The 167,441-nt window shown below is 73.8% G+C and carries 151 protein-coding genes, 7 pseudogenes and 1 riboswitch (1 of these 159 running past the window's edge); of the genes and pseudogenes, 62 read left to right on the top strand and 96 right to left on the bottom strand.

What is annotated here, in order from left to right; genetic code table 11:
- Window positions 1-15 precede the first annotated feature (15 nt).
- Window positions 16-132: pseudogene (locus tag PV342_RS07130) on the top strand (DNA-3-methyladenine glycosylase); the annotation flags it as partial.
- A 45-nt stretch (window positions 133-177) separates the two neighbouring features.
- Here PV342_RS07130 and PV342_RS07125 read toward each other — a convergent pair.
- The 8 genes and pseudogenes from PV342_RS07125 to PV342_RS07090 all read right to left on the bottom strand — a co-directional run.
- A pseudogene (locus tag PV342_RS07125) lies at window positions 178-1,857 on the bottom strand (hypothetical protein); the annotation flags it as partial.
- Window positions 1,858-1,954: 97 nt separating this feature from the next.
- Entirely contained in the window at window positions 1,955-2,836 is an 882-nt protein-coding gene (locus PV342_RS07120; protein WP_391577689.1) for a hypothetical protein, read from the bottom strand.
- A gap of 40 nt (window positions 2,837-2,876) precedes the next feature.
- The gene (locus tag PV342_RS07115) at window positions 2,877-4,427 is read right to left on the bottom strand and encodes a hypothetical protein (protein ID WP_037732357.1); all 1,551 of its coding nucleotides are present in this window, start codon (window positions 4,425-4,427) and stop codon (window positions 2,877-2,879) included.
- Window positions 4,428-4,471: 44 nt separating this feature from the next.
- Window positions 4,472-8,074, bottom strand: coding sequence for a hydantoinase B/oxoprolinase family protein (locus PV342_RS07110; protein ID WP_500316187.1), 3,603 nt, complete (start codon window positions 8,072-8,074; stop codon window positions 4,472-4,474).
- Between the two features lie 4 nt (window positions 8,075-8,078).
- On the bottom strand, window positions 8,079-9,047 hold the full coding sequence (locus PV342_RS07105) for an SGNH/GDSL hydrolase family protein (RefSeq protein ID WP_400800149.1): 969 nt from the start codon (window positions 9,045-9,047) through the stop codon (window positions 8,079-8,081).
- Window positions 9,044-10,198: a glycosyltransferase gene (locus PV342_RS07100; protein WP_386990656.1), complete on the bottom strand. Its 1,155-nt coding sequence runs from the start codon at window positions 10,196-10,198 to the stop codon at window positions 9,044-9,046. The genes PV342_RS07105 and PV342_RS07100 overlap by 4 nt, the downstream gene beginning before the upstream one ends.
- Complete coding sequence (locus PV342_RS07095; protein ID WP_026251368.1) at window positions 10,195-11,316, bottom strand: glycosyltransferase family 4 protein; 1,122 nt, start codon at window positions 11,314-11,316, stop codon at window positions 10,195-10,197. The genes PV342_RS07100 and PV342_RS07095 overlap by 4 nt, the downstream gene beginning before the upstream one ends.
- A 545-nt stretch (window positions 11,317-11,861) precedes the next feature.
- Window positions 11,862-13,286: a hypothetical protein gene (locus tag PV342_RS07090; RefSeq protein ID WP_018561133.1), complete on the bottom strand. Its 1,425-nt coding sequence runs from the start codon at window positions 13,284-13,286 to the stop codon at window positions 11,862-11,864.
- Window positions 13,287-13,634: 348 nt separating this feature from the next.
- Between PV342_RS07090 and PV342_RS07085 the strand changes: the two genes are divergently transcribed.
- The gene (locus PV342_RS07085) at window positions 13,635-15,122 is read left to right on the top strand and encodes a PP2C family protein-serine/threonine phosphatase (RefSeq protein WP_386990654.1); all 1,488 of its coding nucleotides are present in this window, start codon (window positions 13,635-13,637) and stop codon (window positions 15,120-15,122) included.
- A 268-nt stretch (window positions 15,123-15,390) separates the two neighbouring features.
- Here PV342_RS07085 and PV342_RS07080 read toward each other — a convergent pair whose 3' ends face one another.
- A complete protein-coding gene (locus PV342_RS07080; RefSeq protein ID WP_018561135.1) occupies window positions 15,391-16,866 on the bottom strand; it encodes a DNA-binding protein NsdB in 1,476 nt (491 codons plus the stop codon).
- 394 nt (window positions 16,867-17,260) lie between these two features.
- Between PV342_RS07080 and PV342_RS07075 the strand changes: the two genes are divergently transcribed.
- Window positions 17,261-18,355, top strand: a complete 1,095-nt coding sequence (locus PV342_RS07075; protein WP_500316183.1) for an aminoglycoside phosphotransferase family protein — start codon at window positions 17,261-17,263, stop codon at window positions 18,353-18,355.
- Between the two features lie 318 nt (window positions 18,356-18,673).
- Window positions 18,674-20,683, top strand: a complete 2,010-nt coding sequence (locus PV342_RS07070) for an N-acetylmuramoyl-L-alanine amidase (RefSeq protein ID WP_400800160.1) — start codon at window positions 18,674-18,676, stop codon at window positions 20,681-20,683.
- Here PV342_RS07070 and PV342_RS07065 read toward each other — a convergent pair.
- The 5 genes and pseudogenes from PV342_RS07065 to PV342_RS07045 all read right to left on the bottom strand — a co-directional run.
- Complete coding sequence (locus PV342_RS07065) at window positions 20,646-21,146, bottom strand: hypothetical protein (RefSeq protein WP_026251371.1); 501 nt, start codon at window positions 21,144-21,146, stop codon at window positions 20,646-20,648. The genes PV342_RS07070 and PV342_RS07065 overlap by 38 nt on opposite strands.
- A 49-nt stretch (window positions 21,147-21,195) precedes the next feature.
- A complete protein-coding gene (locus PV342_RS07060) occupies window positions 21,196-24,078 on the bottom strand; it encodes an ATP-binding protein (RefSeq protein WP_500316181.1) in 2,883 nt (960 codons plus the stop codon).
- 385 nt (window positions 24,079-24,463) lie between these two features.
- The gene (locus PV342_RS07055; RefSeq protein ID WP_018561140.1) at window positions 24,464-24,703 is read right to left on the bottom strand and encodes a DUF397 domain-containing protein; all 240 of its coding nucleotides are present in this window, start codon (window positions 24,701-24,703) and stop codon (window positions 24,464-24,466) included.
- A 108-nt stretch (window positions 24,704-24,811) separates the two neighbouring features.
- Window positions 24,812-25,551, bottom strand: a pseudogene (locus PV342_RS07050) (thiolase C-terminal domain-containing protein); the annotation flags it as partial.
- A 3-nt stretch (window positions 25,552-25,554) separates the two neighbouring features.
- Window positions 25,555-25,902 (bottom strand): annotated as a pseudogene (locus PV342_RS07045) (lipid-transfer protein); the annotation flags it as partial.
- Window positions 25,903-25,936: 34 nt separating this feature from the next.
- On the opposite strand from PV342_RS07045, the gene PV342_RS07040 reads away from it, so the two are divergent.
- The 6 genes from PV342_RS07040 (at window position 25,937) to PV342_RS07015 (ending at window position 29,610) form a co-directional block, all read left to right on the top strand.
- The gene (locus tag PV342_RS07040; RefSeq protein ID WP_500316179.1) at window positions 25,937-26,557 is read left to right on the top strand and encodes a hypothetical protein; all 621 of its coding nucleotides are present in this window, start codon (window positions 25,937-25,939) and stop codon (window positions 26,555-26,557) included.
- A 68-nt stretch (window positions 26,558-26,625) separates the two neighbouring features.
- Window positions 26,626-27,147 carry an isochorismatase family protein gene (locus PV342_RS07035; RefSeq protein WP_386990645.1) on the top strand — a complete coding sequence of 174 codons (522 nt, stop codon included), beginning with the start codon at window positions 26,626-26,628 and terminating at the stop codon, window positions 27,145-27,147.
- On the top strand, window positions 27,138-27,803 hold the full coding sequence (locus PV342_RS07030) for a phosphotransferase (protein WP_400800170.1): 666 nt from the start codon (window positions 27,138-27,140) through the stop codon (window positions 27,801-27,803). Before PV342_RS07035 ends, PV342_RS07030 begins: the two co-directional genes overlap by 10 nt.
- A gap of 37 nt (window positions 27,804-27,840) precedes the next feature.
- Window positions 27,841-28,389 carry a chloramphenicol phosphotransferase CPT gene (gene cpt, locus PV342_RS07025; RefSeq protein ID WP_400800173.1) on the top strand — a complete coding sequence of 183 codons (549 nt, stop codon included), beginning with the start codon at window positions 27,841-27,843 and terminating at the stop codon, window positions 28,387-28,389.
- A 214-nt stretch (window positions 28,390-28,603) separates the two neighbouring features.
- Window positions 28,604-29,191, top strand: a complete 588-nt coding sequence (locus tag PV342_RS07020; RefSeq protein WP_400800176.1) for a cysteine dioxygenase — start codon at window positions 28,604-28,606, stop codon at window positions 29,189-29,191.
- Complete coding sequence (locus tag PV342_RS07015) at window positions 29,188-29,610, top strand: rhodanese-like domain-containing protein (protein ID WP_386990637.1); 423 nt, start codon at window positions 29,188-29,190, stop codon at window positions 29,608-29,610. Before PV342_RS07020 ends, PV342_RS07015 begins: the two co-directional genes overlap by 4 nt.
- Here PV342_RS07015 and PV342_RS07010 read toward each other — a convergent pair.
- The 4 genes from PV342_RS07010 to PV342_RS06995 all read right to left on the bottom strand — a co-directional run bounded on the left by PV342_RS07010 (window position 29,579) and on the right by PV342_RS06995 (window position 32,495).
- On the bottom strand, window positions 29,579-30,277 hold the full coding sequence (locus PV342_RS07010) for an alpha/beta fold hydrolase (protein WP_500316175.1): 699 nt from the start codon (window positions 30,275-30,277) through the stop codon (window positions 29,579-29,581). The genes PV342_RS07015 and PV342_RS07010 overlap by 32 nt on opposite strands.
- 84 nt (window positions 30,278-30,361) lie before the next feature.
- The gene (locus PV342_RS07005; RefSeq protein WP_018561149.1) at window positions 30,362-31,183 is read right to left on the bottom strand and encodes a universal stress protein; all 822 of its coding nucleotides are present in this window, start codon (window positions 31,181-31,183) and stop codon (window positions 30,362-30,364) included.
- A gap of 77 nt (window positions 31,184-31,260) precedes the next feature.
- Complete coding sequence (locus PV342_RS07000) at window positions 31,261-31,482, bottom strand: hypothetical protein (protein ID WP_500316173.1); 222 nt, start codon at window positions 31,480-31,482, stop codon at window positions 31,261-31,263.
- Between the two features lie 95 nt (window positions 31,483-31,577).
- Window positions 31,578-32,495, bottom strand: a complete 918-nt coding sequence (locus tag PV342_RS06995) for an SDR family oxidoreductase (protein ID WP_500316171.1) — start codon at window positions 32,493-32,495, stop codon at window positions 31,578-31,580.
- Between the two features lie 191 nt (window positions 32,496-32,686).
- Here PV342_RS06995 and PV342_RS06990 point away from each other — a divergent pair, with 191 nt between their 5' ends.
- A complete protein-coding gene (locus tag PV342_RS06990) occupies window positions 32,687-33,583 on the top strand; it encodes a LysR family transcriptional regulator (RefSeq protein WP_500316170.1) in 897 nt (298 codons plus the stop codon).
- A gap of 6 nt (window positions 33,584-33,589) precedes the next feature.
- Here the strand turns inward: PV342_RS06990 and PV342_RS06985 are convergent, their stop codons facing one another.
- The 6 genes from PV342_RS06985 to PV342_RS06960 form a co-directional block, all read right to left on the bottom strand.
- Entirely contained in the window at window positions 33,590-35,638 is a 2,049-nt protein-coding gene (locus tag PV342_RS06985) for a serine/threonine-protein kinase (protein WP_500316168.1), read from the bottom strand.
- Between the two features lie 76 nt (window positions 35,639-35,714).
- The gene (locus PV342_RS06980; RefSeq protein WP_329189080.1) at window positions 35,715-36,581 is read right to left on the bottom strand and encodes an oxygenase MpaB family protein; all 867 of its coding nucleotides are present in this window, start codon (window positions 36,579-36,581) and stop codon (window positions 35,715-35,717) included.
- A gap of 141 nt (window positions 36,582-36,722) precedes the next feature.
- Window positions 36,723-37,178, bottom strand: coding sequence for an SPW repeat domain-containing protein (locus PV342_RS06975; RefSeq protein ID WP_361001162.1), 456 nt, complete (start codon window positions 37,176-37,178; stop codon window positions 36,723-36,725).
- A gap of 174 nt (window positions 37,179-37,352) precedes the next feature.
- Window positions 37,353-37,727 (bottom strand): fluoride efflux transporter CrcB, encoded by a 375-nt coding sequence (gene crcB / locus PV342_RS06970; RefSeq protein ID WP_400800196.1) that lies wholly within the window; start codon window positions 37,725-37,727, stop codon window positions 37,353-37,355.
- Complete coding sequence (locus PV342_RS06965; RefSeq protein ID WP_386990622.1) at window positions 37,724-38,071, bottom strand: DUF190 domain-containing protein; 348 nt, start codon at window positions 38,069-38,071, stop codon at window positions 37,724-37,726. Before PV342_RS06965 ends, crcB begins: the two co-directional genes overlap by 4 nt.
- A complete protein-coding gene (locus tag PV342_RS06960) occupies window positions 38,068-38,529 on the bottom strand; it encodes a fluoride efflux transporter FluC (protein WP_386990620.1) in 462 nt (153 codons plus the stop codon). The genes PV342_RS06965 and PV342_RS06960 overlap by 4 nt, the downstream gene beginning before the upstream one ends.
- A 263-nt stretch (window positions 38,530-38,792) precedes the next feature.
- On the opposite strand from PV342_RS06960, the pseudogene PV342_RS06955 reads away from it, so the two are divergent.
- Window positions 38,793-38,948 (top strand): annotated as a pseudogene (locus tag PV342_RS06955) (nucleotidyltransferase domain-containing protein); the annotation flags it as partial.
- An 18-nt stretch (window positions 38,949-38,966) separates the two neighbouring features.
- On the opposite strand, the gene PV342_RS06950 reads toward PV342_RS06955, so the two are convergent.
- From PV342_RS06950 to PV342_RS06940, 3 genes are read right to left on the bottom strand one after another with little or no spacing between them, the layout of a single operon-like run.
- Window positions 38,967-39,830 (bottom strand): 5-oxoprolinase subunit C family protein, encoded by an 864-nt coding sequence (locus PV342_RS06950; protein WP_500316166.1) that lies wholly within the window; start codon window positions 39,828-39,830, stop codon window positions 38,967-38,969.
- Complete coding sequence (locus PV342_RS06945; RefSeq protein ID WP_500316164.1) at window positions 39,827-40,456, bottom strand: 5-oxoprolinase subunit B family protein; 630 nt, start codon at window positions 40,454-40,456, stop codon at window positions 39,827-39,829. The genes PV342_RS06950 and PV342_RS06945 overlap by 4 nt, the downstream gene beginning before the upstream one ends.
- Window positions 40,453-41,217: a LamB/YcsF family protein gene (locus PV342_RS06940; RefSeq protein WP_400800209.1), complete on the bottom strand. Its 765-nt coding sequence runs from the start codon at window positions 41,215-41,217 to the stop codon at window positions 40,453-40,455. The genes PV342_RS06945 and PV342_RS06940 overlap by 4 nt, the downstream gene beginning before the upstream one ends.
- 218 nt (window positions 41,218-41,435) lie before the next feature.
- Here PV342_RS06940 and PV342_RS06935 point away from each other — a divergent pair, with 218 nt between their 5' ends.
- The 4 genes from PV342_RS06935 (at window position 41,436) to dhaM (ending at window position 44,350) form a co-directional block, all read left to right on the top strand.
- Window positions 41,436-42,146, top strand: coding sequence for a GntR family transcriptional regulator (locus PV342_RS06935; RefSeq protein WP_500316163.1), 711 nt, complete (start codon window positions 41,436-41,438; stop codon window positions 42,144-42,146).
- A gap of 120 nt (window positions 42,147-42,266) precedes the next feature.
- Complete coding sequence (gene dhaK / locus PV342_RS06930; protein ID WP_361001186.1) at window positions 42,267-43,259, top strand: dihydroxyacetone kinase subunit DhaK; 993 nt, start codon at window positions 42,267-42,269, stop codon at window positions 43,257-43,259.
- A gap of 24 nt (window positions 43,260-43,283) precedes the next feature.
- Window positions 43,284-43,955: a dihydroxyacetone kinase subunit DhaL gene (dhaL, locus tag PV342_RS06925; protein ID WP_500316162.1), complete on the top strand. Its 672-nt coding sequence runs from the start codon at window positions 43,284-43,286 to the stop codon at window positions 43,953-43,955.
- Window positions 43,952-44,350, top strand: a complete 399-nt coding sequence (gene dhaM, locus PV342_RS06920) for a dihydroxyacetone kinase phosphoryl donor subunit DhaM (protein ID WP_500316160.1) — start codon at window positions 43,952-43,954, stop codon at window positions 44,348-44,350. Before dhaL ends, dhaM begins: the two co-directional genes overlap by 4 nt.
- A 22-nt stretch (window positions 44,351-44,372) precedes the next feature.
- Here dhaM and PV342_RS06915 read toward each other — a convergent pair whose 3' ends face one another.
- Both PV342_RS06915 and rpmG read right to left on the bottom strand, forming a co-directional pair.
- Window positions 44,373-44,630, bottom strand: coding sequence for a type B 50S ribosomal protein L31 (locus PV342_RS06915; RefSeq protein ID WP_386990604.1), 258 nt, complete (start codon window positions 44,628-44,630; stop codon window positions 44,373-44,375).
- A 50-nt stretch (window positions 44,631-44,680) separates the two neighbouring features.
- On the bottom strand, window positions 44,681-44,845 hold the full coding sequence (rpmG, locus tag PV342_RS06910; protein WP_018561168.1) for a 50S ribosomal protein L33: 165 nt from the start codon (window positions 44,843-44,845) through the stop codon (window positions 44,681-44,683).
- A 152-nt stretch (window positions 44,846-44,997) separates the two neighbouring features.
- On the opposite strand from rpmG, the gene PV342_RS06905 reads away from it, so the two are divergent.
- Entirely contained in the window at window positions 44,998-46,092 is a 1,095-nt protein-coding gene (locus PV342_RS06905) for a PP2C family protein-serine/threonine phosphatase (protein ID WP_400800225.1), read from the top strand.
- Window positions 46,093-46,421: 329 nt separating this feature from the next.
- On the opposite strand, the gene PV342_RS06900 is transcribed toward PV342_RS06905, so the two are convergent.
- The 3 genes from PV342_RS06900 to PV342_RS06890 form a co-directional block, all read right to left on the bottom strand.
- On the bottom strand, window positions 46,422-46,964 hold the full coding sequence (locus PV342_RS06900; protein ID WP_400800228.1) for a PadR family transcriptional regulator: 543 nt from the start codon (window positions 46,962-46,964) through the stop codon (window positions 46,422-46,424).
- Window positions 46,965-46,990: 26 nt separating this feature from the next.
- The gene (locus PV342_RS06895; RefSeq protein WP_400800232.1) at window positions 46,991-49,012 is read right to left on the bottom strand and encodes an FAD-dependent oxidoreductase; all 2,022 of its coding nucleotides are present in this window, start codon (window positions 49,010-49,012) and stop codon (window positions 46,991-46,993) included.
- Between the two features lie 94 nt (window positions 49,013-49,106).
- Window positions 49,107-49,691: a TIGR03086 family metal-binding protein gene (locus PV342_RS06890; RefSeq protein WP_400800237.1), complete on the bottom strand. Its 585-nt coding sequence runs from the start codon at window positions 49,689-49,691 to the stop codon at window positions 49,107-49,109.
- A gap of 75 nt (window positions 49,692-49,766) precedes the next feature.
- Here PV342_RS06890 and PV342_RS06885 point away from each other — a divergent pair, with 75 nt between their 5' ends.
- Both PV342_RS06885 and PV342_RS06880 read left to right on the top strand, forming a co-directional pair.
- Window positions 49,767-50,576 carry a DUF6597 domain-containing transcriptional factor gene (locus PV342_RS06885; protein WP_400800240.1) on the top strand — a complete coding sequence of 270 codons (810 nt, stop codon included), beginning with the start codon at window positions 49,767-49,769 and terminating at the stop codon, window positions 50,574-50,576.
- Window positions 50,577-50,874: 298 nt separating this feature from the next.
- On the top strand, window positions 50,875-51,162 hold the full coding sequence (locus PV342_RS06880) for a hypothetical protein (RefSeq protein ID WP_400800243.1): 288 nt from the start codon (window positions 50,875-50,877) through the stop codon (window positions 51,160-51,162).
- Between the two features lie 16 nt (window positions 51,163-51,178).
- Here the strand turns inward: PV342_RS06880 and meaB are convergent, their stop codons facing one another.
- From meaB to PV342_RS06860, 4 genes are all read right to left on the bottom strand, one after another.
- Window positions 51,179-52,162, bottom strand: a complete 984-nt coding sequence (gene meaB / locus PV342_RS06875) for a methylmalonyl Co-A mutase-associated GTPase MeaB (protein ID WP_400800246.1) — start codon at window positions 52,160-52,162, stop codon at window positions 51,179-51,181.
- A 4-nt stretch (window positions 52,163-52,166) separates the two neighbouring features.
- Entirely contained in the window at window positions 52,167-54,368 is a 2,202-nt protein-coding gene (scpA, locus tag PV342_RS06870; protein ID WP_400800248.1) for a methylmalonyl-CoA mutase, read from the bottom strand.
- Window positions 54,368-56,263: a methylmalonyl-CoA mutase small subunit gene (gene mutA / locus PV342_RS06865; RefSeq protein WP_400800251.1), complete on the bottom strand. Its 1,896-nt coding sequence runs from the start codon at window positions 56,261-56,263 to the stop codon at window positions 54,368-54,370. The genes scpA and mutA overlap by 1 nt, the downstream gene beginning before the upstream one ends.
- A gap of 143 nt (window positions 56,264-56,406) precedes the next feature.
- The gene (locus tag PV342_RS06860; RefSeq protein ID WP_500316158.1) at window positions 56,407-57,165 is read right to left on the bottom strand and encodes a potassium channel family protein; all 759 of its coding nucleotides are present in this window, start codon (window positions 57,163-57,165) and stop codon (window positions 56,407-56,409) included.
- Between the two features lie 199 nt (window positions 57,166-57,364).
- Here PV342_RS06860 and PV342_RS06855 point away from each other — a divergent pair, with 199 nt between their 5' ends.
- Complete coding sequence (locus PV342_RS06855) at window positions 57,365-59,422, top strand: phosphocholine-specific phospholipase C (RefSeq protein ID WP_400800257.1); 2,058 nt, start codon at window positions 57,365-57,367, stop codon at window positions 59,420-59,422.
- Window positions 59,423-59,446: 24 nt separating this feature from the next.
- Here the strand turns inward: PV342_RS06855 and PV342_RS06850 are convergent, their stop codons facing one another.
- Both PV342_RS06850 and PV342_RS06845 read right to left on the bottom strand, forming a co-directional pair.
- Window positions 59,447-59,824 carry a nuclear transport factor 2 family protein gene (locus PV342_RS06850; RefSeq protein WP_400800260.1) on the bottom strand — a complete coding sequence of 126 codons (378 nt, stop codon included), beginning with the start codon at window positions 59,822-59,824 and terminating at the stop codon, window positions 59,447-59,449.
- Between the two features lie 2 nt (window positions 59,825-59,826).
- A pseudogene (locus tag PV342_RS06845) lies at window positions 59,827-60,281 on the bottom strand (Lrp/AsnC family transcriptional regulator).
- Window positions 60,282-60,374: 93 nt separating this feature from the next.
- On the opposite strand from PV342_RS06845, the gene PV342_RS06840 reads away from it, so the two are divergent.
- Both PV342_RS06840 and PV342_RS06835 read left to right on the top strand, forming a co-directional pair.
- The gene (locus tag PV342_RS06840) at window positions 60,375-61,220 is read left to right on the top strand and encodes an LLM class flavin-dependent oxidoreductase (protein ID WP_500316156.1); all 846 of its coding nucleotides are present in this window, start codon (window positions 60,375-60,377) and stop codon (window positions 61,218-61,220) included.
- Between the two features lie 2 nt (window positions 61,221-61,222).
- The gene (locus PV342_RS06835; protein WP_326577880.1) at window positions 61,223-61,657 is read left to right on the top strand and encodes a nucleoside deaminase; all 435 of its coding nucleotides are present in this window, start codon (window positions 61,223-61,225) and stop codon (window positions 61,655-61,657) included.
- Between the two features lie 28 nt (window positions 61,658-61,685).
- Here PV342_RS06835 and PV342_RS06830 read toward each other — a convergent pair whose 3' ends face one another.
- The 3 genes from PV342_RS06830 to PV342_RS06820 are packed head-to-tail and all read right to left on the bottom strand — an operon-like array spanning window position 61,686 to window position 65,392.
- The gene (locus PV342_RS06830) at window positions 61,686-62,732 is read right to left on the bottom strand and encodes an ABC transporter permease (RefSeq protein WP_400800269.1); all 1,047 of its coding nucleotides are present in this window, start codon (window positions 62,730-62,732) and stop codon (window positions 61,686-61,688) included.
- Between the two features lie 2 nt (window positions 62,733-62,734).
- Window positions 62,735-64,306 (bottom strand): sugar ABC transporter ATP-binding protein, encoded by a 1,572-nt coding sequence (locus tag PV342_RS06825; protein ID WP_500316154.1) that lies wholly within the window; start codon window positions 64,304-64,306, stop codon window positions 62,735-62,737.
- Between the two features lie 33 nt (window positions 64,307-64,339).
- Complete coding sequence (locus PV342_RS06820) at window positions 64,340-65,392, bottom strand: sugar ABC transporter substrate-binding protein (RefSeq protein ID WP_400800275.1); 1,053 nt, start codon at window positions 65,390-65,392, stop codon at window positions 64,340-64,342.
- 231 nt (window positions 65,393-65,623) lie between these two features.
- On the opposite strand from PV342_RS06820, the gene PV342_RS06815 reads away from it, so the two are divergent.
- The 6 genes from PV342_RS06815 (at window position 65,624) to PV342_RS06790 (ending at window position 71,618) form a co-directional block, all read left to right on the top strand.
- On the top strand, window positions 65,624-66,964 hold the full coding sequence (locus tag PV342_RS06815) for an enolase C-terminal domain-like protein (protein WP_500316153.1): 1,341 nt from the start codon (window positions 65,624-65,626) through the stop codon (window positions 66,962-66,964).
- Window positions 66,961-67,728, top strand: a complete 768-nt coding sequence (locus tag PV342_RS06810; RefSeq protein ID WP_386990568.1) for an SDR family NAD(P)-dependent oxidoreductase — start codon at window positions 66,961-66,963, stop codon at window positions 67,726-67,728. The genes PV342_RS06815 and PV342_RS06810 overlap by 4 nt, the downstream gene beginning before the upstream one ends.
- Window positions 67,729-67,742: 14 nt before the next feature.
- Entirely contained in the window at window positions 67,743-68,735 is a 993-nt protein-coding gene (locus tag PV342_RS06805) for an aldo/keto reductase (RefSeq protein ID WP_392616179.1), read from the top strand.
- Entirely contained in the window at window positions 68,732-69,043 is a 312-nt protein-coding gene (locus PV342_RS06800; protein WP_400800283.1) for an L-rhamnose mutarotase, read from the top strand. The genes PV342_RS06805 and PV342_RS06800 overlap by 4 nt, the downstream gene beginning before the upstream one ends.
- On the top strand, window positions 69,040-69,894 hold the full coding sequence (locus PV342_RS06795; protein WP_400800286.1) for an amidohydrolase family protein: 855 nt from the start codon (window positions 69,040-69,042) through the stop codon (window positions 69,892-69,894). The genes PV342_RS06800 and PV342_RS06795 overlap by 4 nt, the downstream gene beginning before the upstream one ends.
- 80 nt (window positions 69,895-69,974) lie before the next feature.
- Entirely contained in the window at window positions 69,975-71,618 is a 1,644-nt protein-coding gene (locus tag PV342_RS06790) for a PucR family transcriptional regulator (protein ID WP_386990560.1), read from the top strand.
- Between the two features lie 35 nt (window positions 71,619-71,653).
- Here PV342_RS06790 and PV342_RS06785 read toward each other — a convergent pair whose 3' ends face one another.
- The 4 genes from PV342_RS06785 to PV342_RS06770 all read right to left on the bottom strand — a co-directional run bounded on the left by PV342_RS06785 (window position 71,654) and on the right by PV342_RS06770 (window position 76,557).
- Window positions 71,654-73,186: an NCS1 family nucleobase:cation symporter-1 gene (locus PV342_RS06785; RefSeq protein WP_386990558.1), complete on the bottom strand. Its 1,533-nt coding sequence runs from the start codon at window positions 73,184-73,186 to the stop codon at window positions 71,654-71,656.
- 67 nt (window positions 73,187-73,253) lie between these two features.
- On the bottom strand, window positions 73,254-74,276 hold the full coding sequence (locus tag PV342_RS06780) for a TIGR03842 family LLM class F420-dependent oxidoreductase (protein ID WP_400800291.1): 1,023 nt from the start codon (window positions 74,274-74,276) through the stop codon (window positions 73,254-73,256).
- Window positions 74,277-74,296: 20 nt separating this feature from the next.
- Window positions 74,297-75,697 carry a dihydropyrimidinase gene (gene hydA, locus PV342_RS06775; RefSeq protein WP_500316149.1) on the bottom strand — a complete coding sequence of 467 codons (1,401 nt, stop codon included), beginning with the start codon at window positions 75,695-75,697 and terminating at the stop codon, window positions 74,297-74,299.
- A gap of 17 nt (window positions 75,698-75,714) precedes the next feature.
- Window positions 75,715-76,557 (bottom strand): nitrilase-related carbon-nitrogen hydrolase, encoded by an 843-nt coding sequence (locus PV342_RS06770; protein ID WP_500316148.1) that lies wholly within the window; start codon window positions 76,555-76,557, stop codon window positions 75,715-75,717.
- A gap of 300 nt (window positions 76,558-76,857) precedes the next feature.
- Here PV342_RS06770 and PV342_RS06765 point away from each other — a divergent pair, with 300 nt between their 5' ends.
- Both PV342_RS06765 and PV342_RS06760 read left to right on the top strand, forming a co-directional pair.
- On the top strand, window positions 76,858-77,523 hold the full coding sequence (locus PV342_RS06765) for an ArsR/SmtB family transcription factor (protein WP_500316146.1): 666 nt from the start codon (window positions 76,858-76,860) through the stop codon (window positions 77,521-77,523).
- A gap of 133 nt (window positions 77,524-77,656) precedes the next feature.
- A complete protein-coding gene (locus tag PV342_RS06760; protein WP_500316145.1) occupies window positions 77,657-78,382 on the top strand; it encodes an SRPBCC family protein in 726 nt (241 codons plus the stop codon).
- Window positions 78,383-78,484: 102 nt separating this feature from the next.
- Here PV342_RS06760 and PV342_RS06755 read toward each other — a convergent pair whose 3' ends face one another.
- Complete coding sequence (locus PV342_RS06755) at window positions 78,485-80,704, bottom strand: NADP-dependent isocitrate dehydrogenase (RefSeq protein WP_400800301.1); 2,220 nt, start codon at window positions 80,702-80,704, stop codon at window positions 78,485-78,487.
- A 278-nt stretch (window positions 80,705-80,982) separates the two neighbouring features.
- Between PV342_RS06755 and PV342_RS06750 the strand changes: the two genes are divergently transcribed.
- Window positions 80,983-82,359 carry an MFS transporter gene (locus PV342_RS06750; protein WP_361007089.1) on the top strand — a complete coding sequence of 459 codons (1,377 nt, stop codon included), beginning with the start codon at window positions 80,983-80,985 and terminating at the stop codon, window positions 82,357-82,359.
- Window positions 82,360-82,434: 75 nt separating this feature from the next.
- The gene (locus PV342_RS06745; RefSeq protein ID WP_400800304.1) at window positions 82,435-82,854 is read left to right on the top strand and encodes a VOC family protein; all 420 of its coding nucleotides are present in this window, start codon (window positions 82,435-82,437) and stop codon (window positions 82,852-82,854) included.
- Here PV342_RS06745 and PV342_RS06740 read toward each other — a convergent pair.
- The 3 genes from PV342_RS06740 to PV342_RS06730 form a co-directional block, all read right to left on the bottom strand.
- Window positions 82,845-84,773: a helix-turn-helix domain-containing protein gene (locus PV342_RS06740; protein WP_386990723.1), complete on the bottom strand. Its 1,929-nt coding sequence runs from the start codon at window positions 84,771-84,773 to the stop codon at window positions 82,845-82,847. The two genes, PV342_RS06745 and PV342_RS06740, sit on opposite strands and share 10 nt — an antisense overlap.
- Before the next feature lie 66 nt (window positions 84,774-84,839).
- The gene (locus PV342_RS06735) at window positions 84,840-85,664 is read right to left on the bottom strand and encodes a 3-hydroxybutyrate dehydrogenase (protein WP_386990540.1); all 825 of its coding nucleotides are present in this window, start codon (window positions 85,662-85,664) and stop codon (window positions 84,840-84,842) included.
- A gap of 85 nt (window positions 85,665-85,749) precedes the next feature.
- The gene (locus tag PV342_RS06730; RefSeq protein ID WP_400800308.1) at window positions 85,750-86,235 is read right to left on the bottom strand and encodes an NUDIX hydrolase; all 486 of its coding nucleotides are present in this window, start codon (window positions 86,233-86,235) and stop codon (window positions 85,750-85,752) included.
- A 158-nt stretch (window positions 86,236-86,393) separates the two neighbouring features.
- Here PV342_RS06730 and PV342_RS06725 point away from each other — a divergent pair, with 158 nt between their 5' ends.
- The 4 genes from PV342_RS06725 (at window position 86,394) to yicI (ending at window position 92,487) form a co-directional block, all read left to right on the top strand.
- On the top strand, window positions 86,394-87,461 hold the full coding sequence (locus tag PV342_RS06725) for an O-antigen ligase family protein (protein WP_500316142.1): 1,068 nt from the start codon (window positions 86,394-86,396) through the stop codon (window positions 87,459-87,461).
- Window positions 87,462-87,609: 148 nt separating this feature from the next.
- Window positions 87,610-88,647 (top strand): LacI family DNA-binding transcriptional regulator, encoded by a 1,038-nt coding sequence (locus tag PV342_RS06720; protein ID WP_400800314.1) that lies wholly within the window; start codon window positions 87,610-87,612, stop codon window positions 88,645-88,647.
- A 106-nt stretch (window positions 88,648-88,753) separates the two neighbouring features.
- A complete protein-coding gene (locus PV342_RS06715) occupies window positions 88,754-90,151 on the top strand; it encodes a GH1 family beta-glucosidase (RefSeq protein WP_400800317.1) in 1,398 nt (465 codons plus the stop codon).
- The gene (gene yicI, locus PV342_RS06710) at window positions 90,148-92,487 is read left to right on the top strand and encodes an alpha-xylosidase (RefSeq protein ID WP_500316140.1); all 2,340 of its coding nucleotides are present in this window, start codon (window positions 90,148-90,150) and stop codon (window positions 92,485-92,487) included. The genes PV342_RS06715 and yicI overlap by 4 nt, the downstream gene beginning before the upstream one ends.
- Before the next feature lie 324 nt (window positions 92,488-92,811).
- On the opposite strand, the gene PV342_RS06705 is transcribed toward yicI, so the two are convergent.
- Both PV342_RS06705 and PV342_RS06700 read right to left on the bottom strand, forming a co-directional pair.
- Window positions 92,812-93,339, bottom strand: coding sequence for a hypothetical protein (locus PV342_RS06705; RefSeq protein WP_400800325.1), 528 nt, complete (start codon window positions 93,337-93,339; stop codon window positions 92,812-92,814).
- 114 nt (window positions 93,340-93,453) lie between these two features.
- Window positions 93,454-94,245 carry a glutamate racemase gene (locus tag PV342_RS06700; RefSeq protein ID WP_361007069.1) on the bottom strand — a complete coding sequence of 264 codons (792 nt, stop codon included), beginning with the start codon at window positions 94,243-94,245 and terminating at the stop codon, window positions 93,454-93,456.
- A gap of 56 nt (window positions 94,246-94,301) precedes the next feature.
- Here PV342_RS06700 and PV342_RS06695 point away from each other — a divergent pair, with 56 nt between their 5' ends.
- Window positions 94,302-95,522 carry a glycosyltransferase gene (locus PV342_RS06695; protein WP_500316138.1) on the top strand — a complete coding sequence of 407 codons (1,221 nt, stop codon included), beginning with the start codon at window positions 94,302-94,304 and terminating at the stop codon, window positions 95,520-95,522.
- Here PV342_RS06695 and PV342_RS06690 read toward each other — a convergent pair.
- Window positions 95,486-96,628, bottom strand: a complete 1,143-nt coding sequence (locus PV342_RS06690; protein ID WP_400800331.1) for a glycosyltransferase family 4 protein — start codon at window positions 96,626-96,628, stop codon at window positions 95,486-95,488. The two genes, PV342_RS06695 and PV342_RS06690, sit on opposite strands and share 37 nt — an antisense overlap.
- A 335-nt stretch (window positions 96,629-96,963) precedes the next feature.
- Between PV342_RS06690 and PV342_RS06685 the strand changes: the two genes are divergently transcribed.
- The 4 genes from PV342_RS06685 (at window position 96,964) to PV342_RS06670 (ending at window position 101,715) form a co-directional block, all read left to right on the top strand.
- Window positions 96,964-97,473, top strand: a complete 510-nt coding sequence (locus PV342_RS06685) for a DUF6643 family protein (protein WP_018562685.1) — start codon at window positions 96,964-96,966, stop codon at window positions 97,471-97,473.
- A 60-nt stretch (window positions 97,474-97,533) separates the two neighbouring features.
- Window positions 97,534-98,370 (top strand): MOSC domain-containing protein, encoded by an 837-nt coding sequence (locus PV342_RS06680; protein ID WP_400800334.1) that lies wholly within the window; start codon window positions 97,534-97,536, stop codon window positions 98,368-98,370.
- Between the two features lie 136 nt (window positions 98,371-98,506).
- Window positions 98,507-99,115 (top strand): Rv1733c family protein, encoded by a 609-nt coding sequence (locus PV342_RS06675; RefSeq protein WP_500316136.1) that lies wholly within the window; start codon window positions 98,507-98,509, stop codon window positions 99,113-99,115.
- 167 nt (window positions 99,116-99,282) lie between these two features.
- Window positions 99,283-101,715 (top strand): right-handed parallel beta-helix repeat-containing protein, encoded by a 2,433-nt coding sequence (locus tag PV342_RS06670; RefSeq protein ID WP_500316134.1) that lies wholly within the window; start codon window positions 99,283-99,285, stop codon window positions 101,713-101,715.
- Here the strand turns inward: PV342_RS06670 and PV342_RS06665 are convergent.
- Complete coding sequence (locus tag PV342_RS06665) at window positions 101,685-103,985, bottom strand: hypothetical protein (RefSeq protein ID WP_500316132.1); 2,301 nt, start codon at window positions 103,983-103,985, stop codon at window positions 101,685-101,687. The genes PV342_RS06670 and PV342_RS06665 overlap by 31 nt on opposite strands.
- A 248-nt stretch (window positions 103,986-104,233) precedes the next feature.
- On the opposite strand from PV342_RS06665, the gene PV342_RS06660 reads away from it, so the two are divergent.
- Entirely contained in the window at window positions 104,234-105,100 is an 867-nt protein-coding gene (locus PV342_RS06660) for a DeoR/GlpR family DNA-binding transcription regulator (RefSeq protein ID WP_400800346.1), read from the top strand.
- Window positions 105,101-105,125: 25 nt separating this feature from the next.
- On the top strand, window positions 105,126-105,602 hold the full coding sequence (locus tag PV342_RS06655; RefSeq protein ID WP_400800349.1) for an SRPBCC family protein: 477 nt from the start codon (window positions 105,126-105,128) through the stop codon (window positions 105,600-105,602).
- Window positions 105,603-105,617: 15 nt separating this feature from the next.
- On the opposite strand, the gene PV342_RS06650 is transcribed toward PV342_RS06655, so the two are convergent.
- The 3 genes from PV342_RS06650 to PV342_RS06640 all read right to left on the bottom strand — a co-directional run bounded on the left by PV342_RS06650 (window position 105,618) and on the right by PV342_RS06640 (window position 109,563).
- Window positions 105,618-106,817 carry a hypothetical protein gene (locus PV342_RS06650; protein WP_500316130.1) on the bottom strand — a complete coding sequence of 400 codons (1,200 nt, stop codon included), beginning with the start codon at window positions 106,815-106,817 and terminating at the stop codon, window positions 105,618-105,620.
- A 100-nt stretch (window positions 106,818-106,917) separates the two neighbouring features.
- Entirely contained in the window at window positions 106,918-108,201 is a 1,284-nt protein-coding gene (locus PV342_RS06645) for a GlnX family signal transduction membrane protein (protein WP_500316128.1), read from the bottom strand.
- A gap of 210 nt (window positions 108,202-108,411) precedes the next feature.
- On the bottom strand, window positions 108,412-109,563 hold the full coding sequence (locus PV342_RS06640) for a PLP-dependent cysteine synthase family protein (protein ID WP_500316126.1): 1,152 nt from the start codon (window positions 109,561-109,563) through the stop codon (window positions 108,412-108,414).
- A 105-nt stretch (window positions 109,564-109,668) separates the two neighbouring features.
- Here PV342_RS06640 and PV342_RS06635 point away from each other — a divergent pair, with 105 nt between their 5' ends.
- The gene (locus tag PV342_RS06635) at window positions 109,669-109,977 is read left to right on the top strand and encodes a hypothetical protein (protein WP_329189008.1); all 309 of its coding nucleotides are present in this window, start codon (window positions 109,669-109,671) and stop codon (window positions 109,975-109,977) included.
- 190 nt (window positions 109,978-110,167) lie between these two features.
- Window positions 110,168-110,725 carry an ATP-binding protein gene (locus PV342_RS06630; protein ID WP_354802563.1) on the top strand — a complete coding sequence of 186 codons (558 nt, stop codon included), beginning with the start codon at window positions 110,168-110,170 and terminating at the stop codon, window positions 110,723-110,725.
- A gap of 80 nt (window positions 110,726-110,805) precedes the next feature.
- Here PV342_RS06630 and PV342_RS06625 read toward each other — a convergent pair.
- Window positions 110,806-111,231, bottom strand: a pseudogene (locus PV342_RS06625) (ATP-binding cassette domain-containing protein); the annotation flags it as partial.
- The gene (locus PV342_RS06620; RefSeq protein WP_400800363.1) at window positions 111,228-111,536 is read right to left on the bottom strand and encodes an SHOCT domain-containing protein; all 309 of its coding nucleotides are present in this window, start codon (window positions 111,534-111,536) and stop codon (window positions 111,228-111,230) included. The gene PV342_RS06620 and the pseudogene PV342_RS06625, both read right to left, overlap by 4 nt.
- A 146-nt stretch (window positions 111,537-111,682) precedes the next feature.
- On the opposite strand from PV342_RS06620, the gene PV342_RS06615 reads away from it, so the two are divergent.
- Window positions 111,683-112,579, top strand: coding sequence for a DUF2797 domain-containing protein (locus PV342_RS06615; RefSeq protein ID WP_400800366.1), 897 nt, complete (start codon window positions 111,683-111,685; stop codon window positions 112,577-112,579).
- Between the two features lie 26 nt (window positions 112,580-112,605).
- Here the strand turns inward: PV342_RS06615 and PV342_RS06610 are convergent, their stop codons facing one another.
- On the bottom strand, window positions 112,606-113,829 hold the full coding sequence (locus PV342_RS06610; RefSeq protein ID WP_500316123.1) for an ROK family protein: 1,224 nt from the start codon (window positions 113,827-113,829) through the stop codon (window positions 112,606-112,608).
- 17 nt (window positions 113,830-113,846) lie between these two features.
- Between PV342_RS06610 and PV342_RS06605 the strand changes: the two genes are divergently transcribed.
- Together PV342_RS06605 and PV342_RS06600 are read left to right on the top strand one after the other, a co-directional pair.
- Window positions 113,847-115,094 carry an MFS transporter gene (locus PV342_RS06605; protein ID WP_500316122.1) on the top strand — a complete coding sequence of 416 codons (1,248 nt, stop codon included), beginning with the start codon at window positions 113,847-113,849 and terminating at the stop codon, window positions 115,092-115,094.
- 94 nt (window positions 115,095-115,188) lie between these two features.
- Window positions 115,189-115,935 carry a maleylpyruvate isomerase family mycothiol-dependent enzyme gene (locus PV342_RS06600; RefSeq protein WP_500316120.1) on the top strand — a complete coding sequence of 249 codons (747 nt, stop codon included), beginning with the start codon at window positions 115,189-115,191 and terminating at the stop codon, window positions 115,933-115,935.
- Window positions 115,936-115,990: 55 nt separating this feature from the next.
- Here PV342_RS06600 and PV342_RS06595 read toward each other — a convergent pair whose 3' ends face one another.
- The gene (locus PV342_RS06595) at window positions 115,991-116,386 is read right to left on the bottom strand and encodes a MarR family winged helix-turn-helix transcriptional regulator (protein ID WP_018562668.1); all 396 of its coding nucleotides are present in this window, start codon (window positions 116,384-116,386) and stop codon (window positions 115,991-115,993) included.
- A gap of 87 nt (window positions 116,387-116,473) precedes the next feature.
- On the opposite strand from PV342_RS06595, the gene PV342_RS06590 reads away from it, so the two are divergent.
- Window positions 116,474-117,970: an MFS transporter gene (locus PV342_RS06590; RefSeq protein WP_361007035.1), complete on the top strand. Its 1,497-nt coding sequence runs from the start codon at window positions 116,474-116,476 to the stop codon at window positions 117,968-117,970.
- Window positions 117,971-118,023: 53 nt separating this feature from the next.
- Here the strand turns inward: PV342_RS06590 and PV342_RS06585 are convergent, their stop codons facing one another.
- The 3 genes from PV342_RS06585 to PV342_RS06575 are packed head-to-tail and all read right to left on the bottom strand — an operon-like array spanning window position 118,024 to window position 120,735.
- Window positions 118,024-118,689 carry a response regulator gene (locus tag PV342_RS06585; RefSeq protein WP_018562666.1) on the bottom strand — a complete coding sequence of 222 codons (666 nt, stop codon included), beginning with the start codon at window positions 118,687-118,689 and terminating at the stop codon, window positions 118,024-118,026.
- On the bottom strand, window positions 118,686-119,954 hold the full coding sequence (locus tag PV342_RS06580) for a sensor histidine kinase (RefSeq protein WP_400800379.1): 1,269 nt from the start codon (window positions 119,952-119,954) through the stop codon (window positions 118,686-118,688). The genes PV342_RS06585 and PV342_RS06580 overlap by 4 nt, the downstream gene beginning before the upstream one ends.
- Before the next feature lie 58 nt (window positions 119,955-120,012).
- On the bottom strand, window positions 120,013-120,735 hold the full coding sequence (locus PV342_RS06575; RefSeq protein ID WP_400800382.1) for a TetR/AcrR family transcriptional regulator: 723 nt from the start codon (window positions 120,733-120,735) through the stop codon (window positions 120,013-120,015).
- A gap of 150 nt (window positions 120,736-120,885) precedes the next feature.
- On the opposite strand from PV342_RS06575, the gene PV342_RS06570 reads away from it, so the two are divergent.
- Window positions 120,886-121,344, top strand: a complete 459-nt coding sequence (locus tag PV342_RS06570; protein ID WP_500316117.1) for a nitroreductase family deazaflavin-dependent oxidoreductase — start codon at window positions 120,886-120,888, stop codon at window positions 121,342-121,344.
- Here PV342_RS06570 and PV342_RS06565 read toward each other — a convergent pair.
- Both PV342_RS06565 and PV342_RS06560 read right to left on the bottom strand, forming a co-directional pair.
- The gene (locus PV342_RS06565; RefSeq protein ID WP_026251657.1) at window positions 121,337-121,990 is read right to left on the bottom strand and encodes a DUF4230 domain-containing protein; all 654 of its coding nucleotides are present in this window, start codon (window positions 121,988-121,990) and stop codon (window positions 121,337-121,339) included. The two genes, PV342_RS06570 and PV342_RS06565, sit on opposite strands and share 8 nt — an antisense overlap.
- 105 nt (window positions 121,991-122,095) lie before the next feature.
- Window positions 122,096-123,265 carry a geranylgeranyl reductase family protein gene (locus tag PV342_RS06560; protein ID WP_500316195.1) on the bottom strand — a complete coding sequence of 390 codons (1,170 nt, stop codon included), beginning with the start codon at window positions 123,263-123,265 and terminating at the stop codon, window positions 122,096-122,098.
- Between the two features lie 213 nt (window positions 123,266-123,478).
- Here PV342_RS06560 and PV342_RS06555 point away from each other — a divergent pair, with 213 nt between their 5' ends.
- Window positions 123,479-124,837 carry a dipeptidase gene (locus tag PV342_RS06555; protein WP_386990486.1) on the top strand — a complete coding sequence of 453 codons (1,359 nt, stop codon included), beginning with the start codon at window positions 123,479-123,481 and terminating at the stop codon, window positions 124,835-124,837.
- Window positions 124,838-124,872: 35 nt separating this feature from the next.
- Here PV342_RS06555 and PV342_RS06550 read toward each other — a convergent pair whose 3' ends face one another.
- Together PV342_RS06550 and PV342_RS06545 are read right to left on the bottom strand one after the other, a co-directional pair.
- The gene (locus tag PV342_RS06550) at window positions 124,873-125,913 is read right to left on the bottom strand and encodes an NUDIX hydrolase (RefSeq protein ID WP_400800387.1); all 1,041 of its coding nucleotides are present in this window, start codon (window positions 125,911-125,913) and stop codon (window positions 124,873-124,875) included.
- An 886-nt stretch (window positions 125,914-126,799) separates the two neighbouring features.
- Entirely contained in the window at window positions 126,800-127,810 is a 1,011-nt protein-coding gene (locus PV342_RS06545) for an ROK family protein (RefSeq protein WP_329188992.1), read from the bottom strand.
- A gap of 86 nt (window positions 127,811-127,896) precedes the next feature.
- Here PV342_RS06545 and PV342_RS06540 point away from each other — a divergent pair, with 86 nt between their 5' ends.
- Window positions 127,897-128,883 carry a LacI family DNA-binding transcriptional regulator gene (locus PV342_RS06540; protein ID WP_018562657.1) on the top strand — a complete coding sequence of 329 codons (987 nt, stop codon included), beginning with the start codon at window positions 127,897-127,899 and terminating at the stop codon, window positions 128,881-128,883.
- Between the two features lie 332 nt (window positions 128,884-129,215).
- Here the strand turns inward: PV342_RS06540 and PV342_RS06535 are convergent, their stop codons facing one another.
- Entirely contained in the window at window positions 129,216-129,707 is a 492-nt protein-coding gene (locus PV342_RS06535; protein WP_400800391.1) for a hypothetical protein, read from the bottom strand.
- 84 nt (window positions 129,708-129,791) lie between these two features.
- On the opposite strand from PV342_RS06535, the gene PV342_RS06530 reads away from it, so the two are divergent.
- Entirely contained in the window at window positions 129,792-130,775 is a 984-nt protein-coding gene (locus PV342_RS06530) for an acetylxylan esterase (RefSeq protein ID WP_400800394.1), read from the top strand.
- Between the two features lie 25 nt (window positions 130,776-130,800).
- On the opposite strand, the gene PV342_RS06525 is transcribed toward PV342_RS06530, so the two are convergent.
- Complete coding sequence (locus tag PV342_RS06525; RefSeq protein ID WP_018562653.1) at window positions 130,801-131,211, bottom strand: Fur family transcriptional regulator; 411 nt, start codon at window positions 131,209-131,211, stop codon at window positions 130,801-130,803.
- Between the two features lie 380 nt (window positions 131,212-131,591).
- Here PV342_RS06525 and katG point away from each other — a divergent pair, with 380 nt between their 5' ends.
- Window positions 131,592-133,823, top strand: coding sequence for a catalase/peroxidase HPI (katG, locus tag PV342_RS06520; RefSeq protein ID WP_400800397.1), 2,232 nt, complete (start codon window positions 131,592-131,594; stop codon window positions 133,821-133,823).
- Window positions 133,824-133,896: 73 nt separating this feature from the next.
- Here the strand turns inward: katG and PV342_RS06515 are convergent, their stop codons facing one another.
- The 5 genes from PV342_RS06515 to PV342_RS06495 form a co-directional block, all read right to left on the bottom strand.
- Complete coding sequence (locus tag PV342_RS06515) at window positions 133,897-135,177, bottom strand: DUF6986 family protein (protein ID WP_400800400.1); 1,281 nt, start codon at window positions 135,175-135,177, stop codon at window positions 133,897-133,899.
- A 158-nt stretch (window positions 135,178-135,335) separates the two neighbouring features.
- Complete coding sequence (locus PV342_RS06510) at window positions 135,336-136,298, bottom strand: electron transfer flavoprotein subunit alpha/FixB family protein (RefSeq protein WP_400800403.1); 963 nt, start codon at window positions 136,296-136,298, stop codon at window positions 135,336-135,338.
- A gap of 39 nt (window positions 136,299-136,337) precedes the next feature.
- Window positions 136,338-137,123, bottom strand: coding sequence for an electron transfer flavoprotein subunit beta/FixA family protein (locus PV342_RS06505; RefSeq protein WP_400800406.1), 786 nt, complete (start codon window positions 137,121-137,123; stop codon window positions 136,338-136,340).
- A 202-nt stretch (window positions 137,124-137,325) separates the two neighbouring features.
- Window positions 137,326-137,916: a flavin reductase family protein gene (locus PV342_RS06500; RefSeq protein WP_400800408.1), complete on the bottom strand. Its 591-nt coding sequence runs from the start codon at window positions 137,914-137,916 to the stop codon at window positions 137,326-137,328.
- A 214-nt stretch (window positions 137,917-138,130) separates the two neighbouring features.
- Window positions 138,131-138,544: a TlpA family protein disulfide reductase gene (locus tag PV342_RS06495; protein WP_386990464.1), complete on the bottom strand. Its 414-nt coding sequence runs from the start codon at window positions 138,542-138,544 to the stop codon at window positions 138,131-138,133.
- Between the two features lie 89 nt (window positions 138,545-138,633).
- Between PV342_RS06495 and PV342_RS06490 the strand changes: the two genes are divergently transcribed.
- Window positions 138,634-139,050: a DUF4395 domain-containing protein gene (locus tag PV342_RS06490; RefSeq protein WP_026251912.1), complete on the top strand. Its 417-nt coding sequence runs from the start codon at window positions 138,634-138,636 to the stop codon at window positions 139,048-139,050.
- Window positions 139,051-139,190: 140 nt separating this feature from the next.
- The gene (locus PV342_RS06485) at window positions 139,191-139,931 is read left to right on the top strand and encodes a lysophospholipid acyltransferase family protein (RefSeq protein WP_018564134.1); all 741 of its coding nucleotides are present in this window, start codon (window positions 139,191-139,193) and stop codon (window positions 139,929-139,931) included.
- Window positions 139,932-139,963: 32 nt separating this feature from the next.
- Here the strand turns inward: PV342_RS06485 and PV342_RS06480 are convergent, their stop codons facing one another.
- On the bottom strand, window positions 139,964-140,581 hold the full coding sequence (locus PV342_RS06480) for a transglutaminase-like domain-containing protein (RefSeq protein WP_500316113.1): 618 nt from the start codon (window positions 140,579-140,581) through the stop codon (window positions 139,964-139,966).
- 76 nt (window positions 140,582-140,657) lie between these two features.
- On the opposite strand from PV342_RS06480, the gene PV342_RS06475 reads away from it, so the two are divergent.
- Window positions 140,658-141,683 (top strand): DUF3048 domain-containing protein, encoded by a 1,026-nt coding sequence (locus PV342_RS06475; protein WP_472975005.1) that lies wholly within the window; start codon window positions 140,658-140,660, stop codon window positions 141,681-141,683.
- A 2-nt stretch (window positions 141,684-141,685) separates the two neighbouring features.
- On the opposite strand, the gene PV342_RS06470 is transcribed toward PV342_RS06475, so the two are convergent.
- Window positions 141,686-142,078, bottom strand: coding sequence for an STAS domain-containing protein (locus PV342_RS06470; protein WP_500316111.1), 393 nt, complete (start codon window positions 142,076-142,078; stop codon window positions 141,686-141,688).
- 131 nt (window positions 142,079-142,209) lie between these two features.
- Window positions 142,210-143,334: a M24 family metallopeptidase gene (locus PV342_RS06465; protein ID WP_400800416.1), complete on the bottom strand. Its 1,125-nt coding sequence runs from the start codon at window positions 143,332-143,334 to the stop codon at window positions 142,210-142,212.
- Window positions 143,335-143,405: 71 nt separating this feature from the next.
- Between PV342_RS06465 and PV342_RS06460 the strand changes: the two genes are divergently transcribed.
- Together PV342_RS06460 and PV342_RS06455 are read left to right on the top strand one after the other, a co-directional pair.
- Complete coding sequence (locus PV342_RS06460) at window positions 143,406-144,026, top strand: uridine kinase family protein (protein ID WP_400800420.1); 621 nt, start codon at window positions 143,406-143,408, stop codon at window positions 144,024-144,026.
- 394 nt (window positions 144,027-144,420) lie between these two features.
- On the top strand, window positions 144,421-146,325 hold the full coding sequence (locus PV342_RS06455) for an AAA family ATPase (protein ID WP_386990452.1): 1,905 nt from the start codon (window positions 144,421-144,423) through the stop codon (window positions 146,323-146,325).
- 58 nt (window positions 146,326-146,383) lie between these two features.
- Here PV342_RS06455 and PV342_RS06450 read toward each other — a convergent pair whose 3' ends face one another.
- The 11 genes from PV342_RS06450 to PV342_RS06400 all read right to left on the bottom strand — a co-directional run bounded on the left by PV342_RS06450 (window position 146,384) and on the right by PV342_RS06400 (window position 156,713).
- Window positions 146,384-147,496 carry a hemolysin family protein gene (locus tag PV342_RS06450; protein ID WP_329188976.1) on the bottom strand — a complete coding sequence of 371 codons (1,113 nt, stop codon included), beginning with the start codon at window positions 147,494-147,496 and terminating at the stop codon, window positions 146,384-146,386.
- A complete protein-coding gene (locus PV342_RS06445; protein WP_400800426.1) occupies window positions 147,493-148,833 on the bottom strand; it encodes a hemolysin family protein in 1,341 nt (446 codons plus the stop codon). The genes PV342_RS06450 and PV342_RS06445 overlap by 4 nt, the downstream gene beginning before the upstream one ends.
- A gap of 130 nt (window positions 148,834-148,963) precedes the next feature.
- Window positions 148,964-149,461 carry a PH domain-containing protein gene (locus PV342_RS06440; RefSeq protein WP_386990719.1) on the bottom strand — a complete coding sequence of 166 codons (498 nt, stop codon included), beginning with the start codon at window positions 149,459-149,461 and terminating at the stop codon, window positions 148,964-148,966.
- Window positions 149,458-150,318: an ATP phosphoribosyltransferase gene (gene hisG, locus PV342_RS06435; RefSeq protein WP_500316109.1), complete on the bottom strand. Its 861-nt coding sequence runs from the start codon at window positions 150,316-150,318 to the stop codon at window positions 149,458-149,460. Before hisG ends, PV342_RS06440 begins: the two co-directional genes overlap by 4 nt.
- A gap of 84 nt (window positions 150,319-150,402) precedes the next feature.
- Window positions 150,403-150,675: a phosphoribosyl-ATP diphosphatase gene (locus tag PV342_RS06430; RefSeq protein ID WP_018564145.1), complete on the bottom strand. Its 273-nt coding sequence runs from the start codon at window positions 150,673-150,675 to the stop codon at window positions 150,403-150,405.
- Window positions 150,676-150,709: 34 nt separating this feature from the next.
- Window positions 150,710-151,195: a 6,7-dimethyl-8-ribityllumazine synthase gene (gene ribH, locus PV342_RS06425; protein WP_018564146.1), complete on the bottom strand. Its 486-nt coding sequence runs from the start codon at window positions 151,193-151,195 to the stop codon at window positions 150,710-150,712.
- A 91-nt stretch (window positions 151,196-151,286) separates the two neighbouring features.
- On the bottom strand, window positions 151,287-152,576 hold the full coding sequence (locus PV342_RS06420) for a bifunctional 3,4-dihydroxy-2-butanone-4-phosphate synthase/GTP cyclohydrolase II (RefSeq protein WP_400800431.1): 1,290 nt from the start codon (window positions 152,574-152,576) through the stop codon (window positions 151,287-151,289).
- Window positions 152,573-153,226, bottom strand: coding sequence for a nicotinamide mononucleotide transporter family protein (locus tag PV342_RS06415; RefSeq protein WP_500316107.1), 654 nt, complete (start codon window positions 153,224-153,226; stop codon window positions 152,573-152,575). The genes PV342_RS06420 and PV342_RS06415 overlap by 4 nt, the downstream gene beginning before the upstream one ends.
- The gene (locus tag PV342_RS06410) at window positions 153,223-153,843 is read right to left on the bottom strand and encodes a riboflavin synthase (RefSeq protein WP_089227811.1); all 621 of its coding nucleotides are present in this window, start codon (window positions 153,841-153,843) and stop codon (window positions 153,223-153,225) included. The genes PV342_RS06415 and PV342_RS06410 overlap by 4 nt, the downstream gene beginning before the upstream one ends.
- A 1-nt stretch (window position 153,844) precedes the next feature.
- On the bottom strand, window positions 153,845-154,936 hold the full coding sequence (gene ribD, locus PV342_RS06405; protein ID WP_026251915.1) for a bifunctional diaminohydroxyphosphoribosylaminopyrimidine deaminase/5-amino-6-(5-phosphoribosylamino)uracil reductase RibD: 1,092 nt from the start codon (window positions 154,934-154,936) through the stop codon (window positions 153,845-153,847).
- Between the two features lie 170 nt (window positions 154,937-155,106).
- Window positions 155,107-155,237, bottom strand: a riboswitch (FMN riboswitch).
- Between the two features lie 270 nt (window positions 155,238-155,507).
- A complete protein-coding gene (locus PV342_RS06400) occupies window positions 155,508-156,713 on the bottom strand; it encodes an ROK family transcriptional regulator (protein ID WP_500316104.1) in 1,206 nt (401 codons plus the stop codon).
- Window positions 156,714-156,866: 153 nt separating this feature from the next.
- On the opposite strand from PV342_RS06400, the gene PV342_RS06395 reads away from it, so the two are divergent.
- Entirely contained in the window at window positions 156,867-158,084 is a 1,218-nt protein-coding gene (locus tag PV342_RS06395; RefSeq protein WP_400800441.1) for an MFS transporter, read from the top strand.
- 15 nt (window positions 158,085-158,099) lie between these two features.
- Window positions 158,100-158,639, top strand: coding sequence for a GNAT family N-acetyltransferase (locus PV342_RS06390; RefSeq protein ID WP_500316194.1), 540 nt, complete (start codon window positions 158,100-158,102; stop codon window positions 158,637-158,639).
- Window positions 158,640-158,860: 221 nt separating this feature from the next.
- On the opposite strand, the gene PV342_RS06385 is transcribed toward PV342_RS06390, so the two are convergent.
- Both PV342_RS06385 and PV342_RS06380 read right to left on the bottom strand, forming a co-directional pair.
- A complete protein-coding gene (locus PV342_RS06385) occupies window positions 158,861-159,592 on the bottom strand; it encodes an MBL fold metallo-hydrolase (protein WP_500316102.1) in 732 nt (243 codons plus the stop codon).
- A gap of 588 nt (window positions 159,593-160,180) precedes the next feature.
- A complete protein-coding gene (locus PV342_RS06380; RefSeq protein ID WP_400800795.1) occupies window positions 160,181-161,035 on the bottom strand; it encodes a helix-turn-helix transcriptional regulator in 855 nt (284 codons plus the stop codon).
- A 389-nt stretch (window positions 161,036-161,424) separates the two neighbouring features.
- On the opposite strand from PV342_RS06380, the gene PV342_RS06375 reads away from it, so the two are divergent.
- Window positions 161,425-162,114 carry a DUF5995 family protein gene (locus tag PV342_RS06375; RefSeq protein WP_037733356.1) on the top strand — a complete coding sequence of 230 codons (690 nt, stop codon included), beginning with the start codon at window positions 161,425-161,427 and terminating at the stop codon, window positions 162,112-162,114.
- Between the two features lie 10 nt (window positions 162,115-162,124).
- Here PV342_RS06375 and PV342_RS06370 read toward each other — a convergent pair whose 3' ends face one another.
- The 6 genes from PV342_RS06370 to PV342_RS06345 form a co-directional block, all read right to left on the bottom strand.
- Window positions 162,125-163,831 (bottom strand): flavin monoamine oxidase family protein, encoded by a 1,707-nt coding sequence (locus PV342_RS06370; RefSeq protein WP_018564156.1) that lies wholly within the window; start codon window positions 163,829-163,831, stop codon window positions 162,125-162,127.
- Window positions 163,832-163,887: 56 nt separating this feature from the next.
- Entirely contained in the window at window positions 163,888-164,688 is an 801-nt protein-coding gene (locus PV342_RS06365) for a carbon-nitrogen hydrolase family protein (protein ID WP_400800448.1), read from the bottom strand.
- Window positions 164,689-164,854: 166 nt separating this feature from the next.
- A complete protein-coding gene (locus tag PV342_RS06360) occupies window positions 164,855-165,319 on the bottom strand; it encodes an Lrp/AsnC family transcriptional regulator (RefSeq protein WP_018564158.1) in 465 nt (154 codons plus the stop codon).
- A gap of 195 nt (window positions 165,320-165,514) precedes the next feature.
- On the bottom strand, window positions 165,515-166,963 hold the full coding sequence (locus PV342_RS06355) for a GuaB1 family IMP dehydrogenase-related protein (RefSeq protein WP_500316100.1): 1,449 nt from the start codon (window positions 166,961-166,963) through the stop codon (window positions 165,515-165,517).
- A gap of 46 nt (window positions 166,964-167,009) precedes the next feature.
- The gene (locus PV342_RS06350; RefSeq protein ID WP_500316098.1) at window positions 167,010-167,327 is read right to left on the bottom strand and encodes a barstar family protein; all 318 of its coding nucleotides are present in this window, start codon (window positions 167,325-167,327) and stop codon (window positions 167,010-167,012) included.
- Window positions 167,324-167,441: the end of a guanyl-specific ribonuclease gene (locus PV342_RS06345; protein WP_018564161.1), read on the bottom strand. Its footprint extends 269 nt past the window's final position; only the last 118 of its 387 coding nucleotides appear in the window; its start codon lies beyond the right edge, outside the window; its stop codon occupies window positions 167,324-167,326. The genes PV342_RS06350 and PV342_RS06345 overlap by 4 nt, the downstream gene beginning before the upstream one ends.

Genomic DNA, 167,441 nt, shown 5'->3' with positions numbered 1-167,441 from the left:
ACCCCGGACGGGCCGATCGCACTGCGCCTGACGGAGGTCGAGGCGTACGACGGCGCGAACGACCCCGGTTCGCACGCCTATCGGGGTCGCACCGCCCGCAACGACGTGATGTTCGGTCCACCCGGACACGTGTACGTCTACTTCACCTATGGCATGTGGCACTGCATGAACCTCGTGTGCGGTCCGGCGGGCGGCGTCGCGCGCGGTCTCCGCGGCGGTCGCGGCGGCCTTCTCGGCGTCCGAGGCCTCCAGGGCGGCCCGGGCCGGGTCGGCGTCGGGGGCGGAGTCGTCCAGCCAGCCGGCCCGCACCGCCTCGGCGGTCTCCTGCTCGACCTCCGCCAGCCGCTGCGCCAGGTGCCCGGACTCGCTGCGGGCGCGCTGCGCCTCCGTCGCGGCGGCGGTGGCATCGCGGTGTGCCGCCTCCGACCGCGCCTGGAGTCCCGCGGAGCGTTCCTCCTCGGCGTCCGCCCGCTCGTCGGCGGTGTCCGCGGCGGCCCGCAGGGCCCGGACGAGGTCGCCCGCGGCCTTCGTGCGGGCGGCCAGTGCCGGCGCGGCGTCCCGTTCCGCCTCGCGGATGGCGGCGGTCACGCGGGCGAGGCGGTCGGCGGCGGCCCGGTGCCGCAGCACGATCTCCGCGGCCTGCCAGGCGGACTGCAGGGTACGGGCGTCGTTGAGCTCGCGGCGCAGCGCGGTGGCGCTCTTCTCGCCGGCGGCCAGGGCCAGCGAGGCGTGCCGGTAGGCGAGTTCGGCGGCGACCAGGGCGCCGCGGCCGCGGGCGGCCTCGGCGTCGGTGACCGTGTGCGCCGCGCTCGCCGTCCGCTGGGCCAGCTCGGCGGCGCGCCCCCGCTCCTCGCGGGCGCGCGCGGACAGCCCGCGGGCCAGGGCCCGGGTGCGGCGCTCGGACTGGGCGTGGACGCCGCGTGCCTGTTCGCGGGCGGCGGTGGTGTCGACGATGCGGCCGAGCAGTTCGAGGGAGCCCGCCGTGAAGTCGCGTTCCGCGGTGAGCTCTGCCCGGCGGCCCAGCTTGCCCGCGAAGCCGTGCACGAGGTCGGCGAGACCGTCGGTGTCCCTGGTGTCGGTGACCGCGCGCAGCAGGAGGTCGGTGAAGTCGGAGTCCTTCTTCACCGCGAAGAGACCGGCCGCCTCGCCCTCGTCGGCGTTCATCTCCCGCTGGTAGCGGAAGAGTTCGGGGTCGAGGCCGAGTTCACCGAGGTGCTCGTTCCACCGGTCGTGGATCTCCTCCCACACCACCTCCAGGTGCGGGTAGTAGCGTCCGGCGTCGGTCAGGGCGTCGCGGAAGCCCTTCATGGTGCGGCGGCGGCCGCGGGCGCCCGAGGCGCCCTCCGCGGAGGGGCGGACGGCGGTGGACTCGGCCACGGGCAGCGAGTCCAGGCCGAGCCCGGGGCCGGGCCGGAAGGAGTACCAGGCCTCGGCGAACTTGCGCGGGTCGGAGGAGACCTGGCGGCCGCGCCACTCGCTGACCTTGCCGACGACGACCAGTTCGCCGGTGATCGTGTGCTGCCACTCCAGGGCGACGTGGCCGCAGTCGTCGGCCAGCAGGAACTTGCGGAGCACACCGGAGCTCGCGCCGCCCAAAGTGTTGCGGTGGCCGGGCAGCATGACGGAGAAGATCAGCTTGAGCAGGACGGACTTGCCGCCGCCGTTTTCCAGGAACAGCACACCGGCCGGCGCCGGACGGCGCGGCGGCCCGGTCGGTTCGTCCTCGAAGAACTCCGCCTGGGCGGGCGCGGGTTGCGGCACGGGCTCGCCGACTCCGCGCAGGTCCAGCACGGTGTCGGCGTAGCGCGCACCGGCGGGCCCGATGGAGTAGAGGCGGACCCGGGACAGCTCGTACATGGGGGGCTCTCGTCGTGGTGGTCTGTGGTCGTGGTCGTGGTCTGTGGTCGGCGGGTTCGGAGGATCGGCGGGATCCGGGGGCGGGAGGGGCCGCCGTTCAGGAGTGGAAGGGCAGGCCCGCCCCGGCCACGAGGCCGAGGTCCTCGCCCTCCTCCGCGGGCATCAGTGCCGCCGACTCGCCGGGCCGGGGCACGATGCCGAGGTCGAGGAGCTCGGCCATGGCGGCGCCGCCCGCCATGTCGCGCACCTGGAGCTGGTAGCGGGCGGTGGTGCGGTACGTGCCGCCCGACTCGTCACCCGTACGCTGCAGGAACCCCGAGTCCACCAGGAAGGAGACGGCCTTGCCCACGATGCCGGTGGTGGAGCCCGCGAGGCGCCGGGCGTCCTTGGTGGCGCCGGTGGAGCTGCGGCGCACATAGACCCGCCAGGCGGCCTCCAGGCCGGGGGCGCCGGTGGCCGGGTCGGTGTTCTCGCCCTGCTCCTCGGCCCGTTCCTCCAGCCGGCGGCAGGCCTGGCGCAGGAAGCCGTCGATGCCGTTGACGGTGACACGCCCGATGTACGCGTCGTCGGCGAGGTCCTCCGGTCGCGGGAAGGCCATGGCGGCGGTGGCGAGGTGGGCGAGGCCGTGCAGGAAGCGGTCGCCCGCGTCGGACGCGGCGCGGCGGGAGTAGTCGCCCATGCGGACGGCGAAGACCGAGTCCTCACCGGCCGCCAGCGCCATGCCGGCCCTCGGGGAGACCTCCAGCACGACCAGGCCGAGGCCGGCGGCCACGGCGTCGGCCAGCCGCGAGAACAGGGGCTCCTCGCGGTAGCGGCGGATCAGCTCGGCGTACTCGATGTCCCGCGCGGGCAGCAGCTTCGGCTGGAGGCCGAAGGCGACGAGGCGGGCGGCGTCCGCGGCGTCGCCGGGGGTGACGGCCGCGGGGCCGGGGGCCGCCGCGGGCGGCTGCGTGCTCTCGCCGTCGCGCTGGTCGCTCACGGGCTCGTCTCCTCGGTGCGGATGGTCGGTGCGCTCATCGTCACGCCGCCTCGGACCGCTCGGCGGCCATCCCGGCGGCGTCCAGCCGGGCCGTGCCCACGATCAGGTCGGCGCCGCCGAACTCGGGGTCGTCCAGTTCGGTGCCGTCGTCGACGGCGAACAGCAGCCGCTCCTCGCCCTGGCGGTAGGCGGTGCCGACCGGCGGGCTGGCCGCGTGCACCGCCAGCAGGGCGACCAGGTAGGGCAGTTCGGGGTCGAGGCGGCGGGCCTCGGCGAGCAGCCCGGACAGCCGCCGGGGGGCGTCGTGGGGCAGGTCGAGGAGTTCCAGGGCGGTCTCGAGCTGCTCCTCGCTGAACCGGCTGTCGTCCGGGGTGGCGACGAGGTCGGGCTCGGGCATCTCGGCGCCGAGGTGCTCGCGCTCCACCGGCGGGGTGAGCAGCGCCTCCACGAGGTCGGTGACGCGTACCGACGCGGGGGTACGCAGGCCCGTGCCGCGGGCGAACCAGGCGTCGGTGACCCGGGTGGCCTGCTCCACCGGAAGCGGCAGGACGGGGGCGACCAGCTGCCCGTACAGGTCGAGCATGCCGACGAGGGCGCTGCCGCGGGGCGCGGCGAAGGCCTGCCGGTCCTGTTCGGCCCGGAAGATCGGGCCGGCCTCCAGCAGCCGGGACTGCAGCTGGGTGTGGCGGCGGATGCAGTCCTTGACGATGTCGACGAGCTCGGCGGCGCGGCGCTTGTGCTCCGGTTCCTCCGACTCGTCCCTGGCCTTGCGGATGTTGGTCAGGATGGCGTTCTCGTGCCGGTAGCGGTCGGCGACGTGGTCGAGCGCCTCGGCGATCATGTCGGGGACGGTGCGGATCCAGTCGACGGCCCGGACGTTGCGGCGGGTGGCGTCCAGGGCGCGGCGCAGGGTCTCGGCGTACTGCACCGTGCGGTAGCGGGCCTGTTCCGCGGCGAGCTGGGCGTCGGCGAGCCGGCCGCGGTTGATCAGCACCTCGAGCTTGACCTCGGCGGCGATCTGGGCGCTGGTCACGTCGGTGTCGAGGGCGCCGACGAGCACGTTGACGGCCTCGTCCGTGGTGCGCAGGTAGACGGTGCCGTCGCGGCCCGGGACCTCCTCGATCAGCTTGAAGTCGTAGTCGCGGCGGACGTACGCCCCGTCCGCGCCGAAGGTGCCGTAGACGGCGCGGAAGCCGCGGTCGACGCTGCCGACGTTGATCAGGTTCTCCAGGACCCAGCGGCCCACCCGCTCGTGCTCGGCGGCGGGACGGCCGGGGGCCTGGGCGGCGATGCGAGGCAGCAGCCGGGAGATTATCTGGTCGTGGTCGGCGCCGGTGTCGAAGTCCATGTTGAGGGTGACCAGGTCGATGGCGGCCAGGGCGACCTCCGCCATCGCGTAGACCGAGTACTCGCCCGCGAGGTTGGCCTTGCGCACGTCGAGGTCGTGCAGCGGCGCGGTGCAGGCCAAGGCCTTGAGCCGGCGGGCCAGGCCCTCGTCGGCGGCCGGGCCCGGCGCGGGCCGGACACCGCCGCTGAGCTGGTGCGGAACGGTCGTGGTCACGACGCACAGACTAGGCGCTCGGACCGACATCGTCCCAAACGGCGCGGTCCGGGCACCCCTGCGTCCGGAACCCCTCAGGGGCCGGCGGCCCCGTAACCGCCCCCGCCGGGCGTGGCGACGACCAGGACGTCACCGGGACCCACGTCGGCGGAGTCGACCCCGCCGAGCGGGATGACGGTGCCGTCGGCGCGCTCGATGCGGTTCTCGCCCAGCGCGCCCGGCCCGCCGCCCGCCATGCCGTACGGGGCGACCCGCCGGTGGCCGGAGAGCAGCGCGACCGTCATGGGCTCCAGGAAGCGGATGCGTCGGACGGCGCCGCGGCCCCCGTGCCACCGGCCCTCGCCGCCGCTGCCGTCGCGCAGGGCGAAGCCCTCGACGCGGACGGGATAGCGCCACTCGAGGATCTCGGGGTCCGTGAGCCGGGAGTTGGTCATGTGAGTCTGGACGGCGTCGGCGCCGTCGAAGCCCTCGCCCGCCCCGGCCCCGCTGGCCACCGTCTCGTAGTACTGCACCCGGTCGTTGCCGAAGGTGACGTTGTTCATCGTGCCGGAGCCCTCGGCCTGCACCCCGAGTGCCGCGTACAGGGCCCCGGTGACCGCCTGGGAGGTCTCCACGTTGCCGGCGACGGTCGCCGCCGGGTACCGCGGGGCGAGCATCGAGCCCTCGGGGACGCGGACGTCCAGCGGCTTGAGGCAGCCGCTGTTGAGCGGGATGTCGTCGGCGACGAGGGTGCGGAAGACATAGAGCACGGCGGCCATGACCACGGACCGGGGCGCGTTGAAGTTGCCCTCCTGCTGCGGCGAGGTGCCGGTGAAGTCCAGGACGGCCGAGCGCGCCCGGCGGTCGACGCGTACGGCGACGCGGATGACCGCGCCGTTGTCGGTCTCGTAGGCGCGCTCTCCGTCGTCCAGGCCCGCGACGATGCGCCGCACGGACTCCTCGGCGTTGTCCTGCACGTGCCGCATGTAGGCGTGCACGACGTCGAGGCCGAACTGCCCCGTCATGCGCCGCAGCTCGGCGATGCCCTTCTCGTTCGCGGCGATCTGCGCGCGCAGGTCGGCGATGTTGGTGTCCGGGTCACGCGAGGGGTACGGGGCGTCCGCGAGCAGGGCGCGGGTCTCCTCCTCGCGCAGGCCGCCGTCGCGCACGAGCAGCCAGTTGTCGAAGAGGACGCCCTCCTCGTGCACGGTGCGGCTGAAGGCGGGCATCGAGCCGGGGGTGAGGCCGCCGATCTCGGCGTGGTGGCCGCGTGAGGCGACCAGGAAGAGCAGCGACCGCCCCTCCTCGTCGAAGACGGGGGTGACGACGGTGACGTCGGGCAGATGGGTGCCGCCGTGGTAGGGGTCGTTGACGGCGTAGGCGTCGCCCGGGCGCATGGTGCCCTCGTTCCGCCGCAGCACCTCCTTGATGGACTCGCCCATGGAGCCGAGGTGCACCGGGATGTGGGGGGCGTTGGCGATGAGGTTGCCCTCGGGGTCGAACAGGGCGCACGAGAAGTCCAGGCGCTCCTTGATGTTGACGGAGTGGGCGGTGTTCTCCAGACGGACGCCCATCTGCTCGGCGATCGACATGAAGAGGTTGTTGAAGATCTCCAGCATCACCGGGTCGACCTCGGTCCCCACCGCCACCCGGCCGGGCCGCGGCCGCACCCGGGTGAGCAGGATGTGGCCGTGCTCGCCGACCGCGGCCCGCCAGCCGGGGTCGACGACGGTCGTCGCGTCAGCCTCGGCGATCACGGCGGGCCCGTCCACGGTGTCGCCCGGGCGCATCCCGTCCCGGTGGAACAGGGGGCAGTCCTGCCGTCGGCCCTCCGCGTACAGGGACACCTCGGCGGCCGGTCGCAGCGGGCCCTCCCGGGCCGGCAGTTCGACGAAGTGGCGCCCCTGCGGGCCCGCCGAGCCGACCGCCTCGACCGAGACCGCCTCCACGACCAGGGGCTTGTCCATGGTGAAGGCGTAGCGGGTGCGGTGCTCGGCGGTGAACGCCTCGCGCATGGCGTCGACGGTCCCGAACGGCACCGGGAGCGCCGCGTCGGTGCCCGCGTAGCGGACGTGGACGCGGGTGACGGTCTCGACGGTCTCGTCGGGCACCCCGTCCTCGCGCAGTTGGGCGCGGGCCAGGCCGTCGAGTTCGTCGCGGGCCTCCCGCAGGGCGGGCAGCCCGTCCTCGCAGAGCCCGGTCTCCACGGAGCGCTCCCGCATGGCGGTGGCGTCGGCCAGCCCGATCCCGTACGCGGACAGCACACCGGCCAGCGGGGGCACGACGACCGTGTCGACCGACAGGGCGTCGGCGACCGCGCAGGCGTGCTGGCCGCCGGCCCCGCCGAAGCTGGTGAGGGCGTAGCGGGTGATGTCGTGGCCGCGCTGCACGGAGATCTTCTTGACGGCGCCGGCCATGTTGAGGACGGCGATCTCCAGGAAGCCCGCGGCGACCTCCTCCGGGGTGCGGCGGTCGCCGGTCGCGGCGGCGGTCTCGTCGGCGAGCCGCGCGAAGCCGGCGCGGACGGTCTCGGTGTCCGGCGGCTGGTCGCCGTCCGGGCCGAACACGGCCGGGAAGTGCGCCGCCTGGACACGGCCGAGCATCACATTGGCGTCGGTGACGGTCAGCGGGCCGCCGCGCCGGTAGCAGGCGGGACCGGGGTCGGCGCCCGCGGAGTCGGGGCCGACGCGGTAGCGCTGCCCGTCGAAGTGGAGGACGGAGCCGCCGCCGGCCGCCACGGTGTGGATGTTCATCATGGGCGCCCGCATCCGTACGCCCGCCACCTGGGTGCCGAGGACGCGTTCCAGTTCGCCCGCCCAGTGGGAGACGTCGGTGGAGGTGCCGCCCATGTCGAAACCCACGACCCGGTCGAACCCGGCCTGCCGGGAGGCGCGGACCATGCCGACCACCCCTCCGGCGGGGCCGGACAGCACGGCGTCCTTGCCCCGGAAGTGACCGGCCTCGCGGAGCCCGCCGTTGGACTGCATGAACATCAGCCGGACGCCCCGCAGCTCGGCGGCCACCTCGTCCACGTAGCGGCGCAGGATCGGCGACAGATAGGCGTCCACCACCGTGGTGTCGCCGCGCGGGATCAGCTTGATCAGCGGGCTCACCTCGTGGGAGCAGCTGATCCGGTCGAAACCGGCCTCGCGGGCCGCCCGCGCGACGGCCTGCTCGTGGGCGGGGTGGCGGTAGCCGTGCAGCAGGACGACGGCGACGCTCTTCAGGCCGTCCCGGCGGGCCTCGCGAAGGGCCGCGCCGACGGCGGTGGGGTCGAGGGGCCGGACGACCTCGCCGTGCGCGCCGACACGTTCGGGAACCTCGACGACACGCTCGTAGAGCGCCTCGGGAAGGACGATCTCGCGGTCGAAGAGCCGCGGCCGGTTCTGGTAGGCGATGCGCAGCGCGTCGCGGAAGCCCTCGGTGACGACCAGGAGGGTCGGCTCCCCCTTGCGTTCCAGGAGGGCGTTGGTGGCGACCGTGGTGCCCATCTTGACGGCGGAGATCCGGTCGGCGGGCACGGGTTCGCCGGGGCCCAGCCCCAGCATGCGCCGGATGCCCTCGACGGGGGCGTCCCGGTAGCGCCCCGGGTCGTGGGAGAGCAGCTTGCACGTCTCCAGGCCGCCGTCGGGCCGTCTGGCGACGACGTCGGTGAAGGTGCCGCCCCGGTCGATCCAGAACTCCCAGCGTCCGGTCACGCCCTCATTGTCCCAGGTACGTCCCTCCCAGGCGGGCCAGCGCACCGGCCGTGGCGTCCCGGGAGCGCAGGTCCAGCAGCCCGTCGGTGCCCGCCAGCCGGTGGCGCGCCTCCCGGCCGGCCAGCCGCAGCAGGTCGGGCAGCAGATCGGTGCAGCGGTCGGCGACCCAGCGGGTGCCCTTGGTCGCCATCCACCACACGCTCGCCGCGGCGCCCGGTCCCGGGCCGCCGGGGGTCGTGGACGGCGGCTCGCCGTCCGACAGGCCGCGGGCCGCCAGGAGGTCGTGGAACTCGCGGGCCAGCAGCCGGTGCCCGAGTTCGCTGGGATGCAGCCGGTCCGCGCTCCAGGAGGCGCGGTCGGCCACCCACGGGTGGCGGGCGGCGTGCAGGTGCACGGCCCCGTACCGCTCGGACAGGACGTGCACGACCTGGTTCAGCGCGGCCATCCGGCGGCCGAGGGGGCGGGCGAGCGGCCACGGCAGGCCCAGCATCCGGCCGGGGTCCGGCAGGCAGGCGGTGAGCACCTCGGCGCCGTGGGCGCGCAGTTGGGCCAGGACGGTGTCCAGGCGGCGGGCGACGGTCTCGATCTCGAAGCTGCCGCGCAGCGTGTCGTTGGCGCCGACCACCACGGAGGCCAGGTGCGGCCGGTGGTCCAGGGCGCGGGGCAGCTGCTCCTCGACGACGTCCTTGGTGAGGGCGCCGCTGCGGGAGCAGTTGAGCAGACGCACGGCCGACGGCTCGGCGGCCAGCCCCTGCGCCAGGAGCGGCGCCCAGCCGCGCCAGCCGGCGGCGACGGGGTCGCCGAGGCCCTCGGTGAGCGAGTCGCCGAGCGCGGCGAAACGTATCTCCTTCGTAGCGGTGGAGTCGCCGCCGAGCTGGGCGGGTGCCGCCGCCCCGGCCCCGGGCCCGGTGGGCGGGTGGGCCGCGGGTCTGGGACGTCCGGGGACGGCGGGCGCCCGCGTGCCCGTCGTCATGGCGTGGCCTCCGGGGCGGTGAGCCGGGGCGCGGCGTCGTGGGCGGCGAGGAAGGCGCTGACCGCGGCCGGCCAGCCGTAACGCTCGGCCTGGGCGCGGGCGATGGCCCGGCGCATGGGCTCGGGACGGGACAGCAGGTGGCCGACGGCGTCCGCGAAGGCGGGGCCGTCGTCGGTGGCGGCGGCACCGGCCGGGCCCAGGATGTCGGGCAGCGCGGACAGCGCGCTGGCGACGACCGGGGTGCCGCAGGCGAGGGCCTCCAGGGCGGACAGGCCGAACGTCTCCACCGGACCCGGCGCCAGGACCACGTCGGCGGTGGCCTGGAGGGAGGACAGGGCGCGGCGGACCGGGACGTGCCCGAGGAAGGTGACCGGCAGCCGGGACTCCCGGGCCCGGGCCTCCAGACGGCCGCGCATGGGGCCGTCCCCGGCGACGACGAGGACGGCGTCCACGCCCTGGTGCCGCATGTGGGCGAGGGCCTCCAGGGCGCGTCCCGGCCGCTTCTCGGGCGACAGGCGCGAGCACATCACCAGCAGCACCTCGGCGTCGCCGGCATACCGGGCGCGCAACTGCGGGTCGTGGTGCGCCGGGTGGCACGCCTCGAGGTCGACGCCGAGCGGCGCCCGTACGACGTTGCGGGCCCCGATCCGCTCGAACTCCGCGGCCGCCCAGGCCGTGGTGCAGACGATGCGCGAGTACACGTGCGCGCTGCGGCGGTTGAGCCGGTCGGCGGCACCCTGGGCGAGGCCGCCGGGCAGGCCCCAGGTGCGCAGCACACCGTCGACGCTCTCGTGGGACACCATGACCGCCGGCACGCGGCGGCGGCGCGCCCACTCCCCGGTCCAGCGCAGCGTCGTGCGGTCGGAGACCTCCAGGCGGTCCGGGCGCAGGCCGTCCAGCACCGCCTCCAGCCGGGCCCGGCCGGTCAGCACGCGGTAACCGCCGGTGCCGGCCACCAGGGGGCCGGGGAGCGTGATGACGCGGCCCTGGGAGGTCGTCTCGTCCTTGGCGGCGGGACCGGGGACGACCAGGACCGGGTCGTGGCCGGCCGCGAGATAGCCCTCTCCGAGGTGCCGCAGCGCGGTGCGCAGGCCTCCGGAGGTGGGCGTGACGAAGTTCGCCAGGCGGACGATGCGCAGCCGGCCGCTCATGCCGCCACCGCCGTACGGGCGTCGAGCACCTGGGCGTAGTGCCGCAGGAGCAGGTCGCCGACGGCCTCCCAGGTGCGTGCGGCCACGTCGGCGCGCCCCTCGGCGCCGAACTGGTCGCGCATCGCCGGAGCGCTCGCCAGCAGCCGTACGGCGCCGGTGAAGGCGTCCACGTCGCCGGGCGGCACGAGCAGCCCGGTGCGGCCGTGGTCGACGAGGTCGAGGGGACCGCCGGCGGCGGGGGCGACCACGGGCAGCCCGCTGGCCATCGCCTCCTGGACGGTCTGGCAGAACGTCTCGAACGGCCCGGTGTGGACGAAGACGTCGAGCGAGGCGTAGATCCGCGCCAGGTCGTGCCCGGTGCGGCGGCCCAGGAAGGCCGCGCCCGGCAGCGCCTCGCGCAGCCCCGGCGCGCTCGGGCCGTCGCCGACGACGACCACCTTCACCCCGGACAGCCGGCAGGCGCCGGCCAGCAGCTCCACGTGCTTCTCCGCGGCCAGCCGCCCGATGTAGCCGACCAGGACCTCGCCGTTCGGGGCGAGTTCACGACGCAGGGCCTCGTCGCGGTGGGCCGCGTCGAAGCGGACGGAGTCCACGCCTCGCGGCCACAGGTGCACGCGCGGGACGCCGTGCGCCTCCAGGTCCCGCTGGGAGGCGCTGGACGGTGCGAGCGTGCGGTCGGCCGCCGTGTGCACGGCGCGGATCCGGCGCCACGCGGTGCTCTCGCCGAGGCTCAGATAGGTGCGGGCGTACCCCGCCAGGTCGGTCTGGTAGACGGCGACCGCGGGGATGTGCTGCCGGGTGGCAGCGGCCATGCCGCGCACCCCGAGGATGAACGGGCTGGCCAGATGGACGAGTTCGGCACGGTGCGCCGCGATCGCCGCCGCGGTCCTGCGGCCGGGGAGCGCCACCCGGACCTGCGGGTAGCCGGGCAGCGGCAGCGACGGCACACGTACGACGGGGCACGGTTCGTCGCCCGCCGCGGACTCGTTCGGGCCGGCCGGCGCTATGACCAGGGGCTCGTGGCCCCTGCGGACCAGATGTTCGGCCGTGCGCAACGCGCAGTGGGCCACTCCGTTGACGTCGGGTGGGAAGGACTCCGTGACGATGGCTACTCGCATACGGACGTTGTCGGCTCCGCGGGCGTTGTCCGGGTCACGTGGATCTTTCACCTTGGGGAACGTGCCGTGAGCGTTGGCCCCGGATCGGGCCTTCCGGCCGCCGGGGCGGTTGTGGGGCTCTCCCGGACGCTGCGTCGGGCGCGCCCCGTGGCGTCGGGCGCCGCTCGCCGGTCCGGGCAGGAGTTCGGCGACGAGCCCACGGGGCGGGGGCGAACCGCCGGGGGCCACGGCCGGTGCAGCGGTCCGGGTGGCGGTCCCACAGGGCGCCGGTGCCCGTGACCGGGCGTCCGTCCTCGGCGTAGCGGGACCCCGCCATCGGCTTCTCGTCGGCACGCGGCACCAGTGCCTGCGTCCCCGCCGGGACGCCGTGACGGCAAGCGCCAGCCCGCTGTCCTCGACGCACCGCCGTGCTCGCGGGCCCGGGAGCACTCGGACCGGCCGGCGCTGACGACCTATCCCGTCGGCGCGTTCCTTCTGGCCGGCGAGCAGGGCGGGACGGCCGTCCGCACCCGTACGTCCGGTCCCGCTCCGGCATGTGCCGTCCGTCAGCGCGCGGGGTCTCCGGAGCTGAGGCGGCCGCGGACGGCGGTCTGCACCTCGGCCTCCTCCGCGGGATCCGCGGCGAGGCTGCGCAGCCGGGCCAGGACGCGGACGTCCGCGGTCGTGGCCGTACGGGCGGCGAGTTCGCGGGTGGTCTCCTCGCAGTCCCACAGGCACTCGACGGCGAGTCCGGCGCCGAAGCTGGGATCGGTGCGGCCGAGGGCGTGGGCGGCGACGCCGCGCACCTGCGAGGAGCTGGTCTCGCGGTAGACGTGGCGCAGTACGGGGGCGGCGCACTCGATGGCGAGCCGGCCGGCCCCCTCGACGAGCACGGCCAGGCCCTCGGCGTCGGCGCCCTCGCGCTGGACGAGGCGGCGCAGCGCGCCGAGCACGCGGTCGGCGTCCTGTTCGCCGCCGCGGCAGGCGAGCATGCGGGCGGCGGCCGCGCCGAGCACGTCCTCGCGGCGTGACCAGGCGCGGGCCCGGGTGAGGGCGGCGACGCTGCGCATCCGCTCGAAGGACTCGACGGCGGCGCGGACCACGACTTCGGACGTGCTGAGGGCGGCGGCCTCGATGAGGTCGAGGGCCTCGCGGTCCTGGCGGTCGCAGAGGTGGCGGAGCGCGGCCGCACGGGCCGCCTCGGGACCGCCGCGGGCCGACCGGACGAGCTCCTCGCGGTCCTCGGGGCCGGCGACGGCGGCGAGGCAGCGGGCGGCGGGGGCGTCGCGGTGTTGCGGCGGGTGGGCGGCCAGGCCCTCCTGGGCCCATTCGAGCACGGCGCCCACGCTCCAGCCCGGGGTCGGCCCGGCGGGCCGCATCTGGCGCTGCCACCGGTCGAAGGCGGTCTGCTCAGACGCCTTGCGCACGCGTTCGGAGACGGCCGGGTCGGGATCCTCGGCCCACAACCGCCAGGGCCGGGGCTCGTACGCCTCGCGGAGCGCGGCGGCGAGCTGGGCGTCACCCTCCGTGGTCGCGGGGAAGCGGGCGAGCACGGCGGGGCCGAGCGCACGCAGCGCGTCGTCCTCGTCACGTACGGCGAGCTCGTCCAGGGCCCACTCCCAGTTGCCGCCGGTGGCCGCGTACCGGCGCAGCAGCAGGACGGCGTCCCTGCGGCCGTAGCCGGCGAGGTGCCCGAGGACGGACAGGGCCAGGCCGCAGCGGTGCTCGTCCGGGCTGATGACGTCGTCGGGGTGGAAGAGGTGCTGTTCGATCCCGTCGAGCGGGCCCTCGAGTTCCGAGTAGAGGCGCGCGTAATAGAGGGAGCGGGACTCCACGCGCCAGTCGTGGCGGGGGTCGCGCAGGACGCACTGCTCCAGCGCGGCGAGCGCGTCGGCTCGCTGCGCCGCGAGGGCGTGCAGGGTCCCGTCTCCGCGTCCTCTCTGGAGGAGGCCGAGAAGGGTACCGCTGGGCGCTATGTCGGGGTCGAACATGAGGTCAGCATCCGGTGCGGGGGGTTGGTTGGCAACGGGATTTTCCGTTACCGGCTGCGAGGTATCTTCGCAGATCGTCCCGGGTTCAAACCCTTTGCACGGCACCCGGGCAGCCCGTGAGCACGCTCAGGGGGCGGAGTCCCGCAGCTTACCCGGACCGGGGCATTCCGCGGAGTCCTCCGAGCGTGGGGACACCCCAGGCTTCTGGCATATGCCTGCAGCACCACCGGATCGGGTATTGCAGAAACCCTTACGGGCCATCACTCCTTGTGCAAGAGTCGTGACTGGCCCATCCGTACGGCCCCGTTGAGGCCGGCGCCCGGTTCGGAGACATGTTCGGAGAGCGTCATGCCGCCCCATTTGCATGAGGATCGCGCCACCGCGAAGCCTGAGCCCGGCACCGTGGACGCGCTCATCTCCCAGACCCGCCAGCTGCGCGGCAAGGTCGACGCCGTCCGCCGTGACGCCGCCGCCGAGGACGAGGAGGACCCGCAGCTGCGCTGGCAGCGCGCGCTGTGCGACCTCGCCGTCCATCAGCTCGACGACCTGGGCGCGCACCTCGGGCAGCTGCGGGACGGCCTCCCCGACCTCGGCCACCGGGAGGCGGCCGCCGAGCCCGGCGCCGCCGCCCACGCGGCCCCGCCGCCCCGGGAGGTGTCCGTCCCCGCACCGGTCCCCGGTGCGGTGCAGGCCCTGGGGCGGGCCGGCAGCGCCGAGTGGAACCTGGTCACGGACGGTGTCCAGTGGTCGGACGAGCTCTACCGCATCTTCGGCCGGACCCGCGAGGACGGGCCGCTGACCCTGGACGAGCTGCCCTCCTGGCTGTTCGCGGAGGACCAGCAGACGCTCACCGCGGCCGTGACCGGCTGCCTGGTGGACGCCCGGCCGATCGACTGCGAGTTCCGCATCGTCCGCCCGGACGGTGCCGTGCGTACCGTGCACATGGTGGGCGAGCCGGTGCTCGACGCCGCCGGCGCCACCGCCTCGATGTGGGCGGTGCTCCGCGACGTCAGCGAACTGCGCCGCAGCCAGCGGACGCTGCGCGAGACCCGTGACTCGCTGCAGCGCGAGCGGCAGATCGCGCAGACCGAGCGCCGGCTGGCGGTGGAGCTGCAGGAAGCCGTGCTGCCGCCGTGGCGCGGTTCCCTGCGGTTCCCGCAGGAGGGTGGCCCCACCACGATCGACCTCGCCGCCCACTACCTCCCCTCCTCGACCGGATCCCTCGTCGGCGGCGACTGGTACGACGCGCTGCAACTGCCCGACGGCTCCGCGCTGCTCACCGTGGGCGACCTGACCGGGCACGGGGTCTCCGCCACCTCCGGCATGGCCATGCTCCTCGGCGCGCTGCGCGGAATGGCGATGACGGGGCTGGACCCGGCACCGCTGCTGGGCGGGCTCAACCAGCTGCTGGACAGCTCCGCACAGCCCGCGCTGGGCAGCGCCCTGTGCTGCCGCTACCGCCCGGAGGACCGCTCGCTGGTATGGGCGCAGGCCGGACACCCCGCCCCGCTGCTGTTCCGCGACGGGACGGGGCGTGCGCTCGACGCGCCCGAGGGCGTACTGCTGGGCGCCACATCGGGCGCGCAGTACGGCCAGGTCACCGAGCGGCTGCTCCCCGGAGACCTGCTGGTACTGCACACCGACGGCCTGCTGCCGCGCCGTTCCGGTCCGGTGGCCGCCTCCGACGCGGGCGCCGCGGTGCGGCACCTGCTGGGACTCGGCCCGAGGTTCGCCCGGGCCCGTACCCCTCAGGAGTGCGTGCGCATCGTGGTGGAGGAACTCGGCGCCCCCGAGCGCGAGGACGATGCCTGCGTGCTCATCGCCACGTTCCACTGAGGTCCTCGGCTGCGCCGAGGTCCACAGTGGCACCACCGATCCCGCACCGGCCATTCACAGGCTCCGCGCGAAACCCGCACGACACCCGCACCGTGCGGGTGCGCATCCGGCGGCGGCGTATGGACATGTCGACGTGTCGACACGGGGTGGGCATCCGGGAGAGCCGGCTCATTCGGCGTCGAGTCGGCTGGTCCCGCGCATCGATGTTCGCGATGCCTGTGATGTCCGCGACATCCCCGTCGTCCATGTCCTGCGCTCGGCGCTCCGCTCAGATCACGGGGCCCCTGCGCTGGGGTCCGCTCGGCAGCGCGATCTCGATCTCCTCACGCAGATCCTGGATCCTGGTGAAGTCGGAGTAGCGGGCCGTCAGCCGGTACATCTCCCGCAACCGGTCCCAGGTACGCAGCGACGAGTTCTGCCTTATGGTCAGCAGCGCCAGTCGCGCGTAGCGGTCCGCCTGCTCCGGGTCGTCGGCGATGAAGCAGGCCGAGGCCAGTGAGATGTAGTCGAAGATGTTGGAACGGTCCCGGCCCTTGTCGCGCAGTTCCAGCGCCTGTTTGGCGTGCTGCTGTGCCGTCCGTGCGGCCAGCGGCTCGTGCTCGGCGAGGGTGCGGTACGCGAGCGCCTGCATCCCGTGCAGATCGGCCTCGTCGAACATCTGCATCCAGCTCGGCGGCGGGACGTCGCCGCGGTCGGTGGCGAAGAGGTCCTCGGCCTTGCCCAGGGTGCGGCGCATCGCCTGGCCGTGCCCCATGGAGGCCTGTGCCCAGGCCTCGATGGTGCAGAGCATGGCCCGGGTGCGCGGCAGGGTCTCGTGCCCGGAGCCGGACTGCGCCAGCTTCATCAGGTCCAGGGCGTCGTCCGGCCGGCCCAGGTGGACCATCTGCCGGGCGGCGCGTGAGAGCGCCTCGCCGGCTCTCGGCCGGTCGCCGCCCTCACGGGCGGCGTGCGCCGCGATGACGAAGTACTTCTGGGCGGTGGGCTCCAGGCCCACGTCGTGGGACATCCAGCCCGCCAGGACGGCGAGGTTGGCCGCCACGCCCCAGAGCCTTCGCTTGAGGTGCGGAGGGTGCTGGTAGGCGAGCATGCCGCCCACCTCGTTGAGCTGTCCGACCACCGCCTTGCGCTGCAGCCCGCCGCCACGCGACGCGTCCCAGGCGCGGAACACCTCGACCGAGCGCTCCAGCGCCTCGATCTCCTGGGAGCCGACGGGGGCCGCCTCGTAGCGGTCGTAGGAGGCGGCGTCGGCGGTGAAGGGGTCGTGGGTGGTGGGGGCGTCGGCCGCGAGCGCCGGATCGGTGTGCAGCCAGTCGTACATGGCGCTGCTGAGTGCGGAACCCGCGGCAAGCGCGGCTCCCGCGCCCACCAGACCGCGTCGGTTGAGCATGAGGTCCATTCCCGTGAATTCGGTGAGGACCGCGGCTGTTCGCTCCGGTGGCCAGGGCAGTCCGTCGGCGCTGACGGACTGCTTCCTTCCCGTACGCCGATGCCGGCCGAACCCGAGATCCTCGATGGTTACGACACGGCCGAGACGCTCGGTGAACAGGGCCGCCAGCACGGTGGGCACGGGTTCGCGGGGAGATTCACCGGTGTCGATCCAGCGGCGCACGCGCGAGGTGTCCGTCGCCAGCTGCGGGTGGCCCATGGCCGCCGCCTGCCGGTTGACGAGTCGCGCGAGCTCTCCCTTGGACCATCCGGTGAGTGCGAACAGGTCCGCTAGCCGTGTGTTGGCTTCCTTGTCCATCCAAGCCCCCAGGTTCCTCGGCACTGTTGACACTAACGGCCGGTCAGCGCCGCCGCGAGCATTCGCCATGGTTCGCCAGGGTGCGCCAGATGGTCTGCCACCCGCACGCGGTGGTCAGGTAGGAACGCGCCACCCGGCCCGGCACTCGCCGGCTCGCGAACGGTCGCATATGAACAACTTTCGAAAAACGCCGATCAGCGTTGAACAACTCGAGAGCCATGTGCGTACTGGTACGCGAGGGGCGTACGGCGCGTGGACAGTTCGGACCGCCGGCCCGGACCCGCATTCCCCAGGGTGCGGGACCGGACGCCGACTCCGGCTCCGGATCGTCCACGCGCCGGCCCCGCCACCTCGTCAAGAGCCCGTTGGCACACGAAGGGATCTGTCTCCCCATATGTATTCAGCATCGTCCTCCGTGTCCGCACCGCCCCGGCCGACCCAGATCCCGGGGTTCACCGGGACCGGGACCGCCATACGTCCTCGCCCGGTGCTGCCCGCTCCGCGCCGAGGCGCGCCGGGGACCTCCCATCCGCTCAGCGGGAGGCTCGACTTGACCGGACCCCAAGGCGCGCAGCTGCGCTCGGCCATCGCCTCGGTGCAGCGCATCTGCCCCGAGTTCACGCCCGTCCAGATGCTGCGGCGCAGCGGCCGCTCGGTGCTGCTGGTCGGCACCTCGGGCCGCGCCCCGGCGGTCGCCAAGTGCCTGCTGGACCACTCCCCCGCGTGGGTGGAGCGGTACCGCCACGAGATCGCCGCGTACCGGGCGTTCGTACGGCACCGGCCGCCGGTCAGGGCGCCGCGGCTGATCGCCGCCGACCCCGAGAACTGCACACTCGTCCTGGAGCGCATGCCCGGACGGGTCGCGGCCCTGCAGCGGCACCCGTCGGAGGCCCCGCCGCGGGCGGACGTGCGGATGGCGCTCAGCGCGATCTCCCGGGTCAACATGTGGCGTCCGCCGGCCGGGGTCTTCGACGCCCCGATCGACTACGCGGCGCGGCTGTCCCGCTACCACGAGCTGGGACTGCTCACCGACCGCGATATGGGCGACCTGCAGAAGCTGCTGCACGGACTGGCTCACGCACAGGGCCAGTTCAACCACGGCGACGCCCTGCTCTCCAACATCCTGCTCTCCCCGGCCGGCCCGGTGCTGGTTGACTGGGAGCACGCGGGCTGGTACCTGCCGGGCTACGACCTGGCGGTGCTCTGGATGATCCTGGGCGACGACCCGGCCACCCGGCGGCAGATCAGCCAGATGGCGCAGGCCGCGGGACCGATCGCGCGTGACGCCTTCCTGGTCAACCTGATGCTGGTGGTCACCCGCGAGATCCGCACCTACGAGACGGCCGTGCAGCGCACGATGCGCAGCACCGTCCCGGCGGGTCCCGGCGCGGTCGAGGCCGGCGAGGAGCAGCGGCTGCTGCTGCGCCGGCTGCACGACGACGCGGGCCTCGCCCGGCGGGCCGTCAGGGCCGCCGTCGGCACCAGGTGACCCCGCGGCCGGTTCCCGGACGGAAGGGGAGGAACCGGTGCGTGACGGACGGCGGCACACCGCGATCGCGGACCCGGGGTCCAGGGGAGTGTCCCCGGGTCAAGTCGCGGTGCCGCCCGGCCGGCTTCACGGCCGGGGCGGCACCGCCGGTGGTCCAGTCCACTGACGCACCGCAGGCCACAACGCCCGTGCGGGAAAAGCTCCCGCACGGGCGCTGACATGCGTAAACGGTGAGGCCACCGCACAGTTGACGGATCGTCGAGCAAGGGATACCTCTGTGGTGCCGAACGGCCCCGTGCGTCACCACAGGAGGCTGCAGTGCGAGGAACCCCCCACAACGCGAGACGCCCGCGCAAGGTCGTCACCGCCGCGACGGCCACCGTGGCCGTCGGCGCCCTGCTCTCCGCGCTGTCGCCGCTCCCCGCGGCCGGCGCGACTTCGGACGAGCGGGACGTGCCGCTCCGGCAGGCCTTCAGAAACGCCGCGGAGCGCCACCACGTGCCGGAGAGCGTGCTGATGGGCGTGGCCTACCTGGAGTCGCGCTGGGACACCCACCGAGGGCTGCCCAGTGTCACCGCCGGATACGGCCCCATGCACCTCACGGACGCCCGGTCGGCGATCACCGACTTCCCTCGAAGGGGTGATGGCGGTGACGACCCGCGCGGCGACGTAGGACGTCCCCTCACCGACGTCGGACCACCCACGGCGGACACCCGCGCGCTGCCGCCGTCGCTCACGACGCTGGACCGCGCCGCCGGGCTGACCGGGCTGCGCGCCGAGGAGTTGCGCGAGGACCCGGCGGCCAACGTCGAGGGCGGCGCGGCGCTGCTGGCCCAGGCCCAGAAGTCACTGGGCGCGCCGCTGAGTTCGGACCCGGCGAGCTGGTACGGCGCGGTGGCTCGCTACTCGGGCGCCGACGACTCCGCCACCGCCTCGGTCTTCGCCGACGACGTCTTCCAGGTCATCCGGGACGGGGCCACACGCACCACGGACGACGGGGAGACCCTCACCCTCGCCGCGCACCCCGGTCTCGCGCCGGACACCTCCCGGCTCCGCTCCCTGGGCCTGCGCACCGTCCCCGCGGACGGGACGGAGTGCCCGCGCACGATCGCCTGCGAGTGGCTCCCGGCCCCGTACGAGGAGTACGGCACGGACGACTACGGCAACCACGACCTCGCCGACCGCCCGCACGACCAGAAGATCGACTACATCGTCGTGCACGACACCGAGGCCACCTGGGACACCACCCTCCAACTGGTGCAGAAGCCGGACTACCTGGCGTGGCACTACTCGATCCGCTCCGCGGACGGCCACGTCGACCAGCACGTGCGGACCAAGGACGTCGGCTGGCACGCGGGCAACTGGTACGTCAACGCCAAGTCGGTCGGCATCGAGCACGAGGGCTTCCTCACCGACCCGGGCACCTGGTACACGGAGGCCATGTACCGGGCGTCCGCGCGGCTGGTCCGCTATCTGGCCCGGCGCAACGGCATCCCGCTGGACCGGCAGCACATCCTCGGCCACGACAACGTTCCGGGCCCGACCCCGGCGAACATCCCGGGGATGCACACCGACCCCGGCCCCTACTGGGACTGGGCGCACTACTTCCAGTTGCTGGGAGCGCCCTTCCGGCAGACCGCAGGACCCGGCAGCGCGCTGGTGACGATCGCCCCGGACTACGTCTCCAACCGGCCCGTCTACACGGGGTGCGCGACCGCCGGCGACACCTGCCCGTCCCGCGGGTCCACGGCCGTCCGGCTGTACACCGAGCCGCGCGAGGACGCCCCGCTCGTGAAGGACACGGGCCTGCACGGGGACGCCCCCTCGACGACCGGGGTGAACGACACCGGTGCCCGCGCCTCGACCGGTCAGCAGTTCGCGGTGGCCGAGCGGCGCGGGGACTGGACGGCGATCTGGTACCTCGGCCAGAAGGCCTGGTTCCACGACCCCAGGGGACACCGGGCCGCCCTGCCCGCCACGGGCCTGCTGGTCACGCCGAAGAAGGGCCGCGGCGAGGTCCCGGTGTACGGGCGCGCCTACCCGGAGGCGTCGGCCTACCCGGCGGGGGTCCCGGTGCAGCCGGAGGCCCCGCTGCCGTACGGGCTCCTCGCAGGCCAGAGCTACGCGGTGGGCCAGGTGACGCGCGGCGAGTACTACCGGGCGGTCACGTTCGACGCCTCGCAGCATGTGGTGGTGCGCGGCGAGCAGCGCTACTACGAGATCCAGTTCGGCCACCGGGTGGCCTGGGTCAAGGCCGGGGACGTGACCCTGCGGCCCTCCTGGGCCCCGTTCAGCCCTGCTGGAACATCTCCGCGGGGAGGGGCTTGAGCAACTGGTAGAGGTCGTCGGTGATCGGACGGTCCCATGTCGCGATGGTGACCAGGACGCCGTCGCTGCGGTCGAACTGCGTGCAGGCGATGCGCCCCTCGGAGAGCTTCACCTTGCGCACGATCAGCAGGTTGTCACCGTGCATGACCGGGGTGTCCTCGGTGCCGACGACCTCCACCGGCTCGTCGTTGCCGAGGGCCAGCATCAGCTGCGCGACCTCGAAGGGGATCTGGCCCTCCTCGAGGTCGCGGGCGGGCGAGCCCTCGGGGAGGTTGCCGATCAGCATGGCGGGACCGCGCCCGCCGAAGAGGTCGTAGCGCAGGAAGATGCCCTGGCAGCTGCCGTCCTCCCCGGGCAGCAGCCCGGCGCCCAGTTCTCCCGGCCAGTCGCCCGGGTCCATGGCCAGGACGTCGAATTCCGGCCCTGTGGGCGTTGCGGCGCTGCGGCGGCGGAGGAACGACATGCGCCCATCGTACGGTCCCCGGGCGGGCCGCGTGCCCGGGGTCGCGTCGCTACGGTGCCAGGGCCCTGGCGAGGCCTGACCGGTCGGTGCCGATCTTGCGGTAGACGGCGGAGAGCAGACGGGTGACGCTCTCCACGTCGGTGTCCAGACCCGCGGCGATCTGCTCGTCGTCCTCCCCGCGGGCGGCCCGTGAGGCGGCCGCCCGTTCCTGGGCGGTGAGGGCGTCGGTCTCGGTCGTACGGAGCCTGCGCGGCCGGAGTCCGGCGGCGGCGAGTTCGTCGCGGGTGCGCTCGGCCAGGGCGTCGGCGCCGCAGTGGACAGCGGTCTCCAGGCCCCGGTAGAGCTGCTCGGCCGCCTCGTGGAGCCGGGCCTCGCGGCGCAGCACGGCGCCGTGGTCGACCAGGGCCCGTGCCAGCTCGTAGCCGGCGGGTGAGCGCTCCAGGTGCGCGACCGCCTCGTGCAGCAGCTTGAGCCGGTCGGGCTCCGCGGCCACCTCGGCGGAGACCCGCAGCGCCTGGCCGATCGCGGACGCGGTGCCGTACTGCCGGGCACGCTCGACGGCGTCCGCGGCGGTGGCACGGGCCCGCTCCGGGGTGTCCCGGGCCTCGGCGAGCGCGAGGTGGAGCTTCCACGGCGACCAGCCGGGGTTGCGCATGCCCCGGGGGTCGAGCCGGCGACCGCACGCCTCGAGCTGGGCGATGGCCTCGTTGACCATGCCCCGCTCGAGCAGCAGCCGGCCGTAGACGGTCTGGGCGTCGGGGAAGGTGACGGCCGCCGGGAAGGGCTCGTGGAACTCGTACTGGTCGGCTAGGGCCGTGGCCTCGCGGACCCGGCCCCGGGCGAGCAGGATCTCGACGAGGATCGCCACGGTGTACCAGACGACCGGGGTGCCGCGGCCGACGCGGTCGGCCAGCCGCAGGCCGTCGCGGGCGAAGTCCTCCGCCTCGGCGAGCCGGCCGCGGCGGTAACGCACGTAGCCGAGCAGGGAGTAGCCGAAGGCCAGATGGGCGCCGCGCCAGCCCTGGCGCTCGTAGTCGCCGATGCCGGCGGCGAAGAGCTCCTCGGCCCGGCCCGGCCGGTCGGCGTACATGTACGTCATCGCGACGAGGACCGGGACCTCGAACCCGAAGTCCTCGCTGGCCCAGGGCAGGCCGCCGTCCAGGGCCCGGTCGGATTGCCTGAGCGCGGTCTCGGCGGGCTCGCCGCGCAGGGTGGCGTCCCAGGCGCGCAGTCCGATGATGTAGCGCTCGGTCAGGTCCCGTCCGGTCAGCCGGTCGGCGAGGCGGCTCAGCCTGCGGGAGCGCGCCGGGGAGTCCGGTTCGTCGGAGCGGAAGGCGTCCCACATGAACTGCTCTTCCTGCATCCGCAGCCGGGCCCGCGCGTTGGTCGCGGTACGGGCGGCCTGCCCGACGGTGTCCGCGGCCTCGCCGAGCCGGTCGGAGTGGGCCAGCGCCTGGGAGAGCCGGTAGGTGATCGCGTCGCGCAGCGCCGGGTCGACGATCGGCTCCTCGAGCGCGGCACGCAGGTGGTTGACGGTGGTGGCCGGCTCCGTGAGCAGGGAGGAGCAGCCGAGTTCGAAGAGCACGGCGGCCCGGTCCTCGAAGGGCGGCGGCTCACGCAGCGCCCGCGCCAGGTAGCGGCGGGCCGCGTCGGGGGCGCCGGCCCGGGCGGTGTCCCGGGCGGCCTGGCGCAGTTGGGTGACGACCCACGGGTCGCCCTCGGGGTGGGTCTCCAGCAGGTGGCGGGCGGCCGCGGAGGGGCCGAGACCGGCGTCCACGACGGACCAGGCGGCCTGGCCGTGCAGGGCGACCCGCACGGCGTCGGGGATCGCCCGGTACACCGCGGTGGCGATGAGGGGGTGGACGAACTCCAGCACGTCGCTGCCCGTGAGGATGCGGGCCTTGCGCAGCCGGTCCGCGGCGTCGGCGGCCTCCTCGCCGCCCAGGCCCGCCACGCTCGCCGCGATCGCCGGCGAGATGGACGTGCCGAGGACGGCGGCGGCCCACGCCATGCGCACGGTGGAGGTGCCCAGGCGTTCCAGGCGGGCGATGAGTCCGCTGCCCTTGGCGGCGGCGGCGAGGTCGCGCAGGAGGTGCGCGCTGGACTCGTCGGGCCGCAGTGCGCGGTCGAGGACCTTGGCCGTGAGCTCCACGGCCTCGAAGGGGTTGCCGGCGGTGACGGCCCAGGCCTCGCGGCAGAAGGCCTCGTCGGCGTGTTCGCCGACGGTCTCGCGGACGAGCCGGCCGATGGCGGCCGCGCTGAGCGGTTCCAGGCCGATCGGGCGGGTGCCGGAGCGGTCGGGCAGCCCGCGGAACGCCTCGGCCTGGGCGGGGAGTTCGTCGGGGCGGTAGGCCACGACGACGAGCATCGGGAGTTCCTCGGCGCGGGGCGCGAAGGCGGCCAGCCAGCCCAGCGACTCGGGGTCGGCCCAGTGGGCGTCGTCGAGTACGAGCACCACCGGGGCCCGCCGGACGGCGATGTGGGTGAGCACCCAGTCGAGGCCGTCCGCGAGGCCCTGCGGGTCGGGGGGCGCGCCCGCGCCGTCGGTGCACAGTCCCAGGGCGGGGCCGACGATGCCGTACCAGCTGCCGAGGGTGGAGCGGAGCACCTCGTCGCCGGCTCCGGCGAGCTGGGGCTGGAGCAGTTGGCGGGCGACGTGGAAGGCGACGCCCTGTTCCTGGTCGCCGCCGCGGGCGTACAGGACGGTGCAGCCGAGGGCGGAGGCCCGGCGCCTGGTCTCCGCGAGCAGGGTCGTCTTGCCGAGACCCGCGGGGGCGGCGAAGGCCAGCACGCCGCCACGCCGTGTGCCGCTGCGGGGGTGTTCCCCCTCGGCCCGTATACCCGTGAGCTCGGCCAGCGCCTCGTCGACGGCCACGAGTTCGGCCTCGCGTTCGAGGAGCGGCCTCCGGGACTTCGGTGCGCGCCGCGCCATAGTGCACCCCCTGCCCCTGATCCGGCGCGCGCCGGGAGCGCGCCGGTGATACTCGGACGACTGTCCGGTGGCACCTCAGCGTACGCCACCGGAGACCCTGCGTGAGTGGATAAATGCGAACTGGTGACGGCTGTTCAAAATCGTCCGCGAAGTGATCGACTGTGCTCGATCGGGTGCGCCCACATGCGGGAACGCGCGGCCGCGATGCCTCCGGCACATGCCGCGCGGCGTCGACATGACGCGCCGTCGGGTGCATGCGCGAGGGGGGCGCACAACGGGCGCGGCCGGCGGCGGACACGGCGTGGGCGCAGCCGCCCGGCCGGATGCGCCGGCGCCCCGCCGCCACGGTCGGGGGCGGGCCGCCGGACGCGCCCGTGACATCCCGTCAGGTGAGGTCGAACTCGCCGTCGCGGGCCCCGAGGACGAAGGCCCGCCACTCCGCCGGGGTGAAGATCAGCGAGGGCCCCTCGGGGCTCCGGCCGTCCCTCATGGCGATATAGCCCTCGACGAAGGCGATCTGGACGTCTCCCGTGCCCTGGCTGCTCGACTGCCATGTTGCGTTGGCCAGATCAAGCTGCGGCTTCTTCCCGTTGGCCAACGGCGATCCGATCGTGCTCTCGGCCACGTCCGTTCTCCTCCCGACTCCGTCGTCCGGGCCAGCCTAGCGACCGTGCCGGGGCCCGGACAGGTCATGGAAGAACCTGCCCGGTCCCGGTACCGGTTCATGCCCGTTTCACTCTCCGGTGTGCCCGGATCCGACCACCCACAGGGCGAAGAACTGCGAACCCCGCCGTACGCGTGACCCGGCGCCGGACGTGCGCCGTCCACCTGGTGCCCGCCCGCCGTGCCGCGCACCTGGAGGGCGGCCTCGGCGAAGCGGATCATGCCCGAGGCGCCGATCGGATCGGTGGACAGCACACCACCCGAAGGGCTGACGGGCAGGTCGCCGTCGAGCTCCGTGACCCCCGACTCGGTAAGCTTCCAGCCCTCCCCCTCCGGTGCGAAACCGAGGTTCTCCAGCCACATCGGCTCGTACCCGGAGAAGGGCATGTACATCTCGACGGCGTCGATCGGCCGCCGCGGATCGGTGACGCCGGCCTGCCGGTAGACGTCGGCCGCGCAGTCGCGTCCGGCCCGCGGGCTGACGAAGTAGTCCTTACCAGCGAACATCGTGGGCTCGCTGCGCATCGCCCCGCCGTGCACCCAGGCCACCGGGCCCGGGGCGCGGCGCCCGCCCGCCTCGTCGGTGAGCACCATCGCGCAGGCACCGTCGGACGAGGGGCACGTCTCGGAGTAGCGGATCGGGTCCCAGAGCATGGGAGAGGAGCGCACCTTCTCCAGGGTGATGTCCTTCTCGTGCAGATGGGCGTACGGATTCCGCAGCGCGTTGCGCCGGTCCTTGTACGCGACGAGCGCACCGACGGTGTCCGGCGCGCCCGTGCGCCGCATGTAGGCGCGTACGTGGGGCGCGAAGAGGACCGGCGGGCAGTCGCCCCGGCGCAGCGGCCGCACCACGTACTCCCCCTGCGGCCGGTCGCCGCGCTCCTGGGCGTACGGATTGGCGACGGCGGCGGTCCGGTTGCGGCCGGCGACGGCGGCGAGCGCGGCCTCGTCCGTGTCGCCCGCGTCGATCAGCGCCTGGGCCTGGAGCGCGGCCAGGGCGACGGAGTCGGGCCACAGCGGTGCCAGGTAGTACGGATCGAGCCGGCGGGTCATCACGTCCCGCAGCCGCCCGGGCGAGGACTTGCCGTAGGAGTGGACGAGGGCGGTGTCGGCCTCGCCCGTGAGCAGTTTGACCCAGGCCTCGTACAGCGCCCACGCCCCACGGGCGCACCGGCCTCCGGCACCATGAACGGCCATGCGGCGGAAGACGGCGGACATCGCGACGGCGGCTCTGGAGCGGGGACCGTTCGCCCCGGGCGGCACGACCATGGACAGACGGAGCGTGGACCTGGACGGCGGTCCTGTCGCGGCCGGCGTATGGACCGACGGGGACCTCGGATTCGTCCTCGTGCTGCACCGCAGGAAGGACGGGTTCGCCGCGAGCGAGCTGTACTGGTCCGCCCGGGGACCCGATCCGCGGTGGACGGTGGCCGAGCACCTGTCCGGGGGTCTGACCGGATGCGACCCCGCGAACGCCTCGTCGTGGGAGGCGGTCCTGGCCGACGCGGCGTTCACGGTGCTCTCCTCGTCGGAGTCGCTGCTGTCCACCGGCGCCGGCGTCTTCGAGGAGGAGGACGAGGGGGAACTCGTCGGCGTCCACGAGCTTCTGGTGAGCCGGCGGGTCGGCCACCTCCGTATCGAGAGGTCCGGCCCCGGACCGGGGCCGTCGTGCGCGCCGCGCACGGTGCGGGAGCTGCCCTTGGCTTCGCCCTTCGCCCTGGTGGCCGTCCGGCCCGGTGAACGCGTCCGCGTCGTGGCGGTGGAGCGGGACGGCACAGCGGGCGAGGACGTCGAACTCCTCCCACCGGAAGGATGAGCGCGGTCGCGCACTCGATCGACGGGGGAACCCTGCGCACGCGCGCTCCCGCTCCTTAGGGTGTGCGCATGACGCGTCTCGAGGCCCAGCGCACCGCACTTGTCGTGATCGACCTGATGGAACGCATCGTGGAGCTGCCGTTGGCCCCGCGCTCCGGTGAGGAGGTCGTGCTGGCGTCGCTCGGACTCGCCGCGGCCTTCCGGGAGGCCGGGGCGCCGGTCGTGCTGGTGCGCGTGGAGCGCCCCGGGGTCGACGAGCAGCCACCGGGGAGCGGACTGGTCGAGGGGCTGGAGCGGGAGGGCGACCTCGTGATCGTCAAGCGGACCGTGGGCGCCTTCCACGGCACCGGGCTGGACGGGGAGTTGCGGGCGCGCGGCGTCGACACCCTCGTGGTCGCCGGCATCGCGACGAACATGGGCGTCGAGTCCACGGCCCGCGCCGCGGCCGACCACGGGTACGAACTCCACTTCGCCGAGGACGCGATGACCGCGCTCAGCGGCGCGGAGCACGAGGCCGCGGTCACACTCGCCCTTCCGCGTTTCGGGACCGTCGCGCCCGCCGCGGAGCTGGTGAAGGCCCTGTGGAGCTGATCGGGGCGGGCCGCGACGCCGACGTCTGGGCCCTCGACGGCACGCGGGTCCTGCGGCGCTACCGGCACGGCGGTTCGGCCGACGAGGAGGCGCGGGTGATGGCCCACCTGGCCGGTGTGGGCTTCGCGGTGCCCCGGGTGCACGACGTGAACGGCGCCGACCTCGTCATGGACCGCCTCACCGGGCCCACCATGGCGCAGGACCTGGCCCGCAGGCCCTGGCGGGCGCACTCCCACGGCCGGCTGCTGGCCGGGCTGCAGGCGTCCCTGCACGCCGTCCCGGCACCCGGCTGGCTCCGCCGCCGCTTCGCCACCGGGGACCCCGCCCGTGACCGCGTCCTCCATCTCGACCTGCACCCGGAGAACGTGGTCCTCACCCCTGACGGCCCGGTGCTGATCGACTGGAGCAACACCGCCGGGGGCGACCCCGCCGCCGACACCGCGCTGACCGTCGCCATCCTGCGCGGCGTCAGCCTGGGCCCCGTCCGCGACACCGGACTGCGGCTCTTGCTCGCCGGCTTCCTGCACGCCGCCCCCACCGACCCCGCCCCGCGCATGGCCGAGGCGATCACCGCCCGCCTCGCCGACTCCAACCTGCGGCCCGCTGAGGCACGCAGGCTCAGGCGCCTCGCCCGCCGCGCCCCGGACGGCAATTGACTCGCGCACCCGCGAGGCGGGCTCCTAACCTGGCGCGATGGCGTACCAGGTGATCGTGCTGAACGGCGGCTCCAGTTCGGGCAAGTCGGGCATCGCGCGCTGCCTTCAGGCGGTGCTGCTGCCGGAGGCGTGGCTGACGTTCGGCACCGACACCCTCGTCGACGGGATGCCGGCCGGGCTGCGGGGCTCCGGGCCGGGCGCGGGCATCGGCTTCGGCGCGGACGGCGTCGTGTCGGTAGGCGAGGCCTTCCGGAGGATGGACGACGCCTGGGCGGTCGGCATCGGCGCCATGGCGCGGGCCGGGGCCCGGGTGATCGTCGACGAGGTGTTCCTCGGCGGGCCCGCCTCGCAGGACCGCTGGCGGCGCGCCCTGGACGGCCTGGAGGTGCTGTGGGTCGGCGTCCGCTGCGCGCCCGAGGTGGCGGCGGGCCGGGAGACCGCCCGGGGCGACCGGGTGGGGGGCATGGCAGCGGCGCAGGCGGAGGCGGTGCACCGGGGAGTCGGCTACGACCTCGAAGTGGACACGACACACACCGAGTCGATGGAGTGCGCGCGGATCATCGCCGCTCGTGTGTCACCCATGTGACGGCTGCGACGGTGACCGCGACGGAACGGCCGGTCCTGTGCTTTCATGGCGGCATGCGCACGAACATCTGGAACCTGGGCCCCCTGTGGCCGGGACGCCGTGCGCACCACTTCGACCAGAGCTGTCGCCGGGGCTGATTCCGTAGCCCCGACCACCCCATGACCTGCCCCCGCCCAGGCGGGGCACGTCGTGTTCCCGCTCTGGAGCCCTTCCCATGGCCCTGCACGACCGGGCGAGCGGCCCTACCCCGCTCGTCCTCCCGCAACTGCGCGCGCTCGTCCTCGGCTACGCCGCCGCCGTCGAGGCCGGCGTCCACCTCCCCGTCCACCTGCCCGACCGTCGCTGGTACACCAGGCTGCACCAGGACCCCTACGTGGACGTCTGGCTGATCACCTGGCCCCGCGACACCTGCACCGAACTCCACGACCACGCGGGCTCGCTCGGTGCCCTGAGCGTCGTCGACGGCACCCTCACCGAGCACCGCTGGCTCCACGACGACGGGGGCCGCGGCCGCATCGCGACCCGGGAACTCGCCGCGGGCGGCGGCGCGGGCTTCCCCCTCGGGCACGTCCACGACGTCGTCAACACCTCCGCCGCGCCCGCGGTGAGCGTGCACGCCTACTCGCCGCCCCTGACGGCGATGTCGTACTACGCGGTCGACGACGCGCGCTCCCTGCGGCGCACGCGCACCGTGCTGACGGACGAGCCGGAGCCCTCCGCGGTGCCCCGCGCCGTCCCCCTGTCACGTGCTCTGACCGTGACCGCGTCCGCGTCCACGACCGCCCCGGAGGCCGTCCGATGAACCAGTCCACCACCGTCAGGTCCGGCATCGACCGGATGCTCGACCGCGCCCGGGCCCGGCTGCGGCGGGTCGGGCCGAAGGACGCGGCGGCGGAGATCGCCGCGGGTGAGGCGCTGCTGGTCGACATCCGCCCGGCCGCGCAGCGGGCCCGGGAGGGCGAGTTCCCGGACGCCCTGGTGATCGAGCGCAACGTCCTCGAATGGCGGCTGGACCCGCTGAGCGACGCCCGGATCCCGGAGGCCACCGGCCCCGGCGTGCGCTGGATCGTGGCGTGCTCCGAGGGCTACACCTCCAGCCTCGCCGCGGCCTCGCTGCTGGACGTCGGCCTGACCCGGGCCACCGACCTGGAGGGCGGATTCCAGGCGTGGCTGCGGGCCGGGCTGCCGGTCAGGGGCGGGGCGCCGGAAGGAAGCCGCTGACCTCGGCGAGGAAGTCCGCGGGGCGTTCCCCGTGGACCAGGTGCCCCGCCTCCACGGTCACCAGCCGCGCCCCCGGCACCCGCGCGGCGATGGCCGCGATCCCGTCCTGGGGGACATGGCTGCCCGCTCCGCCGGCCAGGACGAGGGTGGGGCAGTCGATCGTCGCCAGCAGCTCCCACCAGCCCGGGTCGGGGGCGTTGCGCCAGCGGTTGACGGCCGCGATGACCCGCCAGTCGCAGGTCTCGTCCCCCTCCGGGCCGCAGGGCACGGCCCGCGGCGGCACCTCCGGGTCCGGCGGCACGGGCTCCTCCAGCACGAGGGCGGTCAGCCGGGACGACCACTCCGCCGCCACCAGGTAGGCGACGACCGCGCCCATCGAGTGCCCGGCCAGCACCACCGGCTCGGGGCCGAGGGCGTCAAGGAAGGCGACGACGTCGTCACGCATGGCCTCGAAGGCGTACTCGCCCGGCCGGTCGCTCGCGCCGTGGCCGCGCAGGTCGGGGGCGTACACCCGGTGGGTCGCGGCCAGGGCGGGCACGACGGGCAGCCAGTCGGCGCCTTCCGAGCCGCGTCCGTGGAGGAGCACGAGCGGCGGCGCGTCCGGCTCGCCCCAGGTGCGGTAGGCCATCCGGATACCGTTCACGTGCAAGGTGTGGAGATCGCTCACCCCGGCGACGCTACCCGTCGGCGGCGGACGTCACCCGCCTGGGCGACACCCTTCCGCTGAGGGCTGATGCGGTCCGCGCGGGCGTCAGTGCGGGACGACGGCGACCGGGCAGGCCGCGTGGTGCAGCACCGCGTGCGCCACGGGCCCGAGGTGCGGGCCGACGCCGGCGGGCCGGTTCCGGCACCGCCCGACGACCAGCAGCGAGGCCCCGGCCGCCGCGTCCACCAGGGGCTGCGCGGCGTTGCCCGCGGCGACCTCCTCCGTGATCTCCACACCGGGCGCCTTCTCCCGCCACGGCGCGAGGGCCGCCTGCACCGCGTGCCGCTCCGCCGCAGAGATCTCCGCGCCGCAGGTGGGGTCCATGGCCGCGGGGACGTATCCGTACGTCGGCGGGTACGACCAGGCGTGGACGACCCGCAGCGGCGCCCCGCGCCGCCGCGCGTCCTCCAGCCCGAAGGCGATCACCTCGTCGGCGCCCTTGCGCAGGCTGAAGCCGAGCACCACGGGCCGCCGGTCGTCCCCGGTCTCCTGCTCCTGACCGGTGCGGACGACCACGACGGGACCCTCCGCGCGGGCCAGCGTCGTCTGCCCGACGGAACCGAGGAGGAAGCCGCTCAACCCGCTCAGCCGCTGCGAACCGAGGGCCAGCAGATCGCTGCGTCCCGCCTCCGCGACCAGCAGTTCGGCCGGCGGGGCGTCGGCCACGTCGGTCGTCACGGGCAGGCCAGGATGGCGCTCGGCGAGCTCCTGTGCGGCGTCCCGCACGAGCGCGTCGCCGTACGGGTGCCCCCCGGCGTGCACCAGCCGCAGCTGCACAGCTCTCCGCAGCGCCTCCCCCGCCGCCCAGTGCATGGCGGCGCGGCTTTCCGGCGAGCCGTCCAGGCCCACGGTGACGGGTCGGGTCATCGGATGTGCCTCCCTCGCCTCCACAGTAGGCGCCGCCGCCCCGCCCGGCGCCCCGGCGGAGCCGGGCGGCGGCGCCGTCACACGGGCCGTGCGCGGCCCTCCGCGTAGGGGTCGCGGAGCCGGCGCTTGTACCCCTGCCGGGTGTGCGGCTCGTCGAGGGTCACCGCGAGTGCGAGGTCCCCGGTGATCTCGACGGGCGCGTTCGGGAAACGCGCCGGGGCGGCCGCCGCCGGGTGCAGGACGCGCCCGGCGACGGCGGAAGCACGGCTGTCGGCAGCCGCGGGTCGCCCCGCCCGCACCGGAGGTGCATCCCCGGCCGCACTCCTGGGGATGCGCACCGTGTGGCGCGGGCGGACCCGTCATGGCCGCGGGGTGTCCGGGGAGCCGCCTCGGGTCAGGCGCCGGACCGGCCGAAGTAGTGGCCGGCCGCCAGGTCCGGGAGCAGGGCGGGGTGCTCCGGACGCCAGCCCAGGAGTTCCCGGGTGCGCGTGCTGGATGTCGGGTTGTCGAGCGTCACGAAGCCGGACAGGAAACCGAAGTGCTCCTGCGCCGCCTCGCGCGGCACGCTCTTGGCCGGGACGTCCAGGCCGCGGCCGATCGCCTCGGCGATCTCCCGGAAGGGGACGCCCTCGTCGGCGGCCCCGTGCAGTCGCGAACCCGCCGGTGCCGCCTCCAGCGCCAGCCGGAACAGGCGCGCCGCGTCCAGGGTGTGGACGGCGGGCCAGCGGGTGGCGCCGTCCTCCACGTACGCCGAGAAGCCCTTGTCGCGCGCGAAGCCGATCAGCCGCGGGACGAACCCGTGCAGGTCGCTGGGGCCGTGCACGGAGGGGGCGAGCCGGACGACCGACGAGCGGACCCCGCGCCCGGCGAGCGCGACCGCCGCGGTCTCCGCCTCGCCGCGCGGCACCGGGGGCGAGGAGGGGGCGATCGCGTCGTCCTCCGTCCCGACGCGTCCCGGTGCGGCGAGCGCGAGCATCAGCGTGCCGGAAGTGATCACGAAGGGCCGGCCGGTGCCCTCGAGCGCCTCCCCCATCGCCTCGACGGCCCGCAGGTCGGTGGCGAGCGCGCCCGCGTAGTCGGAGAAGTCGTGGCCGAAGGCCAGGTGGATGACGCCGTCGGCCGCCGCGGCGGCGCGGCGCAGGCCCTCGGGGTCCTCGAGGCTGCCGTGCCGGACCCCGGCGCCCGCGGCCTCCAGGGCGGCGGCGGAACGGTCCGAACGGGCGAGGCCGACGACCTCGTGCCCGGCCCCGAGGAGTTCGGCGACGACGGCGGTCCCGATGTGACCGGTGGCGCCGGTGACGAATACACGCATGCTGCGATCCTTCGATGAGGTGGGGTGGTGCCGCCCCTCGCGCGGTGCCGGCAGCGCGGTCCGGGGCGGCTTCCATCGTGCGGGCCGGGAGCCGCCGCGGTCCAAGGCCGGTTCTGCACGGCGCAATGCGTTCTGGGCATCACCGCAGGTGGCACGGGTCGGGGCGGGTCGGGGCGGGCTAGGCTGGGGCCATGACCGAGTCCTCGTCCGCGCCGCCGGACCTCGACCTGCGGCTCGTGCGCTACTTCTCGGCCGTCGCCGAGCACCGGCACTTCGGCCGCGCCGCGGAGGCGCTGCACGTCACGCAGCCGTCCCTGAGCCGGCAGATCCGGCGCCTGGAACAGCAGCTCGGGGCGCGCCTGCTGGACCGCACCCCGCGGGGCACCGTGCTCACCGAGGCCGGGGAGGTCTTCCTGCCCCGGGCCAGGGCGCTGCTGCGCTCGGCGGCGACCGCGGCCGCCGAGACCCGTGCCGCCGCCCGGCCCAGCCGGATCACCGTGGGCTACACCGCGGGCCTCATCGTCACCCCCGCGGTGCGGGAGCTGCGCCAGCGGCATCCGGACGCCGACGTGCGCACCCAGCACGTGCCCTGGAACGAGGCGGGCGCGGCGCTGCTGGACCACCGGGTGGACGCGCTGGTGACCCGGCTGCCGTTCCCCACCGCCGGGCTGCACGTGACCGTGCTGTACGACGAACCCCGGGTGCTGGTGGTGCCGCTGGACCACCGCCTGGCGGGCAAGGAGTCCGTCACCCTGGACGACATCGCCGGCGAACCCCTGCCCCGGGTACGGGAGTCCGACCCGTCGTGGAGCGCGTTCTGGCGCATCGACCCCCGGCCCGACGGCAGCCCGGCACCGGACGGTCCCCTCATCGACGCCGTCGAGGACAAGTTCGAGGTGGTCGCCGCCGGGCAGGCCGTGGCCGTCTCGGCGGGCGTCCGCGGCGGCCTGCGCCCCGACCTCACCGCGATCCCCCTCGAGGGCGTCGAGCCCAGCCATGTCGTCCTGGCGACCCGCGCCGGCGACGGCAACCGGCTCGTGGCGGCGTTCCGCAGGGCGGCCCTGGCACGGCTCACCGGCCGACTCTGAACCGGGTCAGTCGCGCAGGCCCAGCTGCTCACGGCACAGGGCCCGGTCCTGCCCGCTGGCCACCGTGTCCGGGTGGTCCGCGCCGAGGACGCGCTCACGCGCCTGGCCCACGGCCTCGTGAAGGGCCAGGGCCTCCCGCCAGTCGCCCAGCCAGCCGAGGGCGACGGCGACCTCGCGGCGGCTGACGAGCGTGTCCGGATGGTCCGTGCCGAGGATGCGGGTGCGGACCGCCGTGACGTCGCGGGCCTCGGCGAGGGCGTCCCGCCAGCGGCCGAGGCGCCCGAGGTTGACCCCGAGGCCGTGCCGGGCGCGGAGGGTGTCGGGATGGGCCGGGCCCGAGACGCGGGTGCGGAGCGCGACGAGGTCGGTGTAGAGCTCGTGGGCCTCGGCGCCGAGTCCCATCCGCCCGAGGCAGATGCCCAGTTCATGGCGGGCGGCGAGGGTCTCCGGGTGGTCGGCGCCCAGTAGTCCGGCCCGGATCGCGGCGACGTGGGCGTAGGTGGCACGGGCCTCCGGCCAGCGGTCGAGGAGCCCGAGGAGATGGCCCACCTCGCAGCGGGTGGTGAGCGTGTCGGGATGGGAGGGGCCCAGGACGCGGGTGCGGGAGTCGGCGACCTGGGCTGCCGAGGCGTACGCCTCCTGCGTACGGCCGAGCCGCCCGAGCGTGACGGCGAGGTTGTGCCGGCAGTGCAGGGTGTCGGGGTGGTCGGTGCCCTGGCGCAGTTCCCGGGCGGTGAGCACCGCGGCGTACCCCTGGCGGGCCTCCTCGTGACGGCCGAGACGCCCCAGCACATAGGCGGCCTCCTGGCGGGCGGCCAGCGTGCCGGGGTGATCGGGGCCCAGCGCCTTCGCCCGGGCCGCCGCCACGTCCTCGTACACGCGCAGCGCCTCGGCGTGGCGGCCGCCGCGGCTGAGGCAGAGGGCGAGTTCGTAGCGGCTGGTCAGCGTGTCGGGATGGGCGGCGCCGAGCAGCCGCTCGCGCTCCTCGGCGACGGCGCGGTGCGTCCGCTCGGCCTCGGACCAGCGGCCCAGCCGGGCGAGTCCGACGGCCGCGGTGTGCCGGCTCGCCAGGGCCCCGCTGCCGCGCGCGCTGGGCGCCCCCGACTGCAGTTCCAGACGGCGCGCCCAGGACGGCAGCCCGGACCCGGGGCGGGTGCCGCCGTGCCCGCCGTGCCCGCCGTGCCCGCCGTGCCGGAGCGTCTTGAGCCGTCCCGCCACGTCCGCCGCGCTCTGCGGGCGGTCCTCCGGGTTCTTGGCGAGCAGGTCGAGGACGAGCTGCTCCAGTTCGTCCGGCAGGTCGGGCCGGTGTTCGCGCGGCGGCCGGGGCGGTGTGTCGCGGTGGCCGACCAGGACGGCCCAGGTGTCGTCGAGGTCGAAGGGCGGCGCTCCGGTGGCGATCTCGTAGAGCACGCAGCCCAGCGAATAGAGGTCGCTGCGGTGGTCGATGCCGTCCTCGCCGCCGATCTGCTCCGGCGACATGTAGTGGGGGCTGCCCATGGCGACCCCGGTGCCGGTCAGCCGCGAGGTGAAGCCGATGTCGTGACCGAGGCGGGCGATGCCGAAGTCGCAGATCTTGACGTCCCCATCGGCGAGCCGCATGACGTTCGCGGGCTTCAGGTCGCGGTGCACGATGCCCCGCGCGTGGGTGTACGCCAGGGCCGCCGCGATCTGCGCGGCGATGTCGGTGACGTCGGGCAGGGGCAGCGGGCGGCCCTCGTTGTCACCGAGCAGCTGCTTCAGGTTGCGGCCGTCGAGCAGTTCCATGACGAGGAAGAGCACGCCCTCGCTCTCGCCGAAGTCGTGGACGACGGTGACGCCCCGGTGCTGGAGCGCCGCCGCGACGCGCGCCTCCCTGCGGAAGCGCTCCCGCAGCACCCGGTGCACGGATGGGTCGAGGGAAGGGCTCGTCGGCTTCAGGCACTTGACCGCGACCTCCCGGCCCAGCGACTCGTCCAGCGCGTTCCACACCTCGCCCATGCCGCCGCGCCCGATCCGCTCCCGCAGCCGGTAGCGCTCGCGCAGCAGTGTTCCCCCGTCGTACTGAGCTGCCGTCATGGTGTACGCCGCCCCCGGTCGTCCGCCTCTCCCCGGACCCAGTATGGACGCGGGGGGCACGCTTGGGGACCCGCCGTCACCCGGGGGAACGCGCCTGTTCGCGCAGCCGGTGGGCGGACGGGTGGGTGCCGGGGCCGAGACGTCCGACCGCCTTGAGGATGTGCCCGGGCGGGAGTTGCCAGCGCACGTAGGAGGGGATCGCGCGCAGCAGCAGCCCCGTACCGCGCAGCCGCCGCCCGGTGACGGGGACGGCCGGGGCTGGCCGCCCGTACAGCTCGTGGGCGAAGGGCGGCAGCGCGGCGTAGGCCAGTGCGGTGGCGCGGCCCCACACGGCGAGCCGCAGGGGCAGCAGCGCCCGGGGCACGGGCGGCCCCTGCAGGAACGCGAAGACCTCCAGGGCCTCGGGGGTGGCGGCCAGCTCGGGCCGCACCTTCTCGAAGTACGCGGCGAGCGACTCGGTGTCGTCGGGGACCTCGGCCGGGTCCAGGCCCACCAGCCGCGCGGCCTCCCGCTGTTCGGCGACGTAGGCGTCGGCCTGCGCGTCGGAGAGGGGGAAGCCGGAGCGCCGCGCCACCTCCAGGTAGGAGTCGATCTCCGCGCAGTGCACCCACAGCAGCAGTGCGGGATCGTCGACGGGGAAGCGCTCGCCGGTGTCCGGATCGGTCCCGGACAGCCTGCGGTGGATGCCCCGTACCTTGGCCCCGGCCCGCTCGGCCTGCAGCGTGGTGCCGTAGGTGATCGTGCCGACGAAGTCCGCCGTGCGCAGCAGCCGCCCCCAGGCGTCCTGCCGGAAGTCCGAGTTCTGCGTGACGCCGCGCACCGCGCGCGGGTGCAGCGCCTGCAGGTACAGCGCCCGTACACCGGCGATCCACATCATCGGGTCGCCGTGCATCTGCCAGGTGACCGAGGCGGGCCCGAAGAGCCCGGGGTCGGCGTCGCGCATCGCAGCCTCCTGTCGCCGTGCGACCACGGCCGGCCCCACCCGTGACCGGGACGGCGACGCACGGCCTGGTGCCAGCAGCGCCGAGCATAGGGCCGCGCGCGGCACCGGGTCTGCCCCGCGCGGCCCTCCCGCGGCGGCGCGTCAGCCGGCGGGCGCGGCGTCCGCCGGCGGGCGGGGGCGCCGTCGCTCGATCAGCGCCAGGCTCACGGCGCCGAGGACCATCAGGACCGCACCCGTCACGATCTGGTTGAGGGGCGCGAGACCGGCCCCCGGGTCGCCGAAGTAGCCGAAGACGAACGGCGACACGATCAGGCAGGCACCGCTCACGATGGTGATGACGTCGCTGCCGGGCCCGCGGGTCCGGGCGACGCGGGCGATCGCGTTGAGCAGGATGATGGTCGAGAAGACGAGGTCGACGTTGCGTACGTTGTTCCCGATGTGCGTGTCGGGGTACGCCAGCGCCCAGCCGCCGGCGAACAGCCACCCGCCGATCAGCAGCAGGGGTGCCGTGAACAGCGAGTCGCGGACGTCGGCCGTTGGGGCCTGGGCGTGGCCCGCCGTCTGGATCCGGGTGCCGGGACGCTGGGTCAGGGACATGGAGTCCTCCCGCGGTGGGAGCCGCGTCGCCCGGGCGCGGCGCGCTCCCGCGGCGCCTGCCGGCGGGGAGCACACCCGCGTCCGCTCCGGGCGACAGGCCGGAGTGTGGACCTCTTCATTTTAGGTGGGTTGCGCGGAACGTCCTGTTCGGGCGGCTTCCGGTACCGGGTCCGCTCAGACCCAGATCGCCTGGGCCAGTGCGGCACCGGTGAACGCCGCGCCGAGGCCGGCGACCACGCTCGCGACGACGTTCGCGACGGCGAAGAACCGCGCCCCGGTCTCGGCCAGCCGCAGGGTCTCGTACGAGAAGGTCGAGTAGGTGGTGAGCGCGCCGCAGAAACCCGTGCCGACCAGGAGCTGCAGCGAGTGGGAGGCCGCGCCGTAGCTGACCGCGCCGGCCAGCAGCCCCAGGACCAGGCAGCCGACCACGTTCACGGTGAACGTGCCCCACGGGAACACGGTGTCGTGCCGGGCCTGGACGGCACGGTCGGTGAGGTACCGCAGCGGCGCTCCGACCACGGCCCCGGCGATGACGAGCATCCAGTTCACCCGTGGTTCCCCCGTCCGACGTAGCGGATGACCTCGACCTCGTCGAGGGTGACCAGCCCTTCGGTGACCAGTTCGTCGAGTTGCGGCAGGAACGCGCGGATGCGCTCCTCGTGGTCGACGATGACGACGGCCACCGGAAGGTTGTCGCTCAGCGAGAGCAGCCGGCTGGTGTGGATCAGCGAGGAGGCCCCGAAGCCCTCGACCCCGTGGAAGACGCTGGCCCCGGCCAGGCCGGCGTCGTGGGCGCGGCGGGTGATCTCGGAGCACAGCGGCTTGTGGTGCCAGGTGTCGTTGTCGCCGATCAGGATCGTCAGCCGCAGCGCGGTGCCGTTCAGCCGTGTCATGTCTGCCTCCATCCGATGAGGCGGCGGGCCGTGTGCGCCGCGCCCCACACCGCCGCCAGGGCGATCAGCGGCGTCGCGGCGAGGTAGGCGAGCCCCGCCTCGGCGTGACCGCCCTCGACCAGGCCGTGGATGTCGACGGCGTACGTGGAGAAGGTGGTGAAGCCGCCGAGCACGCCGGTGCCGAAGAACGGGCGGACGAGCCGGTGCGCGGACCACATCTCGGTGATGACGACCATGAACACGCCGATCACGGCGCAGCCCAGCGCGTTGACGCCGAGGGTGGTCCACGGGAAGGCGCCCGGAGCGGTGGGCCACAGCAGGCCCGCGCCGTAGCGCGCGCACGCCCCCAGGGCGCCGCCCACCGCGACCACAGCGACGGCGGGCGCCTGCTCCCGTATCCGCGCGGATCGCGGCAGGGGCGGCGGGGGCTCGGCGTCGGGCGATACGGGCTCGGTCATCGGCGGGAGGGGGGCCGGCGAGGTCATGCTTCTCCTACTCGTGCGGCGCCCTGCGCAGGGCGCGTTCCGTCACAAGTAGGGACCGTTGGCGGCATCCTCACCGCGGTTCGGGTACGGCGGGCCCCACCGCCGCGCGGCGGTCACGAGGGACCACCGCTGCCTTCACCATACTCCCGAGTTCCGGACCGCGTGATCCGGCCCCGTGATCCGGCCCCGGGTGACACTCTGGGGCTCCGACCCGGGCGAGGGGGGACGCGCCGATGATGACCGGACGGGACGTGGTCGAGATCCTGGGCCTGCTGCGGAGGGCCGGCACCGAGGTCTGGGTCGGCGGGGGCTGGGGGATCGACGCCCTGCTGGGGAGGCAGACCCGGGACCACCGTGACCTGGACCTCATGTATCGCCACGAAAGGGATCCGGAAGGGCCGTGACCGGTCTCAGCGGTGGGGGACGAAGCGCACCGGCAGCCCCGGGACGGCCTGCGCGGCCGCGGCCAGGCCTCGCTCGGGGACCACGCCGACGACCGGGTAGCCGCCGGTGGTGGGCGAATCGGCGAGGAAGACCACCGGCCTGCCGTCGGGCGGCACTTGGACGGCTCCCACGACCATGCCCTCGCTCGGCAGCTCCCGGTGGACGGCCCGCTCCAGCACGGGCCCCGTAGTGCACAGCGCGATGCGGTTGCTGCGCTCCGACACGTGGAAGCGGCCGGCGGCGAGGGTGCGGACGGCGGCGGCGGTGAACCAGTCGTCGCGCGGCCCGAGCCGCAGCGGCAACACCAGTTCCCCGGGCGGTCCGGCGTGCGGGGCCAGGTCGGCGTGGACGGGGAGCGCGGGCGCCGCGCCCAGCGGCAGCACGTCGCCGTCCCTCAGCGGCGCGGGCCCCAGCCCGGACAGCAGGTCGGTGGAACGGCTGCCGAGCACCGCGGGCACGTCGACGCCGCCGCCGACCGCCAGATAGCTGCGCACACCCCGCGTGGCGGGCCCCACCTCGATCACGGCCCCGGCCGGCAGCCGCACGGCGGCGCCCCAGGGGGCGGGGCGGCCGTCGAGCAGGACCGGCGCCGGCGCCCCGGTGACCGCGACGACGGCCGGACGGACGACCCGCGCGGCCACCCCGGTCAGCGTGGTCTCCAGGGTCGCGGCCCGGTCGGCGTTGCCCACCAGGCGGTTCGCCAGCCGGTGCGCCGGCCGGTCCAGGGCCCCGGAGCGGGCGACGCCGAGTGCGGCGTGACCGTACCGCCCGAGGTCCTGGACGGTGGTCAGCGCACCGGCCCTGACGATCCGCAGCTCACCGCCGCTCACGCTCTTGCCCCCTCGGGCGCGGGGACGAAGAGCACACGGTTGCCGGGCGCGAGCAGCGCGGCCGGTTCGCGTGCCAGGTCCCACAGGCGGACGGAAGTGGTCCCGATCAACTGCCAGCCGCCGGGCGAACTCCTCGGGTAGATGCCGGTGTAGGGGCCCGCGACGGCCACCGAGCCGGCGGGCACCGAGGTGCGGGGCTCGGCCCGGCGCGGCACGCCGTACCGCTCGCCGAGCCCGGTCATGTAGGCGAAGCCCGGGGCGAACCCGCAGAAGGCCACGCGGTGTTCGGTACCGCTGTGCACCCCGGCCACCTCCTCCGGCCGCACGCCCCACCGCTCGGCGACCACCGCGAGGTCGGGCCCGTCGTAACGGACCGGGATCTCCACGAGCGGCCCGTCGGCCGCCGCCCGTGCCGTGACGGACCAGCCTCGCAACTCGGCGCGGAGCGCGGCCGCGTCCGGCACCCCGTACAGCAGCACGGTCCGCTCGCCGGGGACGATCTCGCGCACCGGCCCGAGGCCGCCCTCGCCGCGGCGGCGCAGGAGTTCGGCGTGCCAGGACCGCGCCTGCTCGGGGGTGGCCAGGTCGATCAGGAGGGCGTCCTCCCCGACGTCAAGGACCCTCACGCGAATGGCTCCAGCCGCACGCCCGCGTCCTCGAGCGCGGCACGCACCCGCAGCGCCGTGGCGACCGCGTCCGGGGAGTCGCCGTGCAGGCACAGCGACCTCGCCCGTACGCTCACCGGTTCGCCGGTGAGGGCGGTGGTGACGCCGTCCCGGGCCAGGGCGACCGCCTGGCGGGTGACCTCGTGGGGGTCGGCGATCAGCGCGCCCGAGGTGCCGCGCGGCACGAGCGTGCCGGCGGCGGTGTAGGCGCGGTCGGCGAAGGCCTCCCCCACCACGCCCAGTCCGGCCCGCCGGGCCGCGCGCTCCATGGCCGAACCCGGCAGGCAGAGCACCGGCAGGGCCGGATCGGCCCGCCGGGTGCCCGCGGCGACGGCGGCGGCCTGCCCGTCGTCGACGACGACCTTGTTGTAGAGGGCCCCGTGCGGTTTCACGTACGCCACCTGGGCGCCCGCGGCGCGGGCGAAGACCTCCAGCGCGCCGATCTGGTAGGTGATCTCGTCGGCCAGTTCGTCCGCGGGCACCTCCATCGCCCGCCGGCCGAACCCCGCGAGGTCGCGGTACGAGACCTGGGCGCCGATGCGCACCCCGCGCGCGGCCGCGGTGTCGCACACCCGGCGCATGATGCCGGGGTCGCCCGCGTGGAAGCCGCAGGCGACGTTGGCGCTGGTGACCACGGACAGCAGGGCGTCGTCGTCGGTGAGGATCCACCGTCCGTAGCCCTCCCCCAGGTCCGCGTTGAGGTCGATCACGAGGTCTGTCATCGGTACGGCGAACTCCCTCGGGGAAGGGCCGCGTCCGGTCGGGCGACGCGGGCAGCGGTGTCCGGCGGGCCGAGGGCGAACGCTTCCCGGCGTCCGATCACCGTAGATTCTTGTTGAACAATCCGACAAGAGTCCCGTTGTCTTCTCCCCGGCTCTCGGATTGACTGGGCCCGCGCCGCGGGCCCGCGGCCGGGTACGGAGCGAGAGGGGCGGGCACGATGGCGGCAGAGGTGGATCCCGCGGTCCTCGCCGGCGACCGCGCGCTGCTGGCGCGCGCCAGCAGCGCCGACCGGGTCGCCGCGGTGCTGCGCACCAGGATCTCCGAGGGTCACCTGCCGCCGGGCGGCAAGCTGGCCGAGGACGTCGTCGCCGGGGCGCTCGGCGTCTCCCGCAACACCCTCCGCGAGGCGTTCCGGCTGCTGACGCACGAGAAACTGCTGGTGCACGAACTCAACCGCGGGGTCTTCGTCCGGGTGCTGACGGCCGGGGACGTCGCCGACATCTACCGGGTGCGGCGCCTGGTCGAGTGCTCCGTGATCCGGGGCCTCGGGGCGGCTCCCTACGACCTGACCGGTGCCGCGGACGCCGTGGCGGAGGGCGGGCGGGCCGCCGCCGCGGAGCGGTGGGGCGAACTGGGAACGGCCGACATCCACTTCCACCAGGCGCTGGTCGACCTGGCGGGCAGCGCCCGGCTGACCGGTCTCATGACGGGCGTGCTCGCCGAACTCCGTCTCGCCTTCCACGCGATGGACGACCCCCGGGCGTTCCACGAGCCCTATCTCGACGGCAACCGGCAGATCCTCTCCGCGCTGGAGGCGGCGGACCCGGCGGGGGCGGAGCGGCTGCTGGCGTCCTACCTCGACCACGCCGAGGCGCAGCTCCTCCGCCGGTACGCGCTCCCCGCCGCGGACGGGGGCGCGCTCCGGTAGACCCTGTGCACGGTGCACACGAGACTCATCCGTCATCGGGACTGCCCCTGGCGCTGCGGATTTGTAGGCTGATGTGACAACGCAGCACCGCCAGACCCAGCCTTTGGACGGAGCCGTTCCATGAAGATGCTGATCAATGTCCCGGAAACCGTGGTGGCCGACGCCCTGCGGGGGTTCGCGGCAGCGCATCCGGAGCTGACCGTGGACGTGGAGAACCGGGTGATCGTGCGCCGGGACGCGCCGGTCGCGGGGAAGGTCGCGCTGCTCTCCGGGGGCGGGTCGGGGCACGAGCCACTGCACGGGGGGTTCGTGGGACGCGGGATGCTCGACGCGGCGTGCCCGGGCGAGGTGTTCACCTCCCCCGTGCCCGACCAGATGGTGCGGGCGGCCGCGGCGGTGGACAGCGGGGCCGGGGTGCTGTTCATCGTGAAGAACTACACCGGTGACGTGCTGAACTTCGACATGGCCGCCGAGCTGGCCGAGGACGAGGGGATCATGGTCGGCAAGGTCCTGGTCAACGACGACGTCGCCGTGACCGACAGCCTGTTCACGGCGGGGCGGCGCGGCACCGGTGCCACGCTCTTCGTGGAGAAGATCGCCGGCGCGCTGGCCGAGGAGGGAGCGCCGCTGGAGCGCGTCCAGGCCGTCGCGCGGCGCGTCAACGAGGTCTCGCGGAGCTTCGGCGTCGCGCTGACCGCGGTCAGCACACCGGCCAAGGGCGCGCCCACCTTCGACCTCCCGGCGGGGGAACTGGAGCTGGGTATCGGCATCCACGGCGAGCCGGGCCGGGAACGCCGGGCGATGATGACCTCGGGCGAGATCGCCGAGGTCGCCGTCGACGCCGTCCTGGACGACCTCCGCCCGGACGGTCCGGTGCTGCTGCTGGTGAACGGCATGGGCGGGACGCCGCTGCTGGAGCTGTACGGGTTCAACGCCGAGGTGCACCGCGTGCTCGAGGCGCGCGGCGTGACGGTGGCCCGCACACTGGTCGGCAACTACGTGACGTCGCTGGACATGGCGGGCGCGTCGGTGTCCCTGTGCCAGGTGGACGAGGAGATGCTGCGGCTCTGGGACGCGCCGGTGAGCACACCGGCCCTGTGCTGGGGCGCCTGAGCGAGGTTGAGGAGAGCGGGAGAGATGAGCGAGGCATCGTCCACCGGAGCGGGCCAGGTGATCGACACGGCCTTCCTCCGCCGCTGGTTCACCGCCGCGGCATCGGTGATCGAGCGCGAGGCGGACCGGCTGACGGAACTGGACTCCCCCATCGGGGACGCCGACCACGGAGCGAACATGCGGCGCGGCTTCATCGCGGCGCGCACGGCGGTGGAGAAGGAGCCGCCGGACACCCCGGGCGGTGTGCTGGTGCTGGTCGGGCGGCAGCTGATCAGCACGGTCGGCGGGGCCTCGGGCCCGCTGTACGGGACGCTGCTGCGCAAGGCGGGCAAGGCCCTGGGCGATGCCCGGCAGGTGGCGCCGGAGCAGTTGGCGCAGGCGCTGCGGGACGGGGTGGACGGCGTGGCGCAGTTGGGCGGCGCGGCACAGGGCGACAAGACGATGCTGGACGCGCTGGCACCGGCCGTGGAGACGCTGACCTTCGCCCTCGACAAGGGCGCCGGGCTCGCGGAGGCGCTGTCGGCGGCCGCGATCGCCGCCGACGAGGGGGCGTTGGCCACCGTGCCCCTGCTGGCCCGCAAGGGCCGGGCGAGCTACCTCGGGGAGCGCAGCATCGGGCACCAGGATCCCGGGGCGGCGTCCTCGGCGCTCCTGGTGGGCGCCCTGGCCGGCGCCGCCCGGGAGGGCACGCAATGACCGTCGGACTGGTACTGGTGTCGCACAGCGCGCAGGTCGCCGAGGCGGTCGCGCGGATGGCGACCGGCCTGAGCGGCGGCGGCACCGACGTGCCGGTGGCCGCCGCCGGCGGCGCGCCGGACGGCGGGCTCGGCACGGACGCCGGCAAGATCACCGCCGCCGCGCGCTCGGTGGACCGGGGCGACGGTGTCGCCGTCATCGCCGACCTGGGCAGCGCCGTCCTGACGGTGAAGGCGCTGCTCGCCGAGGGCGACGAGCTGCCGCCCGGCACCCGCCTGGTCGACGCGCCCTTCGTCGAGGGCGCGGTGGCGGCGGTGGTCACCGCGTCGACGGGGGCGGACCTCGACGCCGTGGCCGCGGCGGCTCAGGACGCGTACACGTACCGCAAGACCTGAGCGGCGCCGCGGCCCCCGGCCGTCAGCCCCGGCGGGGGCCGGTGCCGTACCGGCGCTCGAAGCGCTCGACGCGGCCCGCGGTGTCCATGACGCGGGCGTTGCCGGTGTAGAACGGGTGGCTCGCGGAGGAGATCTCCACGTCGACCACCGGGTAGGTGTTCCCGTCCTCCCAGACGACGGTCTTCTCGGCGGTCATCGTGGAGCGGGTGAGGAAGGCGAGGTCCGCGCTGCGGTCACGGAAGACGACCGGACGGTAGGCGGGGTGGATCGAGTGCTGCACGGTGTGCTCCAGTCTGCGGCGGGGACGGGGGACGGCTGTGTTCGCCGGTGTCAGCGCTCCTCGCGGAACGGCACGTGACGGCCGACGGCGGGGTCGTACTTGCTCAGGACCATCCGGTCCGGGTCGTTGCGCCGGTTCTTGCGGGTCACGTAGGCCGTGCCGGTGCCGGCGGTCGACCGGAGCGTGATCACCGGGCGCTGCTCGCTGCGTGCCATGCGAGGTCCTCTCCGCATCCATAATGGTTTTCGTTTTCTTCGGACGTGGGGTTCAACACGGGGGCCGCCGTGTCCATTCCCGCCGTCACCGGCCCGGTGCGGCGAAGATGGAGAAGGGGTGTCCCTCACCGGCGACAGGAGGGCCGGCACCCATGGCCCGCAGCCCGCACACGCGCACCGGCGTGCCCCCGCTCGCACTGCCCCGCGGGGCGCTCTGCTTCCTGGTGCTGGCCTACCTGCTGATCGCCGGCTGCGTGGTCCTGGACCTGACCAGCGGCCCGGGTACGACCCTCGCCCCCGTCCTGGCGGCACTCCCGGTGCTCGCCGGCGCGCACTCCCGCCGGGCCCGCGGCCCGCTCGCGGCGGGCGCGCTCGCGATCGGCCTGGTCTTCGCGCTCGCGGCGGCGAACCACGGGGTCCCGGCGCTGGTCCACGTGGCCTCCGCGATCACCGTGCTCGCGGTGACCTTCACCAGCACCGGCGCCGTCGTGCTGATCACCGGGCGGGAGAGGGAGCTGGCCCGGGTGCGCGGGGTCGCCGAGGCGGCGCAGAGCGCCCTGCTGCGGCCGCCGCCGCCCCGGATCGGCCCGCTGCGGGTCGCGGTGCGCTATGTGGCGGCGGAGGCGCAGGCCCGCATCGGCGGGGACCTGTACGAGGTGGTGCCGACCGACCACGGGGTGCGGGTGCTGCTCGGCGACGTACGCGGCAAGGGGCTGGCCGCCGTGGAGACCGCCGCCGACGTCCTCGGCGTCTTCCGGGACGCCGCCCGCTCGGAGCCGGGCCTGGACGCGGTCGCGGCCCGGCTGGACAGTGCGCTCGCCCGCAGCGGCAGCGGCGGCGAGGACTTCGTCACCGCCGTCCTGCTGGCCGTGCCGGAGGAGGGCGACGGCGCCGTGCTCGTCAACTGCGGCCACCCCGCGCCCCTGCTGCGGCGCCACGGCGCCGTGACCGAGCTGACGCCCAAGGTCCCCGCGCCGCCGCTCGGGCTCCTCGCCCTGACCGGCGACCGCTACCGCCCGCGGACGGTCCCCTTCCACCGCGGCGACCTGCTGCTGTTCTGCACCGACGGCGTGATCGAGGCGCGCGACCGGCGGGGCCGCTTCTACCCGCTCGCCGAGCGGGTGCGGGAGATGCCCGAGCAGGACCCGGACGACCTGCTCGACCGGGTCCTGGCCGATCTGCGGTCCTGGAGCGGCGGCGGACTCGGCGACGACGCGGCACTGCTGGCCCTGCGCCGTACACGGTGACGGACGCGCGCGCCCTGACGTCGCCGGGCACCGGCCGCACATAGCTGAGGAAGCGTCAGTTTTCCTCGCCGAAGGCCCGCCATGACAGCGTCCGCCCTGGCCGACGACCGCACGCGGCAGCTCTCCCGCCACCAGGTGCCGCGCGGGACGGCGCGGCGCGGGGCGGCTGTTCGCCGCCGGACTCACCGCGGCGGCACCCGCTGTACGCCGCGGGCAACGCCGGCGCGGCCGCACCGGGCCGCATCCGCGCCGGGCTCGGCCGTCGCCTGCGACGGCCCTCGGCCACGTCACCGCCGACGACATCGCCGGCCGCCGACCCCGGCGGCCGGTCAGATGCGTCCCATCTCCTCGACCTCGGCGACCGCCTGACCGAGCCACTGCGCCCAGAAGGTCTCCAGCTCGATGCCCGCACGCAGCACCAGGTGCCGCAGCCGGTCCTCGTCGGCGCCGCGCCCCGGCGGGAAGTCGCGCCGCTCGATCTCGGCGTACTGCGCCAACTGGCGCTCGTGCAGCTCCAGATGACGACGCAGCTCGTCCGCGAGCCCGTCGGTCCCGACGACCGCCGCCGCGCGCAGGCGCAGCAGCAGCGGGTCGCGGATCGGCTTGGGGTCCTCGGTGGCGGCCACCCAGGCGACGAGTTCGGCGCGGCCCGCGGGCAGCACCTCGTACTCCTTGCGCTGCCCGCGGGCGGGCTGGGCCGCGGGCAGGGCCCGGATCAGGTCCGCGTCCTCCAGCCGGCCCAGCTCGCGGTAGATCTGCTGGTGCGTCGCGGACCAGAAGTAGCGGATGGAACGGTCGAAGCGGCGTGCCAGCTCCAGCCCCGACGACGGCTTCTCCAGCAGGGCGGTGAGGATGGCGTGCGGCAGCGACATGTCCGCATCCTACGGACGGCCCGGGCTCACAGCGCCGCGGCCAGCTCGGTGCCCTGGCGGACGGCCCGCTTGGCGTCCAGCTCCGCCGCGACGTCGGCCCCGCCGATGAGGTGCACGGAGTGCCCGGCCGCGCGCAGCGCCTCGTACAGGTCGCGGCGCGGCTCCTGACCCGCGCACAGGACGACGGTGTCGACGGGCACGGTCCGCCGCTCGCCGTCCACGGTGATGTGCAGGCCCTCGTCGTCGATGCGCTCGTAGACGGCGCCCGCGACCATGGTCACGCCGCGGTGTTTGAGCTCGGTGCGGTGGATCCAGCCGGTGGTCCTGCCCAGCCCCGCGCCCACCTTGGTGGTCTTGCGCTGGATCAGGTGCAGGGTGCGCGGCGGCTTCGGCCGCTCGGGCGCGCGCAGCCCGCCGGGCCCGCGGTACTCGGTGTCGACACCCCACTGGCGGAAGTACGTCTGCGGGTCCCGGCTCGCGCCCTCGCCGCCGTCGGTGAGGAACTCGGCGACGTCGAAGCCGATGCCGCCCGCGCCGACGACGGCGACGCGCTCGCCGACCGGGGCCCCGTCGCGCAGCACGTCGAGGTAGCTCAGCACGCTCGGGTGGTCGACACCGGGGATGTCAGGCGTGCGCGGGGTGACGCCGGTGGCCAGGACGATCTCGTCGAAGCCCTCGTCCGCCAGGGTCTCCGCCGTGACGTGCGTGCCCAGGCGCAGTTCCACCCCCTCCTCGGCGAGGCGGGTGCGGAAGTACCGCAGCGTCTCGTCGAACTCCTCCTTGCCCGGCACCTTGCGGGCGATGTTCAGCTGGCCGCCGATCCGGTCGGCGGCGTCGAAGAGGGTGACGGCGTGGCCGCGTTCGGCCGCGGAGACGGCGCAGGCGAGCCCGGCGGGACCGGCGCCGACGACGGCGACGCGCTTGCGCAGCCGGGTGGGGAGGAGGACGAGCTCGGTCTCGTGGCAGGCCCGGGGGTTGACCAGGCAGGAGGTGAGCCTGCCGCTGAAGGTGTGGTCCAGGCACGCCTGGTTGCAGCCGATGCAGGTGTTGATGGCGTCCGCGCGGTCCTCGCGGGCCTTGGCCACGAAGTCGGGGTCGGCGAGCATCGGGCGGGCCATCGACACCATGTCGGCGGCCCCTTCCGCGAGCAACCGCTCCGCCACCTCGGGGGTGTTGATCCGGTTGCTGGTGACCAGCGGCACCGAGACCGCGCCCATCAGCCGCTTCGTCACCCAGCTGTACGCGCCGCGCGGGACGGAGGTGGCGATGGTGGGGATGCGCGCCTCGTGCCAGCCGATGCCGGTGTTGATGATCGTCGCGCCGGCCGCCTCGATCTCCTTGGCGAGGGAGACGACCTCCTCCAGGGTGGAGCCGCCGGGCACCAGGTCGAGCATGGACAGCCGGTAGACGATGATGAAGTCCGGGCCGACCCGTTCGCGGGTGCGGCGGACGATCTCCAGCGGGAAGCGGGTCCGGTTCTCGTAGGAGCCGCCCCAGCGGTCGTCGCGGTGGTTGGTGGCGGAGGCGATGAACTCGTTGATCAGGTAGCCCTCGGAGCCCATGATCTCGACGCCGTCGTACCCCGCCCGTCGCGCGAGCGCGGCCGCCCGCACGAAGTCCTCGACGGTCTCCTCGACCTCCTCGCCGGTGAGGGCGTGCGGGACGTAGGGGCTGATCGGTGCCCGCAGCGCGCTCGGGGCGACCAGCTCGGGGTGGTACGCGTACCGGCCGAAGTGCAGGATCTGCATGGCGATGCGGCCGCCGGCGCGGTGCACGGCCTCGGTGACGACGGCGTGCTGCGCCGCCTCGGCCTCGGTGGTCATCCGGGCCCCGCCGGGGTAGGGGCGGCCCCGGTCGTTGGGGGCGATGCCGCCCGTGACGATGAGGCCGACGCCGCCGCGGGCCCGGGCGGCGTAGAACGCGGCCATCCGCTCGAAGCCGCCCTCGGCCTCCTCCAGTCCGATGTGCATCGAGCCCATGAGCACCCGGTTCGGCAGTGTGGTGAAGCCGAGGTCGAGCGGGTTCAGCAGGTGCGGGTACGGGCTCATCGCGGGGTCTCCTCGGGCGGCGGCGCGCGGTGTCGTCCCGACTTTTGTAGACCACCGGGCGCGATTGTGCAACCAGTTGCAAAAGTGTTTCCCGCTATGCCGCCGGGCGGCTCCAGCGCGGATCGCGGCCCGTCCCCGCCAGCAGCGCCTCGAAGGCGGAGGCCCCGGCGGGCACCGGCGCGGGCTCGCCGAAAACCCCCATCTTCCGGGCGGTCGGCCCCATCGCGGCCACCAGTTCCTCCAGCGCCCGCAGCCCCTCGTCGTGCGGCGTGAACGGCAGCCCGGTGGCACGGGCGAGGTCCCAGGGGTGCACCGTCAGGTCCAGCAACGCCATCGCGCCGACGGTGCGCGCGGGCAGGTTCATCGACCCGGCCACGCCCTCGTCGGCGCCCGGTACCGCCCAGGCGGCCACCAGCTGTCCCGTCTCCTCCTCGAAGCGCGCCCGCCAGCCGTCGCCGTACTCGGCGAGACGGTCCGGGGTGAGGGAGAAGTCGGCCTCCTCGCGCGCCGCGAGGGCCTGGAAGCCGACGACCACGTGGAAGAGGTGGTTGAGCAGGTTCCGCACGTCGTACTCGGCGCAGGGCGTCGGCGCGGCCAGGGCGTCGTCGGGCAGCGCGCGCACCAGGGGCAGGGCCCGGTCGCGGGCCGCGGCGAGCAGTTCACCGGTTCTCGTCGTCATGGGGCCGACGCTAGGGCGGGGCAGGGCCCGGCGGCTTGAAGAAACGCGACAGGGGCGCCCCGTAGGATCGCCGGTATGGCAGGTCCGGACAGCCCGCGCCGCGACACCCGGGGCATCGTCGACGCCCCGGAGCTCTTCGCCCGCGTCCGCTTCCGGCGCCGGGCGCCCGCTCCAGCGCTGCGCCCGTACCTGGAGCACTACTGGCTGATCGACTGGGACCTCGCCGAGCCCTACGCCTCGCACGTCGTGCCGCACCCCTCGGTCAACATCGTCTTCCAGCGCCACGGCACCGCCCCGGACTTCGGCGAGGTCTCGGGCATCGGGCTGGAGCTGTTCACGCAGAAGCTGGAGGCCACCGGGCGCGTCTGCGGCATCCAGTTCCGGCCCGGCGGCTTCCGGCCCTTCGCGCCCGCGGTGCCGGTGTCGCACTGGACGGGCCGGCGTGTCCAGCTCGACGACGCGCTGCCCGGCCACGAGGCCGTGCCGGGCGCGGTGCTCGGCCCTCGGGACGAGGACGCCCGCGTCGCCGCCCTCGACGCGTTCCTGCTGTCGCTCGCCCCCGCACCCGACCCGCAGGCGGCCCTTGCCGCGGCGCTGGCCGACCGCATCCGGCACGACCGCTCCATCCTGCGGGTGGAGGACTTCGCCCGCTCCGAGGGCATGTCCGCCCGCTCGCTGCAGCGGCTGTTCGCGGCGTACGTCGGCGTCAGCCCGAAGTGGGTCATCCTCCGCTACCGCATCCACGAGGCCCTGGAGCGCGCGGAGTCCGAGGCGGCCGTCGACTGGTCCGCCCTTGCCGCGGAACTCGGCTACAGCGACCAGGCCCATCTGGTCCGGGACTTCACCGCGACCGTCGGCGTGCCGCCCACCGCGTACGCGAGCTGACCCGCGCGCGGCACCGCGAACGGCCCGGCCCCACCCGGGCCTCGTCACCAGCCCGACGGCGCGGCGATCGCCGGGCCGGTGCACCATCAACGACCCCGTGCCGTTCGAGGACGGCGAGGAACGAGTACGCCGCAACGTGCGGCCGCCGCCCGCCCCCGGCTCCCCGGCGGTTACCAACTCCTGACCTCCGCACATGCGTCGGAGGCCACCATGACGGGGCATACCGACATCGAGTGCGCGCAAGCGGCCCGTCACCCACACGCGCACAGGTCGCGCGCGCGGCAGAGGAGGCCTGCCCATGACCGGTCCCATCACGCCCCGGCTCACCCCGATACCCGTCGACGGCACGACGCCGTGCGGCCGCATCGCCGCCGACGCGGCGCAGCCGTGCGCGGAACCCGCGCGGTGGCACATCCAATGGCTGCCCGGGCACGGCTCGTTCGCGTGCGCGGCACACATGGTGGAGGCACGGCGGCTGTTCGCCTACGTCGACCGCCACCAGGTCGGCCCGGACTGCAACATGCCCGGAGCGCTGTGGGCGGCGGGACGGTGCGCCGTGCCCCGGGGCCAGGCGCGGGCGGCCTGACCCGGGGCGGTCCGGCTCAGCCGGAGAAGGCCTCGAGAATGCGCGCGGCGGCCAGGGTGGGCGTCAGCGTGCCCTCACGGACCTGCCGTTCGATCTCCGGGGTCAGCCTGCGCACTTCGGGGTGGCCCCGCAGGCGGCCCAGCAGTTCCTCGCGGACCATGCTCCAGGCCCACTCCGTCTGCTGGTCGCGCCGCTTGGCGGCCAGCCGGCCCGTGGACTCCAGCAGCGTGCGGTGCTGCTCCAGCCGCTCCCACAGGGTGTCGAGGCCGGTGCCCTCGCGGGCGCTGCAGGTGAGCACGGGCGGGGTCCAGGCGGTGTCCACCGGGGTCATCATCCGCAGGGCGCCGGACAGTTCACGTGCGGCGGCGCGGGCGTCGCGCTCGTGCGGGCCGTCGGCCTTGTTGACGGTGATGACGTCGGCGAGCTCCAGGACGCCCTTCTTGATGCCCTGGAGCTGGTCACCGGTCCGGGCCAGCGTCAGCAGCAGGAAGGTGTCGACCATGCCCGCGACCGCGGTCTCGGACTGTCCGACACCCACGGTCTCCACGAGCACCACGTCGTAGCCCGCCGCCTCCACGACGACGACGGACTCCCGGGTCGCCTTGGCCACGCCGCCGAGCGTCCCGGCCGACGGCGAGGGCCGCACGAAAGCCGAGCGGTCCACCGCGAGCCGTTCCATCCGGGTCTTGTCGCCCAGGATGGAGCCGCCGGTCAGCGTGGACGACGGGTCGACGGCGAGCACCGCGACCCGGTGGCCGAGGCCGGTGAGCAGGGTGCCGAAGGCGTCGATGAAGGTCGACTTGCCCACCCCCGGCACCCCGCTGACGCCGATCCTGCGGGCCTTGCCCGCGTGCGGCAGCAGCTCGGTCAGGAGCCGCTGGGCGAGCTCCCGGTGATCGGGCCGCGACGACTCCACCAGGGTGATGGCGCGCGCGATCCACGCCCGGGAGCCGTCCAGCACGCCTTTGACGTACGCGTCGAGGTCGATGGGGGGAGGCATGGGCTCACAGTTCGTGGCCGAGCGCGGCGGCCAGCCGCGTGACCAGGTCGTACGCCGAGTCGGGGATGACGGTGCCGGGCGGGAAGACCGCGGCCGCGCCCATGCCGAGCAGTTCGGGGACGTCCTGCGGCGGGATGACGCCGCCGACCACGATCATGATGTCCTCGCGGCCCTCGGCCGCCAGTTCCTCGCGCAGCGCGGGCACCAGCGTGAGGTGGCCGGCGGCGAGCGAGGACACGCCGACGATGTGCACGTCGGCCTCCACCGCCTGCCGGGCGACCTCGGCGGGGGTCTGGAAGAGCGGCCCGACGTCCACCGTGAAGCCCAGGTCCGCGAAGGCGGTGGCGATCACCTTCTGGCCCCGGTCGTGGCCGTCCTGGCCCATCTTGGCGACGAGGATGCGCGGGCGGCGGCCCTCCGCCTCCTCGAAGCGGTCGACCAGCGCGCGGGTGCGGTCCACGGACGGCGACTCCCCTGCCTCGTTCCGGTACACACCGGAGATCGTACGGATCTGCCCGGCGTGCCGGCCGTACACCTTCTCCAGGGCGTCGGAGATCTCGCCCACGGTGGCCTTGGCGCGGGCCGCGTCCACCGCGAGCGCCAGCAGGTTGCCCTCCAGGCCCTGACCCGCGCCGCGCTCGGCGGCGGTGGTCAGCGCGGCGAGCGCGTCCTGGCAGACGGCCTCGTCGCGCTCCTCGCGCAGCCGGCGCAGCTTGGCGATCTGCTGCGCGCGCACGGAGGAGTTGTCGACCTTGAGGACCTCGATCTTCTCGTCGCTGTCCACCCGGTACTTGTTGACGCCGATGACGGGCTGCCGGCCGGAGTCGATGCGCGCCTGGGTGCGGGCCGCGGCCTCCTCGACGCGCATCTTGGGGATGCCCGCGTCGATCGCCTGCGCCATGCCGCCGGCCTTCTCGACTTCCTGGATGTGCTGCCAGGCGCGCCGCGCCAGGTCGTACGTCAGCTTCTCGACGTATGCGGAGCCGCCCCACGGGTCGATGGCCCGGGTGGTGCCGGACTCCTGCTGCAGCAGCAGCTGGGTGTTGCGGGCGATGCGCGCGGAGAAGTCGGTGGGCAGCGCCAGGGCCTCGTCGAGGGCGTTGGTGTGCAGCGACTGGGTGTGGCCCTGGGTGGCGGCCATCGCCTCCACGCAGGTGCGCGTGACGTTGTTGAACACGTCCTGCGCGGTGAGCGACCAGCCGGAGGTCTGGGAATGGGTGCGCAGGGAGAGCGACTTGTCGTTCCCCGGCTCGAACTGCCGGACCAGCCTGGCCCACAGCAGGCGGGCCGCGCGCAGCTTGGCGACCTCCATGAAGAAGTTCATCCCGATCGCCCAGAAGAAGGACAGCCGCGGCGCGAAGGCGTCGACGTCCAGGCCCGCGCCGAGCCCCGCGCGCAGGTACTCCACGCCGTCGGCGAGGGTGTAGGCCAGCTCCAGGTCGGCCGTGGCCCCGGCCTCCTGGATGTGGTACCCGGAGATGGAGATCGAGTTGTAGCGCGGCATCTTCTGCGAGGTGTACGCGAAGATGTCGGAGATGATCCGCATCGAGGGCTTGGGCGGGTAGATGTAGGTGTTGCGGACCATGAACTCCTTGAGGATGTCGTTCTGGATGGTCCCCGCGAGCTTCTCGGGCGGTACGCCCTGCTCCTCCGCCGCCACGATGTAGAGCGCGAGCACCGGCAGCACGGCGCCGTTCATCGTCATCGACACGGTCATCCGGTCCAGCGGGATGCCGTCGAAGAGCTGCCGCATGTCGTAGATGGAGTCGATGGCGACGCCCGCCATGCCCACGTCGCCGGTGACGCGCGGGTGGTCGCTGTCGTAGCCGCGGTGGGTCGGCAGGTCGAAGGCGACGGACAGGCCCTTCTGGCCGGCGGCGAGGTTGCGCCGGTAGAAGGCGTTGGACTCCTCGGCGGTGGAGAAGCCCGCGTACTGCCGGATCGTCCAGGGCTGGTTGACGTACATCGTCGGGTAGGGGCCGCGCAGGTACGGCGCCATGCCCGGGTAGGTGCCCAGGAAGTCCAGGCCCTCCAGGTCGCGGCCGGTGTAGAGCGGCTTGACGCCGATGCCCTCGGGCGTCTCCCACACCAGGTCCTCGGCGCCGCGGCCGGTGGTCTCCTTCACCGCGGCGCGCCACTGCTCCTCGGTGGCGCCCTCGCCGGCGCCCGGTCCGAGTTCGATCTCCGAGAAGTCGGGGATCCGCATCACGCCACTCCCATCCGGTCGAGAACGGAGGTCAGGACGGCGACCGCGTCGCCGCCCGCGAAGACGAAGCCGTCGACACCGGCCGCCGTGTAGGCGGCCTCGCGCTCGCCGGGGCGGCCGGCCAGGAACACCCGGCCCGCGCCCGCCTCCTTCAGGGCCGCGGCGACATCCGCGGCCTGCTCCGCGTAGAGCGCGTCGCTGGAGCACAGGCAGGCGATCTGCGCTCCGCTGCGGACGAAGGCCTCGGCCGCGCTCGTGGCGTCGACCGTCACCGGGTCGTGGACGGGCTCGACACCGCCGGCCTGGAAGAGGTTGGCGGCGAAGCCGACCCGGCCGGTGTGCGCGGCGGCGGGGCCGAGTGCCGCCAGGAAGACCTTCGGGCGGGACCCGGTCGCGGCCAGGTGGGCGTCGGAGCGGGCCCGCAGGCTCTCGTAGGCCTCGTCGCGGCGGACCTTCGGCAGGCCGCCGGAAGGGGCGGCCGGGGCCGGGTCGCGCTCGACGGGCGCCTCGGACAGCAGCGGGAACTCGCTGACGCCGGTGATCGGCTCACGGCGTTCGGCCAGTGCCCGCGTGCGCTTCGCCCAGGTCGCGGCCAAGCGGTCGGCGACCAGGCCCGAGGCGAGGGCGGCGGCCTGTCCGCCGGCGCGCTCCAGCTCCTGGAACCAGGCCCAGGCGGCCCCGGCGAGTTCGTCGGTGAGCCGCTCCACGTACCAGGAGCCGCCCGCGGGGTCGACGACCCGGGCCAGGTGGGACTCCTCCACGAGGATGGTGGAGGTGTTGCGGGCGATGCGGCGCGCGAAGGCGTCGGGCAGGCCCAGCGCGTGGTCGAAGGGCAGCACCGTGACGGAGTCCGCGCCGCCGACACCGGCGCCGAGCGTGGCGACGGTGGTGCGCAGCATGTTCACCCACGGGTCGCGGCGGGTCATCATCACCGGTGACGTGACGACGTGCTGGCGCTGCCCCGCAGCGGCCGAGGTCGCGCCGCACACCTCGGCGACGCGGGCCCACAGCCGGCGCGCGGCGCGCAGCTTGGCGATCGTCAGGAACTGGTCGGCGGTGGCGGCGTAGCGGAACTCCAGCTGTGCGCAGGCCGCGTCGACCGGCAGCCCGGCCTCGGTGAGCGCCCGCAGGTAGGCCACGCCGGTGGCGAGGGACGCGCCGAGTTCCTCGGCTGCCGAGCCGCCCGCCTCGTGGTACGGCAGGGCGTCCACGGTCAGCGCGCGCAGCCCCGGATACCCCTCGTGGGCCCGGCGGGCGAGTCCCACGGCGGCGGCGGTGCGCTCGGCGAGGGCGTCCACCCCACCGGTACGGGCGGCGTGGCCGAGGGGGTCGGCGCCGAGATTGCCGCGCGCGGCCCGGCGGGGCACGCCGCGCTCTTCGTACAGCGCGAGCAGCGCCTGCCCGGCCGCCTCGAAGTCCGCGCCGGCGTCGAGCACGACCGGGGCGAGGTCGAGGTAGACGCCGTCCAGGACCGTGCCGAGCGCGGACACCGGGAGCCCGGCGTCGCCCAGCACGAGCCAGAGGGACGTGACGCCGTTCTCGAGATCGGCGAGCACGGCCTCGTTCGTGCGGGCCGCGTCGGGCCGCGCGTGGCGCTGGCGTACGTCCCAGCCGCCGAGGACGGCGCCCGCCGGGGCACCGCCCCGGGTGTAGGGCGCGAAGCCGGGGAGTCCGACGCCGTCGCCGAAGGCGTCGGGCGCGTCGGGCGCGGTGTACAGCGGGCGCGTGGTGAGCCCGTCTTCGAGGCTGGTGGACAGCGCGTCCTCCGCCGCCTGACCCGAGACGTCCTTGCCCGCCTTGCGCAGGACGCCCTCTACGAGGCGCCGCCACTGCTCGTGGGTCGCATCCGGGAATTCGGCGGCCAGAGAAAGCCCGTCATCAGGCAGGACCGTCATGCTCAGAGGTTAGTGCCCGTTAGCAGGTGAGCAGCAGGGGGCACACCTGTGACCTTGCCCATTCCGGTGCGCCCTTGATCCGTTCGGACGCGATGCCCTATCGGCCGGCGGGGCGGGGGCGCCGTCCGACGGCGCCGCCGGCGCTATTCGGCGGCCCGTCCGGACGCCCCGGCGCGGGCGCCGGTCGTGGCCCGCGTGAGGTCGGCGACCTGTCGGCGCAGCTCACGGACCTCCAGCAGCAGCTCCTCGGTGACCTCCTGGACACGCCGGTTCTCCTCCTCGTCCTCCTGGAAGCGCGCCAGGAACCACGCGGCGATGTTGGCGGTGACCACACCGAGCAGGGCGATGCCCGAGAGCATCAGTCCGACCGCGATGAGCCGGCCGACGCCCGTGGTGGGGGCGTGGTCCCCGTAGCCCACGGTCGTCATCGTGGTGAAGGACCACCACAAGGCGTCGCCGATGGTGCGGATGTTGCCGTGCGGGGAGGCGCGCTCGGCCTCGAGGACGGCGACCGACCCGAACGCCAGCAGGCCGAGCACCGCACCGACGACATAGGTCGTCAGGCGCACCTGAGCCGCCAGCCGTACCCGCTGGCCGACCAGGAAGAGCGCCGACACCAGCCGCAGCAGGCGCAGCGGCTGGAGGAGCGGGAGGAGGACCACCGCCAGGCTGAGCGGCTGCCGCCTGACGAATTCCCAGCGCCGCTCGCTCAGGGCCAGGCGGACCGCGTAGTCGGCGGCGAACAGGGCCCAGACCGTGCGCTCCGTCCAGTGCGCGGTGGTGATGAGCGCGGGGTCGGCCGCCGGCACCAGGATCGGCAGGGCGTACGCGGCACCGAACACCGCGGCCAGGGTGAGCAGCGACGCCCTGGTCCGCTGCTCCCAGCGTTCGAGACGGTTCATGGGCTCAGTGTGCACGCTCCCCCGGCATCCCACGGCGGCACCTCAGGCCCCGCTCACGGCACGGCCGACCGTGGGACCGGTTGGGCCAGGCTTCCCGAACGGTTCGTGTACTGGCCCCCACTTGTTCGGACAAGTTGAGGAAGCTGACGGCTTCGCACATCCGACCGCCCATCGCATCCCCTTGGGAGACAGTCCCTTCATGAACGCCCTTGACCGCAGAAGGTTCATGCAGCTGGCGGGCGGCACCGCCGCCCTGACCGCGCTGTCCACCAGCATCGCCCGCGCGGCCGGAATACCCGCGCACCGGAGCACCGGCTCCATCAAGGACGTCGAGCACATCGTGGTGCTGATGCAGGAGAACCGCTCCTTCGACCACTACCTCGGCACCCTGCGCGGCGTCAGGGGCTTCGGGGACCCGCACCCCGTCACGCTGCCGAGCGGCAAACCCGTCTGGCACCAGTCGGACGGGACGAAGGAGGTGCTGCCCTTCCGCCCGGACGCCGACGACCTCGGCCTCGCCTTCCTGGAGGACCTGCCGCACGGGTGGAAGGACACCCAGGCGGCCTTCAACAAGGGCCGGTACGACCGGTGGATCCCGGCCAAGTCCGCCACGACGATGGCGCACCTGACCCGCGAGGACATCCCGTTCCACCACGCGCTCGCCGACGCGTTCACGGTCTGCGACGCCTACCACTGCTCCTTCATGGGCTCCACCGACCCGAACCGCTACTACATGTGGACGGGCCACACCGGCAACGACGGCAAGGGCGGTGGCCCCGTCCTCGGCAACGACGAGAAGGGCTACTCCTGGACGACCTATCCCGAGCGGCTGGAGAAGGCCGGGGTCTCCTGGAAGATCTACCAGGACGTCGGCGACGGCCTGGACGCCGCCGGCGGCTGGGGCTGGATCGACGACGCCTACCGCGGCAACTACGGTGACAACTCGCTGCTCTACTTCGACCAGTACCGCAACGCCAAGCCCGGCGACCCGCTGTACGACAAGGCCCGCACCGGCACCGACGCCCGCAGGGGCGAGGGCTTCTTCGACATCCTGCGCGCCGACGTCAAGGCCGGGAAGCTGCCGGAGGTCTCCTGGGTCGTCGCCCCCGAGGCCTTCACCGAGCACCCGAACTGGCCCGCCAACTACGGCGCCTGGTACATCTCGCAGGTCCTCGACGCGCTCACCTCCGACCCCGAGGTCTGGAGCAGGACCGCCCTGTTCATCACCTACGACGAGAACGACGGGTTCTTCGACCACGTCGTGCCGCCGTTCCCGGCCGCCTCGTCCTCGCAGGGTGCCTCCACCGTCGACGTCGGCCTCGACGTCTACCCCGGCGACAGCGGGCGCCCGGCGGGTCCGTACGGCCTGGGCCAGCGCGTCCCGATGTTCGTCGTCTCACCCTGGAGCAGGGGCGGATACGTCTGCTCGCAGACCTTCGACCACACCTCCATCATCCGGTTCATGGAGCGCCGGTTCGGCGTGACCGAGCCCAACATCTCCCCCTGGCGCCGCGCCGTCTGCGGCGATCTGACGACGGCCTTCGACTTCCGGCACAAGGACGGCCGGCCCCCGCGGCTGCCCGGCACCGACGGCTACCTCCCGCCGGACCGCGACCGTCACCCCGACTACTCGCCGGTGCCTCCCGCCCAGGGCTCGCTGCCCCGTCAGGAGCACGGTCTGCGCCCGGCGCGGCCCGTCCCGTACGACCTCGCCGCGGACGGCGGGATCAGCGCCGCGGGCTCGCTGCGGATCGAGTTCGCGTCCCACGGCGAGGCCGGAGCCGCCTTCCTGGTCACCTCCACGACGGACGCCTCCGGTCCGTGGACGTACACCGTCGGGGCGGGGCACTCGCTCACCGGCGCCTGGGACGTCCCCGCGGGCGCCCACGGCGACTACGACGTGACCGTGCACGGCCCCAACGGCTTCCTGCGCCGGTTCGCCGGCCGGGCCGCGGCGGCGGGTGCCGAGGTCAGCGCCCGGCACGACGGCAGGAGCGGCGCCGTGCGCCTGGTCCTGACCAACCACGGCCACGAGACGGTCACGCTCACCGTCCGGGACGGCTACGGCGAGCACAAGGCGGCCTCCCACCGGCTGCGTCCGGGCGCCCACGTGGTCCATGTCGCCGGGACCGAGCGCACTCACGGCTGGTACGACCTGACCGTCACCGCCGGCCACGACGGCGGCTTCGAGCGCCGTCTCGCCGGTCACGTCGAGACGGGCCGGGACAGCACCAGCGACCCGGCGATCGGCGGCTGACGCACCGCGCCCGGAGCGCGCCCGCTACATCGGCTCGACGTAGCGGGCGCGCCACTCCGGACGGGGGTCGGAGCCGGGGCTCGTCCAGTACTCGCGGCCGGCGACGATCCGCCCGTCGCGGACGGTCCAGAACGACGCGGCGTGGAACAGGCCGAGGTCCACGTGCGGCACCTCGACCTCGGAGACTGCCTGATCGTCCTCACCCACGATCTTGAGCACGCGGACCGACCAGCCCTGCGGGTACTCGCTGTTGACGGCGAGGAAGTTCGCCCTGCCGACGATGCGCTCGCCGCTCACGGGCCACTCCACCACGGCGTCCTCGGCGATCAGTTCACCGGCACCGGCCCAGTCGCGCGCCTGGATCCGCTGCCACAGCTCTTCGACGACCTTCGCAGACTCCACGCTCACAGCATGCCGGACGGAGCGCCGCCCGGTCCCCGGTACGGCAGGGTCTGCTGGCAGACCACGCTGGTCGTGACGCTCCCGAACCGCGCCAACTCGTCCATGACCTCCTCCAGGTGGACCATGAACGCGGCGGCGACCTTCAGCACGTAGCACTCCTCCCCCGTGGTGCCCAGGCACTCCAGGATCTCCGGGCGCTCGCCGAGCAGCCGGTGCAGGGGCTCGTGGCGGCTGCCGGGTAGAGGCGGACGACCGCGAGCACCGGGCAACCGGCCTTGCCGAGATCGACCTCGGCGCGGTAGCCCGTGATGACGCCCCGGGTCCCCAGCCGGCGCACCCGCTCGGTGGTCGCGGAGGCGCCGAGGCCGACCCGTCGGGCCAGCTCGGTGAAGGGGATCCGGCCGCGCTGCAGTTCGTGGCGGATCGCCCAGACGGTCACGTCGGGATACTCGGCCATGCGGCGAAGATACCGGCGGATCCACGGAGGGACGGCGATCACACCGGGAGGAATGCCTTCCGGCCGGGGCGGCCGGCTGGATAGCCTGACGGGGTGCGAATCGGTGTGAACGTCCCGAATTTCGGGCCCGGAACCGACCCCGGCGTGCTGCGCGACTGGGCGTGGACGGTGGAGGGGCTGGGCTTCGACCTGCTGATGGTCTCCGACCACGTCGTGGTGACCCCGGATGTGGCGGAGCAGTACCCGGCGCCCTTCTACGAACCCTTCACCACCCTGTCGTGGCTCGCCGGCGTCACCGACCGGATCCGGCTGGGCACGACGGTGCTGATCCTGCCGTACCGGCACCCGCTGCTGACGGCCCGGATGGCCGCGAACCTCAACATGCTCAGCGGCGGCCGGCTGGTGCTCGGCGTGGGAGTGGGCTGGGCGCGGCAGGAGTTCGCGGCGCTCGGGGTCCCGTTCGAGCGGCGCGGCGCGCTGACGGACGAGCACCTCACGGCCCTGCGCGAGGCCTGGAAGGACGAGGCGGACTACGCCGGCGGCCCGGTGCCGCTCTGGATCGGCGGCAACAGCGCGGCGGGACGCCGGCGGGCGGTGCGCGTCGGCGACGCGTGGCACCCGCTGCGGTTCACCCTGCCCTGGCTGCGCGAGGCCGTCGGCGAGCTCGCCTCCCAGGCACGCGAGCAGGGGCGGCCCGTACCCGCCCTCGCGCCGCGCATCGCGCTGCGGATCACGGCGGAACCGGTCACCGGACCGGACCGGCTCGCGGGTGTGGGCACCTTCGAGCAGATCACCGCCGACCTCGCGGACCTGCGGGCGCTCGGTGCGGACACCGTCGTCCTGGACCCCTTCGACGGCGACCCCCGCGAGACGCTGCGCCCGCAGACGGCGTGGCAGGCCCTCGCGGCGGTCGCCGCCCACCGCTCACGAACGGAGTGACGATGACCGACGAGATGACGACCCGCCTGCTGCGCCGGGCGGTCGAACTGGCCGCCGAGGCCCGCGCGTCCGGCAATCCGCCGTTCGGCTCGCTGCTGGCCGGGCCGGACGGGTCCGTGCTCGCCGAGGACCGCAACAGCAGCCTCAGCGACGGCGACATCACCGCCCACCCCGAGCTGAAGCTGGCGCGGTGGGCGGCCCGGGAGCTCGATCCGGCCACCGCGGCCGCCACCACCATGTACACCAGCTGCCAGCCCTGCGGGATGTGCGCGGGCGCCATCGAGCGCTCGGGGCTGGGGCGCGTGGTCTACGCGCTCTCCACCGACCAGCTCACCGGGCTCAAGTCGCCGGCGGCCAAGGCCGGTTTCCCGCACGTGCCGCAGGAGGGCCCGGCCCTGTACGACGAGGCCCGCGTCCCGGTCGAGGGCTACTACTGATCCCGCCGCCGGCCCCGACCCGGCCCCCTCACTCCTGCTTCTCGCCCGAGGCGAAGCGGGAGATGATCAGGGCGACGATGATGATGGCCCCGTTGAGGAACTGGTTCCACAGCGGGGGCACGCCCGCCAGGGTCATCACGTTGACGACGAGCTGCAGGGTCAGGACGCCGGTGAGCGCCCCGAAGAGCGTGCCGCGGCCACCGTTGAGACTGACCCCGCCGATCACGGTCGCGGCGAAGACCTGGAAGATCCAGCCGCTGCCCTGGTCCGCGGAGATCGAGCCGTAGTGCCCGCTGTAGAGCACGCCCGCGAAGGCGGCGAGGACGCCGCCGACGATGAGCACCACCCAGGTGATCCGGTCCACCCGGATGCCGGCGGTGCGCGCGGCCTCGGGGTTGCCGCCGATCGCGTACAGCGCCCGGCCGTGCCGCAGCCAGGCGAGTGCGCAGCCGCCGACCGCGAAGAGCAGGGCGCAGACCCAGATCGCGGCGGGCATCCCGGCCCAGGAGGCATGCCCGAGGTAGGTGAACGAGGCGGGCAGCTCGACGATGGAACGCCCCTCGGAGATGGCGATCTGCAGCCCGCGCAGCATGGTGAGCGCGCCGAGGGTGACGATGAAGCCGTTCAGCCGCAGCTTGAGGATGAAGAAGCCGTTGACGGCGCCGATGACCGCGCCCACCAGCAGGCACACGGGTATCGCCGTCCAGACCGGCAGCAGTTCCAGTCCGGTGAAGCGGCCGCCCGCGGCGGGCAGCACGAGCCAGACGGCGATGACGGGCGCGACGCCGATGGTGGACTCCAGCGACAGGTCCATCCGTCCCGCGATGAGGATCAGCGCCTGGGCCAGCACGAGCAGGCTGAGTTCGGTGGACTGCTGGGCGACGCCGATGAGGTTGTCGGAGGTGAGGAAGGCCGGCGAGACGATGAAGCCGATGACGCCCAGCACCAGGATCGCGGGGACGAGGGACAGTTCGCGGAAACGGGCGAGCCCGCCCGGTACGCGGCGCGGCGTCCCGGCCGCGGCCGCCTCGGCGGCGGGCACCGGCGGCTCGGTGACGTCAGTGGTGGTGGACATGGCTACCCTTCCTGTTCCTCTCCCTGCTCGGTGTCCCGCTCCTGCGCGGGACGGGCGGCCACGCCCTCCATGGCGGCGACCAGGTCCTCGTCGCGCCAGCCCCGGCCGAACTCCGCGACCACCCGGCCGTGGAACATGGCCACGATCCGGTCGCACGCCCTGAGGTCGTCCAGTTCGTCGGAGACGACCAGCGCCGCCCGCCCGTCGTCGGCGACCTTGCGGATCCTGCCCAGCAGGAACTCCTTGGAGCGCACGTCGACCCCGTTGGTGGGGCGCACGGCGACCAGTACGTGCGGGTCGGTGGCCAGGGCGCGGGCGACCACGACTTTCTGCTGGTTGCCGCCGGAGAGCGCGGAGACGGGGGTCCCCGCGCCCGGCGTCCTGATGTCCAGGTCCTTGATCATGCGCTCGGCGAACTCTCGGGTCCGCGAGGGCAGTACGGTGCCGTACGGCCCGAGCTGGTCGGTGACGGTGAGGGTGGCGTTCTCGGCCACACTGCGGGAGCCGACCAGGCCCTGGTGGTGGCGGTCCTCGGGCACCAGGCCCACCCCCGCGGCCAGGGCGGCGGGGACGCCGGAGGCGCGGACCTCGCGCCCGCCGACGGTGATCCGCCCGGCGTCGGCGCGGTGCAGTCCGGCGAGGGTCTCCGCCAGCCGGACGTTGCCGCTGGCGGTGGCGCCGGCCAGGCCGACGACCTCCCCCGCGCGCACTTCCAGGGAGACGTCCGCGTAGGCGTCGCGCAGGGTCAGGCCGGTCACGTCCAGCAGCGCCGGGCCCGCGGCGGCCGGGGTGCGGACGGACGCCGGGGCGCCCGCCGCGGGCGCGGCGGCGCTCTCCCCGGTCATCGCCTCGACCAGGGCGTCGTGGTCCAGGTCGGCCACCGGTGCGGTGACGATGTGGCGGGCGTCGCGGTAGACCGTGACGGTGGTGCAGAGGTCGTAGACCTCCTGCAGGTGGTGCGAGATGAAGAGGAAGGCCACGCCCTGCCGTTGCAGGTCGCGGAGCTTGTCGAAGAGCCGGGCGATGCCGCGGGCGTCGAGCCGGGCGGTGGGCTCGTCGAGGATGATGAAGCGCGCGCCGAAGGAGAGGGCGCGCGCGATCTCGACGAACTGCCGCTGTTCCACGGTGAGGTCGCGGGCGCGCGCGGCGGGGTCGATGTCGACCCCGTACTCGCCCAGCAGTTCCGACGCGCGGCGGCGCAGCGCCGTCCACCGGATGGGGCGCAGCGGGCCGGGGCTCTGCCGGTTGAGGAAGAGGTTCTCGGCGACGGAGAGTTCGCCGATGACGGTGGAGCGCTGGTAGACGCAGGCGACCCGGGAGCGCCAGGCGTCGGTGTCGCCGAAGGAGGGCGCCGGCTCGCCCGAGAAGCGCAGGGTGCCGGTGTCGGGCTGCTGGAGGCCGGTGAGGATGCCGACGAGGGTGGACTTGCCCGCGCCGTTGCGGCCCACGAGGGCGTGCGACTCGCCCGGGGCGACCGAGATGCCCGCGTCGCGCAGCGCCACGGTGGCGCCGAAGCGCTTGCCGATCCCGGTCGCCTCGGCCACGGCCGGCGGCGCGGTGGCGGGGTCCGCCATGGTGATCTTCCGTTCTTCGGTGCGGACGGGCGGTCAGCCGATGTTGTTGCCCCACAGGGCCTTGTCGTCGACGTTCTCCTTGGTCACCAGCGGCGCGGGGAGCTGGTCCTCCAGGCCGTTGGGGATGCTGATGATCGTCGAGTCGTGGTCGGTGGGACCCGCCTTGAAGGTCTTCCCCTCGGCGGCGGCCTCGGCGTAGTACAGCGCGTACTTCGCGTAGAGGTCGGCGGGCTGGGAGACGGTGGCGTCGATCTCGCCCTTGCGGATGGCGTCCAGCTCCTGCGGGATGCCGTCGTTGGAGACGATGCTGATGTGGCCCTTCTGCCCGGCGGGCTTGAGCAGGCCCTTCTGCTTGAGCAGGGCGAGCGTCGGCTGCAGGAAGACACCGCCGGCCTGCATGTAGATGCCGTTCAGGTCGGGGTGCTGCGCGAGCAGGCTCTGCAGCTTGGCGGAGGCGACGTCGCCCTTCCAGTCGGTGGGCAGCTCGAAGACCGTGATGCCGGGGAACTTCTCCTTCATGCACGCCGCGAACGCCTCGGAGCGGTCGCGGCCGTTGATGGAGTCCAGGGCGCCCTGGAACTCGGCGACCTTGCCCTTGCCGCCCAGTTGCTCGCCGAGGAACTCGCAGGCCTTGGTGCCGTAGGCCTTGTTGTCGGCGCGGACGACCATGTAGACGTCGCCCTTGTCGGGGCGCGTGTCCACGCTGACCACGGGGATCTTCTTGCCGGCGAGGGTGTCCAGGGTGGAGGCGATGGCGCCGGTGTCCTGCGGCGCCATGACGACGGCCTTGGCCCCGGTGTTCTGGAAGACCTGGACGTTGGCGACGAGCTTGGTGACGTCGTTCTGGGAGTTGCTCCGCGGCAGCGCGTTCAGGCCCTCGTCCTTGATGCCCTTCTCGAGGTACTGGGCGTAGGAGTTCCAGAAGTCGGAGTCGGAGCGCGGCAGGTCGATGCCGATGGCGGGCTTGCCGCCGCCGGAGCCGGCGGCGGTGCCGGTGCTGCCGCGGTTGCAGGCGGTGGCGAGGGCGGCCGTGACGAGAACGGCCGCGGCCATCGCGGCGGTGGAGCGCGTGCGGGCGGGCTTCATGCCGTGTTCTCCCTGTCCGGGTAAGCCGGGCGATTCATCCGAGGTATCCCGGACGAGAGGAAGGTAAGTCCGTCTCGCGAGCCTGACAACCCCTTATACGGACACGATCGAATGGAGTTCGACAGGCGAGACATCCGAGGAATGGATTGCCAGTCCTGTCGCGGGGCCCTAGAGTCACCGTGGCGCGAGACCTCCGATGTCTTGGCCAGGCCGAGCGTGAAAGGCAGCCACTTGTCCGCAACCTCCGCCCGCATCACCGCGATCGACACCAGCGACATCCGCTTCCCCACCTCGCGGGAACTCGACGGCTCGGACGCGATGAATCCGGATCCCGACTACTCCGCCGCCTACGTGGTGCTGCGCACCGACGCCGACGACGGCCACGAGGGTCACGGCTTCGTCTTCACCATCGGCCGGGGCAACGACGTCCAGGTCGCGGCGATCGAGGCACTCCGCCCCCATCTCGTCGGCCGGCCGGTCGAGGAGCTGTGCGCCGACCCCGGCTCCGTGGCGCGCGACCTTACCGGCGACAGCCAGCTGCGCTGGCTGGGGCCCGAGAAGGGCGTGATGCACATGGCGATCGGGGCCGTCGTCAACGCCGTGTGGGACCTGGCCGCCAAGCGCCGGGGCCTGCCGCTGTGGCGGCTGCTGGCCGAGGCCGAGCCCGAATGGCTGGTCTCCCAGGTCGACTTCCGCTACATCGACGACGCCCTCACCCCCGAGCGCGCGCTCGAACTGCTGCGCGCGGGCCGCGAGGGCGCCGCCGAGCGCACCACCGCGCTGCTGGAACACGGCTACCCCGGCTACACCACCTCGCCCGGCTGGCTCGGCTACTCCGACGAGAAGCTCACCCGGCTCGCCGAGCAGGCCGTGGCCGACGGCTTCACCCAGATCAAGCTGAAGGTCGGCGCCGACTTCGGCGACGACGTACGGCGCATGCGCGCGGCCCGCGCCGCCGTGGGCCCGGACGTGCGCATCGCCATCGACGCCAACCAGCGGTGGGGAGTCGCCGAGGCCGTCTCCTGGGTGACCGCGCTGGGCGAGTTCGACCCGTACTGGATCGAGGAACCCACCTCCCCCGACGACGTCCTCGGCCACGCCACGATCCGCAAGGCAGTCGCCCCGGTCCGGGTCGCCACCGGCGAGCACGTGCAGAACCGCATCGTCTTCAAGCAGTTGCTGCAGGCCGGCGCCATCGACGTGCTGCAGATCGACGCGGCACGGGTCGGCGGGGTCAACGAGAACCTGGCGATCCTGCTGCTGGCCGCGGCCTTCGACGTCCCGGTGTGCCCGCACGCGGGCGGCGTCGGGCTGTGCGAACTGGTGCAGCACCTGTCGATGTTCGACTTCGTGGCGCTGGCCGGGACGACCGAGGACCGCGCCATCGAGTACGTGGACCACCTCCACGAGCACTTCGCCACGCCGGTCGTCATGCGCCGCGGCCACTACACCGCCCCTGAGGCACCCGGTTTCTCCGCGCAGATGCGACCGGAATCGATCGACGCCTACCGCTACCCCGACGGTACGTTCTGGGTGGCCGACCGGGCACGGCAGGAAGGTGGGACGGCATGAGCGAGGAATCGCGCGATCTGGAGGGCCTCGGCGCCCTGGTGACGGGCGGAGCCTCCGGGATCGGCCTGGCGACCGCGCGGCTGCTTGCCGCGCGCGGCGCGCGGGTCGCCGTACTGGACCTGGCACCGGACGGACTGCCCGGGCAGCTGACCGGCTTCAAGGCCGACGTGTCCGACGACGCCTCCACCCGCGCCGCCGTGGACGCCGCCGCGGAGGCGCTCGGCGGCCTCGACGTCCTCGTCAACAACGCGGGCATCGGGGCGACGGGCACCATCGAGGACAACCCCGACGAGCAGTGGCACCACGTGCTCGACGTCAATGTGCTCGGCATGGTGCGCACCACCCGCGCGGCGCTCCCGTACCTGCGGCGCTCGGCCCGGCCCGCGATCGTCAACACCTGTTCCATCGCCGCCACCGCCGGGCTGCCGCAGCGCGCGCTGTACAGCGCCAGCAAGGGAGCCGTGCTCTCGCTGACCCTGGCGATGGCCGCCGACCACCTCCGCGAGGGAATCCGGGTCAACTGCGTCAACCCCGGTACCGCCGACACCCCGTGGGTGGCCCGGCTGCTGGACGCCGCCGACGACCCCGAGGCGGAACGCGCCGCCCTCGACGCCCGCCAGCCGATGGGCCGGCTGGTGACCGCCGACGAGGTGGCCGCCGCCATCGTCTACCTGGCGAGCCCCGCCGCCGCCTCCGTCACCGGCACCGCGCTCGCCGTGGACGGCGGCATGGCCGGGCTGCGGCTGCGCCCCGCCGGGCAGTGAGGGACGGGACCGCGATGCGCACCACCACCCTGGGCAGCAGCGGGGTCGCCGTCACCGAGGTGGGCTTCGGCGCCGCCCCGATCGGCAACCTCTTCACCCCGGTCGGCGACGACGCCGCCCGCGCGGCCGTGGACGCCGCCTGGGACGCCGGCGTCCGCTACTTCGACACCGCGCCCCACTACGGGCTCGGCCTGTCCGAGCGCCGGCTCGGCGCCGCCCTGCGCGACCGGCCGCGGGCCGGATACACCGTCTCGACCAAGGTGGGGCGGCTGCTGGAGCCCGGCGGGCCGGGCGGGGACGACCTTGCGAACGGCTTCGCCGTGCCCGCCCGGCTGCGCCGCGTCTGGGACTTCAGCGCCGACGGCGTCCGGCGCTCCATCGAGGCCAGCCTGGAGCGCCTGGGCCTGGACCACGTCGACCTGGTGTACCTCCACGACCCCGACGACCACGCCGAGCAGGCCTTCGGCCAGGGTTACCCGGCGCTGGAGCGACTGCGCTCGGAGGGCGTCGTCCGCGCGATCGGCGCGGGCATGAACCAGACCTCCATGCTCGCCCGCTTCCTGCGCGACACCGACGTCGACGTGGTGCTGATGGCCGGCCGCTACACGCTGCTGGAGCAGGAGGGCCTGGCCGAGGTGCTGCCGCTGGCGGCGTCCCGCGGCGCGAGCGTCGTCGTGGGCGGTGCCTTCAACTCCGGCCTGCTGATCGACCCCGGCGAGGACGCCACGTACGACTACGCCCCCGCCCCGGAACCCGTGCTCGCCCGCGCCCGGCGCCTGCGCTCGGTGACGGGCCGGCACGGCGTGCCGCTGCGCGCGGCCGCGCTGCGCTTTCCCGCGGCCCATCCCGCCGTCGCGAGCACGCTGGTGGGCCTGCGCTCCGCCGACGAGGCGCGGGACACCGCCGCCCTGCTGCGGCTGCCGCTGCCGGCCCCGATGTGGGCCGACCTCCGCTCCGAGGGCCTGCTCGGCGCCGACGTGCCCGTACCGGACGGCGAGGCGTCATGAGGGTCGCGCTGCACACGAAGGTGCGGGCGGACCGGATCGCCGCGTACGAGGCGGCGCACCGCGAGGTGCCCGCGGAACTGGCCGCCGCCATCCGGGGCGCGGGCGTGCGGGAGTGGACGAGCTGCCGCAGCGGCGTCGACCTCTTCCATCTGCTGGACGTCGACGACTACCCGGCGATGCTCGCCGCGCTGGAGCGGCTGCCCGCCGACATCGCCTGGCAGACCCGGATGGCGGAGCTGCTGGAGGTCGCCCACGACTACTCGGCCGAGGGCGCCGGCGCGCCGTTGCCGGCGGTGTGGGAGCTGTGAGCGCGGTGGAGGGCATCGTCGACGCGCACCACCATCTGTGGGACCTGTCGGTGCGCGACCAGGACTGGATCACCGGGGAGCGGCTGGCCCCGCTGCGCCGCGACTTCTCCCTCGCCGACCTGGAGCCGGAGGCGAAGGCCGCGGGCGTCACCGCGACCGTCCTCGTCCAGACCGTCACGGTGGCCGCGGAGACCCCGGAGTTCCTGGCGCTGGCCGCGGGCAGCGACCTGGTGGCCGGGGTGGTCGGCTGGACCGACCTGACGGATCCCGCGGTCGCCGACCGGCTGGCGGCCCTGCGCGAACTACCCGGCGCGGAGCGCCTGGTGGGGATCCGCCACCAGGTGCAGGGCGAAGCCGACCCGCAGTGGCTGCTCCGTCCGGACGTGCTGCGCGGGCTGCGCGCGGTGGCCGACGCCGGGCTCGTCTACGACCTGGTGGTGCTCCCCCACCAGCTCCCGGCCGCGATCCGCGCCGCGGACCTCGTGCCCGAGCTGGTGTTCGTCCTCGACCACCTGGGCAAGCCGCTCGTCGCCGAGGGCGCCACGCAGCCGTGGGGCGAGGACGTGCGGTCGCTGGCCGCGCGGCCCAACACCGTCTGCAAGCTGTCCGGCATGGTGACCGAGGCCGACTGGGACACCTGGACGACCGCGGACCTCGCGCCCTACGCCGCCACCGTGCTCGACGCCTTCGGGCCGGGCCGCCTCATGTTCGGCTCCGACTGGCCGGTGTGCCGGCTCGCCGCCTCCTACGCCGAGGTGGTCGACACCGCCCGCGTCCTGACCGGAGGGCTGGCGGACGCCGAGCGGCGGGAGGTCTTCTCCGGCACGGCCCGGCGCGTCTACGGGCTCTGATCACCCGCGTGGACGGCCCCGGACGGGGCAGGGGTGATTAGACTCCCACCCCTGGCGGCACGAGGGACGGGCGTGGGCGCGTGGGCGACGGCAGACCGGACACACCCCCGGCGAGCGCGGCGGGGCGGCTCACCGTGCGCGACGTGCTCGATCTGGACCTCGTGGCACCCTGGGTGCCGGAGGTCGTGGCCGGTTCCGCCCATCTGCACCGCGCGGTGCGCTGGCTGCACGTGGCCGAGGCACTGGACGTCGGCGTCATGCTCAGCGGCGGCGAGATGGTGCTGACCACCGGCCTGCTGCTGGCGGGCGACGAGCGGGCGCAGCGCGAGTACGTCGAGTCGATGCAGCGCGCCGACGTCGCGGCGGTCGTGCTGGGCCTCGGCCGGGCGTTCCGCACCACGCCCGAGCCGATGCGCCGGGCCGCCGAGCGCTGCGGGGTGCCGCTGATCGTGCTGCACCGCCCGGCGCCGTTCGCCCGGCTCACCGAGGAGGTACACGCACGGCTGGTGCACGGCCGGTTCGCCGCGCTCGACCTCTCCGACCGGGTCCGCTCCTCGCTGACCGCGCTCAATCTCTCCGGCGCCAGTCTGCAGCAGGTCCTGGACGAGATCGCCGCGCACAGCGGATGTCCCGCGGTCGTCGTCAACCTCGCGCAGCGCGTGCTGGCCTCGGCCGGGGACAAGGGTTCGCTCAACGACCTGCTGCGCGACTGGGAGCGGGTCTCCGGGCAGGTCGCCGAACTGGCCGGCAGCGGCGCGGTGACGGTCGGCCCGGACGGCTGGATCGTCGCGCCGCTGGAGGCCCGGGGCCGGCAGTGGGGGCGTCTGGTGCTCTTCGGCCACCGCGGTCCGGAGGAGTTCGGCCGGGTGCTCGGCGCCCGTGCCTCCGAGGCGCTGGCCATGCACCGCCTCCTCGGCGACCAGGACCGGGGCTGGGAGGACCAGGCCGCCGAGTCGCTGCTGCACGACCTGGCGACGGGCACGGCCCGCCCGGAGCAGTTGGTCACCCGGGTGCGTGCCGCGGGCCTCCCGGTCAACCGGCGCATCTTCGTGCCCCTCGTCGTCCGCCCCCTGGGCGCGGCGCCGGAGGGCCGGGACGACCTGCCGGAGCCGATCGAGCACGCGCTGGCCGAACACCCCGGCGTGGCCGGGCTGGTGGCCCGGATCGGCACCGCCGGTACGGCGGTCCTGCTGAGCATCCCCGCCGGTCAGGACGCCGACGCCGCCGTGCGCAAGGTGGCGGTGCGGGTGCACGAGGAGCTGGCGGGGCGGGGCCGTACGGTGGTGGTCGGCGCGGGCTTCGGCTGCCGGGAACTGGACGAGGTGCGCCGCTCCTTCGTCGAGGCGGTGCACGTGGCGGACGCCGCGGTCGCCGGCCCTCCGGACGCGCCGGTGGCCCGGCTGCGCGACGTACGGCTGCGCGGCCTGGTGCGCCTGCTGCGCGACGAGCCGGAGCTTCAGGCGTTCATCGGGCGGGAGTTGGGGCCCCTGTTGGGGAACCCGGCGCTGCTGGAGGTGCTGCGCACCTATCTGGCGACGGGCCGCAACAAGTCGGCGGCCGCCCAGGTGCACCACGTCAGCCGGCCCGCCCTGTACCGGAGACTGCAGAGCATCGAGTCGCTGCTCGGCATCGACCTGGACGACTGGGAACAGCTCACCTCGCTCTACGTGGCGCTGCTCGCGCACGAGGCGCAGCGCGCCGCGGGGCCCGGGTCCGGCCGCTGAGGGCGGCGGGACCCGGGCCCGGGACGCCGGCGCGGTCAGCTCCTGCGGTCCGGCGCGAGCCGGCTGAGCAGGACGTAGACCAGGAGGGATGCGGCGAGGCCGACGGCCCACCCGTAGTCCGCGAGCGGCTTCAGGAAGGGGATCAGTCCGTCGACCGGGAACGGCCCCTGCTTGACGCCCTTGGCGTCGAGTCCGGAGTGCGAGCCGCCGATGGCGAGGACACCGCCGGCCACGAACGCCGCCAGCGCCCGCCAGTTCCAGCCGCCGTCGTACCAGTAGCGGCCCTCGGACCTGTAGAGGTCGGCGAGTTCCAGCCGCGTGCGGCGCAGGATCCAGTAGTCGGCGATCAGGATGCCCGCCACGGTGCCCAGCAGGCCGCCGACGGTGCCGAGCCAGGTGAAGATGTACGCCTGCGGGCTGGCCAGCAGCTTCCACGGGAAGATGACGACGCCGACGACCGAGGTGATCAGCGCGCCGGTGCGGAAGCTGATCCTGCGCGGTGCGATGTTGGACAGGTCGAAGGCGGGCGAGACCACGTTCGCCGCGATGTTCACCGACAGGGTGGCCACCAGGACCGTGATCAGGGCGAAGAGCACCGCGGCCCAGTTGTCGAGCTTCGCGGCCAGGGCCACCGGGTCCCAGATCGGCTCGCCGTAGACCGCCTGCGACCCGGAGGTCACGAGCACCGACAGCAGCGCGAAGAGCGTCATCGTGGTGGGCAGCCCGAGGGACTGCCCCCACAGCTGGGCGCGCTGCCCGGCCGCGTAGCGGGTGAAGTCGGGGATGTTCAGGGAGAGCGTCGACCAGAAGCCGATCATGCCCATGAGGGCGGGGAAGAAGACCTTCCAGAAGTCGCCGCCCCAGCCGAGTGCGGAGGGCTGGTCGAGCAGCGGGCCGAGGCCGCCCGCCTTGTTCGTCATCCAGATCAGCAGGGCGATGGCGCCGACGATGACGAAGGGCGCGGCCCAGTTCTCGAACCGCCGGACCATCTCCATGCCGCGCACGATGATCGCGACCTGGATGATCCAGAAGACGACGAAGGACAGCCACTGCGTCCACGGGTACCCGCCGATCGTCCCGGCGTTCGCCCACGAGTCACCGAAGAGCTTCCCGGCGAGCAGGAAGATGCCGGAGCCGCCGATCCAGGTCTGGATGCCGAACCACACGCATGCGACCGCCGCCCGGACCAGGGCGGGCAGGTTGGCCCCGCGCACCCCGAACGACGCACGGGCGAACACCGGGAACGGGATGCCGTACTTGGGACCGGCGTGGCCGGTGAGCAGCATCGGGACCAGCACGATGACGTTGGCGAGGGCGATGGTGAGCACCGCCTGCTTCCAGTCCATACCGAGGGCGACCAGGCCGGATGCGAGGGTCCAGGAGGCGACGTTGTGGGCCATCCCGACCCACAGCGCGGTGAAGTTGTAGGTGGTCCACTTCCGCTGGGCGAGCGGAACGGGCAGCAGGTCCTCGTTGGCGTACGGGCCGGACGGGACGGCGTCGGGCGAGAGCTCGACGCGGCCGTCGGCCCCGGCTCTTCCGGCAGGGGGTGGAGCGGTGGCTGTCATGGCAGCCCCCTTCGTTCGAGGGGTACGGGGATCGAACGTGCCGTGTGGGGGGATGGCGGACCCGGGATCAGGCGCGGAGCGCGGGGATGACGGTGGAGCCGTAGGCGTCAATGGTGGACTCCTTGGCGTCGTGCATGTCGTAGACCGCGAACTGGTCGACGCCGAGGGCCTCCAGGGCGCGCAGCTTCTCGACGTGCTGCTCGGGGGTGCCGATGAGGCAGAAGCGGTCGACGATCTCGTCGGGGACGAACGCGGTGTCGGGGTTGCCGGTGCGGCCGTGGTGCGAGTAGTCGTACCCCTCGCGGGCCCGGATGTAATCCGTGAGTTCCTGGGGGACGGCGCTGGACACCTCGCCGTACTTGGAGACCAGGTCGGCGACGTGGTTGCCGACCATGCCGCCGAACCAGCGGCACTGCTCGCGGGCGTGGGCCAGCGCCTGCGGGGAGTCGTCCTCGGTGACGTACGCCGGAGCCGCCACGCACACCTTCACCTCGGCCGGGTCACGTCCGGCGGCGGCCGCGGCCTCCCTGACCGCCTTGACCATCCACTCCGTCAGATAGACGTCGGCGAGCTGCAGGATGAACCCGTCCGCCTTCGCCCCGGCGATCGCCAGAGCCTTCGGCCCGTACGCCGCCATCCACACCGGCAGTTCGGCACCGGGCCGCACCCACGGGAACTTCACCACCGCCCCGCTGCCGAGGTCGGCCTCGCGGCCCTCGGCGAGCTCGCGGATGACGTGCATCGCCTCCTCGATGCGCGCGAGGGTGTTGGGCTTGCGGCCGGCCACGCGCATCGCCGAGTCGCCCCGGCCGATGCCGCAGATCGTCCGGTTGCCGAACATATCGTTGAGCGTGGCGAAGGTGGAGGCGGTCACCTCCCAGGTACGGGTGCCCGGATTGGTGACCATCGGGCCGACGACCATCCGTTCGGTGTTCGCCAGGATCTGGCTGTAGATGACGAACGGCTCCTGCCACAGCACGGTCGAGTCGAACGTCCAGCCGTGGGTGAAGCCGTTGCGCTCGGCGCGCCGCATCAGCTCCACGACCCCCGCGGCGGGCGGGTCCGTCTGCAGGACGAGACCAAAATCCATGGCTGCGCTCCCTGGGGTGGCTAGACGAGGTACTGGCAGGTCTCGCGGGTCTGGTAGCGGCCGTGACCGGCCCTGCCCAGGTAGCGGTCCTGGTCGACGACGACGGTGCCGCGCGAGATCACGGTGCGGGCCTTGCCGCGTACGTGCTTGCCCTCGTAGGCCGAGTAGTCGACGTTCATGTGGTGGGTGGCGGCGGACACGACCTGCTCCGCGTCCGGGTCGTAGATCACGATGTCGGCGTCCGCACCCGGCGCGATGGTGCCCTTGCGCGGATAGAGACCGAACATCCGCGCCGGCGTCGCACAGGCGATCTCGATCCACCGGCGGCGGCTGATGTGACCGTCCACCACGGCCTGGTGCAGCAGGTCCATCCGGTTCTCCACCCCCGGCAGACCGTTCGGGATCTTCGAGAAGTCACCCCGCCCCAGCTCCTTCTGCCCCACGAAGCAGAACGGGCAGTGGTCCGTCGACACCACCTGCAGGTCGTTGGTCCGCAGGGCCCGCCAGAGGACCGCCTGGTGCTCCTTCGGCCGCAACGGCGTGGAGCACACGTACTTGGCCCCCTCGAAGTCCGGCTCCGCGAGGTTGTCCGTGGACAGGAACAGATACTGCGGACACGTCTCGCCGAACACGTTGAGACCGCGGTCGCGCGCCGTCGCCAGCTCAGCGACGGCCTGCTGGGCGGAGACGTGGACGACGTAGAGCGGCGCACCGGCCACCTCGGCCAGCCGGACGGCGCGGTGGGTCGCCTCGGCCTCCAGCAGCTCGCGCCGTACCTCGCCGTGGTAGCGGGGGTCGGTCCTGCCCGCGGCGAGGGCCTGTTCGACCAGGACGTCGATGGCGATGCCGTTCTCGGCGTGCATCATGATCAGCCCGCCGTTGTCGGCGCCGCGCTGCATGGCACGCAGGATGCGGCCGTCGTCGCTGTAGAAGACGCCGGGGTAGGCCATGAACAGCTTGAAGGAGGTGACGCCCTCCTCGACGAGGAGGTCCATCTCCTTGAGGCTGTTCTCGTCGACGTCCGACACGATCATGTGGAAGGCGTAGTCGACGGCGCAGTTGCCCTCGGCCTTGGCGTGCCAGGTGTCCAGACCTGCGCGCAGCGACTCGCCGACCGCCTGGACGGCGAAGTCCACGATCGTCGTCGTCCCGCCCCACGCGGCGGCCCGGGTGCCGGTCTCGAAGGTGTCCGAGGCGAAGGTGCCGCCGAAGGGCAGCTCCATGTGGGTGTGCGCGTCGACGCCGCCCGGGATGACGTACTTCCCGGCCGCGTCGATCACGGTGTCGGCCGTCCATCCTTCGGCGACGGTGCTGCCGGTGGCGGCGAGGGCGACGACGCTCTCGTCCTCGACGAGGACGTCGGCGTGGACCTCCTCCGCGGCGGTGATGACGAGGCCGCCGCGGATCAGGGTTCGGCTCACGGTTTCCCTCCCTCTCCTCAGGCCTCGGTCAGCGGGCCGTAGGCGTCGGGGCGGCGGTCCCGGTAGAAGGCCCACTGCTGCCGGACCTCCTCGATCTTCCCGAAGTCCAGGTCCCGGACGACGAGTTCCTCCTCCTTGTCGGAGGCGACGTCACCCACGAACTGGCCCCGCGGGTCGACGAAGTAGGACGTGCCGTAGAAGTCGTTGTCGCCGTACTCCTCCTGGCCGACCCGGTTGATGGCGGCGACGAAGTACTCGTTGGCGACGGCCGCGGCCGGCTGCTCCAGCTGCCACAGGTAGGAGGAGAGCCCGCGCGAGGTGGCGGAGGGGTTGTAGACCAGCTCGGCGCCGGCGATGCCGAGCGCCCGCCAGCCCTCGGGGAAGTGGCGGTCGTAGCAGATGTACACGCCGACCTTGCCGACAGCCGTGTCGAACACCGGCCAGCCCAGGTTGCCGGGCTTGAAGTAGTACTTCTCCCAGAAGCCCTTGACCTGCGGGATGTGGTGCTTGCGGTACTTGCCGAGATAGCTGCCGTCGGCGTCGATGACGGCGGCGGTGTTGTAGTAGAAGCCCGCCTGCTCGATCTCGTAGACCGGGACGACCATCACCATGCGGAGCTCCTTGGCGAGCGCCTGCATCCGCACGATCGTCGGGCCGTCCGGCACCGGTTCCGCCCAGCGGTAGTGCTCGGGCTCCTGCACCTGGCAGAAGTACGGGGCGTTGAACACCTCCTGGAAGCCGATGACCTGCGCCCCCTGGGCCGCGGCCTCACGCGCGTACCGCTCGTGCAGGTCGGTCATCGACTCCTTGTCGCCGGTCCACTTCGTCTGGACGAGCGCGGCGCGCACTACTCGGCTCATCGGTCTTCCCTCCGACGTCGCGGCAATGAGCGGGCCGCGGAGGCGAACTCCGGGCCGCTTGACGGCTGACATTAGGAGCCGGGCCGGGCGGGGTGCAGTACCACGGTGTAACGCGCTGGGGCCCCCGGCGTTCCGCCGCGTCACCTGCGCGGACGCCGCCCACAGCTGTGTCAGGGGCGGTCGCGCGGCAGGTGAAATCGGCGTTTCGTCCCCGGCGCGGGCGTTACCGGCCGGTGTCCTCGAACCACCGACAAGAAATATGGGCTGGACAAAATAATTTGTCGGTGAGATGGTGGAGCCATGTTGGACGTGAGCGTGATCGAGGACTCGGCGGCCGCCGCCGCCACCCTGGACCCGGTACGGGCCCGCCTCCTCGCCGAACTGGCGCAGGGGCCCGCGTCGGCGGCCATGCTCGCCGCCCGGGTCGGGCTGCCCCGGCAGAAGGTGAACTACCACCTGCGGACGCTGGAGGCGCACGGCCTGGTGGAGCTGGCCGGCGAGCGCCGCAAGGGCAACGTCACCGAGCGGCTGATGCGGGCCACCGCGGCCTCGTACGTGATCTCCCCGCTCGCGCTGGCCGCCGTCCAGCCGGACCCGGGGCGCTTCCGCGACCAGTTGTCCGCGCGCTGGCTGCTGGCCGTCGCCGCCCGCCTCGTCCGCGACGTCGGCACTCTGATCACCGGCGCGGCCAGGGCCCGCAAGCGGCTCGCGACCTACGCCCTCGACGGCGAGGTGCGCTTCGCCTCCGCCGCCGACCGGGCCGCGTTCGTGGAGGAGCTGACCCGCGGGGTGAGCGCGCTGGTCGCCAAGTACCACGACGTGGACGGCGAGGGCGGTCGCGAGCACCGCATCGTGGTCGCGCTCCACCCCACCGTGAAGGAACCCGGTCCCGTGTCCGGGCCCCCCGCGGAGTCCCCGGCGGCCGTCGCGGGAGAGGCGCCGGCCGCCGTCGAGGAGTCCCCGTGAGCGGAATCCCCATGGACGGCCCGTGACCCGCCGCGTCCGGCCCGGCACCGCCGGGCACGACCCCGCCGTCCACCCCACCACCCACCACGCCGTCCGGGCACCCGGGCCCGTCCCATGAGGAGCGAGCAGCACCATGTCCAAGGAATTCGAGATCGTCCGCGAGTTCGAGACCGAGGCCGGCCCGGAGGAGGTCTGGGAGGCCGTCACCACCGGCTCGGCAGGGTGGCTGTGGCCCCAGGAGTTCGAGCCGCGCAAGGGCGGCGCCGCGTCCTTCGGCGGCACCCTCACCGCCTGGGACCCGCCGCACCACCTGATCGCCCGGGCGGAGGGCCTCGCCGCCGGGAACCAGACCTTCAACCAGGTCGAGCACGTCATCGAGGAGCGCGAGGGCGGCGGTGCCTGGGTGCGCTACGTGCACAGCGGCGTCTTCGTCGACGACTGGGACAACCAGTACGACGGCGCGAGCAAGCACACCGACTTCTACCTGCACACCCTGCGCCAGTACCTGACCCACTTCACCGGGCGCCCCGCCGCCTTCGCCACCGTGAACGGTCCCGCCGCGTCGACCGCGCCGGACGCCCTCGAGGTCGTCGCCCGCGCCCTCGGGGTGCCGGACGACGCCGCCGAGGGTGCCACCGTGCGTGTCGAACTGCCCGGCACCGGGCCGGCGGAGGCCGTGGTCGACTACCGCAACCGCTACTTCGTCGGCCTGCGGACCGGCGGGGCGATGTACCGGGTCTTCGGCCGCAACCACTTCGGCGCGCCGGTCGGCGTCAGCGTGCACGACTTCGCACCCGGCGCCGACGGCCGGCGGACCGGGGAGCGCTGGCAGACGTGGCTGGACGACGTCTTCGCGTAAGCGCGCGCCCCACCGCGCCCCGTCGACACGGGACCGCCCCGGCTGGATCACCAGCCGGGGCGGTTCGCGTCGTGCGGCGTTCCGGGCGTGCCGCCCGTCGCGTCAGGCGAGGGTCGCCAGCGCCTCGTTGAAGGTCGCGGACGGACGCATGACGGCCGCGGCCTTGGCCGGGTCCGGCTGGTAGTAGCCGCCGATCTCGGCCGGGGAGCCCTGCACGGCGATCAGCTCGTCGACGATCACCTGCTCCTTGTCGGTCAGCGTCTGGGCGAGCGGGCCGAACGCCTTGGCCAGCTCCGCGTCGTCCGTCTGCCCGGCCAGCTCCTGGGCCCAGTACATCGCCAGGTAGAAGTGGCTGCCGCGGTTGTCGATGCCGCCGAGCTTGCGGCTGGGCGACTTGTCCTCGTTGAGGAAGGTGCCCGTGGCGCGGTCGAGGGTGTCGGCCAGGACCTGGGCGCGGGCGTTGCCCGTCGTGGTCGCCAGGTGCTCGAAGCTGACCGCGAGCGCGAGGAACTCGCCGAGGCTGTCCCAGCGCAGGTAGTTCTCCTTGACCAGCTGCTGCACGTGCTTGGGCGCGGAGCCGCCGGCGCCGGTCTCGAAGAGGCCGCCGCCGTTCATCAGCGGCACGACCGAGAGCATCTTGGCGCTGGTGCCCAGCTCCAGGATCGGGAACAGGTCGGTCAGGTAGTCGCGCAGCACGTTGCCGGTGACGGAGATCGTGTTCTCGCCGCGGCGGATGCGCTCGAGGGAGAACTCGGTGGCCTCGACCGGGGACTTGATCTCGATCTGCAGGCCCTCGGTGTCGTGCTCCGGGAGGTACTGCTTGACCTTGGCGATCAGGTTCGCGTCGTGGGCGCGGGTCTCGTCCAGCCAGAACACCGCCGGGTCGCCGGTCGCGCGGGCGCGGGTGACGGCGAGCTTGACCCAGTCCTTGATCGGCGCGTCCTTGGTCTGGCAGGCGCGGAAGATGTCGCCCGCGGAGACGGCCTGCTCCAGGACGACGTTCCCGGCCTGGTCGACCAGGCGGACGGTGCCGGTGTGCTGGATCTCGAAGGTCTTGTCGTGGCTGCCGTACTCCTCGGCCTTCTGCGCCATGAGGCCGACGTTGGGCACCGAGCCCATCGTGGCCGGGTCGAAGGCGCCGTGCGCGCGGCAGTCCTCGATGACGGCCTGGTAGATGCCGGCGTAGCTGCTGTCCGGGAGCACCGCGAGGGTATCGGCCTCCTGGCCGTCCGGGCCCCACATGTGGCCGGAGGTGCGGATCATGGCCGGCATGGAGGCGTCGACGATGACGTCGCTCGGGACGTGCAGGTTGGTGATGCCGCGGTCGGAGTCGACCATGGCCAGGGCCGGGCCCTCGGCCAGCTCGGCCTCGAAGGAGGCCTTGATCGCCGCGCCGTCGGCCAGGGACTCGACGCCCTTGAGGATGCCGCCGAGGCCGTCGTTGGGGGTGAGGCCGGCCGCCGCGAAGGCCTCGCCGTACCGGGCGAAGGTCTTGGGGAAGAAGGCGCGGACCACGTGGCCGAAGATGATCGGGTCGGAGACCTTCATCATCGTGGCCTTCAGGTGGACCGAGAACAGGACGTCCTCGGCCTTGGCGCGCGCGACCTGCTCGCCGAGGAACTCGCGCAGCACGGCGACGCGCATGACGGAGGCGTCCACGACCTCGCCCGCGAGCACCGGCACGGACTCGCGCAGCACGGTGGTCGTGCCGTCGTCACCGACCAGCTCGATGCGCAGGACGCCGTCCTCGGCGATGACGGCGGACTTCTCGGTGGAACGGAAGTCGTCGGCGGTCATGTGCGCGACGTTCGTCTTGGAGTCGGCCGACCACGCGCCCATGCGGTGCGGGTGCGCCTTGGCGTAGTTCTTCACCGACGCGGGGGCGCGGCGGTCGGAGTTGCCCTCGCGCAGGACGGGGTTGACGGCGCTGCCCTTGATCTTGTCGTAGCGGGCGCGCACGTCCTTGTCCTCGTCGGACTTGGCGTCGTCCGGGTAGTCCGGCAGCGCGTAGCCCTGCGCCTGCAGCTCGGCGATCGCGGCCTTCAGCTGCGGGATCGAGGCCGAGACGTTCGGCAGCTTGATGATGTTCGCGGCCGGGGTCTTGGCGAGCTCGCCGAGCTCGGCGAGGGCGTCGGCGATGCGCTGGCCCTCCTCCAGGTACTCGGGGAAGCTGGCGATGATGCGCCCGGCCAGGGAGATGTCACGGGTCTCCACGGCGACTCCGGCCGTGGACGCGTACGCCTGGATCACGGGCAGGAACGAGTACGTCGCCAGCGCCGGCGCCTCGTCGGTGTGCGTATAGATGATGGTCGAGTCAGTCACCGGGTGCTCCGCTCCACGTCTGCAACATTGCTCGACATCAAGATATCTCGTGAGCGGCGACCACTCGAATGGACCCTCCCGGCGGGCGGCACCGCCCACGGCACCGTCCCCGGGGCCGGGCCGGAGCCGCCGGGGACCCTGCGGGCCGCGCTCATGGGGCCCGCCCGGATACCCGGGGGCGCAACTGTGGTGTTCCACCACATGGGAGCGTGACGTGGCCGTTTCTACGGTGTGGCGACATCGGAAACGTCCCCGTCCCCCGCCCGGAAGTGGTGACCATGGCAACCCCGGCACCCGCGCCCACCGCACCCGGCTCGCTCCGCAGAATCGTCGCGGCGAGCCTCATCGGCACCACCATCGAGTGGTACGACTTCTTCCTCTACGGCTCCGCCGCCGCGCTGGTCTTCAACAAGCTGTTCTTCCCCAACGAGGAACCCCTGGTCGGCACGCTGCTGTCGTTCCTCACCTACGCGGTCGGCTTCGCCGCCCGCCCGGTCGGGGCCCTCGTCTTCGGCCACTACGGGGACCGCCTCGGCCGCAAGCGGCTGCTTGTGCTGAGCCTGCTGCTCATGGGCGGGGCGACCTTCTGCATCGGCCTGCTGCCGACGTTCGGCACGATCGGCGTCGCCGCCCCGGTGCTGCTCACCATGCTCCGGCTGGTGCAGGGCTTCGCGCTCGGCGGCGAGTGGGGCGGCGCGGTGCTGCTGGTGTCGGAGCACGGCGACGCGAACCGTCGCGGCTTCTGGGCGTCGTGGCCGCAGACGGGCGCGCCGGCCGGCCAGTTGCTCGCCACCGGCGTGCTGTCCGCGCTGACCGCGCTGCTCTCGGACGACGCGTTCACCTCGTGGGGCTGGCGCATCCCGTTCCTGCTCTCGGGCGTCCTCGTGATGGTGGGGCTGTGGATCCGGCTGTCGGTCGACGAGTCGCCCGTGTTCAAGGCGGCGCTGGCCAGGGCGGAGGCGCGCAAGGCCGAGGAGTCCGCGATCGAGCGGCTGCCGCTGGTGTCGGTGCTCCGTGACCACTGGCGGGACGTCCTGGTGGCGATGGGCGCCCGCATGGCGGAGAACATCAGCTACTACGTCATCACCGCCTTCGTGCTCGTCTACTCCGTCGAGCACGCGGCCCTGGGCAAGCAGACCGCGCTCAACGCCGTGCTCATCGCCTCCGCGGTGCACTTCGCCGTGATCCCGGCCTGGGGCGCGCTCTCCGACCGCGTAGGGCGCAGGCCGGTGTATCTGCTGGGTGCGGCGGGCGTGGGGCTGTGGGCCTTCCCCTTCTTCGCACTGATCGACACGAGGAGCTTCCCCGCGCTGCTGCTGGCCGTCACGGGCGGTCTGGTGCTGCACGGTGCGATGTACGCGCCGCAGGCGGCCTTCTTCTCGGAGATGTTCGCGACCCGCATGCGGTACTCCGGCGCCTCGATCGGCGCCCAGTTCGCCTCCGTGGCCGCGGGCGCCCCGGCGCCGCTCATCGCGACCGCGCTGCTCGCGGCCTACGACAGCTCGGTGCCGATCTCGCTGTACGTCATCGCCGCCGCCCTGCTGACGCTGGTCGCGGTCGGGGTGGCCAAGGAGACGCGCGGCCGGGACCTCGACTCCCTCGACGGCGGGACGGCGCAGGACGCCCCGCTGGTCCGGTCCGGCCGGGCGGGCTGACCCGGGGCGGCCGCCGACCGCACCCTCGATGCGTGGACCCCGTCGCTGTCGGTGGCGGGGTCTACTGTCGTGACCGTGGGTGATGGGAGAGCGGTGACGGGGGTGCTGCACCATGTGGAGCTGTGGGTCGCGGATCCGGAGCGCGCGGACGCCGAGTGGGGCTGGCTGCTGGGCGAGCTCGGCTACGTCCCGTACCAGCGGTGGGAAGCGGGCCGCAGCTGGCGGCTGGGGGCGACCTATATCGTCGTCGAGCGGTCGCCGGATCTCGTCGCGGGGCGGCACGAGCGCCGCAGGGCGGGGCTGAACCACCTCGCCTTCCATGTGGCGGGCCGCGCGGAGCTGGACGCGCTGGTGACGCGCTCGCCGCTGCACGGCTGGACGTTGATGTTCCCCGAGCTGCACCCCCACGCCGGCGGCGAGGAGCACTACGCCGCCTATCTGGAGAACGGCGACGGGTTCGAGGTGGAGCTGGTCGCCGGCGCGGATCAGTCCTGATCCGCGGGGCCTGGCGGGTCCGGCCGCCCGGCCGCGAGCCGGTGCAGGCGCAGCGCGAGCTGGATCTCCAGCGCGCGCTCCGGGGACTGCCAGTCGGCGCCGAGCAGGTGGGAGACGCGCTCCAGGCGCTGCGCGACGGTGTTGACGTGCACGTGGAGGGCGTCCTTGGTGCGTACCGGGCTCATGCCGCTGGCGAAGTAGGCGTCCAGGGTGCGCACGAGATCGGTGCCCCGGCGGCCGTCGTAGTCGGCGACGGCGCCGATCGTGCGGTGCACAAAGCCGTCGACGTCGCGCGACCCGGTCAGCAGCAGGCCGAGGAAGCCGAAGTCGTCGCCCGCGGCGCCCTCCCCGGCCCGGCCGAGGGCGCGCAGCGTGTCGCCGCAGCGCTGCGCCTCCGCGTAGGCCAGGGCGACGGCGCCGGGAGCGCCGGCCGGCGTGCGGACGGGGCCCGAGGCCCCCACGGTGACGGCCGCCTGGACCGCCGTGCCCAGCTGCTGGGCGATGCGGCGGGCGGTGGCGGAGGCGTCGGAGCCCGGCTCCAGCGGGAGCATCAGCACGGTGCCGCCGTCGCGCGCCGCGGCCAGGCCCCTCCGTGTGGCGGCGAGGTGGGAGGCGGCCGACCAGAGCCGCTGCCGGTCGGCGGCGGCCCCGGCGTGCTCTTCGTCGACGCGGGCGGCGAGCACGATGTGCGGGGCGTCGAGGTCGGCGCGGAGCCTGCCCGCGCGTTCGCGCAGCAGTCCCGGGTCGCGGTGGGGGGCGTCGAGCAGGTCGTCCAGGAGTTCGCCGCGGAAGCGCTGCTCGGCCTCGGCGGCGGTGCGCCGGGCGAGCAGCAGCAGGGAGGTCACCATCGCGGCCCGCTCCAGGGTGCGCTGGTCGACGGGGTCGAGTTCGGGGTGGCCGTGCAGCACGAGGGCGCCCAGCAGTTCGCCGCCCGCGGTGACGGCGGCCGTCCAGGTCTCGCCCTGCCGAACGGCGTGGCCGTCCTTCCGGGAGCGGGCGACGGCGTCGGCGAGCGCGTCGGGGACGGGGTCGCGCTCGGTGCCGACGACCCGCACCGTCCCGGAGAGCACCTCGGCGACGGCGTCCGCGACGTCGTCCACGCCTCCGCCGCGCAGGACGAGCTCGGTGAGCCGGTCGTGCACCTCGGAGGCCCGTTCGAGCACGGCGCTGTGGTTGCGGATGGTCTCGTTGGCGGTGCCGAGGTCGGCGAGCGCGGAGCGCGTCTCGTCCAGCAGGTTCGCGGTGTCGATGGCGACGGCTGCGAGCGAGGCGAGGGAGGCGAGCAGGGCGATCTGGCCGCGTTCGAAGACCCGGGCCCGGCGGTCCGCGGCGTACAGCACACCGATGACTCCGGTGCCCAGGACGAGGGGCACGCCGAGGATCGCCACCAGGCCCTCGTCGTGGACGGCCGAGTCGATCGGGTGGGTGTGCCGGAAGCGCTCGTCGTCGAAGTAGGACTCGGTGACGTAGGGCAGGGCGGTCTGCGCGACCAGGCCGCCGAGCCCCTCGCCCATGCCGAGCCGCACCCGCTGGAACTCGGCGGAGACCGACCCCTCGGTGACCCGCATGTAGGTGTCCCCGGCCTTGCGGTCGATCAGGCTGAGGTAGGCGACGTCCGTGCCGAGCAGCGATCTGGCCCGCTGCACGATGGCCTGCAGCACCGAGTCCAGGTCGCGCAGCCCCGCGAGGTCGCCGGCCGTCTCGAAGAGTGCCGACAGCTCGGCCTCGCGCCGCCGCCGGCCCTCCAGCTCCGCCCGCACGCGCAGGGCCAGCAGCTTGGCCTGCTCCATCTCCGCGAGCACGGCGGACGCCGCGCCCTCCGCCCGGGCCGCGAGGACCGGCCGCTCGTACTCCTCGGCCGGTGCCCCGCGGGCGAGCAGCCGCAGGAAGGGCGCGTCGGAAGGGCTGTGGGGGGCCATGGTTCCGCCGTGGTCGTCGGGGGCTTCGTGTGGGTCGCGCGGCACGCTGTCAGGGATACCGGCAGATCAGTGCGCCGTCCATCCGCCGTCCATGCTGAGCGAGGCACCGGTGATGAAGGACGCCTGAGGCGAGCAGAGGTAGGCGGTGAGTTCGGCGACCTCCTCCGGCTCCACCAGCCGCTTCACGGCGGAGTCGGCGAGCATGATCTCGGTGACGACCCGCTCCGGCTCGATGCCGTGTGCGGCCGCCTGGTCGGCGATCTGGCGCTCGACGAGCGGGGTGCGCACATAGGCGGGGCTGATGCAGTTCGAGGTGACGCCCCGCGCGGCGCCTTCCAGGGCGGCGGTCTTGGAGAGCCCCTCGAGCCCGTGCTTGGCGGAGACGTAGGCGCTCTTGTAGGCCGAGGCCCGCAGTCCGTGGACGGAGGAGATGTTCACGATCCGGCCCCAGCCCTGCCCGTACATGTGCGGCAGCGCCCCCCGGATCAGCCGGAAGGGGGCCTCCAGCATCACCCGCAGCACCGTGGCGAAGACCTCGGGCGGGAAGTCCTCGATGGGGCGGACGAGCTGCAGCCCGGCGTTGTTGACCAGGATGTCGGTGCCCTCGGCGGCCTGCTCGGCGGCGTCGAGGTCGGTCAGGTCCAGGGTCAGGGTCTCGACGGCCCCGGGGCGGCCGCCCGCCGCCGCCTGTTCCGCGAGCTCGGCCAGGCCTTCGGCGTCCCGGTCCGCGGCCCGCACCTTGGCGCCGGCGGCGGCCAGACGCAGGACGCACGCGCGGCCGATGCCGCCGGCGGCACCGGTGACGAGCGCGGTGCGTCCGTCCAGGTCCGGCACTCCGGACGGCGGGACGGGACCGGCTGCGGGACGGGGCGCGGGGGGCGTGAGCGTCATGCACTGCAGGCTAGGCAGCACGCGGGCCCCGACCGATGTGTGCGCCGCCCACACTCGCCGCACCGCCCGTGGGGGCCGCGCACACTCACTCCGGCGGCGGTCCGGCGGGCTCGAACCAGGTGGGGCCGTCGGACAGCGCGTGCTTGAGCCGCAGCCGCCCGTGGTTGCCGAGGTCGGGCAGGCCGTCCACGTCGAACCAGCCGACCTCCAGCGACTCGTCGTCCGCGACCCGGGCCTGCCCGCCGACGGCCCGGCAGAGGAAGGTGATGTCCACGTACTGGCAGCGGTCCCCGTTCGGGTAGAGGACCGGGTCGATCGTCTGGACGAGGACGACACGCTCCGCGACCGCCCGCACCCCGGTCTCCTCCAGCACCTCGCGGACGGCGGTCGCGGCGGGTTGCTCGCCGGGCTCCGCGATGCCGCCGATCAGGGACCAACGGCCGTTGTCCGCACGCCGGTTCAATAGGACGCGGCCGTCGTCGCCGAGGACGACCGCCGTGACACCGGGCAGGAGCAGCTGCCGGTGGCCGACGAGGGCCCGCAGCTCGCGAAGGAATTCGGGAATCGGCACGACGCCGAGCCTACGTCCTCGGCCGCGCCCTCCCGTGGACCGCGCCCGCGGTCGCGGCACTTGCCGTTCGCGCACAGGACCTCCACATCCGAAGGCCCCAGCGGTTACGGTGACCCCCGGGGTCGGGGGTTCCCCGGGGGGTCAGGGGGGTGCGGGTGATGGACACGCGAACCGGCGGCGCGCGGCCGGGCGCCGGGAGTGCCGCGGACGGCCCGGCGGAACGCCCGCGCTCCGGATGGACGGACGCCGTCGGCGCGCTGGTCCTCGCCGGCTGCGCGGTGTGGTCGTTGATCGCCGCGGCGGGCCGCCCGGCCCGCCCGGAAGGGGTGCTCCTAGCCGTCCTCGCGGTCGCCGCCGGCTACGCGGCGGGTCGCATCGGCGGCGCCCTGCGTCCGGTTGCCGTCCCCGCCGTGGCCGCCCTCACGGCGGTCGTCCTGGTGGTCGCCCCGCCCGGGCGGCTGTCCGGCGGCCCGGACACCCCGCCGCTCGGGTACGCGAACGCCGACGCCGCGCTGATGGTGCTCGCCACCGGCGCCGCCTGCTGCGCCGCCTGGTCGGCTCGGTCACGCCCGCTCCGGGCGGGCCTGCGCCTGCTCGGTGCCGCCGCGGCCGGGTTCGCGCTCGCCGTCGGCTCCGCGGCGGGCTTCGCCGCGTGCCTCGGGGTGGTCCTGTGCTCCCTCGCCGCCGACCGCATGCGCCGCGCGCTCGGTCTCGCCGGCCTGGCCCTGGCCCTCGTCGTGGCGGTCGGCAGCACGTGCGCGGTCGCCGTCGACGCCCTGCCGCCCGGCCTGTCGGCCTCGCTGTCGGGGCAGCTCACCCCGGCCCGGGTCCGGCTGTGGCACGACGCCCTGGAAACCGCCCGGGAACACCCCGTGCGCGGGATCGGCCCGGGCCGCTTCGCCGAGGCGGGCGCGGGAACGGCGCCGTCGGCGGCCGGCGCGGGCACCCCGCAGTCGGCGCCCCTGCAACTGGCGGCGGAGCAGGGCGTGCCGGGCGTCGTCCTGCTCGCCGCCTCCTGCGTCTGGCTGCTCTGGGCCCTCCAGCGCTCCCCGCGCCCGGCCCCGGTGGTCCTGACCGCCGCGGCCGCGCTGACCGGCCTCGCCATGCAGTCGGCCGTCGACCACGTCCTCGGCTACCCCGTCGTCACCGCCGGCGCCGGTCTCCTCGCCGGGCTCGCCACCTCCCGCCCGCTCAGCGCCGCCCTGGACCACTGCGCGGACCCTTGAGCTCAGGCGGGCTCCGCCCGCCCACGGGCGGCAGGGCCCATTGCCTCACCCCGGGGAGCCGACGTAGCATCGTGCACCGGAGTGGTGAATCGATTCGACGAATCGATTCGACAAACCGGTACCGGTACAGGGGCCGCGAAGGAGCCGCATGACCACCATCAAGGACGTCGCCCGGCGCGCCGGGGTCGCGCCCAGCACCGTGTCGTACGTCTTGAGCGGCTCTCGCAAGATCTCCGAGGACACCCGCCGCACCGTGCAGCAAGCGATCGACGAGCTCGGTTACCACCCGCGCGCCAGCGCCCGCACCCTGCGCAGCACACGCACCAACGTGCTGGCGCTCGCGCTCCCCCGCGTCGCGGGCGGCTACCGGGCGGTCGACGGGCGCTTCGCGATCGAGATCAGCGACGCGGCCCGCGCCCACGGGTACGACGTCCTGCTCATGACCGCGCAGGAGGGTGTGCCGGGGCTGCGCCGCATCGCACGCAGCGGCCAGGCGGACGCCGCGATCCTGATGGCCGTCGAGATGGACGACCCGCGCATCGCGGCCATGCTCGAACTCGGCTTCCCCGCCGCGCTGCTGGGACGGTCCGCCGACGACGCCGCGCTGCCGTGGACGGACCTGGACTGGGAGGCGGCCGCCACCCTCGCCGTCCGTGAACTCGTCGCCGCCGGGCACCGGGACATCGCGTACCTGGCCACCACCGAGCGCGAGATCCAGGCGCGGCGCGGCTACGCGATCCGGGGCCTTGCCGGTGCCCGCCGTACGGCGCCGGAGACCGGCGCCGACGTGCGCCTGCACCCGTCGACCGGGGACATGGCGCGGCTGGCGCGGCGCATCGGCACGCTGCTGCACGGGGAGCGCCCGCCCACCGCGCTGGTCGTGCAGCACGTCGCCGCGCTCCCGCACATCCTCGCCGCCGTTGCCGCGGAGGGACTGCGGGTGCCCGAGGACCTGGCCGTCGTGGCGGTCGGCAACCTCCCCGACGACCTGGGGGGTCAGGACCTGCCGCGCATCGAGCTGCCGGTCCCGGAGATGTCCGCCGCGGTGACACGGCTCGCCGTGGAGGCCATCGCCGCCCGCGCGCAGGGCACGTCCCCCACCCCGCCCGGGCACCTGCTGATCCCCCCGGCGTTCGTACCGGGTCCGCGGATCACCCCGCCCGGCCCACGCGGGGCGGACGCCTGAACCCGGCGCCGTCCGCCCGCGTCCTCCGTTCTCCGTCCGCCGCTCTTCGTTCTCCGTTCTCCGTTCGACCGACCGCGATCCACCCGAGCCCAGGGAGCACACCCCCATGTCCACCGATTTCCCGGTCTTCCCGCCCGGTTTCCGCTTCGGTGCCGCCACCGCCGCCTACCAGATCGAGGGCGCCCACGACGAAGACGGCCGCGGGCCGTCCATCTGGGACACCTTCAGCCACACCCCGGGCCGCACCGCCGAGGGCGCCACCGGTGACGTGGCCTGCGACCACTACCACCGTCACGCCGAGGACGTACGCCTCCTCTCCGACCTGGGCGTCGACTCCTACCGCTTCTCCGTCTCCTGGCCGCGTGTCGTCCCGCAGGGCCGCGGCGCCGTCAACGGCAAGGGCCTGGACTTCTACGACCGCCTCACCGACGACCTGCTCGCCGTGGGAATCTCCCCCGCCGTGACGCTCTACCACTGGGACCTCCCGCAGGCCCTGGAGGACGAGGGCGGCTGGCGCAACCGCGCGACGGCCGAGGCCTTCGCCGAGTACACGGCCGCCGTGGCCGAGCGGCTCGGGGACCGCGTGGAGCGCTGGATCACCCTCAACGAGCCCTACTGCTCGGCCTTCGTCGGCTACGCCGAGGGCCGGCACGCCCCCGGCGCCCAGGAGGGCACCGGCGCGCTGGCCGCCGCCCACCACCTGCTGCTCGGCCACGGCCTGGCCGTGCGCGCCCTGCGCGAGGCGGGCGCCCGCGAGGTCGGCATCACCCTCAACCTCGACCGCATCGAGGCCGCGAGCGACTCCCCCGCGGACCTGGCCGCGCTGCGCCGGGCCGAGACGCTGCACAACGACACGTGGACCGAACCGCTGTTCGCCGGCCGCTACCCCGCGGGCGAGGCCGAGACGTGGGGCGCGCTCGCCAACGGCTCGTACCGCCGCGAGGGCGACCTGGAGGTCATCGGGGCGCCGCTGGACTTCGTGGGCCTCAACTTCTACCGTCCCCTCACCGTCGTCGACGCCCCGCACCGCGAGCCCGACCCGGCCCGCCGTACCGCCGTCGACATCGGCGTGCGCGAGACCGACCCGTACGGGACGCGCCACACCACCATGGGCTGGCCCGTCGTCCCGGAGTCCTTCACGGCGCTGCTGCTGGAGCTCAAGGAGCGCTACCCCTCGCTGCCGCCCGCCTTCATCACGGAGAACGGCTCGGCCGAGGCCGACGTCGTCTCCGCCGACGGCCGCGTCGACGACGCCGACCGCGTGGCCTACCTGCGCGACCACCTCCACGCGCTCCTTGCCGCGATGGACGCGGGCATGGACGTGCGCGGCTACTACGTCTGGTCGCTGCTGGACAACTTCGAGTGGGCCCGGGGCTACGGCCAGCGCTTCGGCATCGTGCACGTCGACTACGACAACGGCGCCAAGCGCACGCCCAAGGCCAGCTACGGCTGGTACCGCGACCTGATCGGCGCCCACCGGGCGGGACGGCAGGAGCAGTCGTGAAGTTCACCGACGGCTTCTGGATGATGCGCCCGGGCGTCACGGCGAAGTACGCGACCTCCGTCGCCGACGCCTCGGTCGCGGACGACCGGATCGTCCTGCACGCCCCGGTGAAACCGGTGCACCGGCGCGGCGACACGCTCAACAGCCCGCTGCTGACGGTGGAGTGCTGGTCCCCCGCCGAGGGCGTGATCGGGGTGCGCACCACCCACCACGCGGGGAAGGCCCGCCGCGGCCCGGAGTTCGGCCTGCCTGGCGCCGCGGAGGGCGGCGCCGGGAAGACCTCCCGCGACGGCTCGGTGCTCGAACTGGCCTCGGGCGGACTGACGCTGCGCGTCGACACCTCCGCCCCGTGGCGGCTGGACTTCACGGCGGGCGGCCGCACCCTCACCTCGGCCGGCGCCCGCGGCACGGGCTTCGCCACCGACGCGGACGACCGGCACTTCATGGTCGCCCAGCTCTCGCTCGGCGTCGGTGAGACGGTGTACGGGCTCGGCGAGCGCTTCACCCCGTTCGTGAAGAACGGCCAGACCGTGGACATCTGGCAGGCGGACGGCGGCACGATCAGCGAGCAGGCGTACAAGAACGTCCCGTTCCACCTCACCAACCGCGGCTACGGCGTCTTCGTCAACCACCCCGGCAGGGTCTCTTACGAGGTCGGCTCCGAGGTGGTCGACCAGGTGCAGTTCAGCGTCGAGGACCAGTCGCTGGAGTACTTCGTCGTCCACGGGTCCACCCCGAAGGAGATCCTGGCCCGCTACACGGCCCTCACCGGCCGCCCCGCGCTGCCGCCGGCCTGGTCGTTCGGCCTGTGGCTGTCGACCTCCTTCACCACCTCCTACGACGAGGCGACCGTCAGCCACTTCGTGCAGGGGATGGCGGACCGCGGGATCCCGCTGAGCGTCTTCCACTTCGACTGCTTCTGGATGCGCGAGTACCAGTGGAGCGACTTCACCTGGGACGCGGAGGTCTTCCCCGACCCCGAGGGCATGCTCGCCCGGCTCAAGGAGCGCGGGCTGCGCGTCTCCGCCTGGATCAACCCGTACATCGCGCAGAAGTCGGCGCTCTTCGCGGAGGGCATGCGCGAGGGCTTCCTCGTCATGCGGCCGAACGGCGACGTGTGGCAGTGGGACCTGTGGCAGCCGGGGATGGCGCTGGTCGACTTCACCAACCCCGCCGCCCGCGCGTGGTACGCGGAGAAGCTGCGCGCGCTGCTGCGGCAGGGCGTCGACGTCTTCAAGACCGACTTCGGCGAGCGCATCCCGGTCGACGTGGTGTGGCACGACGGCTCCGACCCGGAGCGGATGCACAACTACTACGCGCAGCTCTACAACCAGGTCGTCTTCGACCTGCTGCGCGAGGAGCGCGGCGAGGGCGAGGCGGTGCTCTTCGCCCGCTCGGCGACCGCGGGCGGACAGCAGTTCCCGGTGCACTGGGGCGGCGACTGCGAGTCGACGTTCACGGCGATGGCGGACAGCCTGCGCGGCGGACTGTCGCTGGGGCTGTCGGGCTTCGGCTTCTGGAGCCACGACATCGGCGGCTTCGAGGGCACGCCGGACCCGGCGCTGTTCAAGCGCTGGGTCCAGTTCGGCCTGCTGTCCTCGCACAGCCGGCTGCACGGCAGCAAGTCCTACCGCGTGCCGTGGGAGTTCGGGGAGGAGGCGGTCGCCGTCACCCGCGACTTCACCCGGCTGAAGAACCGCCTCATGCCGTACCTGTTCCGGGCGGCACTGCAGGCCCGTGACGAGGGCACGCCCATGATGCGGGCCATGGTGCTGGAGTTCCCCGACGACCCGGCCTGCCACCACCTCGACCGGCAGTACATGCTCGGCGACGACGTGCTGGTCGCGCCGGTCCTCAGCGCGGACGGCGAGGTCGAGTACTACGTCCCGGCCGGCACCTGGACGCACCTGCTGACCGGCGAGCGCGTGGAGGGCCCGGGCTGGCGGCGCGAGACGCACGGCTTCGACACGCTCCCGCTGCTGGCCAAGCCCGGCTCGATGGTGCCCTTCGGCGCCTTCGAGGAGGCCCCGGAGTACGACTGGGCGGACGGGGTCACCCTGCGCGTGCACGCCCCGGCCGACGGCTCCGCGACCGTCACCGCCGTGCCGGCTCCGGACGGCTCCACGGCCGCCGTCTTCCGCGTCGGCCGTACGGGTGACACGGTCACGGTCGAGGCCCTGGGCGAGCGCCCGCCGGCCGCGCCGTGGAGCGTGCTGCTCGTCGGCGCGGACGTCACGGACGGGGTCGAGGGCGCCGTGTCGGCCGAGCGCACGGGGCTGGGCGTGCTCCTGACGTGCGCCGCGGGAACCGGGAGGGTGACGGCGCGCTGGTCGTGAGGACCGCGCACCGGCCGCTCCGGGCCTGCTCCCCGCCCCTGCCGGGCTAGGGCGTGTCGTCACATGCCCTCCCCCAACCTTCGGCCGGGGGTGCCCCCACTCAGCGGCGCCTGGCACGGCACTCCCCCAGCTCCGCTGGGAGGTGCCCCCACGCTGCGTTGTCGCATCGTCCGAGTAGCCCCCTACGAGGACGACTCTCCGCCTTGCGATGCACCGCACCTGGGGGCCCCTCCCAGCGTCAGCTGGGGGAGCCGCTGAGCCCGCCCTTCGGGCGGTGGGGGCCCCTCCCAGCGGTAGCTGGGGGAGCCCATGTGACGACACGCCCTAGGGGAGCAGGCCCAGCCGGCTGCGGATGGCCTGGACGGCGCCCTCGGCGTCGTCCACCGTGACGGTGAAGTGCCGGCCGTTGCCGAGGTCGATCACGACACCCGGCCCGCGGCGGACGACGACCGCGGTGCCCTGCTCGGGCCGCCAGCGGTATCCCCAGCCGCCCCAGTGGCGGGGGCTGACGACGGGGACGAGGTGGGCGTCGTTGATCTCCTCCCACCGGATCCGGCGGCGGGGCACGCCGATGTGGCCGCAGCGCACCTGGAGCCCGTCACGGTCCACGTTCACGCGCACATGCGTGAACGCGAGGGTTCCGAACAGCACCAGCAGCCCCGCTGCGATGCAGCCCACCACCGACATGACCAGCGGCACTGTGCCCGAGGTGTAGGGCGCGGTCACGGCGAGCTCGATGCCGAGCGCCATGCAGGCCGCCCCCGCGGCCGCGAGGAGCCACTGGAAGCGGTTGCTCGCGTGGCCTGTCCACACCTGGGATGTACGCGCGTCGTCACGCTGCGCGTCCGTCATAGTGCGCAGCCTACTCATCCCACGGCGTATTGGCACCGTTGCACGGGGGGATACGCCGAGATGGCCCGGGCGCGCCGAGGCCCTGGGGGCGTACGGCGGGGATCGCCGGACGGGTCAGCGCGCCTCGGCCGCCGCGGGTGCGACGGCGGCGGCTCCGAGGGAACGGCCCTCGGCGTAGGCCAGGGCCTCCGGCGTGACGGCGCCCGCCCGGCCGCTGAGGATCACCGCGAGGCTCCCGGTGGGTGCCGCGTCCGGCCGCGGCTCGGCGCCGATCCGGCGGAGCGTCTGGGCGGCGACGGCGTCGGCCGAGCCGTACAGCAGCGCGGGGGCGGCCAGCGCGGCCCGGATACGGTCGGCGACCAGCTCGTAGTGCGTGCAGCCGAGGACGACCGCCTCGACGTCGGAGGGCGTGAGTGCGGCCGCCGCGGCGACGGCGGCGGCGGTCGCGGCCTCGTCGGCCCGGTCGACGGCGTCGGCGAGGCCGGGGCAGGGCACCTCGGTGATCTCGGCGCCGTTGCCGAAGTCCTCGATCAGGCCGCGCTGGTAGGGGCTGCCGGTGGTCGCCGGGGTCGCCCAGATCGCCACCTTGCGGGCCCCGGCGGCGGCCGGCTTGATCGCCGGGACGGTGCCGACGACCGGGACCGCGGGTTCCAGGGCCGCGCGCAGTGCGGGCAGCGCGTGCACGGTGGCGGTGTTGCAGGCCACGATCAGCGCCTGCGGACGGTGCTCGGCGGCGGCGAGGGCGCAGGCCAGGGCGTGCGCGGTGACGTCCTCGGGAGTGCGCGGGCCCCAGGGCATGCCGTCGGGGTCGGAGGAGAGCACCAGGTCCGCGTCGGGCCGCAGCCGGCGGATGGCGGCGGCCGCGGCGAGCAGGCCGATACCGGAGTCCATCAGCGCGATCTTCACGGGGCACAACCTTACGCGATGCGATCGTCGGCCCGCTCTGCGGCCGTACCGGGGAAATGACGCACGTGGCGGGGCCACGGCGGCAGACTGCCCGAGTGACGTGGCTGACGTGGGTGACCGTGGTGTCGTTGCTGGCGTGGGTGTGGCTGCTGCTGGCGCAGGGGCTGTTCTGGCGGACGGACGTACGGCTGCCGGCCGCCGCGGCGGAGCCGCGGGAGTGGCCGGACGTGGCGGTGGTCGTCCCGGCGCGGGACGAGGCGGAGGTGCTGCCGGGGAGCCTGCCGAGCGTCCTGGCGCAGCGCTATCCGGGACGCGCCGAGGTCGTCCTGGTGGACGACGGCAGCAGCGACGGCACCGGGGAGCTGGCGCGCGGGCTGGCGGACCGGGCGGGCGGGCTGCCGCTGCGCGTGGTCTCGCCGGGGCCCGTCCCGGAGGGCTGGACGGGGAAGCTGTGGGCGGTGCGCCACGGCATCGAGGTGGCCACCTCGTCCGGCGGCCCGGGGTTCCTGCTGCTGACGGACGCCGACATCGCGCACGGCCCGGACTCGTTGCGCCGCCTGGTCGCCGCGGCTGAGGGCGCCGGTCTGGACATGGTGTCGCTGATGGCCCGGCTGCGGGTCGCCACCACCTGGGAGCGGCTGATCGTCCCGGCCTTCGTCTACTTCTTCGCCCAGCTGTACCCGTTCCGCCGGGTGAACCGGCCGCGCGGCAGGACCGCCGCGGCCGCCGGAGGATGCGTGCTGATCCGCCGCTCGGCGGTGGAGCGGGCGGGGGTGCCCGACGCGATCCGGCACGCGGTGATCGACGACGTGGCGCTGGCCCGCGCCGTCAAGCGGACCGGCGGCCGGATCTGGCTGGGCCTGGCCGACGAGGTCGACAGCGTCCGCCCCTACCCGGGCCTGTCCGAGCTGTGGCGGATGGTGTCGCGCAGCGCGTACGCGCAGCTGCGGCACAGCCCGGTCCTCCTGGCCGGCACGGTGCTCGGCCTGCTGCTGGTGTACGTGGTCCCGCCGCTGGCCGCGATCGGCGGGGCGCTCGCGGGCGACCGGTGGCTGTGCGCGGCGGGCGCGGCGGCGTGGGCCCTGATGTGCGGCACCTACCTGCCGATGCTCCGCTACTACCGGCAGCCGCCCTGGCCGGCGCTGCTGCTGCCGTTCACGGCGGTCCTCTATCTGCTGATGACGATCGACTCGGCGGTGCAGCACGGCCGGGGCCGCGGGGCCGCGTGGAAGGGCCGCACCTATGCGCGGCCGCGGCCCGACGACGCCTCGGCGTAGACGACGGCGAGCCGGGCGCCGACGGCCGCCGTGCCGTAGCGGCGCCGGGTGCGGTCGGCGAGGACCGTGGGCCGGCGCGCGGACAGCCGGGCGGCGGCCTCCACGAGCGCACGGCCGAGGGCGGGCGCGTCACCCGGTTCGACGAGCACCCCGCCGTCGTGCCCGACGAGTTCGGGCAGCGCGCCGGTGCGGGTCCCGACGACGGGGGTGCCGCAGCACAGCGCGTCCAGCGCGCGCACGCAGAAGCTCTCCACATGGCTCGCCATGAGGTAGAGGTCGGCGTGCGCGACGGTGTGCAGCGCCTCGGCGCGGCCGCGGGCCCGGCGCACCGTGACGAAGTGGGCCACTCCGCACGTGCGTATCAGCTCGCGCACGTCGGCGGGGAGTTCGGCGGACCCCTCGGCGACGACGTCCAGCCGCAGCCGCGGGTCCTTGACCCTGGCGGCGGCGAAGGCGTGGACCAGCACCTCCCAGCCCTCGTACGCCTCGAAGCGCCCGGCGGCCGCCACCCGCACGGGGTCCTGGCTGATCCGGGTCCGGGCGGGCACGGGCGGGAGCAACTCGGGGCCGACGGGGTGCGGGACAAGGCGGTGCCGGCCGGGGAGCCGGAGTTCGCCGAGCCTCAGCAGCACGGCGTCGCTGACCGCGAGGACGGCGGCGGCCTCGCGGTAGATCCGGGCACGGCCTCTTCGCGCGGGCCGTCCGGGAAGCGGGCGCGTGGGGTGGCCGAACAGGGACGGGTCGTCCTCGGTGAGGACGTACGGCAGCCCGGCGGACCGCGCGAGCCGGGGCAGCAGCACCTGGGCGCCCGGCAGATGGCCGTGGAGGAGGTCGAACCGGCCGCACTCGGCCGCCTCGTGGCGCAGCACGCCCGCTACGCGGCCCGCGGTGACCCGCCGTGCCATGGCGCCGCCGTGGGGGACGGCGACCTGGTAATGGTGCGGCCGCTCAGGATCGCGGCCGGCGTAGGGGAGCCCGCGGACGGCGGGCAGGGTCAACGCGTGGACGGCCACCACGTCGACGACGTCGGCGACGGCCGCCGCGGCCTTGTGCCATTCGTCGGGCCGTGTCGGCCGGTTCTGCCCGAAGAGCATGGCGACGCGCATGGCTCACTGTGGCATATCCGGGGCCTCCCGGGACGAAGTTCGCCGGAGTCACGGAAACGCCGCGTTCCTCCTTCGTGCGGGTGACCTGTTGGTGCGCGAGAGTGTCGGTCCCGTCACCCTCCGGCACCGTCCCGGCGGGTGCTTCCCCGCGCCCGCGTTCCCGCGTGCCAAGCGGTAACGCCCCAGGCCCAGCGCCTTTACGGGATCCGAACGGCGGCCACGGACCGATTTACTCCGATTCGATGGCAATACGGTTCAGCCGTCACTCACTGCACATGAAATGACCTGCTAATCGGTCTCCCCAACCAGCACATCGTGGGCTTAACTTATGGGCTATGACCTCCCCCCGCGGTTCTTACGGCGGTGGCTACTACACGTCGCCGTTCTTCCCCGACACCCCGATCTACGACAGCCTGGTCGCAGAGCGGGGCACCCCCCAGATCGCGCCGATCCGCGTCCCGTCCGCGTACGAGACCACCGGCAGCAATCTCCCGGCCCTGCCGGCCGCGCTCCCCGCGCTGCCCGCCGGTCCCTCCCACCACTCCTCCGCGCCGAGCACGCCGTCGTACTCCGGCTACTCGGCGCCCGGTTACCAGCAGCCCCAGCTGCAGCAGGCACCGGCGCCCTACATCCCGCAGCAGGCCACCGCGCCCCGGCCCGCGGCCTTCAACGGCGGGTACCAGACGCAGCAGGCCCCGCAGCAGTACCAGGGCCCGGCCGGCTACGAGCAGGTGCGTCCCGCGGCGGCCCCGCGTCCGGCGCCGCCGCGCCCCGTGGCGCCCACCGGCTACGACGAGCAGCCGTACCAGCGGCGCAACCTCGGCCAGGGCTACTACTCGGGCTGATGCCCGCGGGCGGCCCGGTCCCCGCCGACGGGTGACCGCGCCGCCTGGCACGATGGCGGAATGACGACTCCGACGCCGACACCCCGCCTCAGCGCACTGCACGTCCACCCCGTCAAGTCACTCGGTGGACAGCGGTTGTCCGAGGCAGCGGTGGAGCCGTGGGGGCTCGCCGGAGACCGCCGGTGGATGCTCGCCGACGCTGCGGGACGATGCGTCACGCAGCGCGAGCAGCCCCGGCTGGCCCTGGCGCGCGCGGAGTCGTCCCCCGGCGGTGGGCTGCTGCTCACCGCCCCGGGGATGCCGGTGCTGGACATCGACGTACCGGAACCGTCCACGACGGTCCCGGTGCACCTCTGGGGCGACAAGGTGGAGGCCGTGCCCGCGGGAGAGGCGGCCGCCGCCTGGTTCAGCGGGTACCTGGGGACGGAGGTCGCCCTCGTCCACCTCGACGACCCCGGCCGCCGCCGCCCGATCGACCCGGAGTACGCACGCCCCGGGGAGACCGTCAGCTTCGCCGACGGCTTCCCCCTGCTCGTGACGACCGAGGCCTCGCTGGCCGCCCTCAACGCGCTGGTCGCCGCGGGCGACCACCCTGGGGAGGGGCCGCTGCCGATGGACCGCTTCCGCCCCAACGCCGTGATCGCGGGGACCGACGCCTGGGCCGAGGACACCTGGACCCGGATCCGCATCGGGGAAGTCGAGTTCCGCGTGGTGAAGCCCTGTGGGCGTTGCGTGGTGACGACGACGGACCAGGACACGGCGGTCCGCGGCCGGGAGCCGCTGCGCACCCTCGCGCGCCACCGCAGATTCGGGGGCAGACTGGTTTTCGGACAGAATCTCGTGCCCGTACGACCCGGAACACTCCGGGTGGGCGACGCGTTGTTGATAGTGGAGTGAACGCGTCCCGAGACCGCGGCACGGTCCGGGCCCCGGCGGGTGCCGGCGTGAGACGGCCCCCCTCCCGCCCGGTCCATGCCGCGCATGTGCCGTGCCATGTGCGGTACTTGGACGGTGACAGGGGGTGCGACGACCGATGGCGGCCACGCACGTGCGGTGGTGGCGTTGGCGGAAGAACAGCCTGCGCCGCCGTTCCGACGTGTTCGAGGCCTGCGCGGGAGTCGCGGCGGGCTGCGCCATCGTCTTGGGGGCCCCGGCCGCGGGGCTGACGGCCGGGCTGGCCGTGGACCACTCCCTCCAGCACACCGTCAGCGTCCAGCACGCGGACCGCACGCAGGTCGCCGCCGTGGTGCTCAAGGCCGGACCGCGTGAGGCCGCCGACCCCGACCCCGAGTCCGGCCGCGTCCGCGAGGAAGGCCGCGACGCCCTGGTCCGCTGGACCGCGCCGGACGGTCACGTCCACACCGCCCAGGTACGGGTGGGCGCCGCCCACGACAAGGGCGACCACGTGGCGATGTGGACCGACAAGTCCGGTGCCGTGCCCGCACCCGCGCCCCTGGACTCCCGCTCCGCCACCACGCACGCGATGCTCGCCGGCATCGGCACCTTCCTCGCCGCGGGCGTGCTGGGGTTGATGGGACGCCAGCTGCTCATGTGGCAGTTGATGCGCCGCAGGCTCGCCGAGTGGGAGCGTGAGTGGGCCGCTGCCGGCCAGAGCTGGGGCCGGGCCGGAGCGGGCGGCTGACCACACCGGGTACGCACGCCGGTGCCTGCGATCATCCGCAATCGGCCTCATCCGGCCGGATCCATCAGGTGATCCATCAGCATCTGGGTGCTGGCGCGCGCCCGGTGCGCGCTACCGTGGAGGCCCCCAGGTCGGCGCAGTGCAAGAGGACGGGGCAGAGCATCTCCATGGCACAGGGCGTGGTTCAGGTGACGCACACCAGCAGCTCGCGGTGGCGCCGCCGCACGGGAGAGTACGAGAGCCTCGCCGCGGCCCTGGATGCGGCCGCCGAGGGCGATGTGCTCTCGGTCAACCCCGGGACCTACCGGGAGAACCTCGTCGTGGAGAAGGTCATAACGCTCCGCGCGGCCGAGGGGCCGGGCTCCGTGCGGATCGCCCCGCCGGCGGGTGTCGCCCTGACCGTCCGGGCCGCCGCGACGGTCAAGGACCTCTCCGTCGAGGGCCAGGACACCTCCGCCGCCGCCCTGCTCGTCGAGGGTGCCACGCCCGAACTCACCGGACTGCGGGTCAGCACCCGTTCCGCGGTGGGCATAGAGGTCCGTGACGGGGCGCGGCCGACCGTGCGCCGCTGCACCGTGGACAACCCGGCCGGGCTCGGGATCAGCGTCCTGGAGGCCGCGGGCGGCCTGTTCGAGGAGTGCGAGGTGGTGGCCGCCGGCCAGACCGGCATCTCCGTGCGCGGCGGCTCCTCCCCGCGGCTGGAACGCTGCCGGGTGCGCAACGCCTCCGGCGCGGGAATCTCCCTCACCGGGGAGGGCACCGTGGCCGAGGCGGTCGGCTGCGAGGTGTACGAGGTCAAGGGCACCGGTGTGCAGGTCGCCTCGCGCGCCGCCGGACACCTCACCGAGTGCCAGGTGCACCGCACCACCGGCGACGGCATCACCCTGGACACCGACGCGGTCCTGACCCTCTCCGACTGCGACATCCACGACGTGCCCGAGAACGCCGTCGACCTGCGCTCCCGCGCGGTCCTCACCCTCACGCGCACCACGGTGCGGCGCTTCGGCCGCAACGGGCTGTCCGTCTGGGACCCGGGCACCCGGGTGGACGCCAACCAGTGCGAGATCCACGACAGCCAGGGCGACTACCCGGCGGTCTGGGTCAGCGACGGCGCGGCCGTCGTCCTCGACTCCTGCCGCGTGCGCGACGTCCCCGACGCCCTGTTCGTCCTCGACCGGGGCTCGCGCGCCGACGTCGTCGACAGCGACATCTCCCAGGTCCGCAACACCGCGGTCTCGGTCAGCGACGGCGCCACCGTGCAGCTCGACGACTGCCGCATCCGCGAGGCCTCCACCGGCGCCTGGTTCCGCGACCACGGCAGCGGCGGCACGCTGTCCGCCTGCACCATCGACGACACGGCGACCGGTGTCATCGTGACGAAGGGCGCCGACCCCGCGTTGGAGCGCTGTGTCGTCACCAACCCGGCCGAGGCCGGGTTCTACGTCTCCGCGGGGGGCCGCGGCACCTTCACCGGCTGCCGGGTCACGGGCAGCCGGGGCTACGGCTTCCACATCATCGACGGGTGCCGCTCCACGCTCACCCGCTGCCGCACGGAACGCTGCGCACGCGGCGGTTACGAGTTCGCCGAGCCGGGCCCGGTGACGGAGGACTGCACCGGGGACCAGAGCGGTGAGCGCCGCACCCTGCCCGAATCGTCGGGGGTGCCCGCTCCGGCGGGTGAACGGCAGCCCGCGGCCGCGTCGTTCGGGCTGCTCGGCGGCCTGCCCGTGACACCGACCGGCGCCACCGAGGCGGCGGCCTCCCCCGCCCCGTCCCCGGCGGAGGACACCCGGCCCTCGGACGAGGTCCTGGCCGAACTCGACGCGCTGGTCGGCCTGGAGAACGTCAAGCGGGAGGTGCGCTCCCTGATCGACCTGATCGCGGTGGGCCGCAGACGCCTCGAGGCCGGGCTCAAGGCCCCCTCCCCGCGCCGCCACCTGGTCTTCACCGGCTCCCCCGGTACGGGCAAGACGACCGTCGCCCGGCTCTACGGCGAGATCCTGGCCACCCTGGGCGTGCTGGAGCGCGGCCACCTGGTGGAGGTGGCCCGCGTCGACCTGGTGGGCGAGCACATCGGCTCGACGGCCATCCGCACCCAGGAGGCCTTCGAACGGGCCCGGGGCGGAGTCCTGTTCATCGACGAGGCGTACGCCCTCGCCCCCGAGGACTCGGGCCGGGACTTCGGGCGGGAGGCGATCGACACCCTGGTGAAGCTGATGGAGGACCACCGCGACGCCGTCGTGGTGATCGTCGCCGGCTACACGGCGGAGATGGAGCACTTCCTGTCCGCCAACCCCGGTGTCGCCTCCCGCTTCTCGCGGACCATCACCTTCGACGACTACACCCCGGTCGAACTGCTGCGGATCGTGCGGGCCCAGGCCGAGGAGCACGAGTACCAGCTCTCCGAGGACACCGGCGAGGCGCTGTACAAGTACTTCACCGCGATCCCCAAGGGGCCGGCCTTCGGCAACGGCCGCACCGCCCGGCAGACCTTCGAGGCCATGGTCGAGCGCCACGCGGGCCGGCTCGCCCGGATCAGCGAGCCCAGCCATGAGGAGCTGCAACTGCTCTACCCCGAGGACCTCCCCCCGCTGCCCTGACCCTGCACGGGCAGCGTCCCCTCCGTGTTCCGGTGCAGCCAGCCGAGCAGGGAGCCGCGCTCGGCCGCGAAGGCCGGATCGGCCTGGTAGTCGAAGTGGGTCAGCAGGGGCGCGGGCAGAGGGTGTTCCTCCGTCCGCCCGTACGCCGCGGGATCGGGCAGCGGCGCACGGTCGACCGGTGGCCCGGGCTCGTCGAGGTGGACCGGGCCGCCGATGGGATCCGTACGGCGCCACAGGTTGCGCCAGGCGTGCAGCTCGACGTGGAGCGAGGTCAGGGCCGGGGGCCCGAAGTAGGCCGGGAACCAGCGCCCGTACAGCCGTCCCAGCGGAGAACCGTAGGTGAGCAGGGCGATCCGCGCCCGGGTCGCCGGATCCAGCTGCCAGACCGCCGCCGCGGCCAGGACGCTCCCCTGGGAGTGCCCGGAGAGGATGATCCGGCCGCGGTGCGCCCGCGTCCAGGTCGTCATGCGCCAGGTGAGGTCGGGCACGGCGCGCTCGGCGTAGCAGGGCGGGGCGAAGGGGTGCGCGGCGCGGGGCCAGAAGGTGCCCACGTCCCAGAGGATGCCGACGGTGCGGCGCGCCCCGGCGTCGCGGTAGGCCCTGCGGCCGAGCGCGATCAGGGCGACCACGCCGGCGCCGACCAGCCAGGAGCCGAGGTTCTGGGCGGCCTGAGCGACCGTGCGCACCCATCCGGGCGCGCCGGGCCCGGCGCGCCCGGGGACGGCACCGCTCAGCCAGGCCCCGGCGAGCGCCCCGGCACCCAGCAGAAAGGCCACGCCCCCGACGACCCCGATGAACAGGGCCGCCTGGTCGGTGAGTTCCGCCCTGGCCCGGGCCAGGGCGATCTGGCGGCTCCGCGCGGGCTCGTACTCCTCCCCCGGGTAGTCGGCCTCCACCTTCGGCACCAGCGCCCTGGTCCGGCGCAGCAGGCGCCTGCCGCGCACGACGACCACCACGGCCAGCACCAGGAGCAGCACCGGGATCGCCGAGGCCTGCCAGGACAGCAGCACGGGCGGCCCGGCGACGACGCCGCCCGCGCTGCCGGGCGTGGCACCGCGGTCGAGCCAGTCCGCGACCCGCTGGGCGATCCCTCCGGTGAGCACCCCGCCGAGGGAGCAGGCCAGCAGGGCCACGGCAGGTCCGCCCAGACCGCGCAGCTCCGCCCGGCCGCCGCCTGAGCGGTGCATCAGATGGGCGACGCCCGCGAGCGCCACGAGCAACAGCCCCTGGGTGAGGGCGAGCCAGCCGAAGGCCTCCCCGGACGGCAGCCGGCCGACGGCGCTCCAGCCCGGCCGGTGCCAGCAGGCGTACCCGGCCGCGGTCAGCAGCGCGGCGGCCGTCCCGCCGAGCATGACCCGGGCCAGCCGTGGATCCAGGGCCTCGTCCGGCGCGTGCTCGCTGCGTCCCATGCCGCACGTCACGGCGACCACCGCGACCGTCAACCCGGCCAGGGCGCCGGTCAGCAGCCAGCCGACGGCGGCGAGTATCCGGATCCCGCCCACGTCCATGTCCCGCTCCAGCGGGGGCACGACCAGCGCGACCGCCACCGTGAGCAGCCCCGCCGCCGTGTGGGCCGCGCGGAGCCGGGCCACCAGCCGCCGTCCGTACCAGAAACCGCGCCGGGCCAGCGGTGTGACGTCCGGACCCTCGCGCTCGCCGGGATGCGGGCCGGGCAGGGGCCGCTGGGACTCGTAGGCGTACCAGGTGCGCCGGGAGAGCCACCAGAGCAGCAGGGTCAGTCCGGCGGGCAGCGCGGCCCCCGCGGCGATCCGGCGCCCCGGCTCGCCGGCGGCGAGGAAGGAGAGCCAGCTCTTGCCGCCCGCGCAAGCGGCGTTGCCCGCGCACTGCCAGGCCACCAGGTCCATCGCGACCTCGCAGGCCGCGGCCACCAGCAGCACCGTCAGGGACAGCGCCAGCAGCCGCACCAGCACGTCGTACGCCCGGTCCATGCCCGGCCGGGAGACCGGCGGCCGCATCCAGTGGGCCAGATTGGCCACCATGAAGGGGAGCAGGAGCAGCCAGAGCGCGCGACTGCCGTCCCCGGACGTCAGATTGCACCAGGAGTAGGCGTCGGGCACCGGGCCCTCGCCGTACTCCTGCGAGCGGCGCTCCGCGTCGGCGTCGCCGGCACGCCGGTAGATCCCGGCGGTGTCGTCACCGCAGACGCGCGTGATGCGCGGGTCGTTGAGCATCGTCTGCGGCGTCGTCCCACCGACGCCGTGGACCAGCAGCTCGAGCGACAGCTCCGTTCGTACCGTATCCGACCGCATCGCGATCGCCTCCCGTACTTTCCCCGTGGCGCGCGTACGGCATCGCGCGTATTCAGAATCGGGCACACGTACCAGTACTGGACAGGGGTGTTCACGAATGCCACCCGAACGTGTCACGCGAGGTGCGTGTGGGACCGGTCACCCCGCGCCCTTCGCCCCCCTTCCCGCGGGGGAGGTCGTGGAAGGATGGCGAGACTGCCGGTCCGGGCAGCATCGGGATCACATCAGAGGATGGGACGGGACCTCGGGTGAGCGACAACCAGAACCTGCTCGCGGAACAGCGGCGTGCCCTGATCCTGGACGAGGTCCGGCGGCGCGGCGGGGTCCGGGTCAACGAGCTGACCCGGAGGCTGAACGTCTCGGACATGACCGTCCGCCGCGACCTCGACGCGCTCGCCCGTCAGGGCGTGGTCGAGAAGGTCCACGGCGGTGCCGTGCCGGTCGCCCCGGCCAGCAGCCACGAACCGGGCTTCGAGGCGAAGGCCGGCCTCGAGCCCGGGGCCAAGGAGGCCATCGCCCGCGCCGCCGCGCGGCTGGTCACCCCCGGCAGCGCCATCGCCCTCACGGGCGGCACGACGACGTACGCGCTCGCCCACCATCTGCTCGACGTGCCCGACCTCACCGTGGTCACCAACTCCGTACGGGTCGCCGACGTCTTCCACTCCGCGGCCCGCGGCGCGGCCGCCGGCCGCGAGGGCGCCGCGACCGTCGTCCTCACCGGTGGTGTGCGCACCCCCTCGGACTCCCTCGTCGGCCCCGTCGCGGACCGGGCGATCGGCTCGCTCCACTTCGACCTGCTCTTCCTCGGCGTCCACGGGATCTCGGTCGAGGCGGGCCTGTCCACCCCCAACCTGGCCGAGGCGGAGACCAACCGGCGCTTCGTCCGCTCCGCCCGCCGGGTGGTCGTGATCGCCGACCACACCAAGTGGGGCACCGTGGGCCTGAGTTCCTTCGCCACGCTGGAGGACGTGGACACCCTCGTCACGGACGCGGGCATCCCCGAGGTGCTCCGGGCGGAGATCGCCGAGCACCTGTCGGACCTCGTCGTCGCCGGTGAGCCGGGGGACTACGAGCCGGGCACCGCCGCCGCGGGCGAGGGCCCCGCAGACAACTGACTGGCCATCAACTACCGTACGGCGCATGAAGCGCCGACTGCGCCCCACACGCCAGGTGGACCTGGGCTTCCTCGTCTCAGCGCCGCTCCGCCTCGTCTTCGCCGCCGACACGGCGGCGCCCCCCGAAGCCGTCCACGCCGCTCTCGCCAAGGACACCGAGGGCTGGACGGCGTGGTTCGACGCCGTCACGACCGCCGTACCGACCGCCACTGGCCGCACGGTCGGGCTGCGCGGAGGCATCCGCTTCGAGGAGACGATCCTCGCCGACGAACCCCCGCGACGCTTCGCCTATCGCGCCGACGCGACCAACGCCCCCGGTCTGCGCGCCCTGCTGGAGGAGTGGGCGCTCTCCCCCACCGCTGTCGGCGGCACCCGTGTCCGCTGGACGTTCGCCGCCGACGGCCCGCCGGCCCTGCGCACCTTCCTGCTGATGTCCCGGCCGGGCCTGGGCCTGTCGTTCCGTTCCGCGGTCCGCTCGCTTGACCGCCGGCTGGCCTCCTGAGCGGGGCCGGGGGCTTCAGGTCCGGGAGACGGTGCCGCAGTCCTCGGCCCCGGTCTGCTCGGCTGCGAGGTCCCTGCTGCGGTCGTAGGGGTCCACGGTGGGTCCCGACCGATCGGCGTCGTCACCCTGTGAGGCGTCGGAGGCGAACTGCGGGTGGAGCCAGCCGTCGTGGACGGTGCAGGACGAGTTGGCGACGTCGTCGTCGTACCGGGTGACCGCGAACCTGCCGGGGGTGACCCGGTAGCGGGACGGGTCGGGGAACTCCACGTCCAGGACGCGGCGGATGATCGTCCGGGCGACCTCGGTGGATCCGGACCCCGCCTTCACCACGGGGTACACGAAGGTGTAGTCGGCGTGGACGGCCACGGCGCGGTCCTTGCCCTTCGTGAACGTCATCCGGCCGCGGGTCTTGACCACCTCTCCGGCCAGGGCGACTTCGGAGGGCTTGAAGCGCGTCGCGAGCCGGAGCGGGTCGTTCTTCCCGGTCGGCTCGCGGAAGGCCGTCTCGAAACGGGTGCGCATCTCGCGCTGGCTCGGATCGAGCATCCCCAGGGCGGCGTCCGGCCGTTGCCCCCGAAGCGTGGCGGGGTCGAGGTTGGTGTCGACCAGGTACGCCTTGACGTTCTTCAGGGCCGCCGTCACCTGCGCCGACGTCATCCAGCCGGCAGGCCGCGCCTTCGGCGGGACGATCCCCGCGGCGCCGTCGGCGTACTGCTTCGCCGGGGAGCCGGCGAACGGGTCGCGGAGCGTGGGCGTGCCGGGGAAGGGCTCCTGCGAAGGGGCGCTCGTCGGCTCCGCCGTCTCCATGGGGAGCGGCGAGGAGTCCGGCGCCGCGCTGCGGTCGCCGGCGCGCATCATGTCGAGGGCCCAGCCCGGGTTCAGGGCGAACAGCAGCAGCCCGACGGCGACGAGGACACCGACCAGCCCGAGCCCGCGGCGGCGCCGGTGGCCGCGCTCCTCGACCTGGTAGAGCGAGGGGCCGGTGCGCCAGCCCTCCGGCTGCGCCGGCGGCGGGTTGCCGCGTCCCCTGCGCTTGCCGCGGCGCGCCGCCTGCTCGTCCTGCTGCCGCAGCCGCTCGGTGACCATACGGGCGCGCGCGGAGGGTTCCTTGGGCGCCGACGCGCGGATGTCCGCCTCGGAGTCCCGTACGAAACGGTCCCAGACGTCGTCGGGAACAGAGGGCACGTCGTCGGGGGACGGCGGGGAGGTGGGCACCGGAGGCTCTTTCACGAGGTCGGGCGGACAGGCCTTTCTATAACCGAACACAGGTTCCCCACAAGTCCCGTGGGCCCCGCCGCCCCCCGCCATCGACGCCTCACCGGTACTCCGCCAGGCGCGGCCACACCCCCACGACGACCAGTACCGCGGCGATGCCGAGAAGACCTGCGGGAACCTCGGGCCAGCCGTCGAGCCCGGAGCGCGCGGCGTCCGTGCGCGAGACGAAGTCGGCCTGCTGGTGCCGGGCGAGGGCGTCGAGGGTGGTCGCGAAATCCCAGAAGTCGAAGCCCACCTCACCGCGCCCGACGTCCGTGAGCACCACGGCCGCCTCGTCGATCCGCTTGCCGGCCATCAGCTCCACGAGCTTGCGGTCGTCCGCGCGGAAGTGCCCGTAGCGCTCGTTGACGTCGGCGTACGCGGGACGCTCGTCCGCCGAGGCCCAGCCCCCCGGGGCGAGCAGTCCTCCCAGCCGCCGGTCGAGCGTGTCGAGTTCGGCGCGCTGCTGCGGCTCCGCGCCGTTGACGAGCCACCGGCTCTGGGCGGCGGCGGCCTCCGCGGCGACGGCGCGCGCCTGCGCGAGCCGCGACCAGGGGCGCAGTCCGTCACGGGTACCCGCGCCAAGGTCGGCGGCAGCGCCGGTGAAGGAGACCACCCCGGCCAGGGCGACACCGAGCACCACGGCCGTCGCGGCGGCCAGCGCCGGGTTGAGCATGCGGCGGTAACGACGCGTCAGGTCGCGCTGCCACCACAGGAGTACGGCGACGGCGGCCGGGCCGAGGACTCCGACGGCCACGGCCGAGCCCAGGGCGGCGTCCTGCGCGCCGCGAGAGGCCGCGACGGCCTGCGCGTCGTAGGCGTTCGCCAGCGCAGCGACCTTGGGCAGCAGATGGCTGTGCATGATGTCGCCCGCCTCCGCGGAGAAGGCGACGGCGACCGCCGGGGGGTGGCCCGCGGCCCGCTCGTGGTGCTGTTCGTCGACGTAGGCGGCACGGCCGCCGGCGTCGTCGTACCGCCCGAGCAGGTCGAGGATGCCGCGCACCTGCGCGGCGTGGGCCTCGTCGCCGCCGAGCTGCCGGAGGAGTTCGCTGGCCTGGGCGCGGCGCTGCTGCGCGGTGATGAGCGCGAGGAGCCGGTTGCCGACCGACACCTCGGGGTCGTCGGCCGCGTGCCCGGGCACGAGCTGGTTGGCGCGCTGGGCGTCCAGGTCCGCCAGCGCGAAGCCGAGTTCGGCGGCGACGGCGGCGCGGTGCGCGGCGGTGTCGCGCAACCGCTCCGCGTCCGACCGGACGGTGACGGCGCCGACGACGACGGCAAGGCACAGGGCGACGACGGCGACGAGTGCGGCGGTCGCCTGGACGACCAGCCGCGCCGGAGGCGGCAAGCGACGGCGTCGCGCCCGGACGGTCGGCGCCGGTGCCCGGGACGCCGGCGGTGCGGACGCACCCGGCGCGGGGGGCGGCGGCGCGACCACCGCAGGCGCCACTTGAGAGATCGTCATATCGGGACCCTAAGAGCGCCCGGAGAAGGGAAGGCGGTACTCCGGCGGACCCCGGGTGACCACGGCGTAACAGAACGGAACGGGCGGACCGGGTCAGTCCGGCCAGTCCCCCGCCGCCAGGAAGGCGTCGATGGTCACGGCGTACGGCCCGATGTCCAGGCCCTGTTCGGCGACCCAGGCATCGGAATAGTACTTGTCCAGGTACCGGTCGCCGGGATCGCACAGCAAGGTGACGACACTGCCCGTGCGCCCCGCCGCGACCATCTCCGCGACGATCTTGAACGCGCTCCACAGCCCGGTCCCCGTCGACCCGCCGGCCTTGCGCCCGATGGCCGCCTCCAGGGCGCGTACCGCGGCCACGGAAGCCGCGTCCGGCACCTTCATCATGCGGTCGATCGCACCGGGCACGAAACTCGGCTCCACCCTGGGCCGGCCGATGCCCTCGATCCGTGAACCCCGTTCGCAGCACACGGCGTCGTCGCCGCTCACCCAGCCGTCGAAGAACACCGAGTTCTCCGGGTCCGCGACGCACACCAGGGTGTCGTGCTGCATGTAGTGGACGTAGCGGGCGATGGTGGCCGATGTGCCGCCGGTGCCGGCGGTCGCCACGATCCATGCCGGGCAGGGGTTCCGCTCCAGGCGCAGCTGCTGGTAGATCGACTCGGCGATGTTGTTGTTGCCGCGCCAGTCGGTGGCGCGCTCGGCGTAGGTGAACTGGTCCATGTAGTGGCCGCCGCTCTCCTGCGCGAGGCGGGCGGACACCTCGTAAACCGTCCGCGGGTCGTCCACCAGGTGGCACCGGCCGCCGTGGAACTCGATCAGCCGCTGCTTCTCCCAACTGGTCGTGCGCGGGATGACGGCGATGAACGGCACGCCGATCAGGGCGGCGAAGTACGCCTCGGACACCGCGGTCGAGCCGCTGGAGGCCTCGATGACGGGCTTGCCCGGCCGGATCCAGCCGTTGCACAGGCCGTAAAGGAAGAGCGAGCGGGCGAGGCGGTGCTTGAGGCTGCCGGTCGGGTGGGTCGACTCGTCCTTCAGATAGAGGTCGACGCCCCAGGCATCGGGGAGCGGGAAGCGCAACAGGTGGGTGTCGGCGGAGCGGTTGGCGTCCGCCTGGACCTTCCGTACGGCCTCTTTGAGCCATCCTCGGTAGTCCGGGTCGGTCCGGTCCACGTCGACGGTGGACACGGCCTCCGCCGCCCTCCCACGGTCCTCTCGGTCACCCTTCTCGTTGCCGCCCACCTGCGCCGCCTTCCCTTCGCGCCTGTGTCCCGATCATAGGCAGACGCTGGTGCGGCGCCCTCCGGAACGGGCAGACTGCGACCCGGACGAAGGAGGGGATGCGCCGTGGCCGAAGCGGAGTTCAGCGCCACAGGGGTACGGATCGGACGGCGGCTGAGGTCGCTCACCCGGGGCGGGCAGGTCGTGATCCAGGACGGCCGCCTGGTGCTGCTCACCAGCCGCGGGCGGGAGATCGACAGCGCGCCGGTGGAGGACGTCCACGCGCTGACCCCGCGTTTCGCGGTGCGTCGCCGCACGCTGACCCGGCTCAACGGCACGGGCTACTTCCTGACCCTGCGCAAGCAGGGCACGGCTTCGGCGGGCCGCTTCCTGGACGCCCTGCGAGCCGCCCGGGAGCGCGTCGCGCGCCGTTGACGCGAAAGGAGCGGCACTCTCCGCGTTCACGGAGTTGCGGTAAGCATCCATCGGGGTGATCCTTGAGTGGCGTCACGGAGTCACTGCAGCAGTCACTCACAGCAATCCCGCAAAGGTGTTCCCATTCCATGCGGGCGGGGCATGCCCCGGTCACAGGGGCGCGCCCTCCACCGCGGAGGGAGTCGCAGCCGTGATCAGCTCAGAAGGCAGTAAGCGGCAGTGTGCTCTGGAACTTGAGGCACTGCCGTCCCGGATCCAGCAGGTACGCCGTATCGTCGCCGCTCAGCTGCGGTACTGGCGGCTGGACCCCCTGACCGACCCCACTCTGCTGGGTATCACCGAACTGCTCGGCAACGTCCACCGGCACGCCCGGCCGGACAAGCGCTGTTCCGTCGAGCTGAGCTTCGCCTCCGGCTGGCTCACCGTCGCCGTCTCGGACAACGATCCGCGCCTGCCGCGGGTCCGCGAGTTCGAGCCCCTGGCCACTTGCGGCCGCGGCCTCGCCATGGTCGTGTCGATGAGCGACAGCTGGGGCACCGAGACCCTCAACGACGGTGGCAAGGTCGTGTGGTTCACGCTCCGGGCCGAGGCCACCGTCTCGCCCAGGGCGATGACCGAGCAGGTCTCGGCGGCGGTGGTCCGCAAGGTCGCCCCGCGGACGCTGCCGGTGCTCCCCGAGACGCCGGAGGCCTGGCCGCCGGTGCTCGATCGTCTGGTCCCGGCAGCGGCCGAACCGGTTCTGGTCTGACGCGCGGCCGCCGCACCCCTCGAGGGGCACGGCGGCCGTGGCCCTCCGGGCCGTCGTCGGCGGATTCATTCCGCGGCGATGGCCCTCAGTACGTCCAGGCGCGCCGGGCCGGGCCGGGCGCCATCCGGCCAGGACCGGTGGCCCCCGGAGAGCTCGCTCGGGCGGTGCCGCAGCCGGTCGCCCAGGCCCACGACCTCTTGCGACGGTCAGGGTCGGCAGCAGGTTGCAGGACTGGAGGACGAAGCCGACCCGCTGCCGGCGCAGCAGCGTCAACTGCCGGTCCCCGAGCGTGCCCAGCTCGGTGTCGCCGATCCATGCGGTCCCGGAGATGAGGGTGTCCAGCCCGGCGTCGCAGTGCATGAGCGTGGACTTCCCGGATCCGGAGGGCCCATGATCGCGGTGAACCGTCCGGCGGGGAAGCCCACCGTGACCCCGTCCAGGGCGCGCACTCGGGCGTCGCCCGTCCCGTAGGTCTTGACGGCGTCGACGACGCGGGCGGCGGTCATCGCTCCCCGCCCCTGGAGAAGCGGCCGAACTGCTCGTCCAGGACGGACAGTCGGCGCCAGTACTCGTCCTCGTCGATCTCGCCCGCGGCGAAGCGGCGGCCCAGCACGGCGATCGGCGAGTGCTCGCCGATCGCCGCACGGGCGTGCCAGGGGCCGCGGCCCAGGCCCCGGCGCCACATGGTGCGGCGCAGCAGGAATGCGACGCCCGCGATGACGGCGGCCCAGATGAGGGGGAAGAACAGGATCCAGGGGCCGGGTCCGCCGTCCCAGTGGTCGGCGAGCGAGGTCAGTGCGGTGGCGTCCATTGCGATGCGTCTCCTTGGTGATGCCGAGTTCCCGACACCACGAGACTGGCCCGCGCGGGGTCGCCGGTCGTCGTACGACCAGCGGCACCTCGGGTACCACCCTGGGAGTACGGCCGCTGTCGGTGCCTGCGCCTAGCATGCGGATCATGTGGCGATGCACAGGTCTGCGATGGGTGTCCGGGGCCCCGGTGTGGACCTGGTGGCACCCCCGCCTCGGCGACCGGCGCAGTCCCGTGCGTCTCGGTGACCCGCTGGCGCTCGCCGTGGAGCCGGGCGCGGTACGGCGGTGCACGGGCGTGTGGCGTGCGGGGCGCTGGACCCCGTGCCCGCGGGCCGCGGAGCTCCCCGCGCAGGCTCGCCGCGACCAGTGCGAACAGTGCGCGGCGCTGGACCGCTCCCGTTCCGTGGCCGCGGACACCCGGCTGGACGACCCGCGGCCCTTCGCGGTGTACCTGGCCTGGTTCGGCCCGGGTCTGGGCAAGGTCGGCATCACCGCGGCCGAGCGGGGCAGCGCACGGCTGCTCGAACAGGCGGCGATCTGCTTCACGTTCCTCGGCCGCGGCCCCCTGATGGCCGCGCGCCGCGCCGAGTCGGTCCTCGGGACGGCGCTGGGCATCCCGGACCGGGTGTCGACGTCCGCCAAGCGTGCCGCCCGCGCCGCGCTGCCGCCCGCGGCCGCGCGGGAGGCCGAGCTGCGGGCGCTGCACGAGGCGGCGGCCGCGGTCCCCGACTGGCGGGCCACACTGGCGGCCACCGCGTTCCAACCCGTCGACCATGCGGCGGTGTTCGGCCTGGAGCCCGACGCGCCGCGGGCGACCGCCGCGGTGACCGGGCTCGCTCCGGAGACCGCCCTGGGCGGCACCGTCGTGGCCGTGGCCGGAGGGGACGTCTACCTCCGTACCACCGGACCGGCCGGCGGTGTCCTGCTGCTCGACTCCCGCCTGGTTCCGGGATGGCCGCTGACCTCGCCGGCGCGGGGCATGCCGGCGCCGCCCGCCAAGGCCCTGCCACCGCCCACCGAGCCCCCACAGCCGCTGTTCTGACGGTCCGCCGGCGGCTTGCCGAGGGGCTAGGCGCCGAGCGCCGTGAGCGGATCGTCCAGCACCGGCTGCCAGGCCAGTTCGGCGGCTCCGACGAGGCTGTTGTGGTCCAGGGCGCAGGCGAGCAGCGGGACGCCGCCGCTGCGTCCCCACAGGCTCCGTTCGGCGACCACGGCGCGCAGTCGCTCCGGGTCCGCGTCGAGCAGCCAGCGGTGCAGTCCGCCGAGCAGGATCCGGTCGGGGTTGAGGACGTTGACCAGTCCCGCGAGTCCCTGACCGAGGTGGTCGATGAGGCGGTCGGCGGCGCTGCGCACGGCGGGGTCGTCGCACTCCTCACGGAGCAGGGCGCGGCACTGGTCGGGCAGCGAGCCCTCGGGGCCGGGGATCCGGCCGGCGGCCTCCAGGAAGGCGAGCGGGTCCACCTCGACGTCGAGGCAGCCGCGGCTGCCGCAATGGCAGGGCCGTCCCTCGGGGTTGACGGTGAGGTGACCGACCTCGAGGGCGAGTCCCGCACTGCCGGTGTGGAGCTTGCCGTGCAGGACGAGGGCACCGCCCACGCCGCGGTGGCCGGTGGCGACGACCAGCAGGTGTTCGGCTCCCTGTCCGGCGCCGTGCCGGTGCTCGGCGAGCGCGGCGACGTTGACGTCGTTGCCGACGAAGCACGGCGGCGGCGCCCCGTTGGGGGAGAGGAGGCCGGACCGCTCGATCTGCTCGCGGAGGATGTCCAGCACCGGTGCGCCCGCGGGCCACGCGAGGTGCAGGGGGTTGAGCGCGGCGCCCTCCGGCTCGGCGACGGCGGACGGCACGGCGAGGCCGACTCCCGCGCACGCCCGGCCGGCGGCGCTCAGCAGCTCCGCGCCGGCCTCGACGACGGCGCCGAGGACCCGGGCGGGATCCGCGGGCACGGTCATGGCGACCGGCTTGGACGCGAGGATGTGGCCGCCGAGTCCGACCAGGGCGGCACGGAACCCGTCGGCGTGGATCTGCGCGGCGAGGACGACGGGCCCCTCGGGGTTGACGGCGAGTCGGTGCGAGGGCCGGCCCTGCGCCCCGGCGGGTCCGCCCGGCCGGGTGTCGACACGGATCAGGCGCAGCGCCTCCAGCTCGGCGGCGACGGCCCCCGCGGTCGCCCGCGTCACACCGAGTTCGGCGGTGAGCACGGCGCGGGTGGGCGCGCGCCCGGTGTGCACGAGCGCGAGCGCGGGACCGAGCGCACCGCGGCCCCGCTCCAACCTTGTCCGAGTCTGGGTCACAGTCCTATTCTCACTTTGTGCCGAGCCTAAACAAAATACGGAGCGTACTCACCGGGCAAGATCGCGCAAGTCCACCGTTCCCGCTGCGGAGCCTCCGTGTCGCCCTGACCGCGTTCTTCGCCCTCGACGGATTCGTCTTCGCCGGCTGGGTCGTTCGCATCCCCGCCGTCAAGGAACAGGTCGGCGCGTCGGCGGGGGCCCTCGGTCTGGCGCTGCTCGGCGTGTCGGCGGGAGCGATCGTCACCATGATCCCCGGCGGGCGGCTGTGCCGGCGCTTCGGGGCCCGGCAGGTGACCGTCGGCACCGGCGCCGTCCTGTCACTGAGCGTCGCGCTTCCCGCGTTCACCCACTCCCCCGTCACCCTGGGTCTCGTGCTGCTCCTGCTCGGCGTGGGCTTCGGCGGCATGAACGTCGCGATGAACACCGTCGCCGTCGACCTGGTGGCCGCACTGCGGCGCCCCATCATGCCCGGATTCCACGCGGCGTACAGTCTGGGCGGACTGGTCGGGGCGGGTGTCGGCGGACCGCTGGCCGCATGGCTGACGCCGGCCCAGCACCTCGTCGGTGTCGCCGTGTTCGGGCTCGTGGCCACGGTGCTGCTCGGGCGGCTCCTGCTGCGGCACGCGATCCCCCGAACCGTGGAGCACAAGCATCCTGCGGATCCGCCGGCCGTCACGGCGCAGAACGCGCACGGCACCGGGCGTCCCGGCGGCGCCCGGCGGATGGTCGCCGTCTTCGGGCTGATCGCCCTGTGCACCGCGTACGGCGAGGGGGCGCTCGCCGAGTGGGGTCCGCTCCATCTGCAGGAGGACCTGCACACCGGGCCGGCCCTCGCGGCCGCCGGATATGCCGCCGTCGCCCTCGCGATGACCGCCGGGCGGCTCTCCGGCACCGCCCTCCTGCTGCGGCTCGGCCCGACCCGGGCGGTGGTGCTGGGCGGACTGACGGCATGCGCCGGGATGCTGCTGGGCGCCTTCGGTCCGGCGGTCTGGCTCGTCCTGACCGGCTTCGCGCTCACCGGACTCGGGCTCGCCAACGTCTTCCCGGTGGCCATCGGCCGGGCCGGTGCCCTCGGCGGCCCCGGCGGTGTGGCCACCGCCTCCACCCTGGGGTACGCGGGCTTCCTGCTGGGGCCGCCCACCATCGGCTTCCTCGCCGACGGCTTCGGGCTGCCGGTCGCGCTGACCACGGTCGCCGCGCTGGCGGCGGTGGCCGCCGCGGTCGCGCACACGACCCGGCACGCGTCGGCTGCCGCCGGAGTCTGAGACGCCCGTCCGACACCGTCTCGCGGCACGCAGGGCCCGGCCGGCCTCGGTGCCGCTCGGCCCGGCTGTCGGTGGCGGCTGCCACAATCACCCCATGGAGACAGCCGTGTTCATCGAGGCTCTGCGACGCGACGGCGCACTGCTCGCCGACGCCGCTGAAGCGGCCGGGCTCGACGCCGAGGTGCCGTCCTGCCCGGGCTGGCGCGTGCGCGAACTGGTCCGCCACCAGGGGGCCGTGCACCGCTGGGCGACCCGCTACGTGGCGGAGGGACGCCGGCAGCCGGAGCCCATCGAGGCCGAGGCCCCGGCGGACGACGCCTCGCTGCTCCCCTGGTTCCGCGCAGGCCACGAGCGGCTGGTCGCGGCCCTCGATGCGGCACCCGCCGACCTGGAGTGCTGGTACTTCCTCAAGGCGCCCTCCCCGCGGGCCTTCTGGGCGCGGCGCCAGGCTCACGAGACGGCGATCCACCGGGTCGACGCGGAACTGGCCCTGGGCCGGGCTCCGTCCCCGATGGACCCGGGGTTCGCGGCCGACGGAGTCGACGAGTTGCTCGCGGGTTTCCACATCCGGCCGAGAAGCCGGGTCCGCAGCGAGACGCCCAGGACACTCCGCGTGCGCACGACGGACACCGACGCCGAGCGGAACGACTGGCTCGTGCGCGTGTCGGCCGACCCCCTGGTCGTCGAGCGGTCCGCGCCGGGCGGGGCGGACTGCACGGTGAGCGGCACCGCCGAGGAGCTCTACCTCACCCTGTGGAACCGGGGCGCGTACGAGAAGCTGCTGGTCACGGGTGATGTCTCCGTGATCGACCTATGGCGGCGCACAGCCGCGGTCGGCTGATCCGGCGCTCCACGTTCGGGACGGGACCCCGGATCGCCGGTGACGCCGTACGCCTTCAGACCTGCCCGAGCATCCGCTCCAGCACGGCACGCTGCACCGGCTTGACCTCTTCGTGGCGGGCCCGCCCGGCGTCGGTCAGCGCGACCCGCACCCCGCGGCGGTCCTCGCTGCAGATCCCACGGCTCACGAGGCCGTCCTTCTCCAGTCGGCCGACCAGCCGGGAGAGCGCGCTCTGGCTCAGATGCACCCGGTCCGCGAGTTCCTGGACCCGGTAGGTGCATCCACCCTCGTCCGGGTTGCCCTCGGCGAGCAGGTCGAGCACCTCGAAGTCGCTCGCACCCAGTCCGTGCGGGTTCAGCTCACGGTCGAGTTCGCACGCTGTGCGCGCGTGCAGGGAGAGGACCTCCCGCCACCGCTCAACGAGCACATGCTCACTCTTCACGCCGGTCATGGCCGCAGGATAGCAGAAAAACAACACTAGATGTATACACATTAAATGCGCTTACATCTGATGCACGTGCATGTAGTGTTCCTCGGCATGACCTCTCCGCACACCGCCGTCCCCGGTACCGACGGGCGCTGGAGCGCCCGGCAGTGGGGCACCCTGCTGGTGCTCTGCGCCGCGCTCTTCCTCGACGCCCTCGACGTCTCGATGGTCGGCGTGGCCCTCCCGTCCATCGCGGACGACCTCGACCTGTCCACATCGTCGCTGCAGTGGGTGGTCAGCGGCTACATCCTCGGCTACGGCGGCCTGCTGCTGCTCGGCGGCCGCGCCGCCGACCTGCTCGGACGGCGCCGGGTCTTCCTCGTCGCGCTCGGCGTGTTCGCCGCCGCCTCCCTGCTCGGCGGGCTCGTCGACTCCGGCGAACTCCTCATCGCCAGCCGCTTCGTCAAGGGCCTGAGCGCCGCGTTCACCGCCCCGGCGGGCCTGTCCATCATCACCACGACCTTCGCCGAGGGACCGGTCCGCAACCGCGCCCTCAGCATCTACACCACCTGCGGCGCGACCGGCTTCTCCATGGGCCTTGTCCTGTCCGGCCTGCTCACCGAGGTGGGCTGGCGCTGGACGATGCTGCTGCCCGCGCCCGTCGCGGTCCTGGCCCTCGTGGCCGGCATCAAGCTGATCCCGTCGAGCCCCCGCGAGCGCCACACCGGCCGCGGCTACGACCTGCCCGGAGCCCTCACCGGCACGAGTGCGATGCTGTTGCTGGTCTTCACCGTCGTCGAGGCCCCCGAAGCGGGCTGGAGTTCGGCCCGCACCCTGCTCTCCTTCGCCGCCGTCGCCGTCCTCCTGGCCGCCTTCGCCGTGATCGAGCACCGCAGCAGCCACCCCCTCATCCGGCTGGGCGTCCTGCGCTCGCCCCACCAGATCCGCGCCAATCTGGGCGGCGCCGCCTTCTTCGGCTCCTATGTGGGCTTCCAGTTCCTCGTCACGCAGTACATGCAGTCCCTGCTTGGCTGGTCGGCGCTGCAGACCGCGCTGGCCTTCCTGCCCGCGGGCGCGCTGGTGGCGCTCGCCTCCACACGGATCGGCCCGCTGGTGGACCGCTTCGGGACGCCGCGGGTGATCGCCACCGGATTCACCCTGCTCTTCCTGGGTTACGTGCTCTTCCTGCGCGTCGACCTCAGCCCGAACTTCGCCGCGGTCATCCTGCCGTCCATGCTTCTGCTCGGCGCCGCGTGCGCGCTGGTCTTCCCGTCGCTCAACATCCAGGCCACCAACGGGGTGCGCGACGAGGAGCAGGGCATGGTCTCCGGCCTGCTCAACACCTCTTTCCAGGTGGGTGGCGCCATCTTCCTCGCGGTCGTCACCGCGGCGATCACCGCCGGTTCCGGCGACGGGCCCCCGGCCTCCCCGCAGGCCGTGCTCGACAGCTTCCGGCCCGGCCTGGTCGTGGTCAGCGCAATCGCCCTGGCGGGGCTGCTGATCACCCTCACGGGGCTGCGCCGCAGGGTGTCGTACGGAATCGTGGTCGCCTCCTCCGACGGCCTCGCGCCGGTGGACGAGGAGCGCAAGGTCCCGGTGCGGGACTGACCGGCCCGCCGTCCGGGGCCCGCGCGGACCACCGTCCGCGCGGGCCCTTCGGCTCAGCCGAGCCAGCCGGGCCGCACCAGGCCGGACTCGTACGCGAGGACGACGAGCTGGGCCCGGTCCCGGGCGCCGAGCTTCACCATCGTGCGGCTGACGTGCGTCTTGGCGGTGAGCGGGCTCACCACCAGCCGGCGCGCGATCTCCTCGTTGGACAGGCCGATCCCGACCAGGGCCATCACCTCGCGCTCCCGCTCGGTGAGCCGCTCCAGTCCCGCGGCGGCCGAGGGTTCCTTGGACCGCGCGGCGAACTCGGCGATGAGCCGCCGGGTCACGCCGGGCGACAGCAGCGCGTCGCCGTCCACCACCGCCCTTACGGCACGCACCAGTTCCTCCGGCTCGGTGTCCTTTACCAGGAAGCCGGAGGCGCCCGCCCGGATGGCCTCGAAGACGTACTCGTCGAGCTCGAACGTGGTGAGGATGACGACCTTGACCTCGCTCAGCGCGGCGTCCTCGGTGATCCGCCGGGTGGCCTCGAGGCCGTCCATGACCGGCATGCGGATGTCCATCAGCACCGCGTCCGGGGTGAGTTCGCGGACCAGGCCCAGTGCCTGGGCGCCGTCGGACGCCTCCCCCACGACCTCGATGTCGGGCTGGGCGTCCAGCAGGGCGGCGAAGCCCGCCCGCACCAGCATCTGGTCGTCGGCGAGCAGTACCCGGGTCATGGGTTCTCCTTGTCGGGGACGGACGCCGCCGCGGCGCCGGTGGTGAGCGGCAGAAGGGCCAGGACGCGGAAACCTCCGTCGGCGCGGGGCCCTGCCTCGACCGTGCCGCCGAGCGCCGCCGCACGCTCACGCATCCCGAGCAGCCCGTTGCCACCGCCGTCCGGGTCGTGGGCGTGGTCCGTGCCGGTGGTGGCGGGACCGTCGTCGTCGACCCGCAGTTCGACCGCGCCCCTGCGGCTGGTGATGCGTACGCGGGCGGTACGCGAGCCGGAGTGGCGGATGATGTTGGTCAGCGCCTCCTGGACGATGCGGAAGGCCGCCAGGTCCACGCCGGGCGGCAGGGCTCCGGCGCGGCCGTCGCGGGTGATGTCGACGGCCAGTCCCGCGCCCGCCGCCTGTTCGAGCAGTTCGGGCAGCCGGTCCAGGCCCGGGGCGGGCGAGCGCGGGGCCTCCCCGGGACCGCGCAGGGTGCCCAGCACCTGGCGCACCTCGCCGAGCGCCTCCTTGCTGGCGGCCTTGATGGTCGTCAGCGCCTGCCGGGCCTGCTCGGGGCGCTCGTCCATGAGGGCGAGTGCCACCCCCGCCTGCACGTTGATGACGGAGATGCTGTGGGCCAGGACGTCGTGCAGCTCGCGGGCGATGCGCAGCCGCTCCTCGTCGGCGCGGCGCCGCTCGGCCTCGGCCCGCTCCCGGCGCTCGCGGACGAACTGCTCCCGGCGCAGCCGCCACAGCTCCGCGACGGCGAGGATCGCCAGCAGCCAGGCGGCGGCCCCCGACACCTGGGCCCACGAGGCGGCCTTGTCCCCCGAGGGCGGCAGCCAGCGGTACAGCCACACGGTGATGAGCAGGTAGGCCGTGTAGAGGGCACCGGCGACGACCAGGACGGCTCTGCGGCGACCGGCGGCCACGGCCGTGAAGTAGGCGGCGACGATGCTGAGGAAGACGGGCCCGTACGGGTAACCGGCGGCGACGTACACGAGCGTCACGGCCGAGACGGCGGCCGCGACGGCGACGGGCGCGCGCCGGCGCCACAGGAGCAGCACGGGCCCGGCGAGCAGCAGCGCGTACCCGAAGTGGTCGAGGGTGACCCGGCCCCCCGCGTTGTGCGAGGCGGCCGTGCTCCCGAGCACCTGGACGACGGCGATGACCAGCGACGAGACCCAGGGGCGGCGCAGGCGCCCGGCGCCGTGACCGCGGTCGGGCCCGGTGCGGCGCCACGGCGGCCCCCATGTCGGGCGGCCTCCCGGTGTCACGTCGTCGGTCATGCGGCCACGCTAGACCGGGGCACGGCGGGTCGGCGTCCGGCCGGCGGGGTGACCGCGTCTACTCCCCGTGGAGTACGTGCCCACGGCGGAGGCCCGTCTGGTGCGCGAGGCCCGCGACGGCGTGGTCGAAGAAGTCGTCGCGCGCCTCGACCACGTTGTTGAACTGGCCGAACACCTCGAAGCTCACGAGCCCGAAGAGCTGTGCCCAGGCGGCCACGAAGGCCGGGATCACCGGTGGCGGCAGGTCGCCGTCCAGGTCCCTGCTGAGCCGCCACGCGTCGGCGTGGACGGCCTCGGACAGCGTGGCGTCGGCCGGGGGCACGGCGAGCGCGCCGGTGGTGTGGGCCTCCTCGGCCACGGCGAGGAGCGCGAGCCCGACCCGGGACGCGGGTCCGATCGTGTCGAGCGGGGCGGAGTAGCCGGGCACGGGAGAGCCGTAGATGAGGGCGTACTCGTGCGGATGGGCGAGGGCCCAGCGGCGCACGGCCCGGCAGACCTCGCTCCAGCGCTCCACGGGGTCGGCGCCGCCGGCATGGGCGAGGGCCTCCTCCGCGGCGGCGCCCACGGCGTCGTAGGCGTCGACGATGAGGGCGGTGAGCAAATCGTCCCGGCTGGGGAAGTACCGGTAGAGCGCGGACGAGACCATGCCCAGCTCCCGCGCGACGGCGCGAAGCGAGAGCCTCGTGGCGCCCTCGTCGGCGAGCTGTCGGCGCGCCTCTTCCTTGATGGCCGCGGTCACTTCGTCGCGGGCCCGTTCCCTGGCGGTTCGGATGACGCTCATGGGATCAGTGTAGGCGCGATCGGAGCAACGACCAAAAATGAGAGCAGTGCTCTTGCCATGGAGCGCGAGGGCGTGCACACTGTTCTCAAGCGAGAGCACCGCTCACGGACCGCTTCGGGTCCACGGTTCGCACGCCACGGAGGAGTCCCGATGTCCGAGCACGTCATCAAGCCCGGCTGGTTCACGATCAACGTCTTCAACCGCACGGTGGCCTGGCTGACCCGCCGGGGCCTCAGTGTGTGGGGCTCCCGTGTGCTGGCCGTCCGCGGCCGCAAGAGCGGGGAATGGCGGCGCACCCCCGTCAACCTGCTGGTGGTGAACGGGGAGCGCTACCTCGTGGCGCCCCGCGGGCACGTCCAGTGGACGCACAACATGCGGGCCGCCGGCGGCGGTCGACTGCTGCTGGGCAAGCGGGTCGAGGAGTTCAGCGCGACCGAGGTCGCCGACGACGCCAAGCCCGAGGTGCTGCGTGCCTACCTCAAGCACTGGAAGGCCGAGGTGGGCGTGTTCTTCGGCGGTGTGGGGGCCGGCTCCACCGACGAGGAACTGCGTGCCATAGCCCACAAGCACCCGGTCTTCCGCATCACCGAACTCCGGCCCCTCAGCTGAAGCGGACCTCCACCTTCTCGAATCCCAGCGAGGTCAGCAGCCGTTCCAGCATGGCCCGGGTGTTGGTCTCCGCACGCTTCGTCAGCTCGGTGGAGTTGGCCGCCTGCTGGATCTTCTTGGCGGCGAGCTGCTGGACCTGCTGCTCGTCCCCGGGGTGGGAGGAGAAGAAGTCACCGAGCCGGTCGAAGAAGCCGCGCTCCTGGGCGACCACGTAGGAACGGTCGGGGTCGAGCGACGCCCGCTCGAGGCGGGCGTGGGGCAGGGTGAGGACCGCGGAGGTCCGGTCCTCGGAGACCGTGACGCCCTTCGGGCCCACCTCGCCGAGGTCCACGTAGGCGTCGACACTGCCGGCCCCCACGTAGAGCGTGCGCCTGCCGCGCACCGCGTCGGGAAGGAACTTCGCGTCCTTCTCCAGGTCGACCACGACCTGGAACTCGCCGCTGGCTCCCTCGAAGCGGCTCATGTCCTGGATCGCCTTGAGCACCACGGGGCCGGTGCGGTCCTTGGTCTCCTCGGCGAAGGGGTTGGGCAGACCAGGTATCAGGTCGGCGCGTGCGACCAGAAACAGAAGTCCGCCGAGCACCACCAGCCCGGTGAGCGTACGCACCCACCACGGCAGTCTTCCGTCCACATTCCTCAAGGGCATGACGAGGACACCTCCCACAAGTTGTCTGCCCCTCAACTCCCCCTTTATGGCGTGCCGGAGGGTGTCAACGCAAGATCAATCGGCCCAAGATCGATCGATGTGGGATCAGCCGCGGTCGAAGGACTCCAGTGCGCGACGGGCCAGCGGATGAGTACGGACGAAATCGGCGAGCGAGCTGGATCCGCGGGTGATCTTGGCGAAGGCGTTCCACGCCGGCGGGAGGGTGGTGAGTGCGGCGTGCAGGAGACCGGGGCGCTTCTCGAAGATGCTCAGCATGCGGCGGCCGACGCCCATCTCGACGCCGAGACCGGCCTTGACGGCGAACGCGTAGTTCAGGGCCTGGCGACGCGCGTCCACCGCGTCGTGCGCCTCGGCGATCCGCACCGCCCACTCCCCCGCCAGGCGGCCGGAACGCAGGGCGAAGGAGATGCCCTCGCGGGTCCACGGCTCCAGCAGTCCGGCCGCGTCACCGCACACCAGCACGCGGCCGCGGGAGAGCGGGGAGTCGTCGGCGCGACACCGGGTGAGATGACCGGAGGAGATGCTCGGTTCGAAGCCGGCCAGACCGAGCCGGCCGACGAAGTCCTCCAGATAGCGCTTGGTGGCGGCGCCGTCGCCGCGCGCCGAGATGACGCCGACGGTCAGGGTGTCGCCCTTGGGGAAGACCCAGCCGTAACTGCCGGGCAGCGGGCCCCAGTCGATGAGCACCCGCCCCGCCCAGTCCTCGGCGACCTCCGCGGGCACCGGGATCTCGGCCTCCAGTCCCAGGTCCACCTGCGCCATCTTGACACCGACATGGGCGCCTATCCGGCTGGCCGATCCGTCGGCCCCGACCACGGCCCGGGCGAGGATCGTCTCGCCGTCGTTGAGGACCACCGCGACGGTCCGCCGGTCCGGGACGGAGGTGCCGTGCTGCTCGACCCGGGAGACCGAGGCCCCGGTCCGCAGCTGCGCGCCCGCGTCGACGGCCGCGTCCACCAGCCGGGCGTCGAACTCGGGCCGGTTGATCAGCCCGAACAGCATCTGCCGGGAGCGGCGGGTCCGGCTGAGCCGGCCGTTGAGGCTGAAGGTCACCGCGTGCACCCGGTCGCGCAGCGGGAGCTCGAAGCCCGGTGGCAGCGCGTCGCGGGAGGGGCCGATGATGCCTCCGCCGCAGGTCTTGTAGCGGGGCAGTTCGGCCTTCTCCAGCAGGAGCACACGGCGTCCCGCACTCGCCGCGGCATAGGCCGCCGAGGCCCCGGCCGGTCCGGCACCCACCACGACGACGTCCCACACCGCTGTGTCGTCGACGCCGTCCGCCGAACCGCCGTCCTGCGCCTGGTACTCGCTGCTCACGTGTGCTTCCGCTTCCGTTCGACCCGCCGACTGCCGTCACCCCTGCTCAGCCGCATACTAATCCGCGGGGTGAGCGAGGCGGCCTGTGGCACCATCGAACACGACCACCCGTCCACGAACATCGCGTTCGACGTGTCCCCATCAGGAGCGCCCATGTCCGCTGCACCACTCGCCGCAACCGTCGCCGCACTGATGCCGCGGGCCCGGACCGAGCTGGCCGAACTGGTGTCGTACCGCTCGGTCGCGGACCCCCGGCAGTTCCCCAGGAGCGAGTGCGAGCGGGCCGCCGGCTGGATCGCCGACGCGCTGCGCGCGGAGGGCTTCGAGGACGTCGCCCTGCTGGACACCCCGGACGGCACGCAGTCGGTGTACGGCTACCTGCCCGGCCCGGAGGGGGCGCCCACCGTGCTGCTGTACGCCCACTACGACGTGCAGCCGCCGCTGGACGAGGCCGGCTGGCTGTCGCCGCCGTTCGAGCTCACCGAGCGCGACGGCCGCTGGTACGGGCGCGGCGCGGCCGACTGCAAGGGCGGCCTGATCATGCACCTCACCGCCCTGCGCGCGCTGCGCGAGAACGGCGGCGTCCCGGTCGGCGTGAAGATCATCGCCGAGGGTTCGGAGGAGCAGGGCACCGGCGGCCTGGAGCGCTACGCGGAGGAGCACCCGGAGTTGCTCGCCGCGGACGCCATCGTCATCGGCGACTCCGGCAACTTCCGCGTCGGCCTGCCGACCGTCACGGCGACCCTGCGCGGCATGGCGCTGGTCGACGTCAAGGTGACCACCCTGGAGGGCAATCTCCACTCCGGCCAGTTCGGCGGCGCCGCACCGGACGCGCTGGCCGCCCTGGTCCGCATCCTGCACACGCTGCACGACGACTCCGGCGCCTCCACCGTGACCGGTCTCACCGCCGACGCGGCCTGGGACGGGCTGCAGTACGAGGAGGGTGCTTTCCGCGCCGACGCCAAGGTGCTCGACGGCGTCGGCCTGATGGGCACGGGGACGGTCGCCGACCGCCTCTGGGCCCGCCCGTCGGTCACCGTCATCGGCATCGACGCCCCTCCGGTCGTCGGCGCCACGCCGTCCGTGCAGGCCGTCGCGGGCGCGAAGGTCAGCCTGCGGGTCCCGCCGGGCGTGGACGCCCAGCAGGCGGCCAAGCTGCTGATCGCCCACCTGGAGGCGGCCGCCCCCTGGGGCGCCCGGGTGGAGGTCACCCAGGTCGGCAGCGGCCAGCCGTTCCGCGCGGACACCTCCAGCCCGGCGTACGCCTCCATGGCGGAGGCGATGCACGCCGCCTACGGCACGGAGATGGAGATCGCCGGCATGGGCGGCTCGATCCCGCTGTGCAACACCCTGGCGACGCTCTACCCGGACTCGGAGATCCTCCTGATCGGGCTGAGCGAGCCGGAGGCGCAGATCCACGCGGTGAACGAGAGCGTCTCCCCCGAGGAACTGGAGAAGCTCTCGCTCACCGAGGCGCTCTTCCTGCAGAAGTACGCCGCCAAGGCGGTGTGAGCCGGGCGGGCGGCGGGCGGCGCCCCCGTCGCCTCTCAGCCGCCCACCGGCACCCCCGCCTCCAGGTTGAGCACGGTGGCCCGCTCGCGCGCCCGCAGCGCCCAGCGCAGCCGGGTGTGCCGGACGGGCGGCAGCATGGAGGCCGCCTCGTCCTCCGTCGCGAAGCGCCAGCCGCGCAGCTCGGCGCCGGGCAGCAGCAGGCGCTCGGCGTCGGCCGCGGGCAGCCGTCCGCCGTCGAAGAGCAGCCGCAGACCGCCGTACCCGGGCGGCAACGGTGGCTCCCAGTCGACGACCAGGAGCCGGGGCACCACCGGGAGCCGCAGGCCGAGTTCCTCGGCGACCTCCCGCATCCCGGCCCGGGCGGGCGGCTCGCCGGGCTCCACGACCCCGCCGGGGAACTCCCAGCCGGGCTTGTAGGTCGGGTCGACCAGCAGCACCCGGTCGTCCTCGTCGAAGAGCAGCACCCCCGCCGCGAGGGTCTCGGAGGTGGGCTCGGGGGTCTGCACGATGTCGCAGGAGCCCGCGCCCTCCCGTATCGCCTCGGCTATGCGCTCGGCCGTCGCGCGGGGGGCGAGGCCCGCGGTGTCGACGACATGGGCGTCGGCCGTGAGCCAGGGCAGTGCCTCGTGGTAGACGGGCAGATGGTCCAGGCACCAGGCGCGGATCCCCGCGCTGGCCTCGGTGTCGTCCGGCACGTCGGCACGCTGGTCGATCCGCTCACGCAGAACCGTTTCCTCAGCGTGCAGCAGCACATGCCGCACGGTGATCCTGCGGGCCGCCAGCCCGCCGAAGATCTCGTCCCGGTACTCCTGCCGCAGCAGGGTCATCGGAACCACCAGCGGTCCCCCGCCCACCTCGGCGAGCAACGCCGCGGCGGTGTCGACGACCAGTCGCCGCCACGCGGGCAGTTCCTGGTAGTCGGAGACCTCGCCCAGCCGCTTCTCCGGGAGCATCAGCCGCAGCCCGCTGCCGATGAGTTCCGGATCGTAGAGCACGCTGCCCGGCAGCAGTTCGAGCAGTTCGCGTGCCGCAGTGGTCTTCCCCGCGCCGAACGTGCCGTTGAGCCAGACGATCACGGTGCCCCCTCTTCCGTAGCCCGGTAGCCCCCTACGAATTGCCCGGATCATCGGCGTCGGCAAACGCGCAGACCCGGCCATCGGCGCATACCGGTGGCTTCGGCACCCGGGAACACGGCGGTCGGCCCCTGCCGGCTCCCGGGGTCGGTGCGGCGATGAACCGCCGCTGCGGCAGCATGAACACCAGCACGGTCGGCAGCGCCACGGGCACCGGGTCAACGGCCGTCCGTCGCCGTCGGAGATGAGGACCGGGGCCCGCGGGAAGCCGTCGCACATCCGGGTGAACTCCGGCGTGGCCAGGGCCGCGAGGGCCGGCCGGCACAGCTGCAGGGCGCTCCGCCCGTACTGCGTCCACACCCCGGCGCCGTCCCACGACCGCCGCTTGCGGGATCTCCCGCGGCAGCGTCCAAAGGTGGTCGGCCGGCACGAAGACGCAGAAGCCGATCCGGAAGGCCACCTGGAAGGAGATGGCGGCCCGGCACGAGTCGCACACCGGAATCGACTCGGACATCCGGCAGGGCAGGGGGCGCGATGGAACAGGACGGCCGCATACCGTCCATGACGGCGAGCGGCGCCAGGACCGCCCAGCCGAGGGCGAGAAGCCGACGAGCAGCGCCATGACCTCGGCGCCCCGATGCCGGGGCGCACCGCCCAGGCTTCCCGCGCGCGGTTCGGCCGTTCCTGGCCCGCCCGGTCCCCGGCGCCCACACGAGTGCCTCGGCCTCCTCGGCGAGGGGGTCGGGGCGTGCTGTGAGGGCCGCCTTCAGCGGCGGCGCCTCCTTGGTCGGGAAACGCAGGAAGACGGTGCCGACGAACACGCCCGCCGGGCCGTGACCGGTCGCCCCGGGGTTCGGCCGAACGGGTGAACCGCCCCCTCCGGAAGCGCCTAGTGGGCGCCGGTCGCGAAGGCCTCCAGCCGCAGTGCCTGCGCCGCGGCGGCGGCGGCGCCGACCAGGCCCGCGTCCGTTCCGAGTACGGCGGGGACGACCTTCACCCCGGACGCGAACGACAGCGTGGCGTACCGGCGCATGTGCGCGCGCAGGGGCTCGAAGAGCAGTGGGCCCGCGCCCGCGACACCGCCGCCGATCACCGCCACGTCGATCTCCACCAGGGTGGCCGTCGCGGCGATGCCCGCCGCCAGCGCCTGCGCCGCGCGGTCGTACGAGGCGAGGGCGAGGGCGTCGCCCTCGCGGGCGGCCCGGGCGACGGCGGCGGCGTCGGACTCCTCGCCGTGGGCCGGCCGCCAGCCGGACTCCAGGGCACGCCGGACGATGTTGGGCCCGCTGGCCAGGCGCTCCACGCAGCCACGACTGCCGCAGGGGCACACGTCCCCGTCGAGGTCGACGCTGATATGCCCGATGTGCCCGGCGTTGCCCGTCGGGCCGGGGTGGAGCTTGCCGCCGAGGACGAGACCGCCGCCCACGCCGGTCGACACCACCATGCACAGGGCGTTGTCGTGCCCGCGGGCCGCGCCCTGCCAGTGCTCCGCCGCGGTGATCGCGATGCCGTCGCCGGTGAGCACGACCGGCAGCCCGCCGACCCGCTCGCCGACCTGGGCGACCACCGGGAAGTCCCGCCAGCCGGCGATGTTGACCGGGCTCACGGTGCCGCGCGAGGCGTCGATCGGTCCGGCGCTGCCGATGCCCACGGCGACGACCCGCGGCCAGTCCGCGGACTCCCGCAGCCCGGCCAGCACCTCCGCGAGCGATCCCATCACCGTCATCGCGTCCCGGTCGGCCGGCGTCGGGCGCTGCACGCGTACGAGCAACTCGCCGCGGGCGTCCACCAGGGCACCCGCGATCTTGGTGCCGCCGATGTCCACAGCGGCGATCAGCGGACCCGCACCGGCGGCACCCGACGGCGGGACGATGGACTCGGCAGAGCTCTCGAACGGCATGGGCGTAGTGTCGCCCTTTGTTGACAACGTTGTCCAGCCCATAGGATCACGCCGTGACCGATATTCCGCGCACCGCCCGTCCCACCATGAAGGATGTCGCGGCCCGGGCCGGTGTCGGCCTGAAGACGGTATCGCGTGTCGTCAACGAGGAACCGGGCGTCACCGAGGACACGATCTCGCGTGTCCAGGCGGCAATCGACGCCCTCGGATTCCGCCGCAACGACAGCGCGCGGCTGCTCCGCAAGGGCCGTACGGCCAGCATCGGGCTGGTCCTCGAGGACCTCGCCGACCCCTTCTACTCTCCGCTCAGCCGCGCTGTGGAGGACCTGGCACGGGCCCACTCGACGCTGCTGTTCACCGGGTCGAGCGCCGAGGACGCCGACCGCGAGCAGGAACTGGTGCTCGCGTTCTGCGCCCGGCGTGTCGACGGGCTGGTCATCGTTCCCGCCAGCGAGGACCACCGGTACCTGGAGCCGGAGATCGCGGCGGGCGTCGCGACCGTCTTCGTCGACCGCCCCGCCGGCGGAATCGACGCGGACGTGGTCCTCAGCGACAACGCCGGGGGCACCCGCGAGGGCGTCGCCCACCTCATCGCCCACGGGCACCGGCGCATCGGCTTCATCGGCGACCTCCCCCGCATCCACACCGCCGCCGAGCGTCTGCGGGGCTACCGGGAGGCGATGGACGACGCCGGGCTCCCGGTGCACGCGAACTGGGTCTCCTGCGGTCCCACGGCCCCCGGCCGCGTCCGCGCCGCCGTGGAGTCCATGCTCAGCGGCCCCGAGCCGGTCACCGCCCTGTTCGCGGGCAACAACCGGATCACCGTGACCGCGGTGCGGGTCCTCGCCGACCTGCCCAGCGTGGTCGCACTCGTCGGCTTCGACGACTTCGAGCTCGCCGACCTGCTGCGTCCCGCGGTCACCGTCGTCGCCCAGGACCCCGGACAGCTCGGTCGCACCGCGGCCGGACTGCTCTTCCAGCGGCTCGACGGCGTCGCGGGCGCCCCCAAGCGCGTCGAGCTCGCCTGCCGGCTGATCCCGCGCGGTTCCGGCGAGCTCCCGCCGGTGCCGTAGCGGCCCGGCGCCCCGTCAGTACGGTTCCCCTCGACCAGCCCGCAGGTGAAACCGAGGACCTCCCGGGCGCCGGGTCCGGCTCGGCGGCGGCCAGGTCGCCGAGCACCCGCAGGAACCGGGCGCGGTCTCGGGGCGGTGGCTCGCGCAGCGCCCACCCGGCGTGCTCCGCCGTCCGCACCGCGACGTCGGGGGCGACCTCGTCGTCCCCGCAGGTATCGAGGGAGTGGACGACGTCCACGACCACGCCGGCGCGTACGGGCCCGAGCGGGTCGGTGTCCGTCGCCGGGGCGCCGTGGCCGGCCGGGTGGCGCGGGCTCCCCGGGCCCGGCCCGTCAGCAGGCATGTGCCGTGGCGGTGAAGGTCAGCGTGGTGAAGGACCCCGGCCCGCCGTCGTACGCGACCGTCACCGTCCATCCGCCCCTGCCGAGGTTGACGTACGTACCGCCGCCGGGGCTCTTCTCCCGGCGCCACTCCGTCCACCCGTGCTCACCCAGGACCGCGGCGACGGAGTCGTACTCCCGCTCGCCCGCCCCCTTGGCGGCCGCCCAGGCGAACATGCACTGCTCGCTGGGCCGGTCGGACTCGTCGTCGACCACCACGGCCAGGCCCATCACGGTGTTCTCCGCCCTGCGCACGCCGGCCTGTTCCGCCGCCGCGGCGAGCTCCGCCTCCACCGCGGCGCGGCTCAGCGGAACCGAGCCGGCCGGCACGGCACTTGCCGGCCCCGCCACCAGCCCGGCAACCACGGCGACGGCACCGGCCCTGAGTATCGCGCGCGTCACCGGTGAGCGGGGCGCCGGTTCCCGGCCCATCTCTTCCACCACGACACCCTCCCATGACGGGCCGACAACCGGCGTGCGTCAGACGACCGTTGACACCCCGGCCCCTGAAACGATTCGATACCGGCCATGCCGCTCACCGACCTGCCGCTGGACGAACTGCGCCGCTACGCACCGGAGATCGCCGAGCCCGGGGACTTCGACGCCTTCTGGGCCAAAACGCTGGCCACCGCCCGCGATGCGGGCGCCGACCCGGCGGAGTACCGCAGGGTCGACTCGCCGCTGGCCACGGTCGAGGTGTTCGACGTGCGCTTCCCCGGCTGGGGAGGCCAGCCGGTCGCGGCCTGGCTGCTGCTGCCCCGCGGCGCGCAGGGCCCGCTGCCCGGGGTCGTCACGTACATCGGCTACGGCGGCGGGCGCGGGCTGCACCACGAGAACCTGCTGTGGAGCGCCGCGGGCTACGCCCACCTGGTCGTCGACTCCCGCGGACAGGGCCACGACACGCCGGACCCCGACCCGATGCCGGGTCCCCAGTACGTCGGCGGGTTCATGACCCGCGGCGCGGAAAACCCCGAGCACTACTACTACCGCCGCCTGATGACCGACTGCGTGCGCGCCGTGGACGCGCTGCGCGCGCACCCGGCGGTCGACGCGCGGCGGGTCGTCGTCTCCGGCGGCAGCCAGGGCGGCGGGCTCGCCCTCGCGGTGGCCGGACTGGCCCGCGAGGCCGTCGCGGCGGCCCTGGTCGACGTGCCGTTCCTCTGTCACTTCCGGCGGGGCGCCGAGACCGCCGCCGAGGGCCCGTATCCGGAGCTCGCCCAGTACCTCGGCGTCCATCGGCGCATCGACCCCGAACGGCTCTTCGGCACCCTCGACTACTTCGACGGCGTCCACTTCGCCCCGCGCGCCACCGCGCCGGCGCTGTTCAGCGTGGGCCTGATGGACCCCGTCTGCCCGCCGTCGACGGTGTTCGCGGCCTACAACCGCTACGCGGGGCCCAAGGACCTCACGGTGTGGCGGTTCGGCGACCACGGCGGCGGGCGCGACTCCCAGCCGTACGAGCAGATGCTGTGGCTGCGCGGCCTCGGCATCGCCCCGGCGGCGGACCGGTAGCCGCCGCTCACCCCGGTCGGCGCGCTCAGGAGCAGGACGGGCACAGGCCGCGGTAGGTGACCTCGGCCTCGGAGACCGCGAAGCCGAACCGCTCCTCGGCGGGAAGGTCGGCCAGCGGGTCGCCGGTCGGGTGGACGTCGCGCACGGTGCCGCACCCGGAGCACACCAGGTGCTGGTGCGGACGGTGCGCGTTGGGGTCGTAGCGCTTGGCGCGGCCGTCGGTGGAGACCTCCACGACCTCGCCGAGGGAGACCAGTTCGCCCAGCGTGTTGTAGACCGTCGCCCGGGAGATCTCGGGCAGCAGCCGTGCGGCGCGGGCGTGCACCTCGTCGGCGGTGAGATGCACGTGGTCGCCGTCGAGGACCTCCGCGACGACACGCCGCTGGGACGTCATGCGCCAGCCGCGCCCGCGCAGTCGCTCCAGCAGGTCGCTCATGTCTGCTCACCCGTTCAGCTCGGTGGACGTCCGGAATTCACCCCGTGGACACGTCCGGGTTCTGATTGCATATGGAATTGACGCTCTTCTTGACTTGGACTGCGTCCATCGTAGGATCGGTTCCGGCGCCAGCCAAGGGACAGGAAGACTCCAGTACGGCAGAAGAGAGAGACGTGACGGGACCACCGCCGTGCAGCCGCGCGGTGCCGCCTGGGTATCTCGGGCGCCCGCGTCGCACTGCCGTCGCCGGCCCCGCGCCCTTTTTCGCTGTCATGCCGCCGGTGAGGCCCCCGTGCGCTCACCGCGGCGGCCCCCGCCCGAACGCGTCCGACGGCCCGCAGTCCTGAGCACCGTGATCCGCCAGGTCCGGAAGGATTCCCATGTCTGAGAACCATGAAGCAATCGTCACAGACCCCAAGACGGAGGGTGTGAACGGTTGCCCCGTCGCGCACGGGCGCGCCCCGCACCCCACCCAGGGCGGCGGAAACCGGCAGTGGTGGCCGGAACGGCTGAACCTGAAGATCCTCGCCAAGAACCCGGCGGTGGCGAACCCGCTCGGTGAGGACTTCGACTACGCCGAGGCGTTCAAGGCCCTCGACCTCGCGGCCGTGAAGCAGGACATCCTCCAGGTCCTGACGACCTCTCAGGACTGGTGGCCGGCGGACTTCGGCCACTACGGCCCGTTCATGATCCGCATGGCGTGGCACAGCGCGGGCACCTACCGCATCAGCGACGGCCGCGGCGGCGCCGGCGCCGGCCAGCAGCGCTTCGCGCCGCTCAACAGCTGGCCGGACAACGGCAACCTCGACAAGGCCCGCCGTCTGCTGTGGCCGGTCAAGAAGAAGTACGGCCAGAGCATCTCGTGGGCCGACCTCATGATCCTCACCGGCAACGTCGCGCTGGAGTCGATGGGCTTCGAGACCTTCGGCTTCGCCGGCGGCCGCGAGGACGTCTGGGAGCCGGAGGAGGACGTCTACTGGGGCCCCGAGTCCACCTGGCTCGGCGACCAGCGCTACACCGGCGACCGCCAGCTGGAGAGCCCGCTCGGCGCCGTCCAGATGGGCCTGATCTACGTCAACCCGGAGGGCCCCAACGGCAACCCGGACCCGATCGCCGCCGCGCGCGACATCCGTGAGACCTTCCGCCGGATGGCGATGAACGACGAGGAGACCGTCGCCCTCATCGCCGGCGGCCACACCTTCGGCAAGACCCACGGCGCCGGCCCGGCCGACAACGTGGGCGCCGACCCCGAGGCCGCCTCGATGGAGGAGCAGGGCCTCGGCTGGCGGAGCACCTACCGCACGGGCAAGGGCGCGGACGCGATCACCAGCGGTCTCGAGGTCACCTGGACCAGCACCCCGACCCAGTGGGGCATGGGCTTCTTCGAGAACCTCTTCCGCTACGAGTGGGAGCTGACGACCAGCCCCGCCGGCGCCAACCAGTGGGTGGCGAAGGACGGTGCCGGCGCGGGCACCATCCCCGACGCGCACGACTCCGCCAAGAGCCACGCCCCGACGATGCTGACCACGGACCTCGCCCTCCGGTTCGACCCGGTCTACGAGCAGATCTCGCGGCGCTTCCTGGAGAACCCGGACGAGTTCGCGGACGCCTTCGCCCGTGCGTGGTTCAAGCTGACCCACCGCGACATGGGCCCGCTCGTGCGCTACCTCGGTTCCGAGGTCCCGTCCGAGGTCCTGCTCTGGCAGGACCCGCTGCCCGAGCGGACGCACGAGGTCGTCGACGCCGCCGACGTCGCCGCCCTCAAGGAGCAGGTCCTCGCCTCGGACCTGACCGTCTCGCAGCTGGTGTCCGCCGCCTGGGCGTCGGCCTCGTCCTTCCGCGGCAGCGACAAGCGCGGCGGCGCCAACGGTGCCCGCGTGCGCCTGGAGCCGCAGCGCGGCTGGGAGGCCAACGACCCCGACCAGCTCGCGGTGGTGCTGCGCACCCTGGAGGGCATCCAGGAGTCCTTCAACGCGGGGCAGACCGGCGGCAAGCGGATCTCGCTGGCCGACCTGATCGTGCTGGCCGGTTCCGCCGCCGTCGAGAAGGCCGCCGCTGACGGTGGTCACCCGGTCGAGGTGCCCTTCACGCCGGGTCGTGTGGACGCCGCGCAGGACCAGACGGACGTGGAGTCCTTCGCCGCGCTCGAGCCGGCCGCCGACGGGTTCCGCAACTACCTGGGCAAGGGCAACCGCCTGCCGGCCGAGTACCTGCTGCTCGACCGGGCGAACCTGCTCACCCTCAGCGCCCCCGAGATGACGGTCCTCGTCGGCGGTCTGCGCGTCCTGGGCGCGAACCACGGGCAGTCGTCGCACGGCGCCTTCACCGCGACCCCCGGGTCGCTGAGCAACGACTTCTTCGTCAACCTGCTCGACCTGGGCACGTCCTGGAAGGCGACCTCCGAGGACCAGTCCACCTTCGAGGGCCGTGACAACGTCACGGGCGAGGTCAAGTGGACCGGCACCCGTGCCGACCTCGTCTTCGGCTCCAACTCCGAACTGCGCGCGCTCGCGGAGGTCTACGCGAGCGACGACGCGAAGGCGAAGTTCGTGAACGACTTCGTCGCGGCGTGGGCGAAGGTCATGGACCTCGACCGGTTCGACCTCGTCTGATCGTCCGCCTCACCGGGACGTCCGGGCCGGCCCCCGCGGGGGCCGGCCCGGACGTCTTCACGCAGGGGGTGCGTCAGACGGCGGCGGGCCGGCCCGCGAGGGCGTCGAGGTCGGCGCGGCTCAGCCCCGTGGCGGCGGCGACCTCCGCGAAGTCCAGGGCTCCGCAGTCGAGTCCGCGCAGCAGGTGGCCGCTCAGGGCCCGGGCGGTGGCGGGTTCGTCCAGGACGTCGCCGCCCGCCTTGGCGACGTACGCCGCGAGCCGGGCCGCCGCCGCGTCGAGGCCCTCGCGGTAGAAGGCGTAGACCGCCGCGTAGCGCGTGGGCAGTTGGGCGGGGTGCATGTCCCACCCCTGGTAGTACGCGCGGGCCAGCGAGCGCCGGACCAGGCCGTAGTGCAGCCGCCACGCCTCGTGGACGCGGGGGCCCGGACCGACGGGCAGCACATTGGTGGAGCCGTCGGAGAGCCGCACGCCCGTACCGGCGGCGGCGACCTGCATGACGGCCTTGGCGTGGTCGGCGACCGGGTGGTCCATGGACTGGTACGCCGGGCTGACCCCGCAGGCGGCGCTGTAGTCGAAGGTCCCGTAGTGCAGGCCCGTGACGCGGCCCTCGGCGGCGTCGATCAGCCGGGCCACCGTGGCCGTCCCGTCGGGCCCCAGGACGGACTGCGTGGTCTCGATCTGGATCTCGAACCCCAGGCGCCCGGCCGGGAGTCCGCGTGCCTTCTCGAACTCCTCGGCGAGCCGGACGAACGCCGCCACCTGCTGGGGGAAGGTGACCTTGGGCAGGGTCAGCACCAGGCCGCCGGGCAGGCCGCCGGCCTCCGTCAGGCCGGTGAGGAAGACGTCCAGGGTGCGGATGCCGCGGTCGCGCACGGCGGCCTCCATGCCTTTCATGCGGATGCCGACGTACGGGGGCGCGGTGCCGTCCGCGACGGCACCGGCCACGATCCGGGCGGCGCGCGCGGCCGCCGCGTCCTCCTCGGCGTCGGGCCGGGGGCCGTACCCGTCCTCGAAGTCGATCCGCAGGTCCTCGACCGGTTCGCGCCGCAGCTTGGCGCGCACGCGGTCGTGGACGGGCGCGGCGAGTTCGGACGGCAGGCCCAGCACCTCGGCGAGCCGCTCCGCGTCGGGGGCGTGCTCGTCGAGGGCCGCGAGCGCCCGGTCGCCCCAGGTGCGCACGGTGTCGGCGGCGAGGGCGTCGGCGGGGACGTAGACGGTGTGCACGGGCTGCCGGGTGCCGGGGTCCCCGGGGTAGCGGCGGGCGAGTTCGGCGTCGACGGCGGCGAGCGAGGCGCCGATGTCCTGCCGTACCGCGTCGCCGAGCGATGTGCGGACCGTCTCGTTCTGCGCCATCTGGCACCCTCCCGGTCTTCAACAAATCGTTGAAGTGAAGCTAACGCCCTGCCCTTCGCAGCGTCAACGACCCGTGGGAACGCCGGGAGCCCCGTGGTGCCGGTGGGGGCGTCACGGGGCTCCGGTGCGTGTACCGCCGGTCGGCGGCGCCGCCGGGGTCAGCCCTTGCGGGCGGTGACCTCCTCGGTCAGTTGCGGCACCACCGCGAACAGGTCACCGACCACGCCGTAGTCGACCAACTCGAAGATCGGCGCCTCCGGGTCCTTGTTGACCGCCACGATCGTCTTCGACGTCTGCATCCCCGCCCGATGCTGGATCGCACCCGAGATACCCGCCGCCACATACAACTGCGGCGACACCGACTTACCCGTCTGACCCACCTGATTGGTGTGCGGATACCACCCCGCGTCCACCGCCGCACGCGACGCACCCACCGCCGCACCCAGCGAATCCGCCAACGCCTCGATCACCGCGAAACTCTCCGCACCCCCCACACCACGCCCACCGGACACCACGATCGCCGCCTCGGTCAGCTCCGGACGACCCGTCGCCTCCCGCGCCGTACGCGACACCACCTTGGTGCCGGTGGCCAGCGCACCGAACTCGACCGCCAGCGCCTCCACCGCACCCGCGGCCGCGGCCGCCTCCACCGGCGCCGAGTTCGGCTTCACCGTGATCACCGGCACACCCGTCGTGACCCGCGACCGCGTGGTGAACGACGCCGCGAACGCCGACTGCGTGGCCACCGGACCCTGATCACCGGCCGCCACATCCACCGCGTCCGTGATGATCCCCGAACCCAGCCGCAACGCCAGCCGCGCCGCGACCTCCTTGCCCTCACCCGACGACGGCACCAGCACCGCCACCGGACCCACCACCTTCGCGGCAGCCTCCAGCGCATCCACCTTCGGCACCACCAGATACTGCCCGAACTCCGCCGCCTCATTGACCAGCACCCGGGCCGCACCGTGCTCACCCAGCACACCCGCCGTCGCACCGGCACCCGCACCCAGCGCCACCGCCACCGGCTCACCCAGCCGACGCGCGATCGTCAGCAACTCCAGCGTCGGCTTACGGACCGCACCATCCACGTGGTCCACGTAGACCAGGACTTCACCCATAGGAACTCAAACTCCTCGGAAAACAGACGGACAAGCGGATCAGATGAACTTCTGGGTCGCGAGGAACTCCGCGAGCTGCTTGCCGCCCTCGCCCTCGTCCTTCACGATCACACCGGCCGTCCGCGCCGGACGCGCCGCCGCCTCATCCACCACGGTCCACGCACCCGCCAGACCGACCTGGTCCGCCTCGATGCCCAGGTCGGACAGGTCAAGGGACTCGACCGGCTTCTTCTTCGCCGCCATGATCCCCTTGAACGACGGATACCGCGCCTCACCCGACTGGTCCGTCACCGACACCACCGCCGGCAGCGACGCCTCCACCTGCTCACTCGCGGTGTCACCATCCCGGCGACCCGACACCACACCGCCCCCGACCGTCACCTGCGACAGCAACGTCACCTGCGGCACACCCAGCCGCTCCGCCAGCAACGCCGGCACCACACCCGCCGTGCCATCCGTCGACGCCATCCCCGTCACCACCAGATCGAACCCCACACGCTCGACCGCCTTGGCCAGCACCAGCGACGTACCCATCACATCACTACCGTGCAGCCCCTCGTCCTCGACATGGACCGCCCTGTCCGCCCCCATCGACAACGCCTTGCGCAACGCGTCCTTCGCATCCTCCGGACCCACCGTCACCACCGTCACCTCGGCATCACCCGACGCCTCCGCGATCTGCAGCGCCTGCTCCACCGCATACTCGTCCAGCTCCGACAACAGACCATCCACCGCATCCCGATCCGTCGTCAGATCCCCCGCGAAATGACGATCCCCCGTCGCATCCGGCACGTACTTCACCGCGACAACGATCCTCAAGCTCACGCCTGTCTCCTACTGCTGCATGGGTACGTCAACTGGCCTTGTGAAGGCAGCATAGGCGCCTTCGACGGCGGCTCCCCGTCGGGACGCACGGCGCCCCGGCAGAAATATTACTCACCAGTAGAGCCCCCGGGCCGCCCGCGGGCAAGGGCGGCGCGTTGTGACCTTGACGACCCGGAGCCCGGTCGGGAGACCGGTGTGGGGCTCAGTGGCGCAGCGCGTTGTACCGGCCGTGGTGGTAGAGCAGCGGGCGGTCCGCGTCGCCCCCGGGGGCACCCGCCACGGCCTGGGCGACGACGATGCGGTGGTCGCCGGCGGGTATGCGGGCGAGCACGCGGGCGACCAGCCACACGTGGACGTCCTCCAGGAGCGGTACTCCGTACGGGCCGGGTCCCCACGCGGTGGGCGGCGCGAAGCGGTCGGCGCCGCTGCGCGCGAAGGTGGCGGCCACGTCCTCCTGATGCTCGCCGAGGATGTGGACGCCCACGTGGGCGGCGTCCGCGATGGTGGGCCAGGCGGAGCCGGTGCTGCTGATCCCGAAGGAGAGCAGCGGCGGATCGGCGGAGACCGAGGTGAGGGAGGTGGCGGTGAAGCCCGCGGGCCGGGCACCGGCCGCGGTGATGACCGCGACCCCGGCGGCGTGCCGGCGGAAGACGGCACGGAAGGCGGTCGAGTCGAAGGGTGCGGTCACCGCGGGCGGCGCGGGCAGCGGGACCGGCGCGGGTGCGGGGATCGAGGTGGGCACGATGCCCGAGGAGGTGGCGGCCGGCGTGCCGAGGTCGGGCGAGGCGGTCATGGAGTTGTCCTTCGTCGTGCTGTCGAGCCGGATGGGTGCGGGGTCTGGGGCACTCAACGGTCGTGACAGCGCGCGCTCGCGTGCCGACCGAGGTCGACGTCGAAGCGGGAGTACAGAAGGAGGTCTCGCGACATGGCGTCAGGCTGACGATCGGAGCGGGGCCACGTCAAGGGCGCCCCGGTAGGTGGGACCGGGGTCATACACCGGGCGCCGGTCACACGGCCGCGCCGAGCGCCGCGATGACGTCGGCCTTGCGCGGCTGGCCCGACGCACGCCGCACGACGGTGCCGCGGGCGTCGAGCACGAGCACGGTCGGCGTCCTGACGATGCCCAGCCGGCGGACCAGGTCGAGGTGGGCCTCCGCGTCGATCTCCACGTGCCGCACCCCGTCGACCATGCCCGCCACCTCGCCGAGGGTGCGGCGGGTGGCCCGGCAGGGCGCGCAGAAGGTGGTGGAGAACTGGAGGAGCGTGGCCCGCTCACCGAGTTCCGCGCCGATCTCACCCGCCGTCAGCTGCTGCGCCGCGTCCTTGTCCCGCACTCTCACCCTTCCGTCCCTGCGCTTGTGGAGCATGCCGAGGATCCCCGCCACCGCGAGCACGGCGACGCACACCACCAGTCCCGTCAATTCCGGCCTCCTCCCTGCCATAGCAGCGTTCACAGGACCGCCATGATTCCAGGGGGTCCGGACGGCGTCCGTTCCGGAATCATGGCCCCATGAGCCCTCACGCCATTGATGCCCGTGGACCGCGCTTCGGCGCAAGCCTGACCAGTGTGGTGTTGGCCGTCGTCCTCGTGACCGGCAGCGCCTGGCTGCTGGCCGTCCAGGCACTGGTGTTCGCGGTGGGCGCCGCCGCGGGGGTGCAGAACTCACCGTACGGCCTGCTGTACCGGGTGGCGGTACGGCCCCGGCTGGGGCCGCCGGCGGAGACCGAGGACCCGGCCCCGCCGCGCTTCGCGCAGGCGGTGGGCCTGGCGTTCGCGCTCGTCGGGCTCGCCGGCTACGCCGCGGGCCTCGCCTGGCTGGGCCTGGCGGCGACGGCCTGCGCGCTCGCGGCGGCCTTCCTCAACGCGGTGTTCGGCTACTGCCTCGGATGCGAGATGTACCTGCTGGTACGTCGTACGACCGGGTGACGTGACGAGAATCTCGCCGCCCGACGGGCACGCGGGATGACACGGCACCCGTTTACGGGGCACGATCAGCCCGCGGCCGGAAACCTACGGCCGCGTAACTTCCGCCGGGGGCCACCCCCTACGAAGAAGGGGGCCCAGCCGTGGCCGAACTCGTCTACCCACCCGTCATCGGCTTCGCCCGCACCATGTTCAAGGTGCAGGGGCTGCGCTTCGACATCTCAGGCACCGAGCATGTGCCGCGCAAGGGCGGCGCGTTGCTGGTGAGCAACCACATCGGCTACCTGGACTTCGTGTTCGCCGGACTGACGGCGCTCCCGGCGAAGCGGCTGGTGCGTTTCATGGCCAAGGAGTCGGTGTTCCGGCACAAGGTGTCGGGTCCGCTCATGCGGGCCATGAAGCACATCCCGGTGGACCGCTCCGAGGGCATGCACGCGTACAAGCACGCGCTGACGGCGCTGCGCTCGGGCGAGATCATCGGTGTGTTCCCCGAGGCGACCATCTCGCAGTCCTTCACCCTCAAGTCCTTCAAGTCCGGTGCCGCGCGCCTGGCGATGGAGGCCGGCGTGCCGCTGCTGCCGGTAGCCCTCTGGGGCACCCAGCGGCTGTGGACCAAGGATCAGCCGCGCCAGCTCGGCCGCAACGGCTTCCCCATCTCCATCCGGGTGGGCGAGCAGATGACACCGCACCAGGACGAGAAGCCGGGCGCGCTGACCCGTCGACTGCGGCTGCGTGTCCAGGAACTGCTGGAGGACGCGCAGCGCGCGTACACCGGCCGTCCGTCGGGCCCGAACGACCACTGGTGGCTCCCCGCGCACCTGGGCGGCACCGCCCCCACCGCGGAGGACGTCGCCGCCCGGGAGCGTGCGGCCGCCGCGGAGTGACCGCGCGGTGACGGCCGGGGCGGTGAGCGAGGTCAGCGGCCCTCCCGCTCCGGCAGGTCGGCGGGCAGCAGCCGCCACAGGTGCGCCCGGTCGGCCGCCTGACGCAGGGCGGTGAGGACGACGGCCGGCGGTGCGGCGTACAGACCGGGATAGTCGCGTTCGCCGAGTGCGGGGCGGGGCACCCAGGCCAGTCGTTCCTCCCGGAGGGAGAAGCGGGCGTCGACACCGGGCTTGTTGCCGCGCGGGTCCTGCCGGGCCCAGCGGTCGTGACCGGGCGGCTTGACGGCGACGAGCCCGTGGAGGACGGGATCCGTGCCGTCGTCCTCGGTGAGCCGCTGGTAGCACAGCCCCGCGGGGATGCCCTCGGCGCGCAGCAGCGCCGTCAGGGCGTGGGCCTTGGCGTGGCAGATTCCGGTGCGCTGTTCCAGGACGTCGGAGGCACGCCAGGTGACGCGCGGGTCCCCCGAGTCGGCGGAGTGCGGGATGGTGTCGCGGACGAACGTGTACGCCGCCTCGGCATAGCCATACGGATCCGGTGCCTCCGCCCGCAGGCGCGCGGCGGTCGCCCGGACCAGCGGGTGCTCGTGGTCGACCGCCTCGTCCGCCGCGAGGAAGGCGGTCGCGTCCTCCGTCTGGGGTACCGGCTCCATGTGGCGGATACTAGGAGGACGCGCAGCGACTCGGCAATTGACTTTTCCGTTGGCAGCATGACCATGCAGCACGGGGGTGGCCGTCGTGGCCCGAGCACCCGGACGTCCCGCGAGAGCGGCGATGCTGGTCGTGCTGGCGGTGTTCGCGGTGTTCCTGGTCAGCCGGGGCTGCGGCGGTCCCGAGCGGACGCCCGGCGGGCCCGCCTCCACCTCGACGGGGTCGGTGCCCGGCACCAGCGCGGTCGCCCGGTCGCCCTTCACCGGGCTGCCCGGGCGCACCGACGGGCCCGTCCTCGCGGTGAAGATCGACAACGTGGGGACCGCGCGGCCGCACACCGGGCTGGACCGGGCCGACCTGGTCTATGTGGAGCAGGTGGAGTCCGGCCTCACCCGTCTGCTCGCCGTCTTCTCCTCCCAACTGCCCGACCGGGTGGGTCCGGTGCGCAGCGCCCGCGAGTCGGATCTGGAACTGCTGCGCCAGTTCGGCAGCCCGGCCCTCGCCTTCTCCGGGGCGCAGTCCAGGCTGCTGCCGGTGGTCGCGGCGGCGCCGGTGTACGACGTCTCCCCGGCCCACGCGCCCGGAGCCTACGCGCGCGACGGTTCGCGCCCCGCCCCGCACAACCTGTACGCGGCTCCGGACCGGCTCCTCGCCGCGGCTCCGGACGCCGCAGCCGCCCGCGACATAGGCTTCCGCTTCGGCGACGCGCCGCCCGGCGGCACCCCCGAGCGCGACCGCACCGTGCGCTACCCGAACGGCTCGGTGGGCCTGCACTGGTCGGCCGAGGGCGACCGCTGGCTGGTCTCGTTCGACGGCGACCCGGCCACCACGACCGACGGCGGCAGGCTCGGCGCGCCCACGGTGGTCGTCCAGTACGTCACGGTGCGCCCCTCCGACTTCCACGACCGCTGGGGAAACACCTCCCCGTACAGCGAGACCGTGGGCACCGGGCGGGCGGAGGTGCTGCGGGACGGCAAGGCGTACGACGCCACGTGGTCACGGCCCGACGCGGCGGCGGGTACGCGGTTCACCACGCCCGGCGGGCAGCCGGTGAACTTCGACCGCGGCCAGGTCTGGATCGTGCTGGCGCCGCTGCCCCGCTGAGCTCACGCTATGGCGCCGTCCGCCGCGGGCGGGTCGGGGGCACCTGCCCCGCCCAGCGCGGAGGCCAGGTCGTCGTGGACGGTGAAGACCCGGATCGTCCGGGTCAGCCGCAACAGCCGCAGCACGCAGGGGCTGCCGCCGACGACGCCGAACCGGCCGCCGCGGTCGAGGGTCCGCTTGCGCGCCCGGATCAGCACCGACAGGCCGCTGCAGTCGATGAAGCTCACCCCGCGCAGGTCCACCACGACGTCGGGCCGCGCTCCGCCGGTGACGGCGTCCAGGCACGCGGCCGCCGGCGCGCCGGCGCACAGGTCGAGCTCCCCCGTCAGTTCCACCACGGTCGTGCCGCCGACCGTCCACTGCCGCACCCCGAAGTCATGCTCGTCGTCGAACACGCCCGGCCCCCCGACTGCCGCTTCCTGCTGGGCCCTTGACGCGGGGTGTGCGCCGCGCGCGGCGAACGCGCCGCGCACACCGTCGCGTGTACGGAATACCCCCCTGCCGTACCGGGAGTCAACACATGGGACTAAACAGACAGGACGACCAGGTCGCGCGAGGTCTGGTTGAGCCGCTCTCCGCCCTCGGGCGTGCAGACGGCGATGTCCTCGATCCGGGCGCCGAAGCGGTCCGGGAGGTAGATCCCGGGTTCCACGGAGAAGGCCATGCCCGGCTCCAGCGGCCGATGGCTGCCCGCGACGATGTACGGCTCCTCGTGCGTCTCCAGCCCGATGCCGTGCCCGGTGCGGTGGATGAAGTGCTCGCCGTAACCGGCCGCGGCGATGATGTCCCGCCCGACCGCGTCGAGTTCCTCGGCGGTGATCCCGGGGCGGACGGCGTCGGTCTGGGCGTGCTGTGCGCGCCGCAGCACCTCGTACATCTCGCGGAACTCCGCGGGCGGTTCGCCGACCGCGTAGGTGCGGGTGGAGTCGGAGCAGTAGCCGTCCTGCGTGGTGCCGCCGATGTCGACGACCACCGGGTCGCCGGCCCGGATCACCCGGTCGGAGACCTCGTGGTGGGGGCTGGCACCGTTCGGGCCCGAGGCCACGATGACGAAGTCGACGGTGGTGTGTCCCGCCTCGATGACGGCGTCGGCGACGTCGCGGGCGACCTCGCGCTCGGTACGCCCGGCCCTGAGCCACTCGCCCATGCGGCGGTGCACCCGGTCGATGGCGCCGGCGGCCCGGCGCAGCGCCTCGGTCTCCGCGGCCGACTTGCGCATCCGCAGTTCGCGCAGCACGTCGCCGGCCAGGCTCTGCTCGGTACCGGGGAGGGCCGCGCGGAAGGCGAGCACCTTCTCGGCCCACATGTGGTTGTCGACGGCCACCCGTACCGTCCCCCGCGGCAGCCGCCCGGCGACGAGGGCGTACGGGTCCTCGGTCTCGCCCCAGCCGACGACGTCGACGCCGAGCGCGCCGAGGGGGGAGGTCTCGGCACCGGGCTTCTCCAGGTGGGGCACGACGAGGAAGGGGTCGCCGAGCACCGGAAGGGCCAGGCACACCAGGCGCTCGGTGAGATGGGCGTGGTAGCCGGTGAGGTAGCGCAGGTCGGGGCCCGGCGAGACGAGCAGCGCGTCGAGTCCCGCGTCGGCGGCGGCCTTGCGGGCGAGTTCGAGTCGCTCCGGGGGGTACAGGGATGCTGCGGAGTCGGTCACGACTCTTACCGTAGACGCCCCTGGCACCCTCCGCAGTCGCTTGCGTCGGCGCAGGTCGTAGGCTGGCCCCGATGGACCACCACGCCACTCCCGGGGCGCTTCGGGCGCTCGCCGCCCGGCTGCGCGCCCTTGCGCCGTCGTGCGGGCCCGTGCGGCTCGTCGCCGTGGACGGCCACGCCGGATCCGGCAAGACGACCTTCGCCGCCGCGCTGGCGTCCGCGCTGGACGGCGCTCCCGTCGTCCACCTCGACGATCTGGCCACGCACGAGGAGCTGTTCGAGTGGACCGGGCGGCTGCGCGAGCAGGTGCTGGAGCCGCTGCGCCGCGGTGACACCGCCCGGCCCGCGAAGTACGACTGGGTGGCGCGGCGGTTCGCCATGACGCTGGAGGTGCCGCCGGCCCCCGTGGTCCTGCTGGAGGGCGTGGGGGCCGGCCGCCGCGAGGTGCGCCCCTGGCTGGCCGGCCTGCTCTGGCTGGAGGTGACGCGGGAGACGGCACGCGAGCGCGGCGAGCGGCGGGACGGCCCCGCGCTTGCCGGGTTCTGGGCCGGCTGGATGCGCGCCCAGGACGCGCACTTCGCCGCCGACCCCTCCAGGCCGTTCGCGGATCTGCTGGTCCACCAGCGTCCGGAGGGCTACGAACTACGGGAACAGCCCGCGGGCACGCCGCTCGCGGACACCCTCCGTCACTGACCGTGACGGCCCGCAGCCGGTGCGCTGGGGCCGCCGGGAGGCCGACGCAGCGGTGCCTCAAGGCCGCTTGACCCGGGAGCCGTACAGGACTTACGTTCTGAATGCGCGGTCATCGTCGACCGCGCCCCAGACGCGAAGCCCCCGGTTGTTCCCCCGTGACCGGGGGCTTCGTTCTGCCCTCCGCCGGTGATCCGGCCCCGTACGGCAGCCATGTGCTCACCCAACGTCACCGCCCGCGTCGCTCTACGGCCCGCAGGGCCTGCGCGGGTACCATGCCAACGGGTGCGCCGCCCCGGGAAGGTGGCGTCCACCTGGCACCAACTACCGCTTCGCGTAACCTGGTTGGAGCGGCGTTAGGCGGGCGGCACCGGGGGGAACGGCTGGTGGGGACCTGATGGACTTCGGCACAGAGCATTCGGGCGCCCCCGCCGATCTCGCCTGGGTACGGGCCGTCGAGGCCTACACCATGGGCGCCTACACCCAGGCCGAGGAGGAGTTCCGCGCCGCGGTCCGCCTCGACCCCGGCATGGCGGACGCCTGGCTCGGGCTGCACGCGCTGCGCGCGGACACCTCCACCGCGCTGCTGCAGATGTACCGGCACCGCGACCGCTTCGGCGAGCAGCGCAGCGCGTACCGCCGGTCGATGAACTCCTGGTACTGGCTGGGCTGGTGGGTGCAGCCGGTGCTGGAGACCCGCCGCGACCTGCTGCTCGCGCACGCCTCCCACTGGCTCGACGGCCGCCACATCGCGGAGCTGGACCGGGCCCTGGCCGAGTGCCCGCCGATCGACACCGATCCGCACGTCCGCTTCCTGCACGCCTGCCGGGCCTATCTGGTCAAGGACTGGGACCAGTTGGTGCGCCACACCGAACCGCTCCTCGGCGACCAGGTGCTGGGCATCGAGGCCGGCCTGTTCGGGGGGATGGCCAGGGTCCGGCTGGAGCTCTACGGGCAGGCCGAACCGCTGCTGACGACGGCGCTGATGCGCTGCCGCAGCGAGCAGCCGCAGCGCAAGGAACTCCGCTACTGGCTGGCCCGCGCGTACGAGGGCACCGGCCGCACCGCCGCCGCGCTCCCCCTGTACCAGGCGGTGCAGCGCGTCGACCCGGCGTTCATGGACACCGCCGCGCGGCTCGCCGCGATCGACGAGTCCGACGGCCTCACCGACGGTACGGCCGACCTGGCCCCGGTCACCCTGCAGGGCTACGGCCAGACCGGGCCCGAGGCTCTGCCGCCCGAGCCCGATCCGCTCGACGCCCGGGCCGGGGCCGCGGCCATGCCGGGCGGCCTGGGATCGGGCTCGGTCCTGGACGATCCGCTGGGCGCGGTCGGCCCGATCGACGACGACATCCGGGAGAAGGCGATCCTGCCGGTCTCCCCCGTCGTGCCGCAGGTCCCCGTCACGGCCCCGGACCCGGTGCTGCTCTCCCAGGCGCTGGCCGAACTCGACCGGATGGTGGGCCTGGATCCCGTCAAGCGCCAAGTGCGGGCGCTGTCAGCCCAGTTGCGGATGGCGCGGCTGCGGTCGGGGCAGGGTCTGCCGGTGCAGCCGCCCAAGCGGCACTTCGTCTTCTCCGGGCCCTCCGGCACCGGCAAGACCACCGTGGCACGCATCCTCGGCCGGGTCTTCTACGCTCTCGGCCTGCTGGGCGGCGACCATCTGGTCGAGGCGCAGCGCGCCGACCTCGTGGGCGAGTTCCTGGGGCAGACGGCCGTCAAGGCCAACGAGCTGATCGACTCCGCGCTCGGCGGGGTGCTCTTCGTCGACGAGGCGTACGCGCTGTCCAACTCCGGGTACAGCAAGGGCGACGCCTACGGCGACGAGGCGCTGCAGGTCCTGCTCAAGCGCGCGGAGGACAACCGCGACCGACTGGTCGTCATCCTCGCCGGGTACCCCGAGGGCATGGACCGCCTGCTGGCGGCCAACCCCGGCCTCGGCTCGCGCTTCACCACCCGGGTCGACTTCCCCAGCTACCGTCCGCACGAGCTGACCAGCATCGGCGAGGTCCTCGCCGCCGACAACGGCGACCGCTGGGACGACGAGGCCCTGGAGGAACTGCTCGCCATCAGCGGCCATGTCGTCGATCAGGGCTGGATCGACGAGCTGGGCAACGGCCGCTTCCTGCGGACCCTGTACGAGAAGAGCTGCGCGTACCGCGACCTGCGGCTGTCCGGCTACACGGGACAGCTGTCCCGGGACGACCTGTCCACGCTGCGCCTGCCCGACCTCATGCAGGCCTACGGTGAGGTGCTCTCGGGCCGCGGCCCCGGGCTGCCGCCGCCCGAGCCCATGGAGTGAACGACGCGGGAGGGGCCCGGGCGCGTGCGCCCGGGCCCCTCCCGCGTGGGTTCCCCCGTCAGCCCGCCATCACGCGCGGGGGCCGGGCGACCTCGCCGGGCTCCTCGGCGGCCGGGGCGGCGCCGCTCTCCGCGGGCTCCGGGGCCTCCCGGTGCGCCGGGTCGCGGACCTCGCCGACCAGCATCTCCAGCACGTCCTCCAGCGCGACCAGCCCCAGCACGCGACCGCCGGAGTCCGCGACCGCCGCCAGGTGCGACGCGGCCCGCCGCATCTGGGTGAGCGCGTCGTCCAGCGGCAGCTCCGCGCGGAGGGTGGCCATCGGCCGCCACAGCCGCGCCGGGACGGGCCGGCCGGTGTCCTCCAGGTCGAGGACGTCCTTCACGTGGAGGTAGCCGAGGTAGGCGCCCTCCGGTCCGGCCACCGGGAAGCGCGAGTAGCCGGTGCGCACGGTCAGCTCCTCGACCTCGGCGGGGGTGACGGAGGCGTCGACCGTCACCAGCTCCTCCGGCGGCAGCAGGACGTCCGTGACCGGGCGGGTGCCCAGCTCCAGCGCGTCCTCCAGGCGCTCCTGGGCGTCGTCGTCGAGGAGTCCGGCCTGCCGGGCGTCCTCGACGAGCACCGTCAGCTCCTCGCTGGTGAAGACCGCGTCGATCTCGTCCTTGGGTTCCACCCGGAACAGCCGCAGCACGATCTTGGCGCACCAGCCGAGCACCGCGATGACCGGCCGGAACAGACGCGCGAAGCCGACCAGGCCGGGGCTGAGCCACAGCGCGGTCTTCTCGGGCGCGGCCATCGCCAGGTTCTTGGGGACCATCTCGCCGATGACGAGGTGCAGGAAGACCACGATGGCGAGAGCGATGACGTAGCCGAGCGGATGGATCAGCCCCTCGGGCAGGTGGATCGCCTCGAAGACCGGCTCCAGGAGGTGGGCGACGGTCGGCTCGGCGACCGCGCCCAGCGTCAGGGAGCAGACCGTGATGCCGAACTGCGCCGCCGCCATCATCTGCGGCAGGTTCTCCAGCCCCTGCAGGACCGTACGGGCCCGCCGCTGCGTGCCGGCGAGCGGCTCGATCTGGCTGCGCCGTACGGAGACCAGGGCGAACTCGGCGCCGACGAAGAAGCCGTTGCCGAGCACCAGCACGGCGGCGAAGAACAGTTGCAGGAAGCTCATCGCTCGCCCTCCTGCCCGTCCTCGGGCTCCTCGAACCCGACGCGTACCAGGCGAACCCTTTCCGCGCGGTGGTGCGTGACCTCGCGCACCCGCAGCTCCCAGCCGGGCAGCACCGCGGTGTCCCCCGGCTCGGGGATGCGTTCGAGGAGGTCGGCGACGAGGCCGGCCACCGTCTCGTACGGGCCCTCGGGGGCCTCGAGCCCTATGCGTTCCAGCAGGTCGATCCGGCAGCCGCCGTCGGCGTCCCAGACGGGGTTGCCGTTCTCCGCGGGGGCGGTCGCCAGCTCCGGCAGGTCGGCGCTGTCGTGCTCGTCGCGCACCTCGCCGACGAGCTCCTCGACGATGTCCTCCAGGGTGACGACGCCCGCGGTGCCGCCGTACTCGTCGACGACGACGGCGATCGGCTGCTCGCGGCGCAGCCGCTCGAGGAGCGGCTGCACCGGCAGCGTCTCGGGGACGAGCAGCGGGGCGACCGTGACCCGGCCGACCGGTGTGCGGTCGCGCAGGTGGGCCGGGACGGCGAGGGCGTCCTTCAGGCTCGCCATGCCGACGATGTCGTCCAGCCGCTCCCGGTAGACGGGGAAGCGGGACAGCCCGGTGGCCCGGGTCAGGTTGAGGACGTCCGCGGCAGTGGCGGTGTCCTGCAGGGCGCTGACGCGGACCCGCGGGGTCATCACGTTCTCCGCCGTGAGGTCGCCGAGGGAGATGGTGCGGACGAAGAGGTCCGCGGTGTCCTGCTCGAGGGCCCCGGCACGGGCGGAGTGGCGGGCCAGCGAGACCAGCTCGGTGGGGGTGCGCGCGGAGGCCAGCTCCTCGGCGGGCTCCACGCCCAGCGCCCGCACCAGGCGGTTCGCGGCGGCGTTGAGGGCCTCGATCACCGGGCGGAACAGGGCGGAGAAAACCCGCTGCGGCCCGGCCACAAAACGGGCCACCTCCAGCGGACGGGACACCGCCCAGTTCTTCGGGACGAGCTCGCCGATGACCATCTGGACGGCCGAGGCGAGGATCATGCCGATCACCACGGCCACGGCGGGCGCGGCGCCCCCGGGTACGCCCACCGAGGTGAGCGGTCCGGAGAACAGGTCGGCGAGGGCCGGCTCGGCCAGCATGCCGACCACCAGCGAGGTGATCGTGATGCCGAGCTGGGTGCCGGACAGCTGGAAGGACAGCTTGCGCAGCGCCTCCACGACGCTGCGGGCCCTGCGGTCACCCTCGGCGGCGGCACGTTCCGCGGCCGGCCGCTCGACGGTCACCAGGCCGAATTCGGCGGCGACGAAGAAGCCGTTCGCGAGGATCAGGAGGAAGGCTGCCGCGAGCAGCAGCAACGAGGCGCTCATGCCGCCGCTCCCGTATGTCGAGGGGGAGAGGCGGCGCGGGTACTACCGGACGATCCGTCCATCGTGGATTGGGTGTCACTCCTCGGGTCGTTGCGAAGGTTCCAGAGTAATGAAGAAGCGGGCCGTGGCGTCAGGTCTGGTGCGCCGTCGGCTTGCCGGTACCGTACGCCTCCGCGAGGGCCCGCAGGGCGCGCGCGTCGCGCAACGCGCGGGCGCGTCCGATCCCGGGCTGGATCCCCATGGCGGCCAGGCTGGTGCCGTCCGCCAGATCGAGGTACACCCACGGGTCACCGGTGCGCAGGTTCACCCGGAGGACCTGCGCCCATTCCAGGCGGCGGCGGGTCGTCAGGTTGACGACGGTCACACCGTCGCGGTCGGCGGCCACCCTGGGGCGGCTGAGCAGTGCGAGCACCCCGGCGACCAGCAGACCGGTGAGGAGGAGATAGATCCGGTCCGAGGTGTGCCAGGGGCGTGCGCCGTCCGAGGGAAGCAGGACGGCGATCGCGCCGAAGGCCGCGAGCAGCCCGGCACCCAGGCCCAGCAGCACCGCGCGGGTGCGGGTGGGCCGGAAGGTGACGGGCAGCCCGGGGAGTTCCGCGGGCACGGTGGGCGGGGTGGGCGGGGTCACAGGCGGCACGCGTGGATCCCGGTGGTGAGGATGGCCCGTGCGCCGAGCTCGTACAGCTCGTCCATGATCCGCTGGGCCTCGCGGCTCGGGACCATGGCGCGGACGGCGACCCAGCCCTCGTGGTGCAGCGGGGAGACGGTCGGCGACTCGAGGCCCGGCGTGAGGGCGATGGCCCGCTCGACGTGCTCGACACGGATGTCGTAGTCCATCATCACGTAGCACCGGGCCACCAGGACGCCCTGGAGGCGGCGCAGGAACTGCTGCACCTTCGGCTCGGCCGCCGCGTCCTCGCCGCCGGCGCCGGCCCGGCGGATGACCACGGCCTCGGAGTCGAGGATCGGCTTCCCGATGACCTCCAGGCCGGCGTTGCGCAGCGAGGTGCCCGTCTCGACGACGTCGGCGATGACGTCCGCCACACCGAGGTGGATGGAGGTCTCGACGGCGCCGTCGAGGCGGACCACGGAGGCGTCCACCGCGTTGTCGGCGAGGTGCCTCCTGACGATCTCCGGATAGGAGGTGGCGACCGTCTTGCCGCCGAACTCCTTCACGTCCGTCACGCCGCCGGGGGTGGTGGCGTAGCGGAAGGTGGAGCGGGCGAAACCGAGCTGCAGGATCTCCTCGGCGTTGGCACCGGAGTCCAGCAGCAGGTCGCGGCCGGTGATGCCGATGTCGAGGCGGCCCGAGCCGACGTAGATGGCGATGTCGCGCGGGCGCAGGTAGAAGAACTCGACGTCGTTCTCGCCGTCGACGAGGACGAGTTCCTTGGAGTCCTTGCGCTGGCGGTAGCCGGCCTCATGCAGCATCGCCGACGCAGGTCCGGACAGTGAACCCTTGTTGGGGACGGCGATGCGCAGCATGGAGACGTTCCTTCGTATCTCGGATGTGGGTGGGAGGGGGGCGTGGGGCGGCGCGCGGGGTGGGGCCGGCCGGTGATGATCCGCTCAGAGATGAGCGTATACGTCGTCGAGGGCGATGCCCCGGGCGACCATCATCACCTGCAGGTGGTACAGCAACTGGGAGATCTCCTCCGCGGTGCGGTCGGCGCCTTCGTACTCGGCTGCCATCCACACCTCGGCGGCCTCCTCGACCACCTTCTTGCCGATCGCGTGCACTCCCTTGCCCACCAGTTCGGCGGTCCGGGAGGTGCTGGGGTCGCCGGTGGCGGCCTTGCGCTGGAGCTCGGCGAAGAGCTCCTCGAATGTCTTGTTGGCCATGGTGGTCCCCACCCTACGCGGAAGCGCCCCTACCTCACCGCCACGGCTCGGATACTGAACGCAGGACGGTCGCGGTGGCGATCGCGGCGGTGACCGCCTCGTGCCCCTTGTCCTCGTTCGAGCCGGGCAGTCCGGCGCGGTCCAGGGCCTGTTCCTCGGTGTCGCAGGTGAGCACGCCGAAGCCGATCGGCACGCCGGTGTCGACCGAGACCTGGGTCAGGCCCTGGGTCACGCCCTGGCAGACGTACTCGAAGTGCGGTGTGCCGCCGCGGATGACGACGCCGAGGGCGACGACGGCGTCGTAGCCCCGGCTCGCCAGCACCTTGGCGGCGACCGGCAGTTCGAAGCTGCCCGGCACGCGCAGCAGGGTCGGCTCGTCGATGCCCAGGTCGCTCAGGGCGCGCAGGGCGCCGTCGACCAGGCCGTCCATCACCTGCACGTGCCACTGCGCCGCGATCACGGCCACGCGCAGGTCACCACAGTTCTTCACGGTCAGCTCGGGGGCGCCCTTACCGCTCACGTCCGTCTTCTCCTTGCTCGTTCTTGCTCGTTCTTGTTCTGATGGTGCTGGTCGTGCTGGTCGTACGGGTTCTCGTGGTGCCGCCCGCGGGCTACTGGTTGCCGCAGGCGCCGGTGGGGGCCGGGTCCAGCCAGGGCAGGTCGTGGCCCATGCGGTCCCGCTTGGTGCGCAGGTACCGCAGGTTGTGCTCGCCGGCCGCGATCGGCATGGCGACGCGCTCGACGACCTTCAGGCCGTGCCGTTCGAGGGCGTCGGTCTTCTCGGGATTGTTGGTCATCAGGCGCAGGGAGCGCACGCCGAGGTCGTCGAGCATCTGGGCGGCCGCCCCGTAGTCGCGGGCGTCGGCGGGCAGTCCGAGTTCGAGGTTGGCGTCGAGCGTGTCACGGCCGTGCTCCTGCAGTTCGTACGCGCGCAGCTTGGACATCAGGCCGATGCCCCGGCCCTCGTGGCCGCGGAGGTAGACCACGACGCCCCGGCCCTCGGCCGCCACCTTTTCGAGTGAGGCCTGGAGCTGCGGTCCGCAGTCGCAGCGCAGCGAGTGGAAGACGTCGCCGGTGAGGCACTCGGAGTGGACGCGGACGAGGACGTCCTCGCCGTCGCCGATCTCGCCGGCCGCGAGGGCGATGTGCTCGATGCCGTCGACGGTGCTGCGGTAGCCGTAGGCGCGGAAGTCCCCGAAGGCGGTGGGCAGCCGGGTCTCGGCCTCCCGGCGCACGGTCGGCTCCGAGGTGCGGCGGTAGGCGACCAGGTCCTCGATGGAGATGATGGCCAGGCCGTGCTTGCGGGCGAAGTGGACGAGCTCGGGGAGGCGGGCCATCGTCCCGTCCTCGTTGGCGATCTCCACGATGGCCGCGGCCGGGCGCAGCCCGGCGAGCCGGGCCAGGTCGACGCCCGCCTCGGTGTGCCCGTTGCGGGTCAGGACGCCGCCGGACTTGGCGCGCAGCGGGAAGACGTGGCCGGGCCGGACGAAGTCGCCGGCGGTGGAACCGCCGGAGGCCAGCAGCCGGATGGTGGTCGCCCGGTCGGCGGCGGAGATGCCGGTGGTGACCCCGTGGGCGCCGCTCGCGTCGACCGAGACGGTGAACGCGGTCTGCATGGACTCGGTGTTGGAGTCCACCATCTGCGGCAGGTCGAGCCGGTCCAGGTCGGGCTCCTCCATGGGCACGCAGATCAGACCACGGCACTCGGCCATCATGAAGGCGACGATCTCCGGGGTGGCCTTCTCCGCCGCGATGATGAGGTCGCCCTCGTTCTCGCGGTTCTCGTCGTCCACGACGACGACGGGCCGGCCGGCCGCTATGTCGGCGATCGCCCGCTCGACGGGGTCGAGGACGATCGGGGCGTCCTCCGCCACGTAGAGGGAGTGCAGTGCGGTGGTCATGCGGCCGCTCCTTCCAGGACGGGCCCGCCGTGCCGCGGGACCCGGGTCTGCTGCCACCAGGCGTACATGCCGGCGATCACGAGAACGAAGTAGATGACGTACACGAGCGCGGAGAACTTCAGGTCGCTGTTCCAGGCGAGGGGGACGCCGACCGCGTCGACGGCGAGCCAGGCGAACCAGAACTCGACCCATCCCCTGGCCATGGCCACCATCGCGGCGACGGTGCCCACGAAGATGTAGGCGTCCGGCCAGGGGTTCCAGGACAGCGACGGGTAGAGGGTGAAGAGGCCGACGACCGCGAACAGTCCGGCCGCCGTACCGGCGACCAGCACGCCCCGCTCGCGCCAGGTGGCGAAGCGGACCCGGATCTCGCCGCCGTCGCGGACGCCGCGCCGCCACTGGAACCAGCCCCACACCGCGACGCCGATCACCAGCAGCTGCTTGCCGACGCCGCCGGTGAGCTGCGCCGACCAGTACGCGGCGACGAGCATCACGCCGGAGAGCAGCTGGACCGGCCAGGCCCACACCGAGCGGCGCCAGCCGAGCGCGAGCCCGGCGAGGCCGAGGCCGTTGCCCACGACGTCGGTCCACTTGAAGTGCTCACCGAAGGCGGAGAAGGCGACACTGTTCAGGGTGTCGAGGGCGCTCATTCCGCCGGAGCCCCCTTCGGCGCGCCCGCCCGCTCCCCGTACAGCCGCTCGACGTACTTGGCGATCACGTCGACCTCCAGGTTCACCGGGTCGCCGGGCTGCTTGAAGCCGAGCGTGGTGAGGGCGAGGGTGGTCGGGATCAGGCTGACGGAGAAGAAGTCGGGGCCGGCCTCGACGACGGTGAGGCTGATGCCGTCGACGGTGATCGAGCCCTTCTCGACGACGTAGCGGGACAGCTCCGCCGGGAGCGAGACCTTCACGATCTCCCAGTGCTCGGCGGGGGTGCGGGAGATGACCGCGCCGGTGCCGTCCACGTGGCCCTGGACGAGGTGGCCGCCGAGGCGGCCGCCGAGCGCCATGGGCCGCTCCAGGTTGACCCGGCTGCCGGGCTGCAGCGCTCCGAGGCTGGAGCGCTTGAGGGTCTCGGCCATCACGTCGGCGGTGAACTCGCCGTCCGCGGTGTCGACGACGGTGAGGCACACCCCGTTGACCGCGATCGAGTCGCCGTGCTTGGCGCCCTCGGTGACGACCGGACCGCGCAGACGGAAGCGGGAGGCGTCGCCCAGGTCCTCGACGGCGACGAGGTCGCCCAGCTCTTCGACGATTCCGGTGAACACGTCAGTTCTCCTCAGTGCGGCTCGGGTAGGCAGTAATACGCAGGTCGGGGCCGATGCGTTCGATCTCGGCGACGTCGAGCCGCAACGCGTGCCCGACGGTGGTGATTCCCGCGTCCCCCAGGGCCGCGGGCCCGGCCCCCAGGAGGGCAGGTGCGAGGTAGCCGACGACCTTGTCGACGGCCCCCGCGGCGACGAAGGCGCCGGCCAGGGTCGGGCCGCCCTCCAGCAGCACGGAGCGGACGCCGCGGCCGTACAGCTCGGCGAGCAGCCCGGGGACCGCGACACCGCTGCCGGTGCGGGGCAGGCGGGCCACGTCCACGCCCGGCAGGTGCGCGGTGTCGGTGTCCTCGGCGACGGCGACCAGGGTCGGGGCGGTGCCGTCCAGCACCCGGGCGCCGGGGGTGATCTTGGCGTTGGTGTCGACGACCACCCGCAGGGGCTGCGTGAAGGTGCCCGCCACGCCACGCACGGCGAGATGGGGGTCGTCGGCGCGCAGGGTGCCGGAACCGACGACGACGGCGTCGGACTCGGCGCGCAGCCGGTGCACGTCGGCCCGGGACGCGGCGGAGCTGATCCAGCGGCTAGTGCCGTCGGCGGCGGCGATGCGGCCGTCGAGGGTGCTCGCGTACTTCCACACCACGAAGGGCCGCTGCTCGCGGGAGGCGGTGAGCCAGACCTCGTTGCCGCGGGCGGCCTCGGCCTCCAGCAGACCGCTCTCCACGTCGATCCCCGCGGCCGCCAGCGTGGCGCCGCCTCCGGTCGCCGCGGGGGTGGGGTCCGCGACGGCGTAGACGACGCGGGAGACGCCGGCCGCGATGAGGGCCTGGGCGCAGGGACCGGTGCGACCGGTGTGGTTGCAGGGCTCGAGAGTGACGACGGCGGTGCCGCCGCGGGCCGCGTCGCCGGCCGCGCGCAGGGCGTGGACCTCCGCGTGGGGGCCGCCGGCCTGCTGATGCCAGCCCTCGCCGGCGATCTCGCCGTGTGCGTCGAGGATCACGGCGCCCACGACGGGGTTGGGGCTCGTGGAGCCCATGCCGCGGGCGGCGAGCTCAATGGCCCGGCGCATCGCGTCGGCTTCACCGGGTGTTGCCACCGGGTCCTCCTGCCTCATCGGGCACGGACTCCGGGGCTGTGCGGAACACAGAGCGGACGTGAGCCTCGGGACCACCGCGGCCGGTGCGGGGCCGCGCCCGTCCGCGTCACCCGTTTCCGGGGGACACGCACCCGCGCTGCCGCCGACGGCGGTGTACCGATGCCCGTCCGCCGCGCACTGCCTCCCATCCGGACTTTAACCGTCGGTCCAGGAATTTCACCTGGTCAACCGGCCGCTGGATGCGGACGGGTCGCGGACTGTAACCGCCGGTTCGGATTTTCACCGACCCCGGAGTGCGCTGAACGTCACTGGTACTGCTCCACCAGTCTGCCATGAAGGTTCCTTGCGGGCGCAAGGGATTGGTGTGGATTGCCTCACACGGGAGCGGTCAGCCCCCTGTGGATCCCTCGGCATGTCGCACTCGATTGCGGCCAACACCGCCCGCACCGGCCGCCGTTGACGCCTTCGCGGACTCCGTGCGCGACGCGGCGTCATTCGGGCGGCCCGGAGCGCGTGTCGGCGCCCTCTAACGTCCGGCGACGAGAGGGCGGTTGCCCGCACGCGCCGCGGGTCACACCTCGGGGGTGAACAGGGCGTCCTGCGCGGCGTCCATCGCCAGGAGCACCGCGCCGCGCAGCACCGCGCTGCCCGCGACGGTTCCCGCCCGCACCTCGGTCGGCAGCGGGGACATCCGCCCGAGCCGTTCCCCGACCCTGGCAGCCAGCTCGGTGCCGCCCGCCCGGCCCACCTCGCCGCCCAGCACCACGCAACCGGGGTCGAGCACGGCGGTGACGGCCGCGACTCCGATCACCACCCGGTCCGCCAGCGCGTCGAGGAAGAGTTCACCCTGCTTGCCGCCCGCCCGGGCGGCGGTCACCACCCCCTCCGCCGCCGCGGCGTCGTCCTCGCCGGACACCGGCATCCCGTGCGAGCGCGCCAGCGCGCACACCGCCGCGCTGCCCGCCAGCGAGTGGAAACCGCCCTCGCACCCGCTCGCCTTCGGCAGTTGGAAGGTCCCCGGCACGGGCAGGAAGCCGATCTCGCCCGTGCCGCCCGAGGCCCCGCGCCGCAGGACCCCGCCCAGCACCACCGCGGCGCCCACCCCGTGGCCCAGCCACAGCAGGACGAAGTCCTCGCGGTCGCGCACCGAACCCAGCCGGCGCTCGGCGACGGCCGCGAGGTTGACCTCGTTCTCCAGCAGCACCGGCAGGGAGAGCCGTCTGCGCAACTCAGCGACCAGCGCCGAGTGCCAGGCCGGCAGCTGCCCGGTGGCCCGCAGTTCGCCGGTGGCCGGGTCGACCAGGCCGGGAGCGCCCACTGCGATCGTGTGCAGCGCGCCGGCGCCCGCGGTGCGTGCCGTCCGCTCCAGCAGGGCCACCGAGCGCCGCACCGTACGCTGAGGATCGCCGAACGGGTCGACCGGCAGGACGGCGCTGCCGACGGCGTTCCCGAGCAGGTCGGCCACCTCGATGGCCACGCTGTGGGTGCGGACGTCGAAGGCGGCCAGGTGCGCCCGGTCGGCGACGATCCCGTACACCCGCGCGTTGGGGCCGCGCCGGTCGGCTCCCGTCTCTCCCACGACCGCGATCAGGCCGGACTCCTGCAGCCGCTCCACGAGGTCGGCGACGCTCGGACGGGACAGCCCCGTGAGGAACTTGAGCTGGGCCGCCGTCAACGGTCCCTCGCGCTGCAGCAGTTCCAGTGCCAGCCGGTCGTTGATCGCCCGGGCCGTACGGGGTGACGCGGTGCGCCCGGCATGGGAGCTGATGGCGGTCATGGACGGATCCTTCCAGAAGCCGCCGCACGGGAGCGAGGGCGGGCGGTACCGGCCATGGCTCGTGGCCGGAGGCAGTCTATCTTTCAGGAAGCCTGCCTGATAATTTATGCCCAGAGCCGGGGCGGGACCAGACTGGGAGGGAACATGCCGACGATGCCGACGACCCCGATGGGGAAGACCGAGCCACGACTGCGGCGCGCCCATCTCGCAGTCGCCGCCGTGTTCGCCGTGCACGGCGCGGTGACCGGCAGCTTCGCCACCCGGGTGCCCTGGATCCAGGAGCACGCCGGGCTGAGCCCCGGACAGCTCGGTTTCGCCCTGGTCTTCGCGGCCCTCGGCGCCTCCGTCGCCATGCCGCTCGCCGCCCGCATCGCCCACCGGATGGGCATGCGCAACGCGTTGCGCCTCCTGCTGGGCCTGTGGTGCGCCTCGCTCGCGCTGCCCGCCCTCGCACCCGGGCTGGGCTGGCTGTGCGGGGCGATGTTCGTCTTCGGGGCCTCGGCCGGCATGGCCGACGTCGTCATGAACGCCCAGGGCGTCGAGGTGGAGGAACGCCTCGGCCGGTCGATCATGTCCGGGCTGCACGGCATGTGGAGCGCCGGCACGCTGCTCGGCTCCCTCTTCGGCGTGCTCGCGGCCCATGCCGAACTCGACGCGCGCATCCACCTCACCACCGGTGCCGTGCTGCTCGTCGTGCTGGGGCTGGTGGCCTGCGGCGGTGTGCTCGACCTGCGGCCCTCCGCGTCCGAGGAGGCCCCGGCGCGCTTCGCCCTGCCGCCGCGCGCCGCTCTGGTCATCGGCGCCATCGGCTTCTGCGCCGTCTTCGCCGAGGGTGCCTCCATGGACTGGAGCGCGGTCTACCTCCGCGACGTCGCCGGCGCCTCCCCCGGGGTCGCCGCGGCCTCCTACACCGCCTTCGCCTGCACCATGGCCGTGTCCCGCCTCGTCGGCGACATCGTCGTCCGCCGCTTCGGCCCCGTCCGCACCGTACGCGCCGGCGGTCTGCTCGCCACGGTGGGCGGCGTCCTCGTCGCCACGGCAGCCAACCAGATCACCGCCATCGCGGGCTTCGCCCTCATCGGTGTGGGCATCGCCGTCGTCGTCCCGCTGTGCTTCGCGGCGGCCGGGCGCAGCGGGCCCAACCCGAGCCAGGCCATCGCGGGCGTCGCCACGGTCACCTACACCTCCGGGCTGGTGGCACCCGCCGCCATCGGCTCCATCGCGCAGGCCAGCTCCCTGCAGATCTCCTTCGGCCTCGTCACCGTGCTGGCCGCGGGGCTCGCCGTGGGCGCGGGCGTGCTCCGCAGCGCGGGCACGGTCTCCGTGGAGCACGACCGCAAACCCGTGGCGGCCACGACCCCGCAGGCCTAGCGTGCGGCCATGCACATGCGGATCTTCCTGGAGACCGGGCGGCTGCGGCTGCGGCACTTCACCGACACGGACGCGGACGCCGAGCTGCTCGTCGCGCTCGACAGCGACCCCGAGGTCATGCGCTACCTCGGCAACGGCCGCCCCACGCCCTCGGACGTCATCCGGCACGAGGTGCTGCCGCGCTTCGCGCGCTCCCAGGTCTGGGCCGCGGAGGAACGCTCCACCGGGCACTTCGTCGGCTGGTTCGCCCTCACCCCCCGTGCCGGCGGCCCCGCCGACGACCTCGAGCTCGGGTACCGCCTGCGACGCGCCGTCTGGGGCCGCGGCTACGCCACGGAGGGCTCCCGCGCCCTGGTCCGCAAGGCGTTCACCGACCTGGGCGCGCGGCGTGTGTACGCGGAGACGATGTTCGTCAACACCCGGTCGCGGCGGGTGATGGAGAAGGCGGGGCTGTCGTTGGTGCGGGTCTTCCACGAGGAGTGGGACGAGGCGTTGCCGGGGGCGGAGCACGGGGAGGTCGAGTACGCCCTGACCCGCGACGAGTGGACGCCGTAGCGATTCCTGTGAGGCCGCCTGTTGGTGTGCGGGTTGTTGTGGTTGCGGTCGGGGTATCTCCCCGCCCGACCGGTGCCCCGGGGACGGTTCGTGCGGGGGCGCCCGGTTTCGCGGGTGGGCCGGAGCGGAGGCTGCGGTGGCGGGCCGCTTCGACGCCGTGCCCGATACGTAGCTCACGGCCAAGGCCGCTTGGTCCGCGACATCAGGCATATGGAATCCGCTCAGCGGATTGCCACGGACTCCCCGACCGGGATGCGCGCGTACTCGGTACCGCCCTTGAGGTCCAACCAGCCGTCGAAGTACTCCTGGCCGATCTCGTTGAGCGCGGCGTCGTGGATCGGGAACGCCCGCTTCGGGCGCACCGCCCGCACGAAGTCCAGCGCCTCGGAGAGCTTGAGCCAGGGTGCGGCAGCGGGCACGAACAGCGTCTCCACCGGCGACGGCGGGACGAACAGCGAGTCGCCCGGGTGGTAGACCGTGCCGTCGACGACGAAACCGACGTTGGCGCAGCCGGGCAGGCCGTCGTAGATCTCGGCGTGTGCCCCGCCCACGACGTCGACGGCGAACCCGGCCGCCGTGAACCGCTGCCCCGCTTCGACGGCGACCGCCGTGGCGCCCAGCTCGGGGACCGACTCGATCGCTGCCGGCGGCAGGTACACCCGGAATGCGGAGTTGCGCTGACTCGCCGCCACGAGCTTGGCGATGTCGAGGTGGTCGGGGTGCTCGTGCGTCACCAGCACTTCGTCGACCCCGTCGAGCGCTTCGGCCTCCGAGAACGTCCCCGGGTCGATCACCAGCACCCGGTCGTCCGCCTCCAGACGCACACAGGCGTGGCCATATTTGATCACATACATGCGCCCACTATGGCAGGGACAGCCGACGGCGCGGTCCAGTTCGACCAGGCTGTTCCACAGCGTGACAGCCGGCTCGAACGGCCCGTCTCCGTGGCGCATATATCGAGATCATCGTGCATAAGTGACCACGAGACGCACGCAGGTTGTCGGTTACCGAGACACGCCGGTCGGTCGGGATGTCCTCGGGATGTCCTGGTGAGCTCGGCGATCCAGGCGCCGCGGACCTCGTCGCCCGGTTCGACGGCCGGTGTCCGGGCCGAGGGGCCGCCTTGAGAGCCGCCTGGTGGATGGCGGATGGTGGTCGGTGACGGTCATGCCACCGAGTACGACATCCACCGTCCCGGCGGGGCGAGTCAGGCGACGATCTCGTGGGTGCCGCGGTCGGAATCGGTACGGATCAGGGGGGACCCCGCACCGCGGGATCCTGACCGACGGCCAGTGGGGGGTGAAGCAGTCCGGGGCGACCCTGGACGCCCTCCTGAACCCTCCCCCGGCCGTAGCGACGAAAGGGGGTTGTGGCGGGGTGCGCCCATGAGGGTCCCCCGGCCGGAGGCCGGGGGAGACAAGCGGCGGACCCGGGACGGAATGATCCGGCGAATCCGCGAGCGCTGTGGGGGTCCGCCCGGCCGAAGGCTGGCGGCGCGCCGGCGCGGCCCGGACCCGGACGAACAGAGCGCAGACCCGCGCTCAACTCCGCACCGCGAGATCCTGCAGGCCCACAACCCTCAGCAGCCGCAAGCGCTCGTAGGACTCACTCCCCAAACGCGCCGTGTACACGATCAACCGCTGGTGCTGCTCCGCACTGAGCAGCACCTCGCACTCCAGTTCCAGCGGCCCCACCACCGGGTGCAGGAACCGCTTGACGTCCGCGCGCCGCACGGCGACCTCGTGTTGGTCCCAGAGTGTCGCGAACTCCGCGCTCCTGCAGCGCAGTTCCCCCACCAGCGCCGCCGCCCGCGCATCCTCCGGGCGGGCCGCCAGCACCGCGCGCAGGTGGGCGACGTGCCGCCGGGCGTGCTCCGCGCGGTCCCCCGGAGGGAAGAGCCGGCGTGCCGCCGGGTCGAGGAAGAAGCGGCGGACGATGTTGCGCTCGCGCGGGGGCCAGGAGACCGCGTCGCCGACGAGCGCGGCAGCCATCGCGTTCTGCGCGAGCACGTCGCCCGCGTCGCTGACGACCTGGGCCGGGACGTCGTCGAGCCGGTCGAGGACCAGCAGCAGCCCGGGCCGGACGTGCCCCGTGCCGCCGGCGTCGCGGGCGTCGCGGGGCGGTTCCTCGCCGGCCAGGTGGAAGAGGTGGTCCCGTTCGTCCTCGGTCAGGCGCAGCGCCCGTGCGAGCGATCCGAGGATCTGCCGGGAGGGCCGGGGGCCGCGAGCCTGCTCGAGCCGGGTGTAGTAGTCCGCGGACATCCCGGCGAGCTGGGCGACCTCCTCGCGGCGCAGCCCGGGGGTGCGCCGTCGGCTGCCCACGGCCAGGCCCACGTCGGAGGGGGCGAGGCGGGCACGGCTGCGGCGCAGGAAGTCGGCGAGCTGCGCGCGGTTGATGTCCACGTTTCCAGCATCTCGCCGGTCCCGGACCTGATCCAGGGAGTGCCGATCCCCGGATGCGGGTGGCCCAGGGCCTGCTGCGGCTGCTGCGGGCACCGGTCGTCGGGGGCCGGGTCTGCAACATCGCCGACGACGCCCCGGTGTCGGCGGTGGAGCCGCACCGGCTGAACGGCGCGGAGGTCCCCCGGGGCATGGCGAGCGCGTCGTGGCCGATCCGTGGGACGGCGTGGTGTCGAACCTGCGCACCCGTGAGGAGCTGGGGTTCCGCCCGCAGTATCCGTCGGTGTCGACGGCCCGCGACGCGGGCGCGCTCCGACTCACCCGATCCGGGGACGGCACGGCCGCCGTGCCGCGCGCCCCGCCCGGCCTGCTGGGACGCTGTGCGCATGACGACGGCACGGCGGCCGGCCCCGGTGGGGGTGGGCCAGGTGGTGGCGCGCATGCGCGCGCTCGGGACGACGCTCCCGCCGCGGGACGGGGTGGCGGTGTTCAACCGCGTCTACCTGTCCGTGACGGAGGAGCTGGACGGCCGCCTGGCGGCGGGCGGCTTCGGTGATCCCGCCGCCGCCGCGGTGCTGGCCGCCCGCTTCGCCGCCCGTTACCTGCGGGCGGTCGACGCGGCGGCCGACCGCCGTACCGTCCCATCCTGCTGGCGGCCGCTGCTGCAGTTGCGCGGCCATCGCGGCATCCGTCCCGTGCAGTTCGCGCTGGCCGGGATCAACGCGCACGTGGGTCACGACCTGGCGCTCGCGGTGGTGGACACCTGCGCGGCGCTGGGGTGCGAACCACCCTCCCTGGAACGGGACTTCGACCGCGTCGGGGAGCTGCTGACGTCGGTGGAGGAACACGTCAGGGAGGAGCTGATGCCCGGCCCCGACCTGCTGGACCTCGCCGATCCGCTGACGCATCTCGCCGGTTCCTGGAGCCTGGAACGCGCACGGGACGCGGCGTGGGCCGCGTCCCGCGTGCTGTGGTCCCTGCGCGGACTGCCGGAGGTGTACGAGGAGTTCGCCGAGAAGCTCGACGCGGGCGTCGGGCTGGTCGGCCGCTTCCTGCTGACCCCGCTGGGCCGCTGAGTCCGGCGCGTCAGTCCTCGTCGAGCATGACCGGAGCGATCTCGTCGTAGCGGTCGCCCGGGCCCGGGTTGGTCGGGTCCGTGGTGCCGCCGAACTGGTGCATGACGCCCCACACGGCGTTGAGCGCGGTCTGCACGGCGCCCTCGGCCCAGCCCGCCGTCCAGGAGATGTCGTCGCCGGCCAGGTAGATGCCGCGCTTGTCCTCGGGCAGGGTGTCCTGCATGAAGTGGGTGAACAGGCGCCGCTGGTAGCGGTAGTGGCCGGGCAGGTTCGCCTTGAAGGCGCCCATGAAGTAGGGCTCGTTCTCCCAGGACACGGTCACCGGGTTGCCGATGATGTGCCGCCGGATGTCGACCTTCGGGTAGATCTCGCCGAGCGACTTGAGCATGACCTCCATACGCTCGGCGGCGCTCAGCGGCAGCCACTTGAGGCTGTCGTCGCACCACGTGTACGACAGGCAGATCACGGCCGGCTCGTCGGGCCCGTTGTCCAGCAGGTAGGTGCCGCGGGTCATGCGGTCGGTGAGCGTCATGCTCATCACGTCACGGCCCGTCTCCTCGTCCTTGTCCAGCCAGAACGGCCGGTCGACCGGGACGAAGAGCTTGCTGGACTCCATGTAGTGGGTGCGCTCGATTGCCGTCCAGTGGTCGATCGGGAAGAGCGAGTCGTCGCAGTCGATCTTGCTGAGCAGCATCCAGCTCTGCGCGGTGAAGATCGCGGCGCGGTAGGTGCGGATGTCGCCGGCGGCGTCGGTGACGGTGATCCGGTTGCCCGCGGTGCGGTGCAGCCGGGTCACGGCCGGGCGGGGGTCGCCGTCGTGCAGGGACCTCAGCGAGGTGCCGTGCGGCCAGTGGACGATCTTGCCCGGCTCGCGCTCCCACAGCCGCAGCGGCAGTTGCTGGCTGCCGCCGACGATGCCGCGGTGGTGGTCGTCGGCCTCGGTGTAGACGACGCGCAGGATCTCCAGGATGGAGTTGGGGAAGTCGGTGTCCCAGCCGCCGGTGCCGAAGCCCACCTGGCCGAAGATCTCGCGGTGCCGGAAGGACCTGAACGCCTCGGAGTCGCAGAGGAAGCCGTAGAAGGTCTGGTTGTCGAGCTTCTCGACGAGCTTCGACCAGATCTCGCGGATGCGCGGGACGTCGCGCTCGCGCATGGCGCGGTTCATCTCGGAGAAGTCCGCGCCCTCCTCCAGGCAGGAGTTCCAGGCGTGCGCGACGTCGCGGTAGACCTGGGGCAGGTCGTCGATGGTCCGCGCGTAGTGGGACTCGCCCTTGAGGTCGACGACGGTCGACGGGGTCTCGGGGGCGAGCGGGTTGGGGAAGGGCCTGGTCTCCAGGCCCGCCAGGTCGATGTAGTGCTGCAGTGCGGTGGAGGACGGCGGGAAGCGCATCGCGCCCATCTCGGCGGTCAGGTTCTCGTCGCAGCCCTCGAAGCCGACGGTGCGCAGCCGGCCGCCGATCCGGTCGGCCTCGTAGACGACGGGCTTCAGGCCCATCTTCATCAGCTCGTACGCGGCGACGATGCCGGACAGGCCGCCCCCGATGACCGCGACCTCGGCTCCGTGCTCGGTCGCCGGTATGGAGCCGAGGCCCGCGGGGCTCGCCAGGAAGTCGTCGTACGCGAACGGGAAGTCCGGGCCGAACATGGTGATCGGCGGCGCCGACCGCACCTCGGGGTGCTGCTCGTCGTGGACCGCGGTGGGCACCGTGGACGTCATGGCGTGGTTCTCCTGGCTGTGAAGCGGTGAAGCGGGCGGTGGCGGTGGGGGCGGGCTCAGCCCAGCGAGCGGTACAGCTCGGGGCGGCGGTCCTCGAGGTAGGGGGTCTCCTCGCGGACCGCGCGCATAAGCTCCGGGTCGGCGTCGGCGACGACCAGCTCCTCGGTGGCTCCGGCCCGGGCGCGCACGGCGCCGTCGGGTCCGGCGAGGCAGCTCTGCCCCGCGAAGTCGAAGTCGCCCTCGGCCCCGCAGCGGTTGGCGTAGGCGAGGTGCAACTGGCTCTCGTACGCGCGGGCCGGTACGAGCGTCCGCGGGACGAACTCGTACGGCCGCATGAGCGCGGTGGGAACGGCGAGCAGCTGGGTGCCGGCGAGGGCGTGGGCCCGCACGGTCTCCGGGAACTCGACGTCGTAGCAGATGAGGAGGCCGATCCGGACGCCGTCGAGCTCGGCCTGGACGACGGCGTCGTCGCCGGGGGTGAACCAGGTGCGCTCGAAGTCGCCGAAGAGGTGGGTCTTGCGGTAGTTGGCGAGGCGCTCGCCGTCCGGGCCGATCAGCTGGGCGGAGTTGAACACGCCGCAGCCGTCGCGCTCGGGGTAGCCGTAGACGATGCCGAGGCCGTGCTCGGCGGCGATGCGGGCGACCCGGGCGGCGGCGGGCCCGTCGGCCGCCTCGGCGAGGTCCGGGACCGCGTCACCGAGGGCGTAGCCGGTCAGGTACATCTCGGACGTCACGAGCAGCCGCGCTCCCGCGGCGGAGGCCCGGCGCGCGGCGGCGTCGAGCGCGGCCAGGCTGTCGTCGACGGAGGAGGGGACGCCGCTCGGGCCTTGGTACAGCGCGGTGCGCAGCGGCGCCATGGAGCCTCTTTCGCCTGGTGGGAAGCGTGTTCCGGGTCTGCCTCGACGGTACGATTCCGGGCCTCGCGGCGACAAGACGCGTCCGTTGCGCACCGACCGCCGATTCGTTGCGCGCCGGGGCCCGACGGCGGTGATTCGTTGCGCAGGGGCGCTCGGACGGCCTCGGTCACCCCTCCGGCCGGTCGGGCGCTCCCGAGTAGCGCCGCAGCAGCGGCGACAGGACCAAGACGGACTTGGTGCGCTCGACGAAGGGCTCTCCGGCGATCCGCTCCAGGACGCGCTCGAAGTGGCGCACGTCGGCGGCGTAGATCTGGACGACGGCGTCCGCCTCGCCGGTGACGGTAGAGGCGGACGCGACCTCCGGGTAGCGCGACAGGCCGCGCCGGATGTCCTCGGGCGAGGTGTTGTGCCGGCAGTAGAGCTCGACGAACGCCTCGGTCTCCCAGCCCAGCGCGGAGGGCTCGACGCGGACGGTGAAGCCGGTGATGGCGCCCTCCGCCCGCAGCCGGTCGACCCGGCGTTTGACGGCCGGGGCGGAGAGCCCGACGAGGCCGCCGATGTCGGCGAAGGAGCGGCGGGCGTCCTCGGCGAGGGCGTGGACGATGCGTTCGTCGAGTTCGTTCAGTCGCACTGGGGGTGGGTCACTTCTCTTCGCGGGCGAGCTAAGAACGGCGCTTGCCGTTCGCGCACCAGCCTACGAGGCCGATCGCCCTCCGCCCGGCGCAGCGCTCCGGGGTGATCGCGTCGCAGCGGGGCACCGGCTTCGCCCCGTCCGCGCGGGCGCCCCGTCCGCTTGTGTGAACGGGGCGCCCGCCGGGGGTGGCGGCTACTGCCAGCTGGCGTGCAGCGGCTTGCCCTCGGCGTAGCCGGCCGCGCTCTGGATGCCGACGACCGCCTTGTCGGCGAACTCGGAGAGGTTGGCGGCACCGGCGTAGGTGCAGGAGCTGCGGACGCCCGCGATGATCGAGTCGATCAGGTCCTCGACACCCGGGCGGGCCGGGTCGAGGAACATCCGCGAGGTGGAGATGCCCTCCTCGAACAGCCCCTTGCGGGCGCGGTCGTAGGCGGACTCCTCGCTGGTGCGATTGGCCACGGCGCGGGCGGAGGCCATGCCGAAGCTCTCCTTGTACGGCCGGCCGTCGGCGGTCTGCTGCAGGTCGCCGGGCGACTCGTAGGTGCCCGCGAACCAGGAGCCGATCATGACGTTGGACGCGCCGGCGGCGAGCGCCATGGCGACGTCGCGAGGGTGCCGGACGCCACCGTCGGCCCAGACGTGCTTGCCGTGCCGGGCGGCCTCGGCGGCGCACTCCATGACGGCGGAGAACTGGGGGCGGCCCACGCCGGTCATCATCCGGGTGGTGCACATCGCGCCCGGGCCCACGCCGACCTTGACGATGTCGGCGCCGGCCTCGATCAGGTCGCGGACGCCCTCGGCGGAGACGACGTTGCCGGCCACGACCGGCACCTGCGGGTCCAGCGCGCGGACGGCCCTCACGGCCTGGATCATGCTCTCCTGGTGGCCGTGGGCGGTGTCGACGACGAGGGTGTCCACACCGGCGTCGAGCAGCTGCTTGGCCTTGCCCGCGACGTCGCCGTTGATGCCCACGGCCGCGGCGATGCGCAGCCTCCCCCCGGCGTCGGTGGCCGGGGTGTACAGGGTGGCGCGCAGCGCCGCCTTGCGCGTGAGGATGCCGGCCAGTTTGCCGTCGGCGTCCACGGCGGGGGCCAGCTTGCGGTTGGCGTCCTCCAGGCGGTTGAAGGCCTCGCGCGGGTCGATGTCCGCGGGCAGCAGGACGAGGTCCTTGGACATCACCACGGAGACCTGGGTGAAGCGGTCCACGCCGGTGAGGTCGTGCTCGGTGACGATGCCGACCGGACGGCCGTCCTCGACCACGACGGCGGCGCCGTGCGCCCGCTTGGGCAGCAGCGCCAGCGCGTCGGCGACGGTGGCGTGGGGGCCGAGCACGATCGGGGTGTCGAGCACGTGGTGCCGCTGCTTCACCCAGGTGATCACCTCGGTGACCACCTCGATCGGGATGTCCTGCGGGATGACCACGAGACCTCCGCGCCGGGCGACGGTCTCGGCCATACGGCGTCCGGCGATGGCCGTCATGTTGGCCACCACGAGGGGGATGGTGGTGCCGCTGCCGTCGGGGGCGGAGAGGTCGACCGCCTGGCGGGATCCCACCGCCGAGCGGCTGGGGACCATGAACACGTCGTCGTACGTCAGGTCGTACGGAGGCTTTGCATCATTGAGGAAACGCACGTACTTCATTTTTGCACGAGCGGAGCCGGATTGAACACGGAGGAAACTCCGGTGATCACGAAGGGTCGTTCGTAGGTTCCTCCAGGACGACCCGCAGGGGGAGCACGGCGGGGTCGTGGAAGGCCTCCGCCTCCGCGAGCACGCGGCGCGCGGTCCGCCACTCCCCCGGTTCGGCCGCCGCGAAGTCGCGCCAGCCGCGGACCACCAGACGCAGTCCGCCCCGCTCGGGGTCGGGCAGGTCGGTGAGGCAGTCGTAGAGGGCGTCCCAGTTGCGGCCGAACCAGCCGGGCAGCCGCAACTGCTCGGCGCAGCGCTCCATGAACGCGCTCTTGGTGGTGACCCCCTGCAGGTCCAGCACCGCCGTTGCCGTCATCTGCGGACCGCCCTGAAGGTCTTGTAGTGGTCGTCGGTGTAGTAGGCCTCCCCGCCGGCGCCGGTGACGATGCGCCGGGCGCCGCGGTCCGGTGCCCCCGGGGTCGGCACGGTG

The organism is Streptomyces sp. PA03-3a, assembly GCF_033792735.1.
Classification (GTDB): domain Bacteria; phylum Actinomycetota; class Actinomycetes; order Streptomycetales; family Streptomycetaceae; genus Actinacidiphila.
The sequence above is the reverse complement of the archived record's forward strand: the minus strand, read 5'-3'. Positions and strand labels throughout refer to the sequence as shown.

Bases quoted from the DNA above. Each gene is read 5' to 3' on its own strand.
- PV342_RS07115 (WP_037732357.1), bottom strand. From the start codon at position 4,427: ATGTCGGTCCGAGCGCCTAGTCTGTGCGTCGTGACCACGACCGTTCCG.
- PV342_RS07105 (WP_400800149.1), bottom strand. From the start codon at position 9,047: ATGACGACGGGCACGCGGGCGCCCGCCGTCCCCGGACGTCCCAGACCC.
- PV342_RS07100 (WP_386990656.1), bottom strand. From the start codon at position 10,198: ATGAGCGGCCGGCTGCGCATCGTCCGCCTGGCGAACTTCGTCACGCCC.
- PV342_RS07095 (WP_026251368.1), bottom strand. From the start codon at position 11,316: ATGCGAGTAGCCATCGTCACGGAGTCCTTCCCACCCGACGTCAACGGA.
- PV342_RS07090 (WP_018561133.1), bottom strand. From the start codon at position 13,286: ATGTTCGACCCCGACATAGCGCCCAGCGGTACCCTTCTCGGCCTCCTC.
- PV342_RS07085 (WP_386990654.1), top strand. From the start codon at position 13,635: ATGCCGCCCCATTTGCATGAGGATCGCGCCACCGCGAAGCCTGAGCCC.
- PV342_RS07080 (WP_018561135.1), bottom strand. From the start codon at position 16,866: ATGGACAAGGAAGCCAACACACGGCTAGCGGACCTGTTCGCACTCACC.
- PV342_RS07075 (WP_500316183.1), top strand. From the start codon at position 17,261: ATGTATTCAGCATCGTCCTCCGTGTCCGCACCGCCCCGGCCGACCCAG.
- PV342_RS07065 (WP_026251371.1), bottom strand. From the start codon at position 21,146: ATGTCGTTCCTCCGCCGCCGCAGCGCCGCAACGCCCACAGGGCCGGAA.
- PV342_RS07060 (WP_500316181.1), bottom strand. From the start codon at position 24,078: ATGGCGCGGCGCGCACCGAAGTCCCGGAGGCCGCTCCTCGAACGCGAG.
- PV342_RS07040 (WP_500316179.1), top strand. From the start codon at position 25,937: ATGCGGCGGAAGACGGCGGACATCGCGACGGCGGCTCTGGAGCGGGGA.
- PV342_RS07035 (WP_386990645.1), top strand. From the start codon at position 26,626: ATGACGCGTCTCGAGGCCCAGCGCACCGCACTTGTCGTGATCGACCTG.
- cpt (WP_400800173.1), top strand. From the start codon at position 27,841: ATGGCGTACCAGGTGATCGTGCTGAACGGCGGCTCCAGTTCGGGCAAG.
- PV342_RS07020 (WP_400800176.1), top strand. From the start codon at position 28,604: ATGGCCCTGCACGACCGGGCGAGCGGCCCTACCCCGCTCGTCCTCCCG.
- PV342_RS07015 (WP_386990637.1), top strand. From the start codon at position 29,188: ATGAACCAGTCCACCACCGTCAGGTCCGGCATCGACCGGATGCTCGAC.
- PV342_RS07005 (WP_018561149.1), bottom strand. From the start codon at position 31,183: ATGACCCGACCCGTCACCGTGGGCCTGGACGGCTCGCCGGAAAGCCGC.
- PV342_RS06995 (WP_500316171.1), bottom strand. From the start codon at position 32,495: ATGCGTGTATTCGTCACCGGCGCCACCGGTCACATCGGGACCGCCGTC.
- PV342_RS06990 (WP_500316170.1), top strand. From the start codon at position 32,687: ATGACCGAGTCCTCGTCCGCGCCGCCGGACCTCGACCTGCGGCTCGTG.
- PV342_RS06985 (WP_500316168.1), bottom strand. From the start codon at position 35,638: ATGACGGCAGCTCAGTACGACGGGGGAACACTGCTGCGCGAGCGCTAC.
- PV342_RS06980 (WP_329189080.1), bottom strand. From the start codon at position 36,581: ATGCGCGACGCCGACCCCGGGCTCTTCGGGCCCGCCTCGGTCACCTGG.
- PV342_RS06975 (WP_361001162.1), bottom strand. From the start codon at position 37,178: ATGTCCCTGACCCAGCGTCCCGGCACCCGGATCCAGACGGCGGGCCAC.
- PV342_RS06965 (WP_386990622.1), bottom strand. From the start codon at position 38,071: ATGACACGGCTGAACGGCACCGCGCTGCGGCTGACGATCCTGATCGGC.
- PV342_RS06960 (WP_386990620.1), bottom strand. From the start codon at position 38,529: ATGACCGAGCCCGTATCGCCCGACGCCGAGCCCCCGCCGCCCCTGCCG.
- PV342_RS06940 (WP_400800209.1), bottom strand. From the start codon at position 41,217: ATGACAGACCTCGTGATCGACCTCAACGCGGACCTGGGGGAGGGCTAC.
- PV342_RS06935 (WP_500316163.1), top strand. From the start codon at position 41,436: ATGGCGGCAGAGGTGGATCCCGCGGTCCTCGCCGGCGACCGCGCGCTG.
- dhaK (WP_361001186.1), top strand. From the start codon at position 42,267: ATGAAGATGCTGATCAATGTCCCGGAAACCGTGGTGGCCGACGCCCTG.
- dhaL (WP_500316162.1), top strand. From the start codon at position 43,284: ATGAGCGAGGCATCGTCCACCGGAGCGGGCCAGGTGATCGACACGGCC.
- dhaM (WP_500316160.1), top strand. From the start codon at position 43,952: ATGACCGTCGGACTGGTACTGGTGTCGCACAGCGCGCAGGTCGCCGAG.
- rpmG (WP_018561168.1), bottom strand. From the start codon at position 44,845: ATGGCACGCAGCGAGCAGCGCCCGGTGATCACGCTCCGGTCGACCGCC.
- PV342_RS06905 (WP_400800225.1), top strand. From the start codon at position 44,998: ATGGCCCGCAGCCCGCACACGCGCACCGGCGTGCCCCCGCTCGCACTG.
- PV342_RS06900 (WP_400800228.1), bottom strand. From the start codon at position 46,964: ATGTCGCTGCCGCACGCCATCCTCACCGCCCTGCTGGAGAAGCCGTCG.
- PV342_RS06895 (WP_400800232.1), bottom strand. From the start codon at position 49,012: ATGAGCCCGTACCCGCACCTGCTGAACCCGCTCGACCTCGGCTTCACC.
- PV342_RS06890 (WP_400800237.1), bottom strand. From the start codon at position 49,691: ATGACGACGAGAACCGGTGAACTGCTCGCCGCGGCCCGCGACCGGGCC.
- PV342_RS06885 (WP_400800240.1), top strand. From the start codon at position 49,767: ATGGCAGGTCCGGACAGCCCGCGCCGCGACACCCGGGGCATCGTCGAC.
- PV342_RS06880 (WP_400800243.1), top strand. From the start codon at position 50,875: ATGACCGGTCCCATCACGCCCCGGCTCACCCCGATACCCGTCGACGGC.
- meaB (WP_400800246.1), bottom strand. From the start codon at position 52,162: ATGCCTCCCCCCATCGACCTCGACGCGTACGTCAAAGGCGTGCTGGAC.
- scpA (WP_400800248.1), bottom strand. From the start codon at position 54,368: ATGCGGATCCCCGACTTCTCGGAGATCGAACTCGGACCGGGCGCCGGC.
- mutA (WP_400800251.1), bottom strand. From the start codon at position 56,263: ATGACGGTCCTGCCTGATGACGGGCTTTCTCTGGCCGCCGAATTCCCG.
- PV342_RS06860 (WP_500316158.1), bottom strand. From the start codon at position 57,165: ATGAACCGTCTCGAACGCTGGGAGCAGCGGACCAGGGCGTCGCTGCTC.
- PV342_RS06855 (WP_400800257.1), top strand. From the start codon at position 57,365: ATGAACGCCCTTGACCGCAGAAGGTTCATGCAGCTGGCGGGCGGCACC.
- PV342_RS06835 (WP_326577880.1), top strand. From the start codon at position 61,223: ATGACCGACGAGATGACGACCCGCCTGCTGCGCCGGGCGGTCGAACTG.
- PV342_RS06830 (WP_400800269.1), bottom strand. From the start codon at position 62,732: ATGTCCACCACCACTGACGTCACCGAGCCGCCGGTGCCCGCCGCCGAG.
- PV342_RS06825 (WP_500316154.1), bottom strand. From the start codon at position 64,306: ATGGCGGACCCCGCCACCGCGCCGCCGGCCGTGGCCGAGGCGACCGGG.
- PV342_RS06820 (WP_400800275.1), bottom strand. From the start codon at position 65,392: ATGAAGCCCGCCCGCACGCGCTCCACCGCCGCGATGGCCGCGGCCGTT.
- PV342_RS06810 (WP_386990568.1), top strand. From the start codon at position 66,961: ATGAGCGAGGAATCGCGCGATCTGGAGGGCCTCGGCGCCCTGGTGACG.
- PV342_RS06805 (WP_392616179.1), top strand. From the start codon at position 67,743: ATGCGCACCACCACCCTGGGCAGCAGCGGGGTCGCCGTCACCGAGGTG.
- PV342_RS06800 (WP_400800283.1), top strand. From the start codon at position 68,732: ATGAGGGTCGCGCTGCACACGAAGGTGCGGGCGGACCGGATCGCCGCG.
- PV342_RS06785 (WP_386990558.1), bottom strand. From the start codon at position 73,186: ATGACAGCCACCGCTCCACCCCCTGCCGGAAGAGCCGGGGCCGACGGC.
- PV342_RS06780 (WP_400800291.1), bottom strand. From the start codon at position 74,276: ATGGATTTTGGTCTCGTCCTGCAGACGGACCCGCCCGCCGCGGGGGTC.
- PV342_RS06770 (WP_500316148.1), bottom strand. From the start codon at position 76,557: ATGAGCCGAGTAGTGCGCGCCGCGCTCGTCCAGACGAAGTGGACCGGC.
- PV342_RS06765 (WP_500316146.1), top strand. From the start codon at position 76,858: ATGTTGGACGTGAGCGTGATCGAGGACTCGGCGGCCGCCGCCGCCACC.
- PV342_RS06760 (WP_500316145.1), top strand. From the start codon at position 77,657: ATGTCCAAGGAATTCGAGATCGTCCGCGAGTTCGAGACCGAGGCCGGC.
- PV342_RS06750 (WP_361007089.1), top strand. From the start codon at position 80,983: ATGGCAACCCCGGCACCCGCGCCCACCGCACCCGGCTCGCTCCGCAGA.
- PV342_RS06740 (WP_386990723.1), bottom strand. From the start codon at position 84,773: ATGGCCCCCCACAGCCCTTCCGACGCGCCCTTCCTGCGGCTGCTCGCC.
- PV342_RS06735 (WP_386990540.1), bottom strand. From the start codon at position 85,664: ATGACGCTCACGCCCCCCGCGCCCCGTCCCGCAGCCGGTCCCGTCCCG.
- PV342_RS06725 (WP_500316142.1), top strand. From the start codon at position 86,394: ATGGACACGCGAACCGGCGGCGCGCGGCCGGGCGCCGGGAGTGCCGCG.
- PV342_RS06720 (WP_400800314.1), top strand. From the start codon at position 87,610: ATGACCACCATCAAGGACGTCGCCCGGCGCGCCGGGGTCGCGCCCAGC.
- PV342_RS06715 (WP_400800317.1), top strand. From the start codon at position 88,754: ATGTCCACCGATTTCCCGGTCTTCCCGCCCGGTTTCCGCTTCGGTGCC.
- PV342_RS06705 (WP_400800325.1), bottom strand. From the start codon at position 93,339: ATGACGGACGCGCAGCGTGACGACGCGCGTACATCCCAGGTGTGGACA.
- PV342_RS06695 (WP_500316138.1), top strand. From the start codon at position 94,302: ATGACGCACGTGGCGGGGCCACGGCGGCAGACTGCCCGAGTGACGTGG.
- PV342_RS06690 (WP_400800331.1), bottom strand. From the start codon at position 96,628: ATGCGCGTCGCCATGCTCTTCGGGCAGAACCGGCCGACACGGCCCGAC.
- PV342_RS06685 (WP_018562685.1), top strand. From the start codon at position 96,964: ATGACCTCCCCCCGCGGTTCTTACGGCGGTGGCTACTACACGTCGCCG.
- PV342_RS06680 (WP_400800334.1), top strand. From the start codon at position 97,534: ATGACGACTCCGACGCCGACACCCCGCCTCAGCGCACTGCACGTCCAC.
- PV342_RS06675 (WP_500316136.1), top strand. From the start codon at position 98,507: ATGGCGGCCACGCACGTGCGGTGGTGGCGTTGGCGGAAGAACAGCCTG.
- PV342_RS06670 (WP_500316134.1), top strand. From the start codon at position 99,283: ATGGCACAGGGCGTGGTTCAGGTGACGCACACCAGCAGCTCGCGGTGG.
- PV342_RS06665 (WP_500316132.1), bottom strand. From the start codon at position 103,985: ATGCGGTCGGATACGGTACGAACGGAGCTGTCGCTCGAGCTGCTGGTC.
- PV342_RS06655 (WP_400800349.1), top strand. From the start codon at position 105,126: ATGAAGCGCCGACTGCGCCCCACACGCCAGGTGGACCTGGGCTTCCTC.
- PV342_RS06620 (WP_400800363.1), bottom strand. From the start codon at position 111,536: ATGGACGCCACCGCACTGACCTCGCTCGCCGACCACTGGGACGGCGGA.
- PV342_RS06615 (WP_400800366.1), top strand. From the start codon at position 111,683: ATGTGGCGATGCACAGGTCTGCGATGGGTGTCCGGGGCCCCGGTGTGG.
- PV342_RS06600 (WP_500316120.1), top strand. From the start codon at position 115,189: ATGGAGACAGCCGTGTTCATCGAGGCTCTGCGACGCGACGGCGCACTG.
- PV342_RS06595 (WP_018562668.1), bottom strand. From the start codon at position 116,386: ATGACCGGCGTGAAGAGTGAGCATGTGCTCGTTGAGCGGTGGCGGGAG.
- PV342_RS06590 (WP_361007035.1), top strand. From the start codon at position 116,474: ATGACCTCTCCGCACACCGCCGTCCCCGGTACCGACGGGCGCTGGAGC.
- PV342_RS06585 (WP_018562666.1), bottom strand. From the start codon at position 118,689: ATGACCCGGGTACTGCTCGCCGACGACCAGATGCTGGTGCGGGCGGGC.
- PV342_RS06580 (WP_400800379.1), bottom strand. From the start codon at position 119,954: ATGACCGACGACGTGACACCGGGAGGCCGCCCGACATGGGGGCCGCCG.
- PV342_RS06575 (WP_400800382.1), bottom strand. From the start codon at position 120,735: ATGAGCGTCATCCGAACCGCCAGGGAACGGGCCCGCGACGAAGTGACC.
- PV342_RS06570 (WP_500316117.1), top strand. From the start codon at position 120,886: ATGTCCGAGCACGTCATCAAGCCCGGCTGGTTCACGATCAACGTCTTC.
- PV342_RS06565 (WP_026251657.1), bottom strand. From the start codon at position 121,990: ATGCCCTTGAGGAATGTGGACGGAAGACTGCCGTGGTGGGTGCGTACG.
- PV342_RS06555 (WP_386990486.1), top strand. From the start codon at position 123,479: ATGTCCGCTGCACCACTCGCCGCAACCGTCGCCGCACTGATGCCGCGG.
- PV342_RS06545 (WP_329188992.1), bottom strand. From the start codon at position 127,810: ATGCCGTTCGAGAGCTCTGCCGAGTCCATCGTCCCGCCGTCGGGTGCC.
- PV342_RS06540 (WP_018562657.1), top strand. From the start codon at position 127,897: ATGAAGGATGTCGCGGCCCGGGCCGGTGTCGGCCTGAAGACGGTATCG.
- PV342_RS06530 (WP_400800394.1), top strand. From the start codon at position 129,792: ATGCCGCTCACCGACCTGCCGCTGGACGAACTGCGCCGCTACGCACCG.
- PV342_RS06525 (WP_018562653.1), bottom strand. From the start codon at position 131,211: ATGAGCGACCTGCTGGAGCGACTGCGCGGGCGCGGCTGGCGCATGACG.
- katG (WP_400800397.1), top strand. From the start codon at position 131,592: ATGTCTGAGAACCATGAAGCAATCGTCACAGACCCCAAGACGGAGGGT.
- PV342_RS06515 (WP_400800400.1), bottom strand. From the start codon at position 135,177: ATGGCGCAGAACGAGACGGTCCGCACATCGCTCGGCGACGCGGTACGG.
- PV342_RS06510 (WP_400800403.1), bottom strand. From the start codon at position 136,298: ATGGGTGAAGTCCTGGTCTACGTGGACCACGTGGATGGTGCGGTCCGT.
- PV342_RS06500 (WP_400800408.1), bottom strand. From the start codon at position 137,916: ATGACCGCCTCGCCCGACCTCGGCACGCCGGCCGCCACCTCCTCGGGC.
- PV342_RS06490 (WP_026251912.1), top strand. From the start codon at position 138,634: ATGAGCCCTCACGCCATTGATGCCCGTGGACCGCGCTTCGGCGCAAGC.
- PV342_RS06480 (WP_500316113.1), bottom strand. From the start codon at position 140,581: ATGGAGCCGGTACCCCAGACGGAGGACGCGACCGCCTTCCTCGCGGCG.
- PV342_RS06460 (WP_400800420.1), top strand. From the start codon at position 143,406: ATGGACCACCACGCCACTCCCGGGGCGCTTCGGGCGCTCGCCGCCCGG.
- PV342_RS06455 (WP_386990452.1), top strand. From the start codon at position 144,421: ATGGACTTCGGCACAGAGCATTCGGGCGCCCCCGCCGATCTCGCCTGG.
- PV342_RS06450 (WP_329188976.1), bottom strand. From the start codon at position 147,496: ATGAGCTTCCTGCAACTGTTCTTCGCCGCCGTGCTGGTGCTCGGCAAC.
- PV342_RS06445 (WP_400800426.1), bottom strand. From the start codon at position 148,833: ATGAGCGCCTCGTTGCTGCTGCTCGCGGCAGCCTTCCTCCTGATCCTC.
- hisG (WP_500316109.1), bottom strand. From the start codon at position 150,318: ATGCTGCGCATCGCCGTCCCCAACAAGGGTTCACTGTCCGGACCTGCG.
- PV342_RS06430 (WP_018564145.1), bottom strand. From the start codon at position 150,675: ATGGCCAACAAGACATTCGAGGAGCTCTTCGCCGAGCTCCAGCGCAAG.
- PV342_RS06420 (WP_400800431.1), bottom strand. From the start codon at position 152,576: ATGACCACCGCACTGCACTCCCTCTACGTGGCGGAGGACGCCCCGATC.
- PV342_RS06415 (WP_500316107.1), bottom strand. From the start codon at position 153,226: ATGAGCGCCCTCGACACCCTGAACAGTGTCGCCTTCTCCGCCTTCGGT.
- PV342_RS06400 (WP_500316104.1), bottom strand. From the start codon at position 156,713: ATGACCGCCATCAGCTCCCATGCCGGGCGCACCGCGTCACCCCGTACG.
- PV342_RS06395 (WP_400800441.1), top strand. From the start codon at position 156,867: ATGCCGACGACCCCGATGGGGAAGACCGAGCCACGACTGCGGCGCGCC.
- PV342_RS06390 (WP_500316194.1), top strand. From the start codon at position 158,100: ATGCGGATCTTCCTGGAGACCGGGCGGCTGCGGCTGCGGCACTTCACC.
- PV342_RS06385 (WP_500316102.1), bottom strand. From the start codon at position 159,592: ATGCGCCACGGAGACGGGCCGTTCGAGCCGGCTGTCACGCTGTGGAAC.
- PV342_RS06375 (WP_037733356.1), top strand. From the start codon at position 161,425: ATGACGACGGCACGGCGGCCGGCCCCGGTGGGGGTGGGCCAGGTGGTG.
- PV342_RS06370 (WP_018564156.1), bottom strand. From the start codon at position 163,831: ATGACGTCCACGGTGCCCACCGCGGTCCACGACGAGCAGCACCCCGAG.
- PV342_RS06365 (WP_400800448.1), bottom strand. From the start codon at position 164,688: ATGGCGCCGCTGCGCACCGCGCTGTACCAAGGCCCGAGCGGCGTCCCC.
- PV342_RS06355 (WP_500316100.1), bottom strand. From the start codon at position 166,963: ATGAAGTACGTGCGTTTCCTCAATGATGCAAAGCCTCCGTACGACCTG.
- PV342_RS06350 (WP_500316098.1), bottom strand. From the start codon at position 167,327: ATGACGGCAACGGCGGTGCTGGACCTGCAGGGGGTCACCACCAAGAGC.